Genomic DNA, 227,918 nt, shown 5'->3' with positions numbered 1-227,918 from the left:
CACGTCTGGCCGACCGCAGTGCTTGCCGTCCTTCCGGAGAAACTGTTCCCCACCCCCGCAAAGAAGGAGCCGCCTCCGTGTCCGACCGCGTCACCGTCACCCACTGCGCCCCGCGCCTGCGGGGGATGAACCGGTGGTCCACCGAGAGCGAAGGGCTGCCCGTCCGCATCTGAAAGACAGTTGCGCCCTTCAAGGTCACACGGGACGCGCCTCGTGGGCTGCCGCGATCGCGTCGATGCGCTTGGCCAGGTCGAAGTCCGCGACAGTGAGCCGGTGGCCCGCGTCGTGTGTGGTGATGCCGAAGCGGATGCGGTCCCAGCGGAGGTCGATGTCCGCGTGGTGACCGATCAGCCGCTCGATGTCCGCGACGTGCACGATCAGCGCCACGCCTCCGTGGTACCGGATACCGAAGGTGCGGGTGATCTCATCCCCCGACCGCTGCCAGCCGGGAAGCTCCCGCAGATGCTCCGTGATCTCCGCGTCCGTCAGTGGGACGATTGCCTCCGCCACGTCATCCCCTCGCTGCCACAGGCGCCAGGACCTCGTCGAGGTCGTGCCCTACGGGGGCATCGTGCCACGGGCTCATCCTGCGCCGCAGCGTCGTCAACTCGCGGCGCATCCGCTCCGATCCGGTGTCGACCGCGATCTGTACCGCCTCGCGTGCGATTGCGACGGCGTGATCCGGCTCCCGTGCGATCGCCGCTGCCGTCGCATGTCGGGCAAGGTACACGCCGCGATCCCGCCGTGCCGTCGTCGGGACGATGGCGAGTACTTGCCTCCACAGGGAGTCGGCCTCAAAACCCAGCCCCAGTCGGCCGTAACAGGTCGCCCGCTGCACTTCGAGGTAGCCCGGCGTACGCCGACAGGCATTGCCCCAGGGAAGGTCGTCATCGACTCGGGCGAGGAGCTCGTCGGCTTGGTCGATGAGGCGGTCGACAGCAGCGCGGTCGTTGATCAGGCTGGCGCCGTGTGCCTGCTGCTGGATCGCCATCACCTTGACCTTCGGAGCGAGTCGGCCGGATCCGTCGAGGGCTGCTTCACAGAGGTCGACGACTCCGTGCCCGTCGCCGAGGTCGGTGCGCACCTGTGCCTGGTTCACCAGTGAGTATGCGATCAGGTGTGGGTCCCGGGACCGCATCGCGATCTCCTGCGTCGTTCCACGCCAGAACGAGGCGGCCCCGAGGTCGCCGGCGTCCTGGTAGAGCCAGCCCACCAGTGCCGCGTAGGCGGCGCCCACCCGCAGCAGGCCCCGGCGGGTCTCGCCTGTGGCCGCACGTACCAGGCGATCGATGAGTTCGTACTGTGCGGAAACGGTGCCGATGAGGTCGTGCGGTCCGAGCAGCATGTCCGCGCGGTAGTGGCCCTCAAGCTGCTGCTCGAAGTAGTCGATGAGGGCGGGGTCGACGTGTCGCGGTGCGATCGGTCCGGCGGTGAGGGCGGCGGCGGTCACCGATACGAACGCGCGTCGATTCACCGCTGGCGCCCCTTCCTGGTGATCTGCGCGGATCCATCCGACCGGAGCGGAGAACCCGAGGGCCTCGGGCCAACGGCCGAACGCGGAATGGAGTGCGACCGCGTAGTCCTCGCGTGGCCACCCGGGTCGACCGGACTCCCATCTGCGCCAGGTCCGGGTCGACACCTCGAAGTGTGGGTCGCCGAGCGCCTCCCGCCCCGCGGCGGTCACTCCACGAGCCGCGGCTTCGCCCGATCGCCATCCCCGTTTCAGCCTGGCAGCTCTCAGTACGTCGTTGGAGCCTGTGCACGGAGTCTGAGGTGTCATGAGTCGCACTCCCGGACATGGCCGTCGAGTGGCCGCGAAATGGCCGCCCGCAGGCCTAGTTGCGGCTTGTCGTGCAGCACCATCATCCAGGTGTGACCAGGAAACGCGGCCAAAAAGCCAGTACCGAGACACGATCCGACGACCCCATGGGGCTGACCCTGAACAGGCTCTCCTCACGGTGGCTGATCTCGCGGGAGGTGCATCCTTCAGTTGGCCGTGAGGCCTGGATGCGGGACGAGCCCGCTGTGATCCGCACGGGTATCCACTTCGAGGCGGTCCGGTTGCCCGCTGCTCTTGTTCATGACCTCGCTGCGACTGTGTCGGATGAGGCCGTGTCGCGGCAGTCCGTCGAGCGGGCTTTCCATGGGATGGGCATCCACGGTGCGGTCATCGCCGACCCGGCGCGTCGTTGGTACTACGCACTCGTACCGCCCGGTACCGCCGAGGAGTGGGCCGATCCCGGCTTCGAGTGTCTGGGCCGGGACCACTACCTCGGGGTCCCGGCCGCGCACCGTGCAGAGCCGCCGGGTACGCACTGGCTGCTTTCGCCGCCGGAGGGTGAAGGCGATCTGTGCGACGTGGATGCCGTGCGGAGGCTGACCGCTTCCCGATGCGAAGGCCGAACGCGGTGAACAGCCGCAGCGCATAGCCGGAGCCCTTCCGTCCCTTCGGACAGAGGGCTCCTTGCTCGGTGGCTTGGCTACGCGTGCCGGCCGCCGCCCCGCGGGCCGTGCAGGTGGAGCCCGTGATGCCGGTGGGCGTGGAGCCGCTCCGGGTGGTCGACCTCGTCGGCGTGCCGCTCGTGGAGGTTGGGGACGGCGTCGCTGAACTTGAAGTCGACGAGGTGATCGTCGCGGCGGGCCTCCAAGGCGTAGATCGCGAAGACCGCTACGGCGGCCATCAGGACGATCACGGCCAAGCTGATGACGATCGTCATGGTGCTCACATCCCTTGGGCAGGGACCGGTATCCGGGCGCGGTGGGTGCCGGTGATTCCAGGCTACTCCGACCGCTCGGATCGCTCTCCCGGCCAGTCCAGCAGCAGACGCTTCGCCCGGGGCAGGGCGGCGACGATGAGGTCGTACGAGTCCTCGATCATTTCCCGTACGAAGGTGTCCGGCAGCGAGCCGCCCTCCAGCGTCACCGTGTTCCAGTGCCGCTTGTTCAGGTGATAGCCCGGGACGATCTCCGGGTGGGCGTCCCGGAGCCGCACGGCGAGTTCCGGGTCGCATTTGAGGCTCACGGTCAGGGGAGAAGCGGTGAGCGTCGTCAGGGCGAAGATCTTGCCGCCGACCTTGAAGGTGCAGACCTCGGGGTGGCGCGGGAAGGGGAATTCCTCCGCCGTGCCGTTCAGGTTCAGGCACGTCGCCCTGAGCTCGTCCGGGGTCATGGGGTCAGTATGGCGCCCGGCTACCCCGCATCGAGGAGCCGGTGGCTTGGGCGGTGGTAAGCCCGTCCCCCATCTGTCCCCGCAAGGGGACGACAAAGCCCCCCGGACAAGGTCCGGGGGGCTTTCGTCAGGCGTTTTGCCTGGTCAGGCAATGTGCCCCCGGGCAGATTCGAACTGCCGACACCCGCTTTAGGAGAGCGGTGCTCTATCCCCTGAGCTACGGAGGCGGGGCCGCCGTCAGTGTAGCGGGTGGTGGGGTGGGCGGGTCAGGGTGCCGGGCATCTTGGTGGTCAGGCCTGGCGCGGGGTGGTCGTCAGGGTTACCTGCCAGTTGCCTGCCTCGTCCTGGCCCAGGACCTCGATGGTGACGCCCGCCGCCGCGCAGCGCTGGCCCGCCACGTAGGTCGCGTCGCTCAGGGGCGCGTTCACGTTGAGGTCGTGGGTGTAGCAGCCGGGGCTGCGCGGGGTGGCGTCCGAGGTACGGATGGGGCCGGAGCCGGTGGGGATGTCGGAGGCGATGGTGGTGACGAGGACGCCGGGGCGGCAGACCGTGTGGTCGAGGAGGCCGGGGGCGCGGGCTTCGAGGGTGATGGCGCGGGTGGGGGAGAGGGGGACGACGATCAGTTTGGGGCCGCCGTCGGCCGAGGTGGGGGTGAGGGTCAGGGTGCGGGTGCCGGGGGAGTCGGCGCAGTGGACCTGGTCGGGGGCCAGCCAGCCGAGCTTCCACTTGTGCCAGGCCAGGAAGTCGTTGGACGGGCCCCAGTCCTCGTCCATGAGGTCCCAGTGGCCGACGGGGGTGTCCAGCGGGTTGTCGTTGCGGGCGTAGTAGAGGTCGGGGAGGCCGAAGCTGTGGGCGTTCTCGTGGTTGAGGACGCGGTAGGGGCTGTTGCCGGTCTGGCTGCTCCAGATGAAGGAGACGTTCTTGAACTGGGCGCCGTCGTCCGCGCGCAGCCCGGTGGGGGTTCCGGCGAAGGTCACGGACCGGACGTCCTCGACGGCGGGCGGGCCGGCGTTGGCCGTGGCCAGGACGTTGACGAGGTCGAAGTCCCGGAAGTCGACGGTGTGGTCGACCGCGGCGAGGATCTCGCGCGAGAGGGCGTGGTAGCCGTCGTCGCGGTCCACGTCGAAGGGGGCGCCGCGCTCCAGGCCGTACGACGTGTAGGGGCGTGACATGCGGATCCAGCGCAGGACCGGGGTGGAGCGGTAGTCGAGGCGGCCGTAGGAGCTGGCGCGGTAGTAGTCGGTGACGGCCGGGAAGAACTCGGCGTAGCGCCGGTGCGGGGGGACCTGGGCGGGGGCGTCGGGGAAGTCGATGAGGAAGGTGACGGCCCGGACCGTGCCGCTGGAGCGCGCGTAGCCGCGGGGGGTACGGGAGCCCTCGGACACCTCGTTGGTGACCGTGGTGAGCGCGCAGGGGCCGGAGGGGAGCCGGCCCGTCATGTCGGGGGCGTGACCGGCGTCGGTCGCGGCGACCGACGGGGGCGCGTCCGCCTGGGAGGGCACGGGTGAGGTGAGCGCCAGCGCGGTGATCACCATGACCAGCATGGCCAGGGACTTCATGTCGGTCACCTCCGTGGCACACGCGACCCGCGACCCGGGTGCTCTCTGTGTCCACCCTGTGTCGCTGTGTGTGCGACCGCCCGCTGGAGTGCGGCAGATGGGGCATGGGCGACCACCGGGTCGGGTGAGGCGCACGTCACAACCGGAGGCGAAATATCCGGGGAGGATCTCCCCGTTTAACGAAGCGTCCCCGTCAAACGGGGAACTTCTCCCCGGTTAGCTGAACCGGGATCGGAACCGGATCGAAAGGAGTGCCTCGCCGTGGCAGCACCGCAGCCCCGCCTCCGTGCCGACGCCCTGCGCAACCGGGAGCGGATCATCGCCGCCGCCCGCGAGACGCTCGTCGAGCACGGGGCCGATGTCCACCTCGATGAAATCGCTCGACGGGCCGGGGTCGGCAATGCCACGCTGTACCGGCACTTCGCGGATCGCTATGAGCTGATCCACCATGTCACCCTCTCGGTGATGGCCCGCATCGCGGAACAGGCCGAGACTGCACGAGCTGAGGAGCCCGATGCTTTCCTCGCGTTGAGGCGCTTCGTCCATGCCGCGGCCGACGAGCGCATCGGTGCGCTCTGTCCGTTGCTCGCCGACGGCGTCGACCATGAGCACCCGGACCTGGTCGAGGCCCGTGACCGACTCGAGCGTGACACCGAGGCGTTGATGGCCGCGGCCCGCGCTGCCGGGCAGTTGCGCGACGACATCGCGGTCGGCGACCTGATGGTGGCCCTCACTCAGCTCACCAGGCCGTTGCCCGGCAGTGGCTGTGTGAACTTCGAGCAGTTCGTGCACCGGCATCTGCAGCTGTTCCTGGACGGGTTGATGGCACCGGCGCGTTCCCGGCTTCCCGGCTGCGCCGCGACCTTGCAGGACCTGCGTCATAAGTCGTCATAAGTAAGGACCCGCTTCATAGCCAGCTCCGTCCGGTACGGCGGCCGGGCCGCGCCTTCCGAGCCCGCGCCCCGTGGGTCCGTCGTGCCCGCGTCCGCCCCGCCGCTTCGATCCCCGACCGCCCCTGACTTCGCCTCACCCCCCTCCTCGTACCGCCCTTCGCACCACTTAGGCAGGCCGTTCCATGCAAGACTCCGCCACCACTCCTGACCCCAGGCGCTGGAAAGCGCTCATATTCATCGCCCTCGCCCAGCTGATGGTCGTCCTCGACGCGACCATCGTGAACATCGCGCTGCCCTCCGCCCAGGACGACCTCGGGATCTCGGACGGCAACCGGCAGTGGGTCATCACGGCCTACGCCCTCGCCTTCGGCGGACTGCTGCTCTTCGGTGGCCGCGTCTCCGACCTGTGGGGCCGTAAGCGCGCGTTCGTCGTCGGTCTGGTCGGCTTCGCGGCCGCCTCGGCCCTCGGTGGCGCCGCGGTCAACACCGGGATGCTGCTGGGCGCCCGCGCCCTGCAGGGTGTCTTCGGCGCGCTGCTCGCGCCGGCGGCCCTGTCGCTGCTCGCCGTGCTCTTCACCGAGGCGAAGGAGCGCGCCAAGGCGTTCGGCATCTTCGGTGCCATCGCCGGTGCCGGTGGTGGCGTCGGCCTCATCCTCGGCGGTCTGTTCACCGAGTACCTGAACTGGCGCTGGACGTTCTTCGTGAACATCCCCTTCGCCGTCGTCGCCGCGCTCGGCGCGATCGCCGTGATCCACGAGCCCGCCGGCAGCCGCAACCCCTCGAAGCTCGACATCCCCGGCGTCATCCTGGCCACCCTCGGCCTGGTCTCGCTCGTCTACGGCTTCACCCGCGCCGAGACCGACGGCTGGACGTCCGGCATGACCATCGGGCTGTTCATCGCCTCGGCGGTGCTGCTGTACGCCTTCCTGGTCGTGGAGAAGAAGGTCAAGGCCCCGCTGCTGCCGCTGCGTGTGCTGACCGACCGCAACCGCGGTGGCGTCTACGTCTCCCTCGGTCTCGCCGCCATCGCGATGTTCGGCCTGTTCCTGTTCCTGACCTACTACCTCCAGGTCGTCCGGGGCTACTCGCCGGTCAAGACCGGTCTCGCGTTCCTCCCGATGATCGTCACGATGATCGCCGGTTCCACGCAGATCGGCGCCCGGCTGATGACCCGGGTCCCGGCGCGCTGGCTGATGGGTCCGGGCTTCCTGCTCGCGGCCCTCGGCATGGTGCTGCTCACGCAGATCAGCCTGGACAGCTCGTACACCTTCGTGGTGCTGCCCGGTCTGCTCATGATGGGCCTCGGCATGGGTACGGCCTTCATGCCGGCCATGAGCCTGTCCACGCACGGCGTCCAGGCCCGTGACGCCGGTGTCGCCTCGGCGATGGTCAACACCTCGCAGCAGGTCGGCGGCGCCATCGGTACCGCGCTGCTCAACACCATCGCCACCAGTGCCACCAACGCGTACGCCTCCTCGCACAAGGCGGGTGCGGGCAACCCGAAGCTGCTCCAGCTCAACTCGATGGTGCACGGCTACTCCATCGCGATCTGGTGGGCCGCCGGGCTGCTCACGCTGGCCGCGGCCGTCGCGGTCGCCTTCGTCAACGCCGGTCACCAGGGCGGCCCGTCGGCCGCCGGTGCGGGTGCGGGCGAAGGTGCCGACGCGGGCGTCGAGAAGATCCCGGTCATGGCGCACTGAGTGGCCGACTGAGTCACAGCGCGCGGAAGACCCCCGCGCGCGACACGCGGACACACGCAAGGCCCCTCGCCGTCACGGCGGGGGGCCTTCGCGCTGCCCGGCGGTGACGCGTCGGGACGGGGTGGCTAAGCACATCAGCGGGTCCACGGGAGGTCGCCGCCCTCGGGCTGGAGGCCCGCCTGGATGGTCCGGCAGATGTCGCCGAGCTGGGCCACCTGCTCCGGTGCGAGACGGTCGAAGATGGCCGCCCGGACGGCGGCGACATGGCCGGGGGCCGACCTCTTCAGCATCTCGTACCCCTCGTCCGTCAGAACGGCCAGCTGGCCGCGCTTGTCGGAAGGGCACTCCTCGCGGCGGACCCAGCCGTTCTTCTCCAGGCGGGCGACCGCGTGCGAGAGCCGGGAGCGGGTGATCTTGGCGTCCTGGGCGAGCTCGGTCATCCGGAGCCGGTGGCGTGGTGCCTGGGAGAGGTGCACCAGCAGGCCGTAGTAGACGTGCGGCATTCCGGCGTCGCGCTGGAGCTGGCGGTCCAGGTGGTCTTCGAGGAGCGTCGTGGCATGCAGGTACGCCCGCCAGACGGCCTGCTCCTCGTCACTGAGCCAGCGGGGCTCGGGCGGGCCCCCCGCGGATTGGTTGGTCATGCCATCCACTGTTTCATCCGTGCTTCCTCCGAAGCGAATGTTTGAAGTTTCAACGATGCAGAGTTAAGGTTCAGGAGTAGAGCTTGATAGTTCAAGTATGAGGACTCTGGAGGGGCCATGCCGGCCACCGCGACCCCGACCGGCGGGCGGATGCCCGCTCTCTACCTCTCCCACGGCGCGCCGCCCCTCGCCGACGACGAGCTGTGGCCCGGCCAGCTCGCTGCCTGGTCCGCCGGGCTGCCCCGGCCCGCCGCCATCCTGATGATCTCCGCTCACTGGGAAGAGGTCCCGCTCGCCCTGGGTGCGACGGAGTCGGTGCCGCTCGTCCACGACTTCTGGGGCTTCCCGGAGCACTACTACCGTGTCCGGTACGCCGCCCCCGGCGCCCCGGAGCTGGCCGAGCGGGTACGCAGGACGCTGCGCGGCGCCGGTACGCCCGTGCAGGACATCCCGGACCGGGGCCTCGACCACGGCGCGTACGTGCCGCTGGTCGAGATGTACCCGGGCGCCGACATCCCCGTGCTCCAGGTGTCCATGCCCACGCTCGACCCGCGGCGGCTGATGGAGATCGGGCGCAAGCTGGCGCCGTTGCGGGACGAGGGGGTGCTGATCGTCGGCAGCGGGTTCTTCACCCACAACCTCGCGGCGCTGCGGCACGCGGGGTCCGGTCCGCCCGCCTGGTCGGCGGAGTTCGACGCGTGGGGGCGCGAGGCCCTGGGCGGGCAGGACGTCGACGCGCTGCTGGACTTCGAGAACAAGTCACCGGCAGGGCGCCTGGCACACCCGCGTACCGAGCACTTCGCCCCGCTCTTCGTCACGTTGGGCGCCGCCGAGGGTGAACTCGACCGGCAGCGCACCGTCATCGACGGATTCTGGATGGGGCTGGCGAAACGTTCGGTGCAGTTCGGCTAGCGGGCACGCACGCCCGCGGGCCTCGGCCGGTGATGCGGCCGAGGCCCGCGAACTGCCCTGTGGCGAGCCGGAGAAGGGGCTGGCGCCCGCTCAGTGCTCGTGCATGTAGAAGACGTAGTACGAGACCACGGCCATCGCCCCGCCCAGGAAGAACCCGAACAGCGAGGCGCGCAGCACCGAGACCTGGGTGAGGCTGTAGAGGAAGCCGAGGCTGATGCCGAACAGCGCGCCGAACGCCGCGGCCCTGACCTCGGCGATCATCTTGGCCCGCTCCTTGATCAGCACGTATCCGGCGCCCATCGCGACCAGCCCCGCGACGAGGCCGATCATCCAGGCGTGCAGGGTGGAGGCGCCGTTGTCGTCGGCGAGGAAGACGGTGTACAGGCCGAGGACGACACCGCCGGTGACGGGCACCGCCCAGGTGGACCGGGAGGTGCGGTGCGCGATTCCGGTGACCGGGCCCGGGCCTTCGTGACGGTGGTGTCCGGGCAGAGCCGGGTGCGTCGGCATGGCGGTCCCCTCTCTCTCGTCTCTCTTGCCCCACCCCTTCCCACCAGGGCACACCCGCGTCAGGGCGGCGGCAACTCGATCACGGGCGGCCGACGGTGCCCGGCGCCGGGCGGCAGCGGCAGTGGCGGTGGCAGCGGTGAAGAATCCGGCCTTCCGGGACTTCTGGGGCAACCGGAATGCGGTACGGGTCGTCTTGTGGGGTAGGAGAGCAGTCAGTGGCAGCGCTCTTCCGGTCTGAACGGAGCGGCGTCGATGGTGACGGCCGTCTCATGGACCCCGTGGTGGCAGAGGTCCGTGGGGGCGCTGGGGCCGGCCTCGGAACCCGGCCTGACCTGCGCTTCCGTCGGCCTCGGTGGCACCTGCCCACCCTCTGCGGCCGCACAGGGTACTGCATGATCAGAAAAATGAAGAAGACTCGCGGGAATTCTGTCCGGATTCCAGTCGTTCTTTCCATCGGATGGGGCACCCGAGAAGAGGCTGTACCTCTCGGGTCTCTCGGGTCCTCCCCGGTTTTCCGGGGCGCTCGCCGGGGGTCCCACCGTCCCGCGACCGACTCATCGCAAAGGGAGCACGCATGGCAACCCGTGCCGTCGCCCGCCGTCAGACCGCCGACAAGGGGCCTGACAGGGCAAGCAGTGTTCGCGCCGTAGGCGGGGAGATCGCCGACCGCGACCTGGTCGGCATGTACCTCGACGAGATCGCGCGTACACCCCTGCTCGACGCCGCCAAGGAAGTGGAGCTGTCCCAGACCATCGAGGCGGGCGTCTACGCCCAGCAGCTTCTCGACGGCCTCGTGGAGAGCCCCGACGGCGATTCCGCGACCGCGTCCGCGTCCCGCGAGGAGCTCGAGGCGATAGCCGCCGAGGGTGCCCGCGCCAAGGACGTCTTCATCAAGTCGAACCTGCGCCTCGTCGTGGCCGTCGCCCGTCGCTACCCGCGCAGCGGGCTGCCGCTCCTGGATCTGATCCAGGAGGGCAACGCCGGCCTGGTGCGCGCGGTGGAGAAGTTCGACTACGCCAAGGGGTTCAAGTTCTCCACGTACGCCACGTGGTGGATCCGTCAGGCCATCACCCGGTCCATCGCCGACCAGTCCCGGACGATCCGGCTGCCCGTGCACCTGGTCGAGGAGCTGGGCCGGATCCGCCGGGTGCAGCGCGAGTTCAACCGGGAGAACGGCCGCGACCCCGAGCACGCGGAGATCGCCGCCGAGCTGGGCTCCACGCCGGAGCGCGTCGGTGACGTGCTGGACTGGGCCCGCGACCCCGTCAGCCTCAACATGCACGTGGACGACGAGGGCGAGACCCAGTTCGGTGACCTGCTGGAGGACACCTCCGCCGTGTCCCCGGAGCAGTCCGTGCTCACGCTGCTGCGCAGCGAGGAGCTGGAGGATCTCATCAGCCGTCTCGACCACCGCACCGCGTCGATCATCAAGGCGCGCTACGGCATCGAGGACGGGCGGGAGCGCACGCTGACCGAGGTCGGCAAGCAGCACGGCCTCACCCGTGAGCGGATCCGGCAGATCGAGAAGCACGCGCTGCTGGAGCTGAAGAAGATGGCTCACGACACCGGTTTCGACGCAGCGGCCTAAAAGGGCATATGCTGGACATAACCCCATAGACCGGGCCCCGGCGCTACCCCCCCCTGCGTCGGGGCCCTTCCCTTTGCCCCGGCCCTTCCCAGGGCCGGTTCGCCCTCGGCGGCGCCAGGGCGCCCGTACGGCGGTGTGCGCGGCCGGGTCCGCCGTTCTACGGTCTGCGAGCATGACGGCGGGTTCGCGAAGCCGGGCGGGCTGCCCCGCCGGGGCGCACGGGTCACGGCCCTGTCGCACCCGCCGCGCGGGTGATGCGGGCGCCCAGGTCACGCAGATGGTCCACCAGCTCGGGCGGCTCGTGCGCCTCGAACTCGCAGTCGATCAGAGCGAGCCGGAAGGCCACCCACTCCAGCGAGTCCACGACCGTGACGTCCAGCCGGCAGGTGTTCTCGTCGATCGGCACCGGGGTGCCGAGGGAGGACTGCAGCCGGGCGGCGACGAACGCGGCGGGCGCGTGCAGCGTCGCCACGACCCGGTAGGTCGGCTGGAGGCGGGAGAGGGACCGGCTCATGAACTCGGCGGCGTTCGCCGCCGGCAGCTCACGCGGTGTGAACCGCGCCCCGGTGGCGAACGGTTCGCTGACCCGGTCGACGCGGAAGGTCCGCCAGTCGTCGCGGTCGATGTCGTAGGCGACGAGGTACCAGCGGCGCCCGGTGCTGACCAGCTGGTGCGGCTCCACCAGCCGCCGGGTCCCGGTCCCGTCGCCCGTGCGGTAGGCGAAGCGCAGCCGCTCGTGCCCGGTGGCGGCCGAGGCCATCACCGTCAGCGTGCGCGGGTCGACGCTCGCGCCGTCGCCGCCCACGAGCGGCACCGTCGCGGCCTGGAGGGCGGCGACGCGGTGCCGCAGCCGGGACGGCAGGACCTGCTCCAGCTTGGCGAGGGCCCGTACGGACGCCTCCTCGATGCCGTCCACGGCGTGACCGGCCCCGGCGCGCAGGCCCACGGCGATGGCGACGGCCTCCTCGTCGTCCAGGACGAGGGGTGGCATGGCGGCGCCCGCGGCCAGCCGGTACCCGCCCTCCGCGCCCATCGAGGCCTGCACCGGATATCCGAGGTCCCGCAGCCGCTCGATGTCCCGGCGGATCGTCCGCGAGCTGACCCCGAGCCGCTCGGCGAGCTCGCTGCCCGGCCATTCGCGGGGCGTCTGGAGCAAGGAGAGGAGATTCAGCAACCGTGCCGGTGTGTCGCTCATGACACCCAGCTTGGCAGGCATATGGGACACAAGATGTCCTACATGGAAGTTAGCTTCGTCGACGTCCCCGGAAGTGAAATGCCAGGAAAGGCCGTACAGCAATGACCACCGACTCGCCGCCCGTCGACCGCCGCCGCTGGCTGGCACTCGCGGTGGTGATGACCGCGTCCTTCATGGACCTGGTCGACGTCACCATCGTCAACATCGCGATGCCCAGCATCCAGCGCGACATCGGCGCCTCCTTCAGTGTCCTGCAGTGGCTCAGCGAGGGATACGCGCTCGCGTTCGCCATAGGCCTGATCACGGGCGGCCGGCTCGGTGACATCTACGGCCGCAAGAAGGTCTTCCTGCTGGGCATGGGCGGGTTCACCCTCGCCTCGATGCTCTGCGGCGTCGCGGCCGACCCGCAGCTGCTGGTGGCCGCACGGGTGCTCCAGGGCGCCATGGGCGCGCTGATGGTGCCTCAGGTGCTGTCCATCGTGCACGTGACCTTCCCCGCCCACGAGCGCGGCAAGGTCTTCGGGATGTTCGGCGCGGTCATGGGCCTCGGCGCGGTCTCCGGCCCGCTGCTCGGCGCGCTGCTGACCCAGTGGAACCTCTTCGGCCTGGAGTGGCGGCCGATCTTCCTGATCAACGTGCCCGTCGGCATCGCCGGACTGCTCCTGGGCCGTCACTTCATCACGGAGTCCAAGGCGCCCAGGGCGCTGCGCCTGGACCTCGTCGGCGTGGCCCTGGCCAGTGCCGCGCTGCTGATGCTGCTCTACCCGCTGACCCAGGGCCGGGAGCACGACTGGCCGCTGTGGGGCTTCGTCTCCATGGCCGGCTCGGTGCCGATGCTCGCGGCGTTCATCGCGTACGAGCGGTACAAGACGCGCAAGGACGGCTCACCGCTCGTCGAGCTGTCGCTGTTCAAGGTCAAGAGCTTCGCGGCGGGCATCGGCGTGCAGCTGACCTTCGGTGTCGCGTCCGGCATCTTCTTCCTGGTCTGGACGCTGTACATGCAGCTCGGGCTGGGCTGGTCGGCGCTGCGCTCGGGTCTGACGGGCATTCCGTTCTCGCTGGCGATCTCCGTGGCGGCGGGCCTGTCCGTGCAGAAGCTGGTGCCCAAGTACGGGCGCAAGGTGCTGCAGGCGGGTGCGCTGGTGATGGCGGCGGGCGTGCTGACCTACATCTGGGAGGCCGGCCACTACGGCGCGGACATCCGGTCTGGCAGATGGCGCTGCCGCTGGCCGTGATGGGTCTGGGCATGGGCCTGATCGTCGCCCCGATCACGGACGCCGTGCTGTCCGAGGTGCCCCGCGCGCACGCGGGCTCGGCCTCCGGCCTGATCAACACGACCCAGCAGCTCGGCAACGCCATCGGTCTGGGCCTGGTCTCCGTGGCCTTCTTCGGTGTCGTGGACGACGCCGACCCGCGCCGCGAGACGCCGTCGGACATCTTCGGGGGCGCGTTCACGCACGCCATGTGGTGGGTCGCGGGCGGTCTGCTCGCGGTCTTCACGCTGATGTTCCTGCTGCCGAAGCGGTCGAAGCACCATGAGGCGGCCGAGGGGGAGGCCGAGAGCGCCGTCGAGGAGACGGTTCTGCCCCGTGCCGCCGTTCCGGCCCAGGAGGCCGAGAAGGAACTGCTGAAGCGGTAACGCCTCCGCGCGCTCCGGGACCCCGGGGGAGGGCACGGGCCCGGTCGGTGATCCGACCGGGCCCGTTTCCGTCCGTTCGATGCCCGAGTCTGTTTACTTTCCGGAACCAGGGTCGTAATCTGACGGCGAAACCACAGGGTCGGGCATCGAACGGACGTAAAACCACATGTACGCACCGGAGCGTCAGCAGGAGATCCTTCGCCTCGCCCGCGAGAGCGGCCGGGTGGACGTGCTGTCGCTCGCCGAGGAGTTCCAGGTCACCTCCGAGACCGTCCGGCGCGACCTCAAGGCCCTGGACCGGGCCGGTCTGCTGCGCCGGGTGCACGGCGGCGCGATTCCCGTCGGACGGCTCGACTTCGAACCGGACCTCGCCGAGCGCGAGAGCACGGCGGCGGACGAGAAGGACGCCATCGCCCGGGCCGCGCTCGCCGAACTGCCCGCCGGCGGCAGCGTGATCATCGACGCCGGTACGACGGCCGCGCGGCTCGCGGGTCTCCTCCCGCTGGAGTGCGAACTCACCGTCGTCACCCACGCCCTGCCCGTCGCCGCCCGCCTCGCCGACCATCCCGGCATCTCCCTCCACCTCGTCGGCGGACGGGTGCGGCACCGCACCCGCGCGGCCGTCGACGCGTGGGCGCTGCGTGCCTACGCCGAGATCAACGCCGATGTCGTCTTCCTCGCGACCAACGGCTTCTCCGTCGATGACGGCCTCACCACCCCGGACCTGGCCGAAGCCGCCGTCAAACGGGCGACCGTCGGGGCCGCGCGGCGGGTGGTGCTCCTCGCCGACTCCGGCAAGTTCGGCCGCCGGCACTTCGCGCGCTTCGGGGATCTCGCCGACGTGGACGTGCTGATCACCGACACCGGCCTCGCCCCCGAGGACGCCCTCGCCATCGAGCGCGCCGGCACCCGGACGGTCCGCGCGTGATCCTCACCGTCACCCCCAACCCGAGCCTGGACCGTACGTACGAGATCCCCCGGCTGGAGCGCGGCGCGGTGCTGCGGGCCGCCACCGACCGCGTCGACCCCGGCGGCAAGGGCGTCAACGTCTCGCGCGCGCTGGCCGCCGCCGGGCACCGCACGGTGGCGGTGCTGCCGCTCGGCGGGCCGGAGGGCGCGCTGCTGACGCGGCTGCTCGGCGACCTCGGCATCGACGTGGCGGGCGTGCCCGTGCGGGGCTCGACCCGGGTCAACATCGCCGTCGCCGAACCGGACGGCACCCTCACGAAGGTCAACGCCGCCGGTCCCGAACTGGGCCGCGTGGAGGCGGAGTCGCTGCTGACGGCCGTGCGGGACCGGTCGGCGGGCGCCGACTGGATCGCCTGCTGCGGCAGCCTCCCGCGCGGGCTCGCCCCCGAGTGGTACGGGCACCTGGTGGCCCGCGCCCACGACGTCGGCGCCCGCATCGCCCTGGACACCTCCGGCCCCTCGCTGACCGCCGCGCTGCGGATGCGCCCGGACGTCGTCAAGCCCAACGCGGAGGAGCTGTCGCAGGCCGTCGGCCGCCCGCTCGCCACGGTCGGCGACGCGGCCGAGGCGGCGGACGAACTGCGCGGCCTGGGCGCGCGGGCGGTACTGGCCAGCCTCGGCGCGGACGGCCAACTGCTGGTCGACGACTCCGGTACGTACTTCGGCACCGCACGCGTCCGATCTGTGCGCAGCAACGTCGGCGCGGGTGACGCGTCACTGGCCGGCTTCCTCGCCGCGGGCGGCACGGGCCCCGAGGCCCTCGCCGCCGCCCTCGCCCACGGCGCGGCGGCGGTACAGCTGCCGGGCAGCGCCATGCCGACACCGGCGGACCTCGACCCGGCGTCGGTGACGGTCACCTCCGAAGTCCCCGCCGGCCGCGCCCTGACGGAGCCGGTGCGGTGACCGGGGGAGGGGGCGGGCACCGGACTCTCCGCAGCCGCCGATTACGGCACGCCCCGACGCCGAGGAACCTTCCGGCACCGATGCGGGAGACGCGGGAGACCGCACCCGCCGTCGTCCCCTGACTTCTTCACCCCCCCCACATCGCCCGCAGGGCGCTACCGCGAGCAAAGGAGCCCGCGATGAGTGAGCTGATCACGGCTGACCTGGTCGATCTCGACCTGTCCGCCGAGACCAAGGAAGCCGCGGCGAGGTCCCTCGCCGAACGCATGCGGGACCTGGGACGCGTCACCGACCTCGACGGCTTCCTTGCCGACGTCGCCGCGCGCGAGGCCCAGATGCCCACCGGCCTCGACGGGGGCATCGGCATACCCCACTGCCGCAGCGCACACGTCACCGAACCGACCCTCGCCTTCGGCCGCTCCGCCGCGGGCATCGACTTCGGTGCCCCGGACGGCCCGGCGGACCTGATCTTCCTCATCGCGGCCCCGACGGGCGGCGACGCCGACCACCTGTCGATCCTGTCCGCCCTCGCCCGCCACTTGATGGACCCCGAGTTCACGTCCGCGCTGCGTGCGGCGGAGGCGCCGGGCGCGGCGGCGGCCTTGATCCGTGGCGAGGAGCCGGAGGCGTCGGTGGACGGCGAAGCGGAGCCGGTGGACGGCGACGCCGAGGCGGCGCCCGAGGCCGGTGGGGAGGCCGCGAGCGGGCCGGCCGAGGCGACGGAAGCCGGCGCCCAGCCCTTCCGTATCGTCGCCGTCACCTCCTGCCCCACCGGGATCGCGCACACCTATATGGCCGCCGAGGCCCTGGAGTCGGCCGCGCGGGCCGCCGGGGTGGAGATGGTGGTCGAGACACAGGGATCCGCCGGGTTCGTGAAACTGGACCCCGCGGTCGTCGCCGCGGCGGACGGGGTGATCTTCGCGCACGACGTCGAGGTGCGGGACAAGGACCGCTTCGCGGGGCTGCCGACCGTGGACGTCGGGGTCAAGGCCGGCATCAACCGGCCCGCCGCTCTGATCGCCGAGGTGCGGGCGAAGGCCGCGCGCGGCGAACGGGCGGCCCCCGCCGCCCCCATGGACGCGGGAGCAGACGCCGGGGACGGCTTCGCGACCCGGCTGCGCGCTTGGCTGATGACCGGTGTCAGCTACATGGTCCCGTTCGTCGCGGCGGGCGGGCTGCTGATCGCGCTCGCCTTCGCCCTCGGTGGCTACGGGATCAACAAGGCGCCCTCCGTGGCCGACCACTTCGCGTGGACCGAGTCCGCGAGCTGGGCGGCACTGCTGTTCCAGACCGGCGGCGTCGCCTTCGCGTTCCTCGTACCGGTCCTGGCCGGGTTCATCGCCTACGGAATGGCCGACCGCCCGGGTCTCGTCCCCGGGTTCGTCGGCGGCTCCATCGCGCTGACGGTCGACGCGGGCTTCCTCGGCGGCCTGATCGCCGGTCTCCTCGCGGGCGCGGTCGTCATGGCCGTACAGCGGCTGAACGTACCGGCCGTGCTGCGCGGCATCATGCCGGTCGTGGTGATTCCGCTGCTGTCCTCGGCGGTCGTGGGCTTCCTGATGTTCCTGGTGGTCGGCAAGCCCGTCGCCGCGCTGCAGAAGGCCCTGACCGACTGGCTGGGCGGACTGTCCGGGACCAACGCCGTCATCCTGGGCGCCCTCCTCGGTCTGCTCATGGCCGCCGACCTCGGCGGTCCGCTCAACAAGGTCGCGTACGCCTTCGCCGTCGGCGGCCTCGCCGACCCCAACGAGGGCAGCCTGAAGGTGATGGCCGCGGTCATGGCGGCCGGTATGGTCCCGCCGCTGGCGATGGCGCTGGCCACGACCGTGCGCGGACGGCTCTTCACCGCCTCCGAGCGGGAGAACGGCAAGGCGGCCTGGGTGCTCGGGGCGTCCTTCATCACCGAGGGCGCGATCCCCTTCGCGGCGGCGGACCCGCTGCGGGTGATCCCCTCGGCGATGGCGGGCGGCGCGGTCACCGGCGCCCTGTCCATGGCCTTCGGCTGCACGCTGCGCGCCCCGCACGGGGGTGTCTTCGTGGTGCCGCTGATCGGCTCGCCGTTCCTCTACCTGCTGGCCGTCGCGGCGGGCACGCTGGTCAGTGCCGCCGCGGTGCTCCTGCTCAAGGGCCTTCGCCGGCCCGTCCCGCCGAAGGCTGTCGCCAGGGCCGAGGACGGGGACCCGGTCGCCGTGGCCGTCTGAACCCGACACCGGGCCCCGTCCGGGCGCCGCTCAGTCGCCGTACAACTCGCGGTAGGAGGGGAAGACGCCGCCCGGGCCGTCCACCCCCTCCGCCGCGAGCACGGCCTTCACCACGGACCGGGTGAGGACGTCCGCGCCCGCGGCCAGGATCTCGTTGAGAACGCCGAGTTCGAGAACACCCCGTTCGAGATCATTGAGTTCCAGGGCATCGGGCTGCCCGGGGGCACTCCCGCCGACCATCGGCCGCGCACCCGTGGCCAGGGCGAAGACGGTGTCACCGTCGGTCAGCAGGTGCACGGGCCGGACGGCGCGGGCCAGGCCGTCGTGGGACGTGCCCGCCAGCTTCTGCGCCTGGGCGCGGGTCAGGACGGCGTCCGTGGCGACGACGGCGATCGTGGTGTTGAGCGGCGGCCGCACGGACGCGGCCGAGCGCTTCGCCGACTCCCGCCGCGCGGCGTCCAGGGCCTGCTGGGCGGCGGCGTGGCGGTCGGCGGCGGGGTACTCCACCCGGCCCTCGAAGAGCCGCCCGTACAGCACCCCCGTCAGCGGATCGACCGCCGAGCCCGCCGCGTTGACCGCCGCGACGGCCGCGACCGTCACCCCCGACGGCAGCACCACGCTCGCCGTGCCGATGCCGCCCTTGAGACCGCCGACCGTCGCCCCCGTGCCCGCGCCGACGTTGCCCTGCACGACGGGCGCCCCCGTCTCCGTGTGGGCCGCCGCCTCGGCGGCCTCCCGGCCGAGCACCGCGTCGGGGCGGGCCCGCCAGTCACCGCCGCGGCCCAGGTCGAACAGGGCCGCCGCGGGCACGACGGGCACCACCTGGGCGGGGTCCGGGCCGACGCGGAAGCCACGGCCCGCGTCCTCCAGCCAGCCCACCACCCCGGACGCGGCGTCCAGCCCGAAGGCGCTGCCGCCGGTGAGCACGACCGCCTCGACGCGCTGGACGAGGTTGCGCGGGTCGAGCGCATCGGTCTCCCGCGTCCCGGGCCCGCCGCCCCGTACGTCCACGGCCGCGACCGCGCCGCCGTCCTCGGTGAGCACCACGGTGGTCCCGGTCAGCGCCCCGCCTTCGGTGCGCTGCGCGTGTCCGACCCGCAGTCCGGCCACATCGGTCAGGGAGTCCAGGGGGCCGGGGCGTGGGCCGGCGGCGGGGGAGGAGAAGAAGAGGGCGTCGGTGCTGCCGGCGGTCTGCGCGGTCCGGTCGTCAGTCATGGGGCCATGCGTATCACGTGACTGAATGCCCGTCAGGCCCTCACCCCGCCTCCCGCGTACGCTCGTTCGCCTCCGCCGTCCGCTGCGCCGACCGTTCCACCAACGTGACCCCCACCGCGACCGTCAGGGTCGCCACCAGCCCGGTGTACAGCACCGCCGTCCGGCCCGCGAACGTACAGACCAGCACGAGCACGGCCGAGACGGGCAGCACCAACTGCTGGGCCAGGCCCCGTTTGTGGTGCCGGGAGTGGATCAGCCACACCGAGAACATGAACAACGCCGTGGGCACCGTGACGGCACCGGCCGCCGCGAACGCCGAGATGTGCGCCTTGCCGATGGTCTCCTCGATCGCCACCTCGATGCCCGCCCCGATCGCCGCCGCCGAACCGAAGACCAGGTAGTGCCCGTACCCCCAGGCGAACGCCTGGCGGTTGGAGACCAGATGGAGATGGATGGGCACGGCGAAATAGATCCAGTAGGCGGCGAAGATGATCAGCAGGCCGCCGCCCGCGATCGGCAGCAGGGTGTCCAGCGCCTCGTCGTCGTCCAGGGCCGACTGGACGGCCACCGTGGCCGCGAGGACGGTCTCGCCCAGCACGATGATCGTGAACAGGCCGTACCGCTCCGCGATGTGGTGCGGGTGCCAGCCCGTCGTATGCCGGCGCTCGGCGATCGTGGGCACCGCCATCTCGGCGACCGCCATCCCCAGGAAGAGCCACGGCTTGCCACTGTCGGGAAGCAGCAGCAGACCCAGCCAGCCGATCTGGCACAGGCTCACCCCCGCCGCGTACTTCAGCGCCGTGCGCCGTTCCTCGCCCCGCGTGGAGTACGCGGCCCGCAGCCACTGGGTGACCAGCGCCAGCCGCATCACCAGATAGCCGAACCAGACCACCGTGAAGTCGCTGCCGTCCAGGGCCCGGGGGATGCCCGCCGCCAGGATCAGCACCCCGGCCATCTGGACCAGCGTCACCACGCGGTACGGAACGTCGTCCGTGTCGTACGCGGAGGAGAACCAGGAGAAATTCACCCAAGCCCACCAAATCGCGAAGAAGGCCATGAGATATCCCGGAATTCCGGTTTCCGGGTGTCCCTCGGCGAGCGCGTGCACCAGCTGTCTGCCCGCCTGTGCCACCGCTGCCACGAAGCACAGGTCGAAGAACAGCTCCAGCGGGGTCGCGGCGCGGTGCTCCTCCTCGCGGCCGCGCGCGGTCATCCGGCGCAGCAGCGAGGTGTGCCGTGCGTGCGGGCGCCCGCTCATCGCCGACGGTCGGGTGTGGGCGGCGTCACATGACTCATGCGGCGATTGTCACCGCTGCGGGGGTCCGCCGCGCGGGGAAGGCGTCCTGGTCCGGTGCCGTCCGTGCGGCGCGCCGCGTGTTGTCCGTGCCGCCTGCGGCGGGGACGCCCTGCGGGCGCGTCCTCAATCGCCGGACGGGCTGCTGTGCTGTGTCCTCGCCGGACGGGCTGAAGCCCGCACGGCGGGCGACCGTACCCTGGAGGCATGAGCACCGCCCCCGAGCCCACTCCCAAGCCGCGAAACCCGGCCGCCCTGATCTTCGACGACCCGCTGTCGCAGCAGTCCTCGGACGACACCGACCGTGGCTGGGGCGACCGGCCGAGCGGCGGCGACAGCGCCGGCGACCTGGCCCGGTTCCTGGACGAGAAGCCGCCCCACCACATCTGACGACCTGCTGCCCCGCCCCGGCCGCTCGGTGCGGGGCGGGCCGTTATCGCTGGACCGGTACGGACTCCGAGGCCGGGCCGCGGCGCTGCTCCACGAGCGCGTCCCGGATCTGCTCGAGCAGCTCGATCTCCGTCACCTGCGCCGGGGTGGCCTCCACCGGAGCCTTGGCGGCCTGGCGGTCCTGCCAGCGCTTCATCGGCAGCAGCATCAGGAAGTAGACGACCGCGGCGGTGATCAGGAAGGTCAGCGCGGCGCTGAGCACCGAGCCCCACTGGATGTAGACGCCGCTGGTCACCTCGCCCGCCTTGTTCATGGCGCAGGGGCCCTTGAGACACGAGGCGTAGCTGGTGAGGTCCTTGGTGCCGAAGGCGCCGACGATCGGGTTGATGACACCCTTGACCACCGAATTCACGATGTTGGTGAACGCCGCGCCGATGACAACGGCGACCGCGAGGTCTATCACGTTGCCCCGCATCAGGAATGCCTTGAAGCCTCCAAGGACCCCTGTCTTCTTCTCGCTCACCGAAAAGCCTCTCTCTGTACGCACCTGTGGCGGAATGGTTGGTTCCATAACCTACGAGAGAGTCTGGCAGTCCTGTCCAATCTGCAGCCTCGATCAGGCGAACCGGAGCTGCGTCAGCGCGGGGGCGCACAGGATCACCGCCCCGGCGGCCGTCACGACCCCGGCGCCCAGCAGTCGTCTTCCGCGCCGCCCGGCCCGTCCCGCCCGGGACCGCCCCCGGCCCACCCGCACCGGCGCGAAGTGCGGCACCCCGCGCCTCGGCGGCGGTGTATAGACGTACGCCCCTGAATCCAAGGGCAGTGGTGAGGGTGAGGAGGGCGACGAGGCCCATGAAGGAGCCGAAGGAGCCGAAGAAGAGAGCGGGCCAAAAGGGGACACGAGCACCACCGCCTGCGGATGAGGAGCGCCAACCGGACGCTCCCCACGATCCCGGCAACCGCCCGATCCCGCTGGGCCCTGTGGACTACCGCCCGGTTGTGGACAACCTCGTCACCCTCACGGGTTCAGCCACCTACGGCAGCGCGATCCCCAGGTCCCAGCCCTCGTGCACCCGGGTGCACAGGCAGGTCCGGCCGTCCGTCTCCGGCAGGGCGCAGACCGCCGCGAAGATCACCTCGCGCAGTCGCCCGACGTTCTCGGCGAAGACCCGCATCACCTCGCCGTGCGATACGCCGTCGCCCGTCTCGGCCCCGGCGTCCAGGTCCGTGACCAGCGCCATCGAGGTGTAGCAGAGCTCCAGCTCGCGGGCGAGCACCGCTTCGGGGTGCCCGGTCATGCCGACGACCGACCAGCCCTGCGCGGCGTGCCAGCGGGATTCCGCCCGGGTCGAGAAGCGCGGCCCCTCGACGACGACCATCGTTCCGCCGTCCACCACCGGGTCCCAGCCGTGCCCGCGGGCCACCGCGAGCGCCACCGCGCGCCCCGTGGGGCAGTACGGGTCGGCGAAGGTCGTGTGCACGACGTTGGGGACCGTGCCGTCGGGCAGCGGCTCCCCGTCGAAGAAGGTCTGCCGGCGCGTCTTCGTGCGGTCCACCAGCTGGTCCGGTACGAGCAGGGTTCCCGGCCCGTACTCCGGCCGCAGTCCGCCCACCGCGCAGGGAGCCAGCACCTGCCGTACGCCGAGCGAGCGCAGGGCCCACAGATTGGCCCGGTAGTTGATGCGGTTCGGCGGCAGACGGTGGTCACGGCCGTGCCGGGGCAGGAAGGCGACCGTGCGCCCGGCCAGCTCGCCGACGAACAGCGAGTCGCTCGGATTCCCGTACGGCGTCTCCACCGTGACCTCGGTCACGTCGTCGAGGAAGGAGTAGAACCCCGACCCGCCGATCACGCCTATGTCCGCCTGTACCCCACCCGTGTTGATCATGCGGCCAGCCTAGCGGCGCGCCCGCCCCGGCCCCAGGGTCCGTGCGCCGCGTGGCGCCCGCATACGACGAAACCCGCCGCCTCGGTGAGGCGACGGGCTCCGTCGTGCGCGAGCTCGCGCGAAGTGTGCGGTGAGGCGCGTCAGGCGGCCGAAGAGCTGCTGCTCGACGAGGCCGGAGCCGACGCGGTGCTCGTGGAGGTGCTGCTCGCGCTCGACCCGGAGGCCCCGGACGAGCTCGTCGACGAGGACGAGTCCGAGCCGCTCTTGGCGGTCGTGGACTTCGCCGGGCTGCTGCTGGACGACGCGCCGCGGCTGTCGTTCCGGTAGAAGCCGGAGCCCTTGAAGACGATGCCGACGGCGGAGAACACCTTCTTCAGGCGTCCGTCGCAGCTCGGGCACACGGTCAGGGCGTCGTCGGTGAATTTCTGCACCGCCTCGAGGCCCTCGCCGCACTCGGTGCACTGGTACTGGTACGTCGGCACTTGCTCCTCCTGGCACTCTCACTCGATGAGTGCTAACGACGATCCATAGTGCAGTATTCCGGCGCGTCAGTCCACCGAAACAGGCTCGCGGTGACCCACCCCACGTGCGGCGATCCGTGATTCGCCCTTCGGGGTGAGCGCCTTGCGCAGGGTGAGCAGGACCGCCAGGGCCAGTGCGGTACCGGCCAGCGGCACCAGGAAACCGGTGCTCGCGGAGTGTCCGTCGATCAGTTTGCCGCCGATGCTGGCACCGGCCGCCTGGCCGAGACCCACCGCGCCGGTCAGCCAGGTGAACGCCTCCGTACGGGCGGTCGGCGGCACCAGCGACTCGACCAGCGTGTAGCCGGTGATCAGCGCCGGGGCGATGCACAGACCGACGAGCAGGCCGACCCCGCCCAGGACCGGCAGCGCGTGCGCCGCCCACAGCGGGGTGGTGGCCAGGACCAGCAGCGGGTAGGCGATCAGCAGCCGGCGCTGGGGGGTGACCTTCCAGGCGATGGCACCGCAGATCAGGCCCGCGATCATGTTTCCGGCCGCGAACGTGCCGTACAGCAGACCGTTCAGGCCCGGGTCGCCGATCTCCTTGGTGAAGGCCGTCATCGACACCTGCATGCCGCCGAATACGGAGCCGATGCCGAGGAAGGAGATCGCGAGGACGCGGACGCCCGGAACGGACAGCGCCGACGCGCTCTTCGCCACGGGACCGGCGGCGGAGCGGCTCGGCTCCGGCTGCGTGCGCCGCTGGGCGGCGAACAGCAGACCGCCGACGAGGGTGAGAGCCGCCTCGGTGACCAGACCGGCCGCCGGGTGGACACCCGTGCACAGCGCGGTGGCCAGCACCGGGCCGATCACGAACGTGAACTCATCGGTGACCGACTCGAAGGCCGCCGCCGTGGACATCAGCGGCGAGCCCTCCAGCTTCGCGGCCCAGCGGGCCCGCACCATGGGGCCGATCTGCGGGGTCGAGGCACCGGCGGGCACGGCCGCGGCGAACAGCGCCCACAGCGGTGCGTCCGCCAGCGCCAGCGTGATCAGCAGCGAGATCGCCGCGGCGTGCACGACGACGCCGGGCACCAGCACCCGGCCCTGCCCGAAGCGGTCCGCGAGCTTGCCGCTCTGCGGGGCGAAGAGCGCCATGGAGACGCCCGCGGTCGCCGAGACGGCGCCCGCGATGCCGTACGAGTCCGTGGTGTGCTCGACCAGCAGCAGGATGCCGATGGTCAGCATCGCGAACGGCTGCCGGGCCAGAAAGCCGGGCAGCAGGAACGTCCAGGCGCCAGGGGTGCGCAACAGCTGGCCGTATCCGGGGCGTGCCTCGGTGCGGTCGTTGACCGTGGATGCCACGGCCGGGCCTTTCCGCCGCCTGGTAGCGCACTCCAGACGGGGTCGCCGCACGGAGCGCGCCGAGAGCTGTCCTCTCGCGCAGGACCGTGGTAGATGCCGTGCCGGCCGCCTGGTGACGCGCGACCGCGGCCGCCGTGCGGTCGCGCCAGCCCTGCATCAGGCAGAGTTGGTTCGGTTGGTAGTGATGGTGCAGAAGTGGTGCGAGCGGTGGATCAGCCCGGGAAACAAGGCACGATCCAGCCGCTCACTCAGGCGTCCGCGCAGGTAATCCCGTAGGCAACACTGAGCAGACCGAGTCAATTGAATGCACTACTTCCCCTTTATCGTACCTGTAGCACCCAGCCATCCCGCAAGCTTTCCGCCCTCGGAGACCGCCCGCAGGCGCTTCTCGGCGGCGTCGCGCACCGGGTCGGTGGCCACCACCAGCAGCTCGTCGCCGTGCCGCAGCACGGTCGTGGGCGCCGGGACGAAGCTGGAGCCCTCCCGCACGACCAGCGTGACGGCGGCCCCGGGGGGCAGCCGGAGCTCCCCGACCTCCACGCCGTGCATCTTCGAGCCGTCGGGGATCGCCACGGACAGCAGATGCCCGCGCAGCCGCTCCAGCGGCGCGGACTCGATGCCCAGGTCCTCCGGCTCGGTCTCGCGGAGCTTCAGATGCCGGGCCAGCCAGGGCAGCGTCGGGCCCTGCACCAGGGTGTAGACGATCACCAGCACAAAGACGATGTTGAAGATCCGGCGACTGTCGGGAACGGCGGCCACCATCGGGATGGTGGCCAGCACAATGGGCACGGCCCCACGCAGCCCGGCCCAGGACAGCAGGGTCTTCTCCTGCCAGCTCATCCGGAAGGGCGCGGTACTGAGGAAGACCGACACCGGGCGCGCCACCATCGTCAGCACCAGTCCGACGACGAGCGCGGGGACGATGTCGTCGCCCAGCTCGTGCGGGGTGACCAGCAGGCCGAGCAGGACGAACATGCCGATCTGCGCTATCCAGCCGAGCCCCTCGGCGAAGCCGCGGGTGGCGGGCCAGTGCGGCAGCTTGGCGTTGCCGAGGACCAGGGCCGCGAGATAGACGGCGAGGAAGCCGGAGCCGTGTGCGAGCGCGCCGCCCGCGTAGGCGACGGTCGCGATGGCCATGACGGCGATCGGGTAGAGGCCGGAGGCGGGCAGGGCCACGTGCCGCAGACCGTACGAGCCGAGCATGCCCACCGCGATGCCGACGGCCGCGCCGATCGCGAGTTCCAGGGCGATCTCGCCGATGAGCAGATACCAGTGCTCGACCGGGCCGGCGGCCGAGAAGGCGACGACGAGGATGACGACGGGGGCGTCGTTGAAGCCGGACTCGGCCTCCAGGACACCCGTGAGCCGGGACGGCAGCGGAACGTTGCGCAGCACGGAGAAGACCGCCGCGGCGTCCGTGGAGGAGACCACCGCGCCGATGATCAGGGCCTGCCGCCAGTCGACGCCCGCCAGATAGTGCGCGGCCGCCGCGGTGACGCCGACGCTCAGCGCTACGCCCACGGTGGAGAGCGCCGCCGCGGCGGGCAGCGCCGGTTTGATCTCGTGCCACTTCGTGCCGAGACCGCCCTCGGCAAGGATCACCACAAGCGCGGCGTAACCGATGATCTGGGTCAGACCGACATCGTTGAAGGAGACGCCGATGCCGTCCTGGCCTATCGCGACGCCTATGCCGAGGTAGATGAGCAGGCTGGGGAGCCCGCTGCGGGAGGAGATCCGGACTGCCGCCACCGCGATGAGCAGGACGAGCGAGCAGATCAGCAGGAGTTCGTTGAGGTGGTGGACAGTCAGGGGCCAAGTCCCTTCACGAGGTCTTTCATGCACTATCGACCGGAACGTTCTGCCGTCCGATCAGAACTTCATTTCCTAATCTAATCTTTTACGGGTTCTTGACGCGAGCTCGTGACGGCGGTGACCGTGCCATGACCCTTCGGCGGGGGTGCGGCAGGGGGTCCGCGGCCGTTTCAGGGGGCTGGTGGTGACACCGCGTCCGGTCGCCCGGTGCCCTGCGCCTATGGTTGCTCCAGCACCCCAGGACCACCCTGCCCCTCTAAGGACAGCGATGCCCGCCAACAAGACCGGCCCTTCCGGCAAGAAGAAGTCCGGTAAGAAGAAAGGCCGACGCGCCCGGCTGCTCGTGATCACTCTCGTGCTGCTGATCGTGGCGGGCGTCGGCTTCGGCGCGTACTGGAGCGTCAGTACCGTCCGCGCCTCCTTCCCGGAGACGAACGGCACCCTGCAGCTCAAGGGCCTGTCCGCGGACGTGAAGGTCCAGCGCGACGGAAACGGTATCCCGCAGGTCTACGCGGACAATGCCGAGGACCTCTTCCGCGCCCAGGGCTTCGTGCAGGCGCAGGACCGGTTCTGGGAGATGGACGTCCGCCGGCATCTGACCGCGGGCCGTCTCTCCGAGATGTTCGGCTCCGGGCAGGTGGAGACCGACGCCTTCCTGCGGACCATGGGCTGGCGGAAGGTCGCGCAGGAGGAGTACGACACCAAGCTCTCGGCGACCACCAAGAAATACCTCCAGGCGTACTCCGACGGTGTCAACGCCTACCTCAAGGACCGCAAGGGCAAGTCGCTGTCCGTCGAGTACGCGGCCCTGGAGTTCGAGAACGACTACCGGCCCGAGAAGTGGACCCCGGTCGACTCGGTGGCCTGGCTCAAGGCCATGGCCTGGGACCTCCGCGGCAACATGGAGGACGAGATCGACCGCTCGCTCGCCGCGACGCGGCTGAGCCCGAAGCAGATCGAACAGCTGTACCCGGCCTATCCGTACAACCGGAACAAGCCGATCGTCGAGGGCGGCGCCGTCGACCCCGCCACCAAGCAGTTCGACCCCAAGGGCACCCCGGCCGCCCCGCAGAGCGGTGCGGGCCGGACGCCCGTCGGCTCGGGCGCCGCCGCCGGGGGCTTGCGCACCGGGCTGACCTCGCTGTCCAACACCCTCGACAAGATCCCGGCGCTGCTCGGCCCGAGCGGCAACGGCATCGGCTCGAACTCGTGGGTGGTCTCCGGCCAGTACACGACCACCGGCAAGCCGCTGCTCGCCAACGACCCGCACCTCGCGCCGCAGATGCCCTCGCTCTGGTACCAGATGGGCCTGCACTGCACCAAGGTCGGACCCTCGTGCCCGTTCGACGTGGCCGGCTACACCTTCTCCGGTCTGCCGGGCGTCGTCATCGGCCACAACCAGGACATCGCCTGGGGCATGACCAACCTCGGCGCGGACGTCTCCGACCTCTACCTGGAGAAGGTCACCGCCAACAGCTACCTCTACGACGGCAAGCAGGTCCCCTTCACCACCCGCAAGGAGACCATCAAGGTCGCGGGCGGCAAGTCCCGGGACTTCACCGTCCGCTCCACCAACAACGGCCCGATCGTCTCCGACCGCAACGACGAGCTGGTCAAGGTCGGTGAGAGCGCCCCGGTCAAGGACCCCGCGCCCGACCGCGCCGACGGCTACGCGATCGCGCTGCGCTGGACGGCCCTCGACGCCGGCAAGACCATGGACGCCGTCTTCGGCATCAACGCGGCCACGGACTGGAAGTCCTTCCGCAAGGCCGCCGCCGACTTCGAGGTCCCCTCGCAGAACCTGATCTACGCCGACACCAAGGGCAACATCGGCTACCAGGCCCCGGGCCGGATCCCGGTCCGCGGCAAGGCCGCCGCCAAGCCCGACCCGGCCACCGGCGCGAACGCGGACGGCAGCCCCGGTACGAACACCGGCGGCACCGCGGGGACGAACGCCGACGGAAGCACCGGTGCGAACGCCGCCGCCAAGGCCGTCGTGCCCGACGGGCGCTACCCCGCGCCCGGCTGGGACCCCGCCTACCGGTGGACCGGCTGGATCCCGCAGGGCGAGCTGCCCTGGGACTTCAACCCCAAGCGCGGCTACATCGTCACCGCCAACCAGGCGGTCGTCGACAAGAAGTACCCCTACCCGCTCACCGGCGACTGGGGCTACGGCGCCCGCAGCCAGCGGATCAACGACCTCATCCAGTCGAAGATCAAGGACGGGGGGAAGATCTCGACGGATGACATGCAGAAGATGCAGATGGACAACCACAGCGAGATCGCCAAGCTGCTGACGCCCTACCTGCTCAAGATCGACGTCAAGGGTTCCAACGAACGCGAGACGAAGTACGTCCGCGAGGCGCAGAACCTCCTGAAGGACTGGGACTACACCCAGGAGGCCGACTCCGCCGCCGCGGCGTACTTCAACGCGGTGTGGCGCAACACCCTCAAGCTCGCCTTCGGCAACAAGCTCCCCAAGGAGCTGCGCGTCAAGGGCCAGTGCCTGCGGGTCCGCCCGGCCAACGACTCCGGGCCGCAGGAGGACCTCGACGGCAACTCCCGGCTCGTCCAGGAGTGCGGCGAGCGCGACCCGGACAGCGCGCAGCCCGACGGCGGCGACCGCTGGTTCGAGGTCGTCCGCACCATCCTCGACAAGCCGAACGACGACTGGTGGAAGACCAGCGGCACCCGCGCCAACCGCGGCGCCGGCAACCGTGACGAGCTGCTCCAGCGCGCCATGAAGGACGCCCGCTGGGAGCTGACCTCCAAGCTCGGCAAGGACGTCAATTCCTGGAGCTGGGGCCGGCTGCACCAGCTGACCCTCAAGAACCAGACCCTCGGCAAGGAGGGCCCCGGCATCGTCCGCTGGATGCTCAACCGGGGCCCGTGGAACCTGGCCGGCGGCGAGGCAGCGGTCAACGCGGCCGGCTGGAACGCGGCGGGTGGCTACGACGTGATCTGGGTCCCGTCGATGCGGATGGTCGTCAACCTCGGGGACCTCGACAAGTCCCGGTGGATCAACCTCACCGGCGCCTCCGGGCACGCCTACAACGCCCACTACTACGACCAGACCGACAAGTGGGCCAAGGGCGAGCTGCTCCCCTGGGCGTACAGCGCGGCGGCCGTGAAGGAAGCCACGGACGACACGCTGACGCTCAAGCCGTAGCGGCGTCCGCCGCCCTAGGTGACTCCGGCGGGCTTGATGGGGCTGACCTCAGCCACATCAAGCCCGTCCGGCGGTTGAGGACGCGCCCGCAGGGCGCCCGCCGCCGCAGGCGGCAAGGTGACCCGCCGTCGGCAGGACACACCGCATCAGCCGAACCTGCGCACCCCGCCAGGGGTGACCACCGCGTGCACGGGGTGGTCGTGCGGTTCCTCCGGGACCCGCGCGACCACCTCTTCGTCGTAGAGGAGCACGACCCGCGCGGGCGTGGCGCCCGCTCGCTCCAGCCGGGCCAGCACCCGGTCGTACGAACCGCCGCCGCGGCCGAGCCGCATCCCGCGGCCGTCCACGGCCAGCCCCGGCAGCAGCACCGTGTCCGCCTTGGTGACGGCGTCCGGGCCGAGCCGCTCGCCGTCGGGCTCCAGCAGCCCCCGCGACGCCCGCACCAGATGGCCGGCGCCCCGGTAGAGACCCCAGTCCAGATCGTTGTCCGGAAGCAGCACCGGAAGCAGTACGCGCACGCCCCGGGCGCGCAGTGCCTCAAGCAACGCGCGCGTGCCGGGTTCGCGCCCCACCGAGACATAGGCCGCCACCGTCCGCGCCCCGGCGAGCTCCGGCAGCTCCAGTGCCCGGCGCCCGAGCGCCTCCTCGGCCACCTTTACGTCATCCGAGGTCAACCCCGCTCTCACCGCCAGGAGGGTCTGTCGCAACGCACCCTTATTACCGTCGTACTTGATCACTGTTCGCGCGTACTCCTCGACTCGGGTCCTATCGGCGGAGCCTCTCGGTGGAGCCTCATCTTCCCGACAATCCCAGCGGCTAGGGTTCCCTTTATGACTCAATCGCGTCCTCGGATCAGCAAGGCTGTCATCCCTGCCGCCGGACTCGGGACCCGCTTTCTCCCGGCTACCAAGGCCACTCCCAAGGAGATGCTGCCGGTCGTCGACAAGCCGGCGATCCAGTACGTGGTCGAAGAAGCGGTGCACGCCGGTCTGTCGGACGTCCTCATGATCACCGGGCGGAACAAGCGCCCCCTGGAGGACCACTTCGACCGGAACTACGAGCTGGAGGAAGCGCTGCGCCGCAAGGGCGACGAGTCCCGGCTCGCCCGCGTCCAGGAGTCCAGCGACCTGGCCACCATGCACTACGTCCGCCAGGGCGACCCGCGCGGTCTCGGCCACGCGGTCCTGTGCGCCGCGCCGCACGTGGGTGACGAGCCCTTCGCCGTCCTGCTCGGCGACGACCTCATCGACGCCCGCGACCCGCTGCTCTCGCGCATGGTCGACATCCAGCGCAAGCACGGCGGCAGTGTCATCGCCCTCATGGAGGTCGACCACTCCCAGATCCACCTCTACGGCTGCGCGGACGTCAAGCCCACCGACACCGAGGACGTCGTCGAGGTCACCGGACTGATCGAGAAGCCCGACCCCGCCGACGCCCCCAGCAACTACGCCGTCATCGGCCGCTACGTCCTCGACCCCGCCGTCTTCGACGTGCTGCGCGAGACGCAGCCCGGCCGTGGTGGCGAGATCCAGCTCACCGACGCCCTCCAGGCCCTCGCCGCCGCACCCGGTCTCGGCGGTCCGGTGCACGGCGTGGTCTTCAAGGGCCGCCGTTATGACACCGGGGACCGTGGTGATTATCTGCGTGCCATTGTCAGACTGGCGTGCGAACGTGAAGATCTGGGACCGGACTTCCGAGCCTGGCTTCGAAGGTATGTCACCGAGGAGATGTAGCCCTTGAGCAGCACCGCCGACAAGGCCGCCGCACCGGACCGCTTCTGGTCGGTGGACGAGCACCTCGACGACATCCTCGGAAAGATCCGCCCCCTGGAGCCGATCGAGCTGCAACTCCTGGACGCCCAGGGCTGTGTGCTCGTCGAGGACGTCACCGTCCCCGCCGATCTGCCGGGCTTCGACAACAGCTCGATGGACGGCTACGCGGTCCGCACGACGGACGTCGAGGGTGCGAGCGAGGAGTTCCCGGCGGTGCTCACCGTCATCGGCGACGTCGCCGCGGGCAGCGGCGAGCTGCCCACCGTCGGCCCCGGCGAGGCCGCCCGCATCATGACCGGCGCGCCGCTGCCGCCCGGCGCCGAGGCCGTCGTGCCCGTCGAGTGGACCGACGGGGGCACGGGCGGTGGCCCCGCCGCCGGCATGGCCGCCCGCAGTGCCGCCCCTGACGGCGCCTCGGGAGAGGTCCGGATCCACCGCCCCGCCACCGCCCGCGCCCATGTCCGCGCGGCCGGCAGCGATGTCAGGGCGGGCGCCCTCGCCCTGCGCAGCGGTACCGTCCTCGGCCCGCCCCAGATCGGCTTGCTCGCGGCCATCGGCCGCGCCACGGTCCGGGTCCGCCCCCGCCCGCGCGTCGTGGTCATGTCGACCGGCAGCGAGCTGGTCGCCCCCGGCGAGAGCCTCGGCCCCGGCCTCATCCACGACTCCAACAGCTACGTGCTCACCGCCTGCGCCCGGGACGCCGGGGCCATCGCCTACCGCGTCGGCGCGGTCGCCGACGATGCCCACACGCTGCGCTCCACCCTTGAGGACCAGCTCGTGCGTGCCGACGCCGTCGTCACCAGCGGCGGTGTCAGCGTCGGCGCGTACGACGTCGTCAAGGAGACCCTCTCGGAGCTCGCGGGGGAGGAGGGGAGCGTCGACTTCCGCAAGCTGGCCATGCAGCCCGGCAAGCCCCAGGGCTTCGGCCGCGTCGGCCCCGACCGCACCCCGCTGCTCGCCCTGCCCGGCAACCCGGTCAGCGCCTACGTCTCCTTCGAACTCTTCGTCCGCCCCGCCATCCGCGCCCTGATGGGGCTGGAGCCGCACGACCGCGAGAAGGTCCGCGCGGTGTGCGCCGATGCCATCGCCTCCTCGCCCGAGGGTCGCCGCCAGTTCCTGCGGGCCCGCTACGCGGACGGCAAGGTCACCACCGTCGGCGGCCCGGGGTCCCACCTCGTCAAGGCCCTCGCGGAGGCGAACGCCCTGATCGTCGTCCCCGAGGAGACCACAGCGGTCGAGGCGGGAGCCGAGGTGGACGTCATACTCCTCGGCTGACCCGGCCGAGGTCAGCCCCCGCGTGGCCCCTGACGTGGTCCTTCCCGACCGGCCACCCGTCCCGCCCGGTACGGTGTCTGCCCACAAGGACCGGACCGGGAGAACGATGAGCAGCGCCCAGGACCCTTTGCCCCCCGCCACCCCCCACAGCCTCACCCATCTCGACGACGCGGGGGCGGCCCGCATGGTCGACGTCTCGGAGAAGGCCGTCACCACCCGCACCGCCCGGGCGAGCGGCCGGGTGCGTGTCTCCCCGCGTGTCGTGGAACTCCTGCGGGGCGAGGGCGTCCCCAAGGGCGACGCCCTCGCCACCGCCCGCATCGCGGGCATCATGGGCGCCAAGCGCACCCCCGATCTGATCCCGCTCTGCCACCCGCTCGCGGTCTCCGGGGTGAAGGTCGACCTGTCGGTCGCCGACGACGCGGTCGAGATCCTCGCCACGGTGAAGACCACCGACCGCACGGGCGTGGAGATGGAGGCCCTGACCGCCGTCAGCGTCGCCGCCCTGACCGTCGTCGACATGATCAAGGCCGTCGACAAGGACGCCGTCATCACGGACATCCGCGTCGAGGAGAAGACCGGCGGGAAGTCCGGCACCTACCTGCGGGCCCCGGCCGGGGGGACGACGGCATGAGCGGGGCCTCCGGAGCGCGCCGCGCGCTCGTCGTCACCGCCTCCAACCGTGCCGCGGCCGGGGTGTACGAGGACAAGGGCGGCCCGCTGCTCGCCGAGGGTCTGGCCCGGATGGGCTTCACCGTCGACGGCCCGCGCGTGGTGCCCGACGGCGACCCCGTCGAGGCCGCCCTGCGGGACGCGGTGGCCGGTGCCTACGACGTCGTCCTGACCACCGGCGGCACGGGCATCTCGCCCACCGACCGCACCCCCGACGCCACCCGCCGCGTCCTCGACTACGAGATCCCCGGCATCCCCGAGGCCATCCGGGCCGAGGGCCGCGAGAAGGTCCCCACGGCCGCCCTCTCCCGGGGGCTCGCCGGGGTGGCGGGCCGCACCCTGATCGTGAACCTGCCCGGTTCGACGGGCGGGGTCCGCGACGGGCTCGCCGTACTGGAGCGGCTGCTGACGCACGCCGTCGACCAGCTCCACGGCGGGGACCACCCGAGACCGGCCGGGAGCCCCAGCTGAGCGCCGGCTGGCCCGCCCGGCTGGCGGACGGCGACGTCGTCCTGCGCCCCATAAAGCTGCGTGACCAGCGGGCCTGGCGGGAGGTCAACGGACGCAACCGCGACTGGCTGCGCCCCTGGGAGGCGACCATCCCGCCGCCACCGCCCGGCGGAATCGTCGCCCGGCGCCCCACCTACCGGCAGATGGTCCGCCATCTGCGGGCGGAGGCCCAGGCGGGGCGGATGCTGCCGTTCGTCATCGAGTACCGGGGTCAGCTGGCCGGGCAGCTGACCGTCGCCGGCATCACCTGGGGTTCGATGTGCTCGGCCCACGTCGGCTACTGGGTGGACCGGGCCGTCGCGGGCCGGGGGGTCATGCCGACGGCCGTCGCCCTGGCCGTCGACCACTGCTTCCGCACGGTCGGGCTGCACCGGGTCGAGGTGTGCATCCGGCCGGAGAACCTGCCCAGCCGCCGGGTCGTGGAGAAACTCGGATTCCGCGAGGAGGGACTGCGCCCGCGCTATCTGCACATCGACGGCGCCTGGCGCGACCATCTCGTCTACGTCCTGACCGCCGAGGAGGCGGGGGAAGGGCTGCTGGCCCGCTGGCACCGGGTCCGGCCGGCCGAGCCCGGCGACCCGCGTGGCCCGGGGGGTCCGCACGGCCCGGGCGGCTCCGGTAGTCGGCAGCTCCCCAGTAATTGAATAAATGTTCGAATTTGACTGTCAATTGACGGTATTCGACGCTCTTCGGGCCCAACAATCACAAAAAAAGTTCGAGATATCAGCCGGATCGTGCGACACACCGGGCCAATTGGCGGAATCCCTTGTGCGGTCCCCTCTACGGTGTGAAGTGTGAGCAGCAGCGGCCTCATCTACGCAGTCATCGTCGGGGCCTGGGCCGCCTACTTGGTGCCGATGTGGCTCCGTAGGCAGGACGAGCTCAATGAAGCCCGTCCGACGGAACGCTTCAGCACAGCCATCCGGCTGCTGTCCGGACGGGCGGGCATGGAGCGCCGTTACGCCAAGGACCTGGAAGTGCGCGCGACCGACGACGCGCCGGCCTCCGCCGACCCGGCGGAGCCGGAGTTTCGCGCGCCCGCGCCGGACGCGGCGACCGAAATGGTCGACGTCCGGTCCTTCGGCGCGCCCTCGGCCACCCCGGTGCCGTCGGCGGCCGAGCGCGCCCGGCGTTCGAAGGTCCTCGCGCGGCGGCGGCGCACCACCGTGCTGCTCTTCCTCGCCTTCACCCTCGGCGCGATCGTCGCGGGCGTCGGCGGCCTGGCCTTCCTGTGGGCGCCGGCCGTACCCGCGGCGCTGCTGAGCGCGTACATCGTCTATCTGCGCGTCCAGGAGAAGCGGCGGTTCGCCTTCACCATGGACCAGCGCCGCGCCGAACTCGCCGCGCAGCGGCTCCGTGAGGGCCGCCCTCACCCTCGCCCGGCGGCGCCGGATCCCGCGACCGCCGCCGCCCCCGCTGACCCCGACGCCACCGCGGCACCCGCGTCGGCGGCGCAGCCCGAGCCCTCGGCGCACAGCGCGGGCCGGCGCGCGCTCGTCGAGCAGACCGACCACGCCGAGTGGGTCGACCAGCAGCGTGACCGCGACCGCGGCACGGGTGAGGGCTGGGAGCCCGTGCCCGTACCGCTGCCGACGTACGTCACCGCGCCGGTCGCCCCCCGCGCGAGCGGCTCGGCCGATCTCGGCGCCCCGGACACCTGGAGCTCCGCCCGCTCCAGCACCGCGGAGCCGGCCGCCGGCCGCAAGCCCGCGGAGGAGCGCCGCGGCGGCCGCTCCCGCCGCCGCCCCCGCGAGCGCGGCCGCACCCCGCTCTTCGACCAGTACGCCGACGACGACCGCCCGCGCGCGGCCAACGAGTGACGCCGGTCACCTCCCGCCACCTTGGTTGACCAGGGAGGGAGCGGCCGGGGAGTGGATTTCCGAGCACCCGGATGGAGGTGCTAGAGTTTCACTCGTTGCAAGGGCCTGTGGCGCAGTCCGGTAGCGCACCTCGTTCGCATCGAGGGGGTCAGGGGTTCGAATCCCCTCAGGTCCACAGCACAGACGGAATCCCGTCCGATCATCACGATCGGGCGGGATTCCGTCGTTGTGGGGGCTGTTGGGAGACGGCCGCCGGGGTTCCGCCCCTTACGCCCCTTGGGCGAGGAGGGGTTCGTCGGCGAGGTAGGGCGGGGCGGGTTCGTACTGGATGTAGCGGCGGACCGCGCGGGCGTGGTCGCGGCCGTGGATCCGGCCGATCAGCCACAGCGCCATGTCGATGCCCGCCGAAACGCCCTGACTGGTGATCAGGTTCCCGTCCACGACATAGCGCGCGTCGCGGACCACGGTGACGTCGCCGCGGGATTCCAGGGTGTCCTCGAAGGCGTAGTGGGTGGCCACCCGTCGGCCGCGGGCCGGGCCGGCCTCGTGCAGGAGGAGCGCGCCCGTGCATACGCCGGTGACCCAGGAGACGGTGCCGGACGTCTCGGTGAGCCACTCGATCAGCGCGGGGTTGTGCACCTGGCGGCGGGTGCCGTTGCCGCCGGGGACCAGGAGCACGTCCAGCGGCGGATGGTCGTCGAAGGTGTGGTCGGGGAGCACCCGCATGCCCTTGTTGCAGCGGACGGGGCCGGGGTGCTCGGCTATCAGGACGGCCGTGTCGGTGTGGCCGCGCACCATCGAGGAGGCCGTGAACACCTCCCACGGCCCGGTGAAGTCCAGCTCCTCCACACCCTCGAAGATCAATATGCCGTAGGTGGTCATGCGTGCTCCTTCGACGACCGGAACCGGTCGCGGTAGTCGGACGGTGGGACGCCGAGATGGCGGTGGAAGGCGCGCCGCAGGGTCTCCGCGCTGCCCAGGCCGCAGCGACGGGCGATGGTCGCGACGGGGGCGTCGCCCTCGGCCAACGCGCGCCGCGCGGCCTCGATACGGACCCGCTCCACGTACTCGGCGGGCGGGACGCCGAGTTCGGCGGTGAACCGGCGCTGGAGATGGCGGGGGCTGAGCCCGGCGCGGGCGGCCAGATCGCCGACGGAGTGCGGGCCGCCGGGGTCGGCGTGGACCGCCGACACCGCGGCCCGGATCGGGTCGGTGGACGGCTGGGCCGACCACAGCGGCACGCTGAACTGCGCCTGGCTGCCCGGCCGGCGCAGGAACAGCACCAGTTCCTGGGCGATCGCGTGGGCGACTTCCCGCCCGTGGTCGTCCTCCACCAGGGCGAGCGCCAGGTCCATCCCGGCGGTCACCCCCGCCGAGGTCCAGACCCGGCCGTCGCGGATGAAGATCGGATGCGTGTCGACGGCCAGCTCCGGGTACTCCCGCCGGAGTTGGCCGTCGCGGCTCCAGTGGCTGGTGACCCGGTGGTCCGCGACCAGCCCGGCGGCGGCGAGCAGGAACACGCCGCTGCACACCGAGGCCACCCGGCGGGCCGTGACGCCGGCGGCGGCGATCCACGCCACCAGCGCCGGATCGGTCCGGGCCTCATCCACCCCACTGCCACCGGCCACCACCAGGGTGTCGATGCCGCGCGGGTCCAGATCGCCGATGCCGTGGTCGGCGTGTACCCGCAGTCCGCTGTTCGACCGCACCAGCCCCGCGGCGGGTCCCACGGTCTCGCAGGAGTAGCCGGGACGGAGCCGGGCGGCCTGTTGGAACACCTCGAACGGGCCGGTGAGATCGAGGAGCTGAAATCCCTCGAAAGCGACGAAAACGATGCGTTGCTGATCCACGGGTTCAGCCTGCGGCTGCCGTGGGGTGGCGTCAACGACGGTGACCCCACGGTTTGTGCCATGGCCTTGCCGGCCGGGGTCTTGCCCGGCTGCGGCGGCGGGCGCCCTGCGGGCGCGTCCTCAAACGCCGGACGGGCTTGATCGGCTACAGCTTGTTCGCCACCTTGCGTGCGACGCGGACGATGTCGCCCGTGGGCTTCGCGGAGTAGCCGGGATGACGTCGGGTCCAGCGGTCCTCCAGCGCGAACCAGTCGATGGCCTTCGGCTTCCGGCCCGCCGCCAGCGCCGCGTCCAGTTCGTCGAAGTACGTCTTCCAGCGCAGCCGGTAGAGCCCGCCGACCAGCCCGGACCACTCGCGGTTGGCGTAGTCGCGCAGCTTGCCGCGGTTGGCCGAGTCGCGCGGGCCCCAGGTCGTCAGCAGGGACACGGCGTCGTACTCGAGGCGGTCGCGCTCGGCGGCGGAGGAGCCCCAGGCGCGGGCGTCGGCGATCCAGCGGCCCAGCAGATGGCGCTCGTCGGTGGCGACGGTCTGTTCCAGCAGCGTCATCCAGTCCAGCCACTCGCGGGTGAGGGAGCGGAAGCGGGACCGGTCGCGGGCGTCGTAGGCGGCCTTGACGCGTGGCAGCAGCAGCCGGCTGCGATTGGAGACGGTCTGCCGGGTGACGTCGAGCAGGTCGTAGCGGTAGGCCGTGCTCCGGCGCAGCGCGGGGGCCACGGCGAGGAGTTGGGGCAGGGCCTTGTCGAACTCCTTGGCGTCGTAGCGCAACTGCTTCGGCGACCAGCTGGCCGCGCGAGTGACGGCCAGGTCAGGGCGGGCGCCGAAGAGGCCGTCGGCCGGTTCGCTCCAGCCGTCGGCGCGGGTGGTGCCGTAGGCGGTGCGGCGCAGCACGTCCCAGGCGCGGATCGCCTGGGGGTCGGCGGCGCCGTAGCGGTAGTGCGGCCACTGCCGGAACCAGTCCGTCAGCCCGACCCGGCCCTCCGTCCAGGGCAGGTCGCTGAAGAGGGCGAGGGCTGCGGGGTTGTTGTCGGCGGCCTCGGGCATCAGCGCGATGCCCTTCAGGGCGCTGCCGTCCTTCGTGCGCCACCGCTCGTAGAGCTCGGCCCAGTCGCGGGTGTTGGCGCCCAGCGCGGTGTGGCCGCCGAAGTTCCAGATCGACCCGAAGGCGTACGGGGTGCCGGACCAGTCCGCTTCCCGGTCGGTCACATTGGGGTAGTGGTCGGAGATTCCGTCGAGGATGAGCATCCGGGACCGGTCGACGGCCTGGATGATCTCCCGTCGGGGGTTGTCCTGCCAGCCGAGGATGACCCACGTCGCGCCGGGGTGCGCGGCCCGGAGGGCCTTCTCCACGGCCCGGGCGGCGTCACCGACGGGGACGTCCCCGGGCTTGCCGCCCTCGTGCAGCAGATCCATCTTGTACATCGACGTCGCGCCGTACAGCTCCTGCTGCACCTTGTAGAAGGTCCGCGCGACCCGGCCGAAGGCGGCCGTGCGGGGGTCCAGCCAGTCGGGGCGGGGGAAGCCGCCCCAGTCGCCCTGGGGGATGACCCGCGCGCCCGGCTCGCGGCTCGCGAAACCGGGCGGCACGGTGCCGAAGTAGCCGGGGAAGACCGGGGTCATGCCCAGCTCGCGCAGCCGCCGCACGATCTTCTGCGCGAGCGCGGTGCGCCGGTCGAGGAGGCCGCGGGAGACCGGGCCGCCGAAGTCCGACATGTTCTGCAGCAGCCACCACGGCTGGTGCGCGGGCCCGGGAACCCATCGGCGGACCTCGGCGTCGCTGTAACCGTGTTCGATAAATGTGCGGTGGTAGACGGCGTCGGCACCGGCGTAGACCAGCACCTCGTTGAAGCCGTGCAGCGCCAGGACGTCGAGTTCGCGCTCCCAGTACGCCCAGCCCTGGTACGGGCCGGTGTAGCCGTCGTTGGTGTCATTGAGGACGAACCGGTGCGTGACGTTCGAAGCCCGGACGAGAGGGGTACGCACGCCGGGGAGGCGGTCGGGGAGGTCGGTCTGCGCGCCGGTCCAGGAGAAATGGGCGTGCGCCACATGTCTGAGGTACCAGTGGAAGCCGGTCAGCTGGACGGCCGGAGTGCTGCCCTCCACGAGGATCGCGCCTTCCTCTCCCGAGACCCGGAAGGCGTCCGTGCCGTTCCTGGGCGGGACGGTGCGGAAGGTGACCTGGCCGTGGTGGCGGGGCAGCAGCCGGGCCAGCGCGGCCGCTGCCGCGTCGCTCGCGGCGTCCGGGGGCGTGGTCGCGGCCGCCGATCGGCCGGACGTCGTGCTCGCCGCTGTGGATCCGTTGGCACCGGATGCGACGACTCCGGACGCGGCGGCGGGTGCTCCCGCCGCGGTGAGGGCGGCGGTTCCCGCGAGGGCGCCGAGGATCGAACGTCGGGCGATGTGCATGAGTGACCTCCACCATGGCACTGCGGCGACTGGACTGGACCACTTGAGCGCGAAGATCCTATGAGCAAACGATCGAACAGGGCCAAGGGCACGGGCAGCAATCCAGCCACGCCGGTTACATTTGGCACGAATGGCCCCACGGGATGTGACCAACCTGCGGGGTGTGACCGACGCACCGCAGTTCAGACCGCTCGCATCAGCCCGCTCCGTCCCATCGGTATGAGGAACCCCGTGCGACCACTCACCGCGACCATCGGCGCCCTGGCACTGGCCGGCGGGCTGCTGGGCATGTCGCTGTGCGGGTGCGCCGATCCCGGAGGGCTGAAGGTGTCCGGTCCCGCGCAGAGTCCCTCGGTCACCAGCGGCCCGGTCTTCGTGGCCCAGACCGTGCCGAAGCCGCGTCTGCGACGGCCGGAGTCCTTGGACATCGGCAAGGACGTCACGCTCACCGGACTGCGCTGGCGGAGCTGGGGCGGGCCGACGGCGGAGGCGAGCGGAGAGGTGTCGGGTGCCCGGTGCGCGCCCGCCTGCCGCGACAAGCCGGTCAGGGCCGAGGTCACGTTCACCGGGCTCGTCCGGCACGACCGCGTCGGCTACTACAGCCGGGCCACGGTCAGTGCCGAGGGGCTGCCGCCCGGGCAGCGCGAGGAGCTGCGCGACCTGCGGCTCTTCGTCCCCCAGGGCTGAACCGGGGCCGACTTCGTGGACTGAATCCAGGGCTGATGCCGGAGCCGATCCCAAGAGGACTGCCGCGCCGATCCCCGAGACGACTGCCGAGCTGACCGCCGAGGAGCCCGACCCCATGGGACTGCGTACGAAGATCGGCGTGGTGATCACCGCCACCGCTGCCCTGGTCGCCGTCATCATGGGCCTGGTCGTCCACCACCGCACCGCCGTGAACCAGCTGGAGACCGCCCGCGAGACCCTCGACGCCCGGCTCGGCACGGCCGTCGAGGACCATGCCACCGGCGTCGACCGGCACCGCACCCCCGACCGGCGCCGCGCGCTCGTGAACCCCGAGCGCCTGCCCGCGCCGCTGCGCGAGGCCGCCGAGCGCGGCAAGCGCGCCACCTACCTGGACCGCAGCGGCGGCCGTCCGGTCCTGTGGGCCGCCAGCCGCGTCGGCGACGACATCGTCGCCCTCAGGCACCCCTACGAGCGTCAGACCCGCAACCTCCGCGATCTCGACGAGGTCCTGTGGCTGGCCGGCGGCCTCGGAACCGCCTTCGCGGGCGTCGTCGGGGTGACGCTGGCGACCGTGGCCGGGCGCCGACTCAACGCCTCCGCCCGCATCGCCGAACGGATAGCCCGGGGCGACCACAGCGCCCGGCTCCGCCCGCGCGGCGGCAAGGACGAGATCGCCCGGCTGACCATCGCCGTCAACACCATGGCCGACGCCCTCTCCGCCCGACTGCAGGCCGAGCGGGAGGTCACCGCCAACATCGCGCACGAGCTGCGCACCCCCGTCGCGGGCCTGGTCGCCGCCGCCGGGCTGCTGCCGCCGGGCCGGCCGGCGGAGATGGTGCGGGAACGGGCCGAGCGGGTACGCGGCCTGATGGAGGACGTCCTGGAGGTGGCCCGCCTGGACGGTTCCGCCGAGCGCGCCGACACGGACGTACGGGCGCTGGGCGAGCTGACGCGGCGGGCGGTCGGCGCGGTCGTCATGGACGGTCGGCAGACGGCGGAGGTGCGGATCGAGCGCGACTGCGTGGTCGAGACCGACGCCCGGCGCGTCGAGCGCATCCTGGCCAACCTCGTCACCAACGCCTTCCGGCACGGCGGCGCGCCGGTCGTCGTGGAGGTCGACGGCGGGCTCGTCCGGGTGCGGGACAAGGGCCCGGGGTTCCCGCCGGAGCTGCTGGCGCGCGGGCCGCAGCGGTTCCGTACGGGCTCGGGTTCGGGGCTCGGCCTGGGGCTGACGATCGCGGCGGGACAGGCACGGGTGCTGGGGGCGCGGCTCGCCTTCGCGAACCCGGAGGGCGGGGGAGCGGAGGCGACGCTGGATCTGCGGGCGTCGGTGGCCGGACAGGGGGCAACCGGACAGGGGTGAGGCTGAGGTGCGCGTCCGGGCGGCAGCCCCAAGAGTGGAGCCGTAGGAGCCTCGCGGACGACAGAAGCTGAGAGGGGAGCGACACGATGGACGAGAACGTCCTGTTCATGAACGTCGACGGGCCCGAAGTGGGCCACCGGGCGCTCGACGCGCTGCGGAAGGCGCACGCGGACGACGACATCAGGCTGCACGAGGGGGCGGTGATCGCCCGGGACGCGGACGGCGCCCTCGACTTCCCCGACGCCGTAGACAACACCGGTTCCGCGCGGGCCTTCGCCGTGGGCGGCCTGATCGGCGGGCTCCTCGGTATCCTCGGCGGCCCGCTCGGCATCATGATCGGATTCGGCGCGGGCGGTCTGATCGGGGGCATGCGCGACGCGCGCGAGGCCACCGCCGACAACGCCGCGCTGGAGATGCTCGCGGCCGAGGTGCCGCCGGGCAGCACGGTCCTGGTCGCCCAGATCGAGGAGAACGGCCCGGACATCGTCGACGACCTCCTCGCGCCGTACGGCGACGTCTCCACGCGCTACCCGGCGGACCGGGTGCGCGAGGAGGTCGAGCGGGCGATCGCGGAGGGGCGCTCGTAGGACGCCGTCGGCCGTTCGGGAGTCGTCAGCCGTTCGGGAGGCGGAGCAGCGGCTTGGCGAAGCAGCGGCTGCTGTCGTAGCCACGGTACAGCCCGAACTTCGGCACCTCCGGGGCGTAGCCGCTCGACAGGTACAGGGCGATCGCCTCGGGCTGCTGGTCGCCGGTCTCCAGCACCATGCGCGTCCGCCCGGCCTCCCGGGCGCTGTCCTCCAGCGCTGCCAGGATCCGCCGGGCCAGCCCGCGGCCGCGCGCCTCGGGCACCACGTACATCCGCTTCAGCTCGGCGTCGCCGTCCGCGTACCCCTCCTCGTTGCGCTCCTGCGCCCGCCAGCCGCCGGTGGCGACGGGGGAGCCGTCGGGGTCGTACGCGATGAGATACAGGCCACGCGGCGGGGCGAACTGCGAGGGGTCCAGCGGGGTGAGATCACCGTCGCCGTATCGCTCGACGTACTCCAATTGCACCTGGTCATTGAGCTTTATGGCGTCGGGATGGTCGTACGCGGCGGTCACGATCAGCATCCGGAAATCGTACGGTCGTACCGGCGGAGTGCGGCAGGGGTGTCTCAGAGGTCGGTATCGTGCCGGAATGCTCACCGTGACCACCGTGAACGTCAATGGCCTCCGCGCCGCCGCCAAGAAGGGCTTCGTCGACTGGCTGGCGCAGACCGAAGCCGACGTCGTCTGCCTCCAGGAAGTGCGCGCCGAGCCGCACCAGCTCCCCGACGAGGTGCGCGAGCCCGCCGACTGGCACACCGTGCACGCCCCGGCGGCGGCCAAGGGCCGCGCGGGCGTCTCCGTCTACTCCCGGCGCGAGCCGGAGGCCGTGCGCATCGGCTTCGGCTCGGCGGAGTTCGACGGCAGCGGCCGCTACGTGGAGATCGACCTGCCCGGCGTCACGGTCGCCAGCCTCTACCTCCCCTCGGGCGAGGTCGGCACGGACCGGCAGGACGAGAAGGAACGCTTCATGGCGGAGTTCCTGCCGTACCTCGTGGGCCTGAAGGCACGGGCGGCGGCGGACGGGCGCGAGGTGCTGGTCTGCGGCGACTGGAACATCGCCCACACCGAGGCGGACCTGAAGAACTGGAAGGCCAACCGCAAGAGCGCGGGCTTCCTCCCCGAGGAGCGCGACTGGCTGACGAAGGTCTTCACGGAGTACACGGACGTGGTCCGCGCCCTGCACCCGGACGTCGCGGGCCCGTACTCCTGGTGGTCCTACCGGGGCCGCGCCTTCGACAACGACTCCGGCTGGCGCATCGACTACCTCGTCGCGACGCCGGGCCTCGCGGAGCGGGCCCTGAAGGCGGTCGTGGAGCGGGCGGCCACGCACGACCTGCGGTGGAGCGACCACGCACCGGTGACGGCGGTCTTCGACAAGTAACGCACGGCAGCGAGGGCCCCGCCCGCGTGCCTCGGGGAGGAACGCGGGCCGGGCCGGCTCAGCCGGGACTCCCGCACGGATCGGGCGTCAGGGCCTGGTCACCGGTGCCTGGAGTTCGGTCACCCAGGCGTCGTGGTCGTCCGGGCATTCCAGGTTGATCTCCCGTGGGTATCCGGCCGACCGGTAGCCGTTTTCGTCGACCCAGACGGCCAGGGCCTGGGCCGTGGGGAGCATGGTGTCGACCGAGCCGCGGTGCACGATGGTCGCCGCCCGGTCGACGGGCGGGAGGTCGTGGACCCGGAAGGGGCCGTCCTGGAGCGGGGCCGTGACCTGGACGGCGGCGTGGACGGTGATCCTGCCGCCGCCCTCCGGGGAGTCCTCGTAGTAGGCGACGCCGGGCCCCGCGGGCGTGACGCCGGCCGCGTCCAGGCGGCGGAACAGCTCGTCGTAGAGCGGGCCGATGACCGGGGTGATGTCCTCGGGCTCGAAGCTCGCGGCGGTCGCGGTCAGCTCCGCCACCCGGATCGCCGGGACGCTCTTGATGACGACGTCGTTCGTGGGCATGTGCCCCTCGCTCTCGATCGACCGGAGCCTCGCCTCGACCTGGACCAGCCGCGCCGCCGCGGCGGCCATGGCGTCCTCCAGCTCGGCCCGCCGCAGCCGCAGCATGGCGCGCAGTTCCTCGGTGGTGACCTTCTCGTCCAGGATCTGCCGGACCTGCTGGAGGGTCAGCCCGAGGTCCTTCAGCGCGATGACGCGGTTCAGGCGGGCCAGCTGGGCAGCCGAGTAGTACCGGTAGCCGGTGGCGGGGTCGACGTGGGCCGGGGGCAGCAGTCCGGTGGCGTCGTAGTGACGCAGCATGCGGACCGATACGCGGCCGTGCCGGGCGAAGTCTCCGATGGTGAACATGATGTCTCCGAGTTCAGCGCCTGACACGGTGTGAGGGTCAAGGCATCAGACCGGCGCGGGCGGCGGCTCCCGCCAGGATTCCAGCTCCGCTCGTACGCGGCGGTCCATCGCCATGGAGACCTCCGCGTCCACCACCGTCTTCACGATCGGGCGCAGCTGGTCCAGGGTTTCCGTCACGCGGGCGACCTCCGTGGGGGGCAAGGGGTCGCCCGAGGCCGCGTGGGTGAGGATGTCCGCCAGGACGTGGCGGCGGACCAGGGTCGTGAAGGTGTCGGCCAGGGCGTCCGCGTGGGTGCGGACCTCTCGGCCCGCCGCGATGACGGCGGACAGCGGAACGCCGTTGCGGACGAGGGCCGTTGACGCGTCCAGGAGGCGGCGGCTGGTGTGGACGAGGTCGTCGCCGTCCGTGGTCAGATAGCCGAGGTCCAGGGCGGTCGCCAGGTTTTCGTCGGTGTCCTCGCCCGGGAAATGGTCGGCCAGGGCGTCGCGGGTGAGGCGTACCGGGGATTCCTCGGACCAGGGGGCGGCTATCGCGCCACTGAGGCCGAGGAGGTCACCGACGTCGCGGCCGCATTCGAAGGCGCTGAGGAGTTCGGCGATGCCGCCGAGGGTGTGACCGCGGTCCAGGAGGGCCGTGATGGTGCGCAGCCGGGCCAGGTGGTGGCCGTTGTACCAGGCGATGCGGCCCTCCCGGCGCGGCGGCGGGACGAGCTTGCGCTCCCGGTAGAAACGCAGCGTGCGGACGGTGATGCCGGCCTCCTCGGCCAGCTCCGCCACGCGGTATTCGCGCTCTTCACCAGGGGTGTCCGGGCCACCGCTCTCGTCGTTCGCCACCCTCGCAGCCTAGGCCCTGGGGGTCCGGCCGCCGAGAGGTGCGACCGCCGGTAACTTCCTTGTCCCTGACCCCTATCGCTCCTCGAACGTCTGCCCTACGCTCCCCACCATGCCAGTGACTGCTGGCATGGTCGAGTCGATCCGGAGGCGGCGGCATGGTCGGCGGCAAGGGTGAGCACGTACGGGTGGCGGTGATCGGGTCCGGCTTCGGCGGGCTGGGGGCGGCCGTGCGGCTGCGCCGCGAGGGCATCACCGATTTCGTGGTCCTGGAGCGGGCCGGCGCCGTCGGCGGGACCTGGCGGGACAACACCTATCCGGGCTGCGCCTGCGATGTGCCCTCCCATCTCTACTCCTTCTCCTTCGCCCCCAACCCCGACTGGCCGCGCGCCTTCTCCGGCCAGCCGCACATCCGCGCCTATCTGGAGCGGGTCGCCGACATCTTCGGCCTCCGGCCGCATCTGCGGTTCGACGCCGAGGTGCGGTCCCTGCGCTGGGACGCCGACGAGCTGCGCTGGGAGATCGACAGCGCCGCCGGGCCCCTCACCGCCGATGTCGTCGTCTCCGCGGCCGGCCCGCTGTGCGACCCGAAGATCCCGGACGTCCCCGGCCTCGGCACCTTCCCCGGCAAGGTCTTCCACTCCTCCCGCTGGGACCACGACTACGACCTGCGCGGCAAGCGCGTCGCGGTGATCGGCACCGGCGCCTCCGCCGCCCAGATCGTGCCGGCCGTCCAGCCCGACGTGGAGCGCCTCACCCTCTTCCAGCGCACACCCCCGTGGGTGCTGCCGCGCTTCGACCGGCGGATCACCGCCGTCGAGCGCCGGCTGCACGCCCGTGTCCCCGCCACCCGGGCCATCCGGCGCGGACTGCTGTGGGGCGTACGGGAGTTGCAGGTCAGCGCCTTCACCAAGCGGACCGAGGCGCTCGGCCTCGTGGAGAGCCTGGCCAGGGCCCATCTGCGCAGAGCCGTCAAGGACCCGGCGCTGCGGGCCCGGCTCACCCCCGACTACCGCCTCGGCTGCAAGCGCGTCCTGCTCTCCAGCGACTACTACCCGGCCCTCGCGCGGCCCAATGTGGACGTCGTGGCATCGGGGCTGGCCGAGGTGCGCGGCTCCACGCTCGTCGCCGCCGACGGCACGGAGACCGAGGCCGACGCCATCGTCTTCGGCACCGGATTCCACGTCACCGACATGCCGATCGCCGAGCGGGTGACCGGTGCGGACGGCATCACGCTCGCCGAGTCGTGGAAGGACGGTATGAAGGCCCTGCGCGGCACCAGCGCCGCAGGGTTCCCGAACTTCCTCACCCTCATCGGGCCCAACACCGGCCTCGGGAACAACTCGCTGATCCTCATCATCGAGGCGCAGTTGAACTACCTGGCCGACTATCTGCGGCAGCTCGACACCCTCGGCGGCCGGGCCGCGCTCGACGCCCGTCCCTCGGCCGTCAACGCCTGGGACCGGATGGTCCGGGCCCGCATGGAACGCACGGTCTGGAGCTCCGGCGGCTGCGACAGCTGGTACCTGGACGCGCAGGGCCGGAACACCACGCTCTGGCCCGGCACCACCGCCGAGTTCCGCAAGGTCACCCGTCGGGTGGACCTCGCCGAGTACCAGCTCCTGCGGTTGCCACGCCGGGCGCGCGTCGCCGCGCCCGTCGCGGCCGAGGCCGGCCGATGAGCCGCCGGGTCGGTCTCGAGGGGCAGGTCGTCGTCGTCACCGGCGCGGCCCGGGGCGTCGGCGAGCTGCTCGCCCGCAAGCTCTCCGCGCGCGGCGCGAAGCTGGCCCTCGTCGGCCTGGAACCGGAGGAACTGCGGCGCGTCGCCGAGTCGTTGTACGAGGACGCGGCGCACTGGCACGCCGACGTCACCGACCACGAGGCGATGGTCCGCGTCGCCCGCGAGGTCAAATCCCGCTTCGGCAAGGTCGACATCGTCGTCGCCAACGCGGGTGTCGCCGCCGGCGGCCCCTTCGCCGACTCCGACGTCGACGACTGGCGCCGGGTCGTCGAGGTCAATCTGATCGGCAGTGCCGTCACCGGCCGCGCCTTCCTGCCCGTACTGGCCGAGAGCCGGGGCTATCTGCTCCAGATCGCCTCGCTCGCCGCCATCACCCCGGCGCCGATGATGAGCGCCTACTGCGCCTCGAAGTCGGGCGTCGAGGCGTACGCGCACTGTCTGCGCGCCGAGGTCGGCCACAAGGGCGTACGGGTCGGGGTCGGCTATCTGAGCTGGACCGATACCGACATGGTGCGCGGCGCCGACCAGCACGAGGTGATGCGGGAGCTGCGGCAGCGGCTGCCCTGGCCCGCGAACCGCACCTACCCGCTGGGCCCCGCCGTCGACCGGCTCGTCGCCGGCATCGAGCGGCGCTCGGCGCACGTCTACGCGCAAGGGTGGCTGCGCGGCCTCCAGGCCGTTCGTGGCTATCTCCCCGGCCTCCTCGCGGTCGGCGGACAGCGCGAGATGCGGCGCTTCGAGCCGCGGCTGGCCGGGATGCGCGGCGGGCTGGTGGGGGCCGGGGGAGCCGCCGACGAGAAGTCCCGCGCGGGACGGTAGAGCGGGCTGATAGCGGAGGGTAATCGTACGATGTGCGCGCTGTGATGGTGCGTGCCACGCTGAATCGGGGCCGCTCGACGGCCCCGGACACTCACCCTCACTAGGAGTGAATCAGCATGGGCATCAAGGACGAGATGCAGGAGAAGGCCCAGAAGGCCAAGCAGAAGATGCAGGACAAGCAGAGCGACGCCTCCCAGCGCGGCCAGAGCGAGCAGGACCGCCTGCGCCAGCGTGCCGACGAGGCACGGCAGCAGGGTCAGCGCAGCTTCGACGACATCCAGGACGAGATGGACGACCGTCGGTAAGAGGCAAGAGCCGGTAAGGGGCGCATCCCACGGGGGTGCGCCCCTTACTCATGCCAATGCCCTCAGCGAGCAGCGCGGCGCAGCTTCGGTCTGCCGACGGCGGGTCGTCTTGCCGCCTGCGGCGGCGGGCGCCCTGCGGGCGCGTCCTCAAACGCCGGACGGGCTGTTTTCCGGCGAGCAGCGCGGCGGATCAGCGCGGCGGCAGCTTCGGCCGGCGCAGGTCCGGGACCGCCGAGTAGTCCGGCGGCTTCGTGCAGCCGTGCCGTTCCAGCAGGTCCAGGGCCACCCGCACCGCGTCGTCCAGCTGCTTGTGGCGGCCCTCCGCCCAGTCGAGCGGTGTGCGGTCCACCTCGATGTCGGGTTCGACCCCGTGGTTCTCCACGTCCCAGCCGTACGCGTCGAACCACGCCGCGTTCATCGGCACGGTGATCGCGCTGCCGTCACCGAGCCGGTGCCGGCCGGTCATCCCGACCACACCGCCCCAGGTGCGCAGGCCCACCACCGGGCCGATGCCCTGGAGCTTGAACGCGGCGGTGATCATGTCGCCGTCGGAGGACGTCATCTCGTCGGCGATCGCCACGACCGGGCCGCGCGGGGCGTTGCTCGCGTAACTCACCGGCTGGGCGCCGCGCGTCAGGTCCCAGCCGACGATCGTGCGGGTCAGCTTCTCCACGACCAGCTCGCTGATGTTGCCGCCCGCGTTGCCCCGGACGTCCACGATCAGCGCCTGGCGGGACATCTCCATCCGCAGGTCCCGGTTGAACTGCGCCCACCCGGAGCCGCCCATGTCGGGGATGTGCAGATAGCCGCACTTGCCGCCGCTCAACTCCCGGACGACGGCGCGGCGCTTGGTCACCCAGTCCTGGTAGCGCAGCGGCCGCTCGTCGATCAGCGGCACGACGGCCACCCGGCGGGCGGGCGGGGGCGTGGCGTCGTCCGCTCCCTCCTCCGGTGGCGGGGGCCGGAACGTCAGCTCCACCGTGGTGCCGCCCGCCGCCGCCAGCAGCGGGTACGGGCCGGTGACCGGGTCCACCGGGCGCCCGTCGACGTGGGTGAGCGCCGAGCCCTCGCGGATGCCCGACCCGGCCAGTGGTGAACGGGCCTTGGAGTCCGAGGACTCGCCGGGCAGGATGCGCCGCACGGTCCAGGAGCCGTCCTTCTGGTGCGTGAGATTGGCCCCCAGGAGGCCGATCGCGCGCTGGTAGTGCGGCGGGCCCTCGTTGCGGCGGGCCGCCGCGACGTACGCGTGCGAGGTGCCCAGCTCGCCGAGGACCTCGCGCAGCAGGTCCGCGAACTCGTCGGGGGAGGCGACCCGCTCGACCAGCGGCCGGTACTGAGCCAGCACCCCGTCCCAGTCGATGCCGCACATGTCCGGCTCCCAGAAGTAGGCGCGGACGATCCGGCCCGCCTCCTCGTAGGCCTGCCGCCACTCCGCCGCCGGGTCGACGTCGTGCAGGACGCGCCGCATGTCGATGTAGACGGTCGAGTCGGAGTCGCCGATGTCCGTCGCGGGAACGGCCCGCAGCTCGCCCTCGTCGTTGACGACCAGCCGGGTGCCGTCGCCGCTGACCGCGAACCAGTCGATGGAGCTGGTCAGTTCGGTGCGCTTGGCCTTGCCCAGGTCGAAGTGTTCCAGCGTCGGGCGGCCCGAGGTGTCGGCCGGGTTGGCGAAGGTCTCGCCGAGGGCGCCGGAGATCGGCCAGCGCAGCCACACCAGACCGCCGCCGCTGACCGGGTGCAGCGCCGAGTACTTGGAGGCGGCCACCGGGAACTGCGTCACCCGGCTCTCCAGCCCCTCCACCTCCACGATCACCGAGCCGTCACCGCCGCCGTCGTCCGCGTCGAGACCGCCCGCCGCCGGCCGGCCCTCCGCCGACAGCGCGAACGGCGAGGGCGTCGCCGACGACAGCGGCACCAGATAGGGGCGGCAGCCCAGCGGGAACGACAGATCGCCGGTGTGCACGTCGTAGACCGGGTCGAAGCCGCGCCAGGAGAGGAAGGCGAGATAGCGGCCGTCGCGCGTGAACACCGGCTGTTCGTCCTCGAACCGGCCGTTGGTGACGTCCACGACCAGCCGGTCCGACAGCCGCGCGATCTTGATCTGCCGCAGGGAGCGGCCGATGCCGGGGTGCGACCACGTCAGCCACGCCGAGTCGGGCGAGAAGGCGAGGTCGCGCACGGGCCCGTTGGTGGACCGGATCAGCTCGGACACCTCGCCGTCCCCGTCGGGTGAGGTGTCCACGAGCAGTAGCCGCCCGTCGTGCGCGGCGACCGCCAGCAGCTCGCCGTCCGGCGAGCCGAGCGTCTCGTGCACCCGGCCGATCCGGCCCGCCGCCAGCCGGCGCGGCTCGGCCGGCCCGGTCGCGCGCGGCAGTTGCGCGACCTCGATGGCGTCCTCGCCCTCCGCGTCCGTCACATAGGCGACCTGCCCGGTCGAGCCCAGCATCTCCGGCAGCCTGACCCGTACGCCCGGGGTGTCGGCGATGGTGCGGGCCGGGCCGTCGCGGTGGGTGAGCCAGTACAGGCTGCCGCGTACATTGACCGCGCTGGCCCGGCCCGTCGCGTCCACGGCCAGCGCGTCCACGTGCGAGGCGGCCTGCACCTGGTACGTACGCCGCCCGGCCCGCGGCCCGCCGAGCCGGACGTCCAGCTTCCGCGGGGTGGCCGCCGGGCCCAGGTCGTCCACCAGCCACACGTCCCCCGCGCACTGGTAGACGACCCGCGAGCCGTCGGTGGAGGCGTGCCGGGCGTAGAAGTCCGCGTGGTCGGTGTGCCGGCGCAGCTCGGAGCCGTCGGGCAGACAGGAGTACAGATTGCCGACGCCCTCGTGGTCGGAGAGGAAGGCGATCCGGCCGCTGACGAACATCGCCGAGTCCAGATGGCCGTTCAGGTCCGGCACCAACCGCTGCCCGTGCAGCCACAACCGGCCCGTCGCCCCGCCGCGGTAGCGCTTCCAGGAGGCCGGCTCGTGCGGCGGCTTCCCCGTGAGCAGCAGGGTGCGGTGCTCCCCGTCGAGCTCGCCCACCGCGATGTCGGACAGCGGGCCCCACGGCAGCCGCAGGCCGGGGCTGCCGTCGGTGGGCAGCCGGTAGGCCCAGGAGAAGTACGAGAACGGCTGGCCGTGCGAGGAGACGGCGAGGATGTCATGGCCGCCGTTGCGGTCGGAGGGTGCCCAGCCGCAGACCCGGGTGTCACTGCTGCCCCAGTAGGTGAGCCGGCGGGCCGGGCCGCCGTCCACCGGCGCGAGATGGATCTCGGGGTCCAGGCTGCGCCAGCTCGTGAACGCGATGTGCCGCCCGTCGGGCGAGAAGCGCGGATGCCCCAGCCGCGTCCGGTCCACGGTCAGCCGCCAGGCCCGCCCGGTGTCACCGCCCGCCCCCTCGGGAGCCAGCGGAGCCACCCAGAGATCGTCCTCGGCGACGAAGCAGAGCAGATCGCCGTGGAGGTGGGGGAACCGCAGATACGCATCGCTCACCCGACCATCGTTTCGGGCCCCGCACCCCGCGGCAACTCGGTCCGTGACGTAGAACACCATCGAAACGAACCCGTTTCGCTCGCCCGCGGCGTACGCTTCTGGTGTACGAAACCGTTTCGTTCCATGCTTGAAGGGAGGCGCGGCAATGCCGACGGAATCACCCAAGCCACCGGCGCGGCGCACCCGGCTGACGTCCGAGCGAGCGGGAGAGCTGTACGACGCCGTCCTCGATCTGTTGCGCGAGGTCGGCTACGACGCCCTGACCATGGACGCCGTGGCGGCCCGTACGCGCTCCAGCAAGGCCACCCTCTACCGCCAGTGGAAGGGCAAGCCGGAGCTGGTCGCGAGCGCCCTGCGGCACGGCAAACCCGTGCAGCTGGGGGAGATCGACACCGGCAGTGTGCGTGGTGACCTCCAGGCCATGGTGTGCAGTGCCGACAAGGCCCAGATGGAGAAGGACACCGCCCTCATGCGGGGGCTCGGCCATGCCGTCCACACCAACCCGGACCTGCTCCGGGCGCTGCGCGAACTGCTGGTCGAGCCCGAGATCGAAGCACTGAAGGCGATGCTGCAACGCGCGATCGACCGGGGTGAGGTCGCCCCGGACGTCCCCGCACTGCGCTATGTCCCGCACATGCTGCTCGGGGCCTTCATCGCCCAGCCGCTGATCGAGGACCGGCCGGTGGACGCGGAGTTCCTCACCGCGTACGTGGACGCCGTGATCGTCCCCGCACTCGGCCTCTAGTACCCCCACCCCCACCGACCACCTGACGCGCCGCTCTCGTCGTCGGGCCGGCACCCCACGCCCTGTTCCGTTTCTCGACCCGACGGGAGCACAACTCCTCGTGGCCACGTTCCTTTACAGACTGGGCCGTCTCGCCTTCAGGCGACGCCGGCTCGTCGCCCTCATCTGGGTGGCGCTGCTGGCGGTCGCCGGCGTCGGCGCCGCCACCGCACCCAGCCCCGGCAGCACCAGCTTCTCCATCCCGGGCACCGAGGCGCAGCGCGCCTTCGACCTGCTGGAGAAGCGCTTCCCGGGCCAGAGCGCGGACGGCGCCGCCGCCCGTGTCGTCTTCAAGGCCCCCGACGGCCAGAAGATCACCGACCCGAAGAACAAGGCCGTGGTCGAGAAGGCCGTCGGCGAGCTGACGGGCCCGCAGGTGGCCATGACGGCCAACCCCTTCCAGGCGCAGGCCGTCAGCAAGGACGCCACCACGGCCTATGTGTCGGTCACCTACAAGGTCGACGCCAACAGCCTCACCGACGACTCGCTCGACACCCTCAAGGGCGCCGCGACGCACGGGCGGGACGCCGGGCTGACCGTGGAGACCGGCGGCAGCGCCCTCCAGGCGATACCCGAGGCCGGCGGGACCTCCGAGATCATCGGCATCGCCGTCTCGGCCGTCGTGCTGGTCATCACCTTCGGCTCGCTGATCGCCGCCGGCATGCCGCTGCTCACCGCGATCATCGGCGTCGGCATCGGGGTGTCCTCGATCGCCGCCCTGGCCTCCGCGCTGGACCTCGGCTCCACCACCTCGACGCTCGCCACGATGATCGGCCTCGCGGTCGGCATCGACTACGCGCTGTTCATCGTCTCCCGCTACCGCGCCGAGCTGGCCGAGGGCCGCGAGCGCGAGGAAGCCGCGGGACGGGCGGTCGGCACCGCCGGTTCGGCCGTCGTCTTCGCCGGTCTGACGGTCGTCATCGCCCTGGCCGGACTCGCCGTCGTCAACATCCCGATGCTGACGAAGATGGGCCTGGCCGCCGCCGGCACGGTCGCCATCGCCGTCCTCATCGCGCTCACCCTCATCCCCGCGCTGCTGGGCTTCGCGGGCCGCAAGGTGCTCTCCCGCAAGGACCGCAAGGCCGAGCCGGGCGCGGCGAAGGACGAGGACAAGCCCAACATGGGCACCCGCTGGGCGCGCTTCGTGCTGCGCAGGCCGGCCCTGGTGCTGGTGGCCGGTGTGCTCGGGCTCGGCGCCGTCGCCGTCCCCGCCGCCTCGCTGGAACTGGGCCTGCCCGACGACGGGGCGCAGTCGACCTCCACCACCCAGCGCAAGGCCTACGACCTGCTCTCCGAGGGCTTCGGCCCCGGGTTCAACGGCCCGCTGATGGTCGTCGTCGACGGCTCCGGCGCCGACAACCCCAAGGCCGCCGCGCAGGCCGTCGCCAAGACGGTGGCGGGCCTGGACAACGTCGCCGCCGTCGCCCCGGTCACCCCGGCGAGCTTCAACAAGGCCGGTGACACGGCCATCGTGACGGTCATCCCGAAGTCGAAGCCGAGCAGCAAGCAGACCGAGGACCTGGTCCACGCGATCCGCGACAAGGGCGCGGCCACCGCCGCGGACGCCGACGCGCGAGTGCTGGTGACCGGTCAGACGGCGATGAACATCGACGTCTCGCAGAAGCTGAACGACGCGCTGCTGCCCTACCTCGGGCTCGTCGTCGGCCTCGCCTTCCTGCTGCTGATGGTCGTCTTCCGCTCGCTGCTCGTGCCGCTCAAGGCCGCGCTCGGCTTCCTGCTGTCCGTGGTCGCCGCGCTCGGCGCGGTCGTCGCGGTCTTCCAGTGGGGCTGGCTCGGCGGTCTGTTCGGCGTCGAGGAGACCGGGCCGATCATGAGCATGATGCCGATCTTCATGGTGGGTGTCGTGTTCGGGCTCGCGATGGACTACGAGGTCTTCCTCGTCACCCGGATGCGCGAGGCCTTCGTGCACGGGGAGCGGCCCGGCCAGGCGATCGTGACCGGCTTCCGGCACGGTGCCCGGGTCGTCAGCGCCGCCGCCGTGATCATGATCAGTGTCTTCGCGGGCTTCATCGGCTCCTCGGAGTCGATGGTCAAGATGATCGGCTTCGGTCTGGCCATCGCGGTCTTCTTCGACGCGTTCGTCGTCCGCATGGCCATCGTGCCCGCCGTCCTCGCGCTGCTCGGCAAGTCCGCCTGGTGGCTGCCCGGCTGGCTCGGCCGGATCCTGCCGAACGTGGACGTCGAGGGCGAGGGGCTGCAGAAGCAGCTCGGCGCCGAGGCGGGCGCGGACTCCGGCCCCGACGCGAAGCGGGAGCCCGTCAGCGTCTGACCCGTGACGTCCGGGGCCGCCCGTTCCACAGGAGCGGGCGGCCCCGGCGACCGCGCCGACCCCGTGGGGACGGGGGCCGCGCGCGGGCCGCCCGGCGGCGGCCTCCTGAGACCGAGGAGGCCGCCGCCGGGCCTTTTCGTGCCCGGACCCGACCGCCGCTGCCGTTCATCGTTTTCGTTCGCCCCATCGGGTCCACTCACCGGAGCCGGCATGTGGCGTACGCCACGAAAGGGAACCGTTGGTCCTTCTACGGGCGTTTTCCCCAGTCCATACCTGTGGGCGCGATCGGGGGGCCGCGCGAGACGGAAAGGGCACCCCGCGTTGAACCTGCTCGATCTGCTTCTGTTGCTGGTCGTCGTCGGTTATGCCGTCTCCGGCTACCGGCGGGGCCTCGTCGCGAGCGTCGTACTGCTCGCCGGGTTCCTCGGCGGGGCGGTGCTCGGGGTCTGGGCGCTGCCGTACGCCCTGGAGCCCTTCGATGCCGGGACCTCGGCCGCGGCCGTCGTCGCCGTCCTGGTCGTCCTGCTCCTCGCCGCCGCCGGGCACGCCCTGGCCGGGCGGCTCGCCTGGCGGCTGCGGCGCCGGCTGACCTGGGCGCCCGTGCGCGGCGTCGACGGCATCGGCGGCGCGGCCGTCAACTCGCTGGCGGTGCTGCTCGTCGGCTGGGTGGCCGCGAGCGTGCTCGCCTCGGCGAACTCCGTGCTGCTGACCAAGGAGATAAGGGAATCCACGCTGCTCGGCGCGGTGCAGAAGTCGATGCCCGAGCAGGCGCCCACGTGGTTCAGCCGCACCACGGACGCGCTGGCCGGCGCGGGGTTCCCGCAGGTCTTCAACCCCTTCGAGAACGAGCCCGCGACCAGCGTCGCCAAGCCGTCCGGTGACGCGGTCACCGCGTCGGCGACCCGGGCGGCGCGCGACAGCGTCGTCAAGGTCGAGGGCGTCGCCGACGTCAGCGACGGGCGACGCGGCCAGGAGGGCAGCGGCTTCGTCTACGCCGCGCACCACGTGATGACCAACGCGCACGTCGTGGCCGGGGTGAGCGACCCGACCGTGCGGGTGGGCGGGGTCGGACGGGCGTACCGGGCGAAGGTCGTCCACTTCGATCCGAAGACCGATGTGGCCGTCCTCGACGTGCCCGGCCTGGACGCGCCCGCGCTGGCCTTCGACAAGGGCGCGGGGCGCGGTGACCCGGCGGTCGTCGCGGGCTTCCCCGAGAACGGCGGCCTGGACCTGCGGGCGGCGACCGTCGCCAACGAGGTCCGCGCCAAGGGCCAGGACATCTACGGCGACGGCGTCACCACCCGCACGGTCTACTCCGTCCGCTCCACGATCCGCCCCGGCAACTCCGGCGGCCCGCTGCTGACCCCCGCCGGCAAGGTCTACGGCGTCGTCTTCGCCCGCTCCACATCGAACTCCGAGACGGGCTACGTCCTGACCGCCGGTCAGGTCTCCACGGCAGCGGCCCGCGCGGCCACGGCCACGATGCCCGTGTCCACGGGGAGCCGGGCGGCGCTTTAGCCCTGCGGGCGCCCTGCGGGCGCGTCCTCAATCGCCGGACGGGCTGGTTATGGCTGAGCTCAGCCGAATCAAGCCCGTCCGGCGATTGAGGACACCGCCGCGCAGCGGTGGTGCGTCCCCGGCAGGAGGCCTGCCTCGCTACACCGCCAGGTGTTCCCGTTTCTCCTCGTCCTCCTCCAGCAGCCGTTCCGCCATGTTGTTCAGCGCGCGGTCCAGGCGGGCGCGGTCGTCGGGGTCGGTGACGTCCCAGTCCTCCAGGCGGGTGTCGAGCCAGTGGCGCCAGGCCGCGCTCAGGCGTTCTATCTCCGCCTCGCCCGCCGGGGTCAGCGACAGGCGGTCGCCGTCCACCCGGGCGTAACCCGCCTCGGCCGTGCGGGCGAAGACCGGTTCCAGGACCTCCGGCGGCATCCGGTGGGCGGCGGCCACCGCGCTGAGGGACGCGCCGCCCAGGATGCGGTGGCGCCAGTGGATCTGGCCCAGCGTCCACGCGTCGGCGGGGGCGAGCGGGCTGCCGGACTCCGCGAGGATCTCCCGGCTGACCGGACGGCCCCTGGCGTGGCTCATGACGCTCGCCACCGCGCGTTCCAGCTGCTGGTCCGCCTCCGCCGAGGACGGCGCCGCGAAGGCCTCGCCCATGTCGGACGCCCCGGCCCGGGCGCTGTCGCGCAGCGGCACCTCCTTGAGGAACCACGCCACCAGGAAGCCGACCAGCGCGACCGGCACGACCCACAGGAAGACGTAGTTGATCGTCTCCGCGTAGGCGTCGATGACGGGCCGCGCCTGTTCCGGCGAGAGCCGGGCGAGGTCCTGCGGGCTCTGCACCGCAGACGGCGGCACCCCGGGGGTGCGGATGAGCGCGTCCTCCAGATTGGGCCGGAGCTGCTTGGTGTAGAGCGTGCCGAAGATGGCCGTGCCGAAGGCGCTGCCGAGCGTGCGGAAGAACGTCACACCCGAGGTCGCCGTGCCCAGTTCGTGGTACGGCACCGTGTTCTGCACGGCGATCGTCAGCACCTGCATGGCCAGCCCGATGCCGGCGCCGAGCACGAACATGTGGAGCGACTCCAGCCAGGAGCCCGTCGTCGCGCCCATCGTCGACATCAGATACAGCCCGAGGGCCATCACGGCCATGCCGACGATGGGGAACACGCGATAACGGCCGGTGCGGCTGATGGCGATGCCGGACAGCAGGGAGGCGCCCAGCAGCCCCGCGACCATCGGCAGTGCCCGTACGCCCGACATGGTGGCCGACACCCCGTCCACGTACTGGAGATACGTCGGCAGATACGTGAGCGCCCCGAGCATCGCGAAGCCCACGATGAAGCTGAGCACCGAGCAAATGGTGAAGACGGGGTTGCGGAAGAGATGCATGGGCAGCATCGGTTCCTTCGCCCGCCGCTCCACCAGGACGAACGCGACGAGCAGCGCGATCGAGGCCAGGAAGAGACCGATGATGACGGGCGAGCCCCACGCGTATTCGTTGCCGCCCCACTCCAGGCCGAGGACCAGGCCGGAGGCGCCGAGTGCCACCAGGGCGATGCCCGCGTAGTCGATGACCGGCCGTACCGCCGAGCGGACGACGGGGATCGTCCGGGCCGCCATGATCACCATGACGATCGCCACCGGCACATTGACGTAGAAGCACCAGCGCCACGTGGCCTGGTCGGTGAAGATCCCGCCGAGGGTCGGGCCGACGACCGTGGTCACCCCGAAGACCGCGCCGAGCGCGCCCTGGTACTTGCCGCGTTCGCGCAGCGGGATGACGTCCGCGATCAGCGCCATGGCGGTGACCATCAGCCCGCCGCCGCCGACGCCCTGGAGGGCGCGGGCGGCGATCAGCATGGGCATGGAGCCGGCGGCGCCGGCGAAGACCGAACCAGCCGTGAAGACCACCGCACTCAGCTGGAAGACGATCTTCCGCCCGAAGAGGTCGCCGAACTTGCCGACCAGCACCGTCGAGACCGTCTCCGCCAGCAGATAGGCGGTCACCACCCACGCCATGTGCCCGCCGCCGCCCAGATCCGCCACGATCGTCGGCAGCGCGGTGGAGACGATGGTCTGGTCGAGAGCGGCGAGCAGCATGCCGAGCACGATCGTGACGAAGACGAGATTCGTCCGGCGGCGGCTGAGCGCGGGCGGGGCCGCGGGGACCTCCGCCGCTGATGCGGTGGCCGTGGTCATGTGACGTACCTCCCGACCTCAGCATTTGGGGAGATGTCCGCTCTCGCCACCTTTGCTGCTGCGGGGGAGGGCCCGGCCGGGCGAGGGGCGTGCAGAAGCGGTGTGCACGCTCTTGCGAGGTATTCGCAGAGGGCCCCTATCATCGGACGACTTCAGCGTGGTTCACGGCTGAACGAACCGGGCCCGAACGGGCGTACCGGGCCGCCCGCCCGCGCTGCCCGGTGACCCGACAGCCCCGTTGACCCGAACGCACGACCGAGCCCCGACGATCCGAACGCACGAACCAGCAGAGCGGAGCCCCGCATGCACGTACCCGACGGATTCATCGACGCCCCCGTGTCCCTGGCGACCGGCGCCGTCGCCGCCGCGGCCGTCGCGGTCAGCCTGCGCGGCGCCCGGCGCGAACTCGGCGGCGCCGCCCCGGCCGACGGCCTCGGCGGGGAGCGCACCGCGCCGCTCGCCGGACTGGTCGCGGCCTTCGTCTTCGCCGTCCAGATGCTCAACTTCCCCGTCGCGGCGGGCACCAGCGGCCATCTGCTGGGCGGCGCGCTCGCCGCGATCCTCGTCGGCCCGTTCACGGGAGTGCTCTGCATATCCGTGGTCCTGCTGATGCAGGCCGTCCTCTTCGCGGACGGCGGCCTCACCGCCCTCGGCGTCAACATCACCGACATGGCGGTCGTCACGACGCTCGTCGCGTACGGGCTGTTCCGGCTGCTGCTGGCGGTGCTGCCCCGCCGGCGCTCCTCCGTCACCGCCGCCTCCTTCGTGGCCGCGCTCGTGTCCGTACCGGCCGCGGCCGTCGCGTTCACCCTGCTCTACGCCCTCGGCGGCACCACCGACGTGCCGATCGGCAAGGTCTTCACCGCGATGACCGGCGTGCACGTCCTGATCGGTATCGGCGAGGCGGTGATCACCGCGCTGACGGTCGGCGCCGTCCTCGCCGTACGCCCCGACCTCGTGTACGGCGCCCGGGGGCTCACCGCGCCGCTCCAACTGCGCACCTCCCCGCTGCGATCCGGGACCGACGCCGCCCCGGCCCCCGACGCCGCCCCGGTGCCCGCGCCCGCCAAGCCCGCCCGCTCCACGCGCCGCTTCGCGCTCGCCGGTCTGCTCACCGCCCTCGCCCTCGCCGGCGTCGGCAGCTACTACGCCTCGGCCAGCCCCGACGGCCTGGAGAAGGTCGCCCACGACAAGGGCATCGACAGCAAGACCGAGGAGCACGCCGCCAAGGACTCCCCGCTCGCCGACTACCAGGTCGCCGACATCACCGACGGCCGGATCTCCGGCGGCCTCGCCGGCGTCATCGGCGTCGGCGCGACCCTCCTCGTGGGCACCGGCGTCACCTGGGTCGTGGTGCGCCGCCGTCGCGACCGGGCCGCGGCCGCCGCGACCGGGACCGCCGCGAGCGAGACCGTCTGACATGGGCGCCGGCCACACCCATCACCAGCTCTACGTGCGGGGGCACTCGCCCGTGCACCGGCTGCCCCCGCACTGCAAGATCTCGGCCGTCCTCTGCTTCGTCCTGGTCGTCGTCGTGACCCCCCGCGAGGCCCTGTGGGCCTTCGCGGCGTACGCGGCCCTGCTCGCCGCGGTCGCCGCGACGGCCCGGGTGCGCCCGGGGTTCCTGCTCCGGCGGCTGCTGATCGAGGTGCCGTTCGTGGCCTTCGCCGTGCTCATGCCCTTCGTGGCCGAGGGCGAGCAGGTCCGGGTGCTGGGCCTCTCGCTCAGCGAGCCCGGCCTGTGGGGCGCCTGGAACATCCTCGCCAAGGGCACGCTCGGCGTCGCCGCCTCCGTGCTGCTCGCCGCCACGACCGAGCTGCGCGATCTGCTGCTCGGCCTCCAGCGGCTGCGGCTGCCCCCGCTGCTCGTCCAGATCGCGTCCTTCATGATCCGCTACGGGGACGTCATCACCGACGAGATGCGGCGCATGCGCGTCGCCCGCGAATCCCGCGGCTTCACCGCGCGCGGCGTACGCCACTGGGGGGTGCTCGCCAAGACCGCGGGGGCGCTGTTCATCCGCTCCTACGAGCGGGGCGAGCGCGTCCATCTGGCGATGCTCAGCCGTGGCTACACCGGCACCATGCCCGTGATCGACGACGTGCGGGCGACACGGGCCCAGTGGACGTACGCCGCCGCGCTGCCGCTGGCCGCGCTCGCGGTCTGCCTGACCGGACGGACCCTGACATGACCCCTTCCTCTGTGCCCACCCCGCCCTCCCTGGAGGTCTCCGGCCTCGCCTTCGCCTACCCCGACGGGCACCAGGCCCTCTTCGGCGTCGACCTCACGGTCGGACGGGGAGAGCGCGTCGCCCTCCTCGGGCCCAACGGCGCCGGCAAGACCACCCTCGTCCTGCACCTCAACGGCATCCTCGGCGGCGGCGCGGGCAGCGTGCGCGTGGCCGGGCTGCCGGTGGACCGGGGGCACCTCGCCGAGATCCGCCGTCGGGTGGGCATCGTCTTCCAGGACCCTGACGACCAGCTCTTCATGCCGACCGTGCGCGAGGACGTCGCCTTCGGCCCCGCGGCGGCCGGGCTGCGCGGCGCCGGGCTGCACGCGCGCGTGCACGAGGCGCTGTCCCGGGTCGGCATGGAGGCCTTCGCCGACCGGCCCCCGCACCACCTCTCCTTCGGGCAGCGGCGGCGGGTGGCGGTGGCGACCGTCCTCGCCATGGAGCCCGAGATCCTCGTCCTGGACGAGCCCTCCTCCAACCTCGACCCGGCCTCCCGCCGGGAACTCGCCGACATCCTGCGCTCCCTCGACGTCACCGTCCTGATGGTCACCCACGACCTGCCGTACGCCCTGGAGCTGTGCCCCCGCGCGGTGGTGCTCAGCGACGGCGTCATCACGGCGGACGGGACCACGCAGGAGCTGCTCTGCGACGAGGAGCTGATGCGGGCCCACCGGCTGGAGCTGCCGTTCGGCTTCGACCCCCGGTCGGTGGTGGTCCCGGGCGGGTGAGCCGTCAATCAGGATCAGCCGGACATGACGTTTCAGGGCCCCCGGCCCCAGCGCATGGACGACCGCGTTGCACCATGGTGGAGGGATTTGTAGCGATCGGCACAGTAGGAGCAGACAACAGTGGACGTCCAGGGCACGGTGGCGGACGGTTTTGAACCGGTCCGGGACGCCTTCGCGGGCAATTTCGCGCGGCGGGGCGAGCGCGGCGCCGCCGTGGTCGTCTACCGCGCCGGGCGCAAGGTCGTCGACCTGTGGGGCGGCGCCAAGAACGCCGACGGCTCGTCCGGTGAGGCGGCGGGTGAGCCCTGGACCCGGGACACCGCGCAGGTCGTACGCTCCGCCACCAAGGGCGTCGCCGCCGCCGTGCCGCTGCTGCTGCACCAGCGCGGGCTGGTCGACCTCGACGCGCCCGTCGGCACCTACTGGCCCGAGTTCAAGGCGGCCGGCAAGGAGCGGCTGCTCGTCCGCCATCTGCTCTCGCACCGCGCCGGGCTGCCCGTCCTGGACACCCCGCTCACCCCCGCCGAGGCCATCGACGGCGTCAGCGGCCCCCGCGCCCTCGCCGCGCAGGCGCCCGCCTGGGAGCCCGGCACCGCCCACGGCTACCACGCGCAGACCTACAGCTGGCTGCTCGGCGAGCTGGTCCGGCGGGTCACCGGGCGGACCATCGGCCGCTGGGTCGCCGAGGAGATAGCCGGGCCGCTCGGCCTGGACCTGTGGATCGGCCTGCCGGACGCCGAGCGGGGCCGGGTCGGCCGGATCGCCGACATCGCACCCCCCGCCGAGCCCGCCACCCCCGGACTGCGGATGCGCCCCAAGCGGTCCGTCTCCGACGCCTACAGCGACCCCGGCTCCCTGACCCGTCGCGCGTTCGGCGCGATCGACCCGCAGGCCGACGAGAACGACCCCGCCTACCGCGCCGCCGAACTCCCCGCCTCCGCGGGCATCGCCACCGCCGACGCCCTCGCCCGCTTCTACGCCTCGCTGATCGGCGAGGTCGACGGAGCCCGACGGCTCTTCGCGCCCGCGACCCTCACCCTGGCCCGTACGGAGGAGTCCGCCGGGCCCGACAAGGTCCTCGTGGTGGGCACCCGCTTCGGCCTCGGCTACATGCTGCACGGCCCGGCCTGCCCGCTGCTGGCCCCCGGCTCCTTCGGCCACCCCGGCCGCGGCGGCTCCCTCGCCTTCGCCGACCCCGAGTCGGGCACCGCCTTCGGCTACGTCACCAACGGCATGCAGAAGAACGTCACCGCCGACCCGCGTGCCCAGGCGCTCGTGCGGGCGGTCGGCAAGGTACTCGAGGGCTGACGGGGCAGGCGGTCCCGTCGTTCGCCGCCCGGCCCGGCTGCACGGGGTGATTGGCGCCGCCCCGGCTGGGTATCGCTTGCCGCATGGCACTACGGTTCGACGGCTACGCGGTACTGATCACCGGCGCCGGGCGCGGCATCGGCGAGGCCACCGCGCGCCGCTTCGCCGACGAGGGCGCCCGGGTGCTCCTCACCGACCTCGACGGCGCACGGGCCGAGCGGGCGGCCGAGGGGCTGCGGGCGGGCGGCGTCGCCGCCGAGTGGCTCGCCTGTGACGTCGGCGACCGCACCGCCGTCGAGGCGGCCGTGGCCCACGCGGTCGCTCTCTTCGGGCGGCTCGACATCCTCGTCAACAACGCCCTGTCCTGCCACCCCGACGCGCCTCTCGTCGAGGACCAGCCGGACGACACCTGGTGCAAGGACCTCGACATCACCCTCACCGGCGCCTTCCGGTGCGTACGGGCCGCCATGCCGCACCTCGCCGCGGCCGGCGGCCGCGGATCGGTCGTCAACATCGGCTCGGTCAACGGCGAACAGGACTTCGGCAACCACGCCTACAGCGCCGCCAAGGCCGGGCTGGCGAGCCTGACCCGCACCCTGGCCGGGCACTGCGCGGGACGCGGCGTGCGCGTCAACCTCGTCGCGCCCGGCACGGTCCACACCCCCAACTGGGCGGGCCGGGAGGAGGCGTTGGAGCGGGCCGCCGGGCACTACCCGCTGGGCCGGGTCGGCCGGCCCGAGGACGTCGCGGCCGCCGTCGCCTTCCTGGCCTCGCGTGACGCGTCGTGGATCACGGGGGTGACGCTGCCCGTCGACGGCGGCATCCTGATCTCGAACGACGGGCTGCGTGAGGCGCTGCGCGGCGGGTGACGGGGCCCGTCGGCCCTCAACCCAGCAGCATCAGCCCGATCCCCACCACCATCAGCCCCGCGGCGGCGATGCGCGGCGCACCGAACCTCTCCTTGAAGAAGACCGCCCCGATGGCCGCGCCCACGATGATCGACGACTCCCGCAGCGCCGCGACGGGGGCGAGCGCCGCCTGGGTCTGGGCCCACACCACGAGCCCGTACGCGAAGAAGGACAACACCCCGCCGATGAGGCCGCGCACGGCGTACGGACGCACTTCGGCGAGGAGCCGACCGCGGCGGGTGGCCAGTGCGTAGAGGGGGATCGGGAGCCCTTCGAGGGCCATCAGCCAGGCGATGAAGCCCAGGGACGTCCCGGAGGCGCGGGCGCCCAGGCCGTCGATGACCGTGTACGAGGCGATGGCCAGGCCCGTCGAGCCCGCCGCGACGATCGCGGCCCAGTGCGGCGGGGCGCCGGAGCCCCGGATGCCCCACAGCGCGAGGCCGACCAGCCCGGCGGAGGCCACCGCGACCCCGGCCAGCTGCGGGGCGCCGGGGAGTTCCGCGGCGAAGACCGCCGCGAGGACGGTCACCGCCAGCGGCGCGGTGCCGCGTGCGATCGGGTACATCTGACCGAAGTCGCCGAGCGTGAACGACCGCATGAGCAGGGCCTGGTAGACGACGTGCACGACCACGGAGGCGATCAGATACGGCCAGGCCGCGGCGGCGGGGGCCGCCACGAACGGCAGCATCGCCAGCCCGCAGAGCGAACCGCCGCTGCCCACGAGCGTGAAGGCGACGAGTTTGTCCTTCATGCCGGCCGCCAGGGCGTTCCAACCGGCGTGCGTGACCGCGGCGGTGAGCACCGCCGCGGCTATCAGGGGGGTCATGCGCCGTGCTCACGGGAGCGGCGCGGGGCTGCGGTGCGCATGCCTGGACGCTAGCGTGCCGGTGCACCACCGCTGCGCGGCGGTGTCCTCAATCTCCCCCAGCGGGCTGCTGCGCTTGGCCCGGCCACAACCAGCCCGTCCGGCGCTTGAGGACGCGCCCGCAGGGCGCTCGCCGCCGTAGGCGGCACCTACGGACGTGTCACCCCGCCCGCAGGACCGCCGCCACGATCGGGCCCGCCGAGTCGCCGCCGTGTCCGCCCTGGGGGACGACGGCCGCGGCTGCCACGTCGCCGCGGTAGGCGGTGAACCAGCCGTTGGGCTGTGCCTGGTTGTCGACCTCGGCCGAGCCCGTCTTGGCGCCGACGTCACCGCCGAGGCCGGCCATGGCCCGGGCGCCCGTGCCCGAGAGCGCGGTGAGCCGCATCATCGAGCGCAGGTCCCGCGCGACCGGGGCCGGCAGGGGCCGGGCCGCCCGGGCGAGTTCCCGGTCGTCCACCGACGGGGCCACGAGATAGGGCTGGTGGAAGGATCCGGTCCGCACGGTCGCGGCGACGGAGGCCATGTTGAGCGGGCTCATCTGCACCCGACCCTGCCCGATCATCGCCGCCGCCTTGCCCGCCCCGCTGTCCACGGGCACGCTGCCGTCGAAGCTGCCGATGCCGGTCTTCCACTCCAGGCCGAGCCCGAAGACGTCCCTGGCCTCGGCGGCGAGCGCGTTGTCGGGGATGTCGTCGGCGAGCGAGATGAAGGCGGTGTTGCAGGAGGCCGCGAAGTCCTGCGCGAAGGTCGCCTTCGGGTTCTCGCTCTCCTCCACGTTGTGGAAACGCATGCCGTACGTGGCGTACTTGGGGCACGGCAGCGGCTTGCCCGGCGCGGCCTTGCCCTGCTCCAGCAGCGTCGCCGCCGTGACGACCTTCATCGTGGAGCCGGGCGCGGTCTGCCCCTGGAGCGCCGGATTGAACTCGGTCTTCCTGGAGTTGGCGACGGCCAGGATCTCGCCCGTGCTCGGCTTCACCGCGACCACCGACGCGTCGGCGCGCTTGGCCACGGCGGCCTCGGCGGCCCGCTGCGCGTCCGAGTCGAGCGTCGTGCGCAACGTCCCGGGCTTGCCCTTGGAGACCACGTGCAGGGTCCGGGCGCCGGCGCCGCCGTCGGGGCCCTGGGCCCGTACCTCCACCGCCGGCTCGCCGCCCGCCTTCTCCCCGAAGCGCTTGCGCAGCTGCGGCAGTACGGGCGCGAGCGAGGGGTGGTCCTTGGGGTCCAGCACCTCGCCGTTCCGGTCGAGGGCGGTGACCTGCGGGGCCTGGACGGCATCCGTCCTGAGCGTCCCGCCGGTCCTGAGCTCCGGGTGGACCACCGTGGGCTGCCAGTCGACCAAGGCCTTCCCGCTGGTCCGGCCCCGGACGACAGCGAGCGAGGACGCGTACTTCCACGTCGAGTGCTGCTTCCCGTACGCGATCTCGGCGGTGACCGTGAACGGCACCTTCGCGCCCGTCGCCGCGCCCGGCTCCAGCGTCACCTTCTCGACGTGGGCGCTCTCGCGGTAACCGGTCAACGCGGCCGACGCGGCGGACGCGTTGTCGGTGAGGGTGGCGGCGTGCTCGGTGTCGCCCGCCGCCCACGCCGCGAGGAAGTCGTGGGCGGCCTTGTCGACCTCGTCCCCGGTCGGCGGCCCGGTGCGCACGGGCGCGGCCTCGCTCTTCGTCCCCGTGCCGTCCGCGACCGCGTCCACCAGGTTGTACGCGCCCAGCCCCGCCGCCCCCACCATCGCGACGGCCACCCCGCCCACCGCGATCTTCGCGCCCTTGCGCATGTCCATCCCCCTCCAGGCCCCCGCCCAGTTCCCGGCGTTTTAATCAGTTGATCAAAACGTCTGTATCGGAACTCTACGGGACGGGAGTGACGCATGGAGTGACATGGCCGGAAGCGGCTGTTGGGGCGCCGCCGACCGGCTCCAGCGGATTCACCGGCTCCACTGGATCCAGGTGTCGAAACTAGATCCAGGTGTCGAACCACATCCGGTTGCGCCACGCGTCCAACGGGATCGCCTGGCCCGTGTAGATGGGGAAGAAGTAGACGAAGTTCCAGGCGATCAGCAGCACCAGCGTGCCCGCGCCGACCGCGCCCGCGATCCGCCGCCGCTCCGAGGAACCCGGCGGCCCCAGCAGTGCTCCGATCATCATCGCCACCGCCAGACACAGGAACGGCACGAACACCACCGCGTAGAACACAAAGATCGTCCGCTCCTGCCACATGAACCACGGCAGATAACCCGCGGCGACCGCGCACAGCACCGCGCCCGCCCGCCAGTCCCGCCGGAAGGCCCACCGGTAGAGCAGATACACCAGCGCGAAGCACGCCGCCCACCACAGCAGCGGGGTGCCGAGCGCGAGCACCTCCCGCGCGCACTTGTCCGCCGCGTCGGCCGGGCAGCCGTCCTCGCCCGGCTTGGGGGACTCGTAGAAGTACGACACCGGGCGCGACTGGACCAGCCAGCTCCACGGGTTGGACTGGTACGTGTGCGGCGAGGAGAGGTTCGTGTTGAAGTCCCACACGTCGTTCTCGTACTTCCACAGGCTGCGCAGCGGGTTGAGGATTCCCGCGAGGAAACCGTCCGGGCTGTGGCCGCCCTCGGTCTCCGCCCAGTGCCGGAGATAGCCGCTGTGCTGCCAGCCGCCCTCCTTGGTGTACGTACCGCTGTTGGCGAACCAGCCGGTCCAGGACGCCAGATAGACGCCGAGAGCCACCGGCACGGTCGATAGGAACGCCCACGGCACATCGCGCCGCAGCGTGGCGACGTGCGGGCGGCGGGCACCGGCCAGCCGGCGCGCGCCGAGGTCCCACAGGACGACCAGCAGCCCGAACGCCGCCAGATACACCGCGCCGTTCCACTTCGTGGCGCACGCCAGGCCCAGGAAGACCCCGGCCGCGAGCCGCCACGGCCGCACGCCCAGCCGGAGCCGTTCGCCGACCTCGGCGTCCGGCCGCGGCACGCCGCCCTCGTCGACCGGCAACGCCGCCGCCAGCCGGGCCCGGGTCCTGTCCCGGTCCACCAGCACACAGCCGAACGCCGCCAGCACGAAGAACATCAGCACCGAGTCGAGCAGCGCGGTGCGGCTCATCACGAAGTGCAGTCCGTCCACGGCGAGCAGGGCGCCCGCGAGACAGCCGAGGAAGGTGGAACGGAACATCCGCCGTCCGATGCGGCACAGCATCAGCACCGACAGGGTGCCGAGCAGCGCGACCATGAACCGCCAGCCGTAGGGGTTCAGGCCGTGCAGCCACTCGCCGATCCCGATGACCCACTTGCCCACCGGCGGGTGCACCACGAAGGTGGGGGTGTCGGCGATGTCGGTGCTGCCCTTGAGGATCGCCTCATTGGCGCCGTTGTCGGGCCACTTGGCCTCGTAGCCGTGCTTCCACAGCGCCCAGGCGTCCTTGGCGTAGTACGTCTCGTCGAATATGACGTCCCTCGGGCTGCCCAGGTGCCAGAACCTCAGCAGCCCCGCGAACAGGGCGACCAGCAGCGGCCCGGCCCAGCCCATGGCGCGCGCCAGCGGCAGCGCCGCCGCCGGAGGCACCCCCAGCGCCCCCCACAGCCGGACACCGGGCTCGGGGTACGGCGGCACCAACCGCTCCCGCACGTCCGGCCCGGGGCGCCCCGCATACCCGAACCGCCGCAGCCTGCGCTGCCACGGGGGCGGCTGCCCGTCTGCCCTCTGGCCCTGCCGGCCTCGCGTCGCGGTGTCACTGGTCACCGCGCCATCGTAGGGAACCCGCCTGTGCGAGTCCCGGCGACGGCGCGGCACCCCCGGCGGGCGAGCCTCCGGGAAAGGGGCGCCCGGGCGTGCGGGGAGCGGACTCCGGTGCCGGTGAGCGCCCGGGAATTCCGCCGCCACGGGACGTGGAGCGTGCCGCCGCTCCCGGCCCTGCGAGGATGGGAGCGTGACTGGAACGCTCGTACTCGCAGGTACCCCCATCGGTGACGTCGCCGACGCGCCCCCACGGCTGGCCACCGAACTGCTGGCCGCCGAGGTGATCGCCGCCGAGGACACCCGGCGGCTGCGCCGGCTCACGCAGGCCATGGGCGTGCACACCACCGGCCGCGTCGTGTCGTACTTCGAGGGCAACGAGTCCGCCCGTACGCCCGAGCTGGTCGAGGCGCTGCTGGGCGGGGCGCGGGTGCTGCTGGTGACCGACGCGGGGATGCCGTCCGTCTCCGACCCCGGTTACCGGCTGGTCGCCGCCGCCGTCGAGCACGACATCAAGGTGACGGCCGTGCCGGGACCGTCCGCCGTGCTCACCGCGCTGGCGGTGTCCGGGCTGCCGGTGGACCGCTTCTGCTTCGAGGGGTTCCTGCCGCGCAAGGCCGGTGAGCGGCTCGGGCGGCTGCGGGAGGTCGCGGACGAGCGGCGCACGCTCGTGTACTTCGAGGCCCCGCACCGGCTGGACGACACGCTGGCCGCCATGGCCGAGGTGCTCGGCGAGGAGCGCCGGGCCGCCGTCTGCCGGGAGCTGACCAAGACGTACGAGGAGGTCAAGCGCGGTCCGCTGAAGGAGCTGGCCGAGTGGGCCGCCGAGGGCGTCCGCGGTGAGATCACCATCGTGGTCGAGGGGGCCCCCGAGCCCGGCCCGCAGGACCTCGACCCCGCCGAGCTGGTCCGCCGGGTGCGGGTCAGGGAGGAGGCGGGGGAGCGTCGCAAGGAGGCCATCTCGGCCGTGGCGGCCGAGGCGGGGCTGCCCAAGCGCGAGGTCTTCGACGCGGTCGTAGCGGCGAAAAACGCCGCAAAGTAGGGCGCTTCGGAAGGTAATAGGGTTATCGTGAAAGGCAAAGCTTAGGCATGGCAGCCTGGCGCTTCGGATATGAAGCCGCCAAGTTTGGCCCAATTCGAGGCCCGGACTGCTGCGCCGTCGCCGAGACGGGCGTTCCCTGGACAACGGGACGTCCGGTCCCGGAGAGACTTGTCCAGCGGACAAGAGGAGCTGCCATGAGCGAGACCGCGGGTACCTCGAGCGGTGTTCAGCCGATAGACCGACCGCGCACGCTGACCGAACCGCGCACCCCCCGACCGGGGCCCGGAACGGGCGACGTCGGGCACGAGTCCTACGCCTTCGCGTGCATGCGCTGCGCGCACGGCTGGGAGCAGTCGTACGAGATCGCGCACCACGCCGACGCGGAGGGCCGGGCGTACGTCACCTACTACGCGGACGGCGAGCGCGTCCCCTCCCCGCTGACCCGCCCGACCTGCGCGAACTGCGGTGGCCATGTCGTGCGCATCATGCGGTCCGGCCAGGTGACCGAGGTCTCCGACGCTCTGCACATGCCCACCGGCTCGGTGGTGGCCACCGCCGGTCCCTTCCCCGCCCGCGCGGACACCCGCGACACCGGCGCCGAGCCGCGCCACCGCGACGCGGACGGGGCCCGGAGCCACTGGCACCTCGCGGACCTGCTGAAGCCCTTCCACCGGAAGTGAGCCCCGCCTCGGGCGATCCTTAGAATCGCGTCATGGCGGCAACAGCATCGAACAGCGGCACGACCGGCGGCGAGCGGAAGAAGAACGACGACAAGGACGTTCCCCCGCCCCTCCCGGTGCCCCTGAACGTGCCGGTCGCCGACTCGCACACCCATCTGGACATGCAGAAGGGGTCCTCCGTCGACGAGGCGCTGGCCAAGGCCGCGTCCGTCGGCGTGACCACGGTGATCCAGGTGGGGTGCGACCTGGCCGGATCCCGCTGGGCGGCCGAGACCGCCGCCGCGCACGACGCCGTCTGGGCCACCGTGGCCCTGCACCCCAACGAAGCCCCCCGCATCGTCCTCGGCGACCCCGACGGCTGGTCCCGGCAGGGCGAGCGCGAGCCCGGCGGCGACGCCGCCCTGGACGCGGCCCTCGCCGAGATCGACGCGCTGGCCGCGCTGCCGCACGTCCGCGGCGTCGGCGAGACCGGCCTCGACTACTTCCGTACCGGCCCCGAGGGCATGGCCGCCCAGGAGCGGTCCTTCCGGCGCCACATCGACATCGCCAAGCGGCACGGCAAGGCCCTGGTCATCCACGACCGCGAGGCGCACGAGGATGTGCTGCGGGTCCTGGAGGAGGAGGGCGCGCCCGACCGGGTCGTCTTCCACTGCTACTCCGGTGACGCCGAGATGGCCAAGGTCTGCGCCGCCGCGGGCTACTACATGTCCTTCGCGGGCAACATCACCTTCAAGAACGCCCAGCCGCTGCGCGACGCCCTCGCCGTCGCCCCGTCCGACCTGGTCCTCGTCGAGACGGACGCGCCCTTCCTGACCCCCATGCCGTATCGCGGACGGCCCAACGCGCCTTACCTCATTCCGGTCACCCTGCGCGCGATGGCCGAAATCAAGGGGGTCCACGAGGACGCTCTGGCCACGGCAGTCGCCGCGAATACCGCACGCGCCTTCGGCTATTAACCCTCACGGCACGACACAGTGTGACTATACGACTTTGGAGAGTGAGGATCACTCCGCTACAGTCCCGGCCCGATAGCTCGGACCCAGTGGAGTGTCGTGAGTCATGCACAGGGCAGCCCCCGCGCTGCACACCGCGGGGCGGCCGAAACGCCGACGTACGAGCCGTACGCGCCCTACGAGCCGCAGACCTCTTATGAGCCGCGGACGGCGTACGAACCGCAGGTCCCGTACGAGCCGTACGGGACCTACTGCCCCGAGCCCCGCGAACCCGAGTCCTACGGGCCACAGCCCCAGCCCTACGCGTCCGAGCCCTACGGCTCCGGTGACCCCTACAGCGCGTACGAGTCCTACGAGCCGTATCTGCCCCGGCAGTCCGCCTCCCCGGACGACTACGCGAGCCCGGCCGCCTCCGACGCCCTCTACGACCCGGCGCCGCCCACCGCGCCCCACGAGTCCCCCGGCGCCTTCGGGCCGCCGCTCCCGCCCGAGGACCCCGCGCCCCGCCCCAACCCCGGGCGGCGCAAGAGATCCGGCGACCGCCCCGACCGGCTGCGCCGCCTCGTCCCGCAGGCCCTCGTCGTGGCCTTCCTCGCCGGCGGCACGTCCTCCTTCATCGCCAGCGACAAGACCGTCAAGCTCAGCGTCGACGGCACCCCCCGCACCTTGCACACCTTCGCCGACGACGTCGAGGAACTCCTCGCCGACGAGCACATGAGTGTCGGCGAGCACGACATCGTCGCCCCCGGCCCGCACCACGACCTCGCCGCCGGCGACGAGGTCGTCGTCCGGTACGGCCGGCTCCTCGCCCTCACCCTCGACGGCGAGCACCGCCAGGTGTGGACCACCGCCCGGACCGTCGACGGCGCCCTGCGCCAGCTCGGCGTGCGCGCCGAGGGCGCCTATCTGTCCGCCTCCCGCTCCGCCGCCATCTCCCGCCAGGGCCTCGACCTCGACGTCCGCACCGAGCGGACCGTCACCTTCATGGCCGACGGACGCGAGCGCACCATCCGCACCAACGCGGGCACCGTCCACGAGGCCATCGAACAGGCGGGCATCACCCTGCGCGGCCAGGACACCACCTCCGTCGACCCCGACAGCTTCCCCCGCGAGGGCCAGACGATCTCCGTCATGCGCATCACCGGCAGCCAGGAGGTCCGTGACATCCCCATCGACTTCCGCACCGAACGCCGCAAGGACCCCACCCTCCAGAAGGGCACCGAGGTCGTCGCGCAGCGCGGCGAGAAGGGCGTCGAGCGCGTCACCTACGCGCTGCGGACCGTCAACGGCGTCCGGCAGAAGCCGAAGCGGATCCGCTCGGAGATCGTCAGGGAGCCCCGCACCGAGATCGTGAAGGTCGGCACCAAGGCGGTCCCCGCCACCGTGCAGGGCGCGGACGGTCTGAACTGGGCCGGACTCGCGCAGTGCGAGGCCGGCGGACGGCCGAACGCGGTCGACCCCTCGGGCACCTACGGGGGCCTCTACCAGTTCGACGTCCGCACCTGGCAGGGGCTCGGCGGCAGGGGCCGGCCGCAGGACGCACCCGCCTCCGAGCAGACCTACCGGGCCAAGAAGCTGTACGTGAGCCGGGGCGCGAGCCCGTGGCCACATTGCGGCCGTAAACTTCACGGGTGAGTTCCAGCCCCAGCACAGACGAGTCCGGCGCCCTGCTCGGCCCCGCCGACATCCGCGAGCTGGCCGCAGCCTTGGGGGTACGCCCCACCAAGCAGCGCGGCCAGAACTTCGTGATCGACGCCAACACGGTCCGGCGCATCGTACGGACCGCCGAGGTGCGGCCCGACGACGTCGTCGTCGAGGTCGGACCCGGGCTCGGGTCACTGACCCTGGCCCTGCTGGAGGCCGCCGACCGGGTCACGGCCGTGGAGATCGACGACGTGCTCGCCGCCGCCCTCCCCGCCACCATCGCCGCGCGCATGCCCGCGCGCGCCGACCGCTTCGAGCTCGTGCACAGCGACGCCATGCGCGTCACCGAGCTCCCGGGCCCCCCGCCCACCGCGCTCGTCGCCAACCTGCCGTACAACGTCGCCGTGCCCGTCCTGCTGCACATGCTGGAGCGGTTCCCCAGCATCGAGCGCACGCTGGTGATGGTCCAGTCCGAGGTCGCCGACCGGCTCGCCGCCGCGCCCGGCTCCAAGGTCTACGGCGTGCCCTCGGTCAAGGCCAACTGGTACGCCGAGGTCAAGCGGGCCGGCGCCATCGGCCGCAATGTCTTCTGGCCCGCCCCGAACGTCGACTCCGGCCTCGTCTCCCTCGTCCGCCGGTCGAAGCCCATCGAGACGTCGGCCACGCGCGAAGAGGTCTTCGCCGTCGTCGACGCGGCCTTCGCCCAGCGCCGCAAGACCCTGCGCGCCGCCCTCGCCGGCTGGGCGGGCTCCGCCCCCGCCGCCGAAGCCGCGCTGGTCGCCGCCGGAATCTCCCCGCAGGCACGCGGCGAGTCGCTGACGGTCGAGGAGTTCGTGGCCATCGCGGAGAACAAGCAGTAGCGACGGCGCCACCCCGCCAGGCAAGCCGCCACCCGTACGAGCCGAGGAGCCCGCACCCCGTGACCGCGTCCGTCACCGTCCGCGTACCCGCCAAGGTCAACGTCCAGCTCGCGGTCGGCGGGCTGCGCCCCGACGGCTTCCACGACCTGGCCAACGTCTTCCTGGCCGTCGGCCTCTACGACGAGATCACGGTGGCCCCCGCCGACGAACTGCGCGTCACCTGCACCGGCCCCGACGCCGACCAGGTGCCGCTGGACGGCACCAACCTCGCCGCCCGTGCCGCCCTCGCCCTGGCCGAGCGGCACGGCCGCGACGCACGCGTGCACATCCACATCGACAAGGACATCCCGGTGGCCGGCGGCATGGCCGGCGGCAGCGCGGACGGCGCGGGCGCCCTGCTCGCCTGCGACGCCCTGTGGGGCACCGGCGCCTCCCGCGAGGAACTGCTGGAGATCTGCGCGGAGCTGGGCAGCGACGTGCCCTTCAGCCTCGTCGGCGGGGCCGCGCTCGGGCGCGGCAGGGGCGAGCTGCTCACCCCGCTCGAAGTCGGGGGCACCTTCCACTGGGTCTTCGCCGTCGCGGACGGGGGACTGTCCACCCCGGCCGTCTACGCCGAGTGCGACCGGCTGCGCGAGGCCTCCGGCGCGGGCGCGGGCGTCGCGGACGTCCCCGACCCGGAGCCGTCGGCCGCCCTGCTGGACGCGCTGCGGACCGGGGACGCGGCCGCACTGGCGGCCGCCGTGTCGAACGACCTCCAGGCCGCCGCCGTCTCGCTGCGGCCGTCGCTGGCCGCGACGCTGGCCGCCGGCACCGAGGCGGGCGCCCTGGCCGCGATGGTCTCCGGCTCCGGGCCGACGACGGCCTTCCTGGTGACCGACGAGGCGGAAGCGACGAAGGTCGCGGACGCGCTGCGGGCCTCCGGTACGTGCCGCGCGGTCCGCGTCACGTCGGGCCCGGCGCCGGGCGCGACGGTCCTGCGGGGCTGAGCGCTTCTCGTCCTCAATCGCCGGACGGGCTGGAAAACCAGCCCGTCCGGCGATTGAGGACCGGGGTCCGGGGCGGAGCCCCGGTACTCAGCCCGAAATGAGTACCACCGCCCTGGTGGCCGCTCTCCGCCGTGCGTCATCGTGCGCCCATGCCCTCGAACACCCGCGTGCGCGACCTCGCCGCCGCGACCCCCACGACGCGCGACCGCTACATCGACCTGCTCCGCGTCGCCTCCCTCGGCACCGTCGTCCTCGGCCACTGGCTGATGGCGGCGGTGACCGTCGACGCCGACGGCCGCGCGAAGGTCGGCAATCTGCTCGCCGTGGAGCCGGGGCTGCAACTGCTGACCTGGGTGCTCCAGATCATGCCGGTGTTCTTCTTCGTCGGCGGCTTCTCGCACGCCCTCTCCTACCGGTCCCTCGCCCGCAGGACCGACGGACCCGCCTACGCCGCCTTCCTGCGGGCCCGGCTGCAGCGCCTGCTCCGGCCCACCATGGTCTTCATAGCGGTGTGGGGCGCGGGCGCCCTCGCCGTGCAACTCCTCGGCGGCGGCGGGCCGCTCACCGACGTCGCGGCCCGGCTCGTCGCCCAGCCGCTGTGGTTCATCGGCATCTATCTGGCGATGGTCGCGTTCACCCCGCCGCTGCTGCGGCTCCACGAGCGGTACGGCTGGGGCGCGTTCGCCGCTCTCGTCGCCGCCGCGGCCGGTGTCGATGTGCTGCGCTTCGCCGCCGGCGTCCCGTTCGTGGAGTTCCTGAACTTCGCCTTCGTCTGGCTCGCCGTCCACCAGCTCGGGTTCCTGCGGGCCGACGGCCGTCTGGGCGCACCCGCCGTCCCGGCCGCGCTGGCCGTCGCCGGCCTCGCCTCGGCCGCCGCGCTGGTGGTGTTCGGCCCGTACCCGCTGTCCATGGTCGGCATGCCCGGCGAGAGGATCAGCAACATGTCGCCGCCCACCGCCGCCCTGCTCTGCCACGGCATGTGGCTGGTCGGCGCGGTCGAGCTGCTGCGCGGGCCCGGTACGCGGCTCGTGAACCGGCCGCGCGTGTGGCGCGGCGTGATCGCCGCGAACGGGGTCGCGATGACCGCGTTCCTGTGGCACCTCACCGCCATGCTCGGGGTGTACGGGGTGCTGCTCGCCCTCGATGTACCGCTGCCCGCCCCGGCGAGCGCCGCCTGGTGGGTGCAGGCGCCGCTGCGGATCGCGGCCGCCGCCGTCGTCACGGCGGTGCTGGTGGCCCTCTTCCGCACGGTGGAACAGCCCACCGCCACCAAGCCGGCCGTCACCGAGCCCACCACCGACCGGCCCGCCCGCGCCGCCCGCCAAGTCTCCGGGCCTGTCGCCGCCCTCGGCGTCACCCTCGCCCTCTTCGGCGTCCTCGGCCTGTCCATGGTCGGCTTCGGCGGACTCCTGGAAGGCCACACGGCCCTGCTCGTCGCCGTGCGCGTCACCGCCCCCGCCGCCGTCGTCATGGCCGCCGCCGGCTGGCTCCTGGTGGAGGCGGCGGCGCCCCGGCACCGGCGCCGTCCGCGAGCACGGTAGGGCTGGCCCCACCCCCAGGACACCCGCTCGTCCCATGGGACGGCACGCGCTTGATCCCTAGCGTGAAGTCAGGCAATCAGCGTGACCAAAGGGGTGGGCGTGAACAGCAGGACGACCGGCGGCGCAACAGCCGGAGCCACCCGGTGATGACCAAGCTCGCGCTGCGTTCGCTGCGCCACCGCACGGGCGGCTTCGCCGCCACCTTCCTCGCGCTGTTCTTCGGCGCCACCATCGTGATGGCCTGCGGCGGGCTCATGGAGACCGGCATCCGCGACAACGCCCCGCCGCAGCGCCTGGCCGGCGCCGACCTCGTCGTCACCGGGGACCGTACCTACGAGGGCCCGGGGAAGAAGAACAAGCAGCTCGCCCTCCCCGAACAGGCCGGGCTCCCCGCCGCGCTGACCGACAAGGTCCGCGCGGTGCCCGGGGTGCGCACGGCCGTCGGGGAACGAACCTTCGACGCCGCCGTCCTCGGCACCGGCCGCGGCGCGGGCCGTGGCGTCGACCGGGCGGTCGGCCACGGCTGGGACTCCGCCGCCCTCACCCCGTACGCCCTCGACACCGGCGCCCCGCCCCGGCGGACCGGCGAGGTCGTCCTCGACGCGGGGCTCGCCCGGCGCGCGGGCGCGACCGTCGGCGACACCGTGCGGATCGCCGCACACGGCGGCTCGGCCGCGTACCGCGTGAGCGGCATCGCCCGCCCCGCCGCCGGGCGCGACGTCCCGCGGCCCACCCTGTTCCTCTCCGCGCCCGACGCCGAGCGGCACTCGCCCCGCGCGGGCACCGTCGCCGACATCGCCGTCGTCACCGCACCCGGCGCGGACCTCGACACCGTCCGCAGGGGCATCGCCGCCGCACTCGACGGACAGTCCGTGTCCCTGCTGACCGGAGACGACCGGGGCGGCGTCGAACACCCCGAGGTGATCACGGGTGGCGAGGACCTCGTCGCGCTCTCCGGGGTGTTCGGCGGCCTGGCCATCAGCATCGCGGTGTTCGTCGTCGCGGGGACCGTCGGTCTCTCCGCCCGGCAACGACGACGCGAACTCGCCCTGCTGCGGGCCGTCGGCACCACCACCGGCCAGCTGCGCCGGATGCTGCTCGGCGAGACCCTGATGGTCGCCGCCCTCGCCGCCGCGGCCTCCTGGCCCGCCGGGCCGGTCCTCGGCCGGTGGCTGTTCGAGCAGCTCGCGGGCGGCGGCATGGTCGCGGACACCACCGAGTTCAGCCAGGGCTGGATCCCGGCCCTGCCCGCCTACGGCGGCCTGCTGCTCACCGCCGTCGTCGGCGGCCTCCTCGGCACCCGGCCCGCCGTACGGGCCCGGCCCGTCGAAGCCCTCGGCGAAGCGGCCGTCCAGGAACGCTGGTGCCACCCCGTCCGCCTCGTCCTCGGGCTGCTGTTCCTCGCCGGGGCGACGGCCCTGGCCCTCGTCGGCGCCCTCGTCCTGCGCGGCCCCTCGGCGGCGGGCACGGCGGGCCCCACCGTCATGTGCTGCGCCACCGGCTTCGCCCTGCTGGGCCCCTGGTTCACCAAGATCGTGACCGCCCCGCTGCACTGGCCCGTCCGCCTCCTGGGCGGCCCGGCCGGCCGACTGGCCGCCCTCAACTGCCGTGCCGCCACGGTCCGGACGGCCGCCGTCGCCACCCCCATCATGCTCGCGACCGCCATCACCACCGGCATGCTCTACCTCCAGACCAGCGCGGCCGACGCCACCGAGCAGGCGTTCGCCGAGAACCTGCGCGCCGACGCCGTGCTCACCTCCGTCACCGGGGGAGTGCACCCCGCGCTCCTGGACACCGTGCGCCGACTGCCCGGCGTCGACGGCGCGGCCGCGTCCGTCACCAGCTCCGCCTGGACCGAGCGCCCGCACTTCGACGGCGAGGCCAAGCGCGGCCTCCGCATCGAGGGCGTCAGCGCGGACGGCGCCGCACGCACCCTCGCCGTCAAGGCCACCGCGGGCAGCCTGGCCGACCTCAAGGGCGCCACCGTCGCCCTCCCCGAACACGTCGCCCACCGGACGCACCGCGGCGTGGGCGACACCCTGCGGGTGCGCCTCGGCGACGGCACCCCCGCGGACCTGCGGGTGGTGGCCCTGTTCAAGGGGCGCGAAGGCTTCGAATCCGCCTTGACCGACGTCGCCACCCTCGCCCCGCACACCACCCGGGGCCTGCCGGACCGGATCCTGGTGCGCGCCGCGGCCGGCACCGACCGCGAGCACCTCATGAGCGAGCTCACCACGCTCACCCAGCGGCACCCGGAACTGAAGGTCACCGACCGGGACGCCCTGACCGCTCAGCACGCCGAGGACACCCGCACCCAGACCTGGGCCAACCTCCTCATCATCGGAATGCTCATCGCCTACACCGCCCTCGCCGTCGTCAACACCACGGCCGTCGCCGTCGGCAACCGCCGCAAGGACTTCGCCCTCCAGCGCCTCACCGGCGCCACCCGCGGCCAGGTGCTGCGCATGATGACGGTGGAAGCGACCTTCGTCACCGTCGTCGGCCTGCTGCTCGGAACGATCGCGGCGGCCACGACGCTCGTCCCGTTCGCCCTCGCCGTGACCGACGGCTGGCTGCCCACCGGGCCGCCGTCGGTCTACCTCACGACCGTCGGCACGGCCTGGGCCCTGACCCTGGCCGCCACCCTGATCCCCACGTGGGCGGCCCTGCGGGCCCGCCCGGTGGAGGCCGCCGGAGTCTGAGTCCGGGGCCGCGGCCGGGCGTGGGATCCTGGAGGCAGTCCCCTGGAGCAAGGAGTGGAATGGCAGCCAACCTGGTCAATCTGGAAGCCGTCGACAAGGTGTACGGCACCCGTGCGCTGCTCGACGGCATCTCCCTCGGCGTCAGCGAGGGCGACCGGATCGGCGTGGTCGGCCGCAACGGCGACGGCAAGACCACGCTCATCCGCATCCTCGCCAAGCTGGAGACGGCGGACAAGGGGCGCGTCACCCACTCCGGCGGCCTGCGCCTCGGCGTCCTCACCCAGCACGACTCCCTCGACCCCGCCGCCACCGTGCGGCACGAGGTCATCGGCGACCTCGCCGACCACGAGTGGGCGGGCAGCGCCAAGATCCGCGACGTGCTGACCGGTCTGTTCGGCGGCCTCGACCTGCCGGGCTTCCCGCAGGGGCTCGACACGGTCATCGGCCCGCTCTCCGGCGGCGAGCGCCGCCGTATCGCGCTGGCCAAGCTGCTCATCGCCGAGCAGGACATGATCGTCCTCGACGAGCCCACCAACCACCTCGACGTCGAGGGCATCTCCTGGCTCGCCGCCCATCTGCGGGCCCGCCGCTCCGCGCTCGTCGTGGTCACCCACGACCGCTGGTTCCTCGACCAGGTCGCCACCCGCATGTGGGACGTCCAGCGCGGCGAGGTCCACGAGTACGAGGGCGGCTACAGCGACTACGTCTTCGCGCGGGCCGAGCGGGAGCGGATCGCCGCGACCGAGGAGGCCAAGCGGCAGAACCTGATGCGCAAGGAGCTGGCCTGGCTGCGGCGCGGCGCCCCCGCCCGCACCAGCAAGCCGCGCTTCCGCATCGAGGCCGCCAACGAGCTCATCGCCGACGTGCCGCCGCCCCGCGACACCGCGGAGCTGATGAAGTTCGCGAACTCCCGGCTCGGCAAGACCGTCTTCGACCTGGAGAACGTGACCGTTCAGGCCGGTCCCAAGGTCCTCATCCAGCACCTCACCTGGCAGCTGGGCCCCGGCGACCGCATCGGCCTCGTCGGCGTCAACGGCGCGGGCAAGACCTCCCTGCTGCGCACGCTCGCCGAAGCGGCCCGCACGGGCGGCGAGAAGCAGCCCGCGGCCGGCAAGGTCGCGGTCGGCAAGACCGTCAAGCTGGCCTACCTCTCCCAGGAGGTCGCCGAACTCGACCCCACCAAGCGGGTGCTGGAAGCCGTCCAGCAGGTCCGCGACCGCGTCGACCTCGGCAAGGGCCGGGAGATGACGGCCGGGCAGCTGTGCGAGAAGTTCGGCTTCACCAAGGAGAAGCAGTGGACGCCCGTCGGCGACCTCTCCGGCGGTGAGCGCCGACGGCTGCAGATCCTGCGGCTGCTGATGGACGAGCCCAACGTCCTCTTCCTCGACGAGCCGACCAACGACCTCGACATCGAGACGCTGACGCAGCTGGAGGACCTCCTCGACGGATGGCCCGGCTCGATGGTCGTCATCAGCCACGACCGGTACTTCATCGAACGCACCACGGACAAGGTCTTCGCCCTGCTCGGCGACGCCGCCCTGCGGATGCTGCCGCGCGGTCTGGACGAGTACCTGGAGCGCCGTCAGCAGGTCATCGACGCCTCCGTGCCCGCCGTCGCCGCCGCCGCGACCGAAGCGGCCGCCGTCAAGCAGAAGTCGGCCGGCGACGCCCGCGCGGCGAAGAAGGAACTCCAGAAGATCGAGCGCCGTCTCGACCGCATCAGCGAGCAGGAGGGCAAGCTCCACGCGCAGATCGCCGAGCAGGCCACCGACTTCGAGCGCGTCGCGAAGCTGGACGCCGAGCTGCGCGAACTCGCCGGTGAGCGCGACGAGCTGGAGATGCGTTGGCTGGAACTGGCCGATGATGTGTAACGGCCGGGGCGCGCGGTACGGCACGACAGTCGCGCCGTAAGGCGGCAACAGTCTCGTCACGGGCCGGTCTCAGCTGGTGGATACCGCTGGAATCGGCCCGTGTGCCGTCCGCGCCGGGTGATACAAAGAACACCCGCTCGCCTGCCGTTGACCTGTGGGATTTCTACCTGATTCGCTCCTTCCCGGTGATTTTCGGACACCGGGATCGCGGGGGAGACCGGTCGGGTCAGGCGCCCACGTAAAGAGGAAAGCTGATGTCACAGCCGCCGCAGCCGCCCAACCAGCCGCCACAGGGCCCACCGCCCGGCTTCGGGGGCGCCCCCGGCGGCTTCCCCCCTCAGCCGCCGCAGAGCCAGCCGGGTCAGCCCGCGTACGGCTACCCCCAGACGCCGCCCCCGCCGCCGGGCGCGCCGCAGCCCCCGCCCGCACCCCCGGCCGCCCCCCAGGGCCCGCCGCCCCCGCCGCCGGGCGCACCCCAGGCGCCCCCGGGTGTGCCGCCGACCCCGCCGGGCGGCTACGGCTACCCCGGCCCCGCGGGTCCGGGCGCGCAGGGCCCGCAGGACTTCCCCACCCAGGCGTTCGGCGCCGCGCAGCCGCCGCAGTTCGGCGCGCCGCCCCAGCCGTACGCCACGCAGCCGCAGTTCGGCGCCTACCCGCCGCCGGCCCAGTACCCCGGCGCCCCCGGCGGCGGCCCCTCCGGCGGCGGCTCCAAGAAGCGCATGGCGGTCATCGTCGCCGCCGTGGCGGCGCTGGTCCTCGTGGCCGGCGGCGGCGTCTGGTTCCTCACCAAGGGTGACGGCAAGGACGACGAGGCCAAGAGCGAGACCGGCAAGAGCCAGGGCGGGACCGGCGAGCAGGGCGGCGGCGGGGGTGGCGGCAAGGCGCCGCAGACCATCGACGGCAAGCTGCTCTTCAGCGTCGACCAGCCCAAGGTCGACGACCTCGTCACCGTCAAGGGCATGTGGGCCACCGACAAGGTCTTCGCCAAGGCCGACGTCTACAAGGTCGTCGGCTATGGCCTGTCCGGCGGCCAGAAGTGGGAGATCCCGCTCGACGGCGAGATCTGCTGGTCCTCCCAGCACGTCACGGCCGACGGCAAGACCGCGGTCCTCGTCAAGGACGCCAAGCCCAGCGCCGAGAAGAAGTACGGCGGCAGTTGCACCCAGGTCGTCGCCCTCGACCTGAACAACGGCAAGAAGCTCTGGCAGGAGTCCGCCAAGGTCGCCGACCAGGACGTCCGCTTCGAGGAGGTCACCGTCGGCGGCGGCACCGTCGCCGCGGGCGGCACCAGCGGCGGCGCCGCCTGGTCGCTCGACGGCGGAAAGTCGCTGTGGAAGCCCAAGGCGGGCGAGGACTGCAAGGACGACGGCTACGGCGGCGGTGGCGACAAGCTCGTCGCGGTGCGCCGCTGCGGCGACTACAAGCGCCCGCAGATGAAGATCCAGACCCTCAACCCGAAGACGGGCGCCATCACGTCCGAGTACAAGGTCCCCGAGGGCATCTCCTACGTCCACGTGGTGTCCACCAACCCGCTGGTCATCGGGCTCGACGCGGGCGGCTCCACGGGCAGCGGCGCCTCGGACCTCATGGCGATCGACGACAGCGCCAAGGACGGCAAGATGCGGTCCAAGATCTCCACGGGCAACGGCAAGTTCCAGATCAAGTGCCCCTCGACCGACGTCGAGGGCTGCACCAAGGTCGCCGTCGGCAAGGACGCCGTCTACATGCCGTCCGAGGAGCACCAGAGCGGCAACACCCAGAACCCGGGCCGGCTGAACGAGATCGTCGCCTTCGACCTGGCCACCGGCCAGTCCAAGGGCAAGACCGAGGGCATCCCGAACTCCGAGCTGCTGCCGCTGTCGGTGGACAAGGACGGCTACGTCATCGGCTACCAGTCGCCCACCTACCGGGACGGCGGCGCGGTCGTCCGCATCGACCCGAAGACGTTCAAGAAGGACGTCCTGCTGAAGAACCCGGCCTCCTCGGCCGTGGCCGAGCGCTCGCTCTCGCCCTCCTACCAGCAGGCGCTGTACGCCCAGGGGCGGCTCTACCTGGGTGACGGTTTCGCCGACAAGCCGAGCAAGTACCGCACCGACAAGGAGTACTTGACGCTCATCTTCGGCGGCAGCTGACCCCACCGGGCGAGCCGAATCTGATCATTTCGGCGAACGCTCGCGCCTCATCCCTGCCCATCGCGTGTACATGCCTGAACGATCCGTTTCAGTCGCGAAGTACACGTGATTGGCAGGGATTTCGGCATTCCGGGGGACTTCTCACGGGTAAGGGGCGCGCGACGTCGAACAAGCGTGTAGCTTCCGGGGGCAAGAAGGAGCCCAGGAGACGTACGCGGGCGACAGGGGGGACGCGCATGGGCGTGCGGCTCATGGTGGTCGACGACCACCGTCTGCTGGCTGAGGCGCTCGCCTCGGCACTGAAGTTGCGCGGGCACCGGGTGCTCGCCGCGGCCGCGCCGAGCGCGGGCGCGGCCGACCTGGTGGTCAGCCGCGCCCCCGAGGTGTGCCTGATGGGCACCGCCACCCCCGCCGAACCGGGCGCCTTCGACCCGGTCGTGCGGATCAAGCGGGACCGCCCCCAGGTCGCCGTCGTCGTCCTCGGCCCCGTGCCGAGCCCGCTCGGCATCGCCGCCGCCTTCGCCGCCGGAGCCTCCGGCTACGTCCGGCACAACGAACGCATCGAGGGCGTCGAACGCGCCATGATCAAGGCCCGCGCCGGGGAGGCCGCGGTCGACCCGCAGCTCCTCCAGGGCGCCTTCGCCGAACTGCTCAACCCGGCCGCCCAGCCCGACGACGAGGGCGCCCGGCTGCTCCAGCTGCTGACCCCGCGCGAGGTCGAGGTGCTGGTGCGGGTCGCCGAGGGCGAGGACACCCGGCTGATCGCGGCGGGCATGGGGATAGCGCCCAGCACCGCCCGTACGCATGTGCAGCGCGTCCTGATGAAGCTGGGCGTCGGCTCCCGGCTGGAGGCGGCGGCCCTCGCGGCCCGTACGGGCCTCCTGGACCGCGCCGCGGGCAGCTCGGCGCTGGGCGTTCCGCGGACCGGACGGGCTTGATCGGACGGGCTCAGCCGCCAAGCCCGTCCGGCGATTGAGGACGCGCCCGCAGGGCGCTCGCCGCCGCAGGCGGCGAGACGGGCCGCAGACGTGACTCCTCATTGACCCCCGGCGTTCGGTCATGATTCTTTGTGTTCAGTCCTGTTGGTTTGGTGAACCCAGGGAGCTGTTCATGAAGAAGACGGCGACCCGGCTCGCGGACGGCCGTGAGCTCCTCTACTACGACTCCCACGACGACGCCGTACGCGACGCGATCGACCCGCGGCCGCTCGGCCCGGCCGATCACCGCACCACCGACATCCGCCGCGACCCGCTGCTCGGCGACAGCGTCGCCATCGCCTCCCACCGCCAGACCCGTACGTACCACCCGCCCCCCGGCCAGTGCCCCCTGTGCCCCTCCCGTGACGGACGGCACACCGAGATCCCCGCCGCCGACTACGAGGTCGCCGTCTTCGAGAATCGTTTCCCCGCGCTCGCCGGGGACGCCGGCCGCTGCGAGGTCGTCTGCTTCACCGACGACCACGACGCCTCCTTCGCCGACCTCGACGAGGATCGCGCCGCCCTCGTCCTCGACGCCTGGACCGACCGCAGCGCCGAACTCACCGCGCTCCCCGGCGTCGAGCAGGTCTTCTGCTTCGAGAACCGCGGCCGGGAGATCGGCGTCACCCTCGGCCACCCGCACGGCCAGATCTACGCCTACCCCTTCGTCACCCCTCGCACCGAGCGCATGCTCGCCACGGCCGCCGCCCACCGGAAGGCCACCGGGCGCAACGTCTTCGACGACACCGTGGCCGCCGAGCGGGCCGACGGGCGGCGCGTGGTCCTCGACGGCCGGCACTGGACGGCCTTCGTGCCCTACGCCGCCCACTGGCCGTACGAGGTGCACCTCTACCCCCGCCGCCGGGCCCTGGGCCTGCCCGACCTCGACGACGCGGCCCGCGCGGAGTTCCCCCGGATCTACCTGGAACTCCTGCGGCGCTTCGACCGGATCTTCGACGGACGGGCAGGCGCGGGAAACCCCGCCCAGGTGCCGCCGCCCACCCCGTACATCTCCGCCTGGCACCAGGCCCCCGTCCACCACACCCACAGGAGTGAATTCGGGCTTCACCTCGAGCTTTTCACCAACCGCCGCACTCCCGGCAAGCTCAAGTTCCTCGCCGGTTCCGAATCCGGCATGAACGTGTTCATCAACGATGTGCCGCCCGAGTCCGCGGCCGAGCGACTGCGAGAGGTAGCGAGCGAATGAGCGAGTATCTGGTCACGGGCGGCGCCGGCTACGTCGGAAGCGTCGTCGCGGCCCATCTGCTGGCCGCCGGACACGCCGTGACCGTCCTCGACGACCTCTCCACCGGCCACCGCGACGGCGTGCCCGACGGGGCGCGCTTCATCGAGGGCCGCGTCCAGGACGCCGCCCAATGGCTCGACGGCTCCTACGACGCCGTCCTGCACTTCGCCGCCTTCTCCCAGGTCGGCGAGTCCGTCGCCCGCCCCGACGCCTACTGGCGCAACAACGTCGGCGGCACCGTCGAACTGCTCGCCGCCATGCGTGACGCCGGCGTCCGCACCCTCGTCTTCTCCTCCACCGCCGCCACCTACGGCGAGCCCGCCACCGTCCCCATCACCGAGGACGCCCCCACCGCCCCCACCAACCCCTACGGCGCCACCAAACTCGCCGTCGACCACATGATCAGCGGCGAGTGCGCCGCCCACGGCCTGGCAGCCGTCTCCCTGCGGTACTTCAACGTCGCCGGGGCGCACGGGAGCCACGGCGAGCGGCACACCCCCGAGTCCCACCTCATCCCGCTCGTCCTCCAGGTCGCCCGGGGCGAACGCGAGACGATCTCCGTCTACGGCGACGACTACCCCACCCCCGACGGCACCTGCGTGCGCGACTACATCCACGTCGCCGACCTCGCCGAGGCCCATCTGCTGGCCCTGGACGCCGCCCGCCCCGGCGAGCACCTCATCTGCAATCTCGGCAACGGCAACGGCTTCTCCGTCCACGAGGTCATCGACACCGTCCGCAAGGTCACCGGCCACCCCGTGCCGCACGTCGTGGCCGCCCGCCGGGCGGGCGACCCGGCCGTGCTCGTCGCCTCCGCCGAGCGCGCCCGCGACCGCCTCGGCTGGCACCCCACCCGCACCGACCTGACCCGGATCGTCACCGACGCCTGGGAGTTCGCCCGGCGCGCGGACAGCGCATGAGCGCCCAGCGGGCCGCCGCGGCCTTCCGTGAGGTCCACGGCGCACCGCCCGCCGGGGTATGGGCGGCGCCCGGCCGGGTCAACCTCATCGGCGAGTACACCGACTTCAACGACGGCCTGGTCATGCCCCTCGCCCTGCCCCACAGCACCTGGGCCGCCGCCGCACCCCGCAGTGACGGCCGGCTGCGGCTGCACTCCGCCGCCGCACCGGGCGTCGTCGTCGAACTGCGGACGGCGGACCTCGCCCCCGGCGCGGTGCGCGGATGGGCCGCGTACCCGGCGGGAGTCGCCTGGGCGCTGCGCGAGGCGGGGCACGCCACCGGGGGAGCGGACCTGCACATCGAGTCCGACGTGCCCGTCGGCTCGGGCCTGTCCTCCTCCGCCGCCCTGGAGGTCGCAACCGCCCTCGCCCTGACGGAACTTCACGGCCCGCACCTGCCGCCCGACCGTCTGGCGCGCCTGGCCCAGCACGCCGAGAACGCCTTCGTCGGCGTCCCCTGCGGAATCATGGACCAGACCGCGGCGGCCTGCTGCGCCGAGGGCCACGCGCTGCACCTCGACACCCGCGACCTCTCCCACCGCCATGTGCCCTTCGCCCCCGACCTCGAAGGGCTGCGGCTGCTGGTCGTGGACACCCGGGTCCGGCACGACCTGGGCGACGGGGCGTACGCGCGACGGCGCGCAGGCTGTGAGAAGGGCGCGCGGACACTCGGCGTGCCCTCGCTGCGCGCTATCGCGTACGGGCAACTCCCCGACGCGCTGGAGGCGTTGGCGGGCGAGCCGGTCGTGCGGGCCCTCGTGCGGCACGTGGTCACGGAGAACGAGCGGGTGGCCCGCGTCGCGGCTCTGCTCGCGGCGGGAGACCTCCGTGCGATCGGCCCGGTCCTCACCGCCGGGCACGCCTCGCTCCGCGACGACGTGGCCGTCTCCTGTGCCGAGCTGGACCTGGCCGTCGCGGTCGCGAACGGCGTGGGGGCGCTCGGGGCGCGGATGACCGGCGGCGGCTTCGGTGGTTCGGCGGTCGTCCTGGCCGAGGCGGCGGGGGCCGACGCCGTCACCGAGGCTGTCACCGGCGCCTTCGTGTCGGCCGGGCACCGCCCGCCACGCGTCTTCCCGGTGCGTCCGGCGGCAGGCGCCCGCAGGGAGTTGTGAGGCGTCACCCCCCGCCCGTCTCAACCCGCCGTGGAGCGAAGCGACTTGACCAGCAGATAGTTGGTGATGCCCGGCGGGTAGTCCTCGGTCACGCAGACCGTGCGGTAGCCCGCCTTCTCGTAGAAGCCAGGCGCCTGGAAGTCCCAGGTCTCCACGCGGCTGCCGATACAGCCGCGCTCGTTCCGGGCCAACCCCTCGGCACAGGCCAGGAGTCGACTGCCCAGTCCCGCTCCCCGGTGGCGCGAATCGACCCAGAACAGGTCGAGATGGAGCCAGCCCCACTGGGTGTGGCCGATCAGTCCCCCGGCCAGAGCCCCGTCGGCATCCGTCGCGTACACCTGGAGCGGGTCCTCCTCGTCCAGTGTGCCGCGCATCCCCCTTAGCTTTGCGGAGAGTTGGGAGTTGGACCGGCGCAGACGCGCATGGACCACATCGCGTCGTTCCTCGTCGTTCACCGCCTCAATACTGAACATAAAGCTCACGATAAACAGCCGGGTCAAGCAGTTTTGTCAATCGGCTTCCGATGTCGTACCCCCGCCGTACGCTGATGCACAGCGTTCGGTGGGGGCCGACGCTGATCAGGGGGCGAGACAGGCAGGTACGACGCCCGGGGTGGGGTAGATGTCAGGGGCACGGCGGCGGCCGTGCGCGTGTGGCCACCCCGTCCCGGGCGCCGTGCCCGCACTGCCCGCCTCCCGGGATATGGGGGTGGCTGTGGCACGTATTCGGGTTCTGGTGGTCGACGACCACCGCATCTTCGCCGAGTCGCTCGCCGCCGCCCTCGCGGCCGAGCAGGACGTGGACGTCTCGGCGGCCGGCAGCGGGCCGGCGGCGCTGCGCGCCCTGGAGCGCGCGGCGGGCGAGGGGCGGCGCTTCGACGTGCTGCTGATCGACGCCGACCTGGGCGCGGCGGCGACGGATGTCGCGCAGGTACCGGGACAGCTCCGGGGGCCGGGGCAGGAGGGCGGCGGGCCGGGTGAGGGCGTGGTGGACGGGATTTCCCTGGTGGCGGGGGTCCGGTCAGGGCAGCCGGCGGTACGGACGGTGGTGCTCGCCGAGCGCGACGACCCCCGGCGGGCAGCCGCCGCACTGCAAGCCGGGGCCAGCGGCTGGGTCGCCAAGGACTGCTCGCTGTCGCGGCTGCTGTCCGTCATACGGGGGGTGCTGCGGGATGAGACCCATCTGCCGCCCGCCCTGCTGACCGGCGTGCTGCGGGAGCTGACCGCCGCGCGCAAGCACCGCACGGAGAGCGAGCGGCTGGTGGAGTCGCTGACCCCGCGCGAGCGCGAGGTGCTGCGCTGCATGGTGGCCGGACTGGGCCGCAAGGCGGTCGCCGAGCGGCTCTATCTCTCCCCGCACACGGTCCGCACCCATATGCAGAACGTGCTGGGCAAGCTCGGGGTGCACTCCACGCTGGCCGCGGTGGCGCTGGCCCGGCGGGCCGGGGTGGGCCCGGTGGACCTAGCCGGGGATGTTGTCGAACGGGGCGGTCAACTGGCGTAGCAGACCGGCCAGTTCCAGACGCTGGGCATGGGACAGCTCGGCGAGGATCGCCCGTTCCTGGGCGAGCAGGCCGGCGAGCGCCTGGTCGGCGCGGTCCCGGCCCTCGGCGGTCAGCCGCACCAGCACACCGCGCCGGTCGCTGGGGTCCGGGAGCCGCTCGACCAGGCTCTTCTTCGTGAGCCGGTCGATGCGGTTGGTCATGGTGCCCGAGGTGACCAGGGTCTGGGTCAGCAGCTGGCCGGGCGAGAGCTGATACGGCGGCCCCGCGCGGCGCAGCGAGGTGAGGACGTCGAACTCCCAAGGCTCGAGCTGGTGCTCGGCGAAGGCGATCCGCCGGGCCCGGTCGAGATGGCGGGCCAGCCTGCTGACACGACTGAGCACCTCGAGCGGTTCCACGTCGAGGTCCGGGCGCTCCCGGCGCCATGCTGCGACCAGCCGATCGACCTCGTCCTCCATGACGATCAGTGTAGAGGGTCTGTCGACATGAAGTCTCTTGACGTCAAGATACAGCGGGGGGAATGCTGGGAGTCAGGTCACCGGCAAGCGCCACCCCGCCCCGGTCGCCCCGGCATGTCCACCCCGCAGGGAGGCCCCCATGCACAGCGCACCCACCTGGGATCCGCGGCAGTACCTCCGCCACGCCGACCACCGGACCCGCCCCTTCCAGGACCTTCTCGCCCGGATCCCCGAGCTGCCGGCCCGCTCCCCGCGGATCGCCGACCTCGGCTGCGGCCCCGGCAACGTCACCACGATCCTCACCGACCGCTGGCCGACCGCCCACGTCACCGGCTTCGACAACTCCGCCCCGATGCTCGCCGACGCCCGGGCCTACGCCGGCCGCACCGTGCGCGGCGGCCTGCTCGACTTCCGCCACGCCGACCTCGGCCACTGGGCGCCCGACGAGCGCTACGACCTGATCGTCTCCAACGCGGCCCTCCAATGGGTGCCCGGCCACGCCGCGTCCTTCCCCGCCTGGACCGACGCACTGACCCCCGGCGGCACCTTCGCCTTCCAGGTCCCCGGCAACGGGGACGCCCCCAGCCACGCCATCCTGCGCGAGCTGTGCGGCAGCAAGCGCTGGAGCGCCCGCCTGGGCGAAGCCGGCCGCCGCCGTGTCGCTGTCCTCGAACCCGCCGACTATCTGGAGCGGCTGGCCGGCCCCGGCTACGAGGTGGACGCCTGGGAGACCACGTATCTGCATCTGCTCACCGGTGAGGACCCCGTCCTCGACTGGGTCAAGGGCACCGCCCTGCGGCCGGTCCTGACCGCCCTGGAAGGAGACCCGGCGGCCACGGAGGAATTCCTCGCCGCATACCGCGACAGGCTCCACGAGGCCTACCCGCCGGGCCCGCACGGCACGGTCTTCCCGTTCCGGCGGATCTTCACGGTGGCCCGGAAGGGGGAGTGACATGATCGTCGCACTCGACCACGTCCAGCTCGCGGCGCCGCCCGGCAGCGAGGACATCCTCCGCGGGTACTACCGCGACACCCTCGGCATGGCCGAGCTTCCCAAGCCGCCCGCCCTGGCCGCGCGCGGCGGGTGCTGGTTCGCCGCGGGCGCCGTACAGCTGCACATCGGAGTCGAAGCGGACTTCCGCCCCGCCCGGAAGGCCCACCCGGGCATCCGTGTGACGAGCATCGAGGACTTCGCCCGGCGGCTGGCGGACCGCGGCGCGCCCGTCATCCGGGACGGCGGGCTGCCGGGGCACCGGCGCTTCTTCTCCGAGGATCCCGTCGGCAACCGGCTCGAATTCCTCGAACCCGGCGAAGCCTGAGCCGGTGCCGCCGGGAGGGCGCCGTCAGGACCGGCGGTGGCCGATCAGCCGGGGCTTGGGCTCCAGCCCGTCCAGGCCGTGCCAGGCCAGATTCACCAGATGGGCCGCCACCTCGGCCTTCTTCGGCTTACGGACGTCCAGCCACCACTGGCCCGTCAGCGCGACCATGCCGACCAGCGCCTGCGCGTACAGCGGAGCCAGCTTCGGGTCAAAGCCGCGCGCCTTGAACTCCAGCCCCAGAATGTCCTCGACCTGGGTCGCGATATCGCTGATCAGCGACGCGAAGGTGCCCGTCGACTGCGCCACCGGCGAATCCCGCACCAGAATGCGGAAGCCGTCCGTATACGTCTCGATGTAATCCAGCAGGGCGAACGCCGCCTGCTCCAGCAGCTCCCGCGGATGCCCCGCCGTCAGCGCCCCCGTCACCAGATCCAGCAGCTGCCGCATCTCGCGGTCCACGACCACCGCGTACAACCCCTCCTTGCCGCCGAAGTGCTCGTACACCACCGGTTTGGAGACCCCGGCCTTCGCCGCGATCTCCTCCACCGACGTGCCTTCGAACCCCTTCTCGGCGAAGAGCGTGCGACCGATGTCCAGCAGCTGCTCACGGCGCTCCGCGCCGGTCATCCGCACCCGGCGGGAGCGACGGCTCCCCGAAGCCGGGGTCCGGTCCTTGTTACTGGTGGTGTTGCTATCGATCGCCACGCTGTCAATCATGCCGCCTGTGCGGCATCTTCCTTCCGTCGGGATTCGATGCGGCCGGCATCGGGCCACCGCACGTCGTACGCCCAGCCCGCCTTCTCGAACCAGCGGATGATCCGGGCACTGGAATCCAGCTGCCCCTTCAACACGCCGTGCCGCGCCGACGTCGGGTCGGCGTGGTGGAGGTTGTGCCAGGACTCCCCGCAGGAGAGCACCGCCAGCCACCACACATTGCCCGACCGGTCACGCGACTTGAACGGACGCTTGCCCACCGCATGACAGATCGAGTTGATCGACCAGGTCACATGGTGCAACAACGCCACCCGTACCAGCGAACCCCAGAAGAACGCCGTCACCGCGCCCTGCCACGACCACGTCGCCAGACCGCCCACCACCGGCGGGATCATCAGCGACACCACCGTCCACAGCACGAACTGCCGGGACACCTGCCGCAGCGCCGGATCCTTGATCAGGTCCGGGGCGTACTTCTGCTGCGACGTCTGCTCCTCGTCGAACATCCAGCCGATGTGCGCCCACCACAGGCCCTTCATCAGCGCGGGCACGCTCTCGCCGAACCGCCACGGCGAGTGCGGGTCACCCTCCGCGTCCGAGAACCGGTGGTGCTTGCGGTGATCCGCGACCCAGCGCACCAGCGGCCCCTCGACCGCCAGCGACCCCATGATCGCCAACGCGATCCGCAACGGCCGCTTGGCCTTGAACGCTCCGTGCGTGAAATAGCGGTGGAAGCCGATCGTGATGCCGTGGCAGCCGATGTAATACATCGCCACCATCAGTCCCAGATCCAGCCAGCTCACCCCCCAGCCCCAGGCCAGCGGGACCGCGGCGAGCAGTGCGACAAATGGGACGGTGATGAACAGCAGCAGCGCGATCTGCTCGACCGAACGCTTGCTGTCGCCACCCAGCGTGGCGGAGGGGAGCGAAGTTTCCTGGGCCTTCGGCGCGTCTTCGATCACGTCGGGGCTTGCAGTCATTGGGTTCCCTCATGGGGCTCGGGGCAAGGCTACGGTTCCGTAACCTACGGCTACGTAAGTATGGCAGGACCGGCGCCCCGTACACGAGGGCTGTGGACAACCGCGCGTCGAGCGGAGACCTATGCTGGGGATCGTCGGACAGCGCGGTCCGCAACCCCTCCAGACGTGCTCAGAAATCTGCAAGGAGCCGCACCTGTGAGCAGTGCCGACCAGACCCCCCTCGCCCCCGCCGACAACCGGGAGAGCGAAGGCGAAGCACAGCGCAGCGCCGCCCTGCGCGCCGACATCCGCCGCCTCGGTGATCTCCTCGGCGAGACCCTCGTCCGCCAGGAGGGCGAAGAACTCCTCGACCTCGTCGAACGCGTCCGCGCCCTCACCCGCAGCGACGGCGACGCGGCGGCCCGGCTGCTCGGCGAGACCGACCTGGACACCGCCGCCAAGCTCGTCCGGGCCTTCTCCACCTACTTCCACCTGGCCAACGTCACCGAACAGGTGCACCGCGGCCGCGAGCTGCGCGCCAAGCGCGACGCCGAGGGCTCCATCCTCGCCCGCACCGCCGACCAGCTCAAGGACGCCGACGCCGAGCACCTCCAGCACACCGTCGAGCACCTCGGCGTACGCCCCGTCTTCACCGCACACCCCACCGAAGCCGCCCGGCGCAGCGTCCTCAACAAGCTCCGCCGCATCGCCGAACTCCTCGACACCCCCGGCACCGGCGCCGGCGACAAGCGCCGCACCGACCTCCGCCTCGCCGAGAACATCGACCTGCTCTGGCAGACCGACGAACTGCGCGTCGTCCGCCCCGAGCCCACCGACGAGGCCCGCAACGCCATCTACTACCTCGACGAGCTCCACGCCCGAGCCGTCGGCGACGTCCTCGAGGACCTCGCCGCCGAACTCGACCGCGTCGGCGTCGCCCTGCCCGCCACCACCCGCCCGCTGACCTTCGGCACCTGGATCGGCGGCGACCGCGACGGCAACCCCAACGTCACCCCGCAGGTCACCTGGGACGTGCTGATCCTCCAGCACGAACACGGCATCACCGACGCCCTCGAACTCGTCGACGTCCTCCGCGGCGCCCTCTCCAACTCCATCCGCAACAGCGGCGCCACCGAGGAACTGCTCGCCTCGCTCCAGCGCGACCTCGAACTCCTCCCCGAGATCAGCCCCCGCTACAAGCGGCTCAACGCCGAAGAGCCCTACCGGCTCAAGGCCACCTGCATCCGCCAGAAGCTCGTCAACACCCGCGAGCGCCTCGCCCGCGACACCCCCCACCAGGACGGCCGCGACTACCTCGGCACCGCCGACCTCCTCGCCGACCTCCAGCTGATCCAGGACTCGCTGCGAGCCCACCGCGGGCGGCTCATCGCCGACGGCCGCCTCGAGCGCGCCATCCGCACCCTCGCCGCCTTCGGCCTCCACCTCGCCACCATGGACGTCCGCGAACACGCCGACGCCCACCACCACGCCCTCGGCCAGCTCTTCGACCGGCTCGGCGAGGAATCCTGGCGCTACGCCGACATGCCCCGCGACTACCGCCGCAAGCTCCTCGCCAAGGAACTGCGCTCCCGTCGCCCCCTGGCCCCCCAGCCGGCCCCCCTCGACGCCGGCGGCGAGAAGACCCTCGGCGTCTTCCACACCATCCGCGAGGCCCTCGCCCGCTTCGGCCCCGAGGTCGTCGAGTCCTACATCATCTCCATGTGCCAGGGCGCCGACGACGTCTTCGCCGCCGCCGTCCTCGCCCGCGAGGCCGGACTCATCGACCTCCACGCCGGCTGGGCGAAGATCGGCATCGTGCCGCTGCTGGAGACCACCGACGAGCTCAAGGAAGCCGACCGCATCCTCGACGAGATGCTGGCCGACCCCTCCTACCGGCGCCTCGTCGCCCTCCGCGGCGACGTCCAGGAGGTCATGCTCGGCTACTCCGACTCCTCCAAGTTCGGCGGCATCACCACCAGCCAGTGGGAGATCCACCGCGCCCAGCGCCGGCTGCGCGACGTCGCCCACCGCTACGGCGTACGACTGCGCCTCTTCCACGGCCGCGGCGGCACCGTCGGCCGCGGCGGCGGCCCCACCCACGACGCGATCCTCGCCCAGCCCTGGGGCACCCTCGACGGCGAGATCAAGGTCACCGAACAGGGCGAGGTCATCTCCGACAAGTACCTCATCCCCGCCCTCGCCCGCGAGAACCTGGAACTGACGGTCGCCGCCACCCTCCAGGCCTCCGCCCTCCACACCGCCCCCCGGCAGTCCGACGAGGCCCTCGCCCGCTGGGACGCCGCCATGGACACCGTCTCCGACGCCGCCCACAGCGCCTACCGCCGGCTCGTCGAGGACCCCGACCTCCCCGCCTACTTCTTCGCCTCCACCCCCGTCGACCAGCTCGCCGAACTCCACCTCGGCTCCCGCCCCTCCCGCCGCCCCGACACCGGCGCCGGGCTCGACGGACTGCGCGCCATCCCCTGGGTGTTCGGCTGGACCCAGTCCCGCCAGATCGTCCCCGGCTGGTTCGGCGTCGGCTCAGGCCTCAAGGCCGCCCGCGAAGCGGGACTCGACACGGTCCTGGACGAAATGCACGAACACTGGCACTTCTTCCAGAACTTCCTCTCCAACGTCGAGATGACCCTCGCCAAGACCGACCTGCGGATCGCCCAGCACTACGTCGACACCCTCGTCCCCGACGACCTCAAGCACGTCTTCGACACGATCCGCGCGGAGCACGAGCTGACGGTGCAGGAAGTCCTGCGCATCACCGGCGAGGCGGGACTCCTCGACGCCAGCCCGGTCCTGCGCCAGACGTTCCACATCCGGGACGCGTACCTGGACCCGATCTCGTATCTCCAGGTGACGCTGCTGCACCGGCAGCGGCTCGCCGCGGAGCGGGGCGAGGCGGCGGATCCGCTGCTGTCGCGGGCACTGCTGCTCACGGTGAACGGCGTGGCGGCCGGTCTGCGCAACACGGGCTGACGCCCGGAACGTCCTCGAACGCCGGACGGGCTGACTTTGTCAGCCCGTCCGGCGTTCGAGGATCAAGAGTTGTACGTGCCCTGCGCCCGCTCCAGGCCGTCCACGATCAGCGTCTCGACCGCGTCCGCCGCCCGGTCCACCTCGAAGTCCAGCTCCTTGCGCTCGGTGGACGAGAAGTCCTTGAGCACGAAGTCCGCGACCTGCATACGGCCCGGCGGCCGGCCGATCCCGAACCGCACCCGGCAGTAGTCCGGCCCCAGCGCCTTAGTGATCGACTTCAGACCGTTGTGGCCGTTGTCGCCACCGCCCAGCTTCAGCCGCAGCTGCCCGTAGTCGATGTCCAGCTCGTCATGGACGGCGACGATCCGCTCCACCGGCACCTTGTAGAAGTCCCGCAGCGCGGCCGTCGGCCCGCCCGACAGATTCATGAACGACATCGGCTTGGCGATGACCACCCGCCGGCTGGACGGACCCGGCGCACCGAGCCGGCCCTCGACGACCTGCGCCCGCGACTTGTGCGCCTTGAACTTGGCCCGCATGCGCTCCGCGAGCAGGTCCGCGACCATGAAGCCCACGTTGTGCCGGTTCGCCGCGTACTCGGGGCCGGGGTTGCCCAGGCCCACGACGAGCCAGGGACTGGTGTCGTCCGTCATCTGCATACCTCCTTATAGCCAACCGCCGCCCCGCTCCGGGCGGAGCGGGGCGGCGGCGGCAAAGAAAATCCGAAGCAGGCGAGGATCAGGCCTCGGTGCTCGCGGCCTCGGCCGGGGCCTCGGTCTGCGCGGCCAGGACCTGCAGGACGACGGCGTCGGCGTCGACGGCGAGGGTGGTGCCGGCCGGCAGGACGATGTCCTTGGCGAGGACGGAGGCACCGGCCTCGAGGCCCGCGATGTTGGCGGTGACGGACTCGGGGAGGTGGGTGGCCTCGGCCTCGACCGTGAGGGTGTTCAGGACGTGCTCGAGGAGGTTGCCGCCCGGGGCCAGCTCGCCCTCGGTGTGGACCGGAACCTCGACGGTGACCTTCTCGCCCTTGGAGACGACCAGCAGGTCGACGTGGACCAGGAAGCCCTTGAGCGCGTCACGCTGGACGGCCTTGGGGATGACCAGCTCGGTGCGGCCCTCGATGTCCAGGGAGAGCAGGACGTTCGGGGTCTTGAGCGCCATCATGAGCTCGTGGCCCGGCAGGGTCACGTGGACCGGCTCGCCACCGTGGCCGTAGACGACGGCGGGAACCTGGGCGGCGGCACGGGCGCGGCGGGCGAAGCCCTTGCCGAACTCGCGACGGATCTGTGCGGGGATCTTGACCTCGGACACGGGGCACTCCTCGTAAGCAATCGGATCTGACGGCCGTTACCCGGCCCACGACAGACCTGCTACGAAGAGCGCGTCGATAACGGACCGCCGCACACTGCGAACAGCAGTGCGGCCTCCCTCGCCGAGCAACTCGATGAGTCTACCCGGCGGGAAGGCCGCACTGAAATCGATCTATGGAGCGGGTTACGCCTGCTCGTCGAAGAGGCTCGTGACCGAACCGTCCTCGAAGACCTCGCGCACCGCGCGGGCGATCGTCGGCGCCATCGACAGCACCGTGATCTTGTCGAGCTCCAGGTCGCCCGGGTCGGGCAGCGTGTTCGTGAAGACGAACTCGCTCACCTTGGAGTTCTTCAGACGGTCCGCGGCGGGACCGGAGAGGATGCCGTGCGTGGCCGTCACGATGACGTCCTCCGCACCGTTGGCGAACAGGGCGTCCGCCGCGGCGCAGATCGTGCCACCGGTGTCGATCATGTCGTCGACCAGGACGCAGATGCGGCCCTTCACATCACCGACGACCTCGTGCACGGTGACCTGGTTGGCGACGTCCTTGTCACGACGCTTGTGCACGATCGCCAGCGGCGCGTCCAGACGGTCGCACCAGCGGTCGGCGACCCGCACCCGGCCGGCGTCCGGCGAGACGACAGTGAGCTTGGAACGGTCGACCTTCGCACCCACGTAGTCGGCGAGCACCGGCAGCGCGGAGAGGTGGTCCACCGGGCCGTCGAAGAAGCCCTGGATCTGGTCGGTGTGCAGATCGACCGTGAGGATGCGGTCGGCACCCGCGGTCTTCAGCAGGTCCGCGATCAGACGGGCCGAGATCGGCTCGCGACCGCGGTGCTTCTTGTCCTGACGGGCGTAGCCGTAGGACGGGATGATCACGGTGATGCTCCGGGCGGAGGCCCGCTTCAGAGCGTCGATCATGATGAGCTGTTCCATGATCCACTTGTTGATGGGAGCCGTGTGGCTCTGCATCAGGAAGCAGTCGGCACCGCGCGCCGACTCCTGGAAGCGGACGTAGATCTCACCGTTGGCGAAGTCGAATGCCTTGGTCGGGACCAGGTCGACACTCAGCTGGTGCGCGACCTCCTCGGCAAGCTCGGGGTGGGCGCGGCCGGAGAAGAGCATCAGCTTCTTCTCGCCGGTCGTCTTGATCCCGCTCACAGCACAGTCTCCTTGGATGTCCATTTGTGTGCGCTTATCACGGTACGCCCCGCACGGCGGGACCGTGTCACGGTCACTGCTCGCCGTCGGGCTCCTGGCGAGCCGTGGAAGCGGCCTGTGCGGCCGCGCTTCCGGGACGCTTACGGGCGACCCAACCCTCGATATTCCGCTGCTGACCACGGGCGACAGCCAGCGAACCCGGGGGCACATCCTTGGTGATGACGGAGCCGGCGGCGGTGTACGCGCCGTCCCCGACCGTGACAGGAGCCACAAACATGTTGTCCGACCCGGTCCGGCAGTGCGAACCGATCGTCGTGTGGTGCTTGTTCACACCGTCGTAGTTCACGAAGACGCTCGCCGCGCCGATGTTGGTGTACTCACCGATGGTCGCGTCGCCGACGTAGGAGAGGTGCGGCACCTTGGTGCCCTCGCCGATGTCGGCGTTCTTCATCTCGACGTACGCCCCGGCCTTCGACTTACGGCCGAGCTTCGTACCCGGCCGCAGATACGCGTACGGACCGACGGTGGCCCCCTCGCCGATCAGCGCGCTGTCGGCGACGGTGTTGTCCACCACGGCGCCCGCACCGACGGACGTGTCCTTCAGACGGGAGTTCGGGCCGACCTCGGCGCCGGTGGCGATGTGCGTGGCGCCCAGCAGCTGCGTACCGGGCTGCACGAGCGCGTCCGGCTCGAAGGTGACCGTGACGTCCACCCAGGTCGTGGCGGGGTCGACGACCGTCACACCGCTCATCATGGCGTCGTGCAGCAGCCGCTCGTTGAGCAGCTTGCGGGCCTCGGCGAGCTGGACGCGGTTGTTGATGCCCAGGATCTCCCGGTGGTCGCCCGCGACGGCCGCGCCCACCCGGTGACCGGCCTCACGCAGGATGCCGAGCACATCGGTGAGGTACTCCTCACCCTGGCTGTTGTCCGTGCGGACCTTGCCGAGCGCGTCGGTCAGCAGCTGGGCGTCGAACGCGAACACCCCGGAGTTGATCTCACGGATGGCGCGCTGCGCGTCGGTGGCGTCCTTGTGCTCGACGATCGCCGTCACGGCGCCGCTGTCGTCGCGCACGATGCGGCCGTAGCCGGTGGAGTCGGGGACCTCGGCGGTCAGTACGGTGACGGCGTTGCCGTCGGCGGCGTGGGTGTCGCTGAGGGCCTTGAGCGTGGCGCCGGTCAGCAGGGGGGTGTCGCCGCAGACCACGACGACGGTGCCGTCGAGGGTGATCCCGCTGTCGCCGAGCGACTCCAGGCCCATCCGCACGGCGTGGCCGGTGCCGTTCTGCTCGTACTGCACGGCGGTGCGGGTGGCCGGGTCGATCTCCGCCAGATGCGCGCTCACCTGCTCGCGGGCGTGCCCGACGATCACCACGAGGTGCTCGGGGTCCAGCTCGCGGGAGGCGGCGACGACGTGCCCGACGAGGGAGCGGCCGCAGATGGCGTGCAGGACCTTGGGGGTCGCCGACTTCATGCGGGTGCCCTCACCCGCTGCGAGGACGACGACGGCTGCCGGGCGGTTGGCGCTCACGGGTGTGCCCTTCGGCTTCGAGTGGTGGACACCCGAAGGATACCGGTGCGTATGGAGGCCGAAACGCGGGCGGGTCCTGACCCGGAGGTCAGGACCCGATATTCGAACATCCAGCTCCCCCGCCAGGACTCGAACCCGGACAGATGGCACCAAAAGCCACAGTGCTGCCAATTACACCACGGGGGACAGCGTCGGTCTAAACCGGACATTACGTCAGGCTGTCGATCGCGACCCCAACACTATGCCGTACCACCGGCCTTCGATGCGACGGTATAGGTCAGCTGCCGTCGGGGATGTGTGATGTGAGGCGCTCGCGGCGCCCCTCCGCGGCCCCTGCGACACGCCGAGCCCGGCCGCGATCTCGTCGTACGCCCTCCCCGCCCGTCGCAGCTCCCGTGCGCGGGGCTTCATGTCTGTTTTGGCTTGGACCATGCCCTCAAGCCTCGTCGTACGTGCGTGCACATGTGCCGAAAATCTGGCTGATTCAACAGTTCGAGGGAAAAGCTCGCTATTCGTCCTTGTTCGCACACCCTCCGTGCTGCTGTGCGCACCGGAAAACGGGTGGCCCCCGCCCTTAGTCTGGGAGGTATGACCACAACGGGGGCAATCGCGGAAGCGGGCGCGCGGGGCGCGCCCTCGGGGCCTTGGTGGTGGGCCCGACGGCGGAGTATGGCGCTGGATGTCGCGCTGGCTCTGGTGTCGGTGCTGGAGTGTGTGCTGGAGGGGGTCCAGTTCGCCGACGAGCACGGGCTGCCGGGCGGGCTCGGGGCCATGGTGGGGGTTCCGGTCGGGGCCTCGCTGCTGCTGCGGCGGCGGTGGCCGGTCGCGGTGGTGCTGGTGTCGATCGCGATCACGCCGGCCGAGATGGGTTTCCTGCTCAGCATCGTCGGTCTGTACACGCTCGCGGCGTCCGAGGTGCCGCGGCGGATCACGGCCGTGCTGGCCGGGGCGTCGCTGGCGGGGACGCTGATCGTGACGTTCGTGCGGTTCCAGCAGGACATGGCGCAGGACGGCTATCAGCCCGGCTTCTGGGTGGTCGTGGCGTTCACGGTGGCGATGGCGCTGGGGCTCACGGCTCCGCCCGTGCTGCTGGGGTTGTACGTGGGGGCGCGGCGCCGGCTGGTCGACAGTCTGCGGGAGCGGGCGGACGGGCTGGAGCGCGAGCTGTCGCTGCTGGCCGACCGGGCGGAGGAGCGGGCGGTGTGGGCCCGTAACGAGGAGCGCACCCGGATCGCCCGCGAGATGCACGACGTGGTGGCGCACCGGGTGTCATTGATGGTGGTGCACGCGGCGGCGTTGCAGGCGGTGGCGCTCAAGGATCCGGAGAAGGCGTCGAAGAACGCGGGTCTGGTCGGTGACATGGGCCGGCAGGCGCTGACGGAGTTGCGCGAGATGCTCGGTGTGCTGCGGACGTCGTCGGACGGGATGGTGGCGGAGAAGCCGGCGGCGGCGCAGACGCAGCGGTTGGCGGCGGTGGCCGCGGTGGCGTCGGCGCGGGTGTCGGCGGGTGCCGCGGGTGGTCATGACGACGACGGGGGCCCGGTCGGTGACGGCCCGTGTCTGGACGGTCTGGCGGATCTGGTGGGGCAGTCGCGGGCGGCGGGGATGGCCGTGGAGCTGTCGGTGGAGGGTGAGGAGCGGGCGTACGGGCGGCGGGTGGAGCGCACGGCGTACCGCGTGGTGCAGGAGGCCCTGACGAACGTCCACAAGCACGCCCCGGGCGCGAAGGCGCAGGTGCGGTTGGCGCACCGGGAGGGCGAGGTGGCGTTGCAGGTGGAGAACGGCCCGTCGGACGGTGGTGCGGACGCGGGGCTGCCGAGCGGGGGCAATGGTCTGGTGGGGATGCGGGAGCGGGTGTCCGCGCTCGGTGGGGTGTTCGTGTCGGGGCCGACGGAGGCGGGCGGTTTCCGCGTGTCCGCGGTGATTCCGGACCGGGTGCGGGCGGCCTGACCGGCGCTTCGCCCGGCGCTCCGGACCGGAGCGCCGGTGTCAGCGGCGTCCGGCGGACAGTCGTGCGGGGCGGGTACCGGTGACCAGGGTGCCGATGGCGTGGTCGATGTCGGGGCCGAGGTACCAGTCGCCGGTGTGGTCGAGGCTGTAGACGCGGCCGTGGGTGTCGATGGTGAGCAGGGCCTGGTTGTCGGCTTCCTGGCCGAGGGGGCAGACCTCGGTGCCGAGCGCGCGGCCGAGGTCGGCGACGGTGCGGGCGAGGTGGAGGCCGTGCAGCGGGTCGATGTGGAAGGGCGTGGGGGCGATGTGGCGGCCCGCGCCGGGGGCGGCGATGCGCAGTCCGCCGAATTCGGCCCAGGCCTCGACGGCGGCGGGGAAGACCGTGTGCCGGTGGCCGGCGGGGGAGACGTGGGCGCGTAGGGCGTCGGCCCAGTTCTCGGCGGCTTTGATGTCCCAGCGGCCGGGCTGCCAGCCGGCTTCGCGCAGGGCCGCGTCGACGGCTACGGGGAAGCGGGTGGCGGCGGTGCGGTCGAAGGCGCGCATGTGTGTCAGCTCTTGCCGTTGGTGGAGGCGGCGGGGTCGACGGACCGTACGCCGAAGTGGGTCAGGAGTGCGGTGCAGGAGCGGCAGGGGGGTGCGTAACTGCCGTGCCGGGGGTCGCCGTCCTCGCGGATGTGGCGTGCGGTGAGTTTGGACTGCTTGAGTGCGCGCCGGGCCTCGCCGTGGGTGAGGGGTTTGCGGGAGGCACGTTTGCTGCGGCCGGTCTCGAAGGCGCTGAGGTAGCGGGTGAGGAGTACGGCTTCGGGGCAGCGGCCGGTGAAGCGTTCGCGTCGCTCGCTGGTGAGGGTGTCGAGGAAGTCCTGGACGAGCGGGTGGAGGGCGGGCGGCTGGTCGGATCTGCCCGCGGTGCAGGTGAGGGTCTCGCCGCGGACGGAGAGCGCGGCGGCCACGGCGGGGAGTATGCCGTCGCGGCGGTGGAGCAGCGCGGGGGCGCGGTCGGCGTCGTCGGTGGCGCTCCAGGTGAGCCGGGGGTCGCCCGGTGTGCCGCCGTCGGTGTGGCGGTCCTGCGTCGTGTGCATGGTGGTTCTTCCCTCCCGTGCAATCCCCCTGTTGCGGGGATCAGACTGCCAAATGGGATGCGGGGTGTGGAAGTCAGGGCGGTGTTGTGCGCGCGTCGTGTGACGGATGTGCTTGATGAGGTCAGGGGTGGTGAGGCTGTGCGGGCCTTTGGCGCACTGGGTGCGGGCGGGGTGGAACCGGAGGCTCCGCGTGGGCGGGGGCGGGGGCCGCTCTTGCGCCACCGCATAGGCTGTCCGCCACGAGGTGTCCTCGGCCATGGGGACACCGACCGGCCGAGCCGCCCCGTGGTCCGGCCGGGGGTCTGGTGGCCCGCGGCGTCCGCCGCATCTGTCCGGGCCTCCAGGAGACAGAGTCAGCAGGGGGCATCCGCCATGACGACAGGTCGGCTCGGGCAGCAAGCCGCGCCACCGAACACGGCCTACGCAGGGCAGGTCGTGCACTTCCCGGACCCGGTCCGGGCCAGCCGCTACCCCAAGGGCGTGCGGGTGGACGACGACGGTTTCCCGGACTTCTCGCCGTACGCGCGTGCCGCCGCGGAGATCGCGGAGCCGCCGGAGGGTTTCGGCGTGGACGAGCTGCGGCTGACCGACTACGTGTCGGCGAACGCCGCCCTGCACGCGGACGGTCACGAGCTGTGGGCCAGTCTGCCGCCGGTGGCGACGCCGCACGGCTGGACGTGGCACCACTCGGTCCGCAGCCGCCGTCTGGAGCTGATCCCGGTGGAGGTCAAGGCGCTGCTGCGGCACCACGGCGGGCTGGCGACGGCCCCGGTGGACCAGGACAAGCGCGGCACGCGGCCGTTGGCGGAGACCCGGCCGGTGCACTTCGCGCTGCCGCAGCGGGACCTCGCGGTCTCGGAGGAGCAGGTGCGGGGTGTCGAGGAGGACCTCGGCTACCGGCTGCCGGGCGCCTACCGCGCGTTCCTGAAGGCGGCCGGCGGCTGCGCCCCGGTGGGTGCCGCGCTGGACGCGGAGCTGGGTCTGCTGCTGGACCAGCCCTTCTTCACCGTGCGGGACGAGGCGGCGGTCAATGACCTCGTGTACGTCAACAAGTGTCTGCGCGACCACTTCACCAAGGACTATCTGGGTGTGGGGTTCGTGCAGGGCGGTGTGATCGCGGTCAAGGTGAAGGGCGAGGCGATCGGGTCGGTGTGGTTCTGCCCGTACGACGACGCCCGTGACCAGGACGGCCTGACGGTGCAGGAGCGGGTGGAGCGGCTGCTGTTGCCCTGCGGCGAGGATTTCGACGCGTTCCTCTCCCGGCTGGCGGGTGGCCCGCCGGAGCTGGAGACCGTGGCGAATCTGATGGTGGACGGCGGCTTCGCTTACGCCGTCCCGGTGGAGGGGTGAGCGCGATGGTGACGTTCGCGCAGGCGCAGGAGCGCGCGGAGCGCTGGGTCAACGGCGACGTACCGGCGTATCTGCACCGTGAGGTGCGGGTGCGGGAGTTCGACCTGGGCTTCGTGGCCTGGGCCGAGGACCGTGCGGACTGCCCGACGACGGACGGCGGACGGGCGCGCCTGGTGATCGCCCGTGACAGCGGGGAGACCACGCTGTGGCCGGGGCTGCCGGTGGGTGAGGTCATCCGTCGGTACGAAGAGGAGTACGGGGCTGTGGACGAGTCGGTACCGGTGGCGGACACTCCGCCGAAGCGGTTGGACCTGGAGGCGACGTCGTTCCTGCTGAGTCCGCCGCAGTGGTTGCAGGACGCGGCGGACGCGATCGGGATCCCGGACCGGAGGTCGACGTCCTCCTCTTCCCCCTCTTCTTCGTCCGACGCCTCGTCGTCCTCCCCGGCCGCCGCCGACGCCCCGTCCGTGCCCGCCGCCCGTGCGGACGAGGGCCGGCTGCCCGCCGAGGCCCCCGCTCCGGCGACCCCGGCTCCGGCCGCTCCTGCTCCGGCTCCCGTGCCGACGGGGGCGACGCCGTGGGCCGGTGCCGACACGAACACGGGGGCGGACGACAGCGACCGTTCGGTGGGCCTGCCCGCCACGGTCTTCGCGCCCGCGCTGGAGGACACCGACGCGCCGGACAGCGCGTCGCCCGCCGTGCCGGCGGACGCCAAGACGGCGCTGATGGCCGCAGGCAGTGCGCTGCCCCGTACGGCCATCGCCCCCGCGATCGACGACCCCGCCGCGCCTGTTCCCGGCGCGCCCGCGCCCGTTACCGCTCCCGAGCCGCCGGTCGCTCAGCCGCCGGTCGCTCAGCCGCAGGCGCAGCCGACCGCATCGCCGAGTGCGCCGCCGGCTGCCCCTCCGGCCGCGCCGCCGGGTGGGTACGTCCGCACGCAGCTCGTTTCCCAGCTCGACGACAGCCTCGGCGCGGGCATCCCCGGCGCGGTGGACGCGTCGGGTGGTGCGCAGGCGCCCGGTGCGCCGGTGCCGCCCGGGCCTCCCGGTGCCCCGGGCATGCCGCCCGCGTTCCCGGGTGCTCCCGGTCAGCCTCCCGCCGCCGCGTACCCGGGTCAGCCCGGTGCGCAGCCTCCGGCTGCGCCCGCGCCCGGTCAGCCGCAGGGTGTGCACGCGGCGGCGACGATGCTCGCCGGTCCCGGCACCCCGGGCGCTCCTGCGGCCCCCGTGCCTCCCGGCCCGCCCGGTGCTCCCGGTGCCCCCGGGCAGGGGCAGGTTCCCGGCCGTCCGCAGCCGCCCGGTGTCCCGGGTCAGCCCGGTGCGCAGCCTCCGGCTGCGCCCGCGCCCGGTCAGCCGCAGGGCGTCCACGCGGCGGCGACGATGCTCGCGGGTCCCGGCACGCCGGGCATGCCGGGTGCGCCGGGGCAGCCTCCCGCCGCCCCGATGCCTCCGGCGGCCCCCATGGGTGCCGCGGCTCCGGCCGCCCCGGGCGGGTACGGGTATCCGCAGGCCGCTCCCACCGGGTTGCCGACCGTGGGCCCCGGCTACATGGCCGTGCTGCGCTATCGCGCGCAGGACGGTTCCGAGCAGCAGATCATCCGGCGCAGCGCGCCGGGAACGCCGCACCCCGAGTGGCAGATCCTGCACGAGCTGCGGGCGATGAACGTGCCGCCGCAGCAGGTGCTGGAGCTGCACACGGAGCTGGAGTCGTGTGATCTGCCCGGTGGTTACTGCGCCCGGATGGTGCGGGAGACGTGGCCGCAGGTGCGGATCAGTCATACGGCCGCGTACGGGCGGGACCATCTGACCCGTCAGCAGGGTGTGCGGCACCTGGTGGAGCATCAGGGCGAGCTGCACCAGGTCGCGGACGGGCCGGCGCGTCCGGCGCCGAACCGGGTGCCGTTGCCGCACCCGAGCCAGGTGCAGCAGGCGCCGCCGGTCGCCCCGGACGGCATCGCGCGCGAATTGGTGGAGGCGTTCGGGCCGCAGGGGATCTTCCGCTTCGACCAGCGGGCGGTCTCGCGTCAGGGCGTGCCGGACATCGTGGCGCAGACGCTGGTGTGGGCGGGTCTGCCGGTCGACTTCGGCCCGTTCTTCTGGGGTCAGGCGCAGCCGGGCCGGCCGGTGCCGACGCTGGCGGAGCTGGCGGCGGAGCGCGGGGTGCGGCCGTCGCCGGACGCGGGTTCGTATCTCGTCATGGGCAGTGATTTCGGCCGTCAGCTGTGTGTGCAGTACGGGACGGCGCACATCGTGGCGGTGCCGGTGGAGGCGGGTCCGGACGGTGGTTCGGTGGCGCCGCAGTTCGTCAACACGAGCCTGCCTCAGTTCGTACGCTGTTTGGCGCTGCTCGGGAAGATGTGGCGCTGGCGCTACGGGCTGACGCCGGAGCAGGCCGGGCGCTGGACCGTGGATTTCCAGGCTCAGCTCATGGCGTTGGACCCCGCGGCGCTGTCGTCGCCGGAGAACTGGTGGGCCGTACTGCTGGAGCAGATGTGGGACGGTCTTTTCTAGCGACCGGCCGGCGTGGTTAAGGGCACAGGGCGCTCGACCCGGGTGAGGGGTCGGGCGCCCTGCGTCGTGGGTCGGCGCATCCTTGAGAGATGAAAAGGGCGGAGTGTCGCGTTTTGGGCGCTTCGGTGGTCCAGGAAATGATGTGCGCCGGATCGCGTCGCATACCGGATATCCGGATATAAGGGGCTTCAAGGATGAGTGCATCGGTGTCTCCCGAAGGTTTCGCTGTTGTGCGGGGCCGCGGCTACCGGCCTGAGCAGGTCGAGCGCGCGGCGGCGGAGTTCGCGCGTCAGCGGGACGGGGCGTGGGAGCGGGTGGCGCGACTGACCGTGCTCGCGCGGGAGATGGAGAGCGAGGTGGAGCGCCTCACCCAGGTGGTGGCGCAGCTTCCGCCGCAGACGTACGAGTCGCTCGGTTCGCGGGCCCGGGGCCTGCTGACCACCGCGGAGGCCGAGGCGGCGGGTCTGCGCGAGCGCGCCGAAGCGGCGGCGGCCGAGCTGCGGGAGGCCGCCGAGGCCCATGCGCGCACGGTCCGCGACGAGGCGCACGCCCACGCCGTGGCGGTGAAGGCGGAGTCGGAGGGCTGGGCACGGCAGGCGGTGCTGGCCGCGCAGTCCGCGGCGGACGAACTGCGGGCGGAGGTGCGCCGGGAGGTCAAGGCCCGGCGCGGGGAGTCGCTGGCGGCGCTGCGGGAGATGCGGCAGCACACGGCGGGTCTGCTGGCGGAGCAGGAGAAGGACCAGGCCGAGCGGTGGGACGTGGCGGGCCGCGAGATCGCCGAGCGGGAGGCGGCGATGGATGTGCGGGTGGCCGCCCTGGAGGAGTACGCGCGGTCGACGCTGGGGGAGGCGCAGCGCCGGTACGCGGAGGCGGAGGAGGCCGCGCGCCACGGCCAGGAGGACGCGGAGGCGCAGGCGGGGGCGTTGCTCGCGCAGGCGCGGGTGCGCGAGGAGCGCGTCAACCGGGAGACCGAGCGGCTGCTGCGGGAGCACGAGGAGCGCCGCGAGGAGCTCCGGTCGCACATGGCGCATGTGCGGCACAGCCTGGCGGCGTTGACGGGCAAGCCGGTCGCCGAGGACGCGGGCGCGGGCGACCTGTAGGAGCTGACGGCCCCACAGGGACCGAGCCGCCGTCCCGCCCGGGCCCCGCGAGGCGGGGGCGGGCGGGACGGTGCGGTGCTCAGGCCTTCGGGGTGCTGCTCTGCGTGGACTCCGCCTTCACGTGCAGGTGCACGAGGAGGACCTGACCGTCGGTGCTGACGATGCGGATGGTGAAGGCGCCGGTCTCGCCGTCGGCGAAGAACTCCGGCAGTTCGATCTGACCGTTCCCGTCAGTCTTGCCAAGGTCGAACTTGCGGACCGGCTTGCCGTTCTTGTCCTTGAAGTAGGGGCCGATCTCGACGGCCTTCCCGCCGTCGGCGGAGGCCACGGTGGCGGTCATGCCGATGCCGGCCACGGCCTTGCCGTCCTTGGAGGCCTGGATCACGACCTTGCAGGTGAAGGGGCTGTTCGGCTGGACGTCAGCGCACTCGTTGCCGACGCGCTCGATCTTGTCGGCGTGTGGTGCCGGGGCGGGCTTGACGGTCGCGTTGAAGACGACGGGCGTGACGCCGTCCTTGCCCTCGACGGTGGCGCGCAGGGGGAACTGCCCGGCCGTGTCGCCCGCGAGGACGCTCGGCGAGGTGGCGATGCCGTTTTTGAGCGTCGTGGCGGTGACCCTCTTGGAGCCGCCCAGGAAGGTGGCCTTGGTGCTCTCGCCGATGATCTCGAAGACCACCCGGGCGCCGACGACCGGCTTGCCGGCCTTGTCGAGGGCCTTTACGCTCGCGCGTTCCTCGAAGACTTCGCCCGTTGTGGTCTCCCACTTGGCCGCGCCGTTCCGGTCCAGGCGGGTGACGGGCGACGGCTTCGGCTTGGTGGGATCGGGCTTCGGGTCGGGCTTCGGGTCCGGCTTCTGCGGGTCCGGCTTTTGCGGATCGGGCTTCGGGGTCGGCTTCTGGGGGTCGGGCTTCGGGCTCGGCTTCTGGGGCGTGGGGGTCTGCTTGCCCGGGCTGGGCTTGTTGCTCGGCGGAGTCGTCGTCGAGCCGCCCCCGGGCGTGGTGCCGGGAGAGGGCGTGTGGGGGCTCCTGCCCGGGGTGTCGCCCGACGGGTTGTGCGGGGTGGTCGGGATGTCGTCGGGCACCGTGCCCACGTTGCCGCTCTGGTACGTACGCATCCAGGCCAGGACGGCGGTGACGTACTCGCGGGACTGGTTGTAGCTCAGCACGGCCTTGTCGAGGTCGGCGCTGCTGTTCAGGTCCCGGTTGTTCGCGCAGAGGTAATGGGCGGTGCCCAGCGCGGCGTCGAAGATGTTGTTGGGGTCCTTGATGCCGTCGCCGTTGCCGTCGGCGCCCGACATCTCCCAGGTGGAGGGGATGAACTGGGTCGGGCCGACGGCCCGGTCGTACTCGGTGTCGCCGTCCCAGCGGCCCTTGTCGGTGTCCCGGATCTCCGCGAACTGGCCACCGGTCAGTCGGGGTCCGCGGATCGGCTTCTCGGTCGAGCCGTCGCTGCGCAGCCCGTAGCCGCCGGCGTGCACCGACTCCACGCGGCCGATGCCCGCGATCAGCTCCCACGGGATGTGGCAGCCCGGCAGCTGGGTCGCGGCGAGGCGCGCGGCGTTCTGATAGGCGGCCAGGGCGGTCTTGGGGATGCCCGTGTTGCCGTCCGGGGCGTCGCCACCGGTGCCGCCGCCGGGCTTGCCCTTGCCCGGGTTCTTCGGGGCGAGGTCGGGCAGGGCGAGGTTGGGCACGCCGTGCGGCTTGCCCTGGGGGTCGGAAGGTCTGGGTGAGGATTCGTCGGCACCGGCGGTGTTGTGCGGCGGGCTGACGCCGACAGCCGCCGTGAGGCTGGCGACGAGCAGAGCAGTGCACAGTCCCTGCCGGGAGACGCTGGCAGCGCGAGTACGAAGTATCTTCACGGAGGCTGCTTCCTTGGGAGACCGACTGGCCGGTGCGAGGGGGGTCGCACGTGCCCCCCACGGCCATAGACCCGAACACTAATTCCCTCTGGCCCCAATTGTCTTGTCCCGGGACTGGCTTCACGTATTCTTCGCTCTTCGTTCCCCCCGAGGGGCCCATTTCCCCCCTGTTACCCCCTGTCTTCGACTGTTCGTCCGCCCCGTGACCCCGAGACGGGGGCGGCTCGGCGGGGCCCGTCCCCTAGGGGTGGCTCCGTATAACCCCCCAGCCCCGGCTCGTACCGCAGCAGGATGCCGCGAGCGAGGTCGATATCTAGCCTTTTTATGGGCGGCCGGAGGGGTGCCGGTAGGGGTAGCACCACCCCCAAGACAGGGACGAGCACCATCGTGGCCGCGTCCGGATTCCCGCAGGCTTGAAGACGTGTCCTCCCCGCTCGCGGCGGGACGTTCCCGGACACGACGAGTTGCACAGACATAGGAGACCTACCGTGAAAACGGCTGTATCGATTCCCACGACCGGGGGCAGTGGAGGACATGCGGCCGTCGCGGCGAGGGCCCGTCAGGTCCTCAAGGCGTACGGCGCGGGGGAGACCCGGGTCGTCGCGCTCGACCACGTGGACGTGGACATCGCCCGTGGGCAGTTCACGGCCATCATGGGCCCCTCCGGGTCCGGCAAGTCGACACTGATGCACTGCCTGGCCGGCCTCGACACCGTCACCTCCGGGCAGATATTCATCGACGAGACCGAGATCACCGGGCTCAAGGACAAGAAGCTCACCCAGCTGCGCCGGGACCGGATCGGCTTCATCTTCCAGGCGTTCAATCTGCTGCCGACGCTGAACGCCCTGGAGAACATCACGCTCCCCATGGACATCGCCGGCCGTAAGCCGGACCGGGCGTGGCTGGAGCGGGTCGTGGAGACCGTGGGCCTCGCGGGCCGTCTCAAGCACCGGCCCAACCAGCTCTCCGGCGGCCAGCAGCAGCGCGTCGCCGTGGCCCGCGCGCTCGCCGCCCGACCCGAGATCATCTTCGGTGACGAGCCCACCGGAAACCTGGACTCGCGGGCCGGCGCCGAGGTGCTGGGCTTCCTGCGCCGCTCGGTCGACGAGCTGGGCCAGACCATCGTCATGGTCACCCACGACCCGGTGGCCGCCTCGTACGCGGACCGGGCGCTGTTCCTGGCGGACGGGCGGATCGTCGACGAGATGTACCAGCCGACGGCCGATCTGGTCCTCGAGCGGATGAAGCACTTCGACGCGCGCGGGCGGGTGTCGTGACCGTCCTTCGGACCTCCCTGCGCAACTTCGTCGCCCACAAGGGGCGGATGGCGCTGTCCGCCGTCGCGGTGCTGCTGTCGGTGGCCTTCGTCTGCGGCACGCTCGTCTTCACCGACACCATGAGCGCCACGTTCGACAAGCTCTTCGCCTCCACCGCCTCCGACGTCAGCGTCGCCGCGCCGAAGAACGACGACGCCCAGCAGACCGGCAGGCCGCAGACCGTCCCCGCGTCCCTGAAGGCGAAGCTCGCCGCGGCCGACGGGGTCGCGAAGGTCGAACCGCACGCCACCAACCAGCAGATCACCGCCGCCGACGCGCGGAACAAGAGCCTGAGCCCCAGCTCCGGCGCCCCCACCGTGGGCACCAACTGGGACGACAGCCAGAAGAAGTCCGTCGACATCACCAGCGGCCACGAGCCGCGCGGCCCCACCGAGGTCGTCGTCGACTCCGACACCGCCGACAAGCACGGGCTGAAGCTGGGCGACACCCTGCGCGTGATGGCCGCCCCCGGCGACTTCAAGGTCACGATCACCGGGCTCGCCACGTACAAGACCACCAACCCGGGCGCGGCGATCCTCTACTTCGACACCGCGACCGCCCAGAGCAAGCTCCTCGGCACCACCACCGGTTACAGCGGCTACGGTCTGACGGCCGCCGCCGGGGTCAGCGACGAGCAGCTGAAGAAGAGCGTCACCGCCGCCATCGGCACCGGCTACACCGTGCACACCGCCGCCGAGACGAAGGCGGAGAACAAGAAGGACGTCGGTTCCTTCCTCGACGTCATGAAGTACGCGCTGCTCGGCTTCGCCGGCATCGCCGTGCTCGTCGGCATCTTTCTCATCGTCAACACCTTCTCCATGCTGGTCGCCCAGCGCACCCGGGAGATCGGGCTGATGCGGGCCATCGGCTCCAGCCGCAAGCAGATCAACCGGTCGGTGCTGGCCGAGGCGCTGCTCCTCGGCGTCGTCGGCTCGCTCCTGGGCATCGGCGGCGGTGTCGCCCTGGCCATCGGGCTGATGGAGCTCATGGGCTCCCTGGGCATGAAGCTCGACACCTCCGAGCTGACCATCAAGGCCACCACGCCGCTGGTGGGCCTCGCGATCGGTGTCGTCGTCACCGTCCTCGCCGCCTACCTCCCCGCCCGCCGGGCCGGGAAGATCTCGCCCATGGCCGCCCTGCGCGACGCGGGAACCCCCGCCGACGGCAAGGCCGGCAAGGTACGGGCCGCCATCGGTCTGCTGCTCACCGGCGCGGGCGCCGCCGCCCTCGTCGCGGGCGGCTCGGCGGGGCAGGCGTCGACGGGTTCGGCGTTCCTGGGCCTGGGCGTGCTGCTGTCCCTCGTCGGCTTCGTCGTCGTCGGCCCGCTGCTGGCCTCCGTCGTCGTCCGCGGCCTCAGCGTGGTCGTGCTGCGCCTCTTCGGCCCCGTCGGCCGTCTCGCCGAGCGCAACGCGCTGCGCAACCCGCGGCGTACGGGCGGCACGGCCTCGGCCCTGATGATCGGCCTCGCCCTCGTCGCCGCGCTCTCGGTGGTCGGCTCCTCCATGGTCGCCTCGGCCACGGACCAGCTCGACAAGTCGGTCGGCGCGGACTTCATCGTCGGCGGCGACACCGGACCACTGAGCCCCGCCATGGTCAAGGCCGTCCGCTCGGCGGACCACATCGCGCACTTCACCGAGTACACCGGCGTCAATGCCAGGATCACCACCCCGGACGGCACGACCGCCACGGAACAGCTGACCGCGGCCACTCCCACGTACGCCCAGGACCTGCGGATCGAGACGGTCCGCGGCAAGCTGTCGGACGCCTACGCCAAGGACGCCATGTCGGTGCCCGAGGGCTGGGCGAAGGACCACGGCGTCACGATGGGCGACCGGCTGACCGTCGCCATGGTCGACGGCCGGACGGCGAAGCTCAAGGTCAACGCGATCACCTCGGACGACACCACGTTCGACAAGGGCGCGATGTACACGAACATCGCCACCGCCAAGCGGTACCTCCCGACGGACAAGCTCCCGGCGACCTCCATGATGTTCGCCAAGGCGGTGGACGGTCAGGGGAAGGAGGCGGCCGCGGCCCTGAAGGCGGCGGTCGAGGCCTACCCGCAGATCGAGGTCCGTGACCAGGCCGACTACAAGGACCTCATCAAGGGCCAGGTCGACCAGCTGCTCAACATGATCTACGGCCTGCTGGCCCTCGCGATCATCGTCGCGGTCCTGGGTGTCGTGAACACCCTCGCCCTGTCGGTCGTCGAGCGGACCCGCGAGATCGGCCTGATGCGCGCCATCGGCCTCTCCCGCCGCCAGCTGCGCCGCATGATCCGCCTGGAGTCGGTGGTCATCGCCCTCTTCGGCGCCCTCCTGGGCCTCGGCCTCGGCATGGCGTGGGGCATGACGGCCCAGAAGCTGCTGGCCCTGCAGGGCCTGGGCATCCTGGAGATCCCCTGGCCGACGATCACCGCGGTCTTCCTCGGCTCGGCACTGGTGGGCCTCTTCGCCGCCCTGGTCCCGGCGTTCCGTGCGGGCCGGATGAACGTCCTGAACGCCATCGCCACGGACTGACCACCGGCGGGGGAACGACCCGGCCCGGACGCGCCACGGGGGTGCGCGTCGGGGCCGGGTCCTTGTCAGAAACGGAAGATCGACTTGAGGTCGATCTCCACGGGGAAGGGCACCTCGGCGCGGAAGCGGTCGGTGTGGGCCGCGCCTTCGGGGCGGTTGGCGACTGTGTAGACGCCGCTCGACTGGTCCAGCCGGAACTCGTGGAGCACCGGGAAGCCGTCCTCGCCGCGCTCGACACGCCAGTAGTGCGGGACGCCTGCCTCCGCGTACATCGCGGGCTTACGGAAACGGTCGTCGGTGCGGGAGCCGTGGGACACCACCTCGACCACCAGGGACACTGCGTCGACGGGAACGCATTCCAGGCTGAAGAAGTCGAGGCCGGTGCGGTCGAAGACCACCACATCAGGTTTGGGAGGGTTGTACTCGTCGACCAGGACGCAGCGCTCGGTGTTCACCTCGTACGGGTCCTGCCGGGCGCCTCGTAGCTGGAAGTACAACTCGTCCCGCACCCGGTCGTGCCACTGGTTCGTCATCCCCCGGACCACGATCGCCCCATCCACGAGTTCCCAGTCGAACGGCAGATCCAGGTCCTTGACCTGCTCATACGTCCAGCCCTTGGACGGCGGGTGCATCCAGTCGATCGGCTCGGCGGTCACGTGCCACCTCCCTTGCTGTCGCTGTGATCCAGCCTAGCCGCGGGCCGCCCCGGACGAATCGTTCCGGCGGTGGCTGTCAGCCCGCCGTCGTAGGCTGGGGGCACCCCGGCCCGTATCCCACGTGTCGGGTGGTTCGCGTTGTCCCCTGACCCCTGTCACCTTGCCCTCCTCTGTTCGAACCGGGACGGAAGCCCCTCATGAGCCTGCACGGTCTGCTCGACGCCGTCGTCAATGATCCGGCGCTCGCCGAAGCGGTGACGGCCGCGGCCGACGGGAACCGGCCGCATGTCGATCTCGTCGGCCCGCCCGCCGCGCGCCCCTTCGTCATCGCCGCGCTCGCGCGGTCCGCCGGGCGGCCCGTGCTGGCCGTCACCGCCACCGGGCGGGAGGCCGAGGACCTGGCGGGTGCGCTGCGGTCGCTGCTGCCGCCCGACGGCGTCGTGGACTTCCCGTCCTGGGAGACGCTGCCGCACGAGCGGCTGTCGCCGCGCTCGGACACCGTCGGCCGACGGCTCGCCGTGCTGCGCCGGCTCGCGCACCCGAGCAAGGACGACCCGGCCGCGGGGCCCGTCAGCGTTGTCGTCGCGCCCGTGCGGTCCGTGCTGCAGCCGCAGGTCAAGGGGCTCGGTGATCTGGTGCCCGTCGCCCTGCGCAGCGGGCAGAGCGCGGACCTCGGCGAGGTCACCGAGGCGCTGGCCGCCGCCGCGTACGCCCGGGTCGAACTGGTGGAGAAGCGGGGCGAGTTCGCCGTCCGCGGCGGGATCCTGGATGTGTTCCCGCCCACCGAGGAGCACCCGCTGCGCGTGGAGTTCTGGGGTGACGACGTCGAGGAGATCCGTTACTTCAAGGTCGCCGACCAGCGGTCCCTGGAGGCCGCCGAGCACGGCCTGTGGGCGCCGCCCTGCCGGGAGCTGCTGCTGACCGACGCCGTGCGGGCGCGGGCCGCGGAGCTCGCGGAGGAGCACCCCGAGCTCGGCGAGCTGCTCGGGAAGATCGCCGAGGGCATCGCGGTGGAGGGCATGGAGTCCCTCGCCCCGGCCCTGGTGGACGACATGGAGCTGCTGCTCGACGTCCTCCCCGCCGGGTCCATGGCGGTCGTCTGCGACCCCGAGCGGGTGCGGACCCGCGCCGCGGACCTCGTCGCGACGAGCCAGGAGTTCCTCCAGGCGTCCTGGGCGGCCACGGCGGGCGGCGGCGAGGCGCCCATCGATGTCGACGCGGCGTCCCTGTGGGGCATCGCGGACGTCCGGGACCGGGCCCGTGAGCTGGGCATGATGTGGTGGTCGGTCAGCCCCTTCGCCGCGGACGAGGAGGAGCCGGACGGCGACACCCTCAAGCTCGGCATGCACGCCCCGGAGGTCTATCGCGGTGACACCGCCCGCGCCCTGGCCGACACCAAGGGCTGGGTCGCCGACGGCTGGCGCACGGTGTTCCTCACCGAGGGCCACGGCCCCGCGGCCCGTACGGTCGAGGTGCTCGGCGGCGAGGGCATCCCCGCCCGTCTCGACGCCGATCTGCCCGAGCTGTCCCCGTCCGTCGTCCATGTCTCCTGCGCGAGCCTCGACAGCGGCTTCGTCGACCCCGGGCTGAAGATCGCGGTGCTGACCGAGACCGATCTGACCGGTCAGAAGTCGGCCAGCAAGGAACTGGGCCGGATGCCGGTCCGCCGCCGCAAGACGATCGACCCGCTGACCCTCCAGGCCGGTGACTACATCGTCCACGAGCAGCACGGCGTCGGGCGCTACATCGAGATGGTGCAGCGCACCGTGCAGGGCGCGACCCGCGAGTATCTGCTCGTGGAGTACGCGCCGGCCAAGCGCGGCCAGCCCGGCGACCGGCTCTACATCCCGACCGACCAGCTGGAGCAGGTCACCAAGTACGTCGGCGGCGAGGCCCCGACGCTGCACCGGCTCGGCGGCGCGGACTGGACGAAGACCAAGGCGCGCGCGAAGAAGGCCGTCAAGGAGATCGCCGCCGATCTGATCAAGCTGTACTCGGCGCGGATGGCCGCCCCCGGGCACTCCTTCGGCGCGGACACCCCCTGGCAGCGGGAGCTGGAGGACGCCTTCCCCTACGCGGAGACCCCCGACCAGCTCACCACCATCGCCGAGGTCAAGGAGGACATGGAGAAGTCCGTCCCCATGGACCGCCTGGTCTGCGGCGACGTCGGCTACGGCAAGACGGAGATCGCCGTCCGGGCCGCGTTCAAGGCCGTGCAGGACGGCAAGCAGGTGGCCGTGCTGGTGCCGACCACGCTGCTGGTGCAGCAGCACTTCGGCACGTTCTCCGAGCGGTACGCGCAGTTCCCGGTGGTCACCAAGGCGCTGTCCCGCTTCCAGAGCGACACCGAGGCGAAGGCCGTCCTGGAAGGGCTGCGGGACGGCTCGGTCGACATCGTCATCGGCACCCACCGGCTGTTCTCCTCCGAGACCAAGTTCAAGGACCTCGGCCTGGTCATCGTGGACGAGGAGCAGCGCTTCGGCGTGGAGCACAAGGAGCAGCTGAAGAAGCTCCGTGCCAACGTCGATGTGCTGACGATGTCGGCCACCCCCATCCCCCGCACGCTGGAGATGGCGGTCACCGGCATCCGCGAGATGTCGACGATCACCACGCCGCCGGAGGAGCGGCACCCGGTGCTGACCTTCGTCGGCCCGTACGACCAGAAGCAGATCGGTGCCGCCATCCGGCGCGAACTGCTGCGCGAGGGCCAGGTCTTCTACATCCACAACCGGGTGGAGTCCATCGACCGGGCGGCCGCGCGGCTGCGCGAGATCGTCCCCGAGGCGCGGATCCAGACCGCGCACGGGCAGATGGGGGAGAGCGCCCTGGAGCAGGTCGTCGTCGACTTCTGGGAGAAGAAGTTCGACGTGCTGGTCTCCACGACGATCGTGGAGTCGGGCATCGACATCTCCAACGCCAACACCCTGATCGTCGAGCGCGGTGACAACTTCGGTCTGTCGCAGCTGCACCAGCTGCGCGGCCGGGTCGGCCGCAGCCGCGAGCGGGGTTACGCCTACTTCCTCTACCCGCCGGAGAAGCCGCTCACCGAGACCGCGCACGAGCGGCTCGCCACCATCGCCCAGCACACGGAGATGGGCGCGGGCATGTACGTGGCGATGAAGGACCTGGAGATCCGCGGCGCGGGCAATCTGCTCGGCGGCGAGCAGTCCGGGCACATCGCGGGCGTCGGCTTCGACCTCTACATCCGCATGGTCGGCGAGGCCGTGGCGGACTACCGGGCCTCGGTGGAGGGCGGGGTGGAGGAGGAGCCGCCGCTGGAGGTGAAGATCGAGCTGCCGGTCGACGCGCACGTCCCGCACGACTACGCGCCGGGTGAGCGGCTGCGCCTCCAGGCGTACCGGGCGATCGCCTCGGCCAACAGCGAGGCGGACATCAAGGCCGTCCGCGAGGAGCTCACCGACCGCTACGGCAAGCTGCCGGAGCCGGTGGAGAATCTGCTGCTCGTCGCGGGGCTGCGGATGCTGGCCCGGGCGTGCGGGGTCGCGGACATCACGCTCCAGGGCCCCAATGTGCGCTTCGGCCCGGTCGAGCTGCGCGAGTCCCAGGAGCTGCGGCTCAAGCGGCTCTATCCGCGTACGGTCATGAAGCCGGCGACGAACCAGATCCTGGTGCCGCGTCCGGCGACGCGGCCCATCGGCGGCAAGCCGCTCGTCGGCCGGGAACTGCTGGCGTGGACGGGCGAGTTCCTGACGACGATTCTGGGTTCTTAGCGACAGTTCGTAGCGAGGGTTCTCGGTGACCCTCCGGCGCCCGTGGTCGCGCGCACCCCTGCGAGGGGGGCGCGGCCGCGGGCGCTGTTTCCTGGGCGGATGTGCGCCTTCGCGCCGTTTGTGACTGTCTGAACCGGGACAAATTCCCTACGGCCCGGTGGGCGGTCCATGTCAACGGACGGCCACCGGACCCCGTTCGCTCCGCCACCTCACAGACGGGACCTCTCCCTTGCCTCGGTTCACGCTGCCCGCGTACGCCGTTCTCGCCGCCGCCCTCCTCGCCACCGCCGGTTGTTCCTCGGAAGGGGAGAAGGGCTCGGACGCCAAGGGCGGTGAGGGCTCGGCCCTGAAGACGGTGTCCACCCTGACGGTCAAGGGGCGGGACTCCATGTCGGGTTACACCCGGACGCAGTTCGGCCGGCCCTGGGCGGACACCGACGGGAACAAGTGCGGCACCCGCGACGACATCCTCAAACGCGACCTGTCGGAGGTGAAGTTCGGCGACGGCCGCTGCACGGTCACCTCCGGCACGCTCACCAAGGACCCGTACACAGGGAAGTCGGTCCGCTTCGAGCGGGGGAAGAGCAGGATAGACATCGACCATGTCGTCGCGCTGTCCGACGCGTGGCAGAAGGGTGCCCGCACGTGGGACCCGGCCAAGCGCGTCGCCCTCGCCAACGACCCGCTCAACCTGATAGCGGCCGACGCCTCCGCCAACCGCAGCAAGGGCGACGGCGACACGGCGAAGTGGCTGCCGGGCAACGAGGCCTACCGCTGTGAGTACGTCGCCCGTCAGGTGGCGGTGAAGAAGAAGTACGGCCTGTGGGTGACCGACGCGGAGAAGGCGGCCATGGTGAAGGTCCTCTCCGCCTGCCCCTCCCGCAAGCCGCCCACCGGGGGCAACCCCACCGCGGCGCCGACCCGCTTCACGACGACCAGGTAGCCGAAGGCCCTGCCGGCTGGCACTTCGGCCTGATTTCAGCCCGTCCGGCGATTGAGGACAAGGCACAGCAGCCCGTCCGGCGATTGAGGACACCACCGCGCAGCGGGGGTGCGCACGGCGTCGGACAGGCGCCCTAGGCGATCCGCTTCAGGACGACGTAACCGCCCTCGCCGCCGAGGACGCCGAAGTGTGACCCGGGGTGGCGCCGCTGGGCCTCGGCGGCCAGTTCCTGGAGCGGTTTGCCGTCGGTGACGTGCTGGGCGACGTAGTCGGGGACGACGCCCCGGGTGTCCCCGATCCACAGCACCCGGCAGCGGGAGACGAGCCGGCTTATCGGAGCGATGTCCGCTTCGACGACGGCACCGTCGGGGATGCGGGCCAGCAGGCGTTCGGTCGCCTTGACGCCCTTGGATATCCGGTACGTGTCGGGCTCGGTCAGCCCGTACAGCGGCAGTGAGGCGCTCAGTGCGAGCGCCGCCGCGAGCACGGCGGCGGGCAGCTGGTGCGCGTAGCGGCGCAGCCACCGGCGCCGGCTGCGCCGGGCCGTGGCCAGCGCGTCGACGAGGGCGAGGAAGACGACGGGCATCAGCACGGCGCTGTAGTGCCAGTCGGTGCCCCAGTAGTGCTCCTCGTGGGAGACGAACCGCCAGCCCAGTGTCGGCAGCGCGACGATCAGCAGCGGGGAGCGCAGTGCCAGCAGCCCGGTGGTGGGCAGCAGCACCCACAGCAGGGTGCGGATCGCGGTGTCGAGGGGGATGGTGGCGGTGGGGCCGGTGCCGTTGACCTTGTTCCAGTAGTCGTACGAGCCGCCGGTGTTGAAGGCCGGGATGATCAGGCCGAGGGTGACGGCGAGGGCGGCCAGCCCGAAGGCCACCAGCCCGACGGCGAGCGCCGTCGCGCGCGGGTCGCGCTTCGTGCCGCGCAGCCGCACGAGGATCAGCACGCCGATGGCCGCGACCGTGACGCCCAGGTCCTCCTTGACGAGGACGAGCGGCACCGCCCACCACGCCGCGGCCCGCCACCGCCGGCGCACCACGGCCTCCAGGGAGAAGGCGAGCAGCGGCATGGCGAAGGCGATCTCGTGGAAGTCGAAGTCGACCGCGCGCTGCACCCCCCACGACAGTCCGTACGCGATACCGACGGCCAGTCCGCGCGCCCGGCCCAGCAGCCCGGCCGCGAGCCGGGTGACGGGCACGGCGGACAGCGCGAACAGCGCGGCCTGCGCGACGAGGAGGGTGACCGGGCCGGGGAAGACGCGGTAGAAGGGCGCGATCAGCGCGGTGACCGGGCTGAAGTGGTCGCCGAGGATATGGGTGCCGGGCCCCTTGAGGTCCGCGACGGGCGCCTGGAGGTGGGCGTAGGCGCGTATCGCCTGCTCGAAGATGCCCAGGTCCCAGGACATGGTCAGCATCCGCCGGTGCCGGCACACCGACACCGCGGTGAACAGGACGAAGAGGACGGCCCCCAGCCAGTACGGGTCGGCCCGCGGCCCGCGCAGGGCGGCGGCGCGCGGCGCGGCCTTGGACTTCATGGACCGGGCCGGGCTCCGGCCCGGTGCCGAGACGGCGGCTGCGGCCGAATCCATGGGCGGTCCTGTCCTCTCTATAGCGCGGTGTCCGTGAGCCCGCCGGGGCCACGGGACGCGCCGGGCGAATGTCGAAAAGATACGCGAAAGCCACCGGGGCCGGTCGGGAGTCGATCCCCGCCCGGACGCGTGCGCTCTCCGGCCTTCGTCGGCCTTCTCTTCAGAGACGGCTCCCGGGGGGTGGCGGTTCACCCGGGGAGGGCTTTCGCGACGCACCTCACGCCCCCGCCGCATCCTGTGTCCCTGGCGAATCGTTGGCCGAATCAGTGGCCTACGTCACGTGGACTCCCTACCATCGATCAACGCAAGGCCGACTGCCCGCCCGTCATCGTCCACGACCCAGCCGGGAGGCTCCATGCACCGCCGTAGGACCGCGCTCGTTGTCTCCGCCGCCGTGCTCCTCTCCGCGCCGCTGCTCTCCGCGTGCGGGTCCGCCTCGCATCCCGGCGCCGCGGCCGTCGTGGGCGACGACCGGATCACGGTCTCGCAGCTCCAGCACGAGGTGAACGTCGTACGGGACGCGCAGCGGTCCTCCCCGCAGGGGCAGCAGCTGCTGGCCAACAGCGCCCGGCTGAACCAGGACACGCTGATCCGCCTCGTCCAGAACCGGATCGTGCAGCGGGCCGCCGAGGACAACGGCGTGGAGGTCACCCGCCGCGAGGTGCAGCGCCGTCGCGCCGAGGTCGAGCGGTCCAACGGGGGAGCGGAGACGGTGCGCGCCAGGTTCCTCGCCCTCGGCATCGCGCCCGACCAGATCGACGAGGCGCTGACCATGGACCTCACCCGGGCCAAGCTGGACGGCAAGCTCGGTGCCGCCCGGACCAACGACGTCCTGCGGCGCACCTCCGACGCCCTGCACGTGGACGTGAACCCGCGCTACGGCACCTGGGACCCCAAGCGCGGCACCGCCGAGCCCGCGCAGGAGCCGTGGCTGCGGGCCACCGCCCCCGCCCCGGGCGAACCCCAGCGCCCGGCGTGAGCCGCCACCGGTGCCGTCGCCTACGCTCGGCGGTGTGAACGACTCCGCACCTGGCCGCATCGTCCTGCTCACCACCAGCCACCGGGTCGCCCCCGGTCTGCTGTCCTGGCCCGCCTGGCAGGTGCTGCGCGCCGCCGACCGGGTGCTGTGCGCCGACCCCGACCACCCGCAGCTGCCGTATCTGCGGGAGGCGGGTGTCGAGGTCGAGGAGGGCGGGGCCACCGCCCGTGAGCTGGTCGACTACTGCGTGAGCGACAGCCGTACGGCCGTGGTGCTCACCTCGGCCGTCGGTGAGTCCGCACTCACCGACGGGCTGGCCCGGCTCGCGGGCTCCGGCCGCGAGACGATGCCCGCCCTGGAACTGCTCCCCGGCTCCTACGATCTGCCGGGCGCCCGCCTGATCGACCTCGTCCAGGTCATGGACCGGATCCGCCGGGCCTGCCCGTGGAGCGGCATCCGCACCCACGAGGACCTGGCGAAGTACGGCCTGGAGGAGACGTACGAGCTCCTGGAGGCCATCGAGACCGGTGACCGGGAGTCGCTGCGCGAGGAACTGGGCGACGTGCTGCTCCAGGTCGTCTTCCACGCCCGGATCGCCGAGGACGACGCGGACGAGCCGTTCTCCGTCGACGACGTGGCGGGGGTGATCGTCGACAAGCTCATCCACCGCCACCCGCATGTCTTCGGCGAGGAGTCCGCCGAGACGCCCGAGGACGTCAAGGCGCACTGGTTGCGGACGAAGGCGGTCGAGAAGGACCGCGAGTCGGTCACCGAGGGGGTTCCGCTCGGTCAGCCGGCCCTGGCCCTGGCCGCGAAGCTGGCCTCCCGGGCCCGGGCCGAGGGCCTGGACGTGACCTTGCCGGCCGGGGACGGCGTCGGCTACGAGCTGCTCGCCCTGGCCGTACGGGCCGAGGCGGACGGCGTCGAACCGGAGACCGCCCTGCGGGCCGCGGCCCGCGCCTACCGCGACGCGATCCGCGCGGCCGAGGGCGGCGCCGACGGCGTCTGACCCACCGGGGGCCCGCGTTCGGCGGCCCGGTCCAGGGGCCCGGGGTGACCGGGCACCCGTTCGGCCCAGATTCGGGGCTGTCCGCGCGCAGGTGGGGTAACCGGACCGCATGCTGGAGAACATGGACCTCGCAGCCCGCGACCACCTCGTCGGCATCGCGCCCGCGATCGTCGGCGTGATCGTCACGATCCTCCTGATCGTCGCCGTCTTCTGGGGACGCCGGAAACGTGACGCGGAACCGCCGCCCCCGTCCGCGCCCCAGCGGCGCATGGGCGCGTGGAGCACGCCGGAGGAGCAGCGTGAAGGCGCGAAGTCGCCCGACCACGGCCCGGGCCACGCCGACGAGGAGGGCACGGTCGGCTATGTCACCGAGCACCACGAATCGAACGAAGTGCCCGTGCAGGACCAGGAACACCGGATGCTGCCGCACGAGCTGAACCCCGCCAGCCACGAGGAAGAGCTGTCGGAGGAGCGCAAGAAGTGGCACGAGGGCGGCAGCGGTGGCTTCGGCAGCGGCGGCGGTGGTCACACGTAGGCCGACTGCGCCGCCTGCGGCGGCGGGCGCCCTGCGGGCGCGTCCTCAAGCGCCGGACGGGCTGCTGTGCCGCGCAGCGGAGGTGCACAGGCCACGGCCCGCAGGGCCCCGGGGTAGCGTCGGGGGGTGCACGAGAACAAGGACACACCCCCCGCGCCGCCCCTGTTCACCTGGGAATTCGCCGCCGACCCGTACCCCGCGTACGCCTGGTTGCGCGAACACGCGCCCGTGCACCGCACCGCTCTGCCCAGCGGCGTCGAGGCGTGGCTGGTCACCCGCTACGCCGACGCCCGCCAGGCCCTCGCCGACCAGCGGTTGTCGAAGAATCCGGCGCACCATTCGGAGTCCGCGCACGGCAAGGGCAAGGTCGGCATTCCGGGCGAGCGCAGCGCGAACCTGATGACGCATCTGCTCAACATCGACCCGCCGGACCACACCCGGCTGCGTCGGCTGGTGTCGAAGGCCTTCACCCCGCGCCGCGTCGCCGAGTTCGCCCCGCGCGTGCAGGAGCTCACCGACCAGCTCATCGACGCCTTCATCGACAAGGGCGAGGCGGATCTGATCCACGAGTTCGCCTTCCCGCTGCCCATCTACGCGATCTGCGACCTGCTCGGCGTGCCACGCGAGGACCAGGACGACTTCCGGGACTGGGCGGGCATGATGATCCGCCACGGCGGCGGGCCGCGCGGCGGCGTCGCCCGGTCGGTGAAGAAGATGCGCGGCTATCTCGCCGAGCTGATCCACCGCAAGCGGGAGGAACTGGGCGAAGGAGGGGACGACGACCTCATCTCCGGCCTCATCCGCGCCAGCGACCACGGCGAGCACCTCACGGAGAACGAGGCCGCCGCGATGGCCTTCATCCTGCTGTTCGCCGGCTTCGAGACCACCGTGAACCTCATCGGCAACGGCGTCTACGCCCTGCTGCGCAACCCCGGCGAGCGCGAGCGCCTGCAACGCGCCCTGGCCGAGGGCGACGAGAGCCTGCTCGCCACCGGCGTGGAGGAACTGCTGCGGTACGACGGGCCGGTGGAGCTCGCGACCTGGCGGTTCGCGACCGAGCCGATCACCCTGGGCGGGCAGCGCATCGCCGCCGGCGACCCCGTGCTCGTCGTGCTCGCGGCGGCCGACCGCGACCCCGAGCGGTTCGCCGAGCCGGACACCCTCGACCTGTCCCGGCGTGACAATCAGCACCTCGGCTACGGGCACGGCATCCACTACTGCCTGGGCGCGCCGCTCGCCCGGCTGGAGGGGCAGGCCGCCCTCGCGACCCTGCTGCGCCGCCTGCCGGACCTGCGACTCGCGGCCGACCCGGAGGAGTTGAGGTGGCGCGGCGGGCTGATTATGCGTGGTCTACGCACGCTTCCGGTGGAATTCACTGCGCGTATCAGATGACCATACGTCAACTCACGTGACCTTCGCGTGACCTCCGCTACACCGGCTTGTGACTCCCGTGGTCCGTCGCTATGTTCGACCACCATCAACTGAGCCGCCAACGAGAGGCCAACGCATGCGCTCCGGCAACGGTAGACACCGCAGACCCCGTCAGGTACCGGCGATCGTGGTCGCGGCGGGGGTGACGGGCGCGTCCCTCGCCATGCCGCTGCTCGCCGCCACCGGCGCGAACGCCGCCGAGGCCGAGACGTGGGACAAGGTCGCCCGGTGCGAGAGCGGAGGTGTCTGGAGCTCCAACTCCGGCAACGGCTTCTTCGGCGGACTGCAGATGACGCAGGAGATGTGGCAGCAGAACGGCGGCACGGACTACGCACCGCGCCCCGACCTCGCCAGCCGCTCGCAGCAGATCGCCGTGGCCGAGCGGATCCTCGCCGGCCGGGGCCCGGACGCCTGGCCGAGCTGCGCGGTGTCCTCGGGGCTCGCGAAGGGCGGCAAGGCGCCGGAGGTCAACCCGGGCAGTACGCACACCCCCGAGCCGGAGGCGCCCGCCAAGCCCGCGCCGACGCGCGACACCCCTTCGACGCCGTCGACCCCCTCTCCCGACTCCTCCGAGAAGCCCGACTCCTCCGGGAAGCCCTCTCCCTCCGAGAAGCCGTCCTCGCCCTCCTCCTCGCCGTCTCCGTCCTCTCCCGACTCCTCTTCCTCGCCGTCCGCTCCCACGGGGACCGACGAGCCGTCCGGCAAGCCCACCGAGCCGGTGCCCGGCGAGTCCACTCAGCCCACGGACGGTTCGTCGGAGGGCGGCAAGCACCGCAAGCCCTCCACGGACGACCCCACCGAGATCCCCTCGACCACGCCCGGCGCCCCCTCGGGCACGCCCGGCACGGACACGGGCTCCTCCGGCACGCCGACGCCCGACGGCACGGACGGCACGGGCACGGACAAGGACCACGCCGGGACGCCGCGTTCGGACGACGGCCGCGCCTCGCGGGACGGGGGCGCACGCACGGACCAACCGGGCGCCGGCGACTACACGGTGCGCCCTGGTGACAATCTGTCAGCCATTGCGGAGCAGCACTCCGTCGAGGGCGGCTGGTCCTCCCTCTACCAGGACAACAAGAAGGTGGTAGGGGACGATCCGGACCTGATCCAGCCTGGTCAGAAGCTTGAGGTCAAGAAAAAAGCCGGTAAATAGAGCAGACTTCGCGGGGAATGTCCGTTCCAGTCGAAAGTGAGACATGGGTCTCGTTGACTTCTGGTCGGACGGCAGTCATCCGGAGTTTGTTCATGGTCTCTCACCTGCGGAAACAAGGTGTTCCCGCGGGTAACAAGAGGCAACTGTGGCTGGAATCAGGGGTTTGAACCCGTACGCCAGCTGTGTCTAACGTCGTCACCGCTCGCCACCGCGAGCACCACGGTCGCCACGCCGAATCCTGCCGGCGGCCGGAGGGGTCGTCGCGAAAGCGCCGTAGGCAGGAGCGGGGGAACCAAGGTAGGCGCCGGAACGGTCCAGCCGATCACATGATCGACAGGGGCGGGACGGCTTGGGGTGAAGCCGAGTGTGCACCGCACACCAGGCCGGGCAACTCACAGCCCGAACCCGACAGCTCACCTCGTAGGCGTCGGTGAGGAAACCGACTCATGTCCAAGGGCAAGCACCGTCGTCCGTCCAAGGCCGTTCGTATCGTCACGCTCGCCGGCGTCGCCGGTGTCGCCGTCGCCGCGCCCCTGATGGCCGCGACCTCCGCCAGCGCCGCCTCCGTCGACACCTGGGACGCCGTCGCGCAGTGCGAGTCCGGTGGCAACTGGTCCATCAACACCGGCAACGGCTACTACGGCGGTCTGCAGTTCTCGCAGTCCTCCTGGAACGCCGCCGGCGGCCAGGCCTACGCCGACCGCGCCGACCACGCCACCAAGGGCCAGCAGATCGCCGTCGCCGAGAAGCTGCTCGCCATGCAGGGCCCGGGTGCCTGGGGCTGCGCGGTGCCCGGTCTGAGCGCCGGTGGCGCCAAGGCCGACGTCGACACCTCCGGCTCCTCCTCCTCCTCCTCCTCCTCGCGCGGCACCTCCACCAAGTCGCACGCGGACCGCAGCGAGCGTCAGGCCCCGAAGCAGCAGGCCGCCCCGAAGGCCGCCGCCCCGCAGCTCCAGTCCGAGGACGAGGACGACGCTCCGGCCCCGGCCCCGAAGGCCACCCCGAAGTCCTTCAAGAAGGGCGACGGCGAGTACGAGGTCAAGGCCGGCGACACCCTCGCCAAGATCGCCGAGGCCAAGAAGGTCAAGGGCGGCTGGCAGAAGCTGCACGAGCTCAACAAGGACGTCGTCGAGAACGCCGACCTGATCTTCGTGGGCCAGCAGCTGCACCTCAGCTGATCCGGCGGGCCGGCCTCCGCCGTGCCACCGGTGTTCACAGCGGACCGCCCCGCTCCGACGCGCCTTCCCCCCGGGGCGCGCCGGAGCGGGGCTCCGCCGTTTTTGGACCCGGGCGTTGCCCCGTGTCCGGATTCTCCGCTCGGCGAACACATCGGCTGTTCGTCCGATGATCTCGGCATTTGTGCGGTTTTTCGGCTCGCCAGGTGGTCCACCGGCGGGGGGAACCCCCGGAGCCCGTTAGGCTCGGGGGCAGAACTTCAGACACACACGAAGGAGACGCACGTGCCGTCTATCGACGTCGTCGTAGCTCGCGAGATCCTCGACTCGCGAGGCAACCCCACGGTCGAGGTCGAGGTCGGCCTCGACGACGGCTCCACGGGCCGTGCGGCCGTGCCGTCCGGCGCCTCCACCGGCGCCTTCGAGGCCATCGAGCTCCGTGACGGTGACAAGAACCGCTACCTCGGCAAGGGTGTCGAGAAGGCCGTCCTCGCCGTCATCGAGCAGATCGGCCCGGAGCTCGTCGGCTACGACGCCACCGAGCAGCGCCTGATCGACCAGGCCATGTTCGACCTGGACGCCACCGACAACAAGGGCTCGCTCGGCGCCAACGCCATCCTCGGCGTCTCCCTCGCCGTCGCGCACGCCGCCTCCGAGGCGTCCGACCTGCCGCTCTTCCGCTACCTCGGCGGCCCGAACGCGCACCTGCTGCCCGTTCCGATGATGAACATCCTCAACGGTGGGTCGCACGCCGACTCCAACGTGGACATCCAGGAGTTCATGATCGCGCCGATCGGCGCGGAGTCCTTCTCCGAGGCGCTGCGCTGGGGCACCGAGGTCTACCACACCCTCAAGGCCGTCCTGAAGCGCAAGGGCCTGTCCACCGGCCTCGGCGACGAGGGCGGCTTCGCCCCGAACCTCGGCTCCAACCGCGAAGCCCTCGACCTCATCCTCGAGGCCATCAAGGAGGCCGGTTACACCCCCGGCCAGGACGTCGCGCTCGCGCTCGACGTCGCCGCGTCCGAGTTCTTCAAGGACGGCTCGTACGAGTTCGAGGGCAAGTCCCGCTCGGCCGCCGAGATGACGGACTACTACGCGGAGCTCGTCGCCGCGTACCCGCTGGTCTCCATCGAGGACCCGCTGTTCGAGGACGACTGGGACGGTTGGAAGACCCTCACCGAGCGTCTCGGCGACAAGGTCCAGATCGTCGGTGACGACCTGTTCGTCACCAACCCCGAGCGCCTCGGCCGCGGCATCGAGGAGGGCGCCGCCAACGCCCTGCTGGTCAAGGTCAACCAGATCGGTTCGCTGACCGAGACCCTCGACGCCGTCGAGCTCGCCCAGCGCAACGGCTTCAAGTGCATGATGTCCCACCGCTCCGGCGAGACCGAGGACGTCACCATCGCCGACCTGGCCGTCGCCACCAACTGCGGCCAGATCAAGACCGGCGCCCCGGCCCGCTCCGAGCGCGTCGCCAAGTACAACCAGCTGCTGCGCATCGAGGAGATCCTCGACGACGCCGCGGTCTACGCCGGCCGCAGCGCCTTCCCGCGCTTCAAGGGCTGACACCCGGCTGACACCCGGCCGGCTCCCCCCGGCACCAGGGCTCCGAACGGGCGCTGAACGCTCCCGGCCGAAAACCCTCCCGGGACAGACGGCAGCCTCACTACGTCCTCGGCCACGGTCCCGTACCGTGGCCGAGGACGTACGTTCGTTCAGAGACCACGGGGAGGCGACGTGGCGGCGGAACGGTTGCCCACCGCGACCAGGCTCAAGGCGCTCGGCACGGTGCTCGTACAGGGCCCGTCGGCCCGGGGCGGCCGGGTCTACCGCGCGCGGCCGCCCCGCCGCAGCCGGCTCACCGGCCGCGCAGCCCTCCTCGCGCTCGTCGTCTGCTCCCTGGTCGTCGCGCTGGCCTACCCCATGCGCCAGTGGGTCACCCAGCGCTCGGACATCGCCGACCAGCGGCGCCAGTCCGAGCGCGCCCGCGAACAGGTCAAACGGCTGCAGGAGCAGAAGGCGCGGCTGGAGGACCCGGCGTACGTCGAGGCGCAGGCGCGCGAGCACCTGCACTACGTACGCCCCGGCGAGACCGGCTACAGCGTGGTGGACGGCAGCGGGCCCGCCAAGCGCCGCACGGACCAGGGCGCGGCCAACCGCCCCTGGTACAGCAACCTCTGGGACGGCGTGGACGCCACGGACTCCCCGTAAGGCCCTTTTCGGGCCTGCCCCCGACCATTCGAGAACACCGAGTACGAGCGAGTACGAGCGACACATGGACACCCCTCCTCCGAAGACCGAGCCCACCGAGCCGACCGACGCGGACATCGCGGCGTTCAAGGAGCAGCTGGGCCGCCCGCCGCGCGGTCTGCGCGCCATCGCCCACCGCTGCCCCTGCGGCACCCCCGACGTCGTCGAGACCCAGCCGCGTCTGGAGGACGGCACGCCGTTCCCGACGCTGTACTACCTGACCTGCCCGCGCGCCGCCTCCGCGATCGGCACGCTGGAGGCGGACGGCGTCATGAAGGACATGACCGCCCGACTGCAGTCCGACCCGGAGCTGGCCGACGCCTACCGCGCCGCCCACGAGGACTACATCACCCGCCGCGACGCCATCGAGGTGCTGGAGGGCTTCCCGAGCGCCGGCGGCATGCCGGACCGGGTCAAGTGCCTGCACGTGCTCGTCGGCCACTCACTCGCCGCGGGCCCCGGGGTGAACCCGCTGGGCGACGAGGCCATCGCGATGCTCCCCGAGTGGTGGGCCAAGGGCCCCTGCGTCAGCCCGTGCGGCACCGACGGGACGTGCGACGCCGACGCGAAGGCGTGAGCCCCGCCCGGCAGCAGACCCCCGGGCGCGCCGCCCGGGCGGCCGATCCAACCCTTCAGGAGTGCGCATGACTCGCGTCGCGGCCATCGACTGCGGCACCAACTCCATCCGGCTCCTCGTCGCGGACGCCGACCCTGCCACCGGCGAACTCAAGGAGCTCGACCGGCGGATGACCATCGTCCGCCTCGGCCAGGGCGTCGACCGCACGGGCCGGCTCGCGCCGGAGGCGCTGGAGCGCACCTTCGCCGCCTGCCGGGAGTACGCCGAGGTCATCAAGGAGCACGGCGCGAGCCGGCTGCGCTTCGTGGCGACCTCCGCCTCCCGGGACGCGGAGAACCGCGAGGACTTCGTGCGTGGCGTGGTCGAGATCCTGGGCGTCGAGCCCGAGGTGATCAGCGGTGACCAGGAGGCGGAGTTCTCCTTCACCGGCGCCACCAAGGAACTGACGGGCCGCGACGACCTGGCGAAGCCGTATCTGGTGGTGGACATCGGCGGCGGCTCGACGGAGTTCGTCGTCGGCGAGGAGCACGTACGCGCGGCGCGCAGCGTGGACGTCGGCTGCGTCCGGATGACCGAGCGTCACCTGGTCCACGACGGCGTGGTCACCGACCCGCCGACGTACCGCCAGCTGTCCGCCATAAAGGCCGACATCGAGGCGGCCCTGGACCAGGCCGAGCAGACCGTCCCCCTCACCGAGGCCCGCACCCTCGTCGGCCTGGCCGGCTCGGTCACCACGGTCGCGGCCATCGCCCTGGGCCTGCCGGAGTACGACTCGTCCGCGATCCACCACGCGCGGATCTCCCTGGACCAGGTCCAGGAGATCACCGGCATGCTGCTCTCCTCGACCCACGAGCAGCGCGCGGCGATCCCGGCCATACACCCGGGCCGGGTGGACGTGATCGGCGCGGGAGCGCTCGTCCTCCAGGCCGTGATGGAACGGATCGGCGCGCGGGAGGTCGTGGTGAGCGAACACGACATCCTGGACGGCATCGCGTGGTCCGTGGCGACCGGCGACAACGCCTGACGGTTCGGAACCTGCGGTACGGGCCGCCCGGAGTCATGGGACTCCGGGCGGCCCGCTTCGTTCAGGGGGTGCGCCGGCCGTGGCTACTGCGGGCGGCTGTTCTCGCGTACGCAGTCGAGGCACACCCACCCCTTACGGACGACCAGCTTCGTCCGCTCCTTGGGGTGCTTGCCGCACCATTCGGAGGGCCCGGACCTGTCGGGCAGATCGCGCTTGATCAGCAGCCCGATCATGAATCGATTGCTCGGTGGCTCGTCCGGGGACGGCGTTTCGTCAGTCATCGTCCTCGTCGTCTTCCTCCGGATTTGGGTCCGGCGCCGATACGACCTCGTTCTCGAAGACGTCGTACCCGTTGACCTCGTCCGTGCCACTCATGGTGGGTCTCCATTCGTCTGGGATCTGTGGACGACTGCAGGCTGTTCGCCTGACAGATGAACTGCGTGGGTCAGGAAGCCGGGAGGTAGTAGGCGCGGGTTGCGGTGGGCATGTCGGGGGTCGGCATGGCGGGCGGCCCGCTGGTGTGGGGGAGGCCGACCACGTCATCTTGTGTGCGGTTGCAGCTCGGCCGCCTCGCTGCCTCGTGAATCGCATCGAGGAACCCCGGCTTCGCCAGACAGGCGGAAGCGTGGGCGTGCGCCCGGCGACGGCTCGGCCAGACGGCCCGTACGGGTCTGGAGAACTGGCCGTGCAGGCACCACCACGTTTCCAAGGAACGCCACACCCGGTGGACGGAGGATCGCGACCGTCCCATTACCGACAGCCCCCGTCCTGGGAAAGGTCGGCCTCGGGAGCGAGCAGTCGCACGGACGAGTCCGGCCGACCGCGCCCCGCCCGGTGCTCCGTACATTCGCATTCCGGAAACCGCATGGTGCCGGGTGGAAGATCGCCGCCGTCCGCTGATTGTTCCGGTGCGCGTCTCGTCGTGTGCTCGACGCGGAGGGCGCCGTCAACGCCCCAAGCGGTGATGAGGAGTGACAGTCGCTCCCGCGCGGCGCTCCTCATCCGGACCGCCCCGCCATCCCGTTCATGGCTCGGGCGGTCATGCGTGGGCCTCCCGTTGGTGTACTCCCATGCGGGTGGCCATGGCCTTCATCGTGTCGAGATCGCCTCTCGTCGCAGCTTCGCGGCGGGCGTTCTTGATCTCGACGCATTCCGGACAACGGTCGAGTTCCTGCTTGTTGGTCATCGCTCGGCCTCGTGGGTGCTGGGGCGGACGGGAGCGATCCACTGCACGCGCGTGTTCGCGTCGTCGCTGTGCGCGACTATGGTCGAAGCGCGCGTGCCGTGCGCTCGCTCAAACGAAGCTACGGCGACCGGTACAGTCCAAAAACTGACCCTCTGTATGAGTTGTTCAAGGCCGCGCCACCGGAGAGCAGGCGATGACTCCTACTCGTTCCCATCCCGGCAAGGGAACACTGACCGGCGGTCAGTGTTCCCGTAATCGAGCCAGTGAAGGGCTGGTAACCGGGCATGTTTTCAAGGTCATCAGAGAGCGGTTGCCCTGCACGCAACGGGGGATCGCGGAGCGCTTAGGAGTGGACGCGACCACGGTGCAGGGCTGGGAGAGTGGGCGGCGCCCGGTGACCGCAATGGCCGCTGGACAGCTCTTGGCACTCCGGCGACGCCTCCTCGGCTATGGCGCGGATCCCCACTTGCTCGTCCTGCTCGACGCCGCCATGGAAGCTGACTCGGTGATCGCTTATGCGTTGGACGAAGGTCCGCCGGACAGCGATCTGAGCCGTCACCCTCTGGCGGGGTGGGTTTTCACCCGAGCTTCAACCCACATGATTGCGTGGGCGCTCACGGGGATCGCTCCCGCCGCTCTGCCTCCCGCTCCCGCAGTTACGCCGCGCCGCCGTGGGCCGTCCCCGGTCAACCCCATGCTCGCGGACCCTGAGCGTCGGCGCTTCTACGACCACATGCGCAGGTATGCGGAGATCGCCGACTGGTCGGGCGAAGGGGGTGCCCTCTTGCGCCGCCAAGCCCTCTACCTGTGCAGCTACGACACGGCACCGGATACGCATGCCTGGCTGGCCGATATGCGAGCGCGGAGGCCCGTGCGTCTCACGCATTCGACGTGGTCGCCGGAATGGGCGGATGCAAGGTCCTTGGCCACGTCTTTGACCAGGTACGGGGAACTCGACGTGTTGCACGGCTTCATCGAGCGAGGGATGGGGGACGACGCGGGCGAGATCGCGAACCTGAACTACTGGGCCTATTGGCTCGGCCTCGACAGGGCCCCGCGGTCCGACGACTCGTTCATGGCGGACCGCTCGCCGCGACTTTGGGACGCGGGCGCCCTGCTGCGCAGCATCGCTGATCGGCTGGACCCCGCTTTGGGGTGCGTGGACCTGAACGTCCACTCGGTGTGGTCCCTGATCGTTTCCCGCCCCGGTGTACTCGCCGCTGACCCCGGGCTCGCGCAGGAACTCCGGGGCAGGGTCGCCCTGCTGCTGGACAGTGGCTCGGTCTCACAGCAGGCCCGGCGGGAGCTCGATGCCGTGCACTACGTTCTGAGACTGAACAGCCCGTGATTCATCTGAGAGGACAGGCCGCATGAGTGACGATCAGTACGCCAAGGGGTCCGTGTGCTACCTCATGGAAATGGGCCTGCTGAAGCGCGCGAAGCGGACCGGCTGGTGGATCGTGGGGGTGAAGGACCCCGAGTCGATCGCGGAGCACAGCTTCCGTACCGCCGTCATCGGGTCGGTGCTGGCGATGATGGAAGGCGCCGACCCCGCGAAGGTCGCGCTGCTCTGCACCTTCCACGACACCCAGGAGACCCGGATCGGCGACATCCCCTGGATCGGCCGCCGCTACCTCACGGCCGCCGACAACGAGAAGGTCACCGCCGACCAGGTGTCCCAGGCGCACCCCGCTGTGGCGGCAGGGGTGCAAGCGGTTGTCCACGAGTACGAGAACGGTGACTCGCTCGACGTCATGGTGGCGCGCGACGCGGACAAGTTGGAGTGCATGATCCAGGGGCTGGAGTACCTGGAGCAGGGCTACGCCAAGGCTCAGGAGTGGGTCGACAGCACGCGGGCCAAGCTGAAGACGCCGTCGGCGATCGCGCTGGCCGATGCCGCGCAGGGCATGTCGTCACTGGAGTGGCAGCGCGTCTACCTGCCGTAGCCCGAACGGCAGCAGGGCCCGGACCGCGTGTCGCGGTCCGGGCCCTGCCCCGTGCGGTGCCGCCCTGCGGCGGCGGTGCGTCAGCTCTGTGCGGTGTCGTCGCCGGTGTCGTCGCCCGCCTGCCCGGCGGCCTCAGCCGCGGCTGCCTTCTCGCGCATCTTGCGCACCAGCTCCGACTTCTGGTCGGCCGCACCCTGGCGGTCGAGGTTGCGGTGCGGGCCGTTGTTCTGGCGTTCGGCGCGGGACTGCCGCTTGCGCTGGCCGCCGCCCTGGCCCACGGGGTTGTTGATGTTCTTGCTCACGGTCATGGGTTCTCCCGGTAATGATGTGAAGTGATCTACGGATTCATCGGTGGGGGACGGGCGGCGACGTCGAAGGACGTCAGCAGGGGCCCATCACGCTCTCACTCGTAAATCGGCGCCTGGAAGAACATGACAAAGACGTTACCCGGTTCCGTCGGCCCCGCGCACCAGCCTTTTCGCTGCCCCGGGCGTTGTCGTGGCCGTGGGTGAGGTCGCCCCGGCAGGGGTCGGGGCGGTTCACGTGGGCCATACGTCCGGATCCTGTGCGTGCGCGGAGACCGCCAGCTTTTGTTCGCACCTGGCGCGGCGGTCAGGGACGTCCCGGTGGGTGCCTGGAGCGCCGAGCGGGGGGCTCCGGAGGCCCTCCGCGAAAAAGGTTCGTGAAATCCTTCACATGAAAAAGTGGCTCGATGGGCACCCACAGGGGCCTTACGGCCCCCTTTCGGGGCCCCACAGGCCCTGGCGGTCGGAAACCGTCCGGTTTCATGCGGGTTAAAGGAACGTTTATGCAGACGGCTCCGGAGCACTGGTCCAGTGGCCGCGAAGCACGCAAGGCCAGTTCAGCAGGGGTGAACAACGGATGCGGCCGAGGCGTGGTTCCCTTACGGGAGTATGGCGTGGGTCACGGGGGCGGCGGAGTGTAGCAGATGGACCCTCAGACCTTGTGAAGGGGCTCACGAGCACCCCTCCCGAGAGTGCTGGATACTCGAAACATGAGCACCACGGAGCGTCCACGGATCCTCGTAGTAGGCGGTGGGTACGTCGGCCTGTACGCGGCGCGCCGCATCCTTAAGAAGATGCGGTACGCGGAGGCGACCGTCACGGTCGTCGACCCGCGCTCGTACATGACCTACCAGCCCTTCCTGCCCGAAGCAGCTGCCGGCAGCATCTCCCCCCGCCACGTCGTGGTGCCGCTGCGACGCGTGCTCCCCAAGGCGGAGGTCCTCACCGGCCGCGTCACCACGATCGACCATGACCGGAAGGTCGCCACCGTCGCGCCGCTCGTCGGCGAGGCGTACGAGCTGCCCTTCGATTACCTGGTCATCGCGCTCGGCGCCGTCTCCCGAACCTTCCCGATCCCCGGCCTTGCCGAGAACGGCATCGGCATGAAGGGCATCGAGGAGGCCATCGGCCTGCGCAACCACGTCCTGGAGCAGCTGGACAAGGCTGACTCCACGACCGACGAGGAGATCCGCCGCAAGGCGCTGACCTTCGTCTTCATCGGCGGTGGCTTCGCGGGCGCGGAGACCATCGGCGAGGTCGAGGACATGGCGCGCGACGCCGCCAAGTACTACCCGAACGTCAAGCGCGAGGACATGCGTTTCGTCCTCGTCGACGCCGCCGACAAGATCCTTCCCGAGGTCGGCCCGAAGCTCGGCGAGTACGGCAAGCAGCACCTGGCGAGCCGCGGCATCGAGATCCACCTCTCGACGTCCATGGACTCCTGCATCGACGGCCACGTCGTGCTGAAGAACGGCCTCGAGGTCGACTCCAACACGATCGTGTGGACCGCGGGCGTCAAGCCCAACCCGGCGCTGGCCCGCTTCGGCCTGCCGCTCGGTCCGCGCGGCCACGTCGACACCACCGAGACCCTCCAGGTCCAGGGCACCGACTACATCTGGGCCGCGGGCGACAACGCCCAGGTTCCGGACATGGTCGGCCGCAACGCCGGCAACCCGAACGCCTGGTGCCCGCCGAACGCCCAGCACGCGCTGCGTCAGGCGAAGGTCCTCGGCGACAACGTGATCTCCGGCATGCGGGGCTTCCCGCAGAAGACGTACTCGCACGCCAACAAGGGCGCCGTCGCCGGCCTCGGCCTGCACAAGGGCGTCGCGATGATCGTCATGGGCAAGATGAAGATCAAGCTCAAGGGCCGTCTCGCCTGGTACATGCACCGTGGCTACCACGGCATGGCGATGCCGACCTTCAACCGGAAGATCCGCGTCCTGGCCGACTGGACGCTGGGCATGTTCCTCAAGCGCGAGGTCGTCTCGCTCGGCGCCATGGAGAACCCCCGCGAGGAGTTCTACGAGGCGGCCAAGCCGGCCCCGCAGGCCCAGAAGGCCGACGCGGAGAAGGCCAAGGCCTCCTAGCGTCAAGCCGCAGTACGTAGTCCAAAGGGCGTCCATCTTCCGTGGGGTGGGCGCCCTTCGGCATGTTTAGCGGCAGGGGAGTTGACCAAGTCTCAGGGGACGGGAGTACAGCGCGACCCGTAAGTGTTTAGGTGTCAGGTGAATCTTTTCCTGGCGCTTCATCACGGAGGTGTGCGACATGGCCGACGCCGCTGGACGGCTCACCGCGCTCGCGGAGCAGGTACTGGGAGCCCCGCTCCCGGTGCGGCTCCGCGCCTGGGACCGCAGCGAGTCCGGCCCTCCGGGGACCCCGGTCCTGGTCATCCGCCGCCGCCGGGCCCTGCGCAGGCTGCTGTGGAAGCCCGGCGAGCTGGGCCTGGCCCGCGCCTGGGTCGCCGGTGACCTCGACATCGAGGGCGATCTCTACGAAGCCCTCGACCTGCTCTCCGGGTCCCTCTGGGAGCGCGGCGAGGACGCCGCCACCCGCACCTCGGGCCTCGCCGCCCTGCTGAGCGCCCTGCGCGACCGGGGGACGCGCGCCGCGGGCATCGAGCTGATCAAGATCGCCGGGCCCTGGCTGCCGCCGTCACCGCCGCCCGAGGAGGCGCCCCGCCCCCGCGGCGGCCCGCTGCACACCCTGCGCCGTGACAAGGCGGCCATCAGCCACCACTACGACGTGGGCAACACCTTCTACGAGCGGGTCCTCGGCCCCTCGATGGTCTACTCCTGCGCCTATTGGGAGAGTTCGGACTCCACCCTCGAAGAGGCCCAGCACGCCAAACTCGACCTCGTCTGCCGCAAGCTGGCCCTCGAACCCGGACAGCGGCTCCTGGACGTCGGCTGTGGCTGGGGCTCGATGGTGCTGCACGCCGCCCGCGAGTACGGGGTGAGCGCGGTGGGCATCACGCTCTCCGAGGAGCAGGCCGCGTACGCCCGTAAGCGGGTCGCCGAGGCCGGGCTGGCGGACCGCGTCGAGATACGGGTCCAGGACTACCGCGAGACCTTCGACGGGCCCTTCGACGCCATCTCCTCCATCGGCATGGCCGAGCACGTCGGCTCTGCGCGCTACGCCGAGTACGCCGCCGAGCTGTACGGGCTGCTGAAGCCCGGCGGCCGGCTGCTCAACCACCAGATCGCCCGGCGGCCGCTGAGGGACGAGGGGGCGTACGAGGTCGACGAGTTCATCGACCGCTACGTCTTCCCCGACGGGGAGCTCGCGCCCGTCGGCCGGACCGTCGGGCAGCTGGAGCGCGCCGGGTTCGAGGTCCGCGACGTGGAGGCGCTGCGCGAGCACTACGCCCTGACGCTGCGCCGCTGGGTGGCCAATCTGGAGGCCCACTGGGACGAGGCCGTCCGGCTCAGCTCGCCCGGCCGCGCCCGGGTCTGGCGGCTCTACATGGCCGCGTCCGCGCTGTCCTTCGAGCGCAACCGGATAGGGGTCAACCAGGTGCTGGCGGTCCGTACGCCCGAGTCCGGGGCGTCCGGGCTGTCGCTGCGGACCCGGGAGTGGCGGGGCTGAGCCCGTACGAAGAAGGCCCGGCCCGCGCGACGGGAGGTCGCGCGGGCCGGGCCTTCGTGACGGGCGTCGCGGCCGGATTCGGGCCGGCCGCGACGCCCGCGCCCGCTACTCGGCCTTGATGGCCGAGAGCATGTTCAGCCGGGCCGCCCGGCGGGCGGGCCACAGCGCGGCCAGCACGCCCACGGCGGCGGCCAGCAGCAGGAAGATCCCCATGCGGCCCCAGGGGAGCACCAGCTCGTAGGTGGCCATGGCATTGCGGATCAGCTCGCCGGCCGCCCAGCCGAAGAAGACGCCGAGTCCGATGCCGAGCACACCGCCGAAGAGCGAGATGACCAGCGACTCCAGCCGCACCATCCGCTTGATGCCCTTGCGGTCCAGGCCGATGGCGCGCAGCATGCCGATCTCCTGCGACCGCTCGAAGACCGACATCGCGAGGGTGTTGACGACGCCGAGCACCGCGACGATCACGGCCATCGCGAGCAGCCCGTAGAGCATGTTGAGCATCAGGTTGATCGCGCCGGCGATGCTCTCGGAGACGTCCTTCTTGGTCTGGATCGAAATGGCCGGGTTGTCGCCGAGGGCCTTGCGCAGCGACTCCTCGGCCGCCTCGCTCGTACCGGTCTTGGTCTTGACCATGACCTGCTGGTCGGCGATCTCGCTCTGGTGCGGGGCCAGGGTCTTGGTGTCCACCATGATGCCGCGCATCAGGTCGTTGCCCTTGTAGACGCCCGAGACGGTGAGCTTGCCGCGCTTGCCGTCCTCGTAGGTGGCATCGAGGGTCGAGCCGAGCTTCCAGCCGTAGCTGCGGGCGGTTTTGTCGTCGACGACGACCTTGTTGCCGGAGAGGCCGGCGAACGAGCCCTTGGTGAAGTCGAGCTTGGTGAGGTCGGCGACGGTCTTGCCGTTGACCCCGACGAGCTGCTGGAAGTCGCCGTCGATCCGGGACGGGGACTGGCGCAGCGGGGTGGCGGCGGTGACCTCGTCCAGCGCGGACAGCTTCTTCTCGACGTCCGGGGAGAGCGGGGTCTGGCTCGCCATGGAGATGATGTAGTCGGCCTTGATGGCGTCCGTGGCCATCTTGTCGATGGCCTGGGACACGCTGCCCGCGATCACGGTCAGACCGGTGATCAGGGTGAGGCCGATCATCAGGGCCGAGGCGGTGGCGGCGGTGCGGCGCGGGTTGCGGACCGCGTTCTGCCGGGCGAGCTTGCCGGAGATCCCGAAGACGCGCAGCACGGGGGCCGCGGCGGCGATCAGCGGGCGGGACAGCAGCGGGGTGAGCACGAAGACGCCGATGAGCAGCAGCGCGGCGCCGATGCCGAGGATCGACTGGGTCTTCGAGACGAGGACGAGCGCGACACCGGCGGCGGAGAGGACGGCGCCGATGGAGTTGCGGACCACGAGCGACCGGGTGGTGGCCACGGCGTGCACGCTGTTCATGGCGGCGACCGGCGGGATCTTCGCAGCCCGGCGGCCGGGCAGCCAGGCGGCGAGCATCGTCACGACGATGCCGACGACCAGCGAGCTGATGACCGCGGACGGCGGGATCACGAGCGGTCCGTCGGGGACGGTGGCCCCGGTGCCGTTCATCAGGGCGCGCAGACCGGCGCCGATGCCGATGCCGGCGACGAGGCCCGCGACGGCCGCGACCGCGCCGACGACGAACGCCTCGATGAGCACGGAGCGGGTGACCTGGCGGCGGCTCGCGCCGACCGCCCGCATCAGCGCCAGCTCCTTGGTGCGCTGGGAGACCAGCATGGTGAAGGTGTTGGCGATGATGAAGATGCCCACGAAGAGGGAGATGCCCGCGAAGATCAGCAGGGCGTCCTTCATGCCGTCCATGCCGGTGGCGATGATCTTCGCCTGGTCGTCGGCGAGCTTCTTGCCGGTGGTGGCCTCGGCGTCGCGCGGCAGGATCTTGTCCAGCTCGGCCTTGAGCGCGGTCTGGGAGGTGCCGGGGGCGGCCTTCACGTCGATCTCGCTGAAGCGGCCGGGCTTGGCGTAGAGCTTCTGCGCGGTCGGGGTGTCGAAGAGGGCGAGGCTGCCACCGGCGGCGACGTTGCCGTCGTCGGTGGTGAAGATGCCGGTGACCTTCTGCGGCAGCACCGGGCCGTTCACGGAGACCCGGACGGTGTCGCCGACCTTGTAGCCCGTGCGGTCGGCGGTGGTGGCGTCGAGGGCGATCTCGCCCTTGGCCTGCGGCGCGCGGCCGCTCTTCATCGGGTAGCGGGGGTCCTTGCCGCCGGCGCCCGGGTAGTAGTTGGCACCGGCGGAGGCGAAGCCCTCACCGACGAGCTTGCCCTTCTTGTCCGATATCGCGGCGAAGCCGTTGACGGAGCCGGTGGCCGAGGCCGCGCCCGGCACCTTCGCGGCCCGGTCGAGCAGGCCCTGGGCGAGGTCGGGCGCGGCACCGGGCTTGCCCTTGTCGCCGTCCTCCCGGTGGGGCTGGATGGCGACGTCGACGCCGGTGAAGCCCTTCTGGGAGCTCTTCTGGTAGGCATCCGAGATGGTCGAGGTGAAGACCAGGGTGCCGGAGACGAAGGCCACGCCGAGCATGACGGCGAGGACGGTCATCAGCAGCCGGGCCTTGTGCGCGAGCACATTGCGCAAGGCGGTACGGAACATGGTCAGTCCTGAGTGGGGTTCCCTCGTCCCTGTGACGGGTGAGGGGCGAGGGGGACGAGAGGGAGGGGGCTACGGGCGGTCCAGGGGTGTTTCCCGGTCCTCAGCTCGTGCGGCCCTTGGCGTCGAAGCGCTTCATGCGGTCGAGGACCGCGTCGGCGGTGGGCTCGCGCAGCTCGTCGACGATGCGGCCGTCGGCGAGGAAGACGACCCGGTCGGCGTAGGAGGCGGCGACGGGGTCGTGGGTGACCATCACCACGGTCTGGCCCAGCTCGCGCACCGAATTGCGCAGGAAGCCCAGCACCTCGGCGCCGGAGCGGGAGTCGAGGTTTCCGGTCGGCTCGTCGGCGAACATGATCTCGGGGCGGCCGGCCAGGGCGCGGGCCACGGCCACGCGCTGCTGCTGGCCGCCGGAGAGCTGGTTGGGCCGGTGCTTGAGCCGCCCGGAGAGACCGACGGTGTCGACGACCATGTCCAGCCACTGCTTGTCGGGCTTGCGGCCGGCGATGTCCATGGGGAGCGTGATGTTCTCCAGGGCGTTCAGCGTCGGCAGCAGGTTGAACGCCTGGAAGATGAAGCCGATCTTGTCGCGGCGCAGCCGGGTGAGCTTCTTGTCGTTCAGCGAGGTGAGCTCGGTGTCGCCGATCCGCGCCGAGCCGCCGGAGACGGAGTCGAGGCCCGCCATGCAGTGCATGAGCGTCGACTTGCCGGAGCCGGACGGGCCCATGATCGCGGTGAACTCGGCCTGACGGAACTCCACGGACACGGCGTCCAGGGCGACCACCTGGGTCTCGCCCTGTCCGTAGACCTTGGTGAGGTCCGTGGCGCGGGCCGCCACCGCGGTGGTGCGGACGGCGGTCTGGGCGCCGAAGGGGGTGGTGGTCACGGTGGAGCACTCCTGTCAGGACGAGGGCGGGGTCGTATCTCCATCGTCCTGTGCCGATCCGCCGCCGGGATCAGACCCAGCTCCCGTTCCCGGGACAGACTCAAGGGGTAGCCGCCGAGCGGTTCGTCATCCTTTGGTAGGAGGGTGCCCCCGAGTGCCGGAGACGAGATTGCGACAATTGCGGACGGCGCGAGGGGCGGGGGGATGAACGGGGGAGATCGGCCTCTGGCATGTGCCAATGGCGACATCCCTGCACTGATAGGCCCTCAGTTGCCAATAAAATAAGACAACCTCGGGTCATCGTTCCGCTGTTTGGGGGGCGCTCCCCGGATAGGCTCGTCCTGCTCTCTTCTGGTGAGGCGCGCGCGCCTCCCAGCCCGTTACGGCCCGAGAGCTCTGCCCGGATGGTGGAATGCAGACACGGCGAGCTTAAACCTCGCTGGCCTTACGGCCGTGCCGGTTCGAGTCCGGTTCCGGGCACCAACGCGCACCGTGCTGTATCCACACACGGGCGCGGTCTCCGCCGGAAGCGGAATGTACCCCACCGTTTCTCGGTGTGCGACGCGTCACGTGGAACCGACCGGCTTCGGTTTGCGTTGTCAGGGAAGACGCGCAAAGAAAAGATCGTCCCCAAGCAGGAGGGCCATTTCTTTGCCTACCTATTACCCTTGTCGCAAGGCCGCGCAGGGTGGCCATGGAGGAGTGAAATGAGGAGCAGCAACCCGGTCTTCTCGCGACGGGGGTTCAGCCGCGACAACGGCGGCTACGCGGGCTTCAACGCGGGGCCGCAGGCCGGGGCCGCGACCCAGGGCAACCCCTACGCGACCAACCCGTACGCCGAGCCCACCAACCCGTACGCGGCGAACCCGTACGCGACCGGTGGTCCCGACCTGCAGCACGGTGCCCCGCAGGCGCCGGCGCAGCCCGGTCGGATGACCATGGACGACGTCGTCTCGCGCACCGCCATCACGCTGGGTGCGGTCGTCGTCGCCGCCGGTCTGGCCTGGGCGCTCGAGCTGCCCGTGGCGCTCGGATTCGGTGCCGGTCTCGTCGCGATGGTGCTCGGCTTCATCCAGGCGTTCAAGGCCAAGCCCGTCCCCGCGCTGATCCTCGGCTACGCCGTCTTCGAGGGCCTGTTCCTCGGTGTGATCAGCCAGGTCTACAACAACGTCGCGCAGGGCGCCCCGATGCAGGCGGTGCTGGGTACGACCGCCGTCTTCGTGGGTGTCCTCATCGCCTACAAGACCCGTCTCATCCGGGTCGACCGCAGGTTCGTCCGCTTCGTGATGGCGGCCGCGATCGGCTTCGTGCTGCTGATGGCCGTCAACATGCTCTTCGCCGTCTTCGGCGGTGGCGACGGCCTCGGCTTCCGCACCGGTGGCCTGGGCATCGTCGTCGGCATCATCGGCGTGCTGCTCGGCGCGGCGTTCCTCGCGCTGGACTTCAAGCAGATCGAGGACGGCGTCCGCTACGGCGCTCCCCGCGAGGAGTCCTGGCTGGCGGCCTTCGGTCTGACGCTCTCGCTCGTGTGGATCTACACCGAGATGCTCCGGCTGATCTCGCTGCTGAACAGCGACTGACGGAACGAGCAGCTGGACCCCGGTCGCCCATGGTGACCGGAAGGGCCCGGGAAGGCATCGCCTTCCCGGGCCCTTCGTCGTCTGTCGGGGGTCGTTTCGCCGGGTGTGCGGCTATCCCAGCTTCCGCGCCGCCCGCCGGAGGTCGTACTCGTGGACGATCGCCTTGGCGTGGCCGTATGCGAGGTCGTGCTCTCCCCGCAGCCAGCTCACCTTCTCCTCGAAGCGGAAGAGAGAGGGGCCTTCGTCGACCGTGCGCAGCCAGTCGGCGATCTCGCGGCCGGTGCAATGGGGGATTCGGGAGAGCAGATTCCGGTGGGTCTCGTCGGAGAAGACGTGGGTCATCGGCGCCTCCGGACGCGTCGAATGATGGTCCTTCATGTCACCGTGCCTGAGTGTTCAGGCGTTGGCAACAGTCGGTGGGCGGCGCATAGGCTCGCGGCGTGGATGATGTGACGCCTCTTCTGGCCGCTGTGGACGCCTTCGCCGACCGGCTGCGTGCCCTGCCGCAGTCCCGACTGAGCCGGGGGGCGGCGGCGGAAGCGCTGGCCCTGGCCCGAGAGCTGGCCGCCTGGACGCAAGCCGTCGAGGAGCCGGGGACGCCCGCGCCCCGGGAGATGCCGGAGGCCGGCATGTTCGCGGTCGCCGACCAAGTGGCCGTGGCCGGCCACGATTTGGCCGAAGCGCTGGCCGTCGGCGGTGGGGATCCGGCCGCGACGGGCCCGGGGGTGGCCGAGGCCGTGGCCCTCGTCGAGGCCGCGGCGAAGCGCTGCGGCCTGTAAACGCCTTACGGAGGGCGGCGGAAGGGCTGCCGGCCCCCGAGGGCGGGCGGGAGCCCGTACGGCCGCTGCCGGGCCCGTGAGGGGCTACAGCGAGGCGATGACGCGGTCGGCGAGGACGTAGACGTTCCCCGACGCGCAGCCGAACGTCAGGGCGTACGCGCCGGAGACCCCGGAACCGCCCAGCAGGACGGGGGCGTCGCCGGTGCGCAGCGCGTCCGCGAGCCGCTCGGCGGTCTCGCGGTGGCCCGGCGTCATGCAGATCGTGGTGCCGTCGGCGAAGACGTACACGTCGAGGGTGCCGAGCGGTCCGGGGCGGACGTCGGCCAGCGGCATCCGGGTCTCCGCCAGCTCGGCGAGGCGCTCGACGGTGCGCTCGTGGTCGTCGATCTGGGGGAACGGCGAGAAGTCCGGGTGCGAGGGGTGGCGGCGGCGCGCGGCGGCCAGCTCGGGCGATTCGGCGGCCTCCGCGTCGGCGACGGCCTCGGCCGCCTCCGTCAGCGGGTCGGTGCCCGTCAGCGGCTCCAGACCGGCGAGGTCCGCCTGGCGGGGCACGAAGAGCCCGCTGTAGGGGCCGTCGGGCGTCAGCAGGTCGTCCCCGAGGCCGGCCAGGCCGCCCAGCAGGGAGGGGGCGTCGGCGGCGTCCCGGGCCTCCTGCGCCGCCCAGAAGGCGCGGGCCTCGGCCAGCTCCCGCTCGCGCTCCTCGGCGAGCGCGTCGGCGACGGCCGCGCGTATCTCGGAGAGCTCCGCCACGGGGGCGGTACGGGCGGCGGGCACGGGGGCGTGGACCGGGCGGTCCGCGGTGGCGGCCGCCAGCTCGCTGCGCAGGGCGGTGATCTGCCGGCGCAGACCGCGTGTGGTGTGAAGGGCGGCGGCGCCCGCCGCCGTCGCGGTGGCAGCGGCAAGCAGCAGGGCAAGGGACATGGCGCTCACTGACGTACTCCCGGTTGCAATAGATCCCCCGAATTCCTACCTCAGCTTCGCGCGCGATGCCCCCGGAGCGTAGTGCAAAACGTCATGAAACGGGCGGGTCCAAGGGCCTGGACGTTGTTCCTTCAACGACTCTGACCTGGGGAAACGAATCTCCCCCGGGACATTGGTCACATCCTGGGGGAGATTCGGTCACGTTCCCGCACGGCCACGCCGGAGGCCGATATGGGGTCAGATGTGCGTCGCTCGACAGACCCGCAGGTCAGCCCTGATCAGATGTGATCAGCTCAGCCGCTCGTGCTTTCTGGTCGCGGCTGAGCCGATCCTCCGCTGCGGGCAGGTGCCACCTCGCCACGCGGCGGAGCCGCATAGCGATGCGGTCGGTGACCCCTACCCTCCGCTGCGGATCAGCTCAGCCGCTCGATCACCATCGCCATGCCCTGGCCGCCGCCCACGCACATCGTTTCCAGACCGAACTGCTTGTCGTGGAACTGCAGCGAGTTGATGAGCGTGCCCGTGATGCGCGCGCCGGTCATACCGAAGGGGTGACCCACGGCGATGGCGCCGCCGTTGACGTTCAGGCGGTCCAGGTCGATGCCGAGGTCCCGGTACGAGGGGATGACCTGCGCCGCGAACGCCTCGTTGATCTCGACCAGGTCGATGTCGCCGATGCCCAGCCCGGCCCGCTTCAGGGCCTGCTTGCTGGCCTCCACCGGCCCGTAGCCCATGATCTCGGGGGACAGGCCCGAGACGCCGGTCGAGACGATCCGGGCGAGCGGGGTCAGGCCCAGCTCGCGCGCCTTGGTGTCGGACATGATCACCAGGGCGGCGGCGCCGTCGTTGAGCGGGCAGCAGTTGGCCGCCGTGATCAGGCCGTCGGGGCGGAAGGCGGGCTTCAGGCCCGAGACGCCCTCCAGGGTCACTCCCGCGCGCGGGCCGTCGTCCTTGGAGACGACCGTGCCGTCCGGGGTGGTGACGGGGGTGATCTCACGGGCCCAGAAGCCGTTCTTGAGGGCCTCCTCGGCGAGGTTCTGCGACCGCACGCCGAACTCGTCCATGTCCTGGCGGGTCACACCCTTGAGGCGGGCCAGGTTCTCGGCCGTCTGCCCCATCGCGATGTACGCGTCCGGGATGAGGCCGTCCTCGCGCGGGTCGTGCCAGTCCGTGCCCTCCTGCGCGGCGCGCTCGGCGGTGCGGGCCTCGGCGTCCGCGAAGAGCGGGTTGTGGGTGCCGGGCATGCCGTCGGAGGAGCCGTTGACGGACCGGGAGACCATCTCGACGCCCGCCGAGATGAAGACGTCGCCCTCGCCCGCCTTGATGGCGTGCAGCGCCATCCGCGAGGTCTGGAGCGACGAGGAACAGTAACGGGTGATCGTGCAGCCCGGCAGGTGGTCCATGCCCATCTGCACGGCCACGATGCGGCCCAGGTTGTGGCCCTGTTCGCCGCCGGGCAGACCGCAGCCGAGCATCAGGTCGTCGATGTCGCGCGGGTCGAGCTCGGGGATCTTGGCGAGCGCCGCCTGGATGATCGTGGCGGTCAGATCGTCGGGGCGCAGGTCCTTCAGCGAGCCCTTGAAGGCGCGGCCGATGGGGGAGCGGGCGGTTGAGACGATCACGGCTTCGGGCATCACGGCTCCAAGGGGCGCGAAAGGCTGGACTCAACTGGAAGTTACCCGCACGTAGGGCCATGGTCACTGACTGCGTGCTGTGATGCGGGCCTCTTTTCTAAGCGGCTGCTCAGGGGGGCGGGGCGGTCACCCGGCATCGCGGTGACCGCCCCGCCGCTCACGCCTCGCGCCGCGCCCGGGACCAGACGTGGTGGGGCGTGGCCTCCGTGTGCGCGGGCAGCCGCTGCCGCCTGCGGTGCTTGAGCAGGGCCCACCGGCCGCGGGTCGCCGTGACCTCCGTACCGCCCTCGGCCGCCGCCTCCGCGGCCGCCCGGGCCACGGGCAGGATGCCCTCGCGGCGGGTCGCGTCCGGCCGCTCCTCGTCCTCCGGCCAGTAGCCCAGCGCCGCGCACAGGGTGGGCAGCACCGCCATGGCCGCCGTCGCGTACCCCTCGGCCGAGGGGTGGTAGTTGTCCGGCCCGAACAGCTCCCGCGGGTTCTGCTCGAACTCCGGCCCCAGCAGCGCGCCCAGTGACACCGTGCGGCCACCCGCCTCCAGCACCCCTATGGTCTGCGCCGCCGCCAGCTGGCGGCTGAGCTTCCGGGCCAGCCAGCGCAGCGGCTGGTACACCGGCTCCAGCGTGCCCAGGTCGGGGCAGGTGCCCACGACCACCTCGCAGCCCGCCTCCCGCAGTCTGCGCACCGCGTCGGAGAGCAGCCGCACGGACCGGGCGAAGGGCATCCGGTGGGTGACGTCGTTCGCGCCGATCATGATCACGCAGACGTCGGGGGTGCGGGCCGGGTCGGACAGCAGCATGGTGACCTGCCGCTCCAGGTCGTGCGACTGCGCACCCGACAGCGCCACGTTGCGCAGCTCCACGGGCCGCTCCGCGACCGCGGCGAGCCCCGAGGCCAGCAGAGCCCCCGGCGTCTGCCGGGGGCGGTGCACGCCCTGTCCGGCGGCCGTGGAGTCGCCGAGCACACCCAGCAGCAGCGGCTCGTGCCCCAGCCGGTGGACGAAGGAGGACCCGTAGCGGCCGTCCGCGCGTGGCGGGGCGTCGTTGTGCCCGCCGACCACCCGCCTGGCCAGCGCGACCTCCGTGAGCAGCACGCCCAGCGCCGCCCCGCCCAGCAGTCCGACCCCGCCGCCGCCGTACGCGGCGGCGGACGCGATCCGCCGTGCGACCCTCGCCCTCGACATGGACATAGGCCCGGGCCTCCTCCCGATCCACCGCCGTGCACCCTTGCCCGACCGTGCTAACAGCTTGTTGCCCCGAGCGCCCGCCCGCGCAACGCGCCGCTAGTGCACTCGGCGGCGCAATAGGCTGGATGTACGGGTACGCGACGACCGCTAGTACCCCCGACCGCGGAGATCACCGTGCAGTATCACGATTCGATGATTGAGCTCGTTGGCAACACCCCGCTCGTGAAGCTCAACAGCGTGACCGAAGGCCTTCAAGCCACCGTGCTTGCCAAGATCGAGTACTTCAACCCCGGCGGCTCGGTGAAGGACCGTATCGCCGTGCGGATGATCGAGGCCGCCGAGAAGTCCGGGGAGCTGAAGCCCGGCGGCACGATCGTCGAGCCGACGTCCGGCAACACGGGCGTGGGCCTTGCGATCGTGGCTCAGCAGAAGGGTTACAAGTGCATCTTCGTCTGCCCGGACAAGGTCTCCACTGACAAGATCAATGTGCTGCGGGCCTACGGTGCGGAGGTCGTGGTCTGCCCGACCGCGGTGGACCCCGAGCACCCGGACTCCTACTACAACGTTTCCGACCGGCTCGTCGCGGAGACGCCCAACGCCTGGAAGCCGGACCAGTACAGCAACCCGAACAACCCCCTTTCCCACTACGAGTCCACCGGCCCCGAGCTGTGGGAGCAGACGGCGGGGAAGATCACCCACTTCGTCGCGGGCGTCGGCACCGGCGGCACGATCAGCGGCACCGGCCGCTACCTCAAGGAGATCAGCGGCGGCCGGGTCAAGGTCATCGGCTCGGACCCGGAGGGCTCGGTCTACAGCGGCGGCTCCGGCCGTCCGTACCTGATCGAGGGCGTCGGTGAGGACTTCTGGCCGTCCGCCTACGACGGCACGGTGACCGACGAGATCATCGCGGTCTCCGACAAGGACGCCTTCCAGATGACGCGCCGTCTCGCCAAGGAGGAGGGCCTGCTCGTCGGCGGCTCCTGCGGCATGGCGGTCGTCAGCGCCCTGCGCGCCGCGGAGGGGCTCGGCCCGGACGACGTGGTCGTCGTCCTGCTGCCCGACAGCGGCCGCGGCTACCTCAGCAAGATCTTCAACGACGAGTGGATGGCGGACTACGGCTTCCTCGAGGAGGCCGGCGACGCCGCGCGCGTCGCCGACGTGCTGCGCCGCAAGGAGGGCGACATGCCCTCGCTGGTGCACATGCACCCCGAGGAGACCGTGGGTGAGGCCATCGAGGTGCTCCGCGAGTACGGCGTCTCGCAGATGCCCATCGTGAAGCCGGGAGCGGGGCACCCCGATGTCATGGCCGCCGAGGTCATCGGCTCGGTCGTGGAGCGCGAGCTGCTGGACGCGCTGTTCGCCCAGCGCGCCTCCCTCTCCGACCCGCTGGAGAAGCACATGTGCCCGCCGCTGCCGCAGGTCGGCTCCGGCGAGCCGGTCGCGGACCTGATGGCCGTACTCGGCCAGGCCGACGCGGCGGTCGTCCTCGTCGAGGGCAAGCCGACCGGTGTGGTGAGCCGTCAGGACCTGCTGGCCTTCCTGGCGGAGGGCGCGGGCTCCAAGTAACGCCGGTGGCCTGCCGGCCAACGGACGGGCCGTCAAAGGCACGTACAAGTCACGTGCTGGCAGCACGGACTTAACAACGGTCCGGCATAGTGAGGGGTGTCGGCACGGGCTCACCGCCCGGGCCGGCACCACGAACGGCGGCAGGAATTCCGGAGCGGCTCCCGGACTCCACGGCCGCCCGGACGCGGACGCCGGTTCGGCCGGTTCGGGCCGCGTCCTGATGGGGGACCGCCGTCGTCCCGACCCTGGCCTCGGCCGGTGGTGCGGCGGTCCCCCCTACTCCCAGTCCGTTTCCTTCTTGCGGCCGCGGAGCCAGGAAGAACCTCCCGCCGACTGGGCCAGGTTGACGCCGACGATGCCCGCCCAGCTCACCAGCAGGCCGGACAGGCCCGCGTTGACCACGGCGATGGCGGACAGCGGGATCGCCAGGACCAGCGAGACCGCGGCGAAGCCGAAGCGCTCGCCGAAGCCGCCCGGGTCGGGATCGCCCGCGCGGGGACGGCCGCCGCGGGCGACCGTCATCTGTTGTTCGGCGAGGTGCCGTCGCACCCGCTTGTCGACCGTGCCGTCGATCTTCTGCTCGACTTTCCGCTCGACCTTCTCCAGGAATGCGTCGATGAGTTCCGACTCGTACTCCGACCCCAGCTCCTTACGGGTCTGGAGGGTCGCGTCGAGTTCCTTTTTCAGCTCGGGGTCGCGGGCCATCATGCCCGCAACGGTACGGTCACTGGGGCCCCGCGGTCAGTGGGGCCAGCACCCGTATCCGCAGTAGGGGAAGTCCCCGCCACGCGAGGGCCCCCGTGGAAGGAGCAGTCCGTGCCCGAACCTCTGCTGTCGTCCCTCGCCGGGCCCGGGGCCGTCGACCGGGCGGACGCCCTGACCGTCGCCGGGCAGTCCCTCTCGCGGGAGGAACTCCTGGGTGCCGCGGGCGCGGTGGCGTCCCGGATCGCGGGCGCGGCCTCGGTGGCCGTGCGGGCCGACGCGACCGCGGCGACGGTCGTGGCCGTCGTGGGCGGGCTGCTCGCCGGTGTGCCCGTGGTGCCGCTGCCGCCCGACGCCGGACCCGCGGAGCGGGAGCACATCCTGCGGGACTCCGGCGCCGAACTCGTCCTGGGCGGCGAAGCGGACGCCGATGTTCCGGTGGACCCGCGGGAGCGCGCCGACTTCTCCGCCGTGGCGGAGGACCCGAAGACGACCGCTCTGATCCTCTACACCTCCGGGACGACGGGGGCGCCCAAGGGGGCGCTGATCCCGCGCGGCGCGGTGGCGGCGGGCCTGGACGGGCTCGCGGAGGCCTGGCAGTGGACGGCGGAGGACACGCTCGTGCACGGGCTGCCGCTCTTCCATGTGCACGGCCTCGTGCTGGGTGTCCTGGGCGCGCTGCGCACCGGATGCCGCCTGGTGCACACGGGCAGGCCGACCCCGCAGGCGTACGCGGCGGCCGGCGGCAGCCTGTACTTCGGGGTGCCGACCGTGTGGTCCCGCGTCGTCCGCGAACCGGACGCCGCGCGGGCGCTGAGCGGGGCGCGGCTGCTGGTGTCGGGCAGCGCGGCCCTGCCCGCGCCCGTCTTCCGGGACCTGGAACGGCTCACCGGGCAGCGGCCCGTCGAGCGGTACGGCATGACCGAGACCCTGATCACCGTCTCCGCGCGGGCCGACGGGGAGCGCCGGCCCGGCTCGGTCGGGCTGCCGCTGTCCGGGGTGCGCACGCGCGTGGTGGCGGAGGACGGCGCGGAGATCGGCGAGCTGGAGGTGGCCGGGCCGACGCTGTTCACCGGGTATCTGGGCCGCCCGGAGGCGACGGCGGCCGCGTACACGGACGACGGCTGGTTCCGCACCGGCGACATCGCCGCCATCGAGCCGGACGGCTCGCACCGCATCGTGGGCCGGGCCTCCACCGACCTGATCAAGTCGGGCGGCTACCGCGTCGGGGCGGGCGAGGTGGAGAACGCGCTGCTGGACCACCCGGCGGTGCGCGAGGCGGCCGTCGTCGGGGCCCCGCACGAGGACCTGGGCCAGGAGATCGTCGCCTATGTCGTGGCCGACGACGTGAGCGAGAAGGCACTGATCGACTTCGTGGCCGGGCATCTGTCCGTGCACAAGCGGCCGCGTCGGATCCGCTTCCTGGAAGCGCTGCCGCGCAATGCGATGGGCAAGCCGCAGAAGAAGCTGCTGCCGCCGCTGTAGGGCGCCGCAGTGGACGGCGGCAGCGCGCTGCATATATTCATGCAGAGTCAGGGCCATCTGAATGGAGGTCCGAGGTCGAGTGAACCGTCGAACACCATGGAGGGCCCGATGACGGAGACCGGGGGCGAACCGGAAGCCACCGCACGCCTGCAGAAGCTCTTCGAGGGGCACCGGCTGACGCCGACCCAGCGTCGCATCGCCCACTGCATGGTGCGGCGGGCGGCCGACGCGCCCTTCCTCTCCAGCGTCGAGCTGGCCGAGCTGGCGGGCGTCAGCCAGCCGTCGGTGACCCGCTTCGCGGTCGCCCTCGGCTTCGACGGCTACCCCGCCCTGCGCCGCCATCTGCGCGATGTCGTGCCCGCCGCCGAGGCGCCCGGCGAGGGCTCGTACAACGAGTACCAGCAGGCCGTGCACGCGGAGATCGACAATCTCCGCCATCTCGCCTCGCTGCTCGCCGACCCGGCCCCCGTCGCCCGGGCCGGGCGGCTGCTCGCCGCCTCCCGGCCGCTGCCCGTGCTCGGTCTGCGCGCGGCGGCCGCCCAGGCGGGCGGCTTCGTCTACTTCGCTCGCAAGGTCCACCCCGACGTCCGGCTCCTCGACGAGGGCGGCACCCTGCTCGCCGACCGCATCGACGCCGCCGTACGGGCGGGGGCGAGTGCCCTGCTGTGCTTCGCGCTGCCCCGCCACCCGCGCGAGGTGGTCGAGGCGCTGGAGTACGCGCGGGGCGCGGGGCTGACCGTCGTCACCGTCGCCGACTCCACCTTCGCCCCCGTCGCGGGCCACACCGACCACCTGCTCCCCGCCGCCGTCGGCACGGGCCTCGCCTTCGACACGGCGTGCGCGCCGATGCTTCTGGGGCGGGTGCTGCTGGAGGCGATGTGCGACGCGCTGCCGGATGCGCAGGCGCGGCTGGAGGAGTTCGATACGAAGGCCGCTGCGCGGGGGCTGTTCGTGGAGTGACCTCGCCCCTGCGGGCCGTCATGCCGCCTGCGGCGGCGGGCGCCCTGCGGGCGCGTCCTCAATCGCCGGACGGGCTTGATTGGGCTGAGCTCAGCCGCCAAGCCTGTCCGGCGATTGAGGACACAGCACAGCAGCCCGTCCGGTGATTGAGGACACCGCCGCGCAGCGGAGGTGCACCTGAGGCGGCCCGCAGGGCTAGGCGCGGCTCCTCAGGAACCGGTCGAAGAACGCGGCGACGTGCGTCCGCGTCGCCGCCACCGCGCGCTCCGGGCGGACCGTCCCGAGCCGCTCCCGGACGGCCTCCGGGGGGACCGCGCCCTGCGCCGCCAGGGAGGGCAGCAGCGCGGAGGCGTCGGTGTAGGAGCCGTGGCGCGAGCCGCGCAGCGTCACGTCGTCGCGCCAGCCGGTCGAGTTCTCCCACAGGGCCGCCCACGACGGCTGCCGGTGGTGATCGCCGGAGTCCGGGCTCTCCGTGCCCATCAGCAGGAACGGCCGGTCCAGGCCGTCACGGGCCACCGTGCTCAGCTCGCTCCCGGAGCCGCCCGGCCCGGGGAACTCCAGCGTCCCGTCCATGTTGACGGCCGCCCGGATCCGGCGGTCGTCGTGCATGGTCTGGAGCGCGGTGAAGCCGCCCGCGGAGTGCCCGGCCATGCCGACGCGCCGCAGGTCCATGGTGTTGGCGAGACCGGGCGGGAGGGACGTGCGTCGCTTGGCGTCGCCGAGGGTGTCGAGGACGAAGCGGGTGTCGTCGACCCGGGCCTTCATCGCCTTGCGCAGCACGGCGCCGATGTCGGTACCGGGCTTTTGGGCCAGCTCGGGCAGGACGGACTTCGCCAGCCGCCCGCCGGGCAGGGCCACTTCCGACGAGTCGTAGGTGTGGTCGACGGTCACGACCACATAGCCGCGCGAGGCCAGGTCCTCCACCAGGCCGGTGTTCCAGGTGCGCGGGTCGCCCAGGCCCGCCGAGTACAGCACCACCGGATAGCTGCCCGAGCCCCGGGCGACGGGGGCGTCCACGCGCGCGTGCGTACGCGTGGCGGCCCAGTCGGCCTTCCCCGCCGGTACGCCGTAGTTGAGGGAGCCCGCCCCGGTGGCGGAGCCGAAGTGGGCCGCCGCGCGCTCGTCCATGTGCGGTGCCGTCCGGCCGCCGTGCCCCCGTTCGGCCGGGTACCAGAAGCTCACCATCACCTCGCGGGGCCCCCGCTCGGGCTGCCACGGGTCCCGCCGCTTGTCGTCGACCAGGTGCCGGGTGGTGGTGCCCACGGCGTACGGGCCGGTGGGCGCAGGCAACTGCCCGTGCGGGCGGCCCGCGCCGGCCGCCTCGTGCGCGGCCGCTTTGGGGGCGGTCGTGCCCAGCAGGCTCGTCACGGCCAGTACCCCCGCCGCGACGACCGCCCGGCGCTTCAGACCACGCTCGTACGCAGGCATCCCCGGCTCCTTTCCGATCGGCTGATGAGCCGACCTTAGGGAGCGAACGGGTGCCCGGGCGTCATACGTCGGAGCCAACTCGCGGGGGATACCCGGGTATGACACCGGTGGGCGCGGGTTCTCAGCCGGTCCTCAGATTGGTCGGTTAGCGTGCCGCGCGGACAGGCGAAGTCAAGGACACAAGGAGGTCTGCCGTGGGGCGCGGGGCGTATGCGCTGGCGCGGGTGGCGGTGGTCGTACGGGCACCCGCCGGCCCGCTGTGGTGGCTGGGCGTGCTGAGTGCCGGCGTCGGGGCGCTGGTGCCGGGGCTCACCGGACGCCGGATCGGGGTGCTCGCCGGGGCGGCGCTGTTCATCGTCGCGGGGTGCGTGGCCTTCGCGGCACGACGCAGACGGTACGCCGAGCTCGCGCTCGGCGCGTCGCGGGCGGGCCGGTCCGTCATCCTCCAGGACCGCGCCGTGACGATACGGAACTGGCGGCGCCACCGGCGCTGGTGGCTCGCGGCGGCCTTCCTCACCGCCGTGGCCGTCTCCTTCGCCGTCCCGGCCGCGGCGGGCATGGCGATGGCCGGACTGGGCGTCGGCCTGTGGGCCAAGGCCCTGTGGCTGGGCGGCCTGGAACGGGCCGGCGAGGTGCTGCTGTGGGTCCGCACGGACTCGGCACGCGGCAGCGCCGCCGGAAAGCCGGTACGTGGCTACTTGACCACCGGGTTGTCGGCGGGGGACGCGGCGCCGGGTGGTGCGAAACGGGTGCGCTCCGCGCGAGGTTGAGTTTCCAGCCCGTCCGGTGATTGAGGACCGGGGCCCGGGACGGAGCCCGGGGTTCAGCGCAGCGCCGTGAGATCCGCGGCGCACGCCTCACCGCTCTCGGCCACGAGCTCGTCCAGCGTCTGCGGCATCCGCACCGGGGCGAACCGTACGGCGTCGCCGTCACTCCCGCCTTCTGCGAGCGCGTACCCGTAAACCCCCGGACGGGGGAGCGAGTTGTACGCGAAGTGGTTCGAGAAGTAGTACGCGCCCGTGTCGAGCAGCGCGACATGGTCCCCGGCCTCCAGGAGGGGCAGCGGGCGGTTCACGGCGACCAGGTCGCCCGCGAAGCAGCACGGTCCGGCGATGTCCTGCGGCACCGGCTCGGTCGTCTTCGGCCGTCCCAGCGCGTCGAACACCGCCACCCGCAGTGGCCAGGACTCCGGCGCGAACACCGTGCGCGTGGCGACCTGGGCGCCCGCGTGCGTCACCGCGATCCGCCGGCCCCCGGCGGACTTGGTGTACTCCACCCGGGCCAGCACCGTGCCGCTCTTGGCCAGCAGTGACCGGCCGAACTCGGTGACCAGCCCGTACCGCCCGTCGAACAGCCCCGGGACGGTCGCGGCCAGGAGCCGCGCGTAGTCCCGGAAGGTGGGCGTGACCTCGTCGGACGCGAAGTTGACGGGCAGGCCGCCGCCGATGTCCAGGGTGTCGATCTGCTGCCGCCCGACGACCCCGTTGATCTCCTCGGCCAGCTCGTAGGCGATCCGCACCCCCTCGGCCATCAGCTCCAGGGGGCAGCCCTGCGAGCCCACGTGGGCGTGCATACGGGTCAGCCACGGCCGCTCCGCGTAGGCGCGGATCAGCCAGTCGCGGGCCCCCGCGTCGCGCAGCGCCACCCCGAACTTCGAGGTCTCCGTGGCCGTGCTCAGCGCGTCGATGCTGCCGCAGCCGACCTGGGGGTTGACCCGTACGCCCAGGGCCGAGTCGGTCGGCGCGGACCGCACCAGCGCGTCCAGCCGGGCCAGCTCCTCGCGGCTGTCGGCGTTGACGGCGATGCCGAGCGCCAGCGCCTCGCGCAGCTCGGCGCCGGTCTTCGCGGGCGAGTCCAGCACGGTGCGCCCCGCCGGCACGCCGGCCGCGCGCGCCAGCGCCAGCTCCCCGGGGCTCGCGACCTCGCAGCCCAGCCCCTCGTCGGCGAGGAGCCGCAGCACGGGCACCAGAGCCGCGGCCTTCACCGCGAAGGCATGCAGCACCTCCACGTGCCCGCCGGCCTCCGCGAAGGCGCTCCGCAACGCGGCGGCGGCCTCGCGGATGCCCCGCACGTCCAGCAATCCGGCCACCGGGTGCGCCGCCCCGACGATCCCCTGCCCCACCGCGGCCGCCACGGCGACCGCCCGCCTGTCGTCTGCGCTCTGCCCGGTCATGACTCCACTCCACCACCTGAGGCCGTGGCCCGGGAGGGTTTGCGGCGGGTCCGGGCGTGGCGGGGCCGGCCGGCGGCCGGGCCGGACCCGTCGGCCCGCCGACGCGGGACGAGGTCGCCCGCCCTCACCTGTTGACTAGCTGTATTCAGCGCCCCAAGATGTGCAGTGTTCTATTCAGAGCCAGGGAGGTAGGGCCCATGTCAGGACCGCGACCCGTGCGAGCGCCGCGAGGAACCGAGCTCACCGCCCGGGGGTGGCAGCAGGAAGCCGCACTGCGGATGCTGCAGAACAACCTCGACCCCGAGGTCGCCGAGCACCCGGACAAGCTCGTCGTCTACGGCGGCACCGGCAAGGCCGCCCGCGACTGGCGCTCCTTCGACGCCATGGTCCGCACCCTGACCACGCTCAAGCAGGACGAGACGATGCTCGTCCAGTCCGGCCGCCCCGTCGGCGTCATGCAGACGCACGAATGGGCGCCGCGCGTCCTCATCGCCAACTCCAACCTGGTCGGCGACTGGGCCAACTGGGAGGAGTTCCGGCGGCTGGAGGCCCTCGGCCTCACCATGTACGGCCAGATGACCGCCGGTTCGTGGATCTACATCGGCACCCAGGGCATCCTCCAGGGCACCTACGAGACCTTCGCCGCCGTCGCGGCCAAGAAGTTCAACGGCACCCTGGCCGGGACCATCACCCTCACCGCCGGCCTCGGCGGCATGGGCGGCGCCCAGCCGCTCGCCGTCACCATGAACGACGGCGTCGCCATCTGCATCGACTGCGACCCGCGTGCCATCGACCGCCGCATCGAGCACCGCTACCTGGACGTGAAGGCCGACTCGCTCGACCACGCCCTCCAACTGGCCACCGAGGCCCGCGACGCCCGCCGTCCGCTGTCCATCGGCGTCCTCGGCAACGCCGCCGAGCTGCTCCCGCAGCTCCTCGCGATGAACGCCCCCATCGACATCGTCACCGACCAGACGAGCGCCCACGACCCGCTCGCCTACCTCCCCGTCGGCGTCGACTTCGACGAGATGGCCTCCTACGCGGCCGAGAAGCCCGCCGACTTCACCCAGCGGGCCCGCGAGTCCATGGCCCGGCACGTCGAGGCCATGGTCGGCTTCATGGACGCGGGCGCAGAGGTCTTCGACTACGGCAACTCCATCCGGGGCGAGGCCCAGCTCGCGGGCTACGCCCGCGCCTTCGACTTCCCCGGCTTCGTGCCCGCCTACATCCGCCCCCTCTTCTGCGAGGGCAAGGGCCCCTTCCGCTGGGCGGCGCTCTCCGGCGACCCGGCCGACATCCACAAGACCGACAAGGCGATGCTCGAACTCTTCCCCGAGAACGAGTCCCTCGCCCGCTGGATCAAGATGGCCGGCGAGCGGGTCCACTTCCAGGGCCTGCCCGCCCGCATCTGCTGGCTCGGCTACGGCGAGCGCGACAAGGCCGGTGAGCGCTTCAACGAGATGGTGGCCGACGGCACGCTCGCCGCACCGCTGGCCATCGGCCGCGACCACCTCGACTGCGGCTCGGTCGCCTCCCCGTACCGCGAGACCGAGGCCATGCTCGACGGCTCCGACGCGATCGCCGACTGGCCGCTGCTCAACGCCATGGTCAACGTCGCCTCCGGCGCGTCCTGGGTCTCCCTCCACCACGGCGGCGGCGTCGGCATGGGCCGCTCCATCCACGCGGGCCAGGTCACGGTCGCCGACGGCACGGCCCTCGCGGGCGAGAAGATCCGCCGCGTGCTGACGAACGACCCGGGCATGGGCGTGATCCGCCATGTGGACGCGGGCTACGACATCGCGGAGTCCGTCGCGGCGGAGCGGGACGTCCGCATCCCGATGCGCGAGGACGACGCGTCGTGACCGAGGCCGCCCAGCCCGACCGGCCCGTCCGGGGTTCGCACCCCGGGCCGTCGTTCCACGAGATGTGGCGCGATCTGCTGCCCATCGGCCGCAACGCGGACAGCGGCGGCTACCGCCGCTACGCCTGGACGGGTGCCGACGCCGACTGCCGCGACTGGTTCCGCGCGCAGGCGGAGACCCGCGGCCTGACCTACGAGCAGGACCGCAACGGCAACCAGTGGGCGTGGCTCGGCGACCCCGCCGCCGGGGACGCCGTCGTCACCGGCTCCCACCTGGACTCCGTCCCGGACGGCGGGGCCTTCGACGGCCCCCTCGGCGTCGTCTCGTCCTTCGCCGCCCTCGACGAGCTCCGCGCCCGCGGCACCCGTCCCACCCGCCCGCTGGCCATCGTGAACTTCGGCGACGAGGAGGGCGCCCGCTTCGGGCTCGCCTGCGTCGGCTCCCGGCTCACCGCGGGGCAGCTCACCCTCGACAAGGCCCACGCGCTGCGCGACGCCGACGGCGTCTCGCTCCCGCAGGCCATGGAGCGCGCCGGGTACGACCCGGAGACCATCGGGGCGGACCCCGAGCGCCTCGCCCGGATCGGCGCGTTCGTCGAACTGCACGTCGAGCAGGGCCGCGCCCTCGCCCACACGGACCACGCCGTCGGCGTCGCCTCCGCCATCTGGCCGCACGGCCGCTGGCGGTTCGACTTCCACGGCGAGGCCAACCACGCCGGCACCACCCGCATCGAGGACCGCCGCGACCCGATGCTCACCTACGCCAACACGGTGCTGGCCGCCCGCAAGAAGGCCCGGACCGCCGGTGCCCTCGCCACCTTCGGCAAGGTCAGCGTCGAGCCGAACGGCGTGAACGCCATCGCCTCCCTGGTCCGCGGCTGGCTGGACTCCCGCGCCGCCGACGAGGAGACCCTCGCCGCCGTCGTCGAGGAGATCGAACGCGCGGCGGCCGAGCGCGGCGCCCGCGACGGCGTCGACGTCCGCGTCACCCGGGAATCGTTCACTCCGGTGGTGGAATTCGCGCACGACCTCCGCGACGAGCTGGCGAAGCTGCTCGGCGATGTGCCCGTGTTGCCGACGGGAGCGGGACACGACGCGGGTATTTTGTCCGGCGTCATCCCCACCGCCATGCTGTTCGTGCGGAACCCGACCGGTGTCTCCCACTCACCCGCCGAAACGGCGGCCGAGGACGACTGCCTGGCCGGGGTGACCGCTCTCGCCGACGTACTGGAGGGTCTCGCGTGCAGGTGACTTACTGGGCGGAGCACGCGTGGCTCGAGGACCGCGTCGAGCACGGCGTGGCCATCGAGACGACGGACGGGCGGATCACGGCCGTCCGCACCGAGGTCCCGCTTCCCCCGCCCGGCGCCACGACCCTGCGCGGACTGACCCTCCCCGGGCTCGCGAACGCCCACAGCCACGCCTTCCACCGCGCCCTGCGCGGCGTCGTGCAGGCCGCACCCGGCCTCGCGCTGCCGGGCCTCGGCGACGACCGGCCGGCCGCCGGGGCGGACCGGGCACCGGACTCCTTCTGGACCTGGCGCGAGGTCATGTACGGCGTCGCCGACCGGCTCACCCCCGAGAGCTACTTCGCGCTCGCGCGGGCGACCTACGCCGAGATGGCCCTCGCCGGCATCACCGCCGTCGGCGAATTCCACTACCTTCACCACGCCCCCGGCGGCGGTGCGTACGACAACCCCAACGCCATGGGCGAGGCGCTGATCGCGGCCGCCGCCGAGGCCGGTATCCGCATCACGCTCCTCGACACCTGCTACCTCTCCGCCGGCTTCGGTGCCCAGCCCAACCGGCACCAGCTGCGCTTCAGCGACGGCACCGCCGCGCGGTGGGCGGAGCGCGCCGACGACCTCAAGGCCGACGCCAACACCCGGATCGGCGCGGCCATCCACTCCGTACGGGCCGTGCCCGTCGACCAGCTCTCCACGGTCGCCGCCTGGGCGCAGGACCGCACCGCCCCGCTGCACGTCCACCTCTCCGAGCAGACCGCCGAGAACGACGCCTGCGTCGAGGCCCACGGCTTCACCCCCACCACGCTGCTGGCCGACCACGGCGTCCTGGGACCGCACACCACGGCCGTCCACGCCACCCATCTCACCCACGGCGACATGCGGCTCCTGGGCCGCTCGGCCACCGGCGTGTGCATGTGCCCCACCACCGAGCGGGACCTGGCCGACGGCATCGGCCCGGCCCTGCAGCTCCAGCGCGGCGGCTCCCCGCTCTCCCTCGGCAGCGACAGCCACGCCGTCATCGACATCCTCGAAGAGGCGCGCGCCATGGAGCTGGACGAGCGGCTGCACAGCCGTGCCCGCGGCCACTGGTCGGCGGCCGAGCTGCTGCGCGCCGCCACCGCCGACGGACACGCGGCCCTCGGCTGGCACGAGGCGGGGCGCATCGAGACCGGCGCGCTCGCCGACCTCACCACGATCGCGCTGGACACCGTCCGTACGGCGGGGCCGCCGCCCCGGCTCGCCGCCGAGGCGGTCGTATTCGCGGCGACCAGTGCCGACGTCCGGCACACCGTGGTCGGCGGCCGTCATGTCGTGCGTGACGGAGTGCACCAGTCGGTGCCCGACGTCCCGTCGGCCCTGGCCGACAGCATCGCCGCGCTGCGCGGCTGACGAAGGAGAACCTCCCCGAGATGAGCCCCGAGACGATCCCCGGCGCCACGCCCGACCCGGCGGACGGGAAGAAGAGGGCCGACACGACGGCCATCACCAACATCGCCACCCTCGTCACCAACGACCCCTCCCTCGGCGCGGGTCCCCTCGGTCTGATCCAGGACGCGGCGATCGTCATCGACGGTGACCGCATCGGCTGGGTCGGTCCGTCCAGCAAAGCACCCACCACTGACAACCGCCTCGACGCGGGCGGTCGCGCGGTCATCCCGGGCTTCGTCGACTCCCACTCCCACCTGGTCTTCGCCGGCGACCGCACCGCCGAGTTCAACGCCAGGATGTCCGGGCAGAGCTACTCGGCCGGCGGTATCCGCACCACCGTCGCCGCCACCCGCGCCGCGTCGAACAACGAGCTGAACGCCAACGTCGCCCGCTACGTCGCGGAAGCGCGCCGGCAGGGCACCACCACCATCGAGATCAAGTCCGGCTACGGCCTCACCACCGAGGACGAGGCCCGCGCCCTGACCATCGCCTCCGTCCACACCGACGAGGTGACGTATCTCGGCGCCCACATCGTGGCCCCCGAGTTCGCCGACCACCCCGACGCGTACGTCGACCTGGTCACCGGCCCGATGCTCGACGCCTGCGCCCCGCACGCCCGCTGGATCGACGTCTTCTGCGAGCGCGGCGCCTTCGACGGCGACCAGGCCCGTACGATCCTCACCGCCGGCAAGCGCGCGGGCCTGCTGCCGCGCGTCCACGCCAACCAGCTCACCCACGGGCCCGGCGTCCAGCTCGCCGTCGAACTCGACGCGGCCTCCGCCGACCACTGCACGCATCTCACCGACGCCGACGTCGACGCCCTTGCCAACGGATCCACGGTCGCCACGCTGCTCCCCGGCGCCGAGTTCTCCACCCGCGCCGCGTGGCCCGACGCCCGCCGCCTCCTCGACGCGGGCGCCGTCGTCGCCCTCTCCACGGACTGCAACCCCGGCTCGTCCTTCACCAGCTCGATGCCGTTCTGCATCGCCCTGGCCGTACGGGACATGGGGATGACCCCGGACGAGGCCCTCTGGTCCGCCACCGCCGGCGGCGCGGCGGCCCTGCGCCGTACCGACGTCGGCCGCCTCTCCCCGGGTGCCCGCGCGAACCTCGCCCTCCTCGACGCCCCCAGCCACGTCCACCTCGCCTACCGCCCCGGCGTCCCCCTGGTCTCGGCCGTCTGGCAGGACGGCGAACTCGCCTGACAGCCCCGCGCTAGCCGACCCGCTCCAGCGCCACCAGCGGAATGTCCCGCCCGGACGCCAGCGCCCGCTGCCGGAAGTCCGCGAACGCGGGGTCGGCGGCGATCTGCCGCTCCCACACCGCCTCGCGCGCGGAGTCCTCGACGAGGCGGGCCCGCACGGGATAGCGCTCCCCGCCGACCTCGACGACCGCCTCGGGCGCGGCCGTCAGATTGTGGAACCAGCCCGGTGCGACGGGCGCACCGCCGTTCGACGCGAAGACGATCAGCCGCTCACCGTCCGGGAGATGAACGAGCGGCGTCGTACGGGGCAGCCCGCTGCGGGCGCCGCGCGTGGTGAGCAGCAACAGCTTCGTACCGGCGAACTGCCCGCCGACCCGGCCCGCGTTGGCCCGGAACTCCTCGATGACACGGAGGTTGAAGGGGTTGCTGTTGTTGGGCGGTGCGGCCGGGGAAGTCGGGGAATGAGTGGCGCCGGTGGCTGTGTTCGTCATGGACGCCACGCTAAATTCTCACACCCGTGTGAGATTCAAGCCCTTGTGAGGCAGACCATATGAAGATCGGAGAGCTGGCGCGCGCCACCGGCGTGAGCGTGCGCCTCCTGCGCTACTACGAGGAAGTGGGCCTGCTCAGCCCCCACCGCCCCGGCGGCGGCCACCGCCGCTACGCCCCGGACGCCCCCGAGGCGGTCCACCGCATCCGCGTCCTCCTGGCGGCCGGCCTCCCGACCCGTGTCATCCGCGAGATCCTCCCCTGCGTCCAGGGCGCGGGCACCGACTTCGACCCCTGCGTCACGACCCACCTCCGCACCCGCCTGACCGAACTCGACACCCACATCACCGACCTCCAACAAGCCCGCTCCTCCCTCGCGGCCCTCCTGGCCGCCACGGAGAGGGTGGCGACGGCGGCCTGACGGCTGCCGGGCCCGTTCACCGCCATCGCGCCCGAAACGCCGCGCGCCGCCCGGGGTCTCCGGGCGGCGCGCGGCGTTGCGAAAGGGGCGGGGGAGCCGGAGGCTAATCCTCCGTCAGCAGCCCCTTGCGGAGGCGTCCCAGCGTCCGCCCCAGCAGACGCGAGACGTGCATCTGGGAGATGCCGAGCTCTTCCCCGATCTCCGACTGCGTCATGTTCGCCACGAAGCGCAGCGAGAGGATCTGCCGGTCGCGCGGGCGCAGTTCGGCGATCAGCGGCTTGAGCGACTCGACGTACTCGATGCCCTCGAGCCCGTGGTCCTCGTAGCCGATGCGGTCCGACAGCGCGCCCTCGGAATCCTCCTCGTCGGGCTGGGCGTCCAGCGAGCTCGCGGTGTACGCGTTGCTCGCGGCCATGCCCTCCACGACCTCCTCGCGGGAGATGCCGAGCCGCTCGGCCAGCTCGCCGACGGTGGGCGCGCGGTCGAGCTGCTGCGCCATCTCGTCCCCGGCCTTGGCCAGGTCGAGCCGCAGCTCCTGGAGCCGTCGCGGGACCCGCACCGACCAACTGGTGTCGCGGAAGAAGCGCTTGATCTCGCCGATGATCGTCGGCATGGCGAAGGTCGGGAACTCGACGCCGCGGCTCAGCTCGAAGCGGTCGATGGCCTTGATCAGACCGATCGTGCCGACCTGGATGATGTCCTCCATCGGCTCGCTGCGGGAGCGGAACCGGGAGGCGGCGAACCTCACCAGGGCCAGGTTCAGTTCGACCAGGGTGTTGCGTACGTAGGAGTACTCGTGCGTGCCCTCTTCGAGCGACTCGAGGCGCGCGAAGAGCGTCTTGGACAGGGCCCGCGCGTCGACCGGCCCCACCTCGTCGTACGGCGGGATCTCGGGGAGAGCCAGGTTTTCGGGCTCGATCTGCTCGGGCGGGGTTGTCGACGAGGCGGTCTCCCGAGAAGATTCGGTGCGCGGTTCGTCGAGCCGGGGTGACATGGGTGTCCTCCATCATTCTCGGCGTATGGCTGCCGATGCCGTGACCTCTTGCTGCGGTGTGCGGCGCCTCCAAAGCCGTCCGTGGTGGATGTACCTATCTAGCCCTACCCGTCTTCACCACCACATGGCAAGTCCACGTTGTCCGCTTATATCCGAAAATGACGGATCTTCGGCTTCCAGCCTGCGTATCAAAGGCGTAGGGTTCTCATAGCGCCACGCAGATACAGCAACACCACGCAGCACACCGAGAAGGGACGCGCATGGACCGCGGGATGGTCGGCAGTGCGAGCAGGGGCCGGCTGAATGTAGAGGTCCGGCGGGAGGGGACGAGCGCGATCGTCAGACCGGCGGGTGAGCTCGATCACCATACGGCGGAATTGCTGCGCGAGCCCCTGGAGGCGTGCGCCGAGGAAGCCGGGACCCGAGTCATCGTGGACTGCTCCGAGCTGGCGTTCTGCGACTCCACCGGGCTGAACGTGCTGCTCGGCGCCCGGCTGAAGGCCGAGGCGGTCGGTGGCGCGATCCACCTGGCCGCCATGCAGCCCGTGGTCGCCCGGGTCTTCGAGATCACCGGAGCCGAGGCCGTCTTCGCCGTGCACGACACGGTCGACGCGGCGATCGCCGGCTGATCCACGCGCCCGGCTCCGCCGGCCGTCCGGCCCGTCCACCGTCCGGCCCGCTTCCTGTGGCGTTACTCATGCGTTATCCGAGTCACAGGAACCGCGCCGAAGAAGTGGGTGTTCTCACGGATCGGTCGGGCAGGAGTCTGCTGAATCTGTTCAATGTGCCAGGTATCCAACATTTCTCAATCGGTGAATCGGTGAGGTGAAGCGCTGATGAGCACCACCCGGCCGTACCCGCAGCCGGGCGATCGCGGTCCGGAGGCGGGCGGCGCAGCCTCGCCGGGTCCGCCGCGGCCGAGCGGGCAGGTCCGCAGGCTCCACCTCGTCGGCGTCAGCGGCGCGGTGCCGCGCTCCCGCGACTTCACGCGGCAGGCGCTGTACGACTGGGGCTGGCTGCCCGCGGCGAGCGCCGATCACCGGGCCGCCGCCGAGGACGTCCTGCTCGTCGTCTCCGAGCTGGTCACCAACGCCTGCCTGCACGCGAACGGCCCCGACGAGCTGCGGGTGGCCTTCGCGGGCAAGGTGTTGCGGCTGGAGGTCGTCGACCTCGGCAGCGGTACGCCCACCCCCCGCCATCCGCACCGCGCCGGCCGCCCCGGTGGCCACGGCATGTTCATCGTGGAGCGGCTCTGCCTGGACTGGGGCGTCGTCCGCAACGAGGGCGGCAACGGCAAGACGGTCTGGGCCGAGCTGGCCGCCCCCGCGTAAGCCGGCCGGCCGCTCCCCGTCGACCGGCTGACCTGCCCCTTCCGTTTGTTCCCGGCCCCCGTGGCCGGGCACGGACGCCGCCCGCACGCGCCGCCGGACACCACGGCGGCGTGTTCTGCGTCTTCCCTCGACAAGGTCCCCGGCGTACTGTCGGCGCCCGATCTGATGTGTCGTCAGTGATTTTCGGTACGGCACCGGACGAGAGGGGAACGAGGTGTCCCACCCCCAGCGCCACCCCCGACGGCACGTCCGCCGCGCCCCCGTGCGCCGCGCCGGCGCGCTGACCCTGGCCACGGCCCTCGCCGGCGGAACGGCACTGCTGCTCGCCCCGGCCGCGCACGCCGAGACGGTCGACGTCAACTACCAGTGCAAGACGCCGATCGGGGACAAGAGCGCCGTATCGCCCATCGACATCAAGGGTGTGGCGAGCGGCGGCGCCTACAAACTCACCATGTCCTTCCAGAAGGGCGTCTCCTCCAGTCCCGTCGAGCTCGGCAAGGGCGCGATGAAGCCGAGCGCGGTCATCAAGCTCGGCGGCGCGGAGAGCGGGACGGTGGCCGTCGCGGGGCCCGCCAACGACGCGCCGGTTCCGGCCGACACCCCGATAAAGATCAGCGACTTGTCGGGCACCTACACCCCGAAGAAGAGCGGCAAGGTCACCTTCACGGCCGGCACCCTCACCATCGTCGCGCTGGGCACGACGACCACGTGCACCCCCGCCAACGCCCCCAAGCCGTCGCTGACCCTCGACGTGAAGGGGGCAGGCGATACGGGTGGTACGGGCGGGAGCACGGGTGGCACTACGACCACGGGTGGCACTACGACCACGGGTGCGGGCTCCACCGGCGGCGGGGAGCTGCCGCGGACCGGGCCCGCGGACGCGGCCGTCGCCCTCGGCACCCTCGGCGGCACCGTGCTCCTCGCCGGGATCGCCGGCACCCTCTGGCTGACCCGGCGTCAGCGCACCGGCACCGCCCGATAGCGCGGCCACGAGGCCCGTACGCGTCCGCCCAGGGAGCCGCCGATGCCGTCCCGTACCACCTGTATCCGTGCCGCCGCCGTCGCCGCGCTGTGCGCGCTGTCCACGGCGCCCGCCGCCGCGGAGCCCCGGCCCTGGTCGGCCGCTCCCGCGCCGGGCGGCACCCGGGGGCCGGGCGCGGAGGACCGTTCCTCCTTCTTCCTGGAGGGCGGGCCGGGCACGGTGATCGAGGACAGGCTCACGGTGGTCAATCCCGGCGACCGGGCGCGCACGGTCGCCCTGCGCGGCACCGGCCCGTGGATCGCCCTCGCCGAACGGCGGGTGAGGGTCCCGCCGCGCACCCGCGCCGACGTGCCGCTCACCGTCACCGTCCCGGCCGGCACCGCGCCCGGCGACCACCACGCGGCGGTCGTCGCCACCGGGGAGGGCCTGCGGGTCCGGGTGCCGATGGCGGTGCGCGTGAGCGGCTCGGCGCTGCCCGCGCTGACCGTCGAGCATGTACGGGTCAGCGGCACGGGCGGGGCCGCGGTCATCCGGTACGCCCTCGTCAACCGCGGGAACACCACCCTCGCCCCGCGTCTGACGATCCGTGCGAAGGGCCACTTCGGCGAGGTGCTGAACCGCGTCGCGCGCGACGTCCCCGCCGCGCTGGCGCCGGGCGGCAGCGTCCGGCTGACGGAGAAGTGGCCGGACGCCCCACGGCTGGACCCGGTCGAGGTCCGGATCACCGCGCAGGCCCCGGGGGCCGCCCCGGCCACCGCCTCCGGCTCGTACACCCCGCTGCCCTGGCTCGTACCGGCCGTGCCGGCCGGGCTCGGCCTGGCGGTCGCGGGCGTGGCCGGCCGGTTCCTCGTGCGCCGCCGTGGCCGTCGCGGCGCGGGAGCCACGGCATGAGCCGCCCGGGAAGGCCCGGGGTGCTGGCCGCCGTACTCCTCGCCGTGGCCGCGCTGGTGCTGCTGCCGGCCGGACGGGCGACGGCGGACGGGCCCACGGTGGCCGTGGACCGCGCCGAGGCGGGCAAGGGCGGCAGCGTCACCGTGACCGGCACGGGATGGCGGCCGGGGGCCCTGCTGACGCTGCTGATCTGCGGACAGAACATGGTCGGCGGCACCAACGACTGCGCCAACGGCGACGGCCGGGCGGCCACCGTCGGCGACGACGGCCGATTCAGCCGGAAGATCCCCGTCGCCGAGCCGCCGAAGCCGTGCCCGTGTGTCGTGCACGTCGCGACCGTCACGGGCGAGCGGGCGGCCGCGGACGCCGCGTTCCGCATCGCCGGTCACCCGGTCGAGCCGCTGCCCCGGCAGACGGGCCGGGAGCGGCTGAGCGTGCTCGGGGCGCGGCTGGAGGGCTCGAGCGGGCTGCTGACCTGGTTCGGAGCACCCCCGCGGCGCAAGCTCGTCGTCACCGTCGGCAACCTCGGAGCGACCCCCGTCCGGGACCCGGTCTTCCGCGTCGGCACCGCGCACGGCGTGCTCGCCCCGGCCTGGGAGGAACAGCGCTGGCGCGGCACGGTCGCCGCCGGCGCGAAGGCGCGGGTCGCGCTGGACGTGGAGCTGGCGGCCGGGGCGCACGGGGACTACGCCGTCTCGCTCGAGTACGGCGGCAAGCTGCTGGTCGAGCAACCGTGGGACGTGCCCCGGCCGTGGGGCGTGACGCTGTTCTGGACCCTGCTGTGCGTGGTCGTCCCGGCGACGGTCTTCCGCGCGGCGATGGCGGCGGTGGCAGCCGCGGGCCGCCGCCGGGACGGACCGGAGGCGAGGGGCGGTACGGGCCGCCGCCACCGGTCGGTACGGGCCCCCAGGGGCTGGACCCGGCCCTCCTCACGACCGAGCCCGCCGGGCGCGGGGGCCGGGGGCGGCCCGGGAGCGGCTGCTCGCGGGAGCCCCGACGCCCGCGAGGGCCTCCCGTGGTTCGCCGGAGACGCGCAGCCACGGGTTTCCGCACCATCCGAGGACGGACCGACGAAGGGAACGACGTGAGTACGCGACGGAGAGCACGCGCGGCAGGGCTCGCGCTGATGCTGGGGGGCGCGGGCACGCTGCTGAGCGCGGGTACCGTGCAGGCCGCCGAGGTGTCCTACGCGACCGAGTGCATACCGCCCCCGATCTCGCAGCTGCCGCCCGTGCAGGGCACCACGCGGGCGGACATCACCGCCCCGGCGACGGCGAAGGTCGGCGACGAGGTCGAGGTGGTGTGGAAGACGGTCCAGGCCGCCTCCAAGAACCCCGACATCCTCGATCTGGACAAGGACACCGTCAAACCGACCGGGAAGATCACGCTCGGTGGTGCGCAGACCGGTGAGCTGGCCGTGGAAGGACCGCGCCAGAACCCGCCCATCCCCAAGAACAGCGCCATGATCCTGCCCGACATGAAGGCCAAGGTGAAGCTGACGAAGGCGGGCGAGGTGACGCTCACCCCCGGCGCCTACGCGATCAACGTCAGCAAGCCGCTGCCCACGGACACCAAGTGCTCACCGAAGGAGGCGGTGAAGCCCGCCGCCACGATCAAGGTGACGGACGGCTCGTCCGGCACCAGCGGTGGTACGACGACGACCGGTGGCAGCACGACGACCGGCGGTACGACGACCGGTGGGACCACGACCACAGGCGGTACGACAGCCGGTGGTACGACGGCCGGGGGCACCACGGGCGCCACGACGACCACCGGCGGCAGCACCGGCAGTACCGGCACCGGTGGCACCACGGGCGGCAGCGACCCCGGTGACGGGCCCCTCACGGGCAAGGAGCTGAACGTCGACTACCAGTGCAAGACGCCCATCGGCGACAAGAACGTCACCTCCCCGGTCCAGATCAACGCCCTCCGCAAGGGCGGCGTCTTCGACCTCACCGTGAAGTTCGGCAAGTCCGTCATGGACAGCCCCGCCGAGATCCCCGCCAAGTCCGTCGTCCCGTCCATGGCGGTCACCGTCGGCGGCGCGGACAAGGGCAAGGTCGAGGTCGTCGGCGAGCCCAACAAGGATCCGATCAAGACCGGGCAGCCCATCGTCGTCCCCGACCTCAAGGGCACGTACAAGCCCGGCGCGAGCGGCAAGGCGACGCTCACGCCCGGGGTCCTGACGGTCAAGGCCCTCGGGACGACCACCGTCTGCACCCCGGCCAAGGACCCCGGCGTGTCCCTCGAGGTGGACACCAAGGAACAGCCCGGCGGCACCACGGGCACCACAGGATCCACAGGCACCACTGGATCTACAGGCACAACGGGAACCACTGGCACCACTGGTACCACCGGGGCGACGGGCGCCAGCGGAACAACCGGCACCGGTAGCGGCTCCGGCGGTCTCGCCGCGACCGGCGCGAGCGGCCCCCTGAAGGCCCTCGCCCTCGCCGCCGGGACGCTCGTCCTCGTCGGCGGCGCGGTCCTCGCCTTCGTCCCCGGGCGCCGGCTGCGTCGCTGAGACACGGCAGACGGTGACGGGCACACGCGAAGGGCCCCGGCGCGGAGATCCGCGCCGGGGCCCTGTCACGACCGTAAGGGGTTACTTCACGTCGCCCATCAGGGCTTCGATCTTCTTGCGGTACATCCACACCGCGAAACCGGCGATGGCCGCGAGCGAGGCCTGCAGCAGGATCATGCCGGTGCCGTTGAGGTCGACGCCCGCGATGGACAGCAGACCCGTGGTGCAGTCACCGGCGGTGACGGCGAGGAACCACACACCCATCATCTGGCTCGCGTACTTCTGCGGCGCCATCTTGGTGGTCAGCGACAGACCCACCGGGGAGAGGCACAGCTCACCCATGGTCTGGATCATGTAGATCGACAGCAGCCACATCGGGCTGACCTTCGTGCCGTCGCCGGCCATCGCCATCGGGACGGCGAAGACGAAGAACGAGGCACCGATGACGACCATGGCCATCGCGAACTTCACCGTGGTGCTCGGCTCGCGGTCGCTGCGGGCGAGCCACAGCCACAGCCAGGCGAAGACCGGGGCCAGCGCCATGACCCACAGCGGGTTGACCGACTGGAACCAGGTCGAGGGGAACTCGATCCCGAAGACGTTGTCCGCGGTCTTCTTCTCGGCGAAGGTCGACATCGTCGAGCCCGCCTGGTCGAAGATCATCCAGAACACGGCGGCGGCGACGAAGAACCAGATGTAGCCGCTGACCTTGGTCTGCTCGGTCGCCGACAGTTCCTTGTCGCGCTTGATGCGGGCGAGGACGGTGATCGGGATGATCAGACCGGCGACGGTGATCGGGATCAGCGCCCAGTTGAGCGTGAAGTGGCCGGTGCCACCGACGACGCCGTAGAAGAGCGCCGCGACGGCGAGCCAGATCAGACCCTTGGTGAGCGTCGTCTTCTTCTCGGCGGCCGACAGCGGCTTCGGGACGACGCTGCTCTTCGGGTCCAGGTGACGGGTGCCCCACAGGAAGAACGCCAGGCCGAGCGCCATACCGGCGGCGGCGATGGTGAAGCCCAGGTGCCAGTTGACCTTCTGGCCGACGGTGCCGATGACCAGCGGCGCGAAGAAGGCACCGAGGTTGATGCCCATGTAGAAGACGGTGAAGCCACCGTCCCGGCGCGGGTCCTTCGGGCCGTCGTAGAGGTGGCCGACCATCGTGGAGATGTTGGCCTTCAGCAGACCGGAACCGAGCGCGACGAGCGCCAGACCCGCGAAGAACGAGGGCTTGCCGGGGATCGCCAGCGCCAGGTGGCCGACCATGATGGTCGCGGCCGCGATGGTGACCGTCTTGCGCGGGCCCCAGACGCGGTCGCCGAACCAGCCGCCGGGCATGGCGAGCAGGTAGACCATCGCCACGTAGACGGAGTAGATGGCCACCGCGTTGGCCTCGGGCATCGCCAGACCGCCGCCCTGGCTGTCGGGCTTGGCGTCCGGGCCGCCGGCGATCAGGTAGACGACGAGAAGGGCGCGCATTCCGTAGTAGCTGAAGCGCTCCCACATCTCCGTCATGAAGAGGGGGGCCAGGCCGCGGGGGTGGCCGAAGAACGTCTCGCCGGAGCCCGGAGAGGTCTTCTCCTGCTCGGCTCTGTCCTTCGTCAGGCTGGACGCCATGGTCAGTCCTTGGGTGCTCGGGACGCGCGTGGAGCTGCTGCGCGCCCGGGTGGGGGTTGGCCGGCACCGGGCACCGCACTGCCCGCCCCCACGCCCCAGGGGTTCGACGCACCTCTGTAGAGGAGATCGGCAGGACAGCCGCGCACCGGGATCCACGCCCCCGCGCACCTTCGCGCGGCGGACCCGGCCGTCAGGTCATTCTCTGTGACGGGACTGGGTGGGCCAGTACCGCGCACAGCAGAGACCCCCGGCGTGTTGGACATGCCGAAGGCCCCCGGTAGTGCTACAGACTTCCCGTCACCATACGTCACACCCCGCCCGCGTATGGAAGGAGTTGAGAGATGGATCACAGGTCCATCTGGAACTGTTTGCCCACATTCAATGGTCCAGACCGGCTGGTGGCGCTGTTGCCGCAGGTAGCCCCATCCCCCTCCTGACATGCGGTCGAGCGGACTACCATCACCCCATGACCCGAGTACTGCTCGCCGAGGATGACGCTTCGATCTCGGAGCCGCTCGCACGCGCGCTGCGCCGCGAGGGGTACGAGGTGGAGGTGCGTGAAGACGGCCCCACGGCGCTCGACGCCGGCCTCAAGGGAGGGGTCGACCTGCTGGTTCTCGACCTCGGCCTGCCCGGTATGGACGGCCTGGAGGTCTGCCGCCGGCTGCGCACGGAGGGTCACGGCTTCCCGGTGCTCGTGCTCACCGCCCGGGCCGACGAGGTGGACACCGTGGTCGGCCTGGACGCCGGTGCCGACGACTACGTCACCAAGCCGTTCCGGCTGGCCGAGCTGCTCGCGCGGGTACGGGCCCTGCTGCGCCGCGGCACCGTCGAGGCCCCGCAGCAGCCGCCCACCACCCACGGCGTGCGGATCGACGTCGAGTCGCACCGCGCCTGGATGGGCGACGACGAACTCCAGCTCACCGCGAAGGAGTTCGATCTGCTCCGGGTGCTCGTCCGGGACGCGGGCCGGGTCGTCACCCGTGACCAGCTGATGCGCGAGGTCTGGGACACCACCTGGTGGTCGTCCACCAAGACGCTCGACATGCACATCTCCTGGCTTCGCAAGAAGCTCGGGGACGACGCCGCGAACCCGCGTTACATCGCCACCGTCCGAGGCGTCGGCTTCCGCTTCGAAAAGAGCTGACCGGCCTCCGCCGGGCTGTGTTCGTACCACCCCGCCCGGAGGGCACCGTGCGCCGCCGACTGATCAACTCCACCCTCGCCGTCGTGCTCGTCGTGATCGCCGTGTTCGGCATCTCGCTCGTGATCGTCGAGACCCGCACGATCGAGAGCAGCGCGCGGGAGAGCGTGCAGTCCGAGGCCGTCCGGCTGGTGAGCATCCTCGACAGCCGGCTGATCGGCGGCGAGCGGGTGGAGTCGGGGGTGCTGCGCGAGCAGATCACCCCCGACCGGTACGCGCGGGTCGACATCCCCGGCCGGGCCGCCATCGAGATCGGCGAGCGCCCCGAGGGCGAGGTCATCGCCTCGACGGAGCGGGGCGAGCAGGGCGAGACCGTACGGGTGGAGGAGTCCCGCTCCGCGGTCAGCAGGGAGCTCGGCCGCACCCTGATGGTGATCCTCGCGGTGGCGCTGCTCGCCGTGATCGCCGCCGTCTTCCTCGCCGTGCGCCAGGCGAACCGGCTCACCGCCCCGCTGACCGACCTCGCCGAGACGGCCGAGCGGCTCGGCTCCGGCGACCCCCGCCCCCGCCACCGCCGCTACGGGGTGCCCGAGCTGGACCGGGTCGCGGACGTCCTGGACGCGAGCGCCGAGCGCATCGCCCGGATGCTCACCGCCGAGCGGCGCCTCGCCGCCGACGCCTCGCACCAGCTCCGCACGCCGCTGACCGCGCTGTCGATGCGGCTGGAGGAGATCACGCTGACCGACGACCCCGAGACGGTGAAGGACGAGGCGACGATCGCCCTCACCCAGGTCGAGCGGCTCACCGACGTCGTCCAGCGGCTGCTGACGAACTCCCGCGACCCGCAGTCGGGCTCGGCGGTCAGCTTCGACCTCGACGAGGTCATCAAGCAGCAGCTGGAGGAATGGCGGCCCGCCACCCGCAGCGAGGGCCGGGCCCTGGTCCGCTCCGGAAAGCAGGGGCTCCGGGCCGTCGGTACGCCCGGGGCGGTCGCCCAGGTGCTCGCCACCCTCATCGAGAACTCACTGATGCACGGCGACGGCACGGTCGCCCTGCGCACCCGGGTCACCGGCAACCAGGCCGTCGTGGAGGTCACCGACGAGGGGCCGGGGGTCTCACCGGACCTCGGGTCGCGGGTCTTCGAGCGGACCGTCAGCGGCCGGAACTCCACGGGCCTGGGGCTGGCCGTCGCCCGTGACCTGGCGGAGGCGGACGGCGGGCGGCTCGAACTGCTCCAGCCGTATCCGCCGGTCTTCGCGCTGTTCCTGAGCCGTGAGGCGGGCGACCACGGGGAGCCCCAGGAGGACTGACGGGCCGGGCGCGGGGCCCGGGGGCCGTCACCGGGCCGCGTCGCCCGTCCCGGCCCGCTCCGGGCGGTCGTCCAGGAACGATTCAGCAGTCTCCACAGCCTCACGGGCGGGCAGCGCCCGGAACACCCAGGTGCGGTAGGACCAGAAGCGGAAGACCGTGCCGATACCGAGGCCGACGACGTTCTTGGCGATGTTGTCCGCCAGCGGCGTGGTGAGGCCGAAGCCGTAGTGCGAGAGCGCCAGGATGCCGTTCTCGATCACCAGGCCGACGCCGCTGAACAGCAGGAACAGGGTCAGCTCGCGGCTGCGCCGGTTCTTGTCACCGGCCCGGTAGGTCCAGTAGCGGTTGCCCACGTAGTTGGTGCCGATCGCGACGCCGGTCGCTATGACGCCCGAGCGCACCACCGCGAGGTCGAAGCCGTGCACACAGATGTTGAAGACGATGAAGTTCACCACGAAACCCACGGCGCCCACCGCCCCGAACTTCGCGATTTCGCGGGCCAGCCGCTCCAGCCGGGCACGCATCGCGGACCGTTGACTCATAGTGATCGTCAGGCTCCGTTGCTGGGCGAAACTGGGCATAGGGCAGCCTTCATGCTAACCAGCGGGCCCCGCCCCCAACCGTGGACTCCGGTGAACGGCCGGCGAACGCGCTCCTTTCCGGCCGCCGACCCCGACACCCCCGCGCTTGGATGATCCTCCAGGCCGGGTCGGAGCTGTTCGTGCGTACGGATACTCTGGGAGCGTGACGTTCCCGGTAGTCGGCATGGTCGGCGGCGGCCAGCTCGCCCGTATGACCCACGAGGCGGGCATCCCCCTCGGCATCAAGTTCAAGCTGCTCAGTGACACCCCGCAGGACTCGGCGGCCCAGGTGGTCGGGGAAGTCGTCGTCGGCGACTACCGCGACCTGGACACCCTTCGTGCTTTCGCACAAGGCTGCGACGTGATCACCTTCGATCACGAGCATGTCCCCACCGAGCACCTACGGGCCCTGGAGGCGGACGGTATCCCCGTCCGCCCGGGGCCCGACGCGTTGGTGCACGCCCAGGACAAGGGCGTGATGCGGGCCAAGCTCACGGAGATCGGAGTGCCGTGTCCCCGGCACCGCATCGTGGAGGATCCCGCCGACGTGGCGCGATTCGCCGAGGAGGGCGACGGGTTCCCCGTCGTGCTCAAGACGGTGCGCGGCGGCTACGACGGCAAGGGGGTGTGGATCGTCCGCAGCGCGGACGAGGCGGAGGAGCCCTTCCGCGCCGGCGTGCCCGTCCTCGCGGAGGAGAAGGTCGCCTTCACCCGCGAGCTGGCCGCCAATGTGGTCCGCTCCCCGCACGGCCAGGCCGTCTCGTACCCGGTCGTCGAGTCCATCCAGGTCGACGGCGTCTGTGACACCGTCATCGCGCCCGCGCCCGATCTCTCCGCCGAGCTCTCCGCCCACGCGCAGCAGCTCGCCCTCAAGGTGGCCGCGGAGCTGGGCGTGGTCGGCCACCTCGCCGTGGAGCTCTTCGAGATCCGCAAGGCCGACGGCTCCTTCGAAGTGCTCGTCAACGAGCTGGCGATGCGCCCGCACAACTCCGGCCACTGGACCCAGGACGGCGCGATCACCTCGCAGTTCGCCAACCACGTGCGGGCGGTGCTGGACCTGCCGCTCGGCGACCCGCGCCCGCGCGCCAAGTGGACCGTCATGGCCAATGTGCTCGGCGGCGACTATCCGGACATGTATTCCGCGTACCTCCATTGCATGGCACGCGATCCCGGGTTGAAGATCCACATGTACGGCAAGGACGTCAAGCCCGGTCGCAAGGTCGGACACGTCAACACTTACGGCGACGATCTGGCGGACGTGCGCGAGCGCGCCGCCCACGCCGCCGGATATCTGCGAGGAACGATCACCGAATGACTTCTCCTCTCATCGGCATCGTCATGGGCTCGGACTCCGACTGGTCCGTCATGGAGGCCGCCGCCCAGGCCCTGGACGAGTTCGAGGTTCCCTACGAGGTCGACGTGGTCTCCGCGCACCGCATGCCGCGCGAGATGATCGCGTACGGCGAGCAGGCCGCCGACCGTGGCCTCAAGGCGGTCATCGCGGGCGCGGGCGGCGCGGCCCACCTGCCCGGAATGCTGGCGTCCGTCACGCCGCTGCCGGTCATCGGCGTGCCCGTGCCGCTGAAGTACCTCGACGGCATGGACTCCCTGCTGTCCATCGTGCAGATGCCCGCCGGCGTGCCCGTCGCCACCGTCTCGGTCGCGGGCGCCCGCAACGCGGGGCTGCTCGCCGTCCGGATGCTCGCCGCCCACGACACCGAGCTGCTGGCCCGGATGCGGCACTTCCAGGACGAGCTGAACGAGCAGGCCACGGACAAGGGCAAGCGCCTGCGCGCCAAGGCCATGGGCACCGCCCACTTCGGCTTCGGGAAGTGACCGTGACCGCCACCACCGCGGCCGGTCACCTCGCCCGCGCCCACGAGCTGCTCGCCGCCCACCCCGTCGTCGACGGTCACAACGACCTGCCGTGGGCCCTGCGCGAGCAGGTCCGCTACGACCTGGACCGGCGCGACATCGCCACCGACCAGAGCGCCACCGGCCTGCACACCGACCTGCCCCGGCTGCGGGCGGGCGGGGTCGGGGCCCAGTTCTGGTCCGTGTACGTCCGCACCGACATGGCCGGCGACGAGGCGGTCAGTGCGACGCTCGAACAGATCGACGTCGTGCGTCAGCTGGTGAATCGTTACCCCTCCGAGCTGCGGCTCGCGCTCACCGCCGACGACATGGAGGCCGCCCGCGCCGAGGGCCGTATCGCTTCCCTGATGGGCGCCGAGGGCGGCCACAGCATCAACTGCTCCCTCGCCACCCTGCGTGCCCTGCACCGCCTCGGCGTCCGCTATATGACGCTGACCCACAACGACAACGTCCCGTGGGCGGACTCGGCGACCGACGAGCCCGTGGCGAACGGCCTGACCCGCTTCGGCGAGGAGGTCGTCCACGAGATGAACCGCCTCGGCATGCTGGTCGACCTCTCGCACGTCTCGGCCGACACGATGCGGGACGCGCTGCGGGTCACCGAGGCGCCGGTGATCTTCTCGCACTCCTCCGCGCGCGCCGTCTGCGACCACCCGCGCAACGTCCCCGACGACGTGCTCGGCGCGCTCGCCGCGAACGGGGGCGTGGCCATGGCGACGTTCGTGCCGAAGTTCGTCCTGCCCGCCGCCGTCGACTGGACCCGGCAGGCGGACGAGAACATGCGCGCCAACGGCCTGCACCACCTCGACACCTCTCCCGCCGGGATGGCGGTGCACCGCGCCTTCGAGGCCGCGCACCCCCGCCCGCTCGCCACGGCGGCCACGGTCGCCGACCACCTCGACCACATGCGCGAGGTCGCGGGCATCGACCACATCGGCATCGGCGGCGACTTCGACGGCACGGCGTTCACCCCGGAAGACCTCGCGGACGTGGCCGGCTACCCGAACCTGATCGCGGAACTCCTGAGCCGCGGCTGGTCGGACTCCGACCTCGCGAAGCTGACGTGGCAGAACGCGGTGCGGGTGCTTCGTGCGGCGGAGGATGTGGCGCGTTCCGCCACGCGGGGTCCGTCGATCGCGACGATCGACCAGCTGGACGGCTGAGGTCCCGGTGTCCTCAATCGCCGGACGGGCTGGTTTTCGCTGAGGTCAAGGCGTCCTCAATCGCCGGACGGGCTTGATTTGGCTGAGCCCGTCGGTCGACAGGCCCAAGACGCCTCCGGGCCGGAAACCCCAACGCCGGACGGGCTGGAAATTCCAGCCCGCCCGGCGATTGAGGGCAAATCTTTGGCTCAGGCCTGAGGCCGACCCATGGCCCGGTAGGTCCACCCGGCAGAACGCCAAGCGCCGGCGTCAAGCGCATTGCGCCCGTCCAGTATCCGCCGCTCCGCCACGACCGCGGCCAGCGCCGCCGGGTCCAGCTCGCGGAACTCGCCCCACTCCGTGAGGTGCAGCACCACGTGTGCCCCCTGGCACGCCTCGAGCGCGGTCGGCGCGTAGCCGAGGGTGGGGAAGAGGCGGCGGGCGTTGTCCATGCCCTTGGGGTCGTAGACGGTGACCTGGCCGCCCTGGAGGTGGATCTGGCCGGCCACGTTCAGCGCGGGCGAGTCCCGTACGTCGTCGGAGTCGGGCTTGAAGGTCGCGCCCAGCACCGCCACGCGCTGCCCCAGGAAGCTGCCGCCGACCGTCTCACGGGCCAGCTCGACCATGTGGCCGCGGCGGCGCATGTTGATGGAGTCGACCTCGCGGAGGAAGGTCAGCGCCTGGTCCGCGCCCAGCTCACCCGCGCGGGCCATGAAGGCGCGGATGTCCTTGGGGAGACAGCCGCCGCCGAAGCCGATGCCGGCCCGCAGGAACTTCTTCCCGATCCGCTCGTCGTGGCCGATCGCCTCCGCGAGCTTCGCCACGTCGCCGTCGGCGGCCTCGCAGACCTCGGCCATGGCGTTGATGAAGGAGATCTTCGTGGCGAGGAAGGAGTTGGCGGCCGTCTTGACCAGCTCGGCGGTCGGATAGTCGGCGACGACGAACGGCGACCCCTCGCCGATCGGGGTCGCGTAGACCTCGCGCAGCAGCTTCTCGCCGCGCTCACCGGCGACGCCCACCACGATGCGGTCCGGGTGCAGGGTGTCCTGGACGGCGAAGCCCTCGCGCAGGAACTCCGGGTTCCAGGCCAGCTCGACGTCCGAGCCCGCCGGGGCCAGCTCGGTGAGCCGGGCCGCGAGCCGGGCCGCGCTGCCGACCGGGACGGTGGACTTGCCGACGACCAGCGCCGGGCGGTGCAGATGCGGGGCCAGGGCGTCGAAGGCGCTCTCGACGTAACTCATGTCGCACGCGTACTCGCCGTGCTTCTGCGGGGTGTTCACACAGACGAAGTGGACGTCGCCGAACTCGCCGGCCTCTTCCCACGACATCGTGAAGCGCAGCCGGCCGGTCGATCCCTCGATCCCGGCGACGTGGCGGCGGAGCAGCTCCTCCAGGCCCGGCTCGTACATCGGCACCTTGCCGCGCCCGAGCATCTCGATCTTCTCGGGCACCACATCCAGGCCGAGCACCTCGAACCCGAGCTCGGCCATGGCCGCGGCGTGGGTGGCACCGAGGTAGCCGGTGCCGATCACGGTGATCTTGGGGGCCATGCGTGCTCCATGTGCTGACGGGCTGGACTGCGCCGAGCATAGTCGGGGCCCGGAGCGGGAAGGCCCCGGGGAGATCCCGGTGGGTCCGGGGGCTGTCGGCAAGCTCACGTATCCCCGTGCGGGGGGCCGCCCCTAGAATCGGGTTACTAAACGGTAGTTAACTCTTTGGGGAGTGAATCCACCTTGGCGGGATCAAAGGACTTCGACCTGTACCGGCCGTCCGAGGAGCACGACGAGCTCCGCAAGGTCGTGCGCTCGCTCGCCGAGGCGAAGATCGCCCCGTTCGCCGCCGAGGTGGATGAGGAGGGCCGCTTCCCGCAGGAGGCGCTCGACGCGCTGGTCGCCTCCGACCTGCACGCGATCCACGTGCCCGAGGAGTTCGGCGGCGCCGGCGCCGACGCGCTCGCCACCGTCATCGTCATCGAGGAGGTCGCGCGGGTGTGCGCGTCGTCCTCCCTGATCCCGGCGGTCAACAAGCTCGGCTCGCTGCCGGTCGTGCTGTCCGGCTCCGAGGAGCTGAAGAAGCGCTACCTGGGCCCGCTGGCCAAGGGCGACGCGATGTTCTCGTACGCCCTCTCCGAGCCCGACGCGGGCTCGGACGCGGCCGGCATGAAGACCAAGGCCGTGCGCGACGGCGACTTCTGGGTCCTCAACGGCGTCAAGCGCTGGATCACCAACGCGGGCGTCAGCGAGTACTACACGGTCATGGCCGTCACCGACCCGGAGAAGCGCTCCAAGGGCATCTCGGCGTTCGTCGTCGAGAAGTCCGACGAGGGTGTCTCCTTCGGTGCCCCGGAGCGCAAGCTCGGCATCAAGGGCTCCCCGACGCGCGAGGTCTACCTCGACAACGTCCGCATCCCCGCCGACCGCATGATCGGCGAGGAGGGCACCGGCTTCGCCACGGCGATGAAGACCCTCGACCACACCCGTATCACCATCGCCGCCCAGGCCCTCGGTATCGCCCAGGGCGCCCTCGACTACGCCAAGGGCTACGTCCAGGAGCGCAAGCAGTTCGGCAAGCCGATCGGTGACTTCCAGGGCGTCCAGTTCATGCTCGCCGACATGGCCATGAAGATCGAGGCCGCCCGTCAGCTGACCTACGCGGCCGCCGCCAAGTCCGAGCGCGGCGACAGCGACCTCACCTTCCAGGGCGCGGCGGCGAAGTGCTTCGCGTCCGACGTGGCCATGGAGGTCACCGTGGACGCCGTCCAGCTCCTCGGCGGCTACGGCTACACCCGTGACTACCCGGTCGAGCGCATGATGCGCGACGCCAAGATCACGCAGATTTATGAAGGCACGAACCAGGTCCAGCGCATCGTCATGGCGAGGAACCTTCCGAAGTAGGCTTTTCGCAGGTCAGCGGCGGTTTTTCACTCAGGAACGTTCGTCTCGGGTTTCCGACCCGTTCCGGTCAGATTCGGGCCGTTCATGGGTGTCATGCTGGGGAAATCCTGGGCTGCCACTGGGCTAAATGGGCCTCTGACCTGCGCAAACGAAACGGCCCCTGACGTCGAGTCGGGGGCCGTTCGTATGGGGCTGGGTCAGGCCACCTGGGCCCGCTCTGTGGGGTCGTCGGCGCCGGGCGTCAGCATCGTTGCGATTGCCACCCTTCCGCGCTCCTCGGCTCCCTCGAAGATGTAGTGGTAGTGCTGCCGCAGCACCTCCGTGCTGCCGTGCCCCATCCAGTCCGCCACGTCGTTCTCAGGCACAAGCATGTAGAGCAGACGCGATCCGTAGTAGTCCCGGAGATCGTGAGCCGTGGCGTAGGGCACCCCGGCGTTGCTGAGCGCGGGCACCCAAATCTTCGGGTAAAAGTACGACGCATAGAGGTAGCCCGTACGCGTGACGTTGGGAAACAGCAGGCGCTCCGGGCCCCACATTCCGTGGTTCTTGATGTGTCGCCGCAGCTCGAACGCGACATTCGGCGGCAGGGGTACGAGCCTTCCTGGCTCCTCCTCGTCGCGAGCCTTCACGTGACGCCGCTGTAGCGCGCTGTTCTTACCCGACTCCGTCTCGCCGTCCTCGGTGATCTGGAAGTCAACCCGCAGCATCTCGGTTTTGAAGTCGATCTGATCGCGAGCGACGGCCATGGCCTCACCGAGTCGCAGGCCGCAGCCAGCCATGAGCCAGAGCATCGCCCGGTAACGGGGAGGGCAGCCGTTCAAGATAGCCAGGACCTCCCGCGTCGTCAGCCGCCGAGCCTTGCTCTTGTGCTCCCGTATCTCCTTGGCCCTGCTGCCAGCGTGCCTGATCTTCTTACATGGATTGCGGCCAATGATCTCGTTGACCACGGCCCAATCCATCATTCCGGAGAAGAATGAGAAGCGCTGTCGGCGTGTCCGGGCGGCAAGTTTCTTGTCCTTCTCCATCCATAAGAGCCACTGCTCAATGTCGGCGACCTTGAGTGACACGATAGAACGGGATTTAAAGAACGGCTCAATGGTCGTGTTCTGGATCGACCGGTATTGCTTCTTGGTGCTGTTCTCCAGCTTTCTCTGGTGCGTCCACTGCTCCCAGACTGCCGTTACCGGCTGCTTCCCCAGCTTGTCGTCCAGGTAGGTACCTGCGTCGAGTTCCCGTTCCTTGCGCTTCCGGTGGTCGTCGGCGCGCGTCTTGGTCGAGAAGGTTTTCTGCCGCTGCTTGCCGTCGGGGTCGTACCAGTAAGTGGTCCACTTCTTCGGGTCGTCCGTGGACCGCGCTATCCATGCCCTTGCCACTGAGATTGCCACTCTTCCTGCCGAGCCTGCTGGTCGGCGCGGGTGCCGACTCGGGCCGGTGCGTCGCTCCGGCGTGCACAGTTTGATCACGATCCACCATATGATGTCAACAGGCAGTGGGGCGCCGGGGGTGGTCCGTCGCCTGTGCTACGTTCTCGGCATGAAGTCCGATGAGTTGGGAATCGAGGTCGCACAGGACCAAGGCGCCTGGACTATCCGCATGTGGTGGCCAACCGGGCGCCCGATCACGGGGGGCCCGCAGCGCATCACCATTGAGGACGCCGAAGGCGCCCCGGCTGCCGAGGTCGCGCGCGGCATTTCCACCACCGTCCTGCGGAGGCTCGACCTCTCTGGGGCAGTTAAGGCCGCCCAGGAGATTGCCGCCGCCAGTGGGGAAACGTTCCGGGAGATCAACGAGGCGGTGGAGACGACCGGAGAGGCGGCTGGCCTGGCCCTGGCCAACGAAGGAGTCTCCGAGCGCTACCTGGCACTGCTGTCGTTGGGCTACTGCCAGATGACCGTTATGGGGGCGCCCCGTCCGGTTGACTGGCTTGCACGGCTCATCGATCGGCGCCCAGAGACTGTCCGGGACCACCTGAAGAAGGCGCGACGGGACGGCTACCTCACTGCCGTTACGGGTAAGGCTGGCGGGGAGCTCACGGACAAAGCCCATGCGGTACTGGACGCCATGAAGAGCGAATAGGTACCAGTACGCTCAATTTCATATCTCGTTAGCCCCCGAGGCCACTCGGGGGCATTTCTTTTCCCGGAGGACTGATTGACCAAGCTGATGACTGTTAGTGACGTTGCCGGGTTCCTAGATGTGCCGAAGTCGTGGGTGTACGACAACTGGAAGCGGGAGGAGATTCCGTTCCGTAAGATCGGCCAGTCGCTCAGGGTCCGGCCGAATGACCTGGAGCGTTGGCTGGACAAGCAGGGGGCGGAGTGAGTCGCCGGTTCGTCAAGGTCTACCGGCCGGAGTGCACGAACCCAGCTATCGGTTGTCCGACGCTCCACCTGGAGTTGCGCATGTGGCTGCTGGCCATGGACCGGATACAGCGGGGCGGGCATGCCCCGCTCGGCTCCGGCGAGTTGCAGGCCATCTTGACGAACGAAAAGGGCGAGCCCTACAGCGCTGGGCGCTATCGGCAGGCACGGCTGTCCCTCATCAAGGCCGGGCAGCTCGCGCCTTCGGCGTCGGCGCGGTGCCTGCTGGTGCCGCACAGCGTGGCCTCAATGGACGCCAAGTCGGCCCACAAGCGGGAGGAGTGCGCTACGCACAAGCACAACATTGCCTGGGACGACGCTCATGGGGACTGGATGTTCTGCGCGATGGACGAGGCGCGGCGATGGGAGGCGGAGTGCGACAACATTGCCAGGGGTGGGAGTCCCTTCCCTTCGGGGGCCTGGGCGCGAGGCATACGGACGGGCGCGGAGCGAAGCGTTAACGAATGAGGCGCTTCGGCTGCCTCACCTCAAGGGACAGGCCTACGGCCCTTCTTGAATAACAGGTTGCTGCCGGGGCGAGTGGAACGAGCGTCCGGGGCCAGTCTCCTTAGATGAGATTAGTTAGGTCACCCGTTTTCGGGAGGGGTGACGTGTCACCTGTAGGTGCAACGGAGCAAGTGATCCACATCTCTATTTCGTGCATGGTCGTGCAGAAATGCACGAAGCAACACCTACGTTTATAGTGAGAGTTCTTCTCTCCAGTCATGAATGGCCGACCCCGACCTCATTAGGTCGGGGTCTTCTTTTTGTCCAGGATCATGCATCTGTGCATGAAACCGAATGGAGCCACCGTGTTTGATCGCCATATTTTTGCTACTCGCCGCCTGGCACTTGGCCTCACGGTCGAGGCGCTGGCCGACGCCTTGAGCCTCGCGCCTTCCACTATTCGCCGCTGGGAGTCTGGGGTCATCCATCCGGGCCTGCACAACCTTGTCCAGGCGGCCCGACACATGGGGACTCCGCTGATGGCCTTCGTGACGGATGACGACACTGACGAGCGCCGTCGGGCCGGGGCCGTTGCCGCTCTACGCGGCGAATCCTTCTCCCAGGACGAGTGGATCAGCATGATCAGCTAATCGGTGAGGACTGTTGCCCCATCCACCGTCATCTCTAGCTTTCAGGGCCGCATTGAAGTGGATTCTGGCTCTAGGTTGAATCCTTATAAGGAGGTGTCGCCCATGAGCGACGCAGCACCCAATTCTGAAACTCCGCAGCCCATGCCGGCCGCCGTGGACGCCGATGCGATCCGGGCCGAGGTGATGCGGGAATACTCCGACCAGCTGACGCAAGCCGAGTTCAAGGCCCAGGTCGCCGAGGCCGGAGCCAAGATCCCCGACGGGCTCATGGACTACCTGGACACGTCCAAGCTGCTGGGCGATGACGGCCGTCCTTCCGCCGAGGTCATCGCCAGGGTCTTGGAGCCCTTCATGCCCAAGAAGCCGGAATTCCCTCAGCTCATGGGGATGGGCTACTACCGAGGCTCCCCGGTCCCCTCCGCTCCTCGTGTATCCCTCGACGTTCGTAAGCGCTAACTAGGAGTACCTATATGGCTTTTTCCTACCAGAACCCTGCCACTCATACGTTTGTTCCGGAGCTGTGGGATGCGCAGCTGCTGACGCAGTTTGACCCGCTGCTGGTCTGGGCCTCCCCGATCGTCTCGAACAACAAGTACGAGGGCGAGATCCGGAAGAAGGGCGACGTTGTCCACATCAACTCGCTCCTTCGGCCCTCGGTTGGCGACTACAAGCTGCCGGAGGGTATGACCGCCCAGCGGCCGGAGACCGTTGATCAGAAGCTCCCGATCACCAAGGCCAAGTACCTCCAGGTGCTCGTGGAGGACGCCGAGCGCATCCAGCTCGCCAGCGGCCTTGACTCCCCGATCAATCAGCAGATGATCCGGTCCCTTGCCCGTGAGGCCGACACGTTCATGGGCGGCATCATCGCCAAGAGCGCCACGGCTCTGCCCACGGTCAAGGTGACGCCGGAGATCGCCCCCCAGGCGCTCTACAGCGCGATCCTGGACATGATGCTGGCCCTGGACGGCAACGACATCCCCGACGGTCGTTACGTGGTTGTCTCGCCCCGTGTGAAGCGGCACCTGATCGAGCATCCGGCCATTGCCAACTCTGCCGCCTACGGCGAGACCGGGGTGACCGCCAACGGTGTTGTGGCCCGCCTTGCCGGGTTCACGGTGCTGTCGACCACGGCCATGCCGAAGGGCGTGGACATTGTGGCTGGGCACAAGGAATTCGCCACCTACGCATCCCAGTTCAGTGGCTTCCGTGAGGGCCAGAGCGAGAATTATCGTGCCGATTACATCGACACCCTCCACCTGTACGGCGGCAAGATCGTGCGGTGCCCGGAGCTTGACACCAAGCTGCCGGACAACACCTTTGATGAGTCGAAGCCGTCCAAGGGGATTTTGAAGGCTGCCGTGGAGTGGGCGGCGTAGTGCTGTGAGTCCCTGGGGCCTTCACCGAATCGGTGGAGGCCCCCTTTTTTGCGTTCCCGCAAGTCAGCGCGTAAATGGCGGCGCCGACAAAATGGTGGGAGGTAACCGACTCACTCAGCGATCGGGGCCCCTTGCGTCCGTGCGACTGAGAGGTCAGCTGGCGGTAGCGCAGGGCGACGGGGCAGCCCTCGCCACTATGGAGAAATCACACTGGAAATGACCTCGTTTCGGCTCACTAGGCGTGATGCACAGAATCCGTGACGGTAGGCGGGCGGATTGTTACCCAGTCGAGCCGATGGAGCATGTATCCCAAGGGTCCCGGTAGGAATTGTTACAGGATGGACCTGAAATCTAATGGAGATTGCCCACGGGAACACTCCATTCGAGCCGCATTCTCGATAATTTGATACCCGTACACGGTCGAAAGGGGGCACCCCCGGTGGGTCCTATTTCTTTCTAACTAGGCATTACCCCCGGGTGTGCCGAATGAGTGGTCAAGCGCCCTCTGACCTGCATATTTTCTGCCAGGCGATCATCTCCTAATGCCTAATGTGATCCACTTCACGCCCGCCTTGGTCTTGAATTGATTTACTGATGCTGCAAGATGAGATTAGTTCCGCCGACCGCGAGTCGGGGCGGATGAGGAAAGCCGTAAGAGCAACGCTCCGGCCGATTGCCTATCTCGACTTCAGCTATCTAAGGAATCTCGTGCGTAAGACGATCCTGGTACCCGTTGAGAAGACGTTCTGCGATGCGCATATGGCCCGTGATGGGTCGGAGGTGGAAGCGACGGCAACCCTGACTCTGGGGCGGCACGCTTGGGACCTCTGCTTGGAACACGACGTCACGTTCGGCCGCTACCTGGTGGATGCCCTCGGGGTGCCGGGTGAGGCCGTGGCCGAGCCTGAGGCCGTGCCGGACGACGATGAGCCGTTGCCCGTCGTGGCTGCCGATGACGAGCACGACGACCAGGAGCAGGAGGAGCGCCCCGACGATGACGCCACCGAGTCTGAGAGCCCGTCTGTGGTGGTCACTGGCGACGTGCCGGGGTACTCGTGGGACGACGCACGGGACGCGGTCCGCAACCTTGGCTACCGGGTCGTGGGGCGTGCTGATGAGTCCACTGTCCTGATCATCTGCGGCGAGGGTGCGGAGCGGAACGTAACGAAGCTGCGAGACGCTGCGGAACGCAGCCTGCCCGTGATGGATGTACGTGCCCCGGGGCGGTTCCGGGACGCGGTCCGGGCCGGTGAGCTGGTCGGTGGTGACCCGCTTCCTGAGCCTGCCAAGGTCGGCCCCAAGGTCATGTCCGCGCGTGAGCGCAACCGTGTGATCCGGGCGTGGGCCCGTGAGAACGGCTGGCCGAACCTCTCCGCTCAGGGACGCGTCCCGATGCACGTCCGGCACTCGTACGAGCTCGCTCACAGGGACGCATCCGAGGGAAAAGCGGTAGCGGCCTGAGAGCCGCCCGCACCGCGCCGGGCGCACTGAGCGCCCGGCGCCCCCGGCCCTCGACCACTCAACCCACCCTGTTCGAGATAGAGGCAGCATGAGCACCCCCGTCCTGTACGGTCCGATCGGCCGGGCAGTCCGCAAGATCGCCCCGTTCCTGGAAGCGGACGCCCTGGGGGTGTACGTGGCCGCCCTGTCGATGTGGTCGGCCGCCATCGGCGGCACGGTCAAGGTCTCGTCCCGTGGCAACGCCCGGCCCGTGCTGATCTGGTCCGCCCTCGTGGCCGGTACAGGTAGGGGCAAGGGAACCGCGCTCCGGGCCGCCCTCCACGTCCTCGACCCGTCTTTGGGCCGGTTCCTCGCCACGCACACCACGTCCGGGATCACGTCCGGGGCGAGCATGGTCAACCACCTGTGGGAGCAGCAGGAAGCGACCACGGAGACCGAACGGGGCCGTGACGTCCGGGCCCTGGTGATGGAGGAGGAATGGACCGAGGTCCTGAAGCGGGTCAAGCGTGACCCGTCGTTCACCACGAAGCTCCGGGCCGCGTGGGACGGGACGACACTCCGCAACACCACCAAGGAAGAGGCGCAGGAAGTACGCGACCCCGCGATGGTGCTGCACTGCCACGTGACGCCCTCCGACTGGTCGAAGTACGTGGGGGAGTCGGAGGCGGCCGGAGGGTCGTACAACCGCATCCTGCCCTTCCTGCTGGGGGCGGTTCCGATGCTGGATGACGATCGTGTGAGTCTGCCGAAGGTGGACGGCTCCGAACTGTCCGACGCTTACGGGTGGGCCACCGCCCGCCCCCGCGTGATCACCCTCTCCGAGGACGCCCGGCCGCTCTGGCGGATCGTGCGTCGGTACGCCCGCATCCTGGGCGAGACCCTGCCCGACGCTCAGGCCGTGTTCATCGAACGCACCGCAGAACAGACGCTCAGGGTGGCCGCCTGCCTCGCGGCCTCCGAGTGCTCTGAGATCATCACGGACGAGATCCTGACGGCCGCCTTCACCCTGGTTCGCCGCTCCGTCCAAGACGCGGTACGGATCACGAAGGGGGCCGATGCTCCGAAGGCGAAGCGTCAGCCGCTCAGCCTCGCGGACAAGGTCCGCGCCCGGATCGAACTGCACGGAGGCCGGGCCACCTCCTCCCAGATACTCCCGTACGTGGGGGCGTCGGCCGCTGAGGTCAAGGAACTGCCCGAAATCGTCGTGACTGTGGAACGGGCAGGAAAGGCCGGTCGGCCGAAGACCGTTTTCGCACTCCGCGGTGACATTCCCGTTCACACAGAGCAGCCGCAGACGGCTCCGGAGGCGATGCCGGCCGCTCCGGAGCGTGAGCAGAACCACGCCACGGTTGTGCAGATGGACGCCTACCGTTCGGCACCCGCGCAGGCTTCTGCGCCCGCCCCCGAACCGAAGCGCCCGGAACCACTGGAACGCAACCCGTTCCGTGCCCTGCTGTGAGCGGCCCGATAGGCGGATGGCCCCGTCCCGGCGCCTCACGAGAGGAGCGGGACGGGGCCATCACTGCTGAAACTGCTGGATCCGCCTATGGCGTTGGTGCTTCTGGCTCTGGGCCTGCGTCGGGGAAGATGAAGCCCCGCAACGTCGGGGGCTGCCCACTCTGGCCTTGAGCCACCTCGGCTTGAGCCGCGCGCATGGCTTTCACGAGCGCCTCATACCTGGGGTCGATCCACTCGATCACGTCGTACCTCCCGTGCCCGGCAGCGTACGGCGTCTGTGCTTCATGCGTCAGGAGACCGGAGGTTCGGGCTTGGGCATGGGGCGAATCGCGCACTCGGGGGCGTGCTGGCAATTTGCCGCCACGGACACGAGCTCATCATTTGGTGCGTGCCACAGCTCGGCATCCACCGAGAAGCCCGCTTCCTCGATCATGGCGCGGGTCCGCTCCAGGATCTCCGGGTCGTAGTGCGTCGGGTCGTAACCTGGCGAGTGGTGGACGAACCCACCGTTTCGCTCGCACAGCTCGGCGTACAGCCGCGTGTGCACGATCAGGGCGTGCCATCCCTCATCGACCACCCGGGACGGCGCCAGAGCGACGTCAGGGAACCGTGCTCCTGCGACGACGAACTTCACCGCTTCATCCACGATCCGCTCCGCCGTGGCTTCCGCCATGCCGGGGTTGCTGTCCATGACGGTCTTGGTCACTCCAGCCCGTTGGTCGCGGCTGATGAGTTCACTAGCATCGGGCATGCTCGTACCTCTCTTGTGAGGGTGCGTGTGCCTCGCCCCGGCCTCTCGACCTGTCCAGGGTTTCCACGACCGGGGCGAGGGTCTCTACTCGGCGCGAACCACCATCGCGAACGACGTACGGATGCGCCGAAAACCAGAGTGGCCGGACCGGCCCGTGTGGCTCATGCACTCCACGTCGACGGCCGCCGACTGGTCAGCAGACGTCGCCTTCCACTTGCAGTGCAGGCACTCGGCCTCAAAGGTCACGTCCGTATCCGGATGCTCCGTGATCCGGTGCACCACATACCGCATGGCTGCCTTGATGCTCACAGTCCGCCCCTACGACTCCGCCGGTTGGCTTCCGCGACCTTGACCGTCAGCACTTCGGCGGGCGGCGCCACCGGTGGCTCGTAATCAGGGCATTGCGGGCTTCCGCACTGACACCTGGGCCACTTGAGGCCATCACTTGGGGCAAGGTCTGCCCCTTCCGGGCCAGGGCCGGACTTGTGCACCAGGAACACGCCGTTGACGCTGTGCGGCCCGGACGGGCGCGAGAGGATCTGCGGGGCTTCACTGCCGCCGAGACGCTCAACCGCTGTGGTGCCGTGCGCCCTGTTCTCGCTCATCATGGCCCGCCTTCTCCGGTGACTCCGGTACGGCAAGGACGGTAGAGAAGCGGGAAGTTGCGGGTCCACGTTGTTGCAGTTTGTTGCAGGGCAGTTAGTCGAGGGAGCTGATGGCCTTACTAATCAAGGAACGGGCACAAGGTCCATATATGGCCATGTCGGCGAGTCGCGTGAAGGCCCGGTGGTAGATCTCGACGTCGGTCGGCGTGGTAACGGTCACCTTTGCGGCCAGCAACTCGACGTGAACCCGCTTGTCGTCGAACATCGTGAACGTCTCCGGGCCCCACATGCCCCGGGGCGCGGAGCGGGGGATGATGCCGAGCGAGACGGCCGGGTACGACATGGCCGTCAGCAGGTACCCGAGCTGACCGGCCATCACGGAGCCGTCACCGATGCGGTGGGTAAGAACGTCCTCTTCGATCAGCATGACGACGCGGTGAAGGCCGTCTCGGATGATGTGCGACCGGTCTACGCGTGCCGCCGCAGCTTCGCTTACGTCGTTCGGGAGGCTTCGGAAGTCAGCGATCAGCGATAGAAGGGCGTGGGCGTAGTGCTCGGTCTGGAGCAGGCCGGGCATGACCCGTGAGCAGTACACGCGGAAAAGCTTCGTTCGCTCGTACAGCGGGACGTTGGCTTGTTGGAGCCTGCGCAAGCCGGTGCGCTGAATGCGTCGCCACTCGACGTACATGGAGTCGGCAGAGCGGGATGCAGCGATAAGGTCCGCTGCCTGCTCCTCGGCGTCGCAGGCAGTGCACCAGGCCCGGATGTCGGCATCCGAGGGCACCGTCTTCGTGGCCTCGATGCGGGAGGTCTTCGCCTTGTTCCAATCGCACCGATCAGCCAGCCCCTGCATCGTCAGGTTCGCATCACGACGAAGCTCTCTGAGCCGCGCGGCCACGGACTCGCGTGCAGCCTGGGCGCTGGAGAACGGAGATGAAGGCATGGGCTGACTGATGGGTGATGGGGACGATCAGACCTGGTATTCCTCGTGAGGGATGCCGCGCTCCCACGCGGCTTCGAGCGATGCGGCGAACGATTTCAGGATGTCCGGCTCCGAGGTGAACTCGTCCATGACGAGCGAACCGTCCCCTGCGAAGTGGTGAACCCTCGCCAGCCGGTCATCGAACAGCCAGAAGTCGTTGCAAGGGAGCACGAGATCTGATGCGAGACGCCGGGGTACCCATCGGACTTGCTCGCCAGCGGCGAGGTTGGCCCGGGTCATGTAGTGCTCCCAACGAATGTATTCCGATACCGGTTCACTGACGATTCGCACCCGGCGGATGGACACTCCGCGCTCTACAGCCCCGGCAATGTGGTCGTGGAACCCGCGCCACCAGGATGACCGGTCATCCCAGTCGATTCGGTCTCCGCGTCGCCAAGCCGCAAACCGCTCGTTGTCGCCGTAGTCGTCGCGCATCTCCAGGTGGACCGCCGAGCGGTCTGTGTCCCGGATGCACTCAGCGAAGCTCGGCTGCTGAGCGTTCTGCGGCATCGCACGCCTTCCTGATCTGTGCCACCATGCTGGCCGGTATCCGAACGACGGCTTCGGTGTCGGGGATCGGGCCGACCTCCAGACACTTCTTCTCGGTCGTGTCGTCGGCCTTCCATCCCTGGAAGACGAGATCAGCGTTCTCGTCGTCCACCCAGACGGTCGGGCAGTGGTCCTCGTCGGTGTTGGGGTCCTTGCCGAAGAACAGTAGAGACATGGCTACCTCTCCCGCGTCGAGCATGTTGCGACTTGTTGCATGACCCTCGCGGTCCGTCGTCAGAGCCGTCAAGAGGGCCTGCACGGGCGGGTAGCCGTCCAGTAACCGCTATAGCTCCCTGACCAGGGGATAGCCCTGGTCGATCATGGGGGAATGCTGGGGAGGCTCCCTCCGAAGGGGGTATACGTGCAGGTCATAGCCCTGTTACCCGTGAAGCACGCAGATCTACGAGGGCACGAACCAGGTCCAGCGCATCGTCATGGCGCGCAACCTGCCGAAGTAACCCACGAGGCGTTCACCGCGACGGCCCCCCGGCACCCCGCCGGGGGCCGTCGCGCGCGTACGGGGGAACGCCGGTGGCGGTATCGGGCCGGGGCGCCGAAGGTGGGGGCGGTGGGGGGTCGTACTGCCCTGGAGGCTCATGACATGCCCGAGGTAACCGCTCCGTACGCACCCGGCACCCCCTGCTGGGTCGACCTCATGGTCCCCGACCAGCAGGCGGCGCTCGACTTCTACCGCGACCTGTTCGGATGGCAGGGCGAGGTCGGCCCGCCGGAGACCGGCGGGTACGCGGTCTGCACCCTGAACGGGAAGCCCGTGGCCGGCATCATGACCTCGATGTCGCCCGACCCCGACCAGCCGACACCGCCGACCGTATGGACCACCTACCTCGCCGTCTCCGACGTGGACGCCACCGAGAAGAAGATCGCCGACAACGGCGGCACCGTGATCATGCCGGGCATGGACGTGCTCACCCTCGGCCGCATGTCGGTCGTCGCCGACCCCACGGGGGCCGTCTACGGGCTCTGGCAGGCGCGGGATTTCCCCGGTGCGCAGGTCGTCAACGAGCCGGGGGCGCTGATCTGGAACGAGCTGAACACCAGCGACCCCCAGGCCGCCGCGGTCTTCTACTCCACCGCGTTCGGCATCGAGGCGGTCCCCATGGAGGGTGCGCCCGACTACTCCGTGCTCCAGGTCGACGGCCGGGCCGTCGGCGGCACCCAGGGGCTGGACAAGCTGCCGCCCGGCACGCCCTCGCACTGGCTGTGCTACTTCGCCGTCGAGGACACCGACAGCACCGTCGACATCCTGACCAGGAGCGGCGGCCGGGTGCTCGTACCGCCGTTCGACATGATGGCCGGCCGGATGGCCATCGTGCAGGACCCGCAGGGCGGCACCTTCGCGGTGATCAATGCCAAGGGGCCCGCGTCCCCCTGAGAACACGGCAGGGCCCGTGACCTCCGTGCTTCGCGGAGGTCACGGGCCCTGCCCGCGTTCGTCGCTCACTTGTCCGAGACGGTGACCTTCTCGTCCTTCTTGAGCTGGTCGAAGAGCTGCTTCGCCTTGGCCGTGTCCCACTTCACCGCGACGCCGTCGGAGCGGGTCGGGAAGTTCGCGCTCGCGATCGGCACGGTCATCTGCTTGCCGTCGCCGCCCGTCGCGCCCTTCATCGCCCAGAACATCGAGGTCAGGTCCCACAGCTCCATGTCCTTGTCGACGATGAGCGTGTCGAGACCGGAGCCGATGACGGGGTAGAGACGGAACGGGTTGAGGATCGTCGAGGGCGAGGCCGCCTGGTTGGCGAGGGTGTTCAGGAACTTCTGCTGGTTGCGCATCCGGCCCAGGTCCTGGTCCGCCTCCTGGTGGCGCTGGCGCACGAAGGCCAGCGACTGGGCGCCGTTCAGCTCCTGGCAGCCCGCCTTGAAGTCCGCACCCGAGTCGCGGTCCTTCAGCGGCTTGTCCAGGCACATCTCCACGCCGCCCAGCGCGTCCACGAGATTGCGGAAGCCGCCGAAGCCGATCTCCGCGTAGTGGTCGATGCGCAGCCCGGTGTTGAACTCGATGGTCTGCGCCAGCAGCTCCGGGCCGCCGTCCGCGTACGCCTGGTTCAGCTTGTGGGTGGCGGCGGGGAAGCTCTTGCCGGACTTCTTCCCCGTGAAGGCGGGGATGGTGACGTAGGAGTCGCGCGGCAGGCTCAGCATCGTGGTGCCGTTGTCGCCCGTGTGCACGATCATCATCGAGTCGGTGCGCTTGCCGTCCGCCGACCCGGTGTGCAGTTCCTTCTTGTCGCTGTCCGAGAGGCCCTCACGGCTGTCGGAACCGACGATCAGGTAATTGGTGCCCTCGCCCGCCGCCGGGCGGTCCTTCAGCTGACCGAGATCGACCTCGCGGCGCATCTTGGAGTCGGCCCAGAAGTACGTGCCGACGGAGACGGTCAGCAGCGCCACGACGAAGGCTATGCCGCCGATCTTGATGCGCTTGCGCCAGTCGGGGGCGCCGGTGCGCGGGCCGCGCCCGCCCGGACCGCCGCCGGTGGGGCCGTGCCGGTGGCCGCCGGGGCCGGCCGGGCCGCCGCGGCCGTAGACCTGTCCCGTGTTGTAGCCGTCGTCGTGGCCGCCGGCCGCGTGGGCCGCGCCGTCGCCGTAGCCACCGCCCTGGTCCGGCACGCGGCCGTGACCGCCGCCCGGGCCCTGTGCGCGGCCGTAGCCGGGCGCCGGCTCGGCGGGGCGGCGCGGCGGGGGCGCGGTGCGCCGGATCTGCGGCATGGCGCGCGCACCCTCCGGCTCGGCGTTCGCGGCGCCGTTTCCGTACCGGTCCTGGCGGTCGTCGGTCCGCCCATCGGCCCAATTGCTCATGACACGAGTGTGCCCGCTGTGGCGACCCGCCTTACAGGGGGATGACGGGTTCGGGGCCGGGCTGTAGCAGAGCTGATGCAAATCCGCCCGTGTCCCCGAGCACGCATACAGTGGTGGACATGACCAATCAGGACCGCAGCCCGGAAGCGGAAATACCGGGCAAGCCGACGTCCGCTTCCCGCACGACGCTCTCCCACATCATGACCGGCAGTGACACCAATCTGCTGGGCACCGTCCACGGCGGCGTGATCATGAAGCTGGTGGACGACGCCGCGGGCGCGGTCGCCGGGCGGCACTCCGGCGGGCCCGCCGTCACGGCCTCGATGGACGAGATGGCCTTCCTCGAACCGGTCAGGGTCGGCGACCTCGTGCATGTGAAGGCCCAGGTGAACTGGACCGGCCGGTCGTCCATGGAGGTCGGCGTGCGGGTGCTCGCCGAACGCTGGAACGAGTCGACGCCCGCCACCCAGGTCGGCAGCGCGTACCTCGTCTTCGCCGCCGTCGACGAGGACGGCAAGCCCCGCCGCGTCCCGCCGGTGATCCCCGAGACGGAGAAGGACAAGCGCCGCTACCAGGAGGCCCAGATCCGCCGCACCCACCGGCTCGCCCGCCGCCGCGCGATCATGGAACTGCGCGAAAAGCGGATCGCCGAGGGCTTCGGGGACTGATCCCCGCAGTCCCCTGGCGGGGACGAGCCCCCGGCAAGGGCCACCTCCGCCCTGCGCGCGCCGAGCGCTACGCGCCGTCCGGGCAGACCACCTGGTCGCCCCGGACCGCTGCCGGGGCGGCTCCGGCCTGTTGTGGGGGGTCCTGGGGGCGTACCGGGTGTACGCCCTTGAAGTCCGTGCCCAGGGTCACCTTCATCAGCGGGCCCTGGCCCGGTGCCGGGCGCAGTTCCGCGCCCGGGAGGGCCGCCGCGACCGAGCGGACCGAGCGGTCCCAGCGCGGGTCGTAGGAGATCACCGTCCGCTGGACCAGCGGTCCGGGCGCGTCCGTGGGCAGCCCGGTGGTGGCGAAGCCCGTCGCGTGCAGGGCGTTGTCGGTCTCGCGGCCCAGACCGGTGCGGCCGCTGCCGTTGAGGACCTGCACCCGGATCTGCCCGGGCGCCACGTCCACCGGTGTCGCGGGCTGGTCCGCCGGCCTGCTCAGCGGCTTGGCGTCCTGCGCCCGCCGGGGGGCGTGCGCGGTCAGCGGCCGGTCCTCGCGCAGGGCCTGGAACATCTTCCCGGCCGCCGCCTCGTCCCACTTCACCGTGGAGCCGATACGCGGCACGGGGAAGTTCGCGATGCCGATCGGCACCGAGGCGAACTCGGCCGAGGCGGGCGTCAGATTCTTCATCCCCTGTGCCAGCTCGACCAGCTCGGCGCTGCCGAACCCCCGGTCGGCCCGCACCGAGCCGAGCAGCGTCGCCCCGACCTCCTGGAACTTCACCGGGTTCAGCAGGCCCTCACCGCCCGCCGCCTTGTGGATCAGCGAGGCCAGGAACCGCTGCTGCCGCTGCATCCGGCCGAGGTCGGAGCCCCCGTCGAGATGCCGGGAGCGTACGTACTGGAGCGCCTGCCCGCCGTTGAGGTCGCTGGACCCCACCGGCAGGTCGAGACCCGTGTAGACGTCCTTGAGCGGCCGCACCGTGCACACCCGCACCCCGCCCAGCACGTCGACCGTCTTCATGAAGCTGGCGAAGTCGACCTCCAGATAGTGATCGACGTGCACCCGGGTCAGCTGCTCCACCGCCCGTACGGTCAGGCTCGGCCCGCCCTCCGCGTACGCCGCGTTGAGCTTCTGCGGATGGGCGGGGCGGATGCGGCCCTGGGCGTCGGCGCGCTCGGGGATCTCGACGTAGGTGTCGCGCGGCAGGCTGATCACGCTCGCCCGATCGTGCCGGGCGGAGAGGTGCACCAGCATCACCGTGTCGGTGCAGTGACAGGGCGCGCCGCCCAGCCGGTAGCGGGTCCGCTCCTCCTCCGTGATCTTGTCGCGGCCGTCCGTGCCGACGACGAGGATGTTCTTGCCCTGACTGGTCTGCGGCCGGTTCGACAGCCCCCCGAACGGATCCACCCGCCCGATGCCGCCCTCGATCCCCGTGACCACCGCGTGTCCGATGCCGCCGGTGCCCAGCACGGCCACCGCGGCGCCGGTGGCGAGACGCAGCCCCCAGCGCGGGCGGCGGGGCGCACTGTGGCGGGGCCGGTTCGGGCGCGGCCTGGCCTGGCGGGGGGAGCGGGCCGGTGCGGTCACTTCGAACCTCCGCGACGGACTGGGCAGAACCGGGGAAACGGTAGGCCCATACGATCGTCGGTTCGCGGCCCCACGCCGTCCGGGCGGGGCCTGCCACCCGGGCGGGGCGCTTTCGGGTGCCCCATTGGCGTAACGTGACCGACGATCCGCCGTCCGCCGGGGGCACCCCCCGTACCGCCGAGGAACCATGCCCGATCAGCAGCCGCCCGCCGTTTCCGTCATCATGCCGGTGCTCAATGAGGAGCGGTATCTGCGCACCTCCGTGCGGCACATCCTGGAACAGGACTATGCCGGTGAACTCGAGGTCGTGATCGCCCTCGGTCCCTCCACGGACCGCACCGACGAAATCGCCGCCGACCTGGTGCGGGAGACCGCGAACCACCCCCGCGCCCGGGTCCACACCGTGCCCAACCCCACCGGCCGCACCCCCGCCGCGCTCAACGCCGCGATCAAGGCGTCACGCCACCCGATCGTGGTACGCGTCGACGGTCACGGAATGCTCTCGCCCAACTACATCGCGACCGCCGTGCGGCTGCTGGACGAGACCGGCGCCCAGAACGTCGGCGGCATCATGCACGCCGAGGGCGAGAACGACTGGGAGCGGGCCGTCGCCGCCGCCATGACCTCGAAGATCGGCGTGGGCAACGCGGCCTTCCACACCGGAGGCGCGGCCGGCGAGGCCGAAACCGTGTATCTGGGTGTCTTCCGGCGCGAGGCGCTGGAGCAGCAGGGCGGGTACAACGAGGAGTTCATCCGTGCCCAGGACTGGGAGCTGAACTTCCGGATCCGTGAGGCGGGCGGGCTGATCTGGTTCTCCCCGGAGCTCAAGGTCTCCTACCGGCCGCGGCCGAGCGTGAAGGCGCTCGCCAAGCAGTACAAGGACTACGGACGTTGGCGGCACGTCGTCGCCCGCTTCCACCAGGGTTCGATCAACATGCGCTATCTGGCGCCGCCGACCGCCGTGGTGGCCATCGCGGCCGGTCTCGTGGTCGGCGCGGCCGTCACCCCCTGGGGCCTGCTGGTCCCGGCCGGGTACCTGGCGGCCATCACCGCCGGTTCGCTGCCCGCGGGCAAGGGCCTGTCGCCGGCCGCGCGCGTCCGGATCCCGGTGGCGCTCGCGACGATGCACATGTCGTGGGGGTTCGGCTTCCTGACCAGCCCGCGCTCGCTGGCGAAGCGGGTCATCGCCAGCCGCCGCCCGGCCGTCCGGGCCGACTAGTCACCCGGCCGACCGGCCGTATGCCGTCCGCCCCGGTCCGTACCCGGACCGGGGCGGACGGTTTTCAGAAACGATTCAGCGGATTGACGTTCATGCACGCCGACGTGTCGTTGCCGTTGAGCGGGTCCGAGCTCTTGGGCGCCTTGTCGTCGCCGTCCTTCCCGCCCTTGTCGTCCTTCTTGCCGTCACCCGTCGCCCCGGCCGTCGGCTCCTTGGAGGCGTCGCTCTCCTCGGGCTCCTCGGTCTTCGGGTACTTCGTGCCCGCACGCCAGTCGCCGCCGATGACCAGCGTCACCCGGTCGACCGTGGGGGACATCCGCAGCGCGCTCTCCGGCAGCCCGAGGGCCTTGGCCACGGCCTCGGCGTCCGGCCGCTCGGCGGTCTTCGGATAGGTGATCGTCGTGTCCGCCTGGGCACGCGGGGTGGAGTCCGACGTGGCCTTGGTGAAGCCCGACTTCACGAGGAACTCGGCGATGTCCGACGCCCGACGGGTGGCCGGCGGCTGGGCGGCGGTGCCGGTGCCGTTGAACACCGTGAGGGCGATGGCGCCCTTCGGCGCCGCGGGCACGGTGGGCTTCGGGCCCTTGTCGGACTTCTTGTCCTTGCCGTCCAGCGCGATGTCGTTGCGGACGAGCGAGAAGAGCTTGTCGGCGTCGCCCGGCTTGGGGATGACGTGCGCGTCCGGGTCCAGCGGATCGGAGACCCACGGCATGGTGGTCATCGTGATCCGCTCGGACGGCACCCGCTTGATGTCGTTGCCGAGGTCGTAGAGCTTCTTGACCGAGCCGAGGTCCTTGTCGACGGTGAGCGCCTTGGTGGCGGCCTCGGCGAGGTCGGTGAGCTGGCCGGGGTCGGAGAGCTTGGTACCGCCCTTGAGCTGGCGGACCATGGCGTTCATATAGATGTGCTGGGCGTGGGTACGGCCTATGTCGCTGCCGTCCTCGAAGCCGTGCCGGGTGCGCAGCCACTGCAGGGCCTGCTCGCCCTTGACCTTGTGCGAGCCCTTCGTCAGCCGCAGACCGGAGTCCTTGTCGTAGACATTGGCGTCCACACACACCGGAACGCCGCCGACCGCGTCGGCCATGCTCACCACACCGGCGAAGTCGATCATCATGAAATGGTCGACGGGGATGCCGGTCAGCTCTTCCCAGGCGGCGACCGTGCAGCCCGGGCCGCCGTTCATCAGGCTGGTGTTGATGATCTGACGGTCGGTCTCCTTGTAGACCGTGCCGTCCTCCGGGTCGGTGCACTTGGGGATCGTCACCCGGGTGTCGCGCGGCACGCTGATCACCGACATGTTGCTGCGGTCGGCCGAGACGTGCACCAGCATCTGGACGTCGGCGAGCGGCTTGCGCCCGGCGTCCTCGCGGGCGCCGCCGAGCGCGACGTTCTCCTTGCTGTTCCGGCTGTCGGAGCCCAGGATCAGGATGTTCAGGGGGCGTTGGCCCGCCGCGTTGGCCGCGCTGCGGTCGAGCTGCTTGTCGCCGAGGTTGAGGTTGCTCTTCTTGAGATTGCCGTTGAGGTGCTCGTAGTAGAAGTACCCGGCGGCGGCCGTACCGAGGGCGATGACCGCGAGGGAGAGCGCGGTCCAGCGGGCTATTCGGGCAGCGCGTTTGCGCTTGCGCTTGGCCGCGCGGTTCTTGGGGGCGGCCTTTTTGGCGTGGGCGGCCTTGCGGGGGGCCTTGCGGCCGGCTTTGGCGGTGGTGGTCCCGTTGCCTTCGGCCCCGTCCGCGTCTCCGCCTCCGGCGACCGGATCCGACGTGGAGTCCTCGCCGCTGGTGGAGCCAGTCGTTTCGACGCCGGTGACCGCGGCCCCACGGTCCTTGCGCCCGGCGCCTTCGGAGCCGGTGCGCCCGTTGCCTTCGGAGCCTGGGCCGGAAGAGCCCTGGGCACCGGCATCCTCGCCACGGGTGGCGCCCGCGGCCTCGCCGCCGACCGCGGCGGACTTCTTCGCCCGGCGGCCCCGGCGCCCGGACTTCCGGGCGGCCGGGACCTTGCCGTCGGCCGGCGCGGCGCCGGCTGTGTCGTCGGCTGAGGTGCCAACCGGTCCGGCTGAGGCGTCAGCCGAATCGGCTGAGGCGCCGGCCTCTCCCCGCACGCCGCTGCTCTGCCGCATCGGGCCTCCCCTGAGTGGTGCGTCCGGCCCGAAGGGCAGGCGTGTTGTAGCTGGTGTGACTCTAGTTACTGGCCTAGATGCGGCAGCGGGGGGCCAGGTTCATTTGGCACAGATGTTCTTGTCGTCGGCTTCGATCTTTTGGATGTCTTTGGGTGCTTTCGCGGGGGCGGGTACGGAGATCGGGGTGCCGGCGGCCTTGAAGTCGGCGCCCAGGACGAGCGTCATCCCGGCCGTCGGCGCGGCGTCGGACTTGGCCTGCTTGAGGGCCTCGACCGGCAGTCCCATGATCTCGGCGAGCTGACGCGCCTGGTCCGCCTGGTTGGGGGCGAACTCCAGGATCGTCTTGTCCTTCTTGCCACCCGTGGCGTTGCCGCCGTTGCTCGTGAGGCGCATGCCCTTGGAGTTCTGCATCCAGGTGACGGCCTCCTGGGCGGCGCCCACCCGGCCACTGCCGTTCTGCACCTTCACCCGCACGGCTGCGGGCTCGGCCTTCGGCCCCTTGAGCAGGGCGGCCTGCTTGGCATCCGCCGCGTCCTTGTCCTTCTTCTCCTTCTCCTTCACCTCGGTGAGGGAGACGTCCTGACGGACCATGGCGAACAGCGGCTCCGCCTTGGGCGCGTCCAGGACGACCGTCCTGTGGTTCTTGCCCTCGGCAGGGTTGTCCTTGACGGGGACGGTGGCAAAGGTGATGTTCTCCAGGTCGACCTTGCTGAGCTCCTTGCCCAGGCTGGTCAACTTGCTGACGGAACCTATGCCGGTGTCGACGGTCAGCGACTTGGTCGCCGCGTTGCCCAGGTCGTAGAGCTTCTTGGGGTTGGAGAGCGTGTCACCGGACTTCATCTTCCGGATCATCGAACTCAGGAACTGCTGCTGGAGCTTGATGCGGTCCAGGTCGCTCTCGAAGCCGACGCTGTGCCGGGTCCGTACGAACGCGAGGGCGTCCTCGCCCTCGATCTCGTGCCGGCCCTTGCTCAGCTTGAGGTGCGACTTGGGGTCGTTGATGTCCTTGGCCAGGCACACCTCGACACCGCCGACCGCCGACGACAGCTCCTTGACGGCGTTGAAGTCGGCCATCATGAAGTGCGTGACCTTCAGGCCGGTGAGCGCCTCGACGGTCCGCCAGGTGCAGCCCGGGTCGCGGTCCTCCTGGCCCAGGCTCTCGTTGAAGCGGACGCCCTTCGAGCCCGGGATGATCCTGGTCTTGCCGTCCTTCTTGGTCGGGCAGTCCGGGACATCGGTGATCATGTCGCGGGGGATGGAGAGCGCAGTGGCGTTCGTCCGGTCCTCCGAGACGTGGAAGAGCAGCGTGGTGTCGGCGTGGCCGACGCTGCCCTCGTCGCCGTAGCCCTCGTTGCCCTTGCCGTCACGCTTGTCGGTGCCGATGACCAGGATGTTCACCGGGCCGTCGATGACCGCGTCATTGTTTATCCCGACATCGACCTTGTCGATGTTGTTGTTGAAGTGCTGGTAGACCAGGTAGGCCGCCACCGAGCCGCCGACCAGGATGAAGGCGAGCGTGCCGCCCGTCCACATCAGCGCCTTCTTCTTCTTGCTCTGCTTCGGCTTCGGCTTGCGCCGCCCCTGCGTCGGCTTGGCCCCGGCGCGACGGGGATTGCCGCGCTGCCCGGGCACCGTACGGCGGCCGGGCTTGCCCTGCGTACCGACCCGCGATCTCGCGGGAGCCGGTACGGCGGGGGAGTCGGAATCTGCGGAAGCAGAGGATGAAGCAGTCGCGGACGTGCCGCTCCCGGGAGTCGCCTCCGACTCCTCGGCATGGTCAAGGCGCAGCTCGTAGCTGCCTGTTTTCGGGTCGAAGACCCACTGGTCGGCGGGGTCGATGTCGCCCGCCCGCCCACGGCCCTGCGCGTCCACGGTCGCTTGAATCCTCCGTCGGTGCCACGCGGCGCCTACCCCCCCCGAGGCGCTCGGTCACGTCGTCTGTGCAGTGCGCGGTCAGCCCGGCCGTGCGCACCGGATCGCTCACACTATCCGCCCAGTTCAGCGTCAAGCGACGCCGGTGACAAATTGCACTCCCCTACAACTGGGCATTCTGCCCAATCCTTTCGCCCGAACGATCATCCGGAGGGAAAGGTGATCGTACCTTTCGGCAAAATCATCCACACATGCCACGTGCTGCGGTGGTTCCCTCGTAGGTGGGCGGAGTGGTGGGCTTCGGCGATCCCGTGGCGGGCGCCGAAGTGCCGGGATCCGCCGGTGCCGGCGGTGCCTGCGAAGCCGGCTGCCCCTCGGTCGTCCCGGCGTCGGCCGTGCCCTGCGGACTCACCGGAATCACCGGTTCCTGATCCTGCCGGGGCTTGTTGTCGGCCGCCCGGACATGCATCCCGACCGCCACCGGCCGGTCGTTCCGCAGCTGCTCGAAGAGCTGGTCGGCGTCCGGCTGCACCAGCTCGTCACGGGCGCTGTTGTGGACGTACGGGCGGCGCGGCACGGTGAGGAACTGGACCCGTTCGGAGGGGATGTCCCGTACGGTGCGCACCAGGTCGTACAGCTTGCGGAGGGTGTCCAGCCCGGCGTCCGTGGTCAGCGAGGACGTCGCCGCGTCGAGCACCGGGTAGAGCCGGGCGGGGTTGAGCAGCACACCGCTGCTCTGCATCTCCCGGAACAGCGAGCCCAGGAACTCCTGCTGCCGCCCCATCCGTTCGGTGTCGCTGCCGTTGCCGAGGCTGTAGCGGGCCCGTACGTACCCCAGCGCCGCCTCTCCGCGCAGCACCTGGCGGCCCGCGGGCAGTCGCAGCTTCGCGTCCTGGTCGTCCACGGGCTGCTTGAGGCAGACCTCGACGCCGTCGATGGCGTCGACCAGCCGCTTGAAGCCGTTGAAGTCCACGATCACGTGGTGGTCGACGCGGATCCGGGTGATGTTCTCGACCGTACGGATCGTGCAGGCCGCGCCCGCCAGCTCGTAGGCCCAGTTGAACTGCGCGAACCGCTCGTTCGTCCGGGAGCCGTCGGACTGCCGGCAGCTCGGGATCTTCGCCATCAGGTCCCGGGGGAGGCTGACGGCCGTCGCGCTGCGCCGGTCGGCGGCCAGGTGCAGCAGGATCGTGGTGTCCGAGCGCTGTGTGCCGCTGTCGGTGCCGTACGCGCCGTTTCCGGCGCCGCGGGTGTCGGAGCCGATGATCAGGATGTTCTGCGCGCCCTGCACCAGCGCGACCGGGCGCTCCTTCTCCCAGCGCGCCAGCTCGTCCGCGGTGTCGGTGTCGGTGGTGATGTTGCTGTCGAGCCGCTGGTAGAGCGTCCAGCCGACCCCGGCCGCCGTGAGCATCAGCACCGTCATTCCCAGCGCCACCCAGCGCAGCCACCGGTGCCGCCGCCGCGGCGCGGGGGCGGGCGTGGGGGTGCCCCACGCCCCGCCGGTGGGGCCGGCGGGCGTGCCGGGGCTGCTGGGGCTTCCAGGGCGGTCTGTCACGGCTGCGGCCCTCCCTCACGGAGTCGGCGGCCTCGCACCAGCGGGAGCCGTCGCGGAGGACCGGAATACGGCCCTCCGCGCCTGGTGTGGCGTACGTACGTCGTGCGGCGTACGTACGATCATCGCGCGATCCGGGCGGTCCGGCAGTGTCAGGGGGCCGTCACGGTGACGCGCTCGCTCTCCCGGCGCTTGTCCAGGGCCCCGGCGGAGAGCCGGTCGAGGTGGCGGCAGAGCACCACGGACCCACCGGCGGCGAGCGGTGCGTACAGCCCGGCGGACAGCCCGTGCCAGCTGCTGTACGGCAGGCCCGACAGCAGCCGGGAGCCCGCGCCGAGCCCGTGCTGGGCGGCGTCCGTCCGCGCCCGCTCCACGACCTGCGCACCGGTCAGTTCCGTGCCGTCCACGACGAGCGCGGGCGCGCCCGGGTCCACCGGGACGAAGGGGGCGAAACGGTCGCCCTGGCTGGGCACCTCGACGGCGTAGTCGGCGAAGCCCTGCGGGGCCTGCGGGAAGCGCCCGCCCAGGGGGCGCAGCGCGAGCGCGACGCGCTCACCGGAACAGGCGCGCGCCTCCTCCAGGGTGTCCGGGCCGCTGACGACCAGGTCCGCGTCGGCCGGGTCGCCGCCGACCTCGGCCACGACACCGACGGAGGAGCAGGCGAGCAGCCAGACGGCGGTCTGCCAGTGGGCGGGCAGCAGAAGGGCGAGGCGGTCCCCGGGCCCGGCGGCGAGATCGCCCTGGAGCAGGTTGGCGGTCTTCGCCACCCAATTGGCGAAGGTGGCCACGGAGAGTTCCACGCGCTCGCCGGTGGCGTCGTCGTAGAAGGTCACGAGCGGGCGGGCCGGATCCGCGGCGAGCGCGGAACGCAGCAGGTCGGCGGGGGTGCGATCGGTGGCGTTCATCATCGTCAGCGTACGCGGCGAGGGTGCTGACGGTCAGTCGGACGGATGAGTGGACCGTTCGGCCGGAGGGCGGATTCGACCGACTGGCCGTCAACTTTCGAATGGACAGATATCTGGTGATATGACCAGGGTTGTCACTATGCGTGGAATCTTCGTTACTTCTACCGTCACCGCCTGTGCCGCCGCCCTCACCCTGCCGCTGCTCACCACCCCCACCGGCGCCGCCACCGCGCCCGCCGTCCGGACCGCCCCCGCCGCCGACCTGAGCGGCGTGCCGGGCTCGACCCGCTCACTGCCGTTGGTGCCGCTCACCGGCGGCGGCCCCCGGTCGGCGGAGCCCCCGCACGGAAGCAGCACCGCCGAGCGCGGGCTGCCGCCCCGGGAGGTCGAGCCGTTCTCCCTCGTGGGCATCGTCTGGGACAACGCCGCCGCCGAGCTGCGCGGCCAGGCCCAGGTCCGTACCCGCGCGGTGGGCAGCCACCGCTGGTCCGCGTGGCAGGACGTGCAGATCCACGACGACGACCGCCCCGACCTCGATTCCGCCGAGGGCGCCAGCGGCCGTCGGCGGGGCGCCACCGCGCCCCTGTGGGTCGGTGCCTCCGACGCCGTCCAGGTCCGCGTCCGCGCCGAGACCGTGACCGACCGGACCCCCGAAGGTCCGGCCTTCCCCTCGGGCCTGCGCCTCGAACTCGTCGATCCCGGCAAGGACCCGGCCCCCGAGCCCGCCCGGCCCCAGGGCCAGGCGCCGTCGGTCCCGGCCGCCGTCCCGGCACGGGCGGCCGAGGAGCCGACCGTCGCCGCGTCCGCCGCCCCCAGCGACGAGGAGGTCGCCACCTCGGCCGTCAACACCCTCCTCGCCCCGCTGGGCGCCACCGAGATCCCCGCCCGCGACAAGGACGGTTCCGGGGCCGACATTGCCGCCACCGGACCCGGCGACGCCCCGGTCAAGAGCCCGCCCCAGGACCCGGACACCGACGGCGCCGCGGACGTGGACACCACGGACGACGCCGCCGACGCCGCCGCGGACGACGCCACCGACGGCGCCGACCAGGGGTCGCGCTACGTCGAGGGCGGTGGCTACATCGGGCCGCGCCCCCGCATCGTCACCCGGGCCGGCTGGGGAGCGGACGAGTCCATCCGCGAGCGGGGCTTCGTCTACACCAAGACCGTGCGGGCGGCCTTCGTGCACCACACCGCCTCCGGCAACAAATACAGCTGCTCCCAGTCCGCCTCCGTCATCCGGGGGATCTACCGCTACCACGTCCAGAGCAGCGGCTGGCGGGACATGGGCTACAACTTCCTCGTGGACAAATGCGGCACGATCTACGAAGGCCGCTCGGGCGGCGTCGCGAAAGCCGTCATGGGTGCCCATACTCTCGGTTTCAACTCCAACAGCATGGGCATCGCCGTTCTCGGGACATTCGGTAGTTCCACCCCGCCCACCGCCGCGGTCGACGCCGTGGCCAGACTCACCGCTTGGAAGCTCGGACTGTTCGGCCGCAACCCCCTCGGCTCCACGACCCTGGTGTCCGCCGGCGGAAACCTGTTCAAGAAGGGGACCAAGGTCAGGCTCAAGGTCATCTCGGGTCACCGCGACGGCTACGCCACCGAATGCCCCGGCGACCTCCTCTACAAGAAGCTCGGCAGGGCCCGCAGCACCGCGGCCCGCCTCCAGGGACGCTGACCGGGGCGGGCCGGGCCGCGGGGTCTGCATACACTGGCCGCCGATCACGGCCCGGCCCCAGCAGGAAGCAGAGACGACAAGGTGACTGAAGCGATCCTCCTGGTCGGGGGCAAGGGCACCAGGCTGCGCCCGCTCACGGTGCACACGCCCAAGCCCATGGTCCCGGCGGCCGGGGTGCCCTTCCTCACGCACCAACTGGCGCGGGCGCGCGCGGCGGGGATCGAGCACATCGTGCTCGCCACGTCCTATCTGGCCGAGGTCTTCGAGCCGTACTTCGGCGACGGCTCCGCGCTGGGCCTGCACCTGGAGTACGTCACCGAGGAGGAGCCGCTCGGCACGGGCGGAGCCATCCGCAACGTCGCCTCCAAGCTGCACTCCGCCCCGGACGACCCCGTCCTGATCTTCAACGGTGACATCCTCACCGGCCTCGACATCGAGGCACTGGTCGACACGCACCGCACGACCGGCGCGGACGTCTCCCTGCACCTGACGCGGGTCGAGGACCCCCGCGCCTTCGGCCTGGTGCCCACCGACGCCGACGGCCGGGTCACCGCCTTCCTGGAGAAGCCGCAGACGCCCGAGGAGATCGTCACCGACCAGATCAACGCGGGCGCGTACGTCTTCAACCGGTCGGTCATCGACTCCATCCCGGCGGGCAGGCCCGTCTCCGTCGAGCGCGAGACCTTCCCCGGACTGCTCGCCTCGGGCGCGCACCTCCAGGGCATGGTCGACTCCACGTACTGGCTCGACCTCGGCACCCCGCAGGCCTTCGTCCGCGGCTCCGCCGACCTGGTCCTCGGCCGCGCCCCGTCCCCGGCCGTCCCCGGCCGCTGCGGCGACCGGCTGGTCCTCGACAGCGCCGACGTCGCCCCGGACGCCAAGATCACCGGTGGCTCGGTCATCGGCGCGGGAGCCCGCGTCGAGCCCGGAGCGCGCGTCGACGGCAGCACGGTCCTCGACGGCGCGGTCATCGAGACGGGCGCGGACGTACGCGACTCGCTCATCGGCGCACGGGCACACGTAGGGGCGCGTACGGTCCTGACAGGCGCCGTCATCGGCGACGGTGCGCGGATCGGCGCCGACAACGAACTCCGTGACGGGGTCCGCGTCTGGTGCGGCGCGGTCCTGCCGGACGGCGCCGTGCGGTTCTCGTCCGACCAGTAGTTCCCCCCGGTAGTCGGCGGGAGTCCTCGCCGGGTGTCAGCGGGTGCGCCTACGCTCGTAGGTGCACCCGACCTCAGGACACCTCCGTGGAATCAGCCGACCGGCTCACCAGAACCACCGTGCGCGGTGGCCGGACGGCCGTGCCCGCGAGCAGACCCCGCCCGGTGACCGCCGGCTCCCGCACCCGCCGCTGGACCCCGCCGGGCCCACTGCACCTGGGCGTCACCCTCGGCCCCCTGCGCCGCGGGCCGGGCGACCCGACGTTCCGGGTCACGCCCGACGGCTCGGTCTGGCGCGCGTCCTGCACCCCCGCCGGCCCCGGCACCCTGCGCATCGCGCGCAGCGGGGAGGCGATCGAGGCCGAGGCCTGGGGCCCGGGCGCCGACTGGCTCCTGGACGGCCTCCCGGCCCTCCTCGGCGCCGAGGACGACCCCGAGGGCTTCACCCCCCGCCACCGCATCGTCCACGAGGCCCACCGCCGCAACCCCGGCCTGCGCCTCGGCCGTACCGGCCTGGTCCTGGAATCCCTGGTCCCCTCGATCCTGGAACAGAAGGTCACCGCCGACGAGGCCTACCGCGCCTGGCGTCTGCTCGTACGGCAGTACGGCCCGCCGGCCCCGGGCCCGGCGGACCGGATGCACACGCCCCCGGACCCCCGCACCTGGGCCCGCATCCCGTCCTGGGACTGGCACAAGGCGGGAGTGGACGGCAAGAGATCGGCCGCGATCGTCCGGGCCGCGAAGGTCTTCCACCGCATGGAGGAGGCCGCGACGATGGACGCGGAACGGGCCGCCCGTCGCCTGTGCGCCGTCGACGGCATCGGCCCCTGGACGGCGGCCGAGACCCTCCAGCGCAGCAACGGCGCGCCCGACGCCGTCACGGTCGGCGACCTCCATCTGCCGAAGATCATCGGCTACGCCCTCACGGGGGTCCGTGACACGGACGACGCGAAGATGCTCGCTCTCCTGACCCCCTACGAGGGCCACCGCCACCGGGCGACCCGCTTGATCCTCCTGAGCGGCCACACGCCACCGAGAAGGGCACCGAGACTGTCGGTGAACGACATCAGGGGCTTGTAGCGCGGCCCACCGGCAGGCAGCGGGGAACGGCGGGGAGGGGGACGGGGCCGCAGGGGCGGGGCCCCGGACGCTGACGTGTATTTGCGGCGCCAAGTGCCGGGTGCCTAAAGGATCCGGGGCGGGGGCGCCGTAAATATACGGTCCGGGGCCCCGCACCGGAGGCCCCGGCGCCCGCACCACGACGGCGCCGCACCCGCACCACCACGACGGCGCCGCACCCGCCCCGAAGCCGAGCTACCTCACCTCGACAAAAGCGTCAGCGTCCCGCGCGGCCCGCGGCGACGGCGCAACCGCAGCCCGCCCGATCGCCACCGCCCCCATCGGATCCCAATCGGCCGGCAGCCCGAGAACGTCCCGCACCACATCACGGCAGAACATCGTCGACGACACCCACGCCGACCCCAGCCGCTCACCCGCCAGCGCCACCAGGAAGTTCTGCACGCCCGCACCCGCCGCGACGACGAACATCTCCCGCTCGGAGGCGTTGCGCCGGGCGTCGGGGTAGGTGTGCGAACCGTCCATGACCAGGCACGGCACGACCAGGTACGGCGCCTTGCGCAGCACGTCCCCGCGCCGCACCCGGCGGGCGATGTTCTCCTCGGTGAAGCCGTCGCCGCGCAGGTCGGCGATCCACGCGTCGCGCATCGCGTCGAGCAGCCGCACCCGCGACTCCGCGGACTCCAGCAGCACGAACCGCCACGGCGTCGTGTGATGCGGCGCGGGCGCCGTGACGGCCGCGGCGACGGCCCGGCGCACGGCGCCGCCGTCCACCGGGTCGTCCGTGAACTCCCGGACCGTACGCCGCAGCGTCACCGCCTCGCGGACGGCCTCGGACGTCCCCAGCCGGAACATGTCGTCGGCCGCGTCGCGCACCAGCGCCCGCGCCCCCTCGTCGGCGCCACCGGCCCCATCGCCCTCATCGCCCCCGGCGACCCCGTCGGGCACGACGACGTGCGGCAGCCCCCGCACCACGGCGACGGGCAGCCCCGCCGCCTTGCCCTTGACCAGGTCACCCGCGGCCGCCAGCTCGTCCGCCGTGGCCACGACGGTCGCGCTCAGCGGGTTGCCGTGCGCGTCCGTGCCGCCGCGCAGGTCGTCGAGGACCCGCACGCCGGCCGCCCCGATCGCGACGTCCGTCAACCCGCTGCGCCACGGTCGCCCGAACGTGTCCGTGACGACGACGCCGACGTTCACGCCGAGCGTGTCCCGCAGGCCCGCCCGGATCCGCCGGGCCGAGGCGTCGGGGTCCTCGGGCAGGAGCAGGACCGTGCCCGCGGGGGTGTTGGAGGCGTCGACGCCGGCCGCGGCCATGACCAGTCCGAGCCGGTTCTCGACGATGCGCAGCGGGCCGCGCCGGGCCACCACCCGCACGGCCTCCGCGTCGATGGCGGCCTCGCGGTCGTCGGCCTGGACGACGCGGCCCTCGGCCTTGCTGAGGATCTTCGAGGTGACCATCAGGACGTCGCCGTCGGCCAGCCCCGGCAGCCCTTCGGCGGTGGCCGCCGAGGCGATGAGCTTGGCGATGTCGTCCCCGGTGCGTACTTCGGGGATGCCGGGCAGCGCCCAGACCCGGTACGCGGGCAGGCCCGTCACGCGCGGACCTCCTCGGCCAGGGCGAGGGCCTCGGCGGCCATCCGGGCCGTGGCCTCGACGTCGGTCATCATCAGCGGCACGGCGCGGCAGCGGATGCCCGCGGCCTCCACCTCGGGCACCGCGCCCGCGTCGACCGTGTCGACCAGCCAGCCGTCGATGAGGTCCGAGCCGTAGTGCCGGGCGACCGCGGCGGCCGTGGACTCCACGCCGACGGCCGCGAGGACCTTGTCGGCCATGCCGCGCACGGGCGCGTCGCCGACGATGGGGGACAGGCCGACGACGGGCGCCTTCGAGGCCGCGACGGCCTCCCGCACTCCGGGCACCGCCAGGATCGTGCCGACGCTGACGACGGGATTGGACGGCGGGAAGAGCACGACGTCGGCGGTGGCGAGGGCCTCCAGGACACCCGGGGCCGGCTTCGCCTCCTCCGCGCCGACGGGGATGATCGCGTGGGCGGGCACGGAGGCCCGCAGCCGCACCCAGTACTCCTGGAAGTGCACGGCCTTGCGCCCGCCCCCGTCGGGGTCGTCGACGAGGACGTGGGTCTCGACGCGGTCGTCGGTCATCGGCAGCAGCCGGACGCCCGGCTGCCACCGGTCGCACAGCGCCTCGGTGACCGCGCTGAGCGGATAGCCCGCGCCGATCATCTGCGTACGGACGATGTGCGTGGCGAAGTCGCGGTCGCCGAGCCCGAACCACTCGGGCCCCACCCCGTAGGCCGCCAATTCCTCCTTCACCGCGAAGGACTCGTCGGCCCGGCCCCAGCCCTGCTCCTCGTGGATGCCGCCGCCGAGGGTGTACATCACGGTGTCGAGGTCGGGACAGACCTTGAGGCCGAAGAGGTGAATGTCGTCTCCGGTGTTCCCGATGACGGTGATCTCCGCGTCGGGGACTGCTGACTTGAGGCCGCGGAGGAAGCGGGCGCCCCCGATCCCGCCGGCCAGAACCACAATGCGCTGCTGCATGAGCGCAGTCTGTCAGCCGGGGGCGGGGGCGCTGAAGAGTGGTGGGTGGGTGACGGGCCCGCCTGTCACCGGCACCGGGCCCGCCGGTCGTCCACCCACCGAAGTCACTCGTACGAGTGATCGTCGAAGGACCGGACGTGGGCGGTCAGCGGGCTGTCAGTGGGCGACGACGCACTGGGCGACGGACGGCACGACGCTCGCGGCGGGCGCCGCGTGGTGCATCGGCATCTCGGTCAGACCGGGGGAGTAGATGTGCAGGCTGACGGCCGGTTCGAGGGAGTCGTTGACGACCTCGTGGGCGTAGCCGGGGGCGAAGACGCGCTGGTCGCCGGCGCGGAGACGGCGGCGGTCCCCGCCGGTGGCCCCGGTCAGTTCCGTCAGCTCACCGCTCAGGACGGTCAGCACCCCGGAGGAGGGGCCGTGGTCGTGCTGTCCGCTGCCCTGGCCGGGCACCCAGCTCAGCAGCCACACCTCATAGCCGGGGCCGGTGCGCAGCCGGTGGTACCACCGGCTGGCGGCGTCGTAGCGGACGAGGTGGGCCCAGCTGTCGCGGTCGGCCGCGATGCCCCGGGCCAGACCGGCGAACTCGGCGACGGTGGAGGGGTGAGCGGGCACGGGCGGCATGAGGTGCGGGACGGCGAGCGGGTCGCCGGCGATCTGGACGTCGCTGTTCATGTGCGGGAGTTCCTCGGCAGGGATGCGGGCGCCATGCGGGGCGGCCTACGAGCGGCGGGGAGACAGGCGAGCACGGAGCGTACGCGCCTGGAGGCACGGCGCCGTGCGGGAGAAAAAGATCAGCTGGAGCTCGGGGGCATCAACAGCTGCAACAGCGACAGCGAGCCTGCACAGCGCAGCGGGACCCGTAGGCACGGGTCAGGCGGAGCGCGGCGGTTGCTGGCATGGCACCAAGGAGACCGGTTCGGAAGCGCTCTGTCAACCTTGTGTCTGGTTTGAGGTAAATCTTTCACTGCATACGGTTACTGTGCGCGATGAAAGGTTTGTGGCGGTGAGGTCGCGGACAGGTGGCGCTCCGACCGGTTCCGTAAACATCGTTCAGCCGGAGCGGTGCAACGGGACGGGCGCGAGTGTCGTCCTCTCTTCGAAGGGGAAGACGGGATGACTGCGACAGGCGGGTGGAAGTGTCCAATCTTGTGACATTTTGGCCACTTTCCGCTTAGCCTTGGTTCCGCAGAGTGAATATGGGGCCCAATAGCAGATCTCGGCTTGACTGGCCCGGATCGGCACACTTGTAATTTCACTCGTGTCGTTCTGCCGCACCCGATGGCGGCAGCACCACGGGGACGCAAATGACAGACGAGGGGCGCACATGACCGAGCTGTTCCAGCAACTGCTGGTCGAGGAGGCGGACGAGGAGCTCGGCTGGCAGGAGCGCGCGCTGTGCGCCCAGACCGATCCTGAGTCCTTCTTCCCCGAAAAGGGCGGATCCACGCGGGAGGCGAAGAAAGTCTGCCTCGCCTGTGAAGTCCGTTCCGAGTGCCTTGAATACGCCCTTGCGAACGACGAACGCTTCGGTATTTGGGGCGGTTTGTCCGAGCGTGAGCGCCGCCGCCTGAAGAAGGCCGCGGTCTGAGGCACCGAGCCGACAGGGCCCCCGGGCCCGAGAGCTCGCCACCCGTCCAGGGCTCTGCCCCCGACGCGTGTTCCGCCGCCGGGACCCGGCGCGCGACCTGACGATATGTCTTATCCAGTGCCCGCCCAGCGGGCTGACGGACAGTCCGGCCCGCACACTCCGTGACACTGTCCACGCCCAGGCCATTCCCCCACGGTCCGCCCTCTGCGCCCGCCCGCAGGAGGCGGACCGTATGCGTGCGCAGCCATTAGTGTGGGGGCCCGTCCGCGACGTACCGACGCCCCACCGGGGCGCTCACGTCCAGCGCAGTCCAGCACAGCGTCTTCCGGGGGCGACCCCCGGACCCCGGCCGGAGGGCCCGTACCCCGATGTCCGTGCACAGCAATACGGCGGCCCCCTACCCGGCTGCCTCGTTCGACCAGCCCGTCGGCCCCCCGGCGTTCCCCCGCCACGTCGTCACCGCCGTGCTCGTCGCCCACGACGGCGCCCGCTGGCTGCCCGACGCCCTCGCCGGACTGCTCGGCCAGGAACGGCCCGTGCAGAACGCGGTCGCCGCCGACACCGGCAGCGGCGACGACTCCGCCCGGCTGCTCACCGACGCGCTCGGCGCGGACCGCGTCCTGCACCTCGCACGCCGCGCGGGCTTCGGCACCGCCGTCGACGAGGCCGTCCGCGCGGCCCCCGCCCCCACCGCCGACGACCTGCCCTACCTCAAGAGCTCCAGCGGCTGGGACCCCGTCAGCCGCACCTGGCGCGACGACGCCTACGACGCCTACGGCCGGGACGACACGCCGCACCGCGACCGCGACCTCGAACCCGTCCACTGGCTGTGGCTGCTGCACGACGACTGCGCACCCGAACCCGGCGCCCTGCACGAACTGCTGCGTGTCGCCGAGTCCGAACCCCACGCCGCCGTCATCGGCCCCAAGCTGCGCAGCTGGTACGACCGCAGACAGCTGCTGGAGGTCGGCGTCTCCATCGCCCGCAGCGGCCGCCGCTGGACCGGCCTGGAGCGCCGCGAACAGGACCAGGGACAGCACGACCAGGTGCGGCCCGTGCTGTCGGTGTCCACCGCCGGCATGCTCGTCCGCCGCGACGTCTTCGAACAGCTCGGCGGCTTCGACCCGCGGCTGCCCCTCATGCGCGACGACGTCGACCTGTGCTGGCGCGCCCACGCCGCCGGGCACCGGGTCCTCGTCGCGCCCGACGCCGTGCTCCGGCACGCCGAGGCCGCCGCCCGCGAGCGCCGCCCCGTCGACTGCGCCGGCCGCAAGGCCACGGGTCCGCACCGCGTCGACAAGGCCGGCGCCGTCTACACCCTGCTCGCCAACACCCGCGGCGCGCTGTTGCCCTACGTCATGCTCCGGCTCGTCCTCGGCACCCTGCTGCGCACCCTCGCCTATCTCGTCGGCAAGGTCCCCGGCCAGGCGCTGGACGAATTCACCGGCCTGGTCGGCACCCTGCTGCGCCCCGGCCGGATCCGCGCGGCCCGCAAACGGCGCGGCACCCCGGCCGTCGCCGGGAGCGAGCTGCGGCATCTCTTCCCGCCGCCCGGCGCGACCGTCCGCGCCACCGTGGAGCAGGTCGCGAGCAACTTCGGCGGTGCCTCGGAGGCCGAACTCTCCTCCGCCGGCCGCCACGGCGCCGTCGAGTCCGGGCCCGGCGGTGACGACGCCGACTTCCTGGAGGTCGAACAGTTCGCCCGACTCAAGCGCGTCGCGCGCAAACCCGGGCCCGTCCTCTTCGCCCTGCTGCTGCTCGTCTCGCTCGTCGCCTGCCGGGGCCTGTTCGGCGGCGGCGCCCTGTCCGGCGGCGCGCTGCTGCCCGCCCCCGACACCGTCTCCGCCCTGTGGGCGCGCTACACCGACGCCTGGCACCCGGTCGGCGTGGGCACCACCGGCAGCGCGCCCCCCTACCTGGCGGTCCTCGCCGGGCTGGCCACGCTCTTCCTCGGCTCCACGTCCTTCACGCTCACCCTGCTGCTCGTCTGCTCGGTGCCGCTCGCCGGACTCACCGCCTACTTCGCCTCCCGCCCGCTCGTCGACTCCCGGCTGCTGCGGGCCTGGGCGAGCGTCGCGTACGCCTTCCTGCCCGCCGCCACCGGCGCGCTCGCCACCGGCAGACTGGGCACCGCCGTCCTCGCGATCCTGCTGCCCCTGATGGCCCGCGCGGCCGTCACCGCAGGCGGACTGCGCGGCCCGGCCGCCCGGCCCCCGTGGCGCGCCACCTGGACGTACGCGCTGCTGCTCACCGTCACCACCGCCTTCACCCCCGTCGTCTGGCCGCTCGCCCTGGTCCTCGGGCTCGGCGTACTGGCGCTGCGCTGCGTACGGGGCGGCGGGGCGGCGCTCGCCGCACACGGGCCGCGCTTCCTGGCAGCGCTCGGCACGCCGCTCGTCGTGCTCGCCCCCTGGTCGTTCGGGCTGCTCACCCACCCCGACCGGTTCCTCGCCGAGGCCGGGCTCGACCTCGGTGGCACGGCGCCCGGTCCGCTGAGCCTGCTCACCGCCGACCCCGGCGGGCCCAAGGCCCCCGGCCTCCTGCTGCTGACCGGCGTCGTCCTGGCCGCGCTGGCCGCCCTGCTGCGCGAGGACCGGCGGCTCGCGGTCGGCGCCGCCTGGGTCACGGCGCTCACCGCGCTGCTCTGCGCGGGGCTCACGGCCGGATCCGCGTGGGCGGGCCCCGTCACCCTCGTCCAGGGGCTGGCCCTGATCGCCGCGGCGGCCGTCGGCGCCGAGGGCGCGCGGGAGCGCGTCGCGGCGCTCAGCTTCGGCTGGCGGCAGCCCGTCGCGGCCCTGATCGCCGTCGCCGCGGGCGCCGCGCCGCTGGTCGCGGCCGTCGCCTGGATGGCGGGCGGCGCGGCCGGGCCGCTCCAGCGGCGGGACCCCGTGCAGGTCCCCGCGTTCGTCGCGGAGGAGGCGGGCACCCGCGACCAGGCCCGCACCCTCGTGCTCGGCGGCACCACCGGCCGCGTCACCTACACCCTCGTGCGCGGCTCCGGGGCGCGCCTCGGCGACGCCGAGGCGGCCGCGACCGCCGGCCGGGACAAGAAGCTCGACGACGTGGTCGCCCATCTCGTCGCGGGCTCCGGCGCCGACCAGACGGGCCGCCTCGGCGAGTACGCGGTCGGCTATGTGCTCGTCGGCGGCGACGCCCCGAAGTCGATGAGCCGCGTCCTCGACGCCACCCCCGGCCTCACCCGGCTCAGCCAGGAGGGCCGCACCGCCCTGTGGCGGGTCGACCGGCGCACCGCCCGCGTGACGATCGTCAGCGGCCCGTCCCAGAACGGCGGCACCGGGCCGGTGGCCGTCGCCGCCGGGCCTGTCTCCGCGCACACCACCATCCCGGACGGCCCCGAGGGCCGCGTGCTGCGGCTCGCCGACAAGGCGGCCCCCGGCTGGCGGGCCACCCTCGACGGCAAGGCGCTCAAGAGCACCACGGTCGACGGCTGGGCCCAGGGCTTCGGCCTGCCCACCACCGGTGGCCGGCTGGCCCTGACCTACGAGACACCGACGGCGCGGGCGGCCTGGCTGTGGGCCCAGGGCGCCCTCGCGGTCGTCCTCGTCGTGCTCGCCCTGCCCGGCCGGCGGCGCGAGATCGACGACGACCTGCCGGAGGACGGCGGCGCGACGGCGGCCCCGGCCCCGGCCGCGCTGTCCAAGGCCCCGGCCGCGTCCGTACCCGCGCAGGCCGGGGCGGGCGAGGGCCGCCGCGCCCGCAGGCTGCGGGCCGCCGCCGGCCAGGCCCCCGCCGAACGCCCCGCGGACACCCCGGCACCGGCCGTCGTGGACCACACGCCCGAGCCCGCCGACCCCTACGCGCAGCCGACGGCCGACCCGTACGCGGCGGTGCCCTACCAGCAGTACGGCCAGGGCGCGCCCGCCGGCGACGGCTGGGGCAGCGACGCGGCCCCCGCCCCGGGCTACGACCAGCCCTATCCGCAGGACCCGTACGCGGGCCCGTACCAGCAGGCCCACGACCCGCAGGGGCAGCACCCGGACGGCGCGTACCCCCAGCAGTACCCGGCCGACCCCTACGCTGGCGCCGGCTACGACCCGTACGACCCGTACGGCTATGGACAGCATCAGCCCTACGACACGACGTACGGCGGCGGTACCGGGCCCCACCGTGACGGGAGCGAGTAGCAGTGAAGCGCACCACCCTGTCCCTGTTCGGCGCCGCCGCGGCGCTCGCCGCCGTCACGGGCGTCGCCGCGCTGGGGGGCGCGCCGCCGGCCGCCGAGACGGGCGCCGAGGCTCCCGCCCGGCTGCCCGTGCAGCGCTCGACCGCGCTGTGCCCGGCGCCCACCTCGTCCGACGTCGGCGAGACGACGTACACCTCCTTCACCCCGCCGGGGAAGACCGCGGCGGGCGGGCGGAAGTCCGCGGCCCAGCTGCTGTCGGCGGCGGGCCCCGCGCCGAGGAGTGACGCCAAGGCCGACCCCAAGAAGGCCGGCAAGGGCGCCAAGGCCCCCCAGGAGGCGGGCAAGCCCGTCCTGTCGCTCAAGGAGCCCGGCAAGCCGGCCACCGCCACCACGAGCAGTTCCGACGCCCCCGCCCTCGTCGGCACCGCCGACGGGGCGCTCGCCCCGGGCTGGACCACCCAGCAGACCACGGTGATCGCGGCGGGCGCCGGACGCGGGCTGCACGGTATGACGTGCGCGGCCCCCGACACGTCCTTCTGGTTCCCCGGCGTCAGCACGGCCAAGGGCCGCCAGGACTACGTCCACGTGACCAACCCCGACACCACGGCGGCCGTCGTCGACCTGGAGCTCTACGGCAAGGACGGCCGGATCAAGGCTCCCACCGGCGAGGCCGTCAACGTCCCGCCCCGCTCGACGGTGCCGGTGCTGCTGTCGACCCTGACGGACGCGCCCACCGAGGACCTGACCCTCCATGTGGCGGCCCGCAACGGCCGGGTGGGCGCGGCCGTGCAGGCGTCCGACGAGAAGCTCGGCGGCGACTGGCTCACCCCGTCCGGCGACGCCTCGGCCGACGTCGTCCTCCCCGGCATCCCGGCCGACGCGACCTCCGTGCGGCTCGTCGCCCATGTGTCCGGTGACGACGACGCCGACCTCACGGTGCGCCTCGCCGGACCGAGCGGCTCGATCAGCCCGGCGGGCCACGAGACGCTGCACGTCAAGAGCGGGATGACCACCGCCGTCGACCTCGGGGACGTCACCAAGGGCCAGGCCGGGTCGCTGCTGCTCACGGCGGAGGGCGACAGCGCCCCGGTCGTCGCCGCGCTGCGGGTCACGCGCGGCAAGGGCGACAAGCAGGAGACGGCGTTCATCCCCGCGACCCCGGCCCTCGACGGGCGCGGGACCGCCGCCGACAACCGCTCCAAGGGCAGCACCCTCGCCCTGGCGGCCCCCGGCAAGGAGGCCCGGGTGAAGGTCACCTCCTCGGCGGGCGCGGACGGCGGCAGCCCGGTGAGCAAGACCTACACCGTCAAGGCGGGGACGACGCTGGCCGTGGAGCCGCCGCAGCCGGGCGGAGCGAAGGGCCCGTACGCCGTGACCGTCGAGAAGGTCTCCGGCGGCCCGGTGCACGCCTCGCGGACGCTCGCGCTGCCCAAGGACGGGCTGCCCATGTTCACGATCCAGCCGCTGCCCGACGACCGCTCCACGGTGGCGGTCCCGGAGGCGGAGCAGGACCTGTCGATGCTGAACCGCTGACGGTGACGGACGGAGGGTCAGTCCTGGCCGTAGCGCGGGTCCACCGACTCCGGCGCGAGCCCGAGGAGTTCGGCGACCTGCTCGACCACCACCTCGTGGACGAGCAGGGCGCGCTCGTCGCGGCTCTTGGTGCGGATCTCCACGGGGCGGCGGTAGACCACGATCCGGTCCGGGCTGTCGCCGTGCGCCTCGACGTACCGGCCGAGCGGGACGACATCGCCGTCGAGGCCGAAGGGGGCCGGGCCGTCCGGGTCGTCCGGCCCGCCGGTGACCGGCACCTCGCGGACGACGAAGTCGACCGCGGCCAGCTGCGGCCAGCGCCGCTCGAGCCGCTCGGCGGAGTCCTGCACCAGGTCGATGAAGGCCTCGCCCCGGCTGACGGACAGCGGCACCTGGGGCGGTGCGATCGGTCCGCGCATGCCGCGTCCGTGTCGGTCGCGGCGGCGGGGGCGCGGGTCGGCCTGGCGGGGCGGTACGGGGCTGTCCATCACCTCCGAGAGTATCCGCCACCCGGCCGCGTGCACGCGGTACCCGCGCATCTCATCGCATGTCGCCTGATGAGCGTTCTGGTCATCTATGCGATCAATTACAGCCATCTCCAGGATCGGCGGTCGCATGCCGAATGACACTATGGATGCCGGGTGATGACAGATTTCTTTACCCGCGGGCCCGCTGCCACCGCCTGCCGAACACAGGTCGACCAGGACGTTCGACGGCGCCGCCCACGGGGCGATCCGGAGCGACACGGAGGAGTGAGGCGGGGGTGAGTCGTCGCGGCCCGCTCAAGAGTGCGGTACCGTCCAACCTCGTGAGCCCTGTACGTCGCTGTTCGCGCACCGCGTGCGGCCGCCCGGCCGTCGCGACGCTGACGTACGTCTACGCCGATTCGACCGCCGTTCTCGGACCGCTCGCCACCTATGCGGAACCCCATTGCTACGACCTCTGCGCCGAGCACTCGGAGCGCCTGACCGCGCCCCGCGGCTGGGAGGTCGTCCGTCTCGCCATCGACAGCGGTCCCGCCCGCCCCAGCGGCGATGACCTCGAAGCGCTGGCCAATGCCGTGCGTGAGGCGGGCCGCCCACCGGAGCGCGCGCACGGTCCCGTCGCCACGCCCGGGCCCGTCGGTCCGAGCGCCCGGGAGGTCAATCCCATGGAGGTCGCCCGCCGGGGCCACCTCAGGGTGCTGCGCTCGCCCGACTCCTGACACCTCGTACGCTGCCCGAAATGCCGACCAAGGCACCGCCTTTGGGTGTTCTGTCGGTTTCTGCCGCGTTCAGGGGTCTTCTCCGGTCATGACGGAATCCTCTTCCCGTCCGGCGTCCGGATTGTTCAAAGGCTCCGGGTAGGTTTGTCTTCCCGTACCGGACTCCAGGAGGGGTTGGCTGTGGCTGATCTGTCGCAGATCGTGAAGGCGTACGACGTGCGCGGTGTGGTCCCCGACCAGTGGGACGAATCCCTGGCCGAGCTGTTCGGTGCGGCCTTCGCCCAGGTGACGGGCGCGAGCGCGATCGTGGTCGGCCACGACATGCGTCCCTCGTCGCCCGGCCTGTCGGGCGCCTTCGCGCGCGGCGCCGCCGCGCGTGGCGTCGACGTCACCGAGATCGGGCTGTGCTCGACCGACCAGCTCTACTTCGCCAGCGGCCAACTGGGCCTGCCCGGAGCGATGTTCACCGCCAGCCACAACCCCGCCCAGTACAACGGCATCAAGCTGTGCCGCGCGGGCGCGGCCCCGGTCGGCCAGGACACCGGCCTCGCCGAGATCCGCACCCTCGTGGAGGGCTGGGCCGACGGCGGCGCACCCGAGGCCGCGGGCAGCGCGGGGGCCATCACCCGGCGCGACGTCCTCGCGGACTACGCCGCGCATCTGCGCTCCCTGGTCGACCTGCGCAAGAGCCGCCCCCTCAAGGTCGTCGTGGACGCGGGCAACGGCATGGGCGGCCACACCGTCCCGACCGTCTTCGACGGTCTGCCGATCGACCTCGTCCCCATGTACTTCGAGCTGGACGGCACGTTCCCCAACCACGAGGCCAACCCGCTCGACCCGGCGAACCTGGTCGACCTCCAGGCCAAGGTCCGCGAGACGGGCGCCGACATCGGTCTCGCCTTCGACGGCGACGCCGACCGCTGCTTCGTCGTGGACGAGCGCGGCGAGCCCGTCTCCCCGTCCGCGATCACCGCCCTGGTCGCCGCCCGCGAGCTGGCCAAGCACCCCGGCGGCACGGTCATCCACAACCTCATCACCTCCTGGTCCGTACCGGAGGTCGTCAAGGAGCACGGCGGCAAGCCCGTCCGCACCCGGGTGGGGCACTCCTTCATCAAGGAGGAGATGGCCCGCACCGGCGCGATCTTCGGGGGTGAGCACTCCGCGCACTACTACTTCCGCGACTTCTGGAACGCCGACACCGGCATGCTCGCCGCGCTCCACGTCCTCGCGGCGCTCGGCGGCCAGGACGGCCCGCTCTCCGAGCTGGTGGCGCAGTACGACCGCTACGCCGCCTCCGGCGAGATCAACAGCACCGTCGCCGACCAGGCGGACCGCGCGGCCGCGGTCAAGGCCGCGTACGCCGTGGACGGCATCGAGCTGGACGAGCTGGACGGCCTCACCGTGACGAGCGCCGACTGGTGGTTCAACCTCCGCGCCTCCAACACGGAGCCGCTGCTGCGGCTGAACGTGGAAGCGCGGGACGCGGAGACGGTGGCCCGTGTGCGCGACGAGGTTCTGGCGATCGTCCGCGCGTAACCACTGCGTGGGGCGGTGCCGGGCCACAAGGGGTTTGTTTTTCCCCACCCACCACGGGAGGTGGCAGGTCGGAGCGGGCCTGTTGTTCGGGCGTAAAGCGGAGCAGCCCGAACAACAGGCCCGCGGAGGCCCGACACCGCACCTGGACAGCCCCGCGCAGCGGAGGGCAAAGGTCAAAGCCCCGCGCAGCGGATAGGCTGAGCGGACAGAAAAAACATTCCGAAGGGAACCCCATGCCGCTCGAAGCCGGTCTCCTGGAGATCCTCGCCTGCCCGGCGTGCCACGCCCCCCTCCGCGAGGAATCCGACGCCGAGCCGAACCCCGAGCTGGTGTGCGAGAGCCAGAGCTGTGGGCTGGCCTACCCCGTTCGCGACGGCATTCCCGTCCTGCTCGTGGACGAGGCCCGCCGCCCCGCCTGATCCCCGTAACGGCCTGACTCCGTCACCCTGACCCCGTCAGGCACACCGCATGGCTTATCCCACGGCGACCGGAGGCTGATCAACGGTGTTCGACGAGACCCTTCTCGATGACCCCGAAGCTCTGTCCCGCGCCGACACCCACGGTCTCCTCCGCGGTGCCGCCGAGTGCGGCGCCCGGGTCCGTACGGCCGCGCGCAACGCGACCGAGGCCGGCGTCGACGCCCTCAAACCGGACGGGCGGCCGCGCGCCGTCCTGGTCGCCGGCCCCGGCCCCACAGCCGGCTGCGCCGCCGATCTGCTCACCGCGCTCGCGGGCGGCGGCTGTCCCGTCGCCCTGATCCGGCCGGTCGGGGTGGCCCCCGCGCCGGGCGCCCTGCAGTGGACGCTCCCCGGCTGGGCCGGGCCGCTCGATCTGCTGCTCGTCGCCAGCCCGGACGGCTCGGAGCCGGGCCTCGCCCTCCTCCTCGAGCAGGCCTACCGACGTGGCTGTTCCGTCGCCTGCGTCACGCCCGTGGGCGCCCCGCTCGCCGACGCCACCGTCCAGGCCCGCGGCCTCGCGATCCCGCTGGCTACCGCGCCGTACGAGACGGTGACGGGCGGCGCCCAGGCCGACGCGGCCCCCGGCCTGCCCGCCGGCCCCGGCACCCTGTGGTCGCTGCTCACCCCGATGCTCGCCCTCCTCGGGCGCATCGGCCTGTTCGACGTGCCGCCGACGGCCCTGGAGGCGCTGGCGAGCCGCCTCGACCAGACCGCGGAGCGTTGCGGACCCGCCATCGCCACGTACGGCAACCCCGCCAAGACCCTCGCGGCCGAGCTGTCGGACACCCTCCCGCTCATCTGGACCGAGGGCGAGCTGTCCGCCGCCGTCGGCCGCCACTTCGCGACCGTCCTCGGCGCGCTCGCCGGGCGCCCCGCCCTCGCCGCCGAGCTGCCGGAGGCGCTGACCGCGCACGGCACCCTGCTCGCCGGGGCCTTCGCCGCCGGGGCCGACCCCGAGGACTTCTTCCGCGACCGGGTGGAGGACTCCCAGGAACTGCACGCCCGCGTGGTCCTGCTCCGGGACCGGGGAGAGGAGATCACCTCACCCTCGCCCGCCGCCCGCGCGCTGGCCCTGCAACGCGAGACGCCCGTCAGCGAGCTGGAGGCCGCCGAGGGCAGCAGCCCCCTGGAGACCGCCGCGGAACTCCTCGCCATCACGGATTTCGCCGCCGTCTACCTGACGCTCGCCTGCACTCCGTAGCGGCGTTCCCCAGACCCCGTAGAAGCGATTCAGGCTGCGGGCGGACGGTCCGCCCCCTCGCCCGCAGCCGGGTCCCAGCCGTACGAACAGTCAGGAACCGCCCCATGGACCGCCTCGACAACACCGCGCGCCCCTACGCCTGGGGCTCCACCACCGCGATCCCCGAACTGCTCGGCACCCCGCCCACCGGCGAGCCCCAGGCCGAGCTGTGGATGGGCGCCCACCCCGGCGCCCCCTCCCGCCTCGACCGCGGCGACGGCCCCCGCGCTCTCTCCGACACCATCGCCGCCGACCCCGAGGGCGAGCTGGGCGCCGCGGCCGTCCGGCGCTTCGGGCCGCGGCTGCCGTTCCTCCTCAAGATCCTCGCCGCCGCCGCCCCGCTCTCCCTCCAGGTCCACCCCGACCTGGACCGGGCCCGCGAAGGCTTCGCCGCCGAGGAGGAGCGCGGCGTCCCCCTCGACGCCCCGGACCGCAACTACAAGGACGCCAACCACAAGCCCGAGCTGATCTGCGCGCTCACCCCCTTCGACGGCTTCTGCGGCTTCCGCGCCCCGGCCGCCACCGCCGAGCTGCTCGCCGCCCTCGACGTCGACTCCCTCAAGCCGTACGTGGACCTCCTGCACGCCCACCCCGAGGCGGACGCCCTGCGCGAGGTCCTCACCGCCGTCCTGACCGCCGACCGCGCCGTCATGGCCGAGACCGTCACCCAGGCCGCCGACGCCGCCGAACGGCTCGCCGCACAGGACGGCCCGCACCAGGAGGCGTACGCCGCGTACGCCGCCGCGGCCCGGCACTTCCCCGGCGACCCGGGCGTCATCGCCGCCATGCTCCTCAACCACGTGCGCCTCCAGCCCGGCGAGGCCCTCTACCTCGGCGCCGGCGTCCCGCACGCCTACCTCGACGGCCTCGGGGTCGAAATCATGGCCAACTCGGACAACGTGCTGCGCTGCGGTCTGACGCCCAAGCACGTCGACGTCCCCGAACTGCTGCGCGTCGTCCGCTTCGAGAGCGGCGACCCCGGTGTCCTGCGCCCCGAGGCCGACGCGGCGGGCGAAGAGGTCTACGAGACGCCGATCGACGAGTTCCGGCTCTCCCGCTACGTCCTCGCCCCCGGCGCCGAAGGGGCCGTGCTGCCGTCCGGCGCGGCGCAGATCCTGCTGTGCACCTCCGGCACCGCCGTCCTGCGGGACGCCGAGGGCGCCGAACTGCTCCTCGACCAGGGCCAGTCCGTCTTCGTACGAGCCGACGAGCGCATCGCCCTGCACGGCGGGGCCACCGTCTTCCGCGCCACAGTGGCGGCCTGACGCGCGCTCCCGCCCCACGGCTGCAACAATGACCCGCCGTAAAGGAAAAGCAAAGCAAATCCAGGGGCGGAAGGGACAAAGCGCACACATGAGTGCATCAGGCGGAACCAAGGCCATCGTCGCCGCGCTGGGCGCGAATCTGGCCATCGCCGTGGCGAAGTTCGTCGCGTTCGCGTTCAGCGGCTCGTCGTCGATGCTCGCCGAAGGCGTGCACTCGGTGGCCGACTCGGGCAACCAGGCGCTGCTCCTGCTCGGGGGCAAGAAGGCAAAGAAGCAGGCGAGCGAGGAACACCCCTTCGGCTACGGCCGCGAGCGGTACATCTACGGATTCCTCGTCTCCATCGTCCTGTTCACCATCGGTGGCGTCTTCGCCCTCTACGAGGGCTACGAGAAGATCAAGCACCCGCACGACCTGGACAACTGGTACTGGCCGGTCGGCGTGCTCGTCTTCGCGATCATCGCCGAGAGCTTCTCGTTCCGGACGGCCATCAAGGAGTCGAACGAGCTGCGCGGCAAGCAGTCGTGGAGCTCCTTCATCCGTACGGCCAAGGCTCCCGAGCTGCCCGTCGTCCTGCTGGAGGACCTCGGCGCCCTCGTCGGCCTCGTGCTGGCACTCGGCGGCGTGCTGCTGACCATGGGCACCGGCGACGGCGTCTGGGACGGCATCGGCACGCTGTGCATCGGCGTCCTGCTCGTCCTGATCGCGCTGGTCCTGGCCGCGGAGACGAAGTCGCTGCTGCTCGGTGAGGCGGCCGGCGCCGACCAGGTCGCCAGGATCCGCACCGCGGCCGTCGACGGCGAGTCCGTGACCCGGGTCATCCACATGCGCACGCTCCACCTCGGCCCGGAGGAACTGCTGGTCGCCGCCAAGATCGCGGTACCGGCCGAGTCCTCGGCCGCCCAGGTCGCCGCGGCCATCGACGCGGCCGAGGCGCGGATCCGCGAGGCCGTCCCGATCGCCCGGGTGATCTACCTGGAGCCGGACATCTACAACGCGGACGTCGCGGCCGAGGGCGCGGACCCCGCCACCCCCCCCGGCGGTCCGGCTCTCCACTGAGCCCCGGCCCTCGCCGAGAGGGCGCTCGACGTATGAACGAAGGCCCCTGCGGATTCCGCGGGGGCCTTCGTTCATACGGGGCCTACTGGATCTCGCCCAGCACCCGCATGATCGCCCCGGTGTCGGGAGCCGCCAGCAGCCGCTCCCGGAAGCCCGGGTCCATCAGCCTCCGGGACAGCAGCGCGAGGATCCGCAGATGCACATCACCCGCGGCCGCCTCCGGCACCGCGATCATGAAGATGAGCCGGGCCCTCGTCCCGTCCGGGGCGCCCCACTCGACACCCTCGGCGGACCGGGCGAAGCCCACGACCGGTGCCGAGACGGCATCGGTCTTGGCGTGCGGTATGGCGATCTCCTCGCCGAGCCCGGTCGTGCCCAGCGCCTCCCGGGTGAGAGCCGTGGCGACGAGCGCGTCGGCGTTCGTCACCTTGCCGGTGGCGGCGAGCAGTTCGGCCATCTCACGGATCGCCGCCTCCTTCTCGTCCGCCACGAGCCGCTGCCGCACCGTCGCCTCGGTGAGATAGCCGGAGAGCACCTCGCCGACGCCCGGGACGGGCTCGGTGGGCGCGGTGGGCGCGCTCGCGAGGTCGCTTTCCCTCGCCGTGCCGCTTCCCACCGACATCAGGGTGACGGTCGTCAGCGCGGTCGCCGCCGCGCCGACGGCGATGGCGACGAAGAACATCGGCACCCCACCGACCGCGCCCAGTACGGCCACGATCGGCCCGCCGTGCGGCACGCTGTCCGTGACCGCCGCGAGCCCCGCGACGGCGCCCGCCACCGCGCCGCCCACCATGTTCGCCGGGATCACCCGGGCGGGCCGGGCGGCAGCAAACGGAATGGCGCCTTCCGTAATGCCGAAGAACCCCATGAACAGCGCCGCCAGACCGGTCTCCCGCTCCTGCTCGCTGAACAGCTTCCGACGCAGCAACGTCGCCAGCCCCTGACCGAGCGGCGGCACCGGGATGGCCGCCGCGCACATGCCCATGATCTCCGGGTTCCTGGAGACCAGGCCCGCGCCGAAGAGGAACGCCGTCTTGTTGACCGGCCCGCCCATGTCGAACGCGATCATGAGGCCGAGGATCACCCCGAGCAGCGCCGCGCTCGTCCCCGTCAGACCGCCGAGCCAGTCCGTCAGATGCTCGAAGACCCACGCGATGGGTTTGCCGATGACGTAGATGAAGAACAGGCCGAGCGCCGAGGTCGCCACGATCGGGATGACGATGACCGGCATGATCGGCCGGACGAACCTGGGGACCTCGATCTTCTTGATCCACACGACCAGATAGCCCGCGAGGAAGCCCGTGACGATCGCACCGATGAAGCCCGCGCCCGACTCCGAGTCGTACAGCGCGCCGGTATTGGCGATCCAGCCGCCGATCATGCCGGGGACGAGCGCGGGCCGGTCACCGATGGCGTAGGCGATGTAGCCGGACAGGATCGGCACCATCAGCGTGAAGCCGATGACGCCGATGTCGTTGACGTGCTTCCAGAAGGAGCCCTCCGGGATCACCAGGCCGCCGTCGGGCTGCGCGTGCCCGCCCAGCGCGAGCGACACCGCGATCAGCAGCCCGCCGACGACGACGAACGGGATCATGTAGGACACGCCGTTCATCAGCGCCTTGTAGCCGACGCCGCGCTGCTTCCCGCCACCCCCGCCCGGCCCGTCGGCCGACGCGGCGAGCGCGGGGCCGCCGCCCGCTCCGCGGCCCGTCCCACCGCCTTCGTGGACCGGCGCGCTGCGGACGCGCTCGATCAGCCGCTCCGGGTGGTGGATGCCCTCGGCGACACCGACCGACAGCACCCGCTTGCCGGCGAAGCGGCTCAGATCGACGTCCTTGTCGGCGGCGACGATGATGCCGTCCGCCTGTATGACATCGTTGTCAGACAGTACGTTCTCGGCGCCGATGGAGCCTTGGGTCTCCACCTTCATCTCGTGGCCGAGCGCCTGCGCGGCCTGGACCAGCTTCTCGGCGGCCATGTACGTATGGGCGATTCCGGTGGGGCAGGCGGTCACGGCGAGGAGCCTGAGCCTCGGCCCGCCCGACCCCACGCCGTCGGGGGGATCGGCTGGACTGGTCACATGGATCTCCTCACCACTCGTCGCACAGGAGGGCGCTGCGTCCCCCCGCGTTCACCGCATCCTGCAACACACGACCGGCCGGGCAAAGCGATGCGGCCCTCAAATCCCGCCGCCGACAGGGCCCCTGAGCGGCCGGAACCTGTCACTCCGCCCGCCGGGAGTCGAACGGGGCTGGGGTTCACCGGGCAGCCCGGTGTAGATTCGTGACCAGAGCCAGACGTCGCTGCTGATGGCGGTCGGGCGGCCCGCACGACGGACCGGCCGAGGGAGAGAGGGCCTCCGACGGACTGCGCTGCGGCCAGGGGACGAGTGTGTCCACAATGTCCAGCAGCCTGACCGCGTGCACGGCCGTACCCACCCTCGCTCGCCCCTCAGGAGGAGCAGCCCGTATGACCACCACCTCCACCGGCCAGGACTTCAAGGTCGCGGACCTGTCGCTGGCAGCTTTCGGTCGCAAGGAGATCACCCTCGCCGAGCACGAGATGCCCGGTCTGATGGCGATCCGCAAGGAGTACGCGGAGGCGCAGCCGCTGGCCGGCGCCCGTGTCACCGGCTCGCTGCACATGACCGTGCAGACGGCCGTGCTCATCGAGACGCTGGTCGCCCTGGGCGCCGAGGTGCGCTGGGCGTCCTGCAACATCTTCTCCACCCAGGACCACGCGGCCGCGGCCATCGCCGTCGGCCCGAACGGCACCCCCGAGAACCCGCAGGGTGTCCCGGTCTTCGCCTGGAAGGGCGAGACCCTGGAGGAGTACTGGTGGTGCACGGAGCAGGCGCTGACCTGGCCGAACACCCCCACCGGCGGCCCGAACATGATCCTGGACGATGGCGGTGACGCCACCCTCCTGGTCCACAAGGGTGTCGAGTTCGAGAAGGCCGGCGCCGCTCCGGACCCGTCCACCGCGGACAGCGAGGAGTTCGCCCAGATCCTCACCCTGCTGAACCGCACCCTCGGCGAGAACCCGCAGAAGTGGACGCAGCTGGCGTCCGAGATCCGCGGTGTCACCGAGGAGACCACGACGGGCGTCCACCGTCTGTACGAGATGCAGCGCGACGGCAACCTGCTCTTCCCGGCGATCAACGTCAACGACGCCGTGACGAAGTCGAAGTTCGACAACAAGTACGGCTGCCGCCACTCGCTGATCGACGGCATCAACCGCGCCACCGACGTCCTCATCGGCGGCAAGGTCGCGGTCGTCTGCGGCTACGGCGACGTGGGCAAGGGCTGCGCCGAGTCGCTGCGCGGCCAGGGCGCCCGGGTCATCGTCACCGAGATCGACCCGATCAACGCACTGCAGGCCGCGATGGACGGCTACCAGGTCACCACCCTGGACGATGTCGTCGAGACCGCCGACATCTTCATCACCACGACGGGCAACAAGGACATCATCATGGCCGCCGACATGGCCAAGATGAAGCACCAGGCCATCGTGGGCAACATCGGCCACTTCGACAACGAGATCGACATGGCCGGCCTGGCCAGGATCCCGGGCATCGTCAAGGACGAGGTCAAGCCGCAGGTCCACACCTGGACCTTCTCCGACGGCAAGGTCCTCATCGTGCTGTCCGAGGGCCGTCTGCTGAACCTGGGCAACGCGACCGGGCACCCCTCCTTCGTGATGTCGAACTCCTTCGCGGACCAGACCCTGGCCCAGATCGAGCTCTTCACGAAGCCCGAGTCCTACCCGACCGACGTCTACGTGCTGCCGAAGCACCTGGACGAGAAGGTCGCCCGCCTCCACCTCGACGCCCTCGGCGTCAAGCTCACGACGCTCCGCCCGGAGCAGGCCGCGTACATCGGCGTTCCGGTCGAGGGCCCGTACAAGCCGGACCACTACCGCTACTGATCGCACCCGCGCCAGAAGCCGGTAGCCCCACAGCCGGTACCAGGCCCCCGCCCTCGGCGGGGGCCTGTCCCGTTCCCCGTCAAGGACCCCACCATGCCCCGCGGCCGCTACTCCCTCCACGACCCGCACGATCACACCCCCCTCGGTGAAGAGCACTTCCACTGCGCCACCGGCCCGTCCGGCTGGCGCTATGTCTCCCAGACCACTGCCCCTTCCGGCGACCACTCGGGCTCCGTCGACCTCACCCTCGATGAACTCGGCCGCCCGATCCGGCTCCAGCTCCATGCCGCGAGCTGGCAGGTGCGCGGGGCCGCGCTGGACGGGGTGACCTGGGTCCGCACGGATCCGACCGGCGAGCACGCGACGGAGGGCAACGTCGCCGCACACACCTTCACGGGCACCTCCCCGGCCTTCTATGTGGCGGTCTCCCGCCTCCTCCGGCTTTCCCCCGGCGGGGGAGCCACCCGGGTCCGGCTCGTCGCCTTCACCGCCCCCGTCCTCGCCCCACGCACCCTCGACCAGTCGTGGGCACTGATCAGCAGGACAGCACACGCCACTGACAACGGCCCGCTGGAAGTGGACGAGTACCAGGTCAGCGCCCTGGACACCGGTGAGCAGCACACGGTCCACCTCGCCGGCGACGTGGTCCTCTCGGCGCCGGGCATCGAGCTCGAGGACCTGGAGAGCCCGCCCTCGTCGTTCGGCTGACGGCACGATTCGGGTGAAGTCGCTGCCGACTACGCCGATGGGTGTGCCGTCGGATGTGCATCGACACCCGCTGACCTGCTAGTGTCCTCCTCGCCCCAGAAAACCTGTTGACACAGGATGACAGGGGAGGTAGATTCGAGCAGTTGCAACGAACTGGACAGGTTCACTCGCAACCGTTAGTATCTGAATCGCTTCGGACTGTGAATTGAATTCACGCCGAGCATCTTCGACTCCTTGTTGGAAGCGGAAAGGCCGATTAGCTCGGCCGGAACGAATCTGATAAAGTCGGAATCGCCGGAAAGCGAAAGCAAGAAGGCAAAACCCCTCCGATGGGGATCGGAAACGAAATTCGAGCCGGGAACGGCACGGAAAAGGATCTGATAGAGTCGGAACACGAAATACCGAAGGGAAGCGCCCGGAGGAAAGCCCGAGAGGGTGAGTACAAAGGAAGCGTCCGTTCCTTGAGAACTCAACAGCGTGCCAAAAGTCAACGCCAGACTATAAAATACCCCGTCTCCGATCGCTTCTGCGATTGGGACGCGGTTCCTTTGAAAGTCCCGCCGGTCCCTTCGGGGTCTGGTGGGCAACAACACAGCGAGGACGCTGTGCACGACCGGACTTATTCCGTCTGGTTGTGCCGCTCAACGCGAGTGTCACCCGATTACGGGTAAACATTCACGGAGAGTTTGATCCTGGCTCAGGACGAACGCTGGCGGCGTGCTTAACACATGCAAGTCGAACGATGAAGCCCTTCGGGGTGGATTAGTGG

At 71.5% G+C, this 227,918-nt stretch carries 193 protein-coding genes, 4 tRNA genes, 1 rRNA gene, 1 pseudogene and 1 riboswitch (1 of these 200 only partly in view); of the genes and pseudogenes, 123 read left to right on the top strand and 76 right to left on the bottom strand.

The genetic code is table 11. The features are described 5' to 3' along the window. Positions 1–195: 195 nt before the first annotated feature. The gene (locus tag AB8O64_RS15400) at positions 196–510 is read right to left on the bottom strand and encodes a 4a-hydroxytetrahydrobiopterin dehydratase (protein ID WP_370419685.1); all 315 of its coding nucleotides are present in this window, start codon (positions 508–510) and stop codon (positions 196–198) included. A 1-nt stretch (position 511) separates the two neighbouring features. After that, positions 512–1,450: a Twin-arginine translocation pathway signal gene (locus tag AB8O64_RS15395; protein WP_370419684.1), complete on the bottom strand. Its 939-nt coding sequence runs from the start codon at positions 1,448–1,450 to the stop codon at positions 512–514. A gap of 422 nt (positions 1,451–1,872) precedes the next feature. Between AB8O64_RS15395 and AB8O64_RS15390 the strand changes: the two genes are divergently transcribed. Next, the gene (locus AB8O64_RS15390) at positions 1,873–2,412 is read left to right on the top strand and encodes a hypothetical protein (protein WP_370419683.1); all 540 of its coding nucleotides are present in this window, start codon (positions 1,873–1,875) and stop codon (positions 2,410–2,412) included. A gap of 68 nt (positions 2,413–2,480) precedes the next feature. On the opposite strand, the gene AB8O64_RS15385 is transcribed toward AB8O64_RS15390, so the two are convergent. From AB8O64_RS15385 to AB8O64_RS15370, 4 genes are all read right to left on the bottom strand, one after another. Continuing rightward, positions 2,481–2,717: a hypothetical protein gene (locus AB8O64_RS15385; protein ID WP_370419682.1), complete on the bottom strand. Its 237-nt coding sequence runs from the start codon at positions 2,715–2,717 to the stop codon at positions 2,481–2,483. Positions 2,718–2,779: 62 nt separating this feature from the next. Further along, the gene (locus AB8O64_RS15380) at positions 2,780–3,169 is read right to left on the bottom strand and encodes an MmcQ/YjbR family DNA-binding protein (protein ID WP_370419681.1); all 390 of its coding nucleotides are present in this window, start codon (positions 3,167–3,169) and stop codon (positions 2,780–2,782) included. 154 nt (positions 3,170–3,323) lie between these two features. After that, a tRNA-Arg gene (locus tag AB8O64_RS15375) sits at positions 3,324–3,396 on the bottom strand. 63 nt (positions 3,397–3,459) lie between these two features. After that, positions 3,460–4,728 (bottom strand): M6 family metalloprotease domain-containing protein, encoded by a 1,269-nt coding sequence (locus tag AB8O64_RS15370; protein ID WP_370419680.1) that lies wholly within the window; start codon positions 4,726–4,728, stop codon positions 3,460–3,462. A gap of 261 nt (positions 4,729–4,989) precedes the next feature. On the opposite strand from AB8O64_RS15370, the gene AB8O64_RS15365 reads away from it, so the two are divergent. Together AB8O64_RS15365 and AB8O64_RS15360 are read left to right on the top strand one after the other, a co-directional pair. Further along, positions 4,990–5,622: a TetR/AcrR family transcriptional regulator gene (locus tag AB8O64_RS15365; protein ID WP_370419679.1), complete on the top strand. Its 633-nt coding sequence runs from the start codon at positions 4,990–4,992 to the stop codon at positions 5,620–5,622. Positions 5,623–5,803: 181 nt separating this feature from the next. Beyond that, positions 5,804–7,321: an MFS transporter gene (locus tag AB8O64_RS15360; protein WP_370419678.1), complete on the top strand. Its 1,518-nt coding sequence runs from the start codon at positions 5,804–5,806 to the stop codon at positions 7,319–7,321. Positions 7,322–7,455: 134 nt separating this feature from the next. On the opposite strand, the gene AB8O64_RS15355 is transcribed toward AB8O64_RS15360, so the two are convergent. Then, positions 7,456–7,962 (bottom strand): MarR family winged helix-turn-helix transcriptional regulator, encoded by a 507-nt coding sequence (locus tag AB8O64_RS15355; protein WP_130879099.1) that lies wholly within the window; start codon positions 7,960–7,962, stop codon positions 7,456–7,458. Between the two features lie 117 nt (positions 7,963–8,079). Between AB8O64_RS15355 and AB8O64_RS15350 the strand changes: the two genes are divergently transcribed. After that, on the top strand, positions 8,080–8,874 hold the full coding sequence (locus tag AB8O64_RS15350; protein ID WP_370419677.1) for a dioxygenase: 795 nt from the start codon (positions 8,080–8,082) through the stop codon (positions 8,872–8,874). Between the two features lie 90 nt (positions 8,875–8,964). On the opposite strand, the gene AB8O64_RS15345 is transcribed toward AB8O64_RS15350, so the two are convergent. Next, a complete protein-coding gene (locus AB8O64_RS15345; RefSeq protein WP_356449244.1) occupies positions 8,965–9,384 on the bottom strand; it encodes a hypothetical protein in 420 nt (139 codons plus the stop codon). 574 nt (positions 9,385–9,958) lie between these two features. Here AB8O64_RS15345 and AB8O64_RS15340 point away from each other — a divergent pair. Next, positions 9,959–10,972: an RNA polymerase sigma factor RpoD/SigA gene (locus AB8O64_RS15340; protein WP_370419676.1), complete on the top strand. Its 1,014-nt coding sequence runs from the start codon at positions 9,959–9,961 to the stop codon at positions 10,970–10,972. A 223-nt stretch (positions 10,973–11,195) separates the two neighbouring features. On the opposite strand, the gene AB8O64_RS15335 is transcribed toward AB8O64_RS15340, so the two are convergent. After that, positions 11,196–12,167 (bottom strand): helix-turn-helix transcriptional regulator, encoded by a 972-nt coding sequence (locus AB8O64_RS15335; protein WP_370419675.1) that lies wholly within the window; start codon positions 12,165–12,167, stop codon positions 11,196–11,198. A 101-nt stretch (positions 12,168–12,268) separates the two neighbouring features. Here AB8O64_RS15335 and AB8O64_RS15330 point away from each other — a divergent pair. From AB8O64_RS15330 to AB8O64_RS15315, 4 genes and pseudogenes are all read left to right on the top strand, one after another. Then, positions 12,269–13,806, top strand: a pseudogene (locus tag AB8O64_RS15330) (MFS transporter). A 166-nt stretch (positions 13,807–13,972) separates the two neighbouring features. Further along, complete coding sequence (locus AB8O64_RS15325; protein ID WP_130879104.1) at positions 13,973–14,734, top strand: DeoR/GlpR family DNA-binding transcription regulator; 762 nt, start codon at positions 13,973–13,975, stop codon at positions 14,732–14,734. Then, complete coding sequence (gene pfkB, locus AB8O64_RS15320; protein ID WP_370419674.1) at positions 14,731–15,678, top strand: 1-phosphofructokinase; 948 nt, start codon at positions 14,731–14,733, stop codon at positions 15,676–15,678. The genes AB8O64_RS15325 and pfkB overlap by 4 nt, the downstream gene beginning before the upstream one ends. Positions 15,679–15,857: 179 nt before the next feature. Continuing rightward, positions 15,858–17,879, top strand: a complete 2,022-nt coding sequence (locus tag AB8O64_RS15315) for a fructose-specific PTS transporter subunit EIIC (RefSeq protein ID WP_370419673.1) — start codon at positions 15,858–15,860, stop codon at positions 17,877–17,879. Positions 17,880–17,909: 30 nt separating this feature from the next. Here AB8O64_RS15315 and AB8O64_RS15310 read toward each other — a convergent pair whose 3' ends face one another. Beyond that, entirely contained in the window at positions 17,910–19,094 is a 1,185-nt protein-coding gene (locus AB8O64_RS15310; RefSeq protein WP_370419672.1) for a P1 family peptidase, read from the bottom strand. Positions 19,095–19,134: 40 nt separating this feature from the next. Continuing rightward, a complete protein-coding gene (locus AB8O64_RS15305; RefSeq protein ID WP_370419671.1) occupies positions 19,135–20,352 on the bottom strand; it encodes a low temperature requirement protein A in 1,218 nt (405 codons plus the stop codon). A 243-nt stretch (positions 20,353–20,595) separates the two neighbouring features. Here AB8O64_RS15305 and AB8O64_RS15300 point away from each other — a divergent pair, with 243 nt between their 5' ends. After that, positions 20,596–20,778, top strand: a complete 183-nt coding sequence (locus AB8O64_RS15300) for a hypothetical protein (RefSeq protein ID WP_130879109.1) — start codon at positions 20,596–20,598, stop codon at positions 20,776–20,778. A gap of 43 nt (positions 20,779–20,821) precedes the next feature. On the opposite strand, the gene mscL is transcribed toward AB8O64_RS15300, so the two are convergent. The 5 genes from mscL to AB8O64_RS15275 all read right to left on the bottom strand — a co-directional run bounded on the left by mscL (position 20,822) and on the right by AB8O64_RS15275 (position 26,332). After that, positions 20,822–21,301: a large conductance mechanosensitive channel protein MscL gene (gene mscL, locus AB8O64_RS15295; RefSeq protein WP_370419670.1), complete on the bottom strand. Its 480-nt coding sequence runs from the start codon at positions 21,299–21,301 to the stop codon at positions 20,822–20,824. Between the two features lie 511 nt (positions 21,302–21,812). Continuing rightward, positions 21,813–22,664, bottom strand: coding sequence for an S-methyl-5'-thioadenosine phosphorylase (locus AB8O64_RS15290; protein WP_370419669.1), 852 nt, complete (start codon positions 22,662–22,664; stop codon positions 21,813–21,815). Positions 22,665–22,804: 140 nt separating this feature from the next. Further along, on the bottom strand, positions 22,805–23,146 hold the full coding sequence (locus tag AB8O64_RS15285) for an FmdB family zinc ribbon protein (RefSeq protein ID WP_370419668.1): 342 nt from the start codon (positions 23,144–23,146) through the stop codon (positions 22,805–22,807). A 66-nt stretch (positions 23,147–23,212) separates the two neighbouring features. Next, complete coding sequence (locus AB8O64_RS15280; protein ID WP_370419667.1) at positions 23,213–24,490, bottom strand: MFS transporter; 1,278 nt, start codon at positions 24,488–24,490, stop codon at positions 23,213–23,215. Between the two features lie 309 nt (positions 24,491–24,799). Further along, on the bottom strand, positions 24,800–26,332 hold the full coding sequence (locus AB8O64_RS15275; protein ID WP_370419666.1) for a potassium/proton antiporter: 1,533 nt from the start codon (positions 26,330–26,332) through the stop codon (positions 24,800–24,802). A gap of 238 nt (positions 26,333–26,570) precedes the next feature. On the opposite strand from AB8O64_RS15275, the gene AB8O64_RS15270 reads away from it, so the two are divergent. Continuing rightward, the gene (locus tag AB8O64_RS15270; protein WP_370419665.1) at positions 26,571–29,471 is read left to right on the top strand and encodes a penicillin acylase family protein; all 2,901 of its coding nucleotides are present in this window, start codon (positions 26,571–26,573) and stop codon (positions 29,469–29,471) included. Positions 29,472–29,617: 146 nt separating this feature from the next. Here AB8O64_RS15270 and AB8O64_RS15265 read toward each other — a convergent pair whose 3' ends face one another. Beyond that, positions 29,618–30,208, bottom strand: a complete 591-nt coding sequence (locus AB8O64_RS15265) for a 5-formyltetrahydrofolate cyclo-ligase (protein WP_370419664.1) — start codon at positions 30,206–30,208, stop codon at positions 29,618–29,620. A 93-nt stretch (positions 30,209–30,301) separates the two neighbouring features. Here AB8O64_RS15265 and galU point away from each other — a divergent pair, with 93 nt between their 5' ends. The 7 genes from galU (at position 30,302) to AB8O64_RS15230 (ending at position 35,695) form a co-directional block, all read left to right on the top strand. Next, complete coding sequence (gene galU, locus AB8O64_RS15260) at positions 30,302–31,204, top strand: UTP--glucose-1-phosphate uridylyltransferase GalU (protein WP_130879116.1); 903 nt, start codon at positions 30,302–30,304, stop codon at positions 31,202–31,204. Positions 31,205–31,207: 3 nt separating this feature from the next. After that, positions 31,208–32,518: a gephyrin-like molybdotransferase Glp gene (gene glp, locus AB8O64_RS15255; RefSeq protein WP_370419663.1), complete on the top strand. Its 1,311-nt coding sequence runs from the start codon at positions 31,208–31,210 to the stop codon at positions 32,516–32,518. Between the two features lie 106 nt (positions 32,519–32,624). Further along, positions 32,625–33,152 (top strand): cyclic pyranopterin monophosphate synthase MoaC, encoded by a 528-nt coding sequence (gene moaC / locus AB8O64_RS15250; protein WP_370419662.1) that lies wholly within the window; start codon positions 32,625–32,627, stop codon positions 33,150–33,152. Beyond that, positions 33,149–33,661 carry a molybdenum cofactor biosynthesis protein B gene (locus AB8O64_RS15245; protein ID WP_370419661.1) on the top strand — a complete coding sequence of 171 codons (513 nt, stop codon included), beginning with the start codon at positions 33,149–33,151 and terminating at the stop codon, positions 33,659–33,661. The genes moaC and AB8O64_RS15245 overlap by 4 nt, the downstream gene beginning before the upstream one ends. Beyond that, on the top strand, positions 33,658–34,344 hold the full coding sequence (locus tag AB8O64_RS15240) for a GNAT family N-acetyltransferase (RefSeq protein WP_370423872.1): 687 nt from the start codon (positions 33,658–33,660) through the stop codon (positions 34,342–34,344). Before AB8O64_RS15245 ends, AB8O64_RS15240 begins: the two co-directional genes overlap by 4 nt. 150 nt (positions 34,345–34,494) lie before the next feature. Next, complete coding sequence (locus AB8O64_RS15235) at positions 34,495–35,520, top strand: hypothetical protein (protein ID WP_370419660.1); 1,026 nt, start codon at positions 34,495–34,497, stop codon at positions 35,518–35,520. A 101-nt stretch (positions 35,521–35,621) separates the two neighbouring features. Then, a tRNA-Ala gene (locus tag AB8O64_RS15230) sits at positions 35,622–35,695 on the top strand. 92 nt (positions 35,696–35,787) lie between these two features. Here AB8O64_RS15230 and AB8O64_RS15225 read toward each other — a convergent pair. The 3 genes from AB8O64_RS15225 to AB8O64_RS15215 form a co-directional block, all read right to left on the bottom strand. Then, positions 35,788–36,402 carry a DJ-1/PfpI family protein gene (locus AB8O64_RS15225; RefSeq protein ID WP_370419659.1) on the bottom strand — a complete coding sequence of 205 codons (615 nt, stop codon included), beginning with the start codon at positions 36,400–36,402 and terminating at the stop codon, positions 35,788–35,790. Then, on the bottom strand, positions 36,399–37,370 hold the full coding sequence (locus AB8O64_RS15220) for a GlxA family transcriptional regulator (RefSeq protein WP_370419658.1): 972 nt from the start codon (positions 37,368–37,370) through the stop codon (positions 36,399–36,401). The genes AB8O64_RS15225 and AB8O64_RS15220 overlap by 4 nt, the downstream gene beginning before the upstream one ends. Before the next feature lie 145 nt (positions 37,371–37,515). Further along, positions 37,516–39,774 carry an alpha-N-acetylglucosaminidase gene (locus tag AB8O64_RS15215; RefSeq protein ID WP_370419657.1) on the bottom strand — a complete coding sequence of 753 codons (2,259 nt, stop codon included), beginning with the start codon at positions 39,772–39,774 and terminating at the stop codon, positions 37,516–37,518. 231 nt (positions 39,775–40,005) lie between these two features. Here AB8O64_RS15215 and AB8O64_RS15210 point away from each other — a divergent pair, with 231 nt between their 5' ends. The 3 genes from AB8O64_RS15210 to AB8O64_RS15200 all read left to right on the top strand — a co-directional run bounded on the left by AB8O64_RS15210 (position 40,006) and on the right by AB8O64_RS15200 (position 42,411). Continuing rightward, entirely contained in the window at positions 40,006–40,461 is a 456-nt protein-coding gene (locus tag AB8O64_RS15210) for a hypothetical protein (RefSeq protein ID WP_370419656.1), read from the top strand. A 115-nt stretch (positions 40,462–40,576) separates the two neighbouring features. After that, a complete protein-coding gene (locus AB8O64_RS15205; protein ID WP_370419655.1) occupies positions 40,577–41,824 on the top strand; it encodes an ATP-binding protein in 1,248 nt (415 codons plus the stop codon). Between the two features lie 86 nt (positions 41,825–41,910). Further along, positions 41,911–42,411 (top strand): DUF1269 domain-containing protein, encoded by a 501-nt coding sequence (locus AB8O64_RS15200; RefSeq protein WP_356449286.1) that lies wholly within the window; start codon positions 41,911–41,913, stop codon positions 42,409–42,411. A 25-nt stretch (positions 42,412–42,436) separates the two neighbouring features. Here the strand turns inward: AB8O64_RS15200 and AB8O64_RS15195 are convergent, their stop codons facing one another. Further along, complete coding sequence (locus tag AB8O64_RS15195) at positions 42,437–42,931, bottom strand: GNAT family N-acetyltransferase (RefSeq protein ID WP_370419654.1); 495 nt, start codon at positions 42,929–42,931, stop codon at positions 42,437–42,439. 67 nt (positions 42,932–42,998) lie between these two features. Between AB8O64_RS15195 and AB8O64_RS15190 the strand changes: the two genes are divergently transcribed. Then, on the top strand, positions 42,999–43,790 hold the full coding sequence (locus AB8O64_RS15190; protein ID WP_370419653.1) for an exodeoxyribonuclease III: 792 nt from the start codon (positions 42,999–43,001) through the stop codon (positions 43,788–43,790). 87 nt (positions 43,791–43,877) lie between these two features. Here AB8O64_RS15190 and AB8O64_RS15185 read toward each other — a convergent pair whose 3' ends face one another. Next, on the bottom strand, positions 43,878–44,699 hold the full coding sequence (locus AB8O64_RS15185) for a MerR family transcriptional regulator (RefSeq protein ID WP_370419652.1): 822 nt from the start codon (positions 44,697–44,699) through the stop codon (positions 43,878–43,880). Positions 44,700–44,744: 45 nt separating this feature from the next. Then, the gene (locus AB8O64_RS15180; RefSeq protein WP_370419651.1) at positions 44,745–45,533 is read right to left on the bottom strand and encodes a MerR family transcriptional regulator; all 789 of its coding nucleotides are present in this window, start codon (positions 45,531–45,533) and stop codon (positions 44,745–44,747) included. 155 nt (positions 45,534–45,688) lie between these two features. Here AB8O64_RS15180 and AB8O64_RS15175 point away from each other — a divergent pair, with 155 nt between their 5' ends. The 3 genes from AB8O64_RS15175 (at position 45,689) to AB8O64_RS15165 (ending at position 48,395) form a co-directional block, all read left to right on the top strand. Further along, positions 45,689–47,212 carry a flavin-containing monooxygenase gene (locus AB8O64_RS15175; protein WP_370419650.1) on the top strand — a complete coding sequence of 508 codons (1,524 nt, stop codon included), beginning with the start codon at positions 45,689–45,691 and terminating at the stop codon, positions 47,210–47,212. After that, positions 47,209–48,090 carry an SDR family oxidoreductase gene (locus AB8O64_RS15170; RefSeq protein WP_370419649.1) on the top strand — a complete coding sequence of 294 codons (882 nt, stop codon included), beginning with the start codon at positions 47,209–47,211 and terminating at the stop codon, positions 48,088–48,090. The genes AB8O64_RS15175 and AB8O64_RS15170 overlap by 4 nt, the downstream gene beginning before the upstream one ends. A gap of 116 nt (positions 48,091–48,206) precedes the next feature. Next, positions 48,207–48,395, top strand: a complete 189-nt coding sequence (locus AB8O64_RS15165; protein WP_370419648.1) for a hypothetical protein — start codon at positions 48,207–48,209, stop codon at positions 48,393–48,395. Positions 48,396–48,585: 190 nt separating this feature from the next. On the opposite strand, the gene AB8O64_RS15160 is transcribed toward AB8O64_RS15165, so the two are convergent. Then, positions 48,586–51,930, bottom strand: a complete 3,345-nt coding sequence (locus AB8O64_RS15160) for a S41 family peptidase (protein WP_370419647.1) — start codon at positions 51,928–51,930, stop codon at positions 48,586–48,588. A gap of 85 nt (positions 51,931–52,015) precedes the next feature. On the opposite strand from AB8O64_RS15160, the gene AB8O64_RS15155 reads away from it, so the two are divergent. The 3 genes from AB8O64_RS15155 (at position 52,016) to AB8O64_RS15145 (ending at position 56,462) form a co-directional block, all read left to right on the top strand. Beyond that, on the top strand, positions 52,016–52,615 hold the full coding sequence (locus tag AB8O64_RS15155; RefSeq protein ID WP_370419646.1) for a TetR/AcrR family transcriptional regulator: 600 nt from the start codon (positions 52,016–52,018) through the stop codon (positions 52,613–52,615). 100 nt (positions 52,616–52,715) lie between these two features. Further along, the gene (locus AB8O64_RS15150) at positions 52,716–54,944 is read left to right on the top strand and encodes an MMPL family transporter (RefSeq protein ID WP_370419645.1); all 2,229 of its coding nucleotides are present in this window, start codon (positions 52,716–52,718) and stop codon (positions 54,942–54,944) included. Between the two features lie 321 nt (positions 54,945–55,265). Beyond that, on the top strand, positions 55,266–56,462 hold the full coding sequence (locus AB8O64_RS15145; protein WP_370419644.1) for a MarP family serine protease: 1,197 nt from the start codon (positions 55,266–55,268) through the stop codon (positions 56,460–56,462). A 138-nt stretch (positions 56,463–56,600) separates the two neighbouring features. Here the strand turns inward: AB8O64_RS15145 and AB8O64_RS15140 are convergent, their stop codons facing one another. Next, a complete protein-coding gene (locus AB8O64_RS15140; RefSeq protein WP_370419643.1) occupies positions 56,601–58,640 on the bottom strand; it encodes a DHA2 family efflux MFS transporter permease subunit in 2,040 nt (679 codons plus the stop codon). Between the two features lie 303 nt (positions 58,641–58,943). Here AB8O64_RS15140 and AB8O64_RS15135 point away from each other — a divergent pair, with 303 nt between their 5' ends. The 5 genes from AB8O64_RS15135 to AB8O64_RS15115 all read left to right on the top strand — a co-directional run bounded on the left by AB8O64_RS15135 (position 58,944) and on the right by AB8O64_RS15115 (position 63,775). Further along, positions 58,944–60,059, top strand: coding sequence for an energy-coupling factor ABC transporter permease (locus AB8O64_RS15135; protein ID WP_370419642.1), 1,116 nt, complete (start codon positions 58,944–58,946; stop codon positions 60,057–60,059). A gap of 1 nt (position 60,060) precedes the next feature. Next, a complete protein-coding gene (gene cbiQ / locus AB8O64_RS15130) occupies positions 60,061–60,828 on the top strand; it encodes a cobalt ECF transporter T component CbiQ (RefSeq protein WP_370419641.1) in 768 nt (255 codons plus the stop codon). After that, positions 60,825–61,598, top strand: a complete 774-nt coding sequence (locus tag AB8O64_RS15125; RefSeq protein WP_370419640.1) for an energy-coupling factor ABC transporter ATP-binding protein — start codon at positions 60,825–60,827, stop codon at positions 61,596–61,598. Before cbiQ ends, AB8O64_RS15125 begins: the two co-directional genes overlap by 4 nt. Before the next feature lie 120 nt (positions 61,599–61,718). Next, positions 61,719–62,906, top strand: a complete 1,188-nt coding sequence (locus AB8O64_RS15120; protein WP_370419639.1) for a serine hydrolase domain-containing protein — start codon at positions 61,719–61,721, stop codon at positions 62,904–62,906. 83 nt (positions 62,907–62,989) lie between these two features. Further along, positions 62,990–63,775, top strand: coding sequence for an SDR family NAD(P)-dependent oxidoreductase (locus AB8O64_RS15115; RefSeq protein WP_370419638.1), 786 nt, complete (start codon positions 62,990–62,992; stop codon positions 63,773–63,775). Positions 63,776–63,791: 16 nt separating this feature from the next. On the opposite strand, the gene AB8O64_RS15110 is transcribed toward AB8O64_RS15115, so the two are convergent. The 3 genes from AB8O64_RS15110 to AB8O64_RS15100 all read right to left on the bottom strand — a co-directional run bounded on the left by AB8O64_RS15110 (position 63,792) and on the right by AB8O64_RS15100 (position 68,398). After that, positions 63,792–64,640: an EamA family transporter gene (locus AB8O64_RS15110; protein ID WP_370419637.1), complete on the bottom strand. Its 849-nt coding sequence runs from the start codon at positions 64,638–64,640 to the stop codon at positions 63,792–63,794. A gap of 199 nt (positions 64,641–64,839) precedes the next feature. Further along, entirely contained in the window at positions 64,840–66,459 is a 1,620-nt protein-coding gene (locus AB8O64_RS15105) for a penicillin-binding transpeptidase domain-containing protein (protein WP_370419636.1), read from the bottom strand. A 175-nt stretch (positions 66,460–66,634) separates the two neighbouring features. Further along, the gene (locus AB8O64_RS15100) at positions 66,635–68,398 is read right to left on the bottom strand and encodes a dolichyl-phosphate-mannose--protein mannosyltransferase (protein WP_370419635.1); all 1,764 of its coding nucleotides are present in this window, start codon (positions 68,396–68,398) and stop codon (positions 66,635–66,637) included. Positions 68,399–68,585: 187 nt separating this feature from the next. Between AB8O64_RS15100 and rsmI the strand changes: the two genes are divergently transcribed. The 14 genes from rsmI to galK all read left to right on the top strand — a co-directional run bounded on the left by rsmI (position 68,586) and on the right by galK (position 87,097). Then, the gene (gene rsmI / locus AB8O64_RS15095; protein WP_362219755.1) at positions 68,586–69,434 is read left to right on the top strand and encodes a 16S rRNA (cytidine(1402)-2'-O)-methyltransferase; all 849 of its coding nucleotides are present in this window, start codon (positions 68,586–68,588) and stop codon (positions 69,432–69,434) included. 194 nt (positions 69,435–69,628) lie between these two features. Further along, positions 69,629–70,114: a hypothetical protein gene (locus AB8O64_RS15090; RefSeq protein WP_370419634.1), complete on the top strand. Its 486-nt coding sequence runs from the start codon at positions 69,629–69,631 to the stop codon at positions 70,112–70,114. 32 nt (positions 70,115–70,146) lie between these two features. Beyond that, entirely contained in the window at positions 70,147–71,070 is a 924-nt protein-coding gene (locus tag AB8O64_RS15085) for a TatD family hydrolase (protein WP_370419633.1), read from the top strand. A gap of 96 nt (positions 71,071–71,166) precedes the next feature. Further along, positions 71,167–72,702, top strand: a complete 1,536-nt coding sequence (locus AB8O64_RS15080; protein ID WP_370419632.1) for a ubiquitin-like domain-containing protein — start codon at positions 71,167–71,169, stop codon at positions 72,700–72,702. Continuing rightward, positions 72,699–73,571 carry a 16S rRNA (adenine(1518)-N(6)/adenine(1519)-N(6))-dimethyltransferase RsmA gene (gene rsmA / locus AB8O64_RS15075; protein ID WP_356449331.1) on the top strand — a complete coding sequence of 291 codons (873 nt, stop codon included), beginning with the start codon at positions 72,699–72,701 and terminating at the stop codon, positions 73,569–73,571. The genes AB8O64_RS15080 and rsmA overlap by 4 nt, the downstream gene beginning before the upstream one ends. Before the next feature lie 59 nt (positions 73,572–73,630). Continuing rightward, on the top strand, positions 73,631–74,557 hold the full coding sequence (locus tag AB8O64_RS15070) for a 4-(cytidine 5'-diphospho)-2-C-methyl-D-erythritol kinase (protein WP_370419631.1): 927 nt from the start codon (positions 73,631–73,633) through the stop codon (positions 74,555–74,557). Between the two features lie 149 nt (positions 74,558–74,706). Beyond that, on the top strand, positions 74,707–76,098 hold the full coding sequence (locus tag AB8O64_RS15065; protein WP_370419630.1) for an acyltransferase: 1,392 nt from the start codon (positions 74,707–74,709) through the stop codon (positions 76,096–76,098). Between the two features lie 146 nt (positions 76,099–76,244). Further along, positions 76,245–78,800 (top strand): FtsX-like permease family protein, encoded by a 2,556-nt coding sequence (locus AB8O64_RS15060; RefSeq protein WP_370419629.1) that lies wholly within the window; start codon positions 76,245–76,247, stop codon positions 78,798–78,800. Positions 78,801–78,859: 59 nt separating this feature from the next. Continuing rightward, entirely contained in the window at positions 78,860–80,671 is a 1,812-nt protein-coding gene (locus tag AB8O64_RS15055) for an ABC-F family ATP-binding cassette domain-containing protein (RefSeq protein ID WP_356449336.1), read from the top strand. A 254-nt stretch (positions 80,672–80,925) separates the two neighbouring features. Beyond that, positions 80,926–82,803 (top strand): PQQ-binding-like beta-propeller repeat protein, encoded by a 1,878-nt coding sequence (locus AB8O64_RS15050; protein ID WP_370419628.1) that lies wholly within the window; start codon positions 80,926–80,928, stop codon positions 82,801–82,803. 236 nt (positions 82,804–83,039) lie between these two features. Next, positions 83,040–83,741, top strand: coding sequence for a response regulator transcription factor (locus AB8O64_RS15045; protein WP_370419627.1), 702 nt, complete (start codon positions 83,040–83,042; stop codon positions 83,739–83,741). A 172-nt stretch (positions 83,742–83,913) separates the two neighbouring features. Continuing rightward, positions 83,914–84,987 (top strand): galactose-1-phosphate uridylyltransferase, encoded by a 1,074-nt coding sequence (gene galT / locus AB8O64_RS15040; RefSeq protein WP_370419626.1) that lies wholly within the window; start codon positions 83,914–83,916, stop codon positions 84,985–84,987. Then, complete coding sequence (galE, locus tag AB8O64_RS15035) at positions 84,984–85,946, top strand: UDP-glucose 4-epimerase GalE (protein ID WP_370419625.1); 963 nt, start codon at positions 84,984–84,986, stop codon at positions 85,944–85,946. Before galT ends, galE begins: the two co-directional genes overlap by 4 nt. Then, a complete protein-coding gene (gene galK / locus AB8O64_RS15030) occupies positions 85,943–87,097 on the top strand; it encodes a galactokinase (RefSeq protein WP_370419624.1) in 1,155 nt (384 codons plus the stop codon). The genes galE and galK overlap by 4 nt, the downstream gene beginning before the upstream one ends. Before the next feature lie 20 nt (positions 87,098–87,117). Here galK and AB8O64_RS15025 read toward each other — a convergent pair whose 3' ends face one another. Then, complete coding sequence (locus AB8O64_RS15025; protein WP_370419623.1) at positions 87,118–87,570, bottom strand: GNAT family N-acetyltransferase; 453 nt, start codon at positions 87,568–87,570, stop codon at positions 87,118–87,120. Positions 87,571–87,811: 241 nt separating this feature from the next. Between AB8O64_RS15025 and AB8O64_RS15020 the strand changes: the two genes are divergently transcribed. After that, positions 87,812–88,600 (top strand): response regulator transcription factor, encoded by a 789-nt coding sequence (locus tag AB8O64_RS15020; protein ID WP_130879158.1) that lies wholly within the window; start codon positions 87,812–87,814, stop codon positions 88,598–88,600. Here the strand turns inward: AB8O64_RS15020 and AB8O64_RS15015 are convergent. Further along, on the bottom strand, positions 88,559–89,056 hold the full coding sequence (locus AB8O64_RS15015) for a MarR family winged helix-turn-helix transcriptional regulator (RefSeq protein WP_130879159.1): 498 nt from the start codon (positions 89,054–89,056) through the stop codon (positions 88,559–88,561). The genes AB8O64_RS15020 and AB8O64_RS15015 overlap by 42 nt on opposite strands. A 139-nt stretch (positions 89,057–89,195) precedes the next feature. On the opposite strand from AB8O64_RS15015, the gene AB8O64_RS15010 reads away from it, so the two are divergent. Both AB8O64_RS15010 and AB8O64_RS15005 read left to right on the top strand, forming a co-directional pair. Beyond that, on the top strand, positions 89,196–90,008 hold the full coding sequence (locus AB8O64_RS15010; RefSeq protein ID WP_370419622.1) for a trans-aconitate 2-methyltransferase: 813 nt from the start codon (positions 89,196–89,198) through the stop codon (positions 90,006–90,008). A gap of 1 nt (position 90,009) precedes the next feature. Then, on the top strand, positions 90,010–90,375 hold the full coding sequence (locus AB8O64_RS15005) for a glyoxalase (protein WP_370419621.1): 366 nt from the start codon (positions 90,010–90,012) through the stop codon (positions 90,373–90,375). Positions 90,376–90,399: 24 nt separating this feature from the next. Here the strand turns inward: AB8O64_RS15005 and AB8O64_RS15000 are convergent, their stop codons facing one another. Together AB8O64_RS15000 and AB8O64_RS14995 are read right to left on the bottom strand one after the other, a co-directional pair. After that, positions 90,400–91,092 carry a TetR/AcrR family transcriptional regulator gene (locus AB8O64_RS15000; protein WP_130879161.1) on the bottom strand — a complete coding sequence of 231 codons (693 nt, stop codon included), beginning with the start codon at positions 91,090–91,092 and terminating at the stop codon, positions 90,400–90,402. Then, positions 91,089–92,069 (bottom strand): acyl-CoA desaturase, encoded by a 981-nt coding sequence (locus AB8O64_RS14995; protein WP_370419620.1) that lies wholly within the window; start codon positions 92,067–92,069, stop codon positions 91,089–91,091. Before AB8O64_RS14995 ends, AB8O64_RS15000 begins: the two co-directional genes overlap by 4 nt. A 195-nt stretch (positions 92,070–92,264) precedes the next feature. Between AB8O64_RS14995 and ppc the strand changes: the two genes are divergently transcribed. After that, positions 92,265–95,036 (top strand): phosphoenolpyruvate carboxylase, encoded by a 2,772-nt coding sequence (ppc, locus tag AB8O64_RS14990; RefSeq protein ID WP_370419619.1) that lies wholly within the window; start codon positions 92,265–92,267, stop codon positions 95,034–95,036. A 62-nt stretch (positions 95,037–95,098) separates the two neighbouring features. Here ppc and pth read toward each other — a convergent pair whose 3' ends face one another. The 5 genes from pth to AB8O64_RS14965 form a co-directional block, all read right to left on the bottom strand. Continuing rightward, positions 95,099–95,689 carry an aminoacyl-tRNA hydrolase gene (gene pth / locus AB8O64_RS14985; RefSeq protein ID WP_370419618.1) on the bottom strand — a complete coding sequence of 197 codons (591 nt, stop codon included), beginning with the start codon at positions 95,687–95,689 and terminating at the stop codon, positions 95,099–95,101. Positions 95,690–95,774: 85 nt separating this feature from the next. Next, the gene (locus tag AB8O64_RS14980; RefSeq protein ID WP_356449351.1) at positions 95,775–96,350 is read right to left on the bottom strand and encodes a 50S ribosomal protein L25/general stress protein Ctc; all 576 of its coding nucleotides are present in this window, start codon (positions 96,348–96,350) and stop codon (positions 95,775–95,777) included. A gap of 183 nt (positions 96,351–96,533) precedes the next feature. Then, the gene (locus AB8O64_RS14975) at positions 96,534–97,511 is read right to left on the bottom strand and encodes a ribose-phosphate diphosphokinase (protein WP_130879164.1); all 978 of its coding nucleotides are present in this window, start codon (positions 97,509–97,511) and stop codon (positions 96,534–96,536) included. Positions 97,512–97,584: 73 nt separating this feature from the next. Continuing rightward, complete coding sequence (glmU, locus tag AB8O64_RS14970) at positions 97,585–99,039, bottom strand: bifunctional UDP-N-acetylglucosamine diphosphorylase/glucosamine-1-phosphate N-acetyltransferase GlmU (protein ID WP_356449353.1); 1,455 nt, start codon at positions 99,037–99,039, stop codon at positions 97,585–97,587. Between the two features lie 114 nt (positions 99,040–99,153). Then, positions 99,154–99,225 (bottom strand) — tRNA-Gln (locus tag AB8O64_RS14965). Between the two features lie 402 nt (positions 99,226–99,627). Between AB8O64_RS14965 and AB8O64_RS14960 the strand changes: the two genes are divergently transcribed. Next, positions 99,628–100,989 (top strand): sensor histidine kinase, encoded by a 1,362-nt coding sequence (locus AB8O64_RS14960; RefSeq protein WP_370419617.1) that lies wholly within the window; start codon positions 99,628–99,630, stop codon positions 100,987–100,989. A 39-nt stretch (positions 100,990–101,028) separates the two neighbouring features. Here AB8O64_RS14960 and AB8O64_RS14955 read toward each other — a convergent pair whose 3' ends face one another. Both AB8O64_RS14955 and AB8O64_RS14950 read right to left on the bottom strand, forming a co-directional pair. Further along, a complete protein-coding gene (locus AB8O64_RS14955; RefSeq protein WP_130879167.1) occupies positions 101,029–101,532 on the bottom strand; it encodes an SUKH-3 domain-containing protein in 504 nt (167 codons plus the stop codon). Positions 101,533–101,537: 5 nt separating this feature from the next. Continuing rightward, on the bottom strand, positions 101,538–102,068 hold the full coding sequence (locus AB8O64_RS14950) for a YwqJ-related putative deaminase (RefSeq protein WP_356449359.1): 531 nt from the start codon (positions 102,066–102,068) through the stop codon (positions 101,538–101,540). 372 nt (positions 102,069–102,440) lie between these two features. Here AB8O64_RS14950 and AB8O64_RS14945 point away from each other — a divergent pair, with 372 nt between their 5' ends. From AB8O64_RS14945 to AB8O64_RS14935, 3 genes are all read left to right on the top strand, one after another. Further along, a complete protein-coding gene (locus AB8O64_RS14945) occupies positions 102,441–103,418 on the top strand; it encodes an SMI1/KNR4 family protein (protein WP_356449361.1) in 978 nt (325 codons plus the stop codon). A gap of 5 nt (positions 103,419–103,423) precedes the next feature. Continuing rightward, a complete protein-coding gene (locus AB8O64_RS14940) occupies positions 103,424–105,928 on the top strand; it encodes an SUKH-4 family immunity protein (RefSeq protein ID WP_370419616.1) in 2,505 nt (834 codons plus the stop codon). A 206-nt stretch (positions 105,929–106,134) separates the two neighbouring features. After that, entirely contained in the window at positions 106,135–107,028 is an 894-nt protein-coding gene (locus tag AB8O64_RS14935; protein WP_370419615.1) for a cellulose-binding protein, read from the top strand. A gap of 79 nt (positions 107,029–107,107) precedes the next feature. Here AB8O64_RS14935 and AB8O64_RS14930 read toward each other — a convergent pair whose 3' ends face one another. Then, positions 107,108–108,886: a lytic transglycosylase domain-containing protein gene (locus tag AB8O64_RS14930; RefSeq protein WP_370419614.1), complete on the bottom strand. Its 1,779-nt coding sequence runs from the start codon at positions 108,884–108,886 to the stop codon at positions 107,108–107,110. Positions 108,887–109,374: 488 nt separating this feature from the next. Between AB8O64_RS14930 and AB8O64_RS14925 the strand changes: the two genes are divergently transcribed. Together AB8O64_RS14925 and AB8O64_RS14920 are read left to right on the top strand one after the other, a co-directional pair. Beyond that, positions 109,375–110,163: an ABC transporter ATP-binding protein gene (locus tag AB8O64_RS14925; RefSeq protein ID WP_356449368.1), complete on the top strand. Its 789-nt coding sequence runs from the start codon at positions 109,375–109,377 to the stop codon at positions 110,161–110,163. Continuing rightward, positions 110,160–112,721 (top strand): ABC transporter permease, encoded by a 2,562-nt coding sequence (locus AB8O64_RS14920; protein WP_370419613.1) that lies wholly within the window; start codon positions 110,160–110,162, stop codon positions 112,719–112,721. The genes AB8O64_RS14925 and AB8O64_RS14920 overlap by 4 nt, the downstream gene beginning before the upstream one ends. 65 nt (positions 112,722–112,786) lie before the next feature. Here the strand turns inward: AB8O64_RS14920 and AB8O64_RS14915 are convergent, their stop codons facing one another. Beyond that, positions 112,787–113,377 (bottom strand): Uma2 family endonuclease, encoded by a 591-nt coding sequence (locus tag AB8O64_RS14915; protein ID WP_370419612.1) that lies wholly within the window; start codon positions 113,375–113,377, stop codon positions 112,787–112,789. 197 nt (positions 113,378–113,574) lie between these two features. Here AB8O64_RS14915 and mfd point away from each other — a divergent pair, with 197 nt between their 5' ends. Beyond that, a complete protein-coding gene (gene mfd, locus AB8O64_RS14910) occupies positions 113,575–117,108 on the top strand; it encodes a transcription-repair coupling factor (protein ID WP_370419611.1) in 3,534 nt (1,177 codons plus the stop codon). Positions 117,109–117,337: 229 nt separating this feature from the next. Next, the gene (locus AB8O64_RS14905) at positions 117,338–118,051 is read left to right on the top strand and encodes an HNH endonuclease family protein (RefSeq protein ID WP_370419610.1); all 714 of its coding nucleotides are present in this window, start codon (positions 117,338–117,340) and stop codon (positions 118,049–118,051) included. Between the two features lie 133 nt (positions 118,052–118,184). Here the strand turns inward: AB8O64_RS14905 and AB8O64_RS14900 are convergent, their stop codons facing one another. After that, a complete protein-coding gene (locus tag AB8O64_RS14900; RefSeq protein WP_370419609.1) occupies positions 118,185–119,636 on the bottom strand; it encodes a DUF2079 domain-containing protein in 1,452 nt (483 codons plus the stop codon). A gap of 355 nt (positions 119,637–119,991) precedes the next feature. Here AB8O64_RS14900 and AB8O64_RS14895 point away from each other — a divergent pair, with 355 nt between their 5' ends. The 10 genes from AB8O64_RS14895 to AB8O64_RS14850 all read left to right on the top strand — a co-directional run bounded on the left by AB8O64_RS14895 (position 119,992) and on the right by AB8O64_RS14850 (position 129,772). Further along, positions 119,992–120,615 carry a SurA N-terminal domain-containing protein gene (locus tag AB8O64_RS14895; RefSeq protein WP_370419608.1) on the top strand — a complete coding sequence of 208 codons (624 nt, stop codon included), beginning with the start codon at positions 119,992–119,994 and terminating at the stop codon, positions 120,613–120,615. A gap of 34 nt (positions 120,616–120,649) precedes the next feature. Further along, positions 120,650–121,624 carry a nucleoside triphosphate pyrophosphohydrolase gene (locus AB8O64_RS14890; RefSeq protein WP_356449380.1) on the top strand — a complete coding sequence of 325 codons (975 nt, stop codon included), beginning with the start codon at positions 120,650–120,652 and terminating at the stop codon, positions 121,622–121,624. Positions 121,625–121,745: 121 nt separating this feature from the next. After that, on the top strand, positions 121,746–122,159 hold the full coding sequence (locus tag AB8O64_RS14885) for a DUF6479 family protein (RefSeq protein ID WP_370419607.1): 414 nt from the start codon (positions 121,746–121,748) through the stop codon (positions 122,157–122,159). A 126-nt stretch (positions 122,160–122,285) separates the two neighbouring features. Next, positions 122,286–123,551, top strand: a complete 1,266-nt coding sequence (locus AB8O64_RS14880; protein WP_370419606.1) for a cytochrome P450 — start codon at positions 122,286–122,288, stop codon at positions 123,549–123,551. A gap of 115 nt (positions 123,552–123,666) precedes the next feature. Continuing rightward, entirely contained in the window at positions 123,667–124,746 is a 1,080-nt protein-coding gene (locus AB8O64_RS14875; RefSeq protein ID WP_370419605.1) for a transglycosylase family protein, read from the top strand. 259 nt (positions 124,747–125,005) lie between these two features. Further along, positions 125,006–125,188, top strand: a riboswitch (cyclic di-AMP (ydaO/yuaA leader). A gap of 4 nt (positions 125,189–125,192) precedes the next feature. After that, on the top strand, positions 125,193–125,924 hold the full coding sequence (locus AB8O64_RS14870) for a transglycosylase family protein (RefSeq protein WP_370419604.1): 732 nt from the start codon (positions 125,193–125,195) through the stop codon (positions 125,922–125,924). Positions 125,925–126,206: 282 nt separating this feature from the next. Further along, positions 126,207–127,487 carry a phosphopyruvate hydratase gene (gene eno / locus AB8O64_RS14865; RefSeq protein ID WP_356449388.1) on the top strand — a complete coding sequence of 427 codons (1,281 nt, stop codon included), beginning with the start codon at positions 126,207–126,209 and terminating at the stop codon, positions 127,485–127,487. 171 nt (positions 127,488–127,658) lie between these two features. After that, entirely contained in the window at positions 127,659–128,132 is a 474-nt protein-coding gene (locus tag AB8O64_RS14860) for a septum formation initiator family protein (RefSeq protein WP_370419603.1), read from the top strand. A gap of 64 nt (positions 128,133–128,196) precedes the next feature. After that, the gene (locus tag AB8O64_RS14855) at positions 128,197–128,748 is read left to right on the top strand and encodes a DUF501 domain-containing protein (protein WP_370419602.1); all 552 of its coding nucleotides are present in this window, start codon (positions 128,197–128,199) and stop codon (positions 128,746–128,748) included. Positions 128,749–128,815: 67 nt separating this feature from the next. Then, positions 128,816–129,772, top strand: coding sequence for an exopolyphosphatase (locus AB8O64_RS14850; protein ID WP_370419601.1), 957 nt, complete (start codon positions 128,816–128,818; stop codon positions 129,770–129,772). 83 nt (positions 129,773–129,855) lie between these two features. On the opposite strand, the gene AB8O64_RS14845 is transcribed toward AB8O64_RS14850, so the two are convergent. Beyond that, the gene (locus tag AB8O64_RS14845) at positions 129,856–130,053 is read right to left on the bottom strand and encodes a hypothetical protein (protein WP_370419600.1); all 198 of its coding nucleotides are present in this window, start codon (positions 130,051–130,053) and stop codon (positions 129,856–129,858) included. A gap of 758 nt (positions 130,054–130,811) precedes the next feature. Beyond that, complete coding sequence (locus AB8O64_RS14840) at positions 130,812–130,958, bottom strand: hypothetical protein (RefSeq protein ID WP_370419599.1); 147 nt, start codon at positions 130,956–130,958, stop codon at positions 130,812–130,814. Between the two features lie 349 nt (positions 130,959–131,307). Between AB8O64_RS14840 and AB8O64_RS14835 the strand changes: the two genes are divergently transcribed. Beyond that, complete coding sequence (locus tag AB8O64_RS14835) at positions 131,308–132,306, top strand: XRE family transcriptional regulator (protein WP_370419598.1); 999 nt, start codon at positions 131,308–131,310, stop codon at positions 132,304–132,306. Positions 132,307–132,328: 22 nt separating this feature from the next. After that, positions 132,329–132,904 carry an HD family hydrolase gene (locus tag AB8O64_RS14830; RefSeq protein WP_370419597.1) on the top strand — a complete coding sequence of 192 codons (576 nt, stop codon included), beginning with the start codon at positions 132,329–132,331 and terminating at the stop codon, positions 132,902–132,904. 80 nt (positions 132,905–132,984) lie between these two features. Here the strand turns inward: AB8O64_RS14830 and AB8O64_RS14825 are convergent, their stop codons facing one another. Further along, positions 132,985–133,212, bottom strand: coding sequence for a DUF6243 family protein (locus tag AB8O64_RS14825; protein WP_370419596.1), 228 nt, complete (start codon positions 133,210–133,212; stop codon positions 132,985–132,987). A gap of 707 nt (positions 133,213–133,919) precedes the next feature. Between AB8O64_RS14825 and AB8O64_RS14820 the strand changes: the two genes are divergently transcribed. Both AB8O64_RS14820 and AB8O64_RS14815 read left to right on the top strand, forming a co-directional pair. Further along, on the top strand, positions 133,920–135,299 hold the full coding sequence (locus AB8O64_RS14820; RefSeq protein ID WP_130878216.1) for an NAD(P)/FAD-dependent oxidoreductase: 1,380 nt from the start codon (positions 133,920–133,922) through the stop codon (positions 135,297–135,299). A gap of 178 nt (positions 135,300–135,477) precedes the next feature. Further along, on the top strand, positions 135,478–136,797 hold the full coding sequence (locus AB8O64_RS14815; RefSeq protein ID WP_370419595.1) for a class I SAM-dependent methyltransferase: 1,320 nt from the start codon (positions 135,478–135,480) through the stop codon (positions 136,795–136,797). 105 nt (positions 136,798–136,902) lie between these two features. On the opposite strand, the gene AB8O64_RS14810 is transcribed toward AB8O64_RS14815, so the two are convergent. Then, complete coding sequence (locus AB8O64_RS14810; RefSeq protein ID WP_370419594.1) at positions 136,903–139,422, bottom strand: ABC transporter permease; 2,520 nt, start codon at positions 139,420–139,422, stop codon at positions 136,903–136,905. A 100-nt stretch (positions 139,423–139,522) separates the two neighbouring features. Further along, on the bottom strand, positions 139,523–140,305 hold the full coding sequence (locus AB8O64_RS14805; protein ID WP_362222289.1) for an ABC transporter ATP-binding protein: 783 nt from the start codon (positions 140,303–140,305) through the stop codon (positions 139,523–139,525). A 398-nt stretch (positions 140,306–140,703) separates the two neighbouring features. On the opposite strand from AB8O64_RS14805, the gene AB8O64_RS14800 reads away from it, so the two are divergent. Then, positions 140,704–140,788 (top strand) — tRNA-Leu (locus AB8O64_RS14800). A gap of 224 nt (positions 140,789–141,012) precedes the next feature. After that, entirely contained in the window at positions 141,013–141,885 is an 873-nt protein-coding gene (locus AB8O64_RS14795; RefSeq protein WP_370419593.1) for a Bax inhibitor-1/YccA family protein, read from the top strand. Between the two features lie 111 nt (positions 141,886–141,996). On the opposite strand, the gene AB8O64_RS14790 is transcribed toward AB8O64_RS14795, so the two are convergent. After that, a complete protein-coding gene (locus AB8O64_RS14790; protein WP_130878224.1) occupies positions 141,997–142,227 on the bottom strand; it encodes a DUF4287 domain-containing protein in 231 nt (76 codons plus the stop codon). Between the two features lie 98 nt (positions 142,228–142,325). Here AB8O64_RS14790 and AB8O64_RS14785 point away from each other — a divergent pair, with 98 nt between their 5' ends. Next, entirely contained in the window at positions 142,326–142,664 is a 339-nt protein-coding gene (locus tag AB8O64_RS14785) for a hypothetical protein (RefSeq protein ID WP_356458258.1), read from the top strand. An 84-nt stretch (positions 142,665–142,748) separates the two neighbouring features. Here AB8O64_RS14785 and AB8O64_RS14780 read toward each other — a convergent pair whose 3' ends face one another. The 3 genes from AB8O64_RS14780 to AB8O64_RS14770 all read right to left on the bottom strand — a co-directional run bounded on the left by AB8O64_RS14780 (position 142,749) and on the right by AB8O64_RS14770 (position 146,405). Further along, entirely contained in the window at positions 142,749–143,594 is an 846-nt protein-coding gene (locus AB8O64_RS14780) for a hypothetical protein (RefSeq protein WP_370419592.1), read from the bottom strand. A 404-nt stretch (positions 143,595–143,998) separates the two neighbouring features. Then, positions 143,999–145,219 carry an acetyl-CoA C-acetyltransferase gene (locus AB8O64_RS14775; RefSeq protein ID WP_356458255.1) on the bottom strand — a complete coding sequence of 407 codons (1,221 nt, stop codon included), beginning with the start codon at positions 145,217–145,219 and terminating at the stop codon, positions 143,999–144,001. A 157-nt stretch (positions 145,220–145,376) separates the two neighbouring features. Beyond that, positions 145,377–146,405, bottom strand: coding sequence for an SGNH/GDSL hydrolase family protein (locus tag AB8O64_RS14770; RefSeq protein WP_365374009.1), 1,029 nt, complete (start codon positions 146,403–146,405; stop codon positions 145,377–145,379). Between the two features lie 171 nt (positions 146,406–146,576). Here AB8O64_RS14770 and AB8O64_RS14765 point away from each other — a divergent pair, with 171 nt between their 5' ends. Beyond that, the gene (locus tag AB8O64_RS14765) at positions 146,577–147,968 is read left to right on the top strand and encodes a cystathionine beta-synthase (RefSeq protein ID WP_356458251.1); all 1,392 of its coding nucleotides are present in this window, start codon (positions 146,577–146,579) and stop codon (positions 147,966–147,968) included. Between the two features lie 276 nt (positions 147,969–148,244). Here the strand turns inward: AB8O64_RS14765 and AB8O64_RS14760 are convergent, their stop codons facing one another. After that, positions 148,245–148,676: a hypothetical protein gene (locus tag AB8O64_RS14760; protein WP_370419591.1), complete on the bottom strand. Its 432-nt coding sequence runs from the start codon at positions 148,674–148,676 to the stop codon at positions 148,245–148,247. 108 nt (positions 148,677–148,784) lie between these two features. On the opposite strand from AB8O64_RS14760, the gene AB8O64_RS14755 reads away from it, so the two are divergent. Both AB8O64_RS14755 and AB8O64_RS14750 read left to right on the top strand, forming a co-directional pair. Beyond that, complete coding sequence (locus AB8O64_RS14755; RefSeq protein ID WP_370419590.1) at positions 148,785–150,155, top strand: acyl-CoA synthetase; 1,371 nt, start codon at positions 148,785–148,787, stop codon at positions 150,153–150,155. A 108-nt stretch (positions 150,156–150,263) separates the two neighbouring features. Next, entirely contained in the window at positions 150,264–151,115 is an 852-nt protein-coding gene (locus tag AB8O64_RS14750; RefSeq protein WP_370419589.1) for a MurR/RpiR family transcriptional regulator, read from the top strand. Positions 151,116–151,310: 195 nt separating this feature from the next. Here the strand turns inward: AB8O64_RS14750 and AB8O64_RS14745 are convergent, their stop codons facing one another. Further along, on the bottom strand, positions 151,311–152,543 hold the full coding sequence (locus AB8O64_RS14745) for an alpha/beta hydrolase family protein (protein WP_370419588.1): 1,233 nt from the start codon (positions 152,541–152,543) through the stop codon (positions 151,311–151,313). Positions 152,544–152,737: 194 nt separating this feature from the next. Between AB8O64_RS14745 and AB8O64_RS14740 the strand changes: the two genes are divergently transcribed. Continuing rightward, positions 152,738–153,313: a hypothetical protein gene (locus tag AB8O64_RS14740; protein WP_370419587.1), complete on the top strand. Its 576-nt coding sequence runs from the start codon at positions 152,738–152,740 to the stop codon at positions 153,311–153,313. Between the two features lie 53 nt (positions 153,314–153,366). Here AB8O64_RS14740 and AB8O64_RS14735 read toward each other — a convergent pair whose 3' ends face one another. Continuing rightward, positions 153,367–154,716 (bottom strand): diaminopimelate decarboxylase, encoded by a 1,350-nt coding sequence (locus tag AB8O64_RS14735; RefSeq protein ID WP_370419586.1) that lies wholly within the window; start codon positions 154,714–154,716, stop codon positions 153,367–153,369. A gap of 197 nt (positions 154,717–154,913) precedes the next feature. Between AB8O64_RS14735 and hutU the strand changes: the two genes are divergently transcribed. The 4 genes from hutU to hutI all read left to right on the top strand — a co-directional run bounded on the left by hutU (position 154,914) and on the right by hutI (position 160,457). After that, entirely contained in the window at positions 154,914–156,578 is a 1,665-nt protein-coding gene (hutU, locus tag AB8O64_RS14730; protein ID WP_370419585.1) for a urocanate hydratase, read from the top strand. Positions 156,579–156,640: 62 nt separating this feature from the next. Next, positions 156,641–157,828 carry an allantoate amidohydrolase gene (locus AB8O64_RS14725; RefSeq protein ID WP_370423871.1) on the top strand — a complete coding sequence of 396 codons (1,188 nt, stop codon included), beginning with the start codon at positions 156,641–156,643 and terminating at the stop codon, positions 157,826–157,828. Continuing rightward, entirely contained in the window at positions 157,819–159,213 is a 1,395-nt protein-coding gene (locus AB8O64_RS14720; RefSeq protein ID WP_370419584.1) for a formimidoylglutamate deiminase, read from the top strand. The genes AB8O64_RS14725 and AB8O64_RS14720 overlap by 10 nt, the downstream gene beginning before the upstream one ends. A gap of 20 nt (positions 159,214–159,233) precedes the next feature. After that, positions 159,234–160,457 (top strand): imidazolonepropionase, encoded by a 1,224-nt coding sequence (gene hutI, locus AB8O64_RS14715; protein ID WP_370419583.1) that lies wholly within the window; start codon positions 159,234–159,236, stop codon positions 160,455–160,457. A 10-nt stretch (positions 160,458–160,467) separates the two neighbouring features. Here the strand turns inward: hutI and AB8O64_RS14710 are convergent, their stop codons facing one another. Continuing rightward, positions 160,468–160,947 (bottom strand): nitroreductase/quinone reductase family protein, encoded by a 480-nt coding sequence (locus AB8O64_RS14710; RefSeq protein ID WP_370419582.1) that lies wholly within the window; start codon positions 160,945–160,947, stop codon positions 160,468–160,470. Between the two features lie 59 nt (positions 160,948–161,006). On the opposite strand from AB8O64_RS14710, the gene AB8O64_RS14705 reads away from it, so the two are divergent. Next, the gene (locus tag AB8O64_RS14705) at positions 161,007–161,366 is read left to right on the top strand and encodes a MerR family transcriptional regulator (RefSeq protein ID WP_370419581.1); all 360 of its coding nucleotides are present in this window, start codon (positions 161,007–161,009) and stop codon (positions 161,364–161,366) included. Positions 161,367–161,469: 103 nt separating this feature from the next. Here the strand turns inward: AB8O64_RS14705 and AB8O64_RS14700 are convergent, their stop codons facing one another. Next, the gene (locus tag AB8O64_RS14700) at positions 161,470–162,360 is read right to left on the bottom strand and encodes an RNA polymerase sigma factor SigF (protein ID WP_370419580.1); all 891 of its coding nucleotides are present in this window, start codon (positions 162,358–162,360) and stop codon (positions 161,470–161,472) included. Positions 162,361–162,620: 260 nt separating this feature from the next. Between AB8O64_RS14700 and AB8O64_RS14695 the strand changes: the two genes are divergently transcribed. From AB8O64_RS14695 to AB8O64_RS14670, 6 genes are all read left to right on the top strand, one after another. After that, the gene (locus tag AB8O64_RS14695; RefSeq protein WP_370419579.1) at positions 162,621–162,989 is read left to right on the top strand and encodes an STAS domain-containing protein; all 369 of its coding nucleotides are present in this window, start codon (positions 162,621–162,623) and stop codon (positions 162,987–162,989) included. A gap of 207 nt (positions 162,990–163,196) precedes the next feature. Then, complete coding sequence (locus tag AB8O64_RS14690) at positions 163,197–163,691, top strand: ATP-binding protein (RefSeq protein ID WP_361927607.1); 495 nt, start codon at positions 163,197–163,199, stop codon at positions 163,689–163,691. Positions 163,692–163,905: 214 nt separating this feature from the next. Further along, the gene (locus AB8O64_RS14685; RefSeq protein WP_370419578.1) at positions 163,906–164,673 is read left to right on the top strand and encodes a peptidase; all 768 of its coding nucleotides are present in this window, start codon (positions 163,906–163,908) and stop codon (positions 164,671–164,673) included. A gap of 42 nt (positions 164,674–164,715) precedes the next feature. Further along, positions 164,716–165,564, top strand: coding sequence for a hypothetical protein (locus AB8O64_RS14680; RefSeq protein WP_370419577.1), 849 nt, complete (start codon positions 164,716–164,718; stop codon positions 165,562–165,564). Then, positions 165,561–166,652 carry a hypothetical protein gene (locus AB8O64_RS14675; RefSeq protein WP_370419576.1) on the top strand — a complete coding sequence of 364 codons (1,092 nt, stop codon included), beginning with the start codon at positions 165,561–165,563 and terminating at the stop codon, positions 166,650–166,652. The genes AB8O64_RS14680 and AB8O64_RS14675 overlap by 4 nt, the downstream gene beginning before the upstream one ends. 38 nt (positions 166,653–166,690) lie before the next feature. Beyond that, a complete protein-coding gene (locus AB8O64_RS14670; protein WP_370423870.1) occupies positions 166,691–168,088 on the top strand; it encodes a hypothetical protein in 1,398 nt (465 codons plus the stop codon). An 81-nt stretch (positions 168,089–168,169) separates the two neighbouring features. Here AB8O64_RS14670 and AB8O64_RS14665 read toward each other — a convergent pair whose 3' ends face one another. Then, complete coding sequence (locus AB8O64_RS14665; RefSeq protein ID WP_370419575.1) at positions 168,170–169,702, bottom strand: peptide MFS transporter; 1,533 nt, start codon at positions 169,700–169,702, stop codon at positions 168,170–168,172. 466 nt (positions 169,703–170,168) lie between these two features. On the opposite strand from AB8O64_RS14665, the gene AB8O64_RS14660 reads away from it, so the two are divergent. Together AB8O64_RS14660 and AB8O64_RS14655 are read left to right on the top strand one after the other, a co-directional pair. Continuing rightward, positions 170,169–170,849, top strand: a complete 681-nt coding sequence (locus tag AB8O64_RS14660) for a response regulator transcription factor (protein ID WP_130878187.1) — start codon at positions 170,169–170,171, stop codon at positions 170,847–170,849. 47 nt (positions 170,850–170,896) lie between these two features. Continuing rightward, the gene (locus AB8O64_RS14655) at positions 170,897–172,156 is read left to right on the top strand and encodes an ATP-binding protein (RefSeq protein ID WP_370419574.1); all 1,260 of its coding nucleotides are present in this window, start codon (positions 170,897–170,899) and stop codon (positions 172,154–172,156) included. Positions 172,157–172,183: 27 nt separating this feature from the next. Here AB8O64_RS14655 and AB8O64_RS14650 read toward each other — a convergent pair whose 3' ends face one another. Continuing rightward, the gene (locus AB8O64_RS14650; RefSeq protein WP_356456081.1) at positions 172,184–172,699 is read right to left on the bottom strand and encodes a GtrA family protein; all 516 of its coding nucleotides are present in this window, start codon (positions 172,697–172,699) and stop codon (positions 172,184–172,186) included. 202 nt (positions 172,700–172,901) lie between these two features. On the opposite strand from AB8O64_RS14650, the gene AB8O64_RS14645 reads away from it, so the two are divergent. Genes AB8O64_RS14645 through AB8O64_RS14635 form a run of 3 tightly spaced genes read left to right on the top strand, consistent with a single transcriptional unit; the run spans position 172,902 to position 175,776 of the window. Then, positions 172,902–174,053 (top strand): 5-(carboxyamino)imidazole ribonucleotide synthase, encoded by a 1,152-nt coding sequence (locus AB8O64_RS14645; protein ID WP_370419573.1) that lies wholly within the window; start codon positions 172,902–172,904, stop codon positions 174,051–174,053. After that, positions 174,050–174,574, top strand: a complete 525-nt coding sequence (gene purE, locus AB8O64_RS14640) for a 5-(carboxyamino)imidazole ribonucleotide mutase (protein WP_184734126.1) — start codon at positions 174,050–174,052, stop codon at positions 174,572–174,574. The genes AB8O64_RS14645 and purE overlap by 4 nt, the downstream gene beginning before the upstream one ends. 2 nt (positions 174,575–174,576) lie before the next feature. Then, a complete protein-coding gene (locus tag AB8O64_RS14635; RefSeq protein ID WP_370419572.1) occupies positions 174,577–175,776 on the top strand; it encodes a dipeptidase in 1,200 nt (399 codons plus the stop codon). Positions 175,777–175,964: 188 nt separating this feature from the next. Here the strand turns inward: AB8O64_RS14635 and AB8O64_RS14630 are convergent, their stop codons facing one another. Continuing rightward, entirely contained in the window at positions 175,965–177,305 is a 1,341-nt protein-coding gene (locus AB8O64_RS14630; protein WP_370419571.1) for a UDP-glucose/GDP-mannose dehydrogenase family protein, read from the bottom strand. A gap of 183 nt (positions 177,306–177,488) precedes the next feature. On the opposite strand from AB8O64_RS14630, the gene AB8O64_RS14625 reads away from it, so the two are divergent. Continuing rightward, positions 177,489–178,649, top strand: a complete 1,161-nt coding sequence (locus tag AB8O64_RS14625) for an acyl-CoA dehydrogenase (protein WP_130878176.1) — start codon at positions 177,489–177,491, stop codon at positions 178,647–178,649. Positions 178,650–178,846: 197 nt separating this feature from the next. Here AB8O64_RS14625 and AB8O64_RS14620 read toward each other — a convergent pair whose 3' ends face one another. After that, on the bottom strand, positions 178,847–180,034 hold the full coding sequence (locus AB8O64_RS14620; RefSeq protein ID WP_370419570.1) for a tyrosine-type recombinase/integrase: 1,188 nt from the start codon (positions 180,032–180,034) through the stop codon (positions 178,847–178,849). Positions 180,035–180,182: 148 nt separating this feature from the next. Between AB8O64_RS14620 and AB8O64_RS14615 the strand changes: the two genes are divergently transcribed. From AB8O64_RS14615 to AB8O64_RS14580, 8 genes are all read left to right on the top strand, one after another. Next, on the top strand, positions 180,183–180,725 hold the full coding sequence (locus AB8O64_RS14615; RefSeq protein ID WP_370419569.1) for a hypothetical protein: 543 nt from the start codon (positions 180,183–180,185) through the stop codon (positions 180,723–180,725). A gap of 75 nt (positions 180,726–180,800) precedes the next feature. Beyond that, entirely contained in the window at positions 180,801–180,971 is a 171-nt protein-coding gene (locus AB8O64_RS14610; protein WP_370419568.1) for a helix-turn-helix domain-containing protein, read from the top strand. Positions 180,972–181,051: 80 nt separating this feature from the next. Further along, positions 181,052–181,477, top strand: a complete 426-nt coding sequence (locus AB8O64_RS14605) for a hypothetical protein (protein WP_370419567.1) — start codon at positions 181,052–181,054, stop codon at positions 181,475–181,477. A 344-nt stretch (positions 181,478–181,821) separates the two neighbouring features. Further along, positions 181,822–182,106, top strand: coding sequence for a helix-turn-helix domain-containing protein (locus tag AB8O64_RS14600; protein ID WP_370419566.1), 285 nt, complete (start codon positions 181,822–181,824; stop codon positions 182,104–182,106). Between the two features lie 102 nt (positions 182,107–182,208). After that, on the top strand, positions 182,209–182,562 hold the full coding sequence (locus AB8O64_RS14595) for a hypothetical protein (RefSeq protein ID WP_370419565.1): 354 nt from the start codon (positions 182,209–182,211) through the stop codon (positions 182,560–182,562). A gap of 14 nt (positions 182,563–182,576) precedes the next feature. Then, the gene (locus AB8O64_RS14590; protein ID WP_370419564.1) at positions 182,577–183,482 is read left to right on the top strand and encodes a hypothetical protein; all 906 of its coding nucleotides are present in this window, start codon (positions 182,577–182,579) and stop codon (positions 183,480–183,482) included. Between the two features lie 594 nt (positions 183,483–184,076). Further along, complete coding sequence (locus AB8O64_RS14585; RefSeq protein ID WP_370419563.1) at positions 184,077–184,943, top strand: hypothetical protein; 867 nt, start codon at positions 184,077–184,079, stop codon at positions 184,941–184,943. A gap of 88 nt (positions 184,944–185,031) precedes the next feature. Continuing rightward, positions 185,032–186,402, top strand: coding sequence for a DUF3987 domain-containing protein (locus AB8O64_RS14580; RefSeq protein ID WP_370419562.1), 1,371 nt, complete (start codon positions 185,032–185,034; stop codon positions 186,400–186,402). A 288-nt stretch (positions 186,403–186,690) separates the two neighbouring features. Here the strand turns inward: AB8O64_RS14580 and AB8O64_RS14575 are convergent, their stop codons facing one another. The 5 genes from AB8O64_RS14575 to AB8O64_RS14555 form a co-directional block, all read right to left on the bottom strand. Then, positions 186,691–187,107 carry a hypothetical protein gene (locus AB8O64_RS14575; RefSeq protein ID WP_370419561.1) on the bottom strand — a complete coding sequence of 139 codons (417 nt, stop codon included), beginning with the start codon at positions 187,105–187,107 and terminating at the stop codon, positions 186,691–186,693. 129 nt (positions 187,108–187,236) lie between these two features. Beyond that, on the bottom strand, positions 187,237–187,461 hold the full coding sequence (locus tag AB8O64_RS14570) for a hypothetical protein (protein WP_370419560.1): 225 nt from the start codon (positions 187,459–187,461) through the stop codon (positions 187,237–187,239). A gap of 390 nt (positions 187,462–187,851) precedes the next feature. Continuing rightward, entirely contained in the window at positions 187,852–188,700 is an 849-nt protein-coding gene (locus AB8O64_RS14565) for a helix-turn-helix domain-containing protein (RefSeq protein WP_370419559.1), read from the bottom strand. Between the two features lie 27 nt (positions 188,701–188,727). After that, complete coding sequence (locus AB8O64_RS14560; protein ID WP_370419558.1) at positions 188,728–189,249, bottom strand: DUF6879 family protein; 522 nt, start codon at positions 189,247–189,249, stop codon at positions 188,728–188,730. Further along, positions 189,215–189,487 (bottom strand): hypothetical protein, encoded by a 273-nt coding sequence (locus AB8O64_RS14555; RefSeq protein WP_370419557.1) that lies wholly within the window; start codon positions 189,485–189,487, stop codon positions 189,215–189,217. Before AB8O64_RS14555 ends, AB8O64_RS14560 begins: the two co-directional genes overlap by 35 nt. A 402-nt stretch (positions 189,488–189,889) precedes the next feature. Between AB8O64_RS14555 and AB8O64_RS14550 the strand changes: the two genes are divergently transcribed. Then, positions 189,890–190,681 carry a VOC family protein gene (locus AB8O64_RS14550; RefSeq protein WP_370419556.1) on the top strand — a complete coding sequence of 264 codons (792 nt, stop codon included), beginning with the start codon at positions 189,890–189,892 and terminating at the stop codon, positions 190,679–190,681. A 65-nt stretch (positions 190,682–190,746) separates the two neighbouring features. On the opposite strand, the gene AB8O64_RS14545 is transcribed toward AB8O64_RS14550, so the two are convergent. After that, positions 190,747–192,099, bottom strand: a complete 1,353-nt coding sequence (locus tag AB8O64_RS14545) for an LCP family protein (protein WP_370419555.1) — start codon at positions 192,097–192,099, stop codon at positions 190,747–190,749. Between the two features lie 119 nt (positions 192,100–192,218). On the opposite strand from AB8O64_RS14545, the gene AB8O64_RS14540 reads away from it, so the two are divergent. Further along, positions 192,219–192,767, top strand: coding sequence for an acyl-CoA thioesterase (locus AB8O64_RS14540; protein WP_370419554.1), 549 nt, complete (start codon positions 192,219–192,221; stop codon positions 192,765–192,767). A gap of 67 nt (positions 192,768–192,834) precedes the next feature. On the opposite strand, the gene AB8O64_RS14535 is transcribed toward AB8O64_RS14540, so the two are convergent. Further along, positions 192,835–194,337, bottom strand: a complete 1,503-nt coding sequence (locus AB8O64_RS14535; protein WP_370419553.1) for an LCP family protein — start codon at positions 194,335–194,337, stop codon at positions 192,835–192,837. Between the two features lie 187 nt (positions 194,338–194,524). Here AB8O64_RS14535 and AB8O64_RS14530 point away from each other — a divergent pair, with 187 nt between their 5' ends. Continuing rightward, entirely contained in the window at positions 194,525–195,556 is a 1,032-nt protein-coding gene (locus AB8O64_RS14530; protein WP_130878171.1) for a glycosyltransferase family 2 protein, read from the top strand. 64 nt (positions 195,557–195,620) lie between these two features. Here the strand turns inward: AB8O64_RS14530 and AB8O64_RS14525 are convergent, their stop codons facing one another. From AB8O64_RS14525 to AB8O64_RS14510, 4 genes are all read right to left on the bottom strand, one after another. Then, entirely contained in the window at positions 195,621–197,672 is a 2,052-nt protein-coding gene (locus AB8O64_RS14525) for an LCP family protein (protein ID WP_370419552.1), read from the bottom strand. Between the two features lie 99 nt (positions 197,673–197,771). Beyond that, the gene (locus AB8O64_RS14520; protein WP_370419551.1) at positions 197,772–199,544 is read right to left on the bottom strand and encodes an LCP family protein; all 1,773 of its coding nucleotides are present in this window, start codon (positions 199,542–199,544) and stop codon (positions 197,772–197,774) included. A 241-nt stretch (positions 199,545–199,785) separates the two neighbouring features. Continuing rightward, entirely contained in the window at positions 199,786–201,099 is a 1,314-nt protein-coding gene (locus AB8O64_RS14515; protein WP_370419550.1) for an LCP family protein, read from the bottom strand. A 149-nt stretch (positions 201,100–201,248) separates the two neighbouring features. Next, positions 201,249–202,001, bottom strand: a complete 753-nt coding sequence (locus tag AB8O64_RS14510) for a TIGR03089 family protein (RefSeq protein ID WP_370419549.1) — start codon at positions 201,999–202,001, stop codon at positions 201,249–201,251. 139 nt (positions 202,002–202,140) lie between these two features. On the opposite strand from AB8O64_RS14510, the gene AB8O64_RS14505 reads away from it, so the two are divergent. The 3 genes from AB8O64_RS14505 to AB8O64_RS14495 all read left to right on the top strand — a co-directional run bounded on the left by AB8O64_RS14505 (position 202,141) and on the right by AB8O64_RS14495 (position 205,928). Next, positions 202,141–203,685, top strand: coding sequence for a peptidoglycan recognition protein (locus tag AB8O64_RS14505; protein WP_370419548.1), 1,545 nt, complete (start codon positions 202,141–202,143; stop codon positions 203,683–203,685). An 81-nt stretch (positions 203,686–203,766) separates the two neighbouring features. Further along, positions 203,767–204,849 (top strand): sugar phosphate nucleotidyltransferase, encoded by a 1,083-nt coding sequence (locus AB8O64_RS14500; protein WP_370419547.1) that lies wholly within the window; start codon positions 203,767–203,769, stop codon positions 204,847–204,849. An 86-nt stretch (positions 204,850–204,935) separates the two neighbouring features. Further along, positions 204,936–205,928: a DNA-3-methyladenine glycosylase gene (locus AB8O64_RS14495; protein WP_370419546.1), complete on the top strand. Its 993-nt coding sequence runs from the start codon at positions 204,936–204,938 to the stop codon at positions 205,926–205,928. Between the two features lie 234 nt (positions 205,929–206,162). On the opposite strand, the gene AB8O64_RS14490 is transcribed toward AB8O64_RS14495, so the two are convergent. The 3 genes from AB8O64_RS14490 to AB8O64_RS14480 all read right to left on the bottom strand — a co-directional run bounded on the left by AB8O64_RS14490 (position 206,163) and on the right by AB8O64_RS14480 (position 209,161). Beyond that, positions 206,163–207,521: a coenzyme F420-0:L-glutamate ligase gene (locus AB8O64_RS14490; protein ID WP_370419545.1), complete on the bottom strand. Its 1,359-nt coding sequence runs from the start codon at positions 207,519–207,521 to the stop codon at positions 206,163–206,165. Then, positions 207,518–208,486: a 2-phospho-L-lactate transferase gene (gene cofD, locus AB8O64_RS14485; RefSeq protein WP_361927645.1), complete on the bottom strand. Its 969-nt coding sequence runs from the start codon at positions 208,484–208,486 to the stop codon at positions 207,518–207,520. Before cofD ends, AB8O64_RS14490 begins: the two co-directional genes overlap by 4 nt. A gap of 156 nt (positions 208,487–208,642) precedes the next feature. Beyond that, positions 208,643–209,161: a cysteine dioxygenase family protein gene (locus AB8O64_RS14480; RefSeq protein ID WP_370419544.1), complete on the bottom strand. Its 519-nt coding sequence runs from the start codon at positions 209,159–209,161 to the stop codon at positions 208,643–208,645. Positions 209,162–209,813: 652 nt separating this feature from the next. On the opposite strand from AB8O64_RS14480, the gene AB8O64_RS14475 reads away from it, so the two are divergent. From AB8O64_RS14475 to AB8O64_RS14465, 3 genes are all read left to right on the top strand, one after another. After that, complete coding sequence (locus AB8O64_RS14475) at positions 209,814–210,077, top strand: WhiB family transcriptional regulator (protein ID WP_004952403.1); 264 nt, start codon at positions 209,814–209,816, stop codon at positions 210,075–210,077. Positions 210,078–210,445: 368 nt separating this feature from the next. After that, entirely contained in the window at positions 210,446–214,222 is a 3,777-nt protein-coding gene (locus AB8O64_RS14470; protein ID WP_370419543.1) for a glycosyltransferase, read from the top strand. Positions 214,223–214,224: 2 nt separating this feature from the next. Beyond that, positions 214,225–215,754 carry a DUF5719 family protein gene (locus tag AB8O64_RS14465; protein WP_370419542.1) on the top strand — a complete coding sequence of 510 codons (1,530 nt, stop codon included), beginning with the start codon at positions 214,225–214,227 and terminating at the stop codon, positions 215,752–215,754. A 17-nt stretch (positions 215,755–215,771) separates the two neighbouring features. On the opposite strand, the gene AB8O64_RS14460 is transcribed toward AB8O64_RS14465, so the two are convergent. After that, positions 215,772–216,242, bottom strand: a complete 471-nt coding sequence (locus tag AB8O64_RS14460; protein WP_356456120.1) for a metallopeptidase family protein — start codon at positions 216,240–216,242, stop codon at positions 215,772–215,774. A gap of 275 nt (positions 216,243–216,517) precedes the next feature. Between AB8O64_RS14460 and AB8O64_RS14455 the strand changes: the two genes are divergently transcribed. The 6 genes from AB8O64_RS14455 (at position 216,518) to AB8O64_RS14430 (ending at position 222,514) form a co-directional block, all read left to right on the top strand. Further along, positions 216,518–216,958 carry a DUF3499 domain-containing protein gene (locus AB8O64_RS14455; RefSeq protein ID WP_356456122.1) on the top strand — a complete coding sequence of 147 codons (441 nt, stop codon included), beginning with the start codon at positions 216,518–216,520 and terminating at the stop codon, positions 216,956–216,958. Between the two features lie 180 nt (positions 216,959–217,138). Then, on the top strand, positions 217,139–218,494 hold the full coding sequence (locus AB8O64_RS14450; protein WP_365379859.1) for a phosphomannomutase/phosphoglucomutase: 1,356 nt from the start codon (positions 217,139–217,141) through the stop codon (positions 218,492–218,494). Between the two features lie 233 nt (positions 218,495–218,727). Next, on the top strand, positions 218,728–218,913 hold the full coding sequence (locus tag AB8O64_RS14445) for a Trm112 family protein (RefSeq protein ID WP_184734151.1): 186 nt from the start codon (positions 218,728–218,730) through the stop codon (positions 218,911–218,913). Between the two features lie 85 nt (positions 218,914–218,998). Continuing rightward, a complete protein-coding gene (locus tag AB8O64_RS14440; protein ID WP_370419541.1) occupies positions 218,999–220,153 on the top strand; it encodes an SIS domain-containing protein in 1,155 nt (384 codons plus the stop codon). 104 nt (positions 220,154–220,257) lie between these two features. Further along, a complete protein-coding gene (manA, locus tag AB8O64_RS14435; RefSeq protein WP_370419540.1) occupies positions 220,258–221,457 on the top strand; it encodes a mannose-6-phosphate isomerase, class I in 1,200 nt (399 codons plus the stop codon). A gap of 88 nt (positions 221,458–221,545) precedes the next feature. After that, positions 221,546–222,514 (top strand): cation diffusion facilitator family transporter, encoded by a 969-nt coding sequence (locus AB8O64_RS14430; protein ID WP_370419539.1) that lies wholly within the window; start codon positions 221,546–221,548, stop codon positions 222,512–222,514. A gap of 82 nt (positions 222,515–222,596) precedes the next feature. Here the strand turns inward: AB8O64_RS14430 and AB8O64_RS14425 are convergent, their stop codons facing one another. Further along, positions 222,597–224,594 carry a fructose-specific PTS transporter subunit EIIC gene (locus tag AB8O64_RS14425; RefSeq protein WP_370419538.1) on the bottom strand — a complete coding sequence of 666 codons (1,998 nt, stop codon included), beginning with the start codon at positions 224,592–224,594 and terminating at the stop codon, positions 222,597–222,599. A gap of 389 nt (positions 224,595–224,983) precedes the next feature. Here AB8O64_RS14425 and ahcY point away from each other — a divergent pair, with 389 nt between their 5' ends. From ahcY to AB8O64_RS14410, 3 genes are all read left to right on the top strand, one after another. Beyond that, positions 224,984–226,441 carry an adenosylhomocysteinase gene (gene ahcY / locus AB8O64_RS14420; protein WP_370419537.1) on the top strand — a complete coding sequence of 486 codons (1,458 nt, stop codon included), beginning with the start codon at positions 224,984–224,986 and terminating at the stop codon, positions 226,439–226,441. Between the two features lie 93 nt (positions 226,442–226,534). Further along, the gene (locus AB8O64_RS14415) at positions 226,535–227,149 is read left to right on the top strand and encodes a hypothetical protein (protein ID WP_365208076.1); all 615 of its coding nucleotides are present in this window, start codon (positions 226,535–226,537) and stop codon (positions 227,147–227,149) included. A 674-nt stretch (positions 227,150–227,823) separates the two neighbouring features. Then, positions 227,824–227,918: ribosomal RNA gene (locus AB8O64_RS14410) — 16S ribosomal RNA — on the top strand; it runs 1,429 nt beyond the window's last position.

It is taken from the genome of Streptomyces sp. QH1-20 (genome assembly GCF_041283565.1).
GTDB classification, from domain to species: domain Bacteria; phylum Actinomycetota; class Actinomycetes; order Streptomycetales; family Streptomycetaceae; genus Streptomyces; species Streptomyces syringius.
Note: the sequence above shows the minus strand (reverse complement) of the source record. Positions and strands in the feature narration are given on the sequence as shown.

What these genes read in the sequence shown, in the direction of transcription:
- manA (WP_370419540.1), top strand. Translation starts at nt 220,258, where the DNA reads ATGGACCGCCTCGACAACACCGCGCGCCCCTACGCCTGGGGCTCCACC.
- AB8O64_RS14680 (WP_370419577.1), top strand. Translation starts at nt 164,716, where the DNA reads ATGCCGTCCCGTACCACCTGTATCCGTGCCGCCGCCGTCGCCGCGCTG.
- AB8O64_RS15025 (WP_370419623.1), bottom strand. Translation starts at nt 87,570, where the DNA reads ATGTTCAGTATTGAGGCGGTGAACGACGAGGAACGACGCGATGTGGTC.
- AB8O64_RS14690 (WP_361927607.1), top strand. Translation starts at nt 163,197, where the DNA reads ATGAGCACCACCCGGCCGTACCCGCAGCCGGGCGATCGCGGTCCGGAG.
- AB8O64_RS14460 (WP_356456120.1), bottom strand. Translation starts at nt 216,242, where the DNA reads ATGGACAGCCCCGTACCGCCCCGCCAGGCCGACCCGCGCCCCCGCCGC.
- AB8O64_RS14885 (WP_370419607.1), top strand. Translation starts at nt 121,746, where the DNA reads ATGGACCTCGCAGCCCGCGACCACCTCGTCGGCATCGCGCCCGCGATC.
- AB8O64_RS14850 (WP_370419601.1), top strand. Translation starts at nt 128,816, where the DNA reads ATGACTCGCGTCGCGGCCATCGACTGCGGCACCAACTCCATCCGGCTC.
- AB8O64_RS15090 (WP_370419634.1), top strand. Translation starts at nt 69,629, where the DNA reads ATGAGCGAGACCGCGGGTACCTCGAGCGGTGTTCAGCCGATAGACCGA.
- AB8O64_RS14705 (WP_370419581.1), top strand. Translation starts at nt 161,007, where the DNA reads ATGAAGATCGGAGAGCTGGCGCGCGCCACCGGCGTGAGCGTGCGCCTC.
- AB8O64_RS15215 (WP_370419657.1), bottom strand. Translation starts at nt 39,774, where the DNA reads ATGCACATCGCCCGACGTTCGATCCTCGGCGCCCTCGCGGGAACCGCC.
- AB8O64_RS14540 (WP_370419554.1), top strand. Translation starts at nt 192,219, where the DNA reads ATGACCAATCAGGACCGCAGCCCGGAAGCGGAAATACCGGGCAAGCCG.
- AB8O64_RS15205 (WP_370419655.1), top strand. Translation starts at nt 40,577, where the DNA reads ATGGGACTGCGTACGAAGATCGGCGTGGTGATCACCGCCACCGCTGCC.
- AB8O64_RS15340 (WP_370419676.1), top strand. Translation starts at nt 9,959, where the DNA reads ATGGCAACCCGTGCCGTCGCCCGCCGTCAGACCGCCGACAAGGGGCCT.
- AB8O64_RS15335 (WP_370419675.1), bottom strand. Translation starts at nt 12,167, where the DNA reads ATGAGCGACACACCGGCACGGTTGCTGAATCTCCTCTCCTTGCTCCAG.
- AB8O64_RS15010 (WP_370419622.1), top strand. Translation starts at nt 89,196, where the DNA reads ATGCACAGCGCACCCACCTGGGATCCGCGGCAGTACCTCCGCCACGCC.
- AB8O64_RS15050 (WP_370419628.1), top strand. Translation starts at nt 80,926, where the DNA reads ATGTCACAGCCGCCGCAGCCGCCCAACCAGCCGCCACAGGGCCCACCG.
- AB8O64_RS15195 (WP_370419654.1), bottom strand. Translation starts at nt 42,931, where the DNA reads ATGCTGATCGTGACCGCCGCGTACGACCATCCCGACGCCATAAAGCTC.
- AB8O64_RS14530 (WP_130878171.1), top strand. Translation starts at nt 194,525, where the DNA reads ATGCCCGATCAGCAGCCGCCCGCCGTTTCCGTCATCATGCCGGTGCTC.
- AB8O64_RS14710 (WP_370419582.1), bottom strand. Translation starts at nt 160,947, where the DNA reads ATGACGAACACAGCCACCGGCGCCACTCATTCCCCGACTTCCCCGGCC.
- AB8O64_RS14470 (WP_370419543.1), top strand. Translation starts at nt 210,446, where the DNA reads ATGTCCGTGCACAGCAATACGGCGGCCCCCTACCCGGCTGCCTCGTTC.
- AB8O64_RS14825 (WP_370419596.1), bottom strand. Translation starts at nt 133,212, where the DNA reads ATGACCGTGAGCAAGAACATCAACAACCCCGTGGGCCAGGGCGGCGGC.
- AB8O64_RS14815 (WP_370419595.1), top strand. Translation starts at nt 135,478, where the DNA reads ATGGCCGACGCCGCTGGACGGCTCACCGCGCTCGCGGAGCAGGTACTG.
- AB8O64_RS15175 (WP_370419650.1), top strand. Translation starts at nt 45,689, where the DNA reads ATGGTCGGCGGCAAGGGTGAGCACGTACGGGTGGCGGTGATCGGGTCC.
- AB8O64_RS15135 (WP_370419642.1), top strand. Translation starts at nt 58,944, where the DNA reads ATGCACGTACCCGACGGATTCATCGACGCCCCCGTGTCCCTGGCGACC.
- AB8O64_RS14430 (WP_370419539.1), top strand. Translation starts at nt 221,546, where the DNA reads ATGAGTGCATCAGGCGGAACCAAGGCCATCGTCGCCGCGCTGGGCGCG.
- AB8O64_RS15315 (WP_370419673.1), top strand. Translation starts at nt 15,858, where the DNA reads ATGAGTGAGCTGATCACGGCTGACCTGGTCGATCTCGACCTGTCCGCC.
- AB8O64_RS15190 (WP_370419653.1), top strand. Translation starts at nt 42,999, where the DNA reads ATGCTCACCGTGACCACCGTGAACGTCAATGGCCTCCGCGCCGCCGCC.
- hutI (WP_370419583.1), top strand. Translation starts at nt 159,234, where the DNA reads ATGAGCCCCGAGACGATCCCCGGCGCCACGCCCGACCCGGCGGACGGG.
- AB8O64_RS14595 (WP_370419565.1), top strand. Translation starts at nt 182,209, where the DNA reads ATGAGCGACGCAGCACCCAATTCTGAAACTCCGCAGCCCATGCCGGCC.
- AB8O64_RS14875 (WP_370419605.1), top strand. Translation starts at nt 123,667, where the DNA reads ATGCGCTCCGGCAACGGTAGACACCGCAGACCCCGTCAGGTACCGGCG.
- AB8O64_RS15170 (WP_370419649.1), top strand. Translation starts at nt 47,209, where the DNA reads ATGAGCCGCCGGGTCGGTCTCGAGGGGCAGGTCGTCGTCGTCACCGGC.
- AB8O64_RS15005 (WP_370419621.1), top strand. Translation starts at nt 90,010, where the DNA reads ATGATCGTCGCACTCGACCACGTCCAGCTCGCGGCGCCGCCCGGCAGC.
- AB8O64_RS14555 (WP_370419557.1), bottom strand. Translation starts at nt 189,487, where the DNA reads ATGCTCGACGCGGGAGAGGTAGCCATGTCTCTACTGTTCTTCGGCAAG.
- AB8O64_RS14550 (WP_370419556.1), top strand. Translation starts at nt 189,890, where the DNA reads ATGCCCGAGGTAACCGCTCCGTACGCACCCGGCACCCCCTGCTGGGTC.
- AB8O64_RS14745 (WP_370419588.1), bottom strand. Translation starts at nt 152,543, where the DNA reads ATGCCTGCGTACGAGCGTGGTCTGAAGCGCCGGGCGGTCGTCGCGGCG.
- AB8O64_RS15110 (WP_370419637.1), bottom strand. Translation starts at nt 64,640, where the DNA reads ATGACCCCCCTGATAGCCGCGGCGGTGCTCACCGCCGCGGTCACGCAC.
- AB8O64_RS14750 (WP_370419589.1), top strand. Translation starts at nt 150,264, where the DNA reads ATGACGGAGACCGGGGGCGAACCGGAAGCCACCGCACGCCTGCAGAAG.
- AB8O64_RS14820 (WP_130878216.1), top strand. Translation starts at nt 133,920, where the DNA reads ATGAGCACCACGGAGCGTCCACGGATCCTCGTAGTAGGCGGTGGGTAC.
- AB8O64_RS14960 (WP_370419617.1), top strand. Translation starts at nt 99,628, where the DNA reads ATGACCACAACGGGGGCAATCGCGGAAGCGGGCGCGCGGGGCGCGCCC.
- AB8O64_RS15115 (WP_370419638.1), top strand. Translation starts at nt 62,990, where the DNA reads ATGGCACTACGGTTCGACGGCTACGCGGTACTGATCACCGGCGCCGGG.
- AB8O64_RS14725 (WP_370423871.1), top strand. Translation starts at nt 156,641, where the DNA reads ATGTGGCGCGATCTGCTGCCCATCGGCCGCAACGCGGACAGCGGCGGC.
- AB8O64_RS14900 (WP_370419609.1), bottom strand. Translation starts at nt 119,636, where the DNA reads ATGGATTCGGCCGCAGCCGCCGTCTCGGCACCGGGCCGGAGCCCGGCC.
- AB8O64_RS14605 (WP_370419567.1), top strand. Translation starts at nt 181,052, where the DNA reads ATGTGGCTGCTGGCCATGGACCGGATACAGCGGGGCGGGCATGCCCCG.
- AB8O64_RS14810 (WP_370419594.1), bottom strand. Translation starts at nt 139,422, where the DNA reads ATGTTCCGTACCGCCTTGCGCAATGTGCTCGCGCACAAGGCCCGGCTG.
- AB8O64_RS14525 (WP_370419552.1), bottom strand. Translation starts at nt 197,672, where the DNA reads ATGCGGCAGAGCAGCGGCGTGCGGGGAGAGGCCGGCGCCTCAGCCGAT.
- AB8O64_RS15310 (WP_370419672.1), bottom strand. Translation starts at nt 19,094, where the DNA reads ATGACTGACGACCGGACCGCGCAGACCGCCGGCAGCACCGACGCCCTC.
- hutU (WP_370419585.1), top strand. Translation starts at nt 154,914, where the DNA reads ATGTCAGGACCGCGACCCGTGCGAGCGCCGCGAGGAACCGAGCTCACC.
- AB8O64_RS15160 (WP_370419647.1), bottom strand. Translation starts at nt 51,930, where the DNA reads ATGGTGTTCTACGTCACGGACCGAGTTGCCGCGGGGTGCGGGGCCCGA.
- AB8O64_RS14675 (WP_370419576.1), top strand. Translation starts at nt 165,561, where the DNA reads ATGAGCCGCCCGGGAAGGCCCGGGGTGCTGGCCGCCGTACTCCTCGCC.
- AB8O64_RS14585 (WP_370419563.1), top strand. Translation starts at nt 184,077, where the DNA reads ATGCTGCAAGATGAGATTAGTTCCGCCGACCGCGAGTCGGGGCGGATG.
- galT (WP_370419626.1), top strand. Translation starts at nt 83,914, where the DNA reads ATGAAGAAGACGGCGACCCGGCTCGCGGACGGCCGTGAGCTCCTCTAC.
- AB8O64_RS14415 (WP_365208076.1), top strand. Translation starts at nt 226,535, where the DNA reads ATGCCCCGCGGCCGCTACTCCCTCCACGACCCGCACGATCACACCCCC.
- AB8O64_RS14670 (WP_370423870.1), top strand. Translation starts at nt 166,691, where the DNA reads ATGCTGGGGGGCGCGGGCACGCTGCTGAGCGCGGGTACCGTGCAGGCC.
- AB8O64_RS14995 (WP_370419620.1), bottom strand. Translation starts at nt 92,069, where the DNA reads ATGACTGCAAGCCCCGACGTGATCGAAGACGCGCCGAAGGCCCAGGAA.
- AB8O64_RS14615 (WP_370419569.1), top strand. Translation starts at nt 180,183, where the DNA reads ATGAAGTCCGATGAGTTGGGAATCGAGGTCGCACAGGACCAAGGCGCC.
- AB8O64_RS14950 (WP_356449359.1), bottom strand. Translation starts at nt 102,068, where the DNA reads ATGCACACGACGCAGGACCGCCACACCGACGGCGGCACACCGGGCGAC.
- AB8O64_RS14590 (WP_370419564.1), top strand. Translation starts at nt 182,577, where the DNA reads ATGGCTTTTTCCTACCAGAACCCTGCCACTCATACGTTTGTTCCGGAG.
- mfd (WP_370419611.1), top strand. Translation starts at nt 113,575, where the DNA reads ATGAGCCTGCACGGTCTGCTCGACGCCGTCGTCAATGATCCGGCGCTC.
- AB8O64_RS14760 (WP_370419591.1), bottom strand. Translation starts at nt 148,676, where the DNA reads ATGATGGCCCGCGACCCCGAGCTGAAAAAGGAACTCGACGCGACCCTC.
- AB8O64_RS14790 (WP_130878224.1), bottom strand. Translation starts at nt 142,227, where the DNA reads ATGACCCACGTCTTCTCCGACGAGACCCACCGGAATCTGCTCTCCCGA.
- AB8O64_RS15300 (WP_130879109.1), top strand. Translation starts at nt 20,596, where the DNA reads ATGAGCACCGCCCCCGAGCCCACTCCCAAGCCGCGAAACCCGGCCGCC.
- cbiQ (WP_370419641.1), top strand. Translation starts at nt 60,061, where the DNA reads ATGGGCGCCGGCCACACCCATCACCAGCTCTACGTGCGGGGGCACTCG.
- AB8O64_RS15245 (WP_370419661.1), top strand. Translation starts at nt 33,149, where the DNA reads ATGAGCGGGGCCTCCGGAGCGCGCCGCGCGCTCGTCGTCACCGCCTCC.
- galU (WP_130879116.1), top strand. Translation starts at nt 30,302, where the DNA reads ATGACTCAATCGCGTCCTCGGATCAGCAAGGCTGTCATCCCTGCCGCC.
- AB8O64_RS14955 (WP_130879167.1), bottom strand. Translation starts at nt 101,532, where the DNA reads ATGCGCGCCTTCGACCGCACCGCCGCCACCCGCTTCCCCGTAGCCGTC.
- AB8O64_RS15045 (WP_370419627.1), top strand. Translation starts at nt 83,040, where the DNA reads ATGGGCGTGCGGCTCATGGTGGTCGACGACCACCGTCTGCTGGCTGAG.
- AB8O64_RS14560 (WP_370419558.1), bottom strand. Translation starts at nt 189,249, where the DNA reads ATGCCGCAGAACGCTCAGCAGCCGAGCTTCGCTGAGTGCATCCGGGAC.
- AB8O64_RS15125 (WP_370419640.1), top strand. Translation starts at nt 60,825, where the DNA reads ATGACCCCTTCCTCTGTGCCCACCCCGCCCTCCCTGGAGGTCTCCGGC.
- AB8O64_RS15185 (WP_370419652.1), bottom strand. Translation starts at nt 44,699, where the DNA reads ATGTTCACCATCGGAGACTTCGCCCGGCACGGCCGCGTATCGGTCCGC.
- AB8O64_RS15380 (WP_370419681.1), bottom strand. Translation starts at nt 3,169, where the DNA reads ATGACCCCGGACGAGCTCAGGGCGACGTGCCTGAACCTGAACGGCACG.
- AB8O64_RS14770 (WP_365374009.1), bottom strand. Translation starts at nt 146,405, where the DNA reads ATGTCCATGTCGAGGGCGAGGGTCGCACGGCGGATCGCGTCCGCCGCC.
- AB8O64_RS15015 (WP_130879159.1), bottom strand. Translation starts at nt 89,056, where the DNA reads ATGGAGGACGAGGTCGATCGGCTGGTCGCAGCATGGCGCCGGGAGCGC.
- AB8O64_RS14940 (WP_370419616.1), top strand. Translation starts at nt 103,424, where the DNA reads ATGGTGACGTTCGCGCAGGCGCAGGAGCGCGCGGAGCGCTGGGTCAAC.
- pth (WP_370419618.1), bottom strand. Translation starts at nt 95,689, where the DNA reads ATGACGGACGACACCAGTCCCTGGCTCGTCGTGGGCCTGGGCAACCCC.
- AB8O64_RS15325 (WP_130879104.1), top strand. Translation starts at nt 13,973, where the DNA reads ATGTACGCACCGGAGCGTCAGCAGGAGATCCTTCGCCTCGCCCGCGAG.
- AB8O64_RS15155 (WP_370419646.1), top strand. Translation starts at nt 52,016, where the DNA reads ATGCCGACGGAATCACCCAAGCCACCGGCGCGGCGCACCCGGCTGACG.
- AB8O64_RS14735 (WP_370419586.1), bottom strand. Translation starts at nt 154,716, where the DNA reads ATGACCGGGCAGAGCGCAGACGACAGGCGGGCGGTCGCCGTGGCGGCC.
- AB8O64_RS14660 (WP_130878187.1), top strand. Translation starts at nt 170,169, where the DNA reads ATGACCCGAGTACTGCTCGCCGAGGATGACGCTTCGATCTCGGAGCCG.
- AB8O64_RS14665 (WP_370419575.1), bottom strand. Translation starts at nt 169,702, where the DNA reads ATGGCGTCCAGCCTGACGAAGGACAGAGCCGAGCAGGAGAAGACCTCT.
- AB8O64_RS15360 (WP_370419678.1), top strand. Translation starts at nt 5,804, where the DNA reads ATGCAAGACTCCGCCACCACTCCTGACCCCAGGCGCTGGAAAGCGCTC.
- purE (WP_184734126.1), top strand. Translation starts at nt 174,050, where the DNA reads ATGACTTCTCCTCTCATCGGCATCGTCATGGGCTCGGACTCCGACTGG.
- AB8O64_RS14895 (WP_370419608.1), top strand. Translation starts at nt 119,992, where the DNA reads ATGCACCGCCGTAGGACCGCGCTCGTTGTCTCCGCCGCCGTGCTCCTC.
- AB8O64_RS14545 (WP_370419555.1), bottom strand. Translation starts at nt 192,099, where the DNA reads ATGAGCAATTGGGCCGATGGGCGGACCGACGACCGCCAGGACCGGTAC.
- AB8O64_RS14510 (WP_370419549.1), bottom strand. Translation starts at nt 202,001, where the DNA reads ATGAACGCCACCGATCGCACCCCCGCCGACCTGCTGCGTTCCGCGCTC.
- AB8O64_RS14475 (WP_004952403.1), top strand. Translation starts at nt 209,814, where the DNA reads ATGACCGAGCTGTTCCAGCAACTGCTGGTCGAGGAGGCGGACGAGGAG.
- moaC (WP_370419662.1), top strand. Translation starts at nt 32,625, where the DNA reads ATGAGCAGCGCCCAGGACCCTTTGCCCCCCGCCACCCCCCACAGCCTC.
- AB8O64_RS14945 (WP_356449361.1), top strand. Translation starts at nt 102,441, where the DNA reads ATGACGACAGGTCGGCTCGGGCAGCAAGCCGCGCCACCGAACACGGCC.
- AB8O64_RS14445 (WP_184734151.1), top strand. Translation starts at nt 218,728, where the DNA reads ATGCCGCTCGAAGCCGGTCTCCTGGAGATCCTCGCCTGCCCGGCGTGC.
- AB8O64_RS15060 (WP_370419629.1), top strand. Translation starts at nt 76,245, where the DNA reads ATGACCAAGCTCGCGCTGCGTTCGCTGCGCCACCGCACGGGCGGCTTC.
- AB8O64_RS14505 (WP_370419548.1), top strand. Translation starts at nt 202,141, where the DNA reads ATGCGTGGAATCTTCGTTACTTCTACCGTCACCGCCTGTGCCGCCGCC.
- AB8O64_RS14845 (WP_370419600.1), bottom strand. Translation starts at nt 130,053, where the DNA reads ATGACTGACGAAACGCCGTCCCCGGACGAGCCACCGAGCAATCGATTC.
- AB8O64_RS15305 (WP_370419671.1), bottom strand. Translation starts at nt 20,352, where the DNA reads ATGAGCGGGCGCCCGCACGCACGGCACACCTCGCTGCTGCGCCGGATG.
- AB8O64_RS14650 (WP_356456081.1), bottom strand. Translation starts at nt 172,699, where the DNA reads ATGAGTCAACGGTCCGCGATGCGTGCCCGGCTGGAGCGGCTGGCCCGC.
- ahcY (WP_370419537.1), top strand. Translation starts at nt 224,984, where the DNA reads ATGACCACCACCTCCACCGGCCAGGACTTCAAGGTCGCGGACCTGTCG.
- AB8O64_RS15000 (WP_130879161.1), bottom strand. Translation starts at nt 91,092, where the DNA reads ATGATTGACAGCGTGGCGATCGATAGCAACACCACCAGTAACAAGGAC.
- AB8O64_RS14565 (WP_370419559.1), bottom strand. Translation starts at nt 188,700, where the DNA reads ATGCCTTCATCTCCGTTCTCCAGCGCCCAGGCTGCACGCGAGTCCGTG.
- galK (WP_370419624.1), top strand. Translation starts at nt 85,943, where the DNA reads ATGAGCGCCCAGCGGGCCGCCGCGGCCTTCCGTGAGGTCCACGGCGCA.
- AB8O64_RS15200 (WP_356449286.1), top strand. Translation starts at nt 41,911, where the DNA reads ATGGACGAGAACGTCCTGTTCATGAACGTCGACGGGCCCGAAGTGGGC.
- AB8O64_RS15270 (WP_370419665.1), top strand. Translation starts at nt 26,571, where the DNA reads ATGCCCGCCAACAAGACCGGCCCTTCCGGCAAGAAGAAGTCCGGTAAG.
- cofD (WP_361927645.1), bottom strand. Translation starts at nt 208,486, where the DNA reads ATGCAGCAGCGCATTGTGGTTCTGGCCGGCGGGATCGGGGGCGCCCGC.
- AB8O64_RS15065 (WP_370419630.1), top strand. Translation starts at nt 74,707, where the DNA reads ATGCCCTCGAACACCCGCGTGCGCGACCTCGCCGCCGCGACCCCCACG.
- galE (WP_370419625.1), top strand. Translation starts at nt 84,984, where the DNA reads ATGAGCGAGTATCTGGTCACGGGCGGCGCCGGCTACGTCGGAAGCGTC.
- AB8O64_RS14775 (WP_356458255.1), bottom strand. Translation starts at nt 145,219, where the DNA reads ATGCCCGAAGCCGTGATCGTCTCAACCGCCCGCTCCCCCATCGGCCGC.
- AB8O64_RS14870 (WP_370419604.1), top strand. Translation starts at nt 125,193, where the DNA reads ATGTCCAAGGGCAAGCACCGTCGTCCGTCCAAGGCCGTTCGTATCGTC.
- AB8O64_RS14830 (WP_370419597.1), top strand. Translation starts at nt 132,329, where the DNA reads ATGAGTGACGATCAGTACGCCAAGGGGTCCGTGTGCTACCTCATGGAA.
- AB8O64_RS15105 (WP_370419636.1), bottom strand. Translation starts at nt 66,459, where the DNA reads ATGGACATGCGCAAGGGCGCGAAGATCGCGGTGGGCGGGGTGGCCGTC.
- AB8O64_RS15085 (WP_370419633.1), top strand. Translation starts at nt 70,147, where the DNA reads ATGGCGGCAACAGCATCGAACAGCGGCACGACCGGCGGCGAGCGGAAG.
- AB8O64_RS15140 (WP_370419643.1), bottom strand. Translation starts at nt 58,640, where the DNA reads ATGACCACGGCCACCGCATCAGCGGCGGAGGTCCCCGCGGCCCCGCCC.
- AB8O64_RS14700 (WP_370419580.1), bottom strand. Translation starts at nt 162,360, where the DNA reads ATGTCACCCCGGCTCGACGAACCGCGCACCGAATCTTCTCGGGAGACC.
- AB8O64_RS15345 (WP_356449244.1), bottom strand. Translation starts at nt 9,384, where the DNA reads ATGCCGACGCACCCGGCTCTGCCCGGACACCACCGTCACGAAGGCCCG.
- AB8O64_RS15385 (WP_370419682.1), bottom strand. Translation starts at nt 2,717, where the DNA reads ATGACGATCGTCATCAGCTTGGCCGTGATCGTCCTGATGGCCGCCGTA.
- AB8O64_RS15225 (WP_370419659.1), bottom strand. Translation starts at nt 36,402, where the DNA reads ATGACCACCTACGGCATATTGATCTTCGAGGGTGTGGAGGAGCTGGAC.
- AB8O64_RS15350 (WP_370419677.1), top strand. Translation starts at nt 8,080, where the DNA reads ATGCCGGCCACCGCGACCCCGACCGGCGGGCGGATGCCCGCTCTCTAC.
- AB8O64_RS15370 (WP_370419680.1), bottom strand. Translation starts at nt 4,728, where the DNA reads ATGAAGTCCCTGGCCATGCTGGTCATGGTGATCACCGCGCTGGCGCTC.
- AB8O64_RS14630 (WP_370419571.1), bottom strand. Translation starts at nt 177,305, where the DNA reads ATGGCCCCCAAGATCACCGTGATCGGCACCGGCTACCTCGGTGCCACC.
- AB8O64_RS15165 (WP_370419648.1), top strand. Translation starts at nt 48,207, where the DNA reads ATGGGCATCAAGGACGAGATGCAGGAGAAGGCCCAGAAGGCCAAGCAG.
- AB8O64_RS14855 (WP_370419602.1), top strand. Translation starts at nt 128,197, where the DNA reads ATGGACACCCCTCCTCCGAAGACCGAGCCCACCGAGCCGACCGACGCG.
- AB8O64_RS14840 (WP_370419599.1), bottom strand. Translation starts at nt 130,958, where the DNA reads ATGACCAACAAGCAGGAACTCGACCGTTGTCCGGAATGCGTCGAGATC.
- AB8O64_RS14480 (WP_370419544.1), bottom strand. Translation starts at nt 209,161, where the DNA reads ATGAACAGCGACGTCCAGATCGCCGGCGACCCGCTCGCCGTCCCGCAC.
- AB8O64_RS14795 (WP_370419593.1), top strand. Translation starts at nt 141,013, where the DNA reads ATGAGGAGCAGCAACCCGGTCTTCTCGCGACGGGGGTTCAGCCGCGAC.
- AB8O64_RS15055 (WP_356449336.1), top strand. Translation starts at nt 78,860, where the DNA reads ATGGCAGCCAACCTGGTCAATCTGGAAGCCGTCGACAAGGTGTACGGC.
- AB8O64_RS14580 (WP_370419562.1), top strand. Translation starts at nt 185,032, where the DNA reads ATGAGCACCCCCGTCCTGTACGGTCCGATCGGCCGGGCAGTCCGCAAG.
- AB8O64_RS15290 (WP_370419669.1), bottom strand. Translation starts at nt 22,664, where the DNA reads ATGATCAACACGGGTGGGGTACAGGCGGACATAGGCGTGATCGGCGGG.
- AB8O64_RS15355 (WP_130879099.1), bottom strand. Translation starts at nt 7,962, where the DNA reads ATGACCAACCAATCCGCGGGGGGCCCGCCCGAGCCCCGCTGGCTCAGT.
- AB8O64_RS14695 (WP_370419579.1), top strand. Translation starts at nt 162,621, where the DNA reads ATGGACCGCGGGATGGTCGGCAGTGCGAGCAGGGGCCGGCTGAATGTA.